We start from the raw sequence: 220,901 nt of genomic DNA on the forward strand, positions 1-220,901 counted from the left end.
AATCCTTCTCCCACCACCATCCTTATAAGTTCTCCTGCATTAAACTCATCACTCAGTTTTTCCCGGAATCTCAGGGGAGAAGGATGAGAAGCGTCGACCGAAGGTTCGGGTCGAGCGCAGCGAGACAACGCGCATCGCGCGGCCCGAAGGGTGAGGCGCAACGCGCCGAATAATCCTTCTCCCACCACCATCCTTATAAGTTCTCCTGCATTAAACTCATCACTCAGTTTTTCCCGGAATCTCAGGGGAGAAGGATGAGAAGCGTCGACCGAAGGTTCGGGTCGAGCGCAGCATCGCACGCATCTCCATGACTTTTTCCTGAAAAATCGCTACCATCCGGCGCAACATTCGCAGAACAGTGGTCCACGCCATGAAATTTGTTTCATTTAACATCAACGGGTTGCGCGCCCGTCCCCACCAGCTTGAAGCGCTGGTCGAACAGCACCAGCCAGACGTTATCGGCCTGCAGGAAACCAAAGTGCACGACGATATGTTTCCTCTCGAAGAGGTGGCGAAACTCGGCTATAACGTCTTCTATCACGGCCAGAAAGGCCATTATGGCGTGGCGCTGATGACCAAGGCAGAACCGGTATCGGTGCGCCGCGGCTTTCCCGGCGACGATGACGAGGCGCAGCGGCGTGTGATCATGGCGGAAATTCCGAGCCCGATAGGCGACATTACCGTGATCAACGGCTATTTCCCTCAGGGAGAGAGCCGCGACCATCCGGTAAAATTTCCGGCGAAAGAGAAGTTTTATCGCGATCTGCAATCCTATCTGGAGCAGAGCCTGCTGGCAGATAAGCCGGTGCTGATTATGGGCGATATGAACATCAGCAGCACCGATCTCGATATCGGCATTGGCGAAGATAGCCGTAAACGCTGGTTGCGCACCGGCAAGTGCTCATTCCTGCCGGAAGAGCGCGAGTGGATGGATCGCCTGCTGAAATGGGGTCTGGTAGATACCTTCCGCGAAAAAAATCCTGAAGTCAGCGACCGCTTCTCCTGGTTCGACTATCGCTCAAGAGGCTTCGATGACAATCGCGGATTGCGTATCGATCTGCTGCTGGCCAGCCAGCCGCTGGCCGCGCGCTGCGTAGAGACCGGGATCGACTACGAAATCCGCAGCATGGAAAAACCGTCCGACCACGCGCCGGTCTGGTCAACCTTCCAGTTTTGACGCGCCGGCGTGGCGATGCGCCACGCCGCTTACTTCACGATTTTCCAGATCAGCGGATTGGTGCCGAGCACCTTTTCATCACGCGCGCACTGCAGCAGCACCCCTTCCGATTTCACCACCGCGCCCTCGCTGTAACTACGGTTCTCAAAAATACAGCACTGCTGGCAGCTCGGCGCGCTTTGATTTTGCGTCCAGACTTCAGGCGGCATATCCACCACAACATCCGCATTGCCGCCAGCGCTATATTCCTGCTGATGCGAGTGCACAGGATTCGCCATCACCGAACCGCTTAACAGCGCCGCAATAACCCAAAAACCAGCGGAATAACGCATTACTCGCTCTCCTTCACTTTTCGTTTCGCCGTCCGTTTCGGACGTTTCTTCTGCCCTGAAGCGGGCAGCCCGCGAAAGGCCATCGCGCTGGGCTGCTGGCGCGCCTGATGGATCAGTTCGGTCAGCGTGCTGACTAACGGTTGCATAAACTCCTCATAGCGGCACGCCTTTTCGCTGATGCGCGTCAGGGTGGACTCCCACTGCGCCGTCATATCGGGACGCGCCGCCAGCTCCGGCAGCGAATGGATCAACGCCCGCCCCGCAGGGGTTGCGTTGATATAGCGCCCATTCTTTACCAGGAACGCGCGGCGGAACAGCAGCTCGATAATCCCGGCGCGCGTGGCCTCCGTTCCTAAACCATCGGTCGCACGCAGCACTTTCTTTAATTCTTTATCCTGTACAAAGCGAGCGATGCCGGTCATCGCTGACAGCAGCGTCGCGTCGGTAAACGGGCGCGGCGGCTGGGTCTGCTTCGCCAGTACCTCGCCACGCTCGCAGAGCAGTTCGTCATTCTTCGCGACAACCGGCAGCGGCGTCCCGTCATTCTCCTCGTCGCGCTCTTTGCTGCCCAGCAGCGCGCGCCAGCCCGCCTCGGCAAGAAAGCGCGCTTTGGCGACAAACTTGCCGCCCGCGATATCCAGCTCGATCACGCATTTGCGAAAGACCGCGTCGGGACAAAACTGCATCAGATACTGGCGCGCGATCAGGGCATAGACGTTCTGCTCGTTCTCCGTCAGCCGCACCGCGCTGGCGCGGGCGGTAGGGATAATGGCATGGTGCGCATCGACCTTTTTGTCATCCCAGCAGCGGTTACGGCGATCGGCGCTAAAGTCGTCCGGCGGCGTCATCGCGCCCGCATGCGCCTGAATCGCCTTCAGCACTGCGTGACGACCGGCGAAATGCTCTTCCGGCAGATAGCGGCAGTCAGAACGCGGATAGGTGATCAGCTTATGGGTTTCATAGAGCTTCTGGCAGGTATCCAGCACCGTTTGCGCGCTCAGTCCGTAGCGCTTCGCCGCCTCAATCTGCAGGCTGGAGAGCGAGAAAGGCAGCGGCGCGCCCTCGCCTTCGCGCTTATCGTTATAGCTGGTGACGAGAGCAGGCTGACCTGCGATGCGGGCGACAACGTGATCCGCCAGCGCGCGATGCAGCAAACGCCCCTCTTCATCCTGCCAGGGTTCGCAGGCGTCGCTGGGCACCCAGCTGGCGACAAAGCGCTGCTGATCCGGCGTCACGATATGGGCTTTTACTTCGAAGTAATCCCTGGGAATGAAGTTCTCAATCTCTTCATCGCGGCGCACCACCAGGCCAAGAACCGGCGTCTGTACGCGGCCGACCGACAGCACGCCGTCATAGCCCGCGTTGCGTCCCAGCAGCGTCCAGGCGCGCGTCATATTAATGCCGTAGAGCCAGTCGGCGCGCGCACGCGCCAGCGCCGAGACGCACAGCGGAATAAATTCGCGGTTTTTGCGCAGGCGGCTTACTGCCCGCTCCACCGCCTGCGGATTGAGGTCATTAATCAGGCAGCGCTGGACGCGGCTGCGTTTTTCCGCCGGCAACTGCAGATAGTCCAGCACTTCATCCACCAGCAGCTGCCCTTCGCGGTCGGGGTCGCCAGCATGCACCACCTCGCTGGCCTGCTTTAGCAGCTTCTCAATCACCTTAAGCTGCTTTGCCACCGAGGGACGCGGCTGTAACTGCCATTTTTGCGGGATAATCGGCAGGTCAGCCAGCGACCAGCGTGCGTAGCGGCTGTCGTAGCTGTCCGGCTGCGCCTGCTCCAGCAAATGCCCGACGCACCAGGTAACGACCTGATCGTCGCCGCAGGCGATAAAGCCTTCGCCGCGACGGTGGGGTTTGGGCAACACATCGGCGATCGCGCGGCCAAGGCTGGGTTTTTCCGCAATAAACAAACGCATGGGTCAGAAAGATCCTTAACTTCAGGCTATGAGGGTCATTCGGCTAACGCGACAGAGGCGCTGCGCTATCTTAGACGTTTCCTGATACGGAGGTAAGCTCTGGCGGGCCACTTCTGGATCGGTCGCACAGGATCCGCGCAACCCGCTCAGCTGTTATATTACGAGAGGAACCGTCAGCTAGAAATAGCTGACAAAAGGCGCGGTGTCGGGATGAACCACGGTAGTGCTGGATTTTAACTGCGGCGTGCCAAGGTAGAGGAAGCCGACGATAGCGTCCTGTTCACGGCAGTTGAAAGCGCTGCGCACGCGCGCATTGTCGGTCCAGGGGCCGCTGCGCCAGATGCCGTTGAAGCCCTGCGCTGCCGCTGCCATCTGCATTGCCATCACCGCGCATCCTGCTGACACCACCTGCTCCCAGCGAGGCACCTTGGGATGCTCTTCGCAGTGGGCGATAACGGTGATAATCATCGGCGCGCGGAACGGCGAGCGCGCGGCTTTATCAATCGCTTTATCATCCAGCTGCGCCTCGCGCGCCGCCTCTTCCAGCAGCGCGCTCAGACGATCGCGCCCTTCATTCTCAACGATCACGAAGCGCCACGGCTGCAGCGTGCCGTGATCCGGCGCGCGCATCCCGGCCCGGATAATGTTTTGCAGACTCTCGCCGGCAGGCGCCGGCTCGGTCAGACGCGATGCCGAGCGACGATTGACCAGTAATTCAAGTGCATCCATGGTTTTCTCCTGATGTCATAACGCGTTGGCTAATCCTGGCACAGGCTGATCTTTTGTAACAGTCCGCCGCGATTTCCTGCTGACATTTTCCACGCCGCTCTTTAGGATGAGGGCGTCATGGAAGGCGGAGCCGCGCGGCGACCGCTTTCCGCTAGCGAAAATGGAGAGTCTGATGCGCACATTGTGGCGAATTATTGCCGGTCTGTTCCGATGGACATGGCGAGTGCTGAATTTTATCAGGGAGTTTATTCTCAATCTGTTCCTGATCTTCTTAATTCTGGTTGGCTTCGGCATCTGGCTGCAGGTCAGCGGTTCCGGCAGCAGCTCAACGCCGCTGCAGCAAGGCGCGCTGAAGGTCGATCTTACCGGCGTGCTGGTAGATAAGCCTTCGGTCAGCAATAAGCTGAGCAAACTGGGACGTCAGCTGCTTGGCGCGAGCAGCGATCGCCTGCAGGAGAACTCGCTGTTTGATGTGGTCGACGCTATCCGTCAGGCAAAAAGCGATAAAAATATTACCGGCATGGTGCTCGATCTGCGCGAATTTGCCGGTGGCGATCAGCCCTCTCTGCAATATGTCGGCAAAGCGCTGCGCGAGTTCCGCGACAGCGGCAAGCCCATTTTTGCGCTGGGCGACAGCTATAGCCAGGCGCAATACTATCTCGCCAGCTACGCCAGCAAAATCTACCTTTCTCCGCAGGGCACCGTCGATCTACACGGCTTCGCCACCAACGGCCTCTACTATAAGACGCTGCTGGATAAGCTGAAGGTGAATTCCCACGTCTTCCGCGTTGGCACCTATAAATCAGCGGTCGAGCCTTTCCTGCGTGACGATATGTCGCAGGCGGCGCGCGACGCCGACAGCCGCTGGGTTGGTCAGCTCTGGCAGAACTACCTGAATACCGTGGCGGGCAACCGTCAGATTACGCCGGAACAGCTCTTCCCTGGCGCGGCGGCCGTTATCGCCGGGCTTGAGGCGGTGAACGGCGATACAGCCAAATATGCGCTGAATAACAAACTTGTGGATGTGCTGGACAGCCGCGCAGCGGCCGATCAGGAGCTGGTGAAAACCTTCGGCTGGGATAAAGCCAGCAACGACTATCACAGCGTCAGCATCTATGACTACAACGTTAAACAGCCGACCCAGCAGGATGGCAATATCGCGGTCGTGATGGCGAGCGGCGCGATTATGGACGGCGAGGAGACCCCCGGCAACGTCGGCGGCGATACCACCGCCTCGCAGATCCGCGATGCCCGTCTCGATCCTAAAATCAAAGCGATTATTCTGCGCGTCAACAGCCCTGGCGGCAGCGTAACGGCGTCTGAAGCGATCCGCGAAGAGCTGGCGGCGGCGCACGCGGCCGGTAAGCCCGTCGTCGTCTCTATGGGCGGCATGGCGGCCTCTGGCGGCTACTGGATCTCGACGCCAGCTGATTATATCGTTGCGAACCCCAGCACCCTGACCGGTTCGATTGGTATTTTCGGTGTGATCAATACGCTGGAAAACAGTCTGGACAGCATTGGCGTGCATACGGATGGCGTCGCCACTTCGCCGCTGGCGGACGTGGCCTCTACCAAAGCCTTGCCGACCGAGGTGCAGCAGCTGATGCAGCTGACGATTGAAAACGGCTACCGCAACTTCGTCGGTCTGGTCGCCGCATCGCGTCATAAAACGCCGGAGCAAATCGACGCTATCGCGCAGGGCCATGTCTGGACCGGCAGCGATGCCAAAGCCAACGGTCTGGTGGATGCGCTGGGCGACTTTGACGACGCCGTGAAAAAAGCGGGCGAACTGGCGAAGGTCGCGAAGCCGCAGCTTACCTGGTATCAGGATCAGCCCGGCATGTTCGATATGCTGCTTAACCAGGTCAGCGCCTCGGCGCAGGCTGTGCTGCCGACGACGCTGAAAGCCTGGTTGCCTGCGCCGATGCTGGATGTGATGAGCGCCATGAAGCAGCAGCATGGTCTGCTGAATAACCTGAACGATCCGCAAAATCGCTATGCGTTCTGTCTGAACTGCGGCGAAGTGCGATAAAGCTCGCAGCCTGGTCGTTGACCGGGCTGCTTTTCCCCTGCTTTCCCCTTATACTGCGCGTTTTACGGCAAGTCTGAGTTTGTGATGCAAAAGAAAAATATCTATGTCGCCTATACGGGCGGCACTATCGGCATGCAGCGCTCTGCGCAGGGTTATATACCGGTCTCAGGTCATCTGCAGCAACAGCTGGCAAACATGCCGGAGTTTCACCGTCCTGAAATGCCCGATTTCACTATTCATGAATACGATCCGCTGATTGACTCCTCTGATATGACGCCTGAAGACTGGCAGTCGATCGCGGAAGATATTCGACAAAATTATGATCGCTACGATGGATTTGTTATTCTGCATGGAACCGATACCATGGCGTTCACCGCCTCTGCGCTATCGTTTATGCTGGAGAACCTGGCGAAGCCCGTGATCGTAACCGGCTCGCAGATCCCGCTGGCGGAGCTACGTTCCGATGGCCAGCAGAACCTGCTTAATGCGCTCTACGTTGCGGCGAATTATCCCGTTAACGAGGTATCGCTGTTTTTCAACAATCAGCTTTATCGCGGCAACCGCACGACTAAAGCGCATGCGGACGGCTTTAACGCTTTTGCGTCGCCGAACCTCTCTGCGCTGCTGGAGGCGGGCATCCATATTCGCCGTCTGAATACCCCGCCCGCACCGCAAGGCCAGGGCCCGTTGAAGGTGCATACCATTACGCCTCAGCCTATCGGGGTTGTCACTATTTACCCGGGTATTTCGGCAGATGTGGTGCGTAACTTTTTACGCCAGCCGGTTAAGGCGCTCATTTTGCGCTCCTATGGCGTCGGCAATGCGCCGCAGAACGCCGAGTTCCTTGCCGAGCTGCAACAGGCCAGCGAGCGCGGCATCGTGGTGGTTAACCTGACCCAGTGTATCTCTGGCAAGGTGAATATGGGCGGCTATGCGACCGGCAACGCCCTTGAGCATGCAGGCGTTATTAGCGGATTTGATTTAACGGTTGAAGCCGCGCTTACCAAGCTCCACTTTTTACTGAGTCAGGAGCTCTCCTGCGATCAGATTCGCGCCAGAATGCAGCAAAACTTGCGCGGTGAACTGACCGAAGACTAATTACGGAGCCACCTGTTATGAAGCAGGCCCTCATTATCATTGATATCCAAAACGACTTTTGCCCGGGCGGTCCGATGGCCGTGCACGAAGGCGATATGACCGTACCGGTCGCTAATCGCTATGCGCGGGAATTTCGCGCCCGAGGCGAATATGTGCTGGCGCTCCAGGACTGGCATCCGTCCAACCATGGCAGCTTCGCATCGGTGTCCGGCGAGCCGGTTTATACGCTGGGCGAACTGAACGGGCTGGCGCAGATCTGGTGGCCGGATCATGGCATTCAGGGCTCTGCTGGCGCCGAGCTTCATCCCGGCCTCGATCGCAACCTGATCGACGCGGTGTTTCATAAAGGTCAGGATGTCGATGTTGACAGCTACAGCGCCTTTTTCGACAACGGTCATCGCCGCAAAACCGAACTGGACAGCTGGCTGCAGGCGCGCGGCATCACCCATCTGGTGATGCTGGGGATTGCAACGGACTACTGCGTGAAATACAGCGTGCTGGACGCGCTGGAGCTGGGCTACCAGGTGACCGTGGTGAAAGAAGGCTGCCGCGGCGTGAATCTCAGCCCGGAAGACAGCGATATCGCTTTCGCCCAGATGAAGGCGCAAGGCGCCGTACTGATTTAACTAAATACAATAAGGCCGACGCAACGTCGGCCTTATGCTTAGTGCAGGTTGATACGTGTAATCTCAGTGTCGATGCCGAACTCTTCCTTCAGCTCTCTCTTCGATTTCGTCACCATCTCGCCGCCTTTGCCGATAGTCATATGCTGCGGCGCTTCGTTATGGCGTGCCTGGTAGAGCATAACCAGCTGCATGCAGTTATCACGCTGCTCCTGGGTCAGCGCCACACCGTCAGGCCATTTGCCGGTTTCTACCGCCGTCGCCAGGCGTTCATACACCTCAGGCGTCATAGCGTCGAGCATGGTTTCAAGCTGTTGCTTCATCTTTTACCCCTGCGTTTCGTCGCCCTGTTCGTCGGTGAAACTCAGCGACGCCGAGTTCACGCAGTAGCGCTCGCCGGTCGGCTGCGGGCCATCTGGAAAGACGTGTCCCAGGTGGGCATCGCAGTTGTTGCAGCGGATCTCAATGCGGTGCATACCGTGAGAGTCATCTTCCAGATAGCGAATCGCGTCGTCGCTGACTGGCTGATAGAAACTCGGCCAGCCGCAGCCGGAGTCATACTTTGTCTCCGAGAGAAACAGCGGCGCGTTGCAGACCAGACAGTGGTAGATGCCTTCCTGTTTATTGTGCAGAAGCGCGCCGCTGAAAGGCGGTTCAGTGCCGCGATGCTGGGTAACATAGCGCTGCATTTCAGACAATTGCGCAATTTTTGCTTCGGATGCGGTTTCTTTAGCCATTTGAGTGGTTCCGGAGAGTGTCATTCTGAAAAAATCGACTAATATTCTAACAAACGAATAACATTGACGGGGCTTTTTTCGTGCTTAGTCGTGAGACTTCTCTTTCGCAGCGTAGATTTGTGACCGCGATCACCTTTTGCTAATGCTATCCCTTTATATTCAGCTCTCGGGTTTTAGCATCATCTCAACACGTTTGTTGCGCAAGCGGTTGCGCAACAAATTATTCCTGTCATGCGGATTGACCTGTCGCAACTATTGACACGATTCCGCTTGACGCCTGGTAAGGTTTTTGTAATTTTACAGCCAACCTTTTATTCACTAACAAATAGCTGGTGGAATATATGACTATCAAAGTAGGTATCAACGGTTTTGGTCGTATCGGCCGTATCGTTTTCCGTGCTGCTCAGCAGCGTTCTGACATCGAAATCGTTGCGATCAACGACCTGTTAGACGCGGACTACATGGCTTACATGCTGAAATATGACTCAACGCACGGCCGCTTCAACGGCACCGTTGAAGTGCAGGACGGCGCGTTAATCGTTAACGGCAAAAAAATCCGCGTTACCTCTGAGAAAGACCCGGCTAACCTGAAGTGGGACGAAGTAGGCGTTGACGTTGTTGCTGAAGCGACCGGTATCTTCCTGACTGACGAAACCGCACGTAAACACATCACTGCTGGCGCGAAAAAAGTCGTTCTGACCGGTCCGTCTAAAGACGACACCCCGATGTTCGTTCGCGGCGCTAACTTCGACAAATATGCTGGCCAGGACATCGTTTCTAACGCATCCTGCACCACCAACTGCCTGGCACCGCTGGCGAAAGTTATCAACGACAAATTCGGCATCGTCGAAGGTCTGATGACGACCGTTCACGCGACTACCGCTACTCAGAAAACCGTTGATGGCCCGTCTCACAAAGACTGGCGCGGCGGCCGCGGCGCATCTCAGAACATCATCCCGTCTTCTACTGGCGCAGCGAAAGCCGTGGGCAAAGTCCTGCCGGAGCTGAACGGTAAACTGACTGGTATGGCGTTCCGCGTACCTACTCCGAACGTATCTGTGGTTGACCTGACCGTACGTCTGGAAAAAGCGGCTTCTTACAAAGAAATTTGTGAAGCGATCAAAGCAGCTGCAGAAGGCGAGATGAAAGACGTGCTGGGCTACGTGGAAGACGACGTGGTTTCTACCGATTTCAACGGCGAAGTGCTGACCTCTGTATTCGATGCCAAAGCAGGTATCGCGCTGAACGACAACTTTGTGAAACTGGTTTCCTGGTACGACAACGAAACCGGCTACTCAAACAAAGTTCTCGACCTGATCGCGCTGGTTGCTAAATAAGCATACCGGTCACGACAGACAATAAGGGCGACTTCGGTCGCCCTTTTTTATCGTAGCAACAGGAAGGATTCGGTTATGCAAGATAAAATTTTCTCCCTGCCGGTGGTGAAGCAAATTACCCCCTATCTCTCGCAGCGCCAGCTTGGCGATTTGCCGGTTATCGTGGTGAGCCATCCCCAGGTTCGTGCTGCGATAACCCTCCAGGGCGCGCATCTGATCGCCTGGCAGCCGAGCGGTGAAAAGCCGGTTATCTGGCTGAGCGAAAAATCGCTTTTTTCAGCGGGTAAAGCCATTCGCGGCGGCGTACCAATTTGCTGGCCGTGGTTTGGCCCGGAAGGCGAACCGGCCCACGGTTTCGCCCGTAATCAGCCCTGGACGCTCTCGGCACACGATGAAAATGACGAGAACGTGATGCTGACGTTTGTGCTGGAAAGTACGGCGCAGACGAAAAAGCTATGGCCGCATGACTTTACCCTTTTCGCCCGTTTCCGCCTGGGCAAGCATTGTGAAATCGAGCTTGAAGCACACGGCGACTTTACCGCTACCGGCGCGCTGCACACCTATTTCCAGGTGGCCGATATCTCTGGCGTTGAGGTGAGTGGACTGGGCACACGCTTTATTGACAAGGTGGACAATAACAGCGAACAGGTCTCCAGCGGCAAACAGACCTACCCAGGGCGCATTGACCGAGTCTTCACGCAGCCGGAAGATTGCTCGCTGATTCACGATAAGCAGGGACAGCGCATTATCGAGGTCTATCACCATCATCACAGCGATGTGGTTACCTGGAATCCAGGCGTTGAACTCTCCTGCAGCATGGGGGATATGGCGAATGACGGCTATAAGACCATGGTTTGCGTTGAGACGGCGCGTATCAATAAGCCGATGCGCAGCGCAGGCGAAAAACCGGCGCGGCTGGCGACCACCTTCCGCCTGCGGCAAAAAGCTTAAAATCTTTCAGGCAAGTCTGGAAGCTAAGGAGTGGTTGACGCGGACTGAAGAGCAAAGCGTCCCGCGCCAGGGATGGCGCGGGCCGAGCGGGCAAGGATGCCTTGAGCGACTTTGCGATCGGTCCGCGTCATCCACGACAGCCCTGCACCGGCAGAAATTATGCTTTTGCCTGAACTTTACACCACATCCAGCGCCAGCTTATGTTGCGGCGGCGGAAAGGCCTGGTTGATGCGCGCCAGCTCTTCATCGCTCAGCCTGATCTGCAGCGCGGCCGCATTCTCCTGAACATGCGCCAGCGAGCTGGCCTTGGGAATCGCGATAACACCCTCGTTACGGATAACCCACGCCAGCAACAGCTGCGCTACGCTAATGCCCTTCTGTTGTGCAATCTCCAGCAGCGTAGCGTCAGAGAAGAGTGCCTGACGCAGCCTTCCCGCCTGCGCCAGCGGACAATAGGCCATCACCGGCATTTGATGTTGCTGACACGCCGGCAGGAGATCGAATTCAATTCCGCGCGAAGCGAGATGATAGAGCACCTGATTGGTGGCGCAGGCAGCGCCGCCCGGCTCGCTCAGCAGCTCCTGTAAGTCGTCGACGTCAAAATTAGAGACGCCCCAGCGCAAAATTTTGCCCTGCTGCTGTAGCCTCTCCATCGCGCGGATCGTCTCCTCAAGCGGCACATTGCCCCGCCAGTGCAGCAGATAAAGATCCAGCCGGTCGGTGCCGAGCCGCTTCAGGCTGCGCTCGCAGGCATCCACCGCATCCACTTCGCTTGCGTTCCATGGATAGACTTTAGAGACAACAAAAGCGCTGTCGCGTCGTCCACGCAGCGCCTCGCCCACGACCTCTTCCGCCCCGCCTTCCGCGTACATCTCCGCCGTGTCAATCAGGTTTAATCCTGCATCCAGCCCCGCCTGCAGCGCAGCGACCTCTTCACGGCGACGCGCGGCCTCCTCGCCCATATACCAGGTGCCCTGACCAATAGCGGGTAGTCGTGTGTGGTCATCAAAAGCGATCGCTTTGTCCATCTTTTACTCCTGCATTAAATCAGGGCACCAGAATGGTGCCATGGTTAAAAATCCGCCCCATAACGGTGACGTCAGAAGGTATAGCTGATGCCTGTCCAGAGCGTGGTCTGCCCGCTTTTGTCGATCATCGGGCTGTCTTTGATCTCGCTATCGAAGCGGGTATAGCGGCCCACCAGGCTGGCGTTCCACTGAGGTGAAATTTGATAGCTTGCGCCCAGCTCGACGTAAGGCGACCAGCTGTCGTCAGGCTGATAGCGGTTGATGCCGGTACGCGCAGCTTCATGGCTGGAGACGCCATAATAGTAGCGGTTCTGATTTGCGCTGTTCCACATGGCGCCAATGCCAGGCGTCAGGCTAAAGTCGCCGAACTCGAAGCGATAGAGGTAGGTCAGATCCCAGATAATGCCGTTGCTGTTGTTCAGCACATCGCCCAGCAGCGCCGTACGAAGGATGCCCCAATCTGCCATATGGCTGTAGGTGGCGCCGCCCATCAGCGTCATACGACGCTTATCGAGGTCTTTCATATCGCCCAGATCATTATCGCCCGGATCGTACTCCTGCGGCGAACCCAGCAGCGTCAGCGAGAGCTGGTTTTGCGGATCCTTCCACAGATAATAGCCGCCCTGCAGGCTGTGGAACCAGAAGTTATCGCCTTCATAATTGATAACCGGAAGCGGTAAATAGCGATCCTGTCCGCCACGATAGGGAGACTGGGCGTAAATCACTGATGCGCCTAAAGAGAAGGTTTCAGCAGCAGCGGTATTAGCAAAAAAAAGAGCACAAATAATCGCGCCAGGCGCTTTAAGTTTGAAATGGTTCACAATTTATTTCTTCCATAAATATAAAAATCACTACGAAGTTTAACGATTTTTGCTCGCCTGTTTAACTATTATCTGAGGTGCTCTTTTGCAGAGCGGCTGAAAGCGGCACATCTGCCGGATTCTACTCTCTTTTCCCTTTGGTTGACGCAAGCCTGGCTTTGCAACAATCTGACTTTGTTATTGATATATCGCCAGATAACAAAATTATGCGGAGGAAATTTCCTAAATGCCTTCTACAGTTAAGAGTAAGCCGTAAGACTTTATACGAGCAGAGTGACCATAAGAAGTGTGTACCCCGATAACAATACATCAGGTTGGCATAAGGGTTGCTGTACTCAAATGAGAATATCTTCCGGGAGCTGCATGAGCCTTTAATTACGCTCCTTTACCTGTGCTAAAAATGAAAGGACGGGCATCGCTATGAATATATTCGATCACTATCGTCAGCGTTATGAAGCTGCCAAGGACGAAGAGTTCACACTGCAGGAATTCCTTGCTGTCTGTAAGCAGGATCGCAGTGCATACGCCAACGCCGCAGAGCGACTTTTAATGGCTATTGGTGAGCCAGTAATGGTCGATACTGCGCAGGAGCCACGCCTTTCCAGAATCTTCTCTAACCGTGTGATTGGCCGCTACCCGGCCTTCGAAGAGTTCTATGGCATGGAAGAAGCTATAGAGCAGATCGTTTCCTATCTGAAACATGCCGCTCAGGGTCTGGAGGAGAGAAAACAGATCCTCTATTTACTGGGGCCGGTAGGCGGTGGTAAATCATCGCTGGCGGAGCGTCTGAAAGCGCTGATGCAGCGCGTGCCGATTTACGTTCTGAGCGCCGACGGCGAACGCAGCCCGGTTAACGATCATCCGCTCTGCCTGTTTAACCCGCAGGAAGACGCCAACATTCTTGAAAAAGAGTACAACGTGCCGCGTCGTTACTTAGGCACCATTATGTCCCCCTGGGCCGCTAAACGGCTGCATGAATTCGGCGGCGACATTACTCGCTTCAAAGTTGTGAAAGTCTGGCCGTCGATTCTTGAGCAGCTGGCAATCGCGAAAACCGAACCTGGCGACGAAAACAACCAGGATATCTCCGCGCTGGTGGGTAAAGTGGATATCCGCAAGCTTGAAAACCATGCGCAGAACGATCCCGATGCCTATGGCTATTCCGGCGCGCTGTGCCGCGCCAACCAGGGCATTATGGAATTCGTCGAGATGTTTAAAGCGCCGATTAAGGTGCTGCATCCCCTGCTGACGGCGACGCAGGAAGGCAACTATAACGGTACGGAGGGGATCTCCGCGCTGCCGTTTAACGGTATTATCCTGGCGCACTCCAACGAATCGGAATGGGTCACCTTCCGCAACAACAAAAACAACGAGGCGTTCCTTGACCGTGTCTATATCGTCAAGGTGCCTTACTGCCTGCGGGTTTCTGAAGAGATTAAAATCTACGAGAAACTGCTTAACCACAGCGAGCTGGCTACCGCGCCCTGCGCGCCCGGCACGCTGGAAACGCTGGCCCGCTTCTCTATTCTGTCGCGCCTGAAAGAGCCGGAAAACTCCAGTATCTATTCAAAAATGCGCGTTTATGACGGCGAAAGCCTGAAGGACACCGATCCTAAAGCCAAATCCTGGCAGGAATATCATGACTACGCGGGCGTGGATGAGGGCATGAACGGCCTCTCGACCCGCTTCGCGTTTAAAATTCTGTCGCGCGTCTTTAACTTCGACCATACCGAAGTAGCGGCGAACCCGGTTCATCTTTTCTATGTGCTGGAGCAGCAGATTGAGCGTGAACAGTTCCCGCAGGATCAGGCTGAGAAGTATCTGGAACACCTGAAGGGCTATCTGATCCCGAAATACGCCGAGTTTATCGGCAAAGAGATTCAGACCGCCTATCTGGAGTCCTACTCTGAATATGGCCAGAACATCTTTGACCGCTATGTGACTTACGCCGATTTCTGGATTCAGGATCAGGAGTACCGCGATCCCGATACCGGACAGCTGTTCGACCGCGAGTCGCTGAATGCGGAACTGGAAAAAATCGAGAAACCGGCCGGGATCAGCAACCCGAAAGATTTCCGAAACGAGATTGTGAACTTCGTGCTGCGCGCGCGCGCGCAGAACAACGGTCGCAATCCTAACTGGACCAGTTACGAGAAGCTGCGCACCGTGATTGAGAAGAAAATGTTCTCTAACACCGAGGAGCTGCTGCCGGTTATCTCGTTCAATACCAAAACCTCCACGGATGAACAGAAAAAACACGACGATTTTGTCGATCGCATGATGGAGAAAGGCTATACCCGCAAGCAGGTGCGTCTGCTGTGCGAATGGTATCTGCGCGTACGCAAATCGTCATAATCACACCGCGTAAGCACGTTGATGCGCTGGCATTAATACCCATAAGGTCGGGCCGCAGCCCGACCTGCTTACAACGTTTGGGGGAGTTTTATGGCCTACTTCATCGATCGGCGACTCAACGGCAAGAATAAAAGCGCAGTCAACCGACAGCGCTTTTTGCGCCGTTATAAGTCGCAAATCAAACAGTCTATCTCGGAGGCCATCAATAAGCGTTCGGTAACCGACGTTGAAAGTGGCGAATCCGTCTCGATTCCCGTTGATGATATTAACGAACCGATTTTCCATCAGGGACGCGGCGGCAGTCGCCATCGCGTTCATCCGGGCAACGACCACTTTGTGCAGAACGACCGTATCGAGCGGCCTCAGGGCGGCGGCGGTGGCGGCGGCAGCGGTCAGGGCAACGCCAGCCAGGATGGCGAAGGCCAGGATGAGTTTGTTTTCCAGATCTCCAAAGATGAGTATCTCGACCTGCTGTTTGAGGATCTGGCGCTGCCGAACCTGCGTAAGAACCAGCATCGTCAGCTCAACGAATATAAAACTCATCGCGCTGGCTACACCTCTAACGGCGTGCCCGCCAATATCAGCGTGGTGCGCTCGCTGCAAAACTCGCTGGCGAGGCGAACCGCGATGACCGCAGGTAAGCGGCGCATGATGCATGAACTGGAGGAGGCGCTGACGGCGATAGAAAAAGCGGAGCCGGCGCAGCTGCTGGAAGAGGAGCGCTTGCGCAAAGAGATTGCCGAACTGCGCGCGCGCATCGAGCGGGTGCCCTTTATTGACACCTTCGACCTGCGCTACAAAAACTTTGAAAAACGTCCTGAACCCTCCAGCCAGGCCGTAATGTTCTGCCTGATGGACGTCTCTGGATCGATGGATCAGGCGACAAAGGATATGGCGAAGCGCTTCTATATCCTGCTCTATCTGTTCCTGAGCCGGACCTATAAAAACGTGGATGTGGTTTATATTCGCCACCATACGCAGGCGAAAGAGGTCGATGAACAGGAGTTTTTCTATTCGCAGGAAACGGGCGGCACTATCGTCTCCAGCGCCCTGAAGCTGATGGACGAGGTGGTTAAGGAGCGCTACGACCCGGCACAGTGGAATATCTATGCGGCGCAGGCGTCAGATGGCGACAACTGGGCGGATGATTCGCCGCTTTGTCACGAAATTCTGGCGAAGAACATTCTGCCGGTGGTGCGTTACTACAGCTATATCGAGATCACCCGGCGCGCGCATCAGACATTGTGGCGCGAGTATGAACATCTGCAGTCGGTGTTTGATAATTTCGCCATTCAGCATATTCGCGAGCCGGAAGATATTTATCCGGTGTTTCGCGAGCTGTTTCACAAACAGGCAGCCGAAGCCTGATGCTCTGAGCCGGTCTATGACCGGCTTTTTATTTGATCGCACGAATATCTGCTAAAATACCCGCCATTAATCCCCTTGACGAACAATGCCTTTTTTTTGCACATTAAGCCTCAGCTTAAACAGGAAAATCAATTCGTATAATTAAAGTTAACGAGATGACAACTTACTGATTATAGATATTCTTTTTCAGATGCCCGGCCATTCCCCGCGCCAGCCTTCTTATGATTGTCGTAACCGCAGGAGAGCACATTGAACCACAACATTGTCTATAGCCTTTTTATCATCGGTTCTGTGCTGGTTGCGTCGAGCATCTTACTCAGTTCTTTCTCTTCGCGGCTCGGTATTCCGATCCTGGTAATCTTTCTGGCTTTAGGCATGCTGACGGGCGTCGACGGCATCGGCGGCATCGCCTTTGACAACTACCCCGCCGCCTATCTGATTTCTAACCTGGCGCTGGCCGTGATCCTGCTTGACGGCGGTATGCGCACCAAAGCCAGCTCCTTTAAGGTTGCCCTTGGCCCGGCGCTCTCGCTGGCCACGGTCGGCGTCATGATTACCGCTGGCCTGACTGGCCTGGCCGCTGCCTGGCTGTTCCGTCTCGATTTGATGCAGGGTTTTCTTATTGGCGCGATCATCGGTTCTACCGACGCGGCTGCCGTTTTCTCGCTGCTGGGTGACAAAGGCCTGAACGAACGCGTCAGCTCTACGCTGGAGATTGAATCGGGCAGTAACGATCCTATGGCAGTGTTCCTGACCATTACCCTGATTGAGATGATCCAGAAAGGGGAAACCGGACTCGACTGGATGTTTCTGGTGCATCTGGTGCAGCAGTTCGGTCTGGGCATCGTGCTGGGGCTGGGTGGCGGCTGGGCGCTGCAGCAGCTTATTAACCGTATTAGCCTGGCACCTGGACTCTATCCTCTGCTGGCGCTGAGCGGCGGCATTCTGGTGTTCGCCCTGACCACAATGCTGGAAGGCAGCGGCATTCTGGCGGTTTATCTCTGCGGCTTCCTGCTCGGCAACAGACCGATTCGTAACCGCCACGGAATTTTGCAGACCTTCGACGGTATGGCCTGGCTCAGTCAGATTGGCATGTTTATCGTGCTTGGCCTGCTGGTGACGCCTTCTGATTTGTGGCACATCGCGGTACCGGCGATGATCCTGTCGCTGTGGCTGATCCTGGTGGCGCGCCCCCTGTCGATTCTGGTGGGCCTGCTGCCGTTCCGCGGCTTTACCGGACGTGAGCGTATTTTTATTAGCTGGGTCGGCCTGCGCGGCGCGGTACCGATTATCCTCGCGGTCTTTCCTATGATGGCTGGCCTGGAAAACGCTTCGCTCTACTTTAATATTGCCTTCTTTGTGGTGCTGGTGTCGCTGATGCTGCAAGGCACGTCGCTTGGCTTTGCGGCGAAAAAGGCGCGCGTGGTGGTGCCACCAACGGCGTCCCCCATCAGCCGCGTCGGGCTAGATATCCATCCGGAAAATCCCTGGGAGCAGTTCGTCTATCAGCTCAGCGCCGACAAATGGTGCGTCGGCGCGGCGCTGCGCGATTTACAGATGCCGCGCGAAACCCGTATCGCCGCGCTGTTCCGCGATAATGCGCTGATGCACCCTAACAGCAACACGCGCCTGAAAGAGGGCGATGTTATCTGTGTTATCGGCCGCGAACGCGACCTCCCCGCGCTGGGTAAAATGTTCAGCCAGTCGCCGCCTGTCTCGCTGGATCAGCGCTTCTTCGGCGACTTTATTCTTGATGCTGAAGCGCGCCTGCGCGATGTCGCGCAGATTTACGGGCTGGAGCTGGGAGAAGACACCAACGATCAGCAGTCGCTCGGCCAGCTGATAATGAGCCTGCTCGGCGGAACGCCGGTGGTTGGCGACCATGTGGAGTGGAACCACCTTACCTGGACGGTGGCGGAAAAAGAAGATAACCGCATCGTTAAAATCGGCGTACGCGTCGCTGAAGAGCGAGAATAATCCGAGACGCTACGGCTCGATATTCCAGCGGAAACGGCTATGCTCATTATTTGGCCCAGCGAACGGGAGAAAGTTATGGGACACGTCGTTAAAATTGGTCGTTATGAGATAATTGATGCCGAACTCGACAGCGATAATCTGCAGACCGTCAGCATCCCCTGTCAAACCAATCCCGACCTGAGTTATCAGCTCGACGGCTGGGACCACGATACCAGCGTACCCGCATGGATTGATGGCGAACCGGTGGATCTGCAAATAGGGCATTATGATAAACAGCAAGACCAGTGGGTATTAAAAAAACCTGCCTGAGTTAACTTTTCGCCGCCAGCGATCATTCCTGGCGGTAATTCCGAAAAAGCGGTCTGAAATATTTGGTTATTTTCAGCTCTCACGACATTTTAATCATACTTTTCAACCTGTTACCCATACAAAACTTTAGGCAAAAATAGTTTTTTCGGATTTGTTCCGTATTAACTCTGTCAAATATCTCCTGCATACTCTTTATCGCTGCTGCAGCTTTTCGTGATAACAATCACGTAATCCAATTATCTTTTCACTGCAGCCTGTATGGCTCTAACGACTGTAATGAACTGAAAACGATTGTTCTGCTTTTTCAGTTGTCCACTCCTGAGCGCGTACTTGATTCTGGTCAGGCCATCTTTTACTTAAGAAAAAAGAGAGCAGGTGTTATGGCAAGTACACTGGTAATGAATGATGCGAGCCGCTCATGGAGCGGAACGCGAAAAAATATCATCGCAAAGCTTGCGTTAAGCTTTTCCGATCTGATTGCCCTTAATCTTTCGCTGTTTTTATCCGCGGCGACTATTCAGGGGATCTGGGGCGATCTGGATGGGTTTATTCCGCCCCATCAAATTGAATATCGTTTTATTGCGCAGTTTGCGCTTTCTGTTTTATGCACCGCTTATTTCTGGATGCGCATGCGTCACTATACCTATCGCAAACCTTTCTGGTTTGAACTGAAGGAAGTGGTTAAAACGCTGTTCGTCTTTTCGCTGCTGGATCTGGCGCTGATCGCCTTCTCCAAGTGGGATTTCTCACGCATGGTGTGGCTGTTCAGCTGGACTTACGCGTTGCTGCTCCTGCCGCTGATGCGTGCAGGCGTCAAGCGCGCCATTAACCGCGCTGGCCAGTGGCAGAAAGAGACCATCATCATCGGTTCGGGTAAAAACGCCATGGAAGCCTACGCTGCACTGCAGAGCGAAGAGATCCTCGGCTATAACGTGCAGGCGTTTATCAGCACCGACGAAGAAAATACGCCGCCGTCTGTTAACGGCGTGCCAGTTATCAAACAGCAGGATATTAACTGGCAGACCATTGACCGCGACAACGTGCAGTTTATCGTTGCCACTGAATTTGAGCAGCAGGTCGTGCGCGATACCTGGCTGAAGTTCCTGTCGAAGATGAACTGCCGATCGATTTCCGTGATCCCTACCCTGCGCGGCGTACCGCTCTACGGCACCGACATGTCGTTTATCTTCAGCCATGAAGTGATGATCCTGCGCGTCAGCAACAGCCTCGCCAAGCGCTCTTCTCGCTTCCTGAAGCGCTGTTTCGACATTGTGGTCGCCTCGCTGCTGCTGCTGTTTCTGGCGCCCGTCTTCGGTCTGCTCTGCTATATGGTGAAACGTGACGGCGGCAACGCTATCTACGGTCACGAGCGTATCGGTCAGAACGGCGTGAAGTTTAAATGCCTGAAATTTCGTTCTATGGTGACCAACTCGAAAGAGGTGCTGGAGCAGCTGCTGGCCACCAGCGCAGAGGCGCGCGCCGAATGGGACAAAGACTTTAAGCTGAAAAAGGATCCGCGCATTACCAAAATCGGCGGCTTCCTGCGCAAAACCAGTCTCGATGAGCTGCCGCAGCTGTGGAACGTTATCCGTGGCGAAATGAGCCTTGTCGGGCCGCGTCCGGTTATTGAGGCAGAGCTGGAGCGTTATGCAGGTGACGTCGATTACTACCTGATGGCGAAACCGGGCATGACCGGCCTGTGGCAGGTCAGCGGACGTAACGATATCGACTACGATACGCGCGTCTACTTCGACTCCTGGTATGTGAAGAACTGGGCGCTCTGGACCGATATCGCTATTCTGTTCAAAACCGCGGGCGTGGTGCTGCGCCGCGACGGCGCGTACTAAGGCTCGTCTGGATGCCCGCTTTACGGCGGGCATCGCATTTTTCGCTTTTCTTTTCGCCCCCAACTCATTACCCTTCCCGCTTGTTTTAACAGGACGTTTACCTTCTGGCTTTTATGCAAAAATTTACCCTGATGCTGTTGAGCCTGGTGCTGCTGGCGCCGCTGGGCATCGATCTCTATCTCCCTACCCTGCCCGATATCGCGATCGGCCTGAATACGCCGGTGAGCCTGGTTCAGACCACCATTCCGATCTTTCTGCTGGTGATGGGCTTAGGGCAGCTGGTTACCGGTCCGCTGGTCGATAATTACGGGCGCAAACCCATTGCCCTGGCGGGCCTGGCGCTCTATGTGGCGGGCAGCATCGTTGCGGCGACCGCCAGCAACTGGCCGATGTTTCTCTCTGCGCGGCTGATTCAGGGCTGCGCGGTGTGCTGCAGTGCCGTCGTGGCTTTTAGCGGCGTGCGCGATCGCCTGAGCGGCGACGAAGCGGCGCGCGCTTACGGCTTCCTCAACGGCGCGCTGAATATTGTGCCCGCGCTGGCACCGCTGCTGGGCGGCCTGCTTGCCAGCGCCTTCGGCTGGCGCGCGCCCTTCTGGTTCCTGTGCGCTTACGGCCTGCTTATCGCGCTTATCGTGCTGCTCTGGCTGCCGGAAACGCGGCCTGCCAATACGCTGCGGGTCAAAGGGCTGCCGCTGGCGCAGTATGGCGCTATCCTGCGCCAGCCGCGCTTTCTCGCTTTCGCCTTCGCGAATGCTGGCGCGCTCGGCATGGTGCTGACCTATGTTTCGCTGGCACCGCACGTGCTGATGACGGAAGGCGGCCTGTCGCCGATTCAGTTCTCGTTCGCCTTTGGCGCGAATGGATTCTGGATCATGCTGGTAAGCGCCTTCGTCAATAAAACCATCCGCAAAGCGGGACGGCCGTTCTGTCTGGCGATGGGCTTCGTGACGATGCTGGCGGGCGCGCTGCTGCTGTTTGCTGGCATGCATCTGCTGCCGGAAAGCGTGCAGACTCACTGGGCGCTCTATATGCTACCGGTCGCTATTTCGGTCGCAGGGCTGGCGTTTACCGTCGGCCCAGCCACCAGCTATGCGCTGGAGCCTTACCAGCAGCAGGCTGGCGTGGCGGCGGCATTGCAGGGTTTTATTCAGATGGCGGGCGGCGCGGCGGGCAGCCTTTTGATTGTAATGCTGCCCGTAGCGGAAAAGAGCGCGCTGGCGCTGATGATGCTGGCGGGCGCAGCGCTGGCGTTAATCGCCTGGCGCTGCAGCAAGAAGATGCGCGGTTCGCTGACCGCGCTTAAATAACCTTAACCGGCACGCGGGGCGCAAGGGCACACATCAGCTCATAGCCTACCGTGCCGGCCGCTTTCGCCACCTGATCGATCTTCACCTGTTCGCCCCACAGTTCGACCTTCGAACCGATGCCTGCCTGAGGGCAAGGCGTTAAATCGACGGTGATCATATCCATCGATACCGCGCCAATCACCTGCGTCATCACGCCATCGACGGATACCGGCGTGCCGTTGGGCGCATGGCGCGGATAGCCGTCGGCATAGCCGCAGGCGACCACGCCGATACGCTGCTCCTGCTGCGCATGATAGCGATAGCCGTAACCGACGCCATCCCCACGGCTCAGCTGCTGGAGACCGATAATTTCGCTATTCAGCGTCATGACCGGTTTCAGGCCGGTGCTGGCGATATCCTGCCAGTCGCCGCTGGGCGATGCGCCATAGAGAATAATGCCGGGGCGCACCCAGTCGTAGTGCGCTTCCGGATGCCACAGGGTGCAGGCGGAATTGGAAAGCGAACGAGGGATATCCAGCCCTTCGGCGGCGCGTTCGATACGCTGCAGCGGCGCGATCAGCCCTTCCGGGTTTTCCGCATCGGCAAAATGTGCCATCAGCGTGATATCGCCTACGCCTGGCAACGCGCGCAGCTTTTTATAAGCGGCATGCACCTGCTCGGGCCGGAAGCCGAGGCGATTCATGCCGCTGTTGACCTTGAGATAGATGTCTACCGGCGCAGAGAGCTGCGCCTCTGCCAGCGCCTTGATCTGCCAGTTGCTGTGCACGCTGGTCGTCAGGCGATAGCGATCGATCAGCTCCAGATCCTCAGCATGGAAAAAGCCCTCCAGCAGCAGGATCGGTTTGCGCCAGCCGCTGTCGCGCAGCAGTATCGCCTCTTCCATATTCAGCAGCGCAAAGCCATCGGTCTGCGCCAGGCTCTCCCATACGCGGGCCAGGCCATGGCCGTAAGCATTGGCCTTCACTACCGACCAGATGCGCGCGCCGGGCGCCGCCTGGCGCACAACCGCCAGATTATGGCGCAGCGCCTGCTGATCTATGGTGGCGAAAACTGGACGTGACATACTCCCTCTCCCTGAATGTTAACGCGTGGCGTTCGCGTTGCGTAATGGTGAAGATGACGGTGTAAAACCAGGCAGATAGCGGAACACCGACAGATCGTCGGCGGCGATCGCCGGGGTTTTACCGCTGATCACATCGGCCAGCAGCTGACCGGAACCGCAGGCCATTGTCCAGCCAAGCGTGCCGTGTCCGGTATTCAGGTAGAGATTGCTGAGCGGCGTTGGGCCAACGATTGGCGTTCCGTCTGGCGTCATAGGACGCAGACCGCTCCAGAAGCTGGCCTGTTCAATATGACCGCCCTCAGGATAAAGATCCCGGACCACCATCTCCAGCGTTTCCCGACGCGCAGGCAAGAGTTTGTTGTTAAAACCAACGATTTCCGCCATGCCCCCGACGCGAATACGGTTGTCAAAGCGGGTGACCGCCACCTTATAGGTTTCATCCAGGATAGTAGAAACCGGCGCGGCCTCCGGGTTTTTTACCGGAATCGTCAGGGAGTAGCCTTTAAGGGGATAAACCGGGATATCAAGAATATGCTTCAGCAGCGCGGTGGAGTAAGAACCAAAGGCCACCACATAGCTGTCGCCTTTAACGATCTCATCGCCGCACTTAACGCCGTAGATGCGGTTGCCTTCACGCAGCAGCTGATCCACAGGCGTATTAAAGCGGAACACAACGCCCGCCTCCTGCGCCATTTTCGCCAGCTTTTGGGTAAAGAGCTGGCAGTCGCCGGTTTCATCATTGGGCAGGCGCAAGCCGCCGGTGAGCTTATGCTGCGTGGTCGCCAGCGCCGGCTCTACGCGCGCCAGCTCATGCGCATGGAGCAGTTCGTAAGGCACGCCCGCCTCGCGCAGCACCTCGATATCTTTGCTGGCGCTGTCGAACTGCTGCTGCGTGCGGAACAGCTGCAGCGTACCGCCCTGACGTCCTTCATAGGCGATGCCGGTCTCTTCGCGCAGCGCCTTCAGACAGTCGCGGCTGTATTCGGCGATACGTACCATCCGGCTTTTGTTCTGCTGATAGTGCTGCATATCGCAGTTGCGCAGCATGTTCCACATCCATTGCAGCTGGAAACTGCTGCCGTCCAGACGGATCGCCAGCGGCGCGTGGCGCTGGAACATCCATTTAACCGCCTTTAGCGGCACGCCCGGCGCGGCCCAGGGCGCCGCATAGCCGGGCGAGATCTGCCCCGCATTGCCTGCGCTGGTCTCCAGCGCGGCATCGGGCTGGCGATCCAGCACCGTCACCTGATGCCCTGCGCGCGCCAGATACCAGGCGCTCGCCACGCCAACCACACCACTACCTAAAATCACTACGTGCATATCGCCCCCACCGGCAAATTCAAAAGCATAATTCACTAGACTACAGGGCAATATCAGCACATTACCAACGACCGACAGAAGCCCTTACCTCATTAACTTATTTCACATGCTTTTTACTTTTTCGAACACTAAAATCTTATGGTTGGGTCAAAATCAGTAACTTATGCCTTTTTTTAACCGTTCTTAGCAGTTAATAATAGCGTACCCGGCAATATTCACTTATTTCAGGAGAATAAGTTGACGCCATACAATCCACTTATAAACAGCATTTTATCCCGACTTTACGCCATTCAGGATGACATCAGCTCATCAAATGCTTTTCCGCATATTTTCAGATGATTTTCTGCCGAATAATTCGATTGAGTTCCGCTTTCAGATAGGTAACAGTGGGCTATCATTGAAGTGTTCACTCCGTTTTTGGGGTTCTCTTTCTTAGGGACGAGCCTTGAAATTACCGGAACCGGCTGCTCGCATCGGGCAAGCCTGTTTGCAAAACAGAGGTGCGCTATGACGACAATCTTTGACGATCCGATTAAGGACAGCAAACGACTCAGCGATGGACCGGACTGGACATTTGATTTGCTCGATGTCTACCTTGCGGAAATTGACCGCGTAGCCAAACTCTACCGACTCGATACCTATCCCCACCAGATTGAAGTGATTACCTCTGAGCAGATGATGGACGCCTACTCCAGCGTGGGTATGCCCATTAATTACGCTCACTGGTCGTTCGGTAAAAAGTTTATTGAAACCGAGCAGCGCTACAAACACGGACAGCAAGGGCTGGCGTATGAGATTGTTATTAACTCCAATCCCTGCATCGCCTATCTGATGGAAGAGAACACCATGACCATGCAGGCGCTGGTGATGGCGCATGCCTGCTACGGCCACAACTCTTTTTTCAAGAATAACTATCTGTTCCGCAGCTGGACTGACGCCAGCTCTATCGTCGATTACCTGCTGTTTGCGAAAAAATATATCTCCGACTGCGAAGAGCGCTTCGGTGTTGAAGAGGTCGAGCGTCTGCTGGACTCCTGCCATGCGCTGATGAATTACGGCGTCGATCGCTATAAGCGACCGCAGAAAATCTCCTTGCAGGAGGAGAAAGCGCGACAGAAGAGTCGTGAAGAGTATCTGCAAAGCCAGGTGAATACCCTGTGGCGCACGCTGCCGCGCCGCGAGAAAGAAGCGGTACACGTCGAGGCGGCGCGCTACCCGTCGGAGCCGCAGGAAAACCTGCTCTATTTTATGGAGAAGAACGCGCCGCTGCTTGAGCCGTGGCAGCGCGAGATCCTGCGCATTGTGCGTAAGGTGAGCCAGTATTTCTATCCGCAAAAACAGACGCAGGTAATGAACGAAGGCTGGGCGACCTTCTGGCACTACACTATCCTCAATCATCTTTACGATGAGGGCAAAGTGTCGGAGCGCTTTATGATTGAGTTCCTGCACAGCCACACCAACGTGGTGTTTCAGCCGCCCTATAACAGCCCCTGGTATAACGGCATCAATCCTTACGCGCTGGGCTTCGCGATGTTCCAGGATATCAAGCGCATCTGCCAGTCGCCGACGGAAGAAGATCGCTACTGGTTCCCGGATATCGCCGGTTCCGACTGGCTGGAAACCCTGCATTTCGCTATGCGCGAATTCAAAGACGAGAGCTTTATCAGCCAGTTCCTGTCGCCGAAGGTGATGCGTGATTTCCGCCTCTTTACTGTGCTGGATGACGATCGCAATAACTATCTGGAGATCGCCGCCATTCACGATGAGGCAGGCTATCGCGCGATTCGCCAGCAGCTTTCCGCGCAGTACAACCTGAGCAATCTGGAGCCGAATATTCAGGTCTATAACGTTGACCTGCGCGGCGACCGCTCGTTGACGCTGCGTTACGTGCCGCAAAGCCGCACGCCGCTCGACAAGAGCCGTCGTGAAGTAATGAAGCATGTGCACCGGCTGTGGGGGTTTGATGTGATCCTTGAACAGCAGAACGAGGATGGCAGCGTTGAGCTGCTGGATCGCTGTCCGACGCGCGGCAACGCGCTTTAAGGTCTTCGCAGGAGGAAAAACCGGACGCTGTCCGGTTTTTTTTTCAGGCCGCATTCATGCTAACGGAGTGGGTAGCCTCAACAGAAGAGCAAAGCGTCCCGCGGCAGGGATGCCGCGGGCCGAGCGTGCAGGGATGCCTTGAGCGACTTTGCGATCTGTTGAGGCTACCCGCGACAGCGCCTGTTTTACCGCTATAAAAAACCGGACGGCGTCCGGTTTTCTGTTTTTAACGTTTGCTGCCCAGGTCATCCGGCATGCTTTTCTGCATACTGTGCCAGATTTCGCCGCTCCGACGACCGTATTCGCGCACCGCATCAACAATTTGCTCCTGCGATGGTTCTTTCACGCACAGCGCTTCAAGCCGCGAGTAGAAATTGCGCGCCAGCTCACGCGCTTCAGGGTTTGAAAAATAGTGACGACCTACACGGGTATAGAGCCCTTTCAGGCCATTCAGGATCAGTCCGTAAATCGGGTTGCCGGAAGCAAAAGCCAGACCGCGGAATACGCGATAATCGAGTTCGGTATAGGCATCAGCCTGATCATCGATACCGGCGACGCTCTCCAGCACCGCGCGGGCTTTATCGGGATGATGACGTAGTGCGCGGCTGATAAAGATAGAGGCGATATTGGTACGCACCGACAGCAGGTTATCGATCAGCACCGGCACGCTGTCATGGTCAAGTCGCGCCAGCGTCTCAAGGATATTCAGCCCGGACGTTTCCCAGAAGTCATTCACGCGGGTGGGTTTCCCGTGTTGAATCGTCAGCCAGCCGTCTCGCGCCAGGCGCTGCAAAACTTCACGCAGCGTGGTGCGGGTTACGCCGATAAGTTCAGAAAGCTCACGTTCAGCGGGAAGGATTGATCCAGGAGGAAAGCGGCTGTTCCAGATGCTTTCAATAATATACTCTTCAGCAAATCCCGCAGGGCTCTGCGCCTTAATGACCATAGCGATGTTTTCTCGTTGCTTTCTTTGTCGATATGGCACTCATCATACCAGACGCCCTGGGCGTGTTATAGACCGCACAAGGATTAAAAGCGCGCGCTGGCGCAAAAACCGGCAGCCGTACGCAATCCTGTAAGACGAGATTGCGCCCTGCTGTTTCGCTTATTACCCTGTGGCCATTCTCTTCATCCCGTACAGGACTTTTGCCATGGAAATCACCTGGGGCCAGGCGCTGCACCGCAACTTTCTCGGGCAGTCGCCCAACTGGTACAAAGCGCTGCTGCTAGCGTTTCTGGTTATCAATCCGCTGATCTTCTTCCTGGTCAGCCCGTTTCTCGCCGGCTGGCTGCTGATTGCCGAGTTTATCTTCACGCTCGGCATGGCGCTGAAATGTCACCCATTGCTGCCCGGCGGTCTGTTGACGCTGGAAGCGATCGCCATCGGCATGGCCAGTGCCGAACAGGTTAAACAGCAGCTGGCGGGTAATCTGGAAGTGCTACTGCTGCTGATCTTTATGGTCGCGGGCATCTTTTTTATGAAGCAGTTGCTGCTGTTCATGTTTACGCGGCTGCTGCTGTCGCTGCGTTCAAAAGTGCTGCTCAGTCTGACCTTCTGTCTGGCGGCTGCCTTTCTCTCTGCATTTCTTGATGCCCTGACCGTGGTCGCCGTAGTGATCAGCGTCGCTGTCGGCTTTTATCAGATCTACCACCGCGTCTCTTCCGATCCGGGCTATGCCGCAGAGGAGCATCATCAGCGCGCCACGCTGGAGCAGTTCCGCGCCTTTCTGCGCAGCCTGATGATGCAGGCGGGCGTCGGGACTGCGCTGGGCGGGGTCATGACCATGGTGGGCGAGCCGCAAAACCTGATCATCGCCCATGCCGCAGGCTGGGATTTTGTCAGCTTCTTCCTGCGCATGGCGCCGGTAACGGTGCCGGTGCTGCTAGGCGGTATTCTCACCAGCCTGCTGGTAGAGCGCTTTCGCCTGTTCGGCTACGGCGCGACCCTGCCGGATGAGGTGCGAGCCATTCTGCTACAGAGCGAACGTGAGGCAGCAACGCAGCGTACGCGCCAGGATCGGCTGAAGCTGTGGATTCAGGCGGCTATCGGTTGCTGGCTTATCGTCGCGCTGGCGCTGCATCTGGCGGAGGTCGGCCTGATTGGGCTGTCGGTGATCGTACTCGCCACGTCGCTGTGCGGCGTAACGGATGAGCATACTATCGGCCAGGCCTTTACCGAAGCGTTGCCCTTTACCGCTCTGCTGACGGTATTTTTCGCCATCGTCGCCGTCATAGTCGAGCAGCAGCTCTTCAGCCCGCTTATCGCCTTTGTCCTCCAGTCCGATCCGCACGCGCAGCTCAGCTGGTATTACATCTTCAATGGACTTCTCTCGTCGATATCAGATAACGTTTTTGTCGGATCGGTATTTATCAACGAGGCGAAACAGGCTTTCAGCCAGGGTGCAATCGATCTGCAACAGTACCAGCTGCTGGCCGTCGCCACCAATACCGGCACTAACCTGCCATCGGTCGCGACGCCAAATGGCCAGGCGGCGTTTCTGTTTCTGCTCACCTCCGCGCTGGCGCCGCTGATACGCCTCTCTTATGGCCGTATGGTGTGGATGGCGCTGCCCTTTACACTCGTGATGTCGCTGACAGGCTATTTTTGCATCCGCTGGTTGCTCGTACCCTTTACGGCAACGCTGTTGCACTGGGGCTGGCTTGCCGCGCCACCGATGTAAATTCTGCTCTGGATCAGGTTAAGTCGGAATTGAGCACGATTTTACCTTGATACCGGGCTGGCACCGCCGCGCTTTTGGTTTACACTGCGTGGCATTACCGTTTACAGGGAAAGCAAGATGTTGCGATATCTGAATCAATGTTCGCGCGGCCGCGCCGCCTGGTTACTGCTGGCGATAACGGCGCTGGCGCTGGAGCTAGTGGCATTATGGTTCCAGCATGTTATGGACCTGAAGCCGTGCGTAATGTGTATTTATGAACGCTGCGCGCTGTTTGGCGTCATGGGCGCGGGCATCGTCGGCGCTATCGCGCCTAAATCGCCGCTGCGCTGGGCTGGGCTGGCTATCTGGATCTATAGCGCCTGTGAAGGACTGCGGCTTTCGTATGAACACACTATGCTGCAGCTGCATCCCAATCCGTTTACGACCTGCGATTTTGCCGCGCGTTTTCCCGGCTGGCTGCCGCTGGACAAGTGGCTGCCCTCGGTGTTTGTCGCCAGTGGAGATTGCGCCGAGCGCAACTGGGACTTTCTGACGCTGAGCATGCCGCAGTGGATGATAGTGATTTTCGCCGCCTACCTGATCGTGGCGATCGTGGTGCTGATCGCTCAGCCGCTCAAGCCAAAACGCCGCGATATCTTCTCCCGCTAAAAACAGAACAGGCTGCCTGGGCAGCCTGTTTCCTGTTAACCGTTGCGGTCGGGACGATCGATAATATGGTCTTCCCAGTCGCGCACTTCACTTTCCCGCACCGCGATATAACGCACCGAAATGCGCTGCGCGTGCATCGCAGATTTTGAACCGCTCAGCAGCGGATGCCATGCTGGCAGCGCTTTACCCTCGCCCAGCAGACGATAGGCGCAGGTGCGCGGCAGCCAGTTAAACTGCGTCAGATTTTCACGCGTCAGCTTGATGCAGTCCTCTTCATACTCGAAGCGGCGCTCATAGTTGCGGCACTGGCAGGTTTTGATATTAAGCTGATTACAGGCGACGTTGGTGAAATAAATCTCATCCGTGTCGGCGTCCTGCAGCTTATTAAGGCAGCACTGGCCGCAACCATCGCATAAGGATTCCCACTCGTCGTCGTTCATTTGATCGAGGCGTTTAGTCTGCCAGAAAGGAAGTTCACTCATGATGGCTGCGTCCGGGTTAATCACAAAACCGCACCTTATATCGGGTCAGGCGCGGCGTTGCAAGCATTACAGCACGCGCGTGCTGATGCCGTGTCCGGCCAGCGACACTTCCAGCGTATCGCCGGAACGTAACGGACCGACCCCTTCCGGCGTGCCGGTCAGCACCACGTCGCCGGCGCGCAGGGTGAAATACTGGCTCATATGGGCGATCAGCGGCAGGATCTTGTGGATCATATCGGACGTTCTGCCGTGTTGGCGCACTTCGCCGTTCACCACCAGCTTCAGCTCGGTATCCTGCGGGTCGCCCGGAAACTCCGCTGAAGGAATAAAGCCGGAAAGCGGACAGGAGTTATCGAAGCCCTTGGATTTTTCCCACGGCTGGCCCGCTTTTTTAAAAGTCGCCTGCAAATCGCGCAGCGTCAGATCAAGCGCGACGCCATAACCGGCGATCGCTTTCGCCACATGATCTTCGCTCGCCTGTTTCAGGGTGGCGCCAATCAGTACCGCGAGTTCAACTTCATGGTGAACTTCACCAAAAGCGGATGGAATAGAGAGCGGCTGGCGCAGATCGCAAATTGCCGTTTCCGGCTTAATAAAAACCACCGGCTCGGTTGGCGTAGCGCTGCCCATTTCCTTAATGTGTTTCGCATAGTTGCTGCCGACGCAGACCACTTTGTTGACCGGATAATCCAACAAGGCGCCCTGCCAGTTACGATGCTGATACATGCTAATCCCCTGCTCTGGTTTATGTGATGCCAGCCACGCCGGCACGTTGATGTTTGCGGTTCAGCGGATCCTTCGCCCGCCGTAACGGCCATAATAAGATGCTTTAGCAAAGATTAGTGTGCGTAAATTGTCAAAAAAGGGTGAATATATGCTGCCGGAGCGGTGAATTTATCACCAGCCAGGGGGCAATAAAGAATAATGAACAGTAAAAGGCGCGGTAATCGCGCCATTATTTTGCTGGAAATAGTTATATATAATTATGCTGAAGAAGCAGGGACTACTGATTATATTTACAGATGAATCTGAATTAATCTTTTTTTGCCGATTCAAGGTGAACTTTCAGCAAACTTTCTACCGGCGGCGGCATTTGTAAATAATAGCCTTGATCGCTAAGCGCCTGTTTAACTTTATTGATGTCTGCGTTGGCCAGCCGTTCGCGGCCATCCAGCTTCAGCACCATCGCCAGCTGCGGCTTGCCGAAGCCGCGCAGCAGTTCCTCAGGCACGCGGGAAAAATCGTCCTTTTTTTCAACATAAAGATAAGTCTGGTCACGGGTCGGGCTTCGGTAGATCACACAAAACATATTTTTTACTCGAATAAACCTGGATGGTGGCTTGCCTGGAAATAACAGTAACTATAACATGCTTGCAGAACTTCGAATATTCACCGGATGGACTGAAATGATGATTTTATCGACGTTTGTTCGCCGGGCGAGAAAACAGGACTGAGTGGGACAGATGTCACAAACGCCAATCGAATTCAAAGGTAGCAGTTTTACCCTGTCTGTTGTTCATCTGCACCATCCCGAACCTGAAGTGATTCGCAAGGCGCTTCAGGACAAAATCGATCAGGCGCCGGACTTTTTAAAAAACGCGCCGGTGGTACTTAATGTGGCGGCGCTCAACGGCAACGTCAACTGGAAACAGCTCCAGCAGGCGATTGCCGCGACCGGATTGCGTATCGTTGGCGTCAGCGGCTGCAAAGACGAGGCGCTAAAGCGCATGATCGCCCGCGCGGGCCTGCCTGTTCTGGCGGAAGGCAAAGAGAGCATCAAGCGCAGCGAAGCGCCTGCACCAGAGGTTCAGCCTGCCGCGCCCGCAGAACCGATGGCCAGCAAAACGCGTATTATCACGACGCCGGTGCGTTCCGGGCAGCAGATTTACGCGCGCAATGCCGATCTGATCGTCACTAACAGCGTGAGCGCCGGCGCCGAGCTGGTCGCGGACGGCAATATTCATATTTACGGCATGATGCGAGGACGCGCCCTGGCTGGCGCCGGCGGCGATCGCAACAGCCAGATTTTTTGCACCAACCTGGCAGCAGAGTTGGTCTCCATCGCTGGCGAATACTGGATCATGGATCAAATCCCGGCGGAATTTTTTGGTAAAGCCGCGCGCCTGAGCCTCGCAGAAAGCGCGCTGACTATCCAGACACTTAATTAGGCCCCTTTTCTTCTGTTAAGGAAATCAATATTTATGGCACGCATTATTGTAGTTACATCCGGTAAAGGGGGCGTTGGCAAGACCACGTCAAGCGCGGCCATCGCCACCGGTTTAGCGCAAAAAGGCAAAAAAACGGTCGTTATCGATTTCGATATTGGTCTGCGTAACCTCGACCTGATCATGGGCTGCGAACGCCGCGTGGTTTACGACTTCGTGAACGTCATTCAGGGCGATGCCACGCTGAACCAGGCGTTGATTAAAGACAAGCGCACCGAGATGCTGCACATTCTGCCCGCTTCCCAGACCCGCGACAAAGATGCGCTGACCCGCGAAGGCGTGGAAAAAGTGCTGAACGATCTGGCCGCGATGGATTTTGACTTTATCGTGTGCGACTCCCCGGCGGGGATTGAAACCGGCGCGCTGATGGCGCTCTACTTTGCCGACGAGGCGATTATCACCACCAACCCGGAAGTCTCCTCGGTGCGCGACTCCGACCGCATCCTCGGTATTATCGCCTCTAAATCCCGCCGCGCTGAAAACAGCCTCGAGCCGGTTAAAGAGCACCTGCTGCTGACCCGTTATAACCCTGGCCGCGTTAATCGTGGCGATATGCTGAGCATGGAAGACGTGCTTGAGATCCTGCGCATTCCACTGGTTGGCGTTATTCCGGAAGACCAGTCGGTGCTGCGCGCCTCTAACCAGGGCGAACCAGTGATCCTCGACACGAATTCCGATGCCGGCAAAGCCTATGCTGATACCGTAGATCGGTTACTCGGCGAAGAACGTCCCTTCCGCTTTATTGAAGAAGAGAAGAAGGGTTTCCTGAAACGCCTGTTCGGGGGATAAACCATGGCATTACTCGATTTCTTTTTATCCCGGAAGAAGAACACTGCCAACATAGCCAAGGAAAGGCTGCAGATTATCGTGGCAGAACGCAGAAGGGGCGACAGTGAGCCCCATTATCTTCCGCAGCTTAAGCGCGACATTCTGGAAGTGATTTGCAAGTACGTGAAGATCGACCCCGATATGGTCACCGTTCAACTTGACCAGAAAGGCGATGATATTTCTATTCTGGAGCTGAACGTGACGCTACCGGAAACGGAAGAAGCGGCCAAATGATTGTGTGCAGTTCCTGATGTTCCCCTGCTTCTGAGCAGGGGAATGTTTTCTGTCAGAACTGAGCCAGAATAGCCTCGATGCGGGTTTTAAACAGATCGCCGCGCCAGCCTGCCAGCAACTCCGGCACGCGCGTTTGCGGCTTAAGTCCCCAGTACTGGCTTAATACCTGGTTGATTTGACGACGCGACGCCAGCAGCTCCTGACTAAAGCCGGTTTCCTGACTCACTTCCTGCACCAGCGCTTTTATCGCCTTAAACACGTTCTTGTAGTGCGGATGATCCACCAGATTGCCCAGCGGCGGCGGCAGCGCCTCTTCCGGCAGCGCCTGCGCGTCAGCCACCAGCGCCAGCAAGGTTTTGCCGTGGAAGCGGATTTCATGGCCCGACAGGCCGAGGTGATCCAGCTCGCCCATTGAGCCAGGCATAAAGCGCGCCACTTTCCACAGATTCTCTTCGCGCACCACGAAATTCACCGCCATATCTTTTTCGCGCGCCACGTTGAGACGCCATGCGGCGAGCAGCTGCAAAGCCGCCAGCTGACGAGGACGCAGCTGCCAGGCGTTAGTGATCTCGCGCCAGGCTTCCTGCGGCTGCAGCACGTCGAGCCGACGCTGGCAGAGCTGTTCGCACTCGCTGAGCGCCGCGGCCATATTGCCCGCCTCTTCGGTCATGGTCATCAGCTGCTGCGCGATAGGCAGCAGATAGTGCACATCCGCCGCGGCGTAGTCGCACTGACGCTGAGTCAGCGGACGCGCCAGCCAGTCGGTGCGCGATTCGCTCTTATCCAGCGTCGTCTGGGTAAAATGCGCCACCATGGCGGCAAAGCCCCATGAAAGCGGCTGACCGCTGAACGCCGCCAGAATCTGCGTGTCGATCATCGGCTGCGGCAGCACGCCGAAACGGTGCAGAAATACCTCAAGATCCTCGCCGCCCGCGTGCAAGAATTTTGTCACCTGCGTGTCGCTCAGCAGAGCGATAAAGGGCGTCCAGTCACTGATCGTTAATGGATCGATCAGCACCAGCTGTTCGCCATCAAACAGCTGGATCAGCCCCAGTTGAGGATAAAAGGTGCGGGTGCGGACAAATTCGGTATCCAGCGCGACAGCCGCATGCTGGCGGGCCTTCTGGCACACGGCGGCCAGTTGCTCATTTTGGTCGATCAGCGAATAATTCAAATCTTGTTTTCACCGCGACAGACTGCGCGCGGCGCTCCATCTCATCATCAATAAAAACGCCGGGCTTCGCCGGCGTTCAACCAGAAATCTTATGGTCTCAGCTTGCGCTGGGCCGGGCTTCATCACGCAGTTCGCGCCGCAGGATTTTGCCCACGTTACTTTTGGGCAGCTCGTCGCGGAACTCGATAATTTTTGGCACCTTGTAGCCTGTCAGCTGGCGCCGACAATGGTCAAGAAGCTCCTCTTTGGTCAGCGAAGCGTCTTTTTTCACGATGCAGACCTTTACCGCTTCGCCCGACAAATCACTTGGTACGCCGATCGCCGCCGCTTCCCGCACTTTGGGATGCTGCATTAAGACATCTTCAATCTCGTTGGGATAGACGTTAAAGCCTGAGACGAGGATCATATCTTTTTTGCGGTCGACGATGCGGATAAAGCCTTGTGGGTCAACGGTAACAATATCGCCGCTGAGGAGCCAGCCATTTTTCAGCACCTCCTCAGTGGCGTCCGGCCGCTGCCAGTAACCCGCCATCACCTGCGGCCCGCGGATCCACAGCTCGCCTGGCTCGCCAGGAATCACATCGTTGCCCTGATCGTCCACCACGCGCACATCGGTTGAAGGCACAGGCAGGCCGATGCTGCCGGTATGCTCGGTAATGTCATAGGGATTGACCGAGACCAGCGGCGAACACTCAGTCAGACCGTATCCTTCCAGCAGATAGTGGCCGGTGAGCTTTTCCCAGCGCTCCGCTACTGCCTTCTGCACCGCCATACCCCCGCCTGCTGAGAGACGCAACGTTGAAAAGTCGAGCTTATTAAACTGCGCGTCGTTCAGCAGCGCGTTAAATAGCGTGTTGACGCCGGTAATCGCCGTGAAGGGAAACTTCGACAGCGACTTCACGAAGCCGGGAATATCGCGTGGATTGGTGATAAGCAAATTCTGGCCGCCCAGCTCCAGGAACAGCAGGCAGTTCACGGTCAGCGCAAAAATGTGATAGAGCGGCAGCGCGGTGACCACATTCTCTTTGCCGTCGCGCAGCAGTTTGCCGTAGGTCGCTTTGGTTTGCTCAAGATTGGCCTGCATATTCCGATGGGTCAGCATCGCGCCTTTGGCGATGCCGGTCGTGCCGCCGGTATATTGCAGGAACGCCAGGTCGCCATTAGAGACGTCGGGACGTTGATAAGGCATCGACTCGCCCTGCTGCAGCACGTGGCGAAAGCTCACCGCGCCCGGCAGATGGTATTTGGGCACCATCTTTTTAATATATTTAACGACAAAGTTAACCAGCGTGGCTTTTACCGGCCTGAGCTGGTCGCCAAGGCGCGTAAGGATAACGTGTTTAACCGCCGTTTCTGCCACTACTTTTTCCAGCGTGTGGGCAAAGTTCGAGACGATCACGATGGCGCTGGCGCCGCTGTCGTTAAGCTGATGCTTGAGTTCGCGCGGCGTATAGAGCGGATTAACGTTTACGACCACCATGCCCGCGCGCAGCACGCCAAACAGCGCCACCGGATACTGCAGCAGGTTCGGCATCATCAGGGCGACGCGGTCGCCTTTTTTGAGTCCCAGACTGGACTGCAGGTAGGCGGCGAAAGCCCGGCTCTTTTGTTCAAGCTGCCGATAGGTAAGAGGCTGCCCCATATTAATAAAGGCAGTCTGGTCGGCGTAGCGCTGTGTGGCCTGTTCAACTAAATCGACCAAAGAGGTATAACGATCCGCATTAATTTCGGCGGGCACATCTGCCGGATAGCGTTTCAGCCAGACCTTGTTCAAGGGTTCACCTCGATTTATATATTGTTTTTCCATTGCACCCTCAACACCCAGCCAGTTAACAATATTTTAACTCATTGTACCAGTTTGCCCGATTCGGCCTGCTGAGGTTGCGAAGCGCATCACTAATTTTCGTGCCGTTTTCAACGGTAATAAAAAGCCCGGTCGCGGCAGGCGCGGCCGGGCCTGAATAGCACATTAAACGCCTATTCTGTCAGAATAGTTTCTACCTGAGCGGGTCCGCTGTTCATTCCCCAGTAGGGATTTGGCCCCCAGTAGCCAGGGTGATGGCGTGACGGGCCATACCATATCCAGGGATCAATCGGCTGCGGCGGCGTGTTGATCTGCTGCGTCAGATGCCAGCGCTGATAGCCACGTACATCGACGACCACAAAGTTGTAGTTGGCTGCGCCGATAGTCCCCTTCTCGGTTCCCTTGATGTTGCCCAGTACGGTAACGTACTGATTGTTAACATCGGTGGGATCGACGAAGTTATTGATATCGGCATAAATACGCCCGACGGACGCCGCGCCTAAACGCGGGCGGGCGCTGTCGTCCAGCGGCTGGGTGGCGATCTCCAGCCGGGTTTTGCCGTTAAGGTTGGTTACCTTAACCACTTTGCCGCCGAAGCGTGATTCCTGCCCGACATAGAGCGACGGGTCGTTCATCACCCGGACCAGATCCTGCTGGGGAAGCGCGGAGCTTCCTTTAATCGTATCCGGCACCGTTACGCATCCGCTGAGCAGCAGCGCGCACGCTAACAAAACACCGGACATTCCTTTATGACATACTGACATAGGCATTCTCCTAAAAGATGTTTGTTAGACTGGAGCGACCGCAATAAGTTGCGCCGCAATCAGCGGCCCGGCAATTTTTTCCACGCCACTTCGTTGCGCAGATAGGTCGGTTCAGCGTGCTCAGGCTGAACGGTCTCGCCCCGCTGCCACGCCTGCTGCGCCAGCGGCAGCATATCTTCTGCGGCAGGCAGCTCGACGCCGCTCTCCCTGAGCGTTAAGGCATGACCCTGCTGCAGCTGCGGCCAGGCCTGCCAGCCAGTGCCGGCGGTAAACCATTCACCCTCCAGCGCCTGCATGCGCGCCAGCGCCGCTTCCGGCGACAGCACGCTTTCGCTGGCTTCGCCTTGCCACACGCCCTGCGCGTCGCGCTGATACTCGGCCCAGTAGACCTCGCCCATACGTGCGTCGATCGCCGCCAGCACGCGCGTTGCGCCCTGCTTACGATAAGCGCCCTGCGCCAGCGTCGCCAGCGTCGAAATGCCGATCATCGGCAGCATCGCGCCCAGCGCCAGGCCCTGCGCGATACCGATGCCGATACGCACGCCGGTAAAGCTGCCGGGACCGCGGCCAAACGCCAGCGCGTCGAGTGCCGTCAGCTCCAGCTGCTGCGCATGCAGCAGCTCTTCGACCAGCGGCAGAATACGCTGCGTATGGTCGCGCGGCGCAATTTCAAAACGGGCATCGATCTGCTGCTGATTAAGCAGCGCGGCTGAACAGGCTTCTGTCGCAGTGTCCAGCGCCAGGATTCGGGAAGACATAACAACCTCGGGTCATTCAAAACGGCGCGCATGTTAGCACAGCCAAAGGAAAATTACTGTTTCGCCTGCTGCGTGAAAGCGATGGCGCGCGCCAGATCGCGGGTGCGCGGCGTCGGCGGCAGGCTGTTGAGAAACAGCGCCCCATAGGGACGCGACACCAGCCGCTGATCGCAAATCACCAGCACGCCGCGATCGTCCGTGTCGCGGATCAATCGCCCTACGCCCTGTTTCAGGGTTATCACCGCATCCGGCAGCTGAACGTCGCTGAAAGGATCGCCGCCGCGCAGGCGACAGTCCTCCATCCGCGCTTTCAGCAGCGGATCTTCCGGTGAGGTAAAGGGCAGCTTGTCGATAATCACCAGCGACAGCGCGTCGCCGCGCACATCGACCCCTTCCCAGAAGCTGCTGGTCGCCACCAGCAGGGCATTGCCCGCCTCGATAAACTGTCTGAGCAGCTGGCCTTTGCTGGTTTCGCCCTGCACCAGCACCGGCAGCGTCATGCTGGCGCGAAACTCTGCCGCCAGTTCGCGCATCATCAGGTGCGACGTACAGAGAAAGAAACAGCGCCCTTTATTGGCGTCGATCAGCGGTTTCATCATGCGCGCCAGCTGGCGCGCGCCGCCGGGCCGGTTCGGCTCAGGGAGATTACGCGGCACGCAGAGCAGCGCCTGACGCGTATAGTCGAATGGGCTGTTGAGGATCAGGGTCTTCGCCGTACTGACGCCTAAGCGGTCAGCGAAATGATGCATCTCTTCATTCACCGCCAGCGTCGCGGAGGTGAAAATCCATGCCGCCTTACGCGCATCCATCACCTCACGGAACCGTTCCGAGACGGAGAGCGGCGTTAAGGCCAGCGTAAAATGACGCGAGCTGCACTCATACCAGTAGCTGTAGCCAGGCTCGTTGACGGCGCGTAGCCGCTTGAGCCGTCCCCGATAGAGCGCGGCGCGCTCAAACGCCGCGTCCAGCAGCGCCGAGCGTCCCAGCGACATTTTTATCACGTCGTAGCATAGCTCAAGCGCGTCATCGAGCAGCGTAAACATGCGCTGCACATTATTGTCGGCAAAGAGTTCGCGCAGATTGCCGCGATAGCCCGGCTCGCCCAGCGTCAGACGGAAATCCTGCGCGCACTGCGCGAGGCGATCCGCCGCTTTCTGTAGCTGCTGCACGTCGCGTACTTCAGTGCGGTAGGCGATGATAATGTCCTTCGCCAGATCGAGCAGCTGGCGGCTGGAGATCTGCTGGCCAAAATACTGGCTGGCGATATCGGGGAGCTGGTGCGCTTCATCGAAGATCATCACGTCAGCTTCAGGGATCAGCTCCGCGAAACCGCTCTCTTTCACCACCAAATCGGCGAGAAACAGATGGTGATTGACCACCACGACGTCGGCATCCATCGCCCGTTTGCGCGCCTTGACCACAAAGCAATCTTTATAGAGCGGGCAGTCGCTGCCGAGGCAGTTATCATTAGTGCTGGTGACCAGCGGCCAGATGGGGCTGTCTTCGGTTACACCGCCGCAGCTGCTGATATCGCCATCAACGGTTTGCGACGACCAGCCGCGCAGGGTCACCAGATCGCCCAGCGCCTGTGCGTTGAGATCGCCGCCCGCCATCGACTGCTGCTCAAGCCGTTCAAGACAGAGATAGTTAGAGCGGCCTTTCAGCAGCGCGGTTTTACCGGTGAAGTTAAGCGCCTTCGCGATGGTCGGCAGATCGCGGCCGTAAAGCTGATCCTGCAGCGCTTTTGAACCGGTTGATACAATGACTTTCTTTCCGGCGCGCAGTGCAGGAGCGAGATAAGCGTAGGTCTTACCCGTTCCCGTTCCCGCTTCCACCACCAGTTCGCCGCCGGCCTTAACCGCCTCTTCTACTGCCTGCGCCATTTCACGCTGCGCCTCGCGCGGCTTAAAGCCGGCAATTGCCTGCGCCAGCGCGCCTTCTACTGCAAAATCGTCCGCCACACTTCCTCACCCGTTTCGGCAAAAACACTGTAATTATGTCAGTATTCCGCTGGCCGCTCCACAACTGATGACAGCGCACCCCGGGTTATGCCAGGCTATCAACTGGAAAAATAAGGAGAAACAATGACCATTACCCGTATCGACCCCGAACATCGTATGTCCGAAGCCGTTATTCATAACGATACTGTTTATTACACCAGCGTGCCGGAAAACCTCGACGCCGACGCCGAGGCGCAGACTGCCAACGCGCTGGCGGTAATTGACGCCCTGCTGACGCGCGTCGGTTCGGACAAGAGCAAGATCCTCGACGCCACGATTTTTCTGGTAGAAAAGGAAGATTTCGCGGCGATGAATCGCGCGTGGGACGCCTGGGTATCGCCCGGCAATGCGCCGGTGCGCTGCACCGTTCAGGCCGGACTGATGAACCCGAAATATAAAGTAGAGATTAAAATCATCGCGGCGCTGTAAGTATACGGGCCGCGCCGGGCGTTACGCCTCGTCTTCGTCATCTTCGAAGCGCGCCCGGATCCGTTCGCCCTGATGCGTCTGACGGATCTCCTGCGCGACCAGAGTAATCGCCTCTCCGCTGGACATGCCGCCAGCCATCAGCTCCTGAATCCGCTCTACCGCCTGCTGCTGCTGTTCGTGGCTAAGTGCCGGTAAACCTGTAAACATTATTCACTCCTGGTTGCGAGGCGGGCACCGTTCCATGCGGAACAAACAGGTGCCAGCCAGGGAAAAATATGTCAGGCTAACGCCCTCATTGATCTCTGATTTTTGCTGGATAATGGTCTCAACGCTCAGTCTACACTATACGCAGGATGCGCTCAGCGCCTATTTCGCTCGGCTTTCTCACCTTCCCTGGGCGATGCTGCTCACCTCCGGCAACGCCGATCATGCCGATAATCGCTTCGATATGCTCACTGCCAATCCGCGCGCCACGCTGGTGACCCAGGGCGACGTCACAACGCTTGAAACGGACGGCGCGCAACATCGCTCCTCTGAGGATCCGCTGCGGCTGGTGCAGCAGCAGTGCGACGCGCTGGGTATTCATCCCGCCCGCCGTGACGACTTACCGTTTCAGGGCGGCGCGCTCGGCCTGTTCGGCTACGATCTCGGGCGACGCTTTGAAAATCTGCCGCAGCATGCCGCAGACGATCTGACCACGCCTGATATGGCGATCGGCATCTATGACTGGGCGCTGATCGCTGACCACTATCTGCAACGCCTGACGCTGGTGTCGCTGGGCGATGCGCAGGCGCGGCTGCGCTGGCTGCAGCAGTGGCCCGCGCGTGACGCGGCGCCCTTCTCGCTCACCAGCCCCTGGCGATCCAACCTCAGCTACAGCGACTACGCCGCCCGTTTCCAGGCGGTGCAGGACTATATTCAGGCGGGCGACTGTTATCAGGTGAATCTGGCGCAGCGCTTTCAGGCGGGCTATCAGGGCGATGAGTGGCAGGCGTTCTGCCGACTCAACGCGGCCAATCGCGCCCCCTTCAGCGCCTTTTTACGTCTGCCCGACAGCGCTATTCTCAGCCTGTCGCCGGAGCGATTTTTATCGCTAAAAGGCGATGAGATTGAAACCCGGCCGATTAAGGGCACGCGACCGCGCCAGGCCGATGCGGAAGCCGACCGGCTTGAAGCGCTGGCGCTGGCGCGATCGGAAAAAGATCGCGCCGAAAATCTGATGATTGTCGATCTGCTGCGCAACGATATTGGCCGCGTCGCCGCGCCAGGCTCCGTCAGCGTGCCGGAGCTGTTTGTGGTAGAGCCTTTTCCGGCGGTGCACCATCTGGTCAGCACCATTCGGGCGCGTCTGCCGCCAGCGCTGCACGCCTGCGATTTGCTGCGTGCCTGTTTCCCCGGCGGCTCCATTACCGGCGCGCCGAAAATCCGCGCGATGGAGATTATCGACGAGCTGGAACCGCATCGCCGCAATGCCTGGTGCGGCAGCATCGGCTACCTTAGTCTCTGCGGCCGCATGGATACCAGCATTACCATCCGCACGCTGATCGCGGAGCGGCAGCAGCTTTACTGCGCGGCGGGCGGCGGCGTGGTCGCCGACAGCGAGCTGGACGCGGAGTATCAGGAAACCTTACACAAAGTCAGCCGCATTTTGCCTGCGCTTTCTGGAGACGAACCATGCAGCCGCTAACGCTCGACGCCTTTGTTACCCGTTTTATCCTGCAGCAGCCGGAAAAACCGCAGCAGCGTCCCGCCGGTCGCCAGGCCGCAGTGCTGGTGCCGATCGTCGCGCGCGAAGCGCCAGGACTGCTGCTGACGCGCCGTTCGCGCGAGCTGCGTAAGCATGCCGGTCAGGTCGCCTTTCCAGGGGGGATGCAGGATGACGACGACGCCTCGCTGGTGGCCACCGCGCTGCGCGAAGCGCAGGAAGAAGTTGGCATCGATCCCAATAAGGTGAAGGTGCTCGGCCAGCTTGCGCCCGTCACCAGCAGCACCGGTTTTCGCGTCACGCCGGTAGTTGGCATTATCTCCTCTGAGATTGCGCTTCATATCAATCCCGACGAGGTAGAAAGCGCGTTTGAAATGCCGCTGGAAGAGGCGCTGCGGCTTAACCGCTACGCCTCGCTGGAGGTGCATCGCGCTGGTCTGCGTCATCCGGTCTGGCTCTCTGTGTATCAGGAGTATCTGGTCTGGGGCATGACGGCTGGCATTATCCGTTCCCTGAGCCAGCAAATCGCGTTCTGACGCCCGCTTCGTCTCATCTTCCCCGTGAAACTGCCCGTTGTGAGCTTGCTCTCAGCATAACTATTTCTCGCCTGAAAGATTAGTTTATTTCATGCGAAAAGGCGCTCATTTACCCGGGCCCACGATTACTATTAGCGCCATAAACTGCCCCGGCAGAGATAAAAATTTTTTTGTGAGGAGTGTCGCCTGTGATTAGTGTTTTTGACATGTTCAAAGTGGGCATCGGCCCGTCGAGTTCCCATACCGTGGGGCCGATGAAAGCAGGTAAAGAGTTTGTCGATCTGCTGATTGAACAGGGAAAACTTCAGGAGGTGACGCGCATTGCCGTGGATGTTTACGGCTCGCTCTCGCTGACCGGCAAAGGCCACCATACCGATATCGCCATTATTATGGGACTGGCGGGCGCTTCCCCGGCCACGGTAGATATCGACAGCATTCCGGCCTTTATTAAAGATGTTGAGCAGCGCGAACGCCTGTTGCTGGCTAACGGCGCGCATGAGGTAGACTTCCCGCGCGAAGGCGGCATGGTGTTTCGCAGCGAAAACCTTTCGCTGCATGAAAACGGCATGCGCCTGCTCGCTTTTGCGGGCGATCTGCTGATTTTAAGTAAAACTTACTATTCGGTCGGCGGCGGCTTTATCGTCGATGAAGAGCACTTTGGCCAGTCGACGCTGGATGAAGTCAGCGTGCCCTGGCCTTTCCATTCGGCTAAAGAGCTGCTGGCGCACTGCCGGGAAACCGGTCTTTCCCTCTCCGGGCTGGTGATGAAGAATGAGCTGGCGCTGCACTCGCGTGACGAGATCCGAGACTACTTTACCGACGTGTGGCAGACCATGCAGGCCTGTATCGATCGCGGGCTGAACACCGAAGGCGTGCTGCCGGGCCCTCTGCGCGTACCGCGTCGCGCCGCGTCGCTGCGCCGGCTGCTGACCTCGTCGTCGAAACACTCCAACGACCCGATGAACGTGATCGACTGGGTTAATATGTTCGCGCTGGCGGTCAATGAAGAGAACGCCGCTGGCGGCCGCGTCGTGACCGCGCCAACCAATGGCGCGTGTGGTATCGTGCCTGCGGTGCTCGCCTATTACGATCACTTTATCGAAACTGTTACTCCCGATATTTTTACCCGCTATTTCCTCGCGTCGGGCGCCATCGGCATCCTTTATAAGATGAATGCCTCTATCTCCGGCGCGGAAGTGGGCTGCCAGGGCGAAGTGGGCGTGGCCTGTTCAATGGCCGCCGCCGGACTGGCCGAACTGCTGGGCGGCAGCCCGGAACAGGTCTGCGTCGCGGCGGAGATCGGCATGGAGCACAATCTCGGCCTGACCTGCGATCCGGTTGCCGGTCAGGTTCAGGTGCCCTGTATCGAACGTAACGCTATCGCCTCGGTGAAAGCGATCAATGCCGCCCGTATGGCGCTGCGCCGCACCAGCGAACCGCGCGTTTCGCTCGATAAGGTAATCGAGACGATGTATGAGACCGGCAAAGATATGAACGCCAAATACCGTGAAACATCGCGCGGCGGACTGGCGATAAAAGTCCAGTGTGACTAATGTTCCCGTACCGCCTGTTTTTTAAGCGACCGTGAGGAAATACGTCCTGAACCCTACCTCATCGCACTGAATAACGTTAGAGTAATAATTCGCGCGGCCTTTTCAGGCCGCGCGGTTTTTTCACTACCGCTTTTTTATAAAGCATGGCTAAACCTTACCCGGGCCTTGCCGATAACATCCCCGTTATCCTGCTTCAATTTAGTGTGTGGAAGGTGGTTACTGATGCTTTTGGCCCAGCAATATGTTGGACAGTTTCGCCGTAAGCGACTCTTTATCGCGTTGGTGATCGCCGCTGTGGTTTTAATTCTGACGCTGGCTTTTCGCTTTTTTGAAGAAAAGTCACGTATTGAGCAGCAGTCGCTCAATTTTGCCGATAACGCCATTCAGCGCTTTGACCGCATGTTTTCGCCGCTCGACGTCTCGGCGAACAATACGCTTGGGCTGGTGGGTGTGCCCTGCCAGGATGTGCGTTTCCCACTTATTGAGAAAATTTCCGCGCTGCAAACCGTACGCGCCATGCTGCTGGTTGAGAATGACACCATCTACTGTTCCAGCATCTACGGGCCGCGCGCTATTCCTTTCAGCCAGACCTATCCGGAACTGGCGTTTAATAATCAGCGGATGATGCTGACGGTCGATAACTATCTGCTGAAGGGCTCGCCGATCCTGCTGCTGTGGACGCCAAAAACGCTCGATAACCGCTCCGGCATTTTGCAGGTGATCAATATCGAGCTGATGAGCACTTATCTGCTGGAGCCGCAGCTTCCCTGGGTAGAGCGGGCTATTTTTAGCGTCGGCGGAGAGAGCCTGGAGTATGGTAATCCGCTGATTGAGCCCGCCATGCCGTCGGAAGATGAAGTCAGCTACGATCAGGGCTCGCTGCGCTATCCCTTTTCTATTACGTTGTATGGCCCTTCTCCGGCGCGTCTGGCGCTGTCGACGCTGCCGTCGCAGCTGCCGCTGGCGCTGCTGCTGAGCCTGCTGATCGGCTATATCGTCTGGCTGGCAACGGCGAATCGCATGAGCCTGAGCTGGCAGATCAGCTACGGCATTACCGCCAATGAATTTATGGTTTACTGCCAGCCGCTGATTAATGCGCAAAGCGGCGACTGCGACGGCATTGAGCTGCTGCTGCGCTGGCATAACGCGCGCCAGGGCTGGATCCCGCCGGACGTGTTTATTCCGCTGGCCGAGCAGCAGAACCTTATCGCGCCGCTGACGCGCTTTGTGATAGAGAAAGCGGTGGCGCAGCTACCAAATCTGCCGCGCTGCCCGTCGTTCCATATCGCTATTAACGTAGCCGCCAGCCACTTTCGTGATCATGCTATCGTCGACGATCTGCAACAGCTGTGGTGGCCAGCGAATCCGCTGCCGAAGCTGGTAGTAGAGCTGACGGAGCGCGACGCCCTGCCGGTGGTGGATCAGAAGGTGATTTCGCAGCTGCACAGCATCGGCGTGCGTCTGGCCATTGATGATTTCGGCACCGGCCACAGCTCGCTCTCCTATCTGAAAGATTTGCAGCCCGACGTGCTGAAGATCGACAAGATTTTTACCGCCGCGATCGGCACTGACGCCATTAACGCTACGGTGACCGATATGGTGATTTCGCTGGCGCAGCGTTTAAACATCAGCCTGGTGGCCGAAGGAGTCGAAACGGCCGAACAGGCGGCCTATTTGCGCGAGCGCGGCGTGGATCTGTTGCAGGGGTATTATTACGCGCGTCCGATGCCGATAGAGGATTTTCCCACCTGGCTGACGCAGCATCAGGCGCAGCTGCTGACTGGCGTCTCTTAATCTCTTTCAGACGGTAAACAACGTCACCCAGCGGGTGGCGCCCTCACCTCTAAGCAGTAAAAACGGCGCCTTAGCGCCGTTTTTATTTACTGCTCTTCTTCCTCATCCTCGTGCGGCCTGTCTTTCGTCACGCGCACCAGGTCGACGCGATAATCGGTCGCCTCAAGAATGGTGAAGTGTAGCGGCGGCAGATCGATCACCTCGCCCGGCAGCGGCAGTTGCCCTTTCTGAGCAATCAGCAGTCCCGCCAGCGACGCGTGATCTTCATCCGGATCGACCAGGTCGTTTACGTCGAACAGCTGCTGTAGCGAATGCAGGTCAGTGCCGCCCTTTACGATCCAGCCGTCGCCGTCGGCGATAATTTCCGGCGTTTCATCCTCGTCCGGGAACTCGCCAGCGATAGCCTCCAGCACGTCCAGCGGCGTAATCAGCCCCTGCACCACGCCGAACTCGTTGGTGACGATAACGAAGCTTCCCCTGGCGCGACGCAGCACGCCAAGCAGATTAATCGGGTCGAGCGTTTCAGGCACCACAAGCGCGGGGGACGCGGCGGCAAAGGTCGCTACATCCATACCGTGTTCAATCGCCACCAGCAACTCTTTAGCGCGCACCACGCCAACGATCTCGTCCAGCTCGCCGCGACACACCGGGAACAAACTGTGCGGCGTATCCAGCAGCTGAATGCGGATCTCATCCAGCGGGCGCTCAGCGTCAACCCAGGAGATTTCGCCACGCGGTGTCATAATGCTGCGGATAGAGCGCGACGCCAGCGTCAGCACGCCGTTAATCATATAGCGCTCCTCATCCTTAAAGGCCTCCTGCGGCATCGCCTGCGTGACAGGCGACTCCTCGCTGGTGGCGGGCTGCGCCGGACGCTGACGTCCGCCCATCAGTCGCAGAATCGCCTCGGCGGTGCGCTCACGCATCGGACGATGCGCCTGATGACGCATAAAGTTACGGCGCGCGATCTGGTTAAACAGCTCGATCAGGATAGAGAAGCCGATCGCCGCGTAGAGATACCCTTTCGGAATATGGAAGCCAAACCCTTCCGCCACCAGCGACAGGCCGATCATCAGCAGGAAGCTAAGACAGAGCACCACTACGGTGGGATGCGCGTTGACAAAATTGGTCAACGGCTTCGAGGCCAGCAGCATCACGCCCATCGCAATCACCACTGCCGTCATCATAATCGGCAAATTGTTCACCATGCCCACCGCCGTGATCACCGCATCCAGCGAAAATACCGCGTCCAGCACCACAATCTGTATCACCACCGCCCAGAAGCTGGCGTAGTTGCGATTCCCCTGATGCTCTAACTGACGGTTCTCCAGCCGCTCGTGCAGCTCCATCGTCGCCTTGAACAACAGGAATACCCCGCCCACCAGCAGGATCAAATCACGCCCGGCAAAGCTAAATTCGCCTACGCTAAATAACGGACGCGTCAGCGTAACCATCCATGAAATGAGCGACAGCAGGCCCAGACGCATCACCAGCGCCAGCGACAGGCCGATCAGGCGCGCTTTATCGCGCTGTTTCGGCGGCAGCTTGTCAGCAAGAATGGCGATAAACACCAGATTGTCGATGCCGAGCACGATTTCAAGTACGACAAGCGTGAGCAAACCGGCCCAGATTGAGGGGTCGAAGAGAAATTCCATCATTGACTCCTGAACGAAAGGCAGACTGATCGATATCGTGTCAGCGTCGTCTGGCGACGTGACAGAAAGGCAATCGGGTGAACTACGGAAACGCCGTCAGGCGTGAAAGCAGGCGCGAAGGTGCGCATTAAAGTGGTTAAGCGACGTCGGTGACGATCCATAAAGGTGGGCTGAAACCCGTTACTCCTGAGTAATAAACAGATCGCTAATGTAACAGGCTCGCAAATTACGTCAAAAAATTTTCTTTCATTTACAAATGATTCAGCGAGAAAGCGAAATTAAACAGGGCCTGGCGCGAGTTCGACCCTCTGATAGCTGACGGGCGTCACATAAATTATTTTTTCGCGCACTAAAATAAATCGCGACTCACCGATTCATGTAAGACACCTGGGGAATGATTCATTAATTCAGATGGTTTGAACGCGTTTATCCGAAGATAACCGTAGCGATAACTCATAACGATTCGTCGGCTCCAGACGAATTTCTTTAGCGAACGGAGGTAGCAAGTGACCATTGCGATAGTAATTGGTACACACGGCTGGGCAGCCGAACAACTGCTTAAAACCGCAGAAATGCTGTTGGGCGAGCAGGAGAACGTCGGATGGATCGACTTTGTGCCCGGCGAGAATGCAGAAACGCTTATCGAAAAATATCAGGCGCAACTGGCAAAGCTGGATACCACGAAAGGCGTGCTGTTCTTAGTCGACACCTGGGGAGGAAGTCCTTTCAACGCCGCCAGCCGCATTGTGCTGGATAAAGAAAATTACGATGTTATCGCCGGGGTCAATATTCCGATGCTGGTTGAAACCCTTATGGCGCGTGACGACAACCCCTCGTTTGTCGAACTGGTCGGCATTGCGGTAGAAACGGGCCGCGAAGGCGTTAAGGCGCAAAAAACGCAGCTTGCCGCGCCTGCCGCAGCGCCAGCAGCAAAAGCTCCGGCAACGCCGGCACCACCGCTGGCGCCGGGCGAACATATGAAAATCGGCCTGGCGCGTATCGATGACCGCCTGATCCATGGTCAGGTGGCAACGCGCTGGACCAAAGAGACCAACGTTGCGCGCATTATTGTGGTCAGCGACGAGGTGGCGAAAGATCATGTCCGCAAAACCCTGCTGACGCAGGTCGCGCCGCCCGGCGTGACCGCACATGTGGTGGACGTCGATAAAATGGTGCGCGTCTGGAACAACCCGAAATATGGCCGCGACCGCGTCATGCTGCTCTTTACCAACCCTACCGACGTGCTGCGCGTGGTTGAACAGGGTGTTGATATTAAATCGGTCAATATCGGTGGCATGGCGTTTCGTCAGGGAAAAACGCAGGTTAACAACGCCGTATCGGTCGATGAAAAAGATATCGCGGCGTTCCGCAAGCTTAATGAACGCAACATTGAACTGGAAGTCCGTAAAGTTTCCAGCGATCAAAAACTGAAAATGATGGACCTGATCGCGAAGGTCAATGCGTAAAACGCCGCTGGCTGCGCCTGCGGGCCAGTTAACGCTATCCTCCTGAGGAGAAGGGATATGATGGAAATAACCTCGCTACAAATCATCCTGATATTTATCGTCGCCTGTATTGCGGGTATGGGTTCGATTCTGGATGAGTTTCAGTTTCACCGTCCGCTGGTCGCCTGTACCCTGATCGGGGCCGTACTCGGCGATATGAAGACCGGCATTATTATCGGCGGTACGCTGGAGATGATCGCGCTGGGCTGGATGAACATCGGTGCCGCCGTGGCGCCCGATGCCGCTCTCGCCTCAATCATCTCTACCATTCTGGTTATTGCCGGTGGCCAGAGCGTCGGCGCAGGTATTGCGCTGGCGATCCCGCTGGCTGCGGCGGGTCAGGTGCTGACAATTATCGTGCGTACCATCACCGTGGCCTTCCAGCATGCGGCCGACAAGGCGGCGGAGAAAGGCAACCTGACGGCGATTTCGTGGATCCACGTCTCGGCGCTGGTGTTGCAGGCGATGCGTATCGCCATTCCGGCGCTGATTGTGGCAATCTCGGTCGGCACCAGTGCGGTTCACTCTCTGCTCAGCTCCATTCCTGAAGTCGTCACCAACGGTCTGAATATCGCGGGCGGCATGATTGTCGTGGTCGGTTACGCGATGGTCATCAATATGATGCGCGCAGGCTATCTGATGCCGTTCTTCTATCTCGGCTTTGTTACCGCGGCCTTTACCAGCTTTAACCTGGTGGCGCTGGGCGTCATCGGCGTCGTCATGGCAGTGCTCTATATCCAGCTGGCACCGAAATATAACCGCGTAGCGGGTGCGCCTGCAGCGGGTCCGGCAAACAACGATCTCGATAACGAACTTGACTAAGGAACAGGTGACAACATGGTAGATACAACTACAACGCAAAAAAAACTCACCCCGGGCGACATTCGCGGCGTGTTTTTGCGGTCGAACCTGTTTCAGGGTTCATGGAACTTCGAGCGTATGCAGGCACTGGGTTTCTGTTTCTCAATGGTGCCGGTCATTCGTCGTCTCTATCCCGAAAATAACGAGGCGCGTAAGCAGGCGATTAAACGCCATCTGGAGTTCTTCAATACGCATCCCTACGTGGCCGCGCCGGTGCTGGGCGTTACCATGGCGATGGAAGAGCAGCGCGCAAACGGCGCGGCCATCGATGATGCCGCTATCAACGGCATTAAGGTTGGCCTGATGGGGCCGCTGGCTGGCGTTGGCGACCCGATTTTCTGGGGAACCGTACGGCCGGTATTCGCCGCGCTTGGCGCAGGCATCGCCATGAGCGGCAGCTTGCTCGGCCCGCTGCTGTTCTTTGTGCTGTTTAACCTGGCGCGTATGCTGACACGCTATTACGGCGTGGCGTATGGCTATCGCAAAGGGATCGATATCGTTAGCGATATGGGCGGCGGCTTCCTGCAGAAGCTGACGGAGGGCGCGTCAATTCTTGGCCTGTTTGTGATGGGCGCGCTGGTGAACAAGTGGACGCACGTTAATATCCCGCTGGTCGTATCGCGTATTACCGACCAGACCGGGAAAACCACCGTGACCACGGTTCAGACCATCCTCGACCAGCTGATGCCGGGCATCGTACCGCTGCTGCTGACCTTCGCCTGTATGTGGCTGCTGCGTCGTAAGGTCAACGCGCTGTGGATTATCGTTGGCTTCTTCGCCATCGGCATTTTTGGCTACTGGATCGGCCTGCTTGGCCTGTAGTTCTTTCGCCGGGCGCGCTGCGCCCGGCCACTTCCCCGCTTTTTCGACGCATCGCCACAGGAGAATGTGATGACACTAACGGACGGGCTCATCGCGCTCTGCATCGCCGCGCTGCTGCTTTTTTCTCTCTATAACGACTTTATCCTGCCGCGCCGCAAAGGCCCGACGCGTTTAAGCGTGCCGCTGCGACGCAGACACAAGATTGACAGCCTGATATTTATCGGGCTGCTGGTGATTTTACTCTGGAATAACGTCTCCCATCAGGGGCCGCAGCTGACAACCACCCTGCTGATGGTACTCTGCTTTCTCGCCTGCTGGCTGTTCTGGCTGCGTCGGCCAACTCTGCTGATGAAGGGCGAGGGATTGTTCTATAGCGGCGTATGGATAGCCTATGCGCGCATTCAAAGCATCAATCTGTCGGAAGACGGCATTCTGGTGATGCAGCTGGAACAGCGCCGCCTGTTGATCGCTGTGCAGCAGCTCGACGATCTGGAACGCATCTACAACACGCTGGTAGAAGCGCGCTAATCGCGCCGCCACAGGGTCAGACGAAAATCAGCGTCGCACTCAAAGGTTTTCGTCGCCTGCAGCTCACCCCAGACCGAAGGCTTCGCGCGCCAGGCGAAAGGCGTCATCTGCAACAGCGTCGCCGCCGCGTCCCCGCTCAGATGCATCGCATAGCGCAGCGACTGCTGGGTCTCTTCGCTGAATCCGTTATAAAGTTTCTCTTCAGGCGCATGGAGCTGCACTTCGCGATAGATCAGCGCCTTAAACTGTTGCAGGTGGTGCGCGCCTGGCGTCACCGTCAGCAGCACGCCGCCGGGCTTGATTACGCGCGTCAGCTCCGCCTCGTTGCAGGGCGCGTAGATGCGCACTACGGCATCCAGCGAGGCATCGGCAAACGGCAGTCGCTGGCTTGAGGCAACGCAAAACTGCACGTCCGGATAACGTTTCGCCGCCAGACGAATCGCGTTTTTAGCAATATCCAGCCCGTAAACCTCTGCGCCGAGCGTACTGAGCGCCGAGGTGTAATAGCCTTCGCCACAGCCAATGTCGAGCAGCGCGGAAGCGTCCTGCAGCTTTTCGCGCAGCAACGCCACCACGCCGTCACGCAGCGGCTGATAGTGCCCCGCCTGCAGAAACTCCCGTCGCGCCTGCATCATCTCTGCGCTATCGCCAGGCTCGCACGAACCTTTATGCTGAACGGGCAGCAAATTTAGATAGCCCTCTTTCGCCTGATCGAACTGATGGCGGTTTTCACAGCGCCAGCTGCGATTTTCAGGCTGCAAAGAGAGATGGCAGAGGGGGCAGATCAGCAACATAGGGACTCCATTAACAAGAGCGCCGCAGTTTACTCCGTTCGCTGCCGTACCGAAAGCGCAAAGAAAAAGCCCCGGTCAGATGACCAGGGCTTTACAGGATTCGTTTTCAGTGGTGCATGGCACCGAGCTGGCACGAAATCAGATAGCGGTTACGTTGACTGCAGCCGGGCCTTTCTGGCCGTCCTGAATTTCGAACTCAACGCTTTGGCCTTCAGCCAGGGTTTTGAAACCGTTGCCCTGGATAGCGGAGAAGTGTACGAACACGTCTTTGCTACCGTCAGCAGGGGTAATAAAACCAAAACCTTTAGACTCGTTGAACCACTTAACCTGACCTTTAATCTTTGCCATTTTGCAAATTCCTTAGAGTGTTTATTTTGCCCGGAGGCAGACCTACAGAGAAACCAGAGACGTTACTGAATGAGGCACTAATTAAGGTTCGGCAAGGAAGCGGTATTCAACGTCAACGTTTTTACTCGTAACTTCTTTACTGAAGATGCCATACATAAACAGAACTGTACCTCGTTTGACCCACGAATTGTTATCACATATCCGCAAATTAATGGCAAGGCATTTTTAATCGGCGATGGACGCGCTGCACAAAATTTGCGAAGCAGTGACACACTTTGTTCATTTTGGTACATAACCTGACCATGCCGTAGCCGAAAAAGCAATAACCATCAACCTGCGACGATACGAATAACTCTAGCGGATAACCGCCTCGTCGTCCAACCTTGCTCACTGTAACGGATTAATTTAAAGATAAATTATTGCATTAATATGGCATTCTTTTTTCTTAAGCGAAACCGTAACCTAAAGTGCGGCGGCCTTGTTTCCTTTTTAACGACAGAGTATCCCCCTTTTCACTGGCACCGATAATAAATGCTTTTGCACCAAAATCAGGAAAATAAAAGATAACTCTGCCCCAATTAAAAGCAGAGGCACGCTTATTACTTATTACTATTTATTCTTTAATCCCGGATAAAATATCTCTTCAACCTAAAGCCTGCCGTAGATGAATCATCGTTATTTAGGATTTTTCCTGGTTAATATTCTCCAGGCTACGGCTCTCTCCTATTCTCCATGGCGCAAAGCATCCATTATCTTCCCCGCTGCGCTGGATGGCGCGCATTAATTCCGCAGGCGGTTCATCCAGCGATTCGTCAGCCAGTTCGAATACGCCCCAGTGAATGGGCAGGGTTAAAGGCTGACCGATTAGCCGCCATAATGTCACCGCCTGGTTAGGGTCCATATGGCTGCTCGCCATGAACCATTTCGGTGCATAAGCGCCGATGGGCAAGGCAGCCAGATTGAACGGACCAAGCCTGCGTGGAATCTCCGCCAGATTTTCAGAAAAACCGCTGTCGCCAGAGAACCAGAAATTCAGCGCTTTGCTGCGCACCACCCAGCCGCACCATAAAGAGCGGTTGCGATCGTGCAGCGTACGCATGCTCCAGTGACGCGCCGGAACGGCGGTCAGCGTCAGATCCGCTTCCTGCTGGCTTTGCCACCAGTCAAGCTGGCGAACGTGGCGCGCGCCGCGCCGCTTAAACCACTTTTCCAGCCCCAGCGGCACCAGAAAGGTGACGTCCGGGAAACGCCGGATAATGCGCTTCACGGTGGTGAGATCGAGATGGTCGTAGTGATTATGTGATATCAGCACGTAATCGAGTCGCGGCAGCTGATGGATATTCAGCGGCGACGGCGATTTACGCTTTGGCCCGGCAAAGGGCAACGGTGAGGCGCGCGCAGAGAGCACCGGGTCGATCAGCAGATAGCGCTGGCTAAGGCGCAGCAGCAGCGCCGCATGGCCTAACCACCAGATCCGGTCGTCAGCGCCAGCCAGGTCGGCCGGTTGCCACCACTGCGTTCTGAAGCCCTCATAGCCCGCCTGGGGCGGAAAAGGCAACCCCTGCGCTTTGCGCTCTTTGCGCCAGCGGTCAAGATCGCCCGGCTGGCGGAGATCGGGTTCCAGATTGCGGAAGCCTTCAGGGGTATGGTGCGCTTTACTGGCATCGTACCAGGGATTTCGCCAGGCCATGTTGCCTCCTTGCCAGAGTGGGGAACGTTAGCGTTCCGGGATCATGCGAATAAAATCGCGCTTCTCTTCCGGGTCCTGCTTTTCCTGCTCGCCGCTCTGGTTCTCAACCAGACGGCGCAGCAGCGCGTTCTGTTTTTTCTGTTCTTCCAGCAGGTGGCTCAGCAGCTGGATCTGTTCGCTGGCGCGCACGCTGGCCCGGTTAACGAAAAACCAGACGATAAACGCCACAATGATAATTATTGCCAGTACGCCATAGCTAAACAGCGGACCAGAAGTTGCGGCTAACTCGTTCATAACTGCCTCAAAAACGAAAAAATATTAATGGCCTCGATTCTACCTGCTGCGCGCGCGGCTGACCAGGCTATGCGCCTGAAAGCAGAATTCCCTGACGGCCTCGCTTTCGGCAATCTCCGATCGCTTCAGCAGACAAAGCGAGGCAAGCTGTTAATATTACGGGCCGCAGCAAACAGTGGACAGCTGCGTTATGTATCACATGGAGAACAAAATGAAACTTTTTATTCGGGCCATCTTGCTCATTGTCGTAATCTGGATCGCCATGCTGTTTACCGGCTACGGCGTGCTGACCGGCAGCACGAAGAATGCGGCGGGCCTGGGTCTGCAGTGCAGCTATCTAACCGCGCGCGGTCTGATTACCGCCCAGTATCTGCATACCGACAGCGGCGTCATCGGCGTAACAGATTGCCCCCTGCTCAGAAAGAGCGGCGACGTGATCGATAACTAAGAAACAGGCCGCTTTGTATCCGCGCGGTTGTCAGAGAGTAAAGCGGGCATTTGCCCGCTTTTTTATCAGAAGGGGTAGTCGTGATAGCCCATCTCAGCGGAGAGCGTACGCGCCGCGCGATGCAGCATAGCGACATAATCGCTTTTCGCCTCTTCCGAGAAACGAATCGTCGGGAAAGAGATGCTGAGTCCGGCGATGACCACGCCGAAGCGGTCAAAAACCGGCACAGCGATACAGCGTAACCCCTCTTCCTGCTCTTCGTTATCTTCGCCGAATCCCTGTACCTTCACCTGATCCAGCACCTCGAGAAGCGCTTCGCGCGTAACGATGGTGTTAGCGGTGCTGCGCTTAAACTCGACCTCTTTAAGAATATCATTCACCTCTGCGCGGTCGCGCCAGGCGAGCAGCACTTTACCGATGGCCGTGGTGTGCAACGGGTTGCGGCGACCGATGCGCGAATACATACGCAGGTTATAGAGCGAGTCGATTTTGTGGATATAGACAATGCTGTCCTCTTCCAGCGCCCCAAGATGAATTGTCTCTTTGGTCAGACGGGAAAGCTCGCGCATCTGCACGTCCGCGCTGCGGATCAGATCGACGTTCTGCAGCGCTTTCGCGCCCAGCTCAAACAGCTTCAGCGTCAGGGAGTATTTTTCGCTCTCCCCTTCCTGAGTGACGTAACCCAGCGCCTTCATGGTCTGCAGGAAGCGGTAAACGGTACTTTTCGACATCATGACGCGCTGCGCCAGCTCAGTAATACCGTGATCGCGCTCCTCGCCCAGCGCCTGAAGAATGCCGAACACCTTCATCACGGAGGAAACGGCATCGGGTTGTTTATCGTTTTCACTGGCGGCCATCACGCACCCTTTTTTGAAATTGTTTTAATAAAATCGGAACAGACGGTGAATATAGCGCGTCCCCGCATGCAGCACCATTGCCTGTCACTGAACGACATAATTTAGCCGCGACTTTTAGTCTAAAGGCGGTGCGTTTTGGCAGTGGATTCATTAGCATGTTCATATTCACCCACTTTACTTGTCTCGCTATGTCCCCTACACCTTTTCAGGACGGCCTTCCCGTTCCGCAACGCTATGGCGCGATTTTTACCATTGCCCTGGGCATTATGATGGCAGTGCTGGACGGCGCTATCGCCAACGTGGCGTTGCCGACTATCGCGCGCGAGCTTCATGCCAGTCCCGCGCAGTCCGTCTGGATCGTTAACGCCTATCAGATCGCTATCGTCGCCTCGCTGCTGTCGCTCTCTTTTCTGGGTGATATGCTGGGCTATCGTCGCGTCTATCAGGTCGGTCTCGGCCTGTTTATCCTTACCTCAGCCTTTTGCGCCCTCTCCTCTTCGCTCTCGATGCTGACCCTGGCGCGCGTGCTGCAGGGTTTTGGCGGGGCGGCGTTGATGAGCGTAAACACCGCGCTGATCCGTATTATCTATCCGCAGCGCCATCTGGGACGCGGCATGGCGATTAACTCCCTGGTGGTAGCAGTATCCAGCGCCGCCGGGCCGACGGTCGCCGCGGCGATCCTCTCCTTCGCCAGCTGGAAATGGCTTTTCCTGATCAACGTGCCGCTGGGCGTCATTGCGCTCTGGCTGGCGCTGCGCTTTTTGCCGGAGAACAGCCAGAAAGCGAAAGCGCAAAAATTCGACGTGCCGAGCGCGCTGATGAATGCGCTCTTTTTCGGGCTGCTGATCTACGGGCTGACCGGTTTCGCTCAGGGAGAAAGCCCTGCGCTGGCGCTGGCTGAGGTGGTAGTGCTGGCGGTAGTGGGCTGGTTCTTCGTGCGCCGTCAGCAGCGGCTGGCGGTGCCGCTACTGCCGGTCGATCTGCTGCGTATTCCGCTTTTTAGCCTGTCGATCTGCACCTCGATCTGCTCTTTCTGCGCGCAGATGCTGGCGATGGTTTCGCTGCCTTTTTTCCTGCAAAACGTGCTGGGGCGCAATGAAGTCGCTACCGGCCTGCTGCTGACGCCCTGGCCGCTGGCGACCATGGTGCTGGCACCGATTGCCGGACGTTTGATTGAGCATATTCATGCCGGGCTGCTCGGCGGTATTGGTCTGGCGCTTTTCGCGGCGGGACTCTTCCTGCTGGCGTTGCTGCCCGCCCAGCCGCAGGACTGGGATATTATCTGGCGGATGGCGCTGTGCGGGGCCGGTTTTGGCCTGTTCCAGTCGCCCAATAACCACACCATTATCTCTTCCGCTCCGCGCAACCGCAGCGGCGGCGCCAGCGGAATGCTGGGAACGGCGCGTCTGCTGGGTCAGAGCAGCGGCGCGGCGCTGGTGGCGCTGATGTTCACGATGTTCGATCAGAACGGTACGCACGCCTCGCTGATTCTGGCGGGACTCTTCTCCAGCGTCGCCGCGCTGTTCAGCCTCTCGCGCCTGTCGCAAAAGCGCGCCGCAGCGCAGTAGGTCACATCAATAAAAAAGGCGACTCCAGGGAGTCGCCTTTTTCTTTGGCTCTGCGATTACTTCAGGTACTGACCGCTGCGTAGCGCTTCGATACGCTTGTCCAGCGGCGGGTGCGACATAAACAGCTCGCTCAGGGATTTGTTTTTGCCGTTGATGCAAAACGCCATCATGCTGCTCGGCTCCTGCGGTTCGTAGCTGGTTTTCAGGCGCTGCAGCGCGGCGATCATCTTCTCGCGTCCCACCAGCTTCGCTGAACCGGCGTCGGCGTGGAACTCACGGTGACGCGAGAACCACATGGTGATGATGCTGGCCAGAATACCGAACACCAGCTCCAGCACCGTCGCCACGGCAAAGTAGACCAGCGGGTTGCCGTTGCCGCCCTCTTCGCCGTCACGGTTGCCGGACAAAAAGCCCGACGCCACCTGCGCGATAATACGCGAAATAAAGATCACGAAGGTGTTCACGATGCCCTGAATCAGCGTCATGGTCACCATGTCGCCATTAGCGATATGCGCGATCTCATGCGCCAGCACCGCCTCCGCTTCGTCACGGCTCATGTTCTGCAACAGACCGGTGGAAACGGCAACCAGCGACGCATCACGGCGCGCGCCGGTGGCGAACGCGTTGATATCGGGCGCATGGTACACAGCGACCTGCGGCATGGCGATGCCCGCCTGCTGCGCCTGACGGCCAACGGTCTGCATCAGCCAGCGTTCCGTTTCATTCCGGGGTTGTTCAATCACTTCACCGCCGACCGAACGCAACGCCATCCACTTCGACATCAGCAGTGAAACAAACGCACCGCCAAAGCCAAACAGGCCTGCCATAATCATCAGGCCCTGAACACTGCTTGACTGGATCCCTGTCAGGCTGAGGATCAGCCCAAAGACCAACATCACAGCTAAGTTGGTCACCAGGAAAAGAGCAATACGCATCATAAAAGTTAATTTTCCTCAGTTGTTCATGCGCTGACTGCGCGGATCCTTATCCTAGGGTCATCGCGCCGCATTTCAAGCGACCTTAACCTTTAAGTGCCTAAAAAGACATAACTTTACATTTAGTCACGCTTTCCTCTCGCAGGCTGGTTTCAGCCACCGCTCCCGATCCTCAGGGCAAAAAAAAGCACCGCGTCGCGGTGCTTTTCAATCCCTTGCGCTTACTGCGCGGCGGGAGTGGACGCAGCAGGCTGTGATTTATCCAGCTGCGCCAGATCGTTGGCGATTTTCACCGTCTCGTCGAGGTAAGGATCGGGCTCTTTATAATCCTTCGGCAGATCGTCCAGACTCTTCAGCGGCTTTTTGCCTTCCGCCTGATAGCGCGCGTTAATCCGCTCCAGACGCAGCGCATCTTCTTCGTGGTTCTCTTTCTCGCGCTGGGCGAGATTAAGCGACACGATATTGCGCTTGTCCTTCATTGCATCAAAGCGAGCGATATCTTTCATGATGTACTGGAACTCGCGATCCTGGGCGATACGCGCTTCGTGCTGCTTAGTCAGCTGTGCCACCAGCGGCTTGACGTCGCCGGTTTTGGTATAGGTAGCGGCATTGATGCTGTCCCAGGGCAGCGCGTTGTCTTCGAACTTCTCGCCCGTTTCCGCCGCTTCCACGCCGGTCGGCATCAGCAGATCCGGCGTAACGCCTTTACGCTGCGTGCTGCCGCCGTTGATGCGGTAAAACTTCTGGATGGTGTAGGAAACAGATCCCAACGCAGGCCATTCAGGACGCAGCATCTGATCGTAAATGCGGTTCAGCGAACGATACTGCTGCACAGTGCCTTTACCAAACGTCGGCTCGCCAACAATCAGCGCGCGGCCATAGTCCTGCATCGCCGCAGCGAAGATTTCGGATGCCGAGGCGCTGAAGCGGTCTACCAGCACCACCAGCGGGCCTTTGTAGTAGACGACGCCGTCGTTGTCGCTGTCCTCGCGGACGCGGCCATTATTGTCGCGCACCTGCACCACCGGACCGCTCGGAATAAACAGGCCGGAAAGCGATACCGCTTCGGTCAGGGCGCCGCCGCCGTTAGTCCGCAGATCGATTACAACGCTGTCGACGTTCTGCTTCTGCAGCTTTTGCAGCTGAACTTTCACATCATCGGTCAGACCGACGTAGAAGCCCGGAATATCCAGTACGCCGACTTTCTGTTTGCCGACGTTATGCACGCTCATTTTCACCGCGCGGTCTTCAAGGCGGATCTTCTCACGCGTCAGGGAGACAGTACGGGTTTTGGTGCCCTTGCCCGCAGGCAGGATCTCAAGGCGCACTTTGCTGCCCTTCGGCCCCTTGATTTTGGCTACCACGTCATCAAGACGCCAGCCGATCACATCTTCCATCGGCTTGCCCGGCTGACCGACACCAACAATGCGATCGCCGACGCTGATCGATTTGCTCTTCGCCGCCGGTCCGCCCGCGACCATAGAGTTGATCACCGTGTAGTCGTCATCCATTTGCAGCACTGCGCCGATACCTTCCAGCGACAGGCTCATTTCGGTGTTGAACTGTTCGGTATTGCGCGGTGACAGATAGCTGGTGTGTGGATCGATTTCATGCGCAAACGCGTTCATTGCCAGCTGGAAGACATCTTCGCTGTTGCTCTGCGCCAGGCGGCGAATAGCAAAGTTGTAGCGCTTGGTCAGCACATCGCGAATTTCTTTGTCATCTTTACCGGTCAGCTTCAGGCTGAGCTGGTCATATTTGACCTTGGCGTCCCATAACGCGTTCAGCTCGGCCTGATCTTTCGGCCAGGGCGCTTTGGCGCGGTCGATATCAATGGTGTCGTTGCCGCTAAAATTCATCGGACGATTCAGCACGTCAAGCGCGTACTGGTAGCGCTCGAAACGGCGTTTCTGCGCCAGATTGTAGAGATCGTAAAACACGTCCAGCTTGCCGCTGCGCAGCTCGTCGCCAATCGTGCTTTTTTTATCGGCAAACTGCGCCACATCTGATGCCAGCAACACGTTGTGGTTGTAGTCGAGCATATTCAGATAGCGATCGAAAATCTTCGCCGAAAAGGCCTGATCGAGATCGAACTGGCGGTAGTGAGAACGGGTAAAGCGGGAGGTCACACGTTCGCTGACGGTGGGGTCCTGCGGATCTTCATGAAGCTGCGGGATCTGATCGGCGCGGGTAATATTCTCTGCGCCAAATGAAGGGCCTGCCAGTAGCAGGCCCGCAATCATACCGATTTTTAACAGGGTGTTCATGCCGGGGTCAGCCTCCGTTTCAGAACTGCAAGTGTTCTGCGCGCACAATCATTGCCATGCCGGAAGCGAGCTGTACCCGAACGCCGTCTTTTGACACTTCAAGAACGGTAGCGTCCATCGCACTTTTGCCTGCTTTGACTTTAATATTCTGGCCTGGTTGCAAAGTTGAGGTATCGGTGATGGGTTTAGCCTGCGCCGCCGGGCGCGGAGCCGGTTTGCGATCCTGAGCGGCAGGACGCGGCGACTGAGGACGCGCTTTGCGCGGCGCATCGCCGTCGGCTGGCTTGCGTGCGGCGGGACGACGTGGACGACGCGGTTCAGCGCCCTCTTCGCCTGCGGCTTCGCGTTTCGCGGCCTTCTGCTGCTCGCGCTGCGCCTGAACGCGCGCTTTCGCCTCTTCCAGCTGCTGACGCGCATGCTGCACGTGCTGCTCGTCCAGCACGCCGCAGGCGTTGCCGTCGAGGTCGACGCGCGTCGCGCCAGCTTTGATGCCGTAAAGGTAACGCCAGCTGGAAGTATAGAGACGCAGCGCTGAACGCAGCTGGGTCTTGCTCAGACTCATTTCGCCCTGAACGCGCTCTACCAGATCCTGAAAGATGCCGATTTTGAGCGGACGCGCTTCACCTTCAGCGCTAAAGCAGTTTGGAAAACGTTCCGCCAGAAAGGCGATCACTTCTTTACTGCTATTCAACTTAGGTTGATTTTCCATGAAATTTCCTGATTACAACGGATTTGCCGACCAGAGCAGGCATGAACAGGCGACATTATAATGACAACATTGCCAAATGCCATGCGATCCAGTCGATTAGCTGCGCGTCAGCTGCAAAAATTTTTCGATCTCGCTGTGCGCGAGCACGTCGCAAAGCCCATCAGTCAGTGCAACCAGCCCTGTTTCATCCTCGCTGTCAAAGCGATTGAACACCGTACTGTCGATATCCAGAACGCCTACCAGCGTGCCGTTTACTTTCAGAGGAATCACGATCTCGGCATTGCTGGCGGCATCGCAGGCGATATGGCCGGGAAAAGCGTGCACATCGTCGACGCGCTGCACTTTATCCTGCGCTATTGCCGTACCGCACACGCCCTTGCCTACCGGAATGCGCACGCAGGCGATTTTGCCCTGGAAAGGCCCCAGCACCAGCGTATCGGCTTCAGTCAGCAGGTAGAAGCCCGCCCAGTTAACGCCGTCGAGGCGTTCATACAGCAGCGCGCTGAAATTGCCCAGCGCGGCGAGAAACGAGGTCTCGCCCGCGAGCAAAGCGCGCATATCGCGATTCAAATCGGCGTAAAAGGCAGTTTTGTTCATTGTTTAACCATTAACATTAACAACAGAGCGGCTTTTATTAACCGCCCGTTAAAATAAGCACTAAATATCCACCGCCACAAGGTGAATCATCGCGTTAGTTGCTATAACCTTAGATTTTTGTGGATCGAAACGTGGGCCCTTTGCGGGCGTGCCTGAAACGTGAAAACGTTTTTTTGCCCCACGACCGCATCCGGTCACAGCGACAAATATCCGGGCGAAACCTGCATCACCCTATGAAAATTCACGCTATCAGCCAGCCATTGCCCCACGCACGTTATCAGCGTTGTCCGCAATGCGATACCCTTTTTTCCTTACCGGATGTGAAATCGCACCAGTCTGCCTATTGTCCACGCTGCCATGCACAAATTATCAGCGGGCGTGACTGGTCGATGACGCGGCTGACCGTTATGGCCGCGATGATTCTGGTGCTGATGCCCTTCGCCTTTACCCTGCCGCTGGTGGATATTCGCCTGCTCGGCATGCGCATTAACGCCAGCCTGCTGGGCGGGGTGATCCAGATGGCGGAACAGGGCAATGCGCTTACCGCCTCGATGGTGGCGTTCTGCACCATCGGCGCGCCCGCTGCGCTCGTCGTTGGCATCGGCTATCTCAGTATCGGCCATCGGCTGGGGATGAATCTGCGGCCGGTATTGCTGATGCTGGAAAAGGTTAAAGAGTGGGTAATGCTCGACATCTATCTGGTGGGCATTGCGGTGGCGTCGATCAAGGTGCAGGATTACGCCTCGCTGGAGGTCGGCTATGGGCTGGCCGCCTATCTGACGTTAACGGCGCTGAGCCTGCTCACCTTGATCCACCTTAACGTTGAGCAGCTCTGGGAACATTTTTATCCGCAGAAGCAGTATGGGTTTGCCCGCGACAAGTTACAGGTGTGCCTGAACTGCCATAATACTGGCGAGCCGGACGCGCGCGGCCGCTGCCCGCGCTGTCATACGCCGCTTGATTTCCGGCGTCGCCACAGCCTGCAAAAATCCTGGGCGGCGCTTATCGCCTCTGTTGTATTGCTTATTCCCGCCAATCTGTTGCCGATTTCCGTGGTCTACCTGAATGGTTCGCGACGCGAGGATACGATTTTTTCCGGCATCCTTGGCCTGGCGTCCGGCAATATTCCGGTGGCGGCGGTGGTGTTTATCGCCAGTATCCTGGTGCCCTTTACCAAGGTGCTGGTCATGCTGACGCTGCTGTTAAGTATTCACTTCCGCTGCGAGCAGGGGCTAAAAACCCGTATTCGCCTGCTGCGGGTCGTTACCTGGGTTGGCCGCTGGTCAATGCTGGATCTCTTTGTGATTTCATTAACCATGTCGCTGGTCAATCGCGATCAGCTGCTGGCTTTTACCATGGGACCTGCTGCGTTTTACTTCGGCGCGGCGGTGATCCTGACCATTATGGCCGTTGAGTGGCTCGACAGCCGCCTGCTTTGGGATGCACATGCAACAGGAAACGCCGACTACACCGACTAACGCGACGCTGCGCAGCAAACGTAAGGTTTCTCCATTCTGGCTTTTGCCGATTGTAGCGATGCTGATCGCCGGCTGGCTGCTCTGGACTAACTATGAAGAGCGCGGCACGGTGATCACCATTAACTTCCAGTCGGCGGACGGCATCGTGCCGGGACGCACACCGATCCGCTATCAGGGCGTGGAGGTCGGCACCGTACAGGGCATCAATCTGAGCGATGACTACCGCACTATCCAGATTAAAGCGAGCATCAAAAGCGATATGAAAGAGGCGCTGCGCGAGAACACTCAGTTCTGGCTGGTGACGCCAAAAGCCTCGCTGGCGGGCGTATCGGGTCTCGATGCGCTGGTGGGCGGCAACTATATCGGCATGATGCCGGGCAGCGGCAAACCGCGCGATAACTTTATCGCGCAGGATACCCAGCCCAGATACCGCGTTAATACCGGCGAGCTGCTGATCCATCTGCACGCGCCGGATCTCGGCGCGCTTAACTCCGGCTCGCTGGTTTACTACCGCAAAATCCCGGTCGGCCGCGTTTATGACTACAGCATTAACAGCAAAACGGACGGCGTTTTCATTGATGTGCTGATTGAGCGCCGCTTTAAAAATCTGGTTAAAACCAACAGCCGCTTCTGGAATGTTTCCGGTCTGAACGCTGACGTCAGCCTGAGCGGCGCGAAGGTCGAGCTGGAGAGCCTGGCGGCGCTGGTCAACGGTGCCATCGCCTTTGACTCGCCTGACGATTCGCCGCAGGCGAAAATGGACCAGAACTACCGGCTCTATCCTGATCTGGCGCGCAGCCAGCGCGGCGTGATCGTGACGCTCGATCTGCCCGACGGTAATAACCTGAAAGCGGGCCGGACGCCGCTGGTCTATCAGGGCCTGGAGGTGGGCAGCCTGACGAAACTGAATCTGCTGAGCGGCGGCAAAGTCACGGGAGAGCTGACGCTCGATCCCTCCGTCGTCAATCTGATGCGCAGCGGCACGCGCATTGAGATGCGCAGCCCGAAAGTGAGCCTGACCGATACTAATCTCAGCAGCCTGCTGACCGGCAATACGCTTGAGCTGGTGCCGGGCGACGGCGAGCCGCAAAGCCACTTTACCGTGTTGCCCGCCAACGAGTCGCTGTTGCAGAAGCCCGACGTGCTGACGGTGAAACTCAGCGCGCCGGAAAGTTATGGCATCGATGCCGGTCAGCCGGTCATGCTACACGGTATGAAGATCGGCCAGGTCATTTCACGCGAGCTGAATGAGAAAGGCATTCTGTTTGTCGCGGCGATTGAGCCGGCCTATCGCAACCTGGTGCATGGCGACAGCAAATTTATTGTTAACAGTCGCCTTGACGTGAAGTTTGGCCTCGACGGCATGAAAGTGCTGGGTGCCAGCGCGCGCGAATGGGTTGACGGCGGCATCCGTCTGGAGCCGGGCAATCAGGGCGCGGTTAAACCCGCTTACCCGCTGTTTGCCGACGCCGAAAAAGCGGAGGAAGGCATTACCGGCGATCGCCCTTCCACTACCCTGACGCTGACCGCCAACAGCCTGCCGGACGTGCAGGCCGGCTCGGTGGTGCTATACCGCAAATATGAGGTCGGTGAAATCGTCGACGTCACGCCGCGCTCCAGCGCCTTCGATATCGCCGTCCATATCAAACCGGAATATCGCAAGCTGTTGACCAGCGAGAGCGTGTTCTGGGCGGAAGGCGGCGCGCGCGTGCAGCTTAACGGCAGCGGCCTGACGGTGCAGGCATCGCCGCTTAACCGCGCGCTGCGCGGCGCCATCAGCTTCGACAATATGAGCGGCGCGGCAAATGCCAAAGGCAGCAAGCGCACGCTCTATCCTTCCGAGACGGCGGCGCGCGCGGTCGGTAGCCAGATTACCCTGCATACTTACGACGCCAGCAAGCTGTCGCAAGGGATGCCGATTCGCTACCTGGGCATTAATATCGGCCAGGTGGAGTCGCTCTCCCTGAGTCAGGATAATAATCAGGTGGTAGCGAAAGCGGTGCTCTACCCAGAGTATGTGCAGGACTTCGCGCGTAACGGCAGTCACTTCTCGGTGGTGTCGCCGGAGATTTCACCAGCTGGCGTTAATCATCTGGAGACGCTGCTGCAGCCTTACGTCAACGTCGACCCAGGCAAAGGGGGGCCGGCGCGTGTTTTCGAACTGCAGGAGAGCACCATTACCGATTCACGCTACCTGAACGGACTGACAATCTATGTCGATGCCGCCGAAGCTGGCTCGCTCTCTATCGGTACACCGGTGCTGTTCCGCGGCGTCGAGGTCGGCACCGTAACCGGCACTTCGCTGGGCAATATGGCGGACAGGGTGCAGATTGCGCTGCGCATCAGCAAAAAGTATCAACATCTGGTGCGCAACAACTCCGTGTTCTGGCTGGCGTCGGGCTATAACCTCGACTTCGGCCTGATTGGCGGCGTGGTGAAAACCGGCACCTTCCAGCAGTTTATTCGCGGCGGCATTCAGTTCGCCACGCCGCCGACGGTACCGCTGGCGCCGCAGGCGGGCGCGGACAAACACTTCCTGCTGCAGGATGAAGCGCCGAAAAACTGGCGCAGCTGGGGAACGGCTATTCCCGATCCGCGACAGTAAGCTGGTCGGCAACGCCTGTTGGTGCGGTGCGAGCGAGGGTTCAAGCCCCGCTCGCAAAGACGGCACTGACTGCCAGCTCCTCCCGCGCAGACAGACACAATATGCTTCTGCGATGTTCAAAACCGCTCCCGGCATTTTCTCCTGCCGCGGAGCGCCTGGTTTTTTGTCCCCTGCTGTCTGACTACCGGGCCGCGGCCTGGAGCGACTTCACCCTTTTCGTGCTACACTGCCGCCCCTGTTTTTGACCTCAATGTTTCAACTGGAACCTGCCCGTGGCCGATCTTTTCCCCTCTGACTTTCTTGACCTGATGCGCGCCGCGCTGCCCGATGACGCCGAGCTGCAACGCTTTATCGCCATCAGCCAGCAACCGCTGCGCCGCACTATCCGCGTCAACACGCTCAAAATCAGCGTAGCGGATTTCCTCGCCCAGACGGCTGACTATGGCTGGCGGCTGACGCCGGTGCCCTGGTGCGCGGAGGGCTTCTGGATTGAGCGCGACGATGAGAGTCTGCCGCTGGGCAGCGTGGCGGAGCATCTAAGCGGGCTGTTTTATATTCAGGAAGCAAGCTCTATGCTGCCGGTCAGCGCGCTGTTCGACGCCGCGCCCGATGCGCAAAGGGTGATGGATATGGCGGCCGCGCCAGGCTCGAAAACCACGCAGATAGCGGCGCGCATGGGCAACCGCGGCGCCATTCTCGCCAACGAATTTTCGGCGAGCCGCGTTAAGGTGCTGCACGCTAATATCAGCCGCTGCGGCGTCAGCAATGTCGCCCTGACCCATTTTGACGCTCGCGTCTTTGGCCCCGCCTTGCCGGAGCAGTTCGACGCTGTGCTGCTGGACGCGCCCTGCTCGGGCGAAGGGGTGATCCGTAAAGACGCCGACGCGCTGAAAAACTGGTCGCTGAGCAGCACCGAGACGATTGCCGCCACCCAGCGCGATCTGCTCGAAAGCGCCTTCCATGCGCTTAAACCGGGCGGTATCCTGGTCTATTCCACCTGCACGCTCAATCAGATAGAAAACCAGCAGGTGATCGCCTGGCTGCTGGCGCGCTATCCGCAGGCGGTAGAGGTCGTTCCGCTCGACGCGCTCTTCGCCGACGCCGCGCAGGCTCTAACGCCGGAAGGCTTTTTGCACGTGTTTCCGCAGCTGTTCGACAGCGAAGGCTTTTTCGTCGCGCGACTGCGTAAAACTGCCTCGGTGCCGCCGCTGCCGCAGCCCGGCTACAAGCTGGGCAAGCTGCCCTTTACGCCAGTGAATAAAAAGATGGCGGCAGAGGTCGCTAACGCGGCGGCGGCGGTCGGCCTGCAATGGGGCGACGAACTAACGCTGTGGCAGCGCGATAAAGAGCTGTGGCTGTTTCCAGAGGCGATTACGCCGCTGCTTAGCAGCGTTCGCTTCTCCCGTATCGGCCTGAAGCTGGCAGAAACCTTTGCCAAAGGCTACCGCTGGCAGCATGAAGCGGTTATCGCGCTGGCGCAGTTGGATGTGCAAAGGACATTCGAGCTGACTGCCGACGAGGCGCTGGAGTGGTATCGCGGGCGGGATATCTTCCCCGATACGCCGCCACAGCGTGATGAAATGATTGTGACTTACCAGCAGCAGCCGCTCGGCCTGGCGAAACGCGTCGGCAGCCGAATTAAAAACAGCTACCCGCGCGAGCTGGTGCGCGACGGCCGCCTGTTCCGCTGAGCCTTACTGCAGCTGCACCAGCGTCAGGCGGTTGCCGAACACCGCGCCGGTATCGATATAGTGCAGGTTGCCCGACTCCAGCGGACGCTGTAGCGGCGTATGGCCAAAATAGAACTCATCCGCGCCGCCTATTTTCCCCGCCTCTCCCGCCTGTAGGCGGGTGATGCGCTCACGATTCCACACCACCTTATGCCAGTCTAACGGCTGCTCCCAGGCGTAACGCTCAGCCGGATAGTCCGCATGCGCGACGATCACGATGCGATCCGCCAGCTGGAGATGCAGGATCAGCGGCAGAGTATTTAGCCGTTTTAGCGCATGGCGCGCCGCAATCAGCTTCGCTCCCTTGAGCTGATAAAACCAGTCGCCGCCGTTCATCATCCAGTTCAGCCTGTCGTGACACTGTAACGCTTCAATGGCCATCTCTTCATGATTTCCACGCACGCAGCGGAACCACGGCTGCTCTAATAACTCTAAACAGCCGGGACTGTCTGGCCCGCGATCGATGATATCGCCGACGGAAATCAGCAGGTCGCTCTGCTTGTCAAAGCCCTTTTCCAGCAGCAATGCGTCAAGCTGACTGCGGCAGCCGTGAAGGTCGCCTACAACCCATATCTTTTGCCAGTTTTCACCGTTGAGATACTGGTAGTGCATTTGGATCCCGCTTGTTAACCAGAGGTTTATTAAGTGCGGGTTAAAGTATAGACGGTCACATCTTCAGGGAGGCGTGATGAATAGCCGGAAACAATTTCTTAGCGTGTTAGTGCTGATTTTCGTCGGTAGTCTGCTCCTGCTGGAATCACTGGCGCGTCTCGTGCATCTGCTCTTTGTCGGGTGATTAGCCTGCGACGCGATGCTCGCTCTCTTCTACTCAGATTTTCCGTATTTTTTGCGCATAAAAGCGCCAGAGCGTGCCGATTACTGTTCAGATATCAGGATGTTTCTGACAGACGAAACTGCGTTAGTGTGAGATCTCAGCCCGTCCACAATGTGGAGCAGATACACACAGCAAAGGAGGGATGGCTGATTACCTCCGTCAGGAGAATAAGAATGGTCGCTGAAACGCTTGATAACGTAAGTTTTAACCTTGATTCTCTCGAAAACGCCGCATTAGAAATCTGTAAAACGAAAGGGATGCTGGGCATGCTGTTAGCGTCGGTCTCTGCTGACATTCAGCAATCCTATTTCCAGCTGTTACGCGAGTCCGGTTTCGATGACGAACTGGTCTGGCTGCAACAGGTGCTTGATACCAAATAAGTGCTTCTGTTGACCCCGGCGCCCGCCGGGGTTTTTCATTTCTGCGCCGCTGCGGGTTAAATTCATCGCTTTGCTCAATCAAGAAAAAAATATTTTTTTGGACTCTGATTCAGGCTGGTACGGAGGGCGTTGCGGCAGGTTAAGGCGATACTTTATTTTCACGCGAGAAAAGAGCGGTAAGCAAAAAGAAGGGAGACTGGATAAGGTGACGTCCCTGTCAGGCCAAATATCGCACCGCACACAACTTTATTACGGTTCGCTACTGGATATATCGCGCTGAAATCAATCAGTGGCGCGCGCCCTTCCCTGGGCACGTTGCGATTAAGGTTTTAATGCAGGCGGTACGGTACCGGAGAGTTCCTGTTCGCTTTGCGCGCCGGACCCCGGGCGAGCATGCCCCAGCAGCGGCTCGTCGCCCAGCAGCTCAGGCTTCTCTTTCGCCGTGAACTGACCTTTACCGTCAAATGAAGGACCTTCGCTCCAGCGACCTTTCGGCAGCGGCTTGTCCAGCGACGTATTGAGCGCGTAATAGGCGTGCTCATGCGCCTCTTCAGACTGCGGGAAGCTGTTCGGGATAGGCAGAGAGGCGCTTAAACCGCCCTGATCTTCAATTACCGCCAGCCACTGCTGCTGGTGCATGGTGTCGCGTGCAATCAGGAAAGAGAGGAAATCTTTCATACCGGTATCTTCGGTCAGATTGTACAGGCGGGTCGCCAGCACGCGGCCTGTCGCTTCCGCGGCGACGTTAGAAAGCATATCGGCCGCCACGTTGCCTGAAGCATAGATATGACTCATATCGAAAGGCACGCCGTTGGCGTTGACCGGCAGCGCCGCCAGACCCGATGAAAGGATATGACGCGGGTTCATGCCGCCCAGGACCGCGTTGACAACCGGATCTTTCGCCGACGCTTCCTGATAGGAGAGCGGTGCGCCTTCCAGGTTCAGCGCGACGGCGTGCGCCAGCATTTCGATATGCGCCAGCTCTTCAGTCGCGGTAGAGATCAGCAGATCGCGAATACGCGCGTCGCCGCGGGCGCCCATGGCCTGGAAGAAGTACTGCATCGCCACACGGATTTCCCCTTCCACTCCGCCAATCGCCTGTTGCAGCAGCATAGCGAATTCCGGGTCTGGTTTATCGACGCGAACGGGATATTGAAGTTTTGAAGAATGGTGAAACATATTTATCTCCTGGCTTTTTTCAAGAATAAGCCAGACAAGCCTGGAAGAAGTTTCAGAAAAATGAAAGCGCGACCGTAACTTTTCGGACAAAATATAAGCGGCAGTTACCCCCATCATCTCAAAAATATTAACCACTTAGCGCCAAAAAAAACTTAAGGGCTATTTCTCGCCTGCTGTAGCCCGTGGCAAATAAGCATAATGTTTATAAGGTCAACCCAGATTTTATCAGCGCCATTTTTTAACGTAGCGCTGACAGAACCGCTTCTTTCTGCGACTTGCATAATCAGCAATCTTTTTTAGGCTTAATCAGTGGCTACAAGAAGATAAAGAGGAAATATGAAAGCTGAATATAAACAGTGTCTGGAAGCCTGTTATGCCTGCGCAGCTGCCTGTGATAATTGCGCGGCATCCTGTCTGCGTGAAGAAAATATTGAAATGATGCGGGGCTGTATTCGGCTTGATATGCAGTGCGCGGCGATTTGCCGCCTGGCCGCTCAGTTTATTGCACAGCAGAGTGATTCAGCCGTTGCGCTCTGTCTGCTCTGCGCGGAAATTTGCCAGCAGTGCGCAAACGAATGTGGTCAGCATCAGCACGATCACTGCCAGCACTGCGCGCAGGCCTGCCAGCGTTGCGCGACGGCCTGTGGGGAAATGGCCGCCTAGCGGGATGCGGCATCTGCGTCATTGAAGAAGGCGCATCAGCCAGCCCGTCAGGCGGGCTGGAAGCAGGCTAAAGCTTATCTTCTTCCTGAGGTTCAGAGCCTGTCAGGTGAGAGACGCCGCTGATATGAGCCAGCCCATCCTGGTCGATTTCGTTATCTGCTTTATCGACCGCTCTGGATATGGTCAGCAACTCCTGGAATTCATGCAGCAGAATGGCGGCATCTGACTTCAGCATTTCATCAGAGTCAGCCGATTCGATCACCGTATTGATCGCCTTGTTGGCGCTATCAATCATCTCAGTTACGCCGCCCTGCCTGCTGACGGCTAATACCAGCGCGCTTATCAACAGCGACTGCGCTTCGACGCGCGCGGTGAGCTGTTTAGTTTCCGCATCGATTTTTGATATTTTAGCGAGCATGCTCAGCACAACATTTTTCATAACGGCCTCCCTGTAAAACAGGGATCTTACCTTGCTGCCTGTCTCCAGCAAGATGAAAAGTCTTAAATAGTCGCTTTGCCTGTTACTGCTTCAGCATGAATTTTTAGAGAGCGCGCTTAAGATGCTGCCATAGCGCATAAAAAAACCCCGACATTAAATGCCGGGGTTGGTGGCTTAAACAGATTCTAAACTACTCTGTTTATTAAGACTTGCGTCCGCCGCTATGGCTATTCTGGCCACCTTTTTTACCTGCTTCTGAAGCTTTTTCACGGTCATTGGCGAAATTACCGCCGCTGTTCTGACCGCCTTTCTTACCTGCTTCTGAAGCTTTTTCAGGGTTCTCTGCGAAATTACCTGAACCACCACGATGCTCGGCCATAATATCCTCCTGGACATATTGTCATTCAGTAAATGGCAACCGGCATAAATCTGTTACGCCAGCCGTATTTCGTGTTGCATGATTAATACTAGACGACGCGCCCATATCTGCAAGTCTGCTGCAGGATATAAAACCCAGTTATTTGTTAGCGAAGCGATAATTTAAAAACCTCGTTTACAGCGAAGCGCAGGTTAATAATTTTATCTTCAGACACTTACCTGAAATAGAGCAATAAGCTTAACCAGCGCGCTGTTAATATATTTTTACCAACCTCAAAGAAATAACATAAAAATAAAGGCGGCTAAGCCGGGGAATTATATTCGTCTCCCGTTGCAGGGCGTCGCTGTCGCTGAAGAACGATGATTTTTGACGGAAGACCACGCGCTTGCGCACCAGGCGGCAAAGGTTAAAGGATAGCGGGATGATGTGATACCTGCATCTACCTGTAGAGATGTTCGCTGATTCGGGAAAAGAGAGGAGTGGCCGGGACAGAGGAGGCTATATGCAAGCGTGAGATAGCAGGATGCACTCTCTAAATTCATGACGCAAAAAAAGACCGAACACGATTCCTGTATTCGGTCCAGGGAAATGGCTCTTTAAGAGCCGTGCGCTAAAAGTTGGCATTAATGCAGGCGATTTCGCCTTGCCAGTTAAGATTAGACCACGCTTTTGGAAATGCCAGCGAACAGCCGGGCAGAGGAGATCCGCAGGATCAGAGTGTGATCCTGGCGGCAGAATCATCGAAAGAAGGCGCGAAAGAGCGTCGCGCCCTGGTCAGGATTATTTATCGCACAGCGCCTGTGTACGCTCGATAATCGGCTGCAGGCTCATCATCTGGCCTGGATGCGCTTTGTCTTCCGCCTGGATTACAGAGATGGGCTGCGCCTTCACCTGGCCTGCCTGCACGCGGGCTTCGGCTTTATCGTTGAGCGGATACTGCATCAGCGTGCTGGGGTTGATGGCAAACAGCGAACCATCTTTTTCGCAGGTCAGCATCACCTCTTCACGGCTAAAGGGCCAGGCCGCCTTACCTACCTCAAAACGGCTGACGGTAATAATCTCCGCCGCCAGCGCCTGGCCACCGAGAGACAATAACAGCACTGCGGGGATCACTTTCTTCAGCAAAATAGCCTACCTTTTTACTCAGTCAAAACGGGTCAGACTCAGGCTGGCGACAGCGTGGCGAAGACGCTGACCAGGCCAACCACTGCGCATGCCAGCAGCAGTTCAAGCTGCGTCATGCGAATAAATGTATGTTGCGCGCCCTTCCCCGCGCGGCGAAAACGCGGCACCAGCACGTAACGGTTGAGCAGCGCAATAGCGACCATAAGAGCCACCAGCGTCACCTTAACAACTAACAGTTCGCTGTAAAGCCCGGCGTGCCACTGACGAGGCCAGCCGACGATCAGCAGCGTATTCACCACGCCGGTGAGCAGCGTCGCAGCGACCGCCAGATGTCCGTAACGCGAAAAGCGCATCATGGTGCGAATAGCGTCGCTGCGCCGATCGATCTGCCGCGCCTCGCGCATCAGAATAAGCAGCGGCAACAGGCCGCCTGCCCAGAAGGCGGCGCCGATGAGATGCAGCGCATGATTACTCTGCTGCAGCGCGCCCAGAACGCCTTCGCGCATCGCCGCATGTCCGGTCAACGCCATACAGGCCAGCTGCAACAGCGAGCCGACCAGCCACGCCTGCTGCCGTCGTTCATTACGCAGCAGGCTCGCCAGCAGCGTTGCCGCGGCCAGCGCTATCTCCCACTGCCAGACCGCGCCAAAGCGCGTGCTCAGCACCGCGCGCCAGATCAGAGCATCGCTCAGATTGCGCCAGTCGCCGCTCATCAACGCCAGCTGGGTTGCCAGCATCAGCAGCCCACTGAACAGCGCCAGCCAGACACACCCGCGCATTATGGCATCGAGCCGCTGCGCCAGCGCGTGACGATAGCGTTCCGGCGCTAACAGCGCGGTGTAAAACGCGCTGCCCGCCAGCAGCATCACGGCGGCGAAATGCAGCGCACGCAGCAGGATCCACAGCAAAGTCACTAATTACTTCACGCTAAAGCGGTAGCTGCCCTGGGTTTTATGCCCGTCAACCGACAGTACATGCCAGTTAACCTGGTAAACGCCCGCGGCCAGCGGCGCCTTCAGCGGAACGATCAGGCGATTGTGCTGCTTCGCATCCAGCTGCGCCTTTTCGCTGGCGATCGTTTTTTTACCGGCATCCAGCAGCGTCACGCCGCTAAAAGCGGGTTCCACATCTTCGGTAAAGCTGAGGGTCAACTCCTGCGGCGCGGCGGCGACTACGGCGTTATCGGCCGGTTGGGACGATTTCAGGTGAGCATGCGCCAGCACCGACTGGCTGAACAACAACAGCGAGACGGCAGCGCCTGTTAAGAGGGTTCTTTTCTGCATGGGATCATCCTTTTAGCCATCGCATCAGCGGCAAACGTGGGCAAGGATACGCCGTGGCTTTTAAGGTGTCGAGGGCCAGCGATGCTATCCTTTGCCCTTGATTCAGAGCGGGATAAGCATTATTTTTGCCCCCTGTCTTCAGGAGATCACCATGAGTCAAAACCTCGCCCTGCTTTCTCAGGAAGAGAAAGATAAAGTCAATGTTGAACTGGCCGCAGCGGGCGTGGCGTTCAAAGAGCGCTACAATATGCCGGTAGTGGCTGAAATGGTTGAAAACGAGCAGCCTGCGGCGCTTCGTGACTGGTTTCGCCAGCGACTGATGCACTATCGCCAGGCGTCGCTGAACTTTTCGCGCCTGCCCTACGAACCCAAACTGAAGTAATTCATGCTACGCGTAATTGATACCGAAACCTGCGGTCTACAGGGCGGCGTGGTGGAAGTGGCGTCGGTCGACGTAATTGACGGCCAGATCGTCAACCCGATGAGCGATCTGATCCTGCCTGATCGCCCAATCAGCCGTCAGGCGATGGCCGTACACCGCATCACCGAAGCAATGGTGGTTGGCAAACCCACCATCGAAGAGGCGATTGGCCGCTATCACGGCAGCGCTTTTTATGTCGCGCATAACGCCAGCTTCGATCGCCGTATGCTGCCGGAGATGTACGGTGACTGGATCTGCACCATGATGCTGTCGCGCCAGCTGTGGCCTGGCATTAAGTACGGCAATCAGGCGCTGCGCCACAGCCTGAAGCTGGAGGTATCGCCGCCCGCCGATCTACATGCCCACCGCGCGCTTTACGACTGTTACGTTACCGCCGCTCTGTTGATCCGGATTATGGAGACCTCCGGCTGGGATGCGTCGCAGATGGCGCAGCGCTGTCAGCCCGCCAGCGTGGCGGGCGACGTGCTGCCCTTTGGCAAGTATCGTGGTCAAAGCGTGGCCGCTATTGCGCGCAAAGATCCGCGCTATCTGCGCTGGGTGCTGGAGAACGTGCGCGATTTGCGCCCGCCGCTGCGGCAGGCGCTGCGTCGATACCTGAGCGACGATCAGTAATCGCGCTGCGGCGGCAGGCTGCCCTGCGCCAGCGCGATCAGGAAAGTCAGCTCCAGCGCAATTCCCTCATAGGATTTATAACGTCCCGACTTGCCGCCGTGACCGGCATCCATATCCGTACAGAGCATCAGCAGATTATTGTCGGTCTTCAGCGCGCGCAGTTTCGCCACCCATTTTGCCGGCTCCCAGTACTGCACCTGAGAATCATGCAGCCCGGTGGTTACCAGCATATGCGGGTAGGCTTTCGCCTCGACATTGTCGTAGGGGCTGTACTGGCGAATATAGCCGTAGTAATCGGCGTCGTTAGGGTTGCCCCACTCATCATATTCGCCGGTGGTCAGCGGGATCGACTCATCCAGCATCGTCGTGACCACATCGACAAAGGGCACCTGCGCCACCACGCCGTGAAAGAGTTCCGGTGCCATATTGATCACGGCGCCCATCAGCAGGCCACCCGCGCTGCCGCCCATGGCATAGAGCTGTTCAGGCTGGCCAAAGCCCTTTTTCACCAGCGCCTGCGTGACGTCGATAAAATCAGTGAAGCTGTTCATCTTATTGAACAGGCGACCGCCGTCATACCAGCGCTGTCCCAGCTCGCCGCCGCCGCGCACGTTGACCAGCGCATAGACAAAGCCGCGATCGAGCAGGCTAAGACGGCTGACGCTGAAGTCCGCCTCCATATTGCTGCCGTAGGCACCGTAGCCATAGACCAGCATCGGGTTCTTGCCGGGCTGATAGTATTTACGGTGATAGACCAGCGACACCGGCACCTCGGTGCCGTCGCGCACCGTGATCCAGTGATGCTCGCTTTTGTAGTTGTCCGGATCGAAACTGCCGACCGCGCTCTGTTTGAGGATGCGCCGTTCGCCAGTGTCCATATCCAGCTCAAACAGCGTAGTCGGCGTGGTCATTGAGCCGTAGCCATAGCGCAGCTTGCTGGTTTCCGGCGAAGGATTAAACGCCAGCCAGGTGACATAGGTCGGGTCATCAAAGGCGATGCCGGTCACTTCCCCGGTTTCCCAGTGCATCTGACGCAGGCTGGTAAGGCCGCGCTGACGCTCCTCCACCACCAGCCAGTCGCGGAACAGCTGGAAATCTTCCATCACGACATGATCGCGCGGCTTGATCAGGGTTTCCCAGCGCGACTCATCCAGCCAGCGCGTACGGTATAGCCCGAAATTTTCGCCGTCGCGGTTCGAGCGGATATAAAACTGATGCTGATAGTGATCCAGACTGTATTCATGATCTTTACGGCGCGGCAAAAACACCTGCGGCGTGGCGTCCGGGAAACCGGCGTCGATCAGCTGGATCTCGCTGGTATTGGTGCTGAACAGCGCGATCAGAATGAAATGTTCAGACGTGGTTTTATGCACGCTGAGATGATAGGTATCATCCTTTTCTTCATAGACCAGCTGGTCGTCGCTTTGCGGCGTGCCAAGTTCATGTCGCCAGACCTGATAAGGCAGCAGGGTTTGCTCATGCTTGCGCACGTAGTAGAGCGTGCGCGAATCATTCGCCCAGGCGAAGCTGGACGAGGTGTTGTTTAATACTTCGGGATACCAGCTCCCTTTCTCAAGGCAGCGGAAACGGATGCCGTATTGCCGCCGCGAGAGAAAGTCTTCCGCCAGCGCCATCACCTTATTGTCAGGACTGATATTAAGCGAGCCCATAGTGTAGAACTCGCTGTGGGAGGCGCGCTGGTTGGCGTCCAGCAGCAGCGTCCACTCATCGGTCTCGGCGCTTTCGGCGGGTTGGCGATAATACGCGGCATACTCGTTGCCGCTCTCATAGCGACTCTGATAGCGATAGCCGTTGTGTACATAGGGAACCGAATGATCCTGCGGCGGCAGGCGATCGACAATCTCTTTTAAAATACGGTTCTGTAACGGCTGCTGGGTCGCCATAATCTGCTTGCCGTAGTTATTTTCGGCACGCAAATAGTCCAGCACCTCTTCATTTTCGCGCTTGTCGTCGCGCAGCCAGTAATAATCGTCCACGCGCGTATCGCCATGGAGCGTCATTTCATGAGGAATTTTTTTTGCGATGGGGGCCTGCATGCTCCGTCTCCCTGTTATTAATACTCTTTAAGGGTGGCATCAGGTGGCGGGGAAGCCAAATTTTTGTGCGTAACGCGTTGTTATTGCGGCCGCGCAAGGCGGCCGCAGGCGGCTTATTCCGCCGCAATCTGCGCTTTTTTCGTCTGCAAATCCTTTTCTATGCCGTCACGCACGTCCTGCGGAATCTTTAACGCGTCGCCCAGCGCGGTAAGATAGCTGCGCTCCATAAAGTGATCGATATCGATAGCGGCACAGCTGAGGAAATAGAGTTCCAGCGCTTCGTCCTCATTTTTAACGTCGGCCGCCAGCCAGGCGGGATCGAGCGGTCGGTTAATGGCCTGCTGGATCAGCGTTTCCGCCGCCTGACCGTAGCCCGATTCATGAATTGTGCGCTCTATGGCGGCGCGTTCACGATCGTCGATATGGCCGTCGCTTTTGGCAGCGAATACCAGCGCCGTTACCAGCCGTTCAGCGCGCTGATCCGCCGGAGTCTGTAGCTCGCCGAAACCGGCATCATGCTGATGCGTTTCGCGCACGCGCTGTTTATATTTGTTCCACAGCACCGCGCCTGCCGCCGCGCTCCCGCCGATAATCAGCGCTTTGCCGCCATACTCGGTTAACAGCTTGCGTGATTTTTTGCTGGCAATAAGCAAGCCTGCCAGGCCGCCCAGCGCGCCGGGCGCCAGCATCTCGTTTAATCCTCCGTTGCCGCCGCTGTGATCCTTCTTCGTCAGCAGCGACTGTAACTGTTGCAGCAGGTTGTTCATCTTTCTCTCCTTCGTAGCGACAAGGACTCTACTCTGCACCACCGGGCGTCAGTAAACGTCAAGGTGAGAAAAGAGAGGCAAAGCGCCAGAAGATGAGAACGCAAACGTTTTCGTTTATACTGCGCGCGCGTTTTGACTCACAGGTGAAATTATGACGACTCTTGGAACTGCGCTGCGTCCCGCTGCGACGCGTGTCATGCTGTTAGGCTCGGGTGAGCTGGGTAAAGAAGTTGCGCTGGAGTGCCAGCGACTGGGTGTGGAAGTGATCGCCGTAGACCGCTACGCCGATGCCCCCGCAATGCATGTGGCGCACCGCAGCCACGTAGTGAATATGCTGGACGGCGAGGCGCTGGCCGCGCTTATCGCGCAGGAAAAGCCCGACTATGTGGTGCCGGAAATCGAAGCGATCGCGACGGATAAGCTGATTGAGCTGGAGCAGCAGGGCCAGCGCGTGGTGCCTACCGCGCGCGCCGCGCGCCTGACCATGAACCGTGAAGGCATCCGCCGTCTGGCGGCGGAAGAGCTGGGGCTGCCTACCTCCAGCTATCGTTTCGCCGACAGCAAGGCCAGTTTCGAAGCGGCGGCGGCGGAGATCGGCTTTCCCTGTATCGTCAAGCCGGTGATGAGCTCCTCAGGCAAAGGCCAGAGCTTTATTCGTGAGGCCAGCCAGCTTGACCACGCCTGGGAGTATGCGCAGCAAGGCGGACGCGCAGGTGCCGGCCGTGTGATTGTTGAAGGGGTCGTCAAATTCGATTTCGAGATTACGCTGCTTACCGTGAGCGCGGTTGATGGTCTTCACTTCTGCGCGCCCATCGGCCATCGTCAGGAAGATGGCGACTATCGCGAATCCTGGCAGCCGCAGCAGATGAGCGACGTTGCGCTGCAGCGCGCGCAGGCGATTGCCGGCGAAGTGGTAAAGGCGCTGGGCGGCTACGGCCTGTTTGGCGTTGAACTCTTTGTCTGCGGCGATGAGGTGATCTTTAGCGAAGTGTCGCCGCGCCCGCACGATACCGGCATGGTTACGCTGATTTCGCAGGATCTCTCCGAGTTCGCCCTGCACGTGCGCGCTTTCCTTGGTCTGCCGATTGGTGGTATTCGCCAGTACGGCCCGTCGGCGTCGGCGGTGATCCTGCCGCAGCTACACAGCCAGAATCTGAAGTTCGTTAACGTGGAAGCGGCGCTGGGCGCGGGACTGCAGCTGCGCCTGTTCGGCAAGCCGGAAATCGCTGGTTCGCGCCGTCTCGGCGTCGCCCTGGCGAGCGGTGAGAATACCGATGAGGCCGTCGCGCGCGCTATCGCCAGCGCGGCGGCGGTTAACGTCGAAGGCTAATCATAATGCGGTGAGCGCCCTGCTCACCGCCGATGATTATTTTGCGCCTTCTACCGCTTCACGGGCCAGACGCGTAATGCGATCCCAGTCGCCCGTCTCCAGCGCGTCGTTTGGCACCAGCCAGGAGCCGCCAATGCAGAGCACGCTTTTCAGCGCCAGATAGTCGCGATAGTTGGCGGGCGAAATGCCGCCGGTCGGGCAGAAGCGCACCTGCGGGAAGGGGCCGCCGATCGCCTGCAGTGCCTTAACGCCGCCGTTCGCTTCCGCCGGGAAGAATTTAAATTCGCGCAGGCCATAATCCATGCCGGTCATCAGTTCGGAAACGGTGCTGATACCTGGAATAAGCGGCACCGGACCTTCTACCGCGGCCTTGAGCAGCGACTCAGTGACGCCGGGGCTGATAACAAACTGCGCACCCGCCTCGGTCACTTCCTGCAGCTGCTGCGTGTTGATCACGGTTCCCGCGCCGACAATCGCTTCCGGCACTTCTTTAATCATCAGGCGCAGCGCATCCATCGCCACCGGCGTGCGCAGCGTCACTTCCAGCACGCGAACGCCGCCCGCTACCAGCGCTTTTGCCATCGGCACCGCATGTTCCAGCTTGTTCACTACGATCACCGGCACCACAGGTCCAGTGGTCAGAATCTTTTCAGCACTCGTCTTCCAGTTCTTCATCGGTTCCCCTTGCTTATCCATACCGGCGCCTGCCGTGTGCCGCGCCATCAATGCGTCACTACCATACAGGATCGCCTTCCGCATCGTCTATCCGCCCTGAAAAATTTTTGAAACTGCGGTTCACTTTCCTGCGGGAAGGTACAAAAAAGCCCGCACGCGGCGGGCTGATTTCAGGATTATTCGAACTCGTTCCACGAGCGGCCGTCGCGCGTGATCATCGCCACGGACGCCACCGGCCCCCAGGTCCCGGCCTGATAAGGCTTAGAGGAGTCGCCGTCGGCGGCCCAGGCCTCAATGATGGAGTCGACATAGGTCCATGCCGCTTCTACCTCATCGCGACGCACAAACAGCGCCTGGATGCCGCGCATGCTCTCCAGCAGCAGACGTTCATAGGCGTCCGCCAGATGCGACTGATTAAACGTCTCGGAGTAGCTCAGATCCAGCTTGGTGGTCTGCAGTTTATGCTTGTGATCCAGACCCGGCACTTTGTTGAGGATCTCGATATCGACGCCTTCGTCCGGCTGCAGACGAATAGTGAGCTTGTTCTGCGGCAGCTCGGAGTAGGAATCCTTGAACAGGTTCATCTCCGGGTTTTTGAAGTAGACCACGACTTCGGAACATTTGGTCGGCAGACGCTTGCCGGTACGCAGATAGAACGGAACGCCCGCCCAGCGCCAGTTGTCGATATCAACGCGAATGGCGACGAAAGTTTCCGTTGAGCTGGATTTATTGGCGCCCTCTTCTTCCAGATAGCCCGGCACTTTTTTACCCTGCACGAAGCCAGCAGTGTACTGGCCGCGCACCGTTTTATCACGCACGTTAGTCTGATCGATACGGCGCAGCGAGCGCAGCACTTTGACTTTCTCGTCGCGAATCGCGTCAGCGCTGAGATCGGACGGCGGTGCCATGGCGATCATGGTAAGCACCTGCAGCAGGTGGTTCTGAATCATATCGCGCATCTGGCCAGCCTGATCGAAGTAGCCCCAGCGTCCTTCAATGCCCACCTCTTCAGCCACAGTGATCTGCACGTGATCGATAGTGCGGTTATCCCAGTTATTGACGAAGATAGAGTTAGCGAAGCGCAGCGCCAGCAGGTTCAGCACCGTTTCTTTGCCAAGATAGTGGTCGATACGGAATACCTGGCTCTCGTCAAAGAACTCGCCTACCGCGTCGTTGATCTCTTTCGAGGTTTCCAGCGAGGTGCCGAGCGGCTTCTCCATCACCACGCGCGCCGGTTTGGCGTTCAGCTTCGCTGCGCCCAGTCCCTTACAGATAGCGCCGAAGGTGCTTGGCGGCATCGCGAAATAGTTAATGGTGGTGCGTTTTGCCTGATCGAGCATTTTGCCCAGTTTGGGAAAATGGGAGGTGTCGTTGACGTCGAGGTTGCAGAAGTCGAGACGGCCGCTGAGCTTGTCCCACAGCGCTTCGTCGATCTTCTCCTTCATAAAGGTTTCCAGCGCTTCACGCACCACTTTGGTATAAGCTGCTTTGTCCCAGTCGGCGCGTCCCACGCCGATGATGCGGGTTTCCTCGTGGATCTGTCCCGCTTTTTCCAGCTGATACAGTGAAGGCAACAGTTTCCGGCGCGCAAGATCGCCTTTTGCGCCGAATATCACCAGATCGCATGCCTGGGCTGTTTGTGTTACCGCCATTTTCCTCTCCTCATTGCAGGATGATCCCGTTGGCGTGTGCATCCTCATCCACCGGGTCCGTGTTGTAATTTTCTTTCAGCACAATGTACTTATTTCAGGGGGTCAGGTAAACCTGACTCTATGCTGGTCCGCAGAGTTAACTCTGGACGGAATAAGGCGTGCCGATGTGATACTGCGTGCGCTTTTACCCACTGTAGCGTTGCGGCCGTTGTCCGGCAAAATCGAATCCGGCTCAAATTATGACAAAAATTTTCAGTATCGGCTTACCCATACTTGCGCGCAGTCATGGTGAACGCGGTATATTCACGCTTTTATGGTCTCTCGGCCAGCCATTGCTGGCATCGATAAAAGCGATAACGGTCATTGGGTTATGAACATTCAGGAAAAAATCGAGGCGCAGCTGGCGACGTTCAGCAAGTCGGAACGTAAGGTCGCCGCGCAGATCCTCGCCGCTCCGCAGGAGGCGATACACTCCAGCATCGCCCGCCTGGCGCGCGCCGCTGACGTCAGCGAGCCTACCGTGAATCGCTTTTGTCGCCGGCTCGGCACCCGGGGCTTCCCCGATTTCAAACTGCAGCTGGCGCAGAGCCTGGCAAAAGGGCTGAGCTGGGTCAGCCGCGACGTGGATGAGCATGACGATACCGAGGGTTACAGCCATAAAATTTTCGACTCGGCGCTGGCCGGCCTGCAACGCGTACGCAACCAGCTCGATCTCGCCGTAGTGCAGCAGGCTGTAGCGGCGCTGTCACAGGCGCAAAAAGTGGCGTTCTTTGGTCTGGGCGCCTCAGCGGTGGTGGCACACGACGCCTTTAATAAGTTTCTGCGTTTTAATCTGCCTGTCGTCTGGTCCGAGGATATTGTGATCCAGCGCATGAGTTGTATAAATAGTCGTTCAGACGACGTTTTTGTTTTAATTTCGCATACTGGCCGCACGAAAAATATGGTAGAACTGGCTCGCCTTGCCGGTGTAAACGGTTCCACAGTGATAGCCATTACCTCTCCCGCCTCTCCGCTAGCGGAGGTCGCCACGCTGGCGTTGACGCTTGATGTTCCGGAGGATACCGATGTCTATTTGCCGATGGTTTCCCGCCTGGCGCAGCTCACCGTTATCGACGTGCTGGCGACCGGGTTTATACTCGAGCGCGGCGGCGCGTTTCGTGAGAATCTGAAACGGGTTAAAGAGGCATTGAAAGATTCGCGTTTCGATAAGCCCCTCGCCATGGAAAACGCAGCGAAACAAAAAAATTAACATCACATTTACAATGTGAGTCGTATCACAGGCTTTCCTTCAGTTAGAATAATCATCACGCCCTGTCCACTTTAGGGGATACGCAAATTTGTCAACGGAGTCCTTCATGTCAAGACGTCTTAGAAGAACCAAGATCGTTACAACCCTCGGCCCGGCCACAGACCGCGACAATAATCTGGAAAAAATCATCGCCGCAGGCGCAAACGTTGTTCGACTCAACTTCTCTCACGGCACCCCGGAAGATCATCAGCTGCGCGCCAATAAAGTGCGCGAAATCGCCGCGAAGCTGGGCCGTCACGTCGCTATTCTGGGCGATTTACAGGGCCCGAAAATTCGTGTTTCGACCTTTAAAGAGGGCAAAGTGTTCCTCAATGTGGGCGACCGTTTCCTGCTGGACGCCAGCCTGAGCAAAGGCGAAGGCGATAAAGAGAAAGTTGGCATCGACTATAAAGGCCTGCCAGAAGATGTGGTGCCGGGGGATATTCTGCTGCTCGACGATGGCCGCGTGCAGCTGAAGGTGCTGGAAGTTCAGGGCATGAAGGTGTTCACCGAAGTGACCGTCGGCGGCCCGCTCTCCAACAATAAAGGCATCAACAAGCTCGGCGGCGGCCTGTCGGCTGAAGCGCTGACCGAAAAAGACAAAGCGGACATTATTACCGCCGCGAAGATCGGCGTCGATTACCTGGCGGTCTCTTTCCCGCGCAGCGGCGAAGATATGAACTATGCGCGTCGTCTGGCGCGTGAAGCGGGCTGTGAAGCGCAGCTGGTAGCGAAAGTCGAGCGCGCCGAAGCGGTCGCGACGCAGGAAGCGATGGACGATATTATTCTCGCCTCCGATGTGGTGATGGTGGCGCGTGGCGACCTGGGCGTTGAAATCGGCGATCCCGAACTGGTCGGTATTCAGAAGGCGCTTATCCGCCGCGCGCGCCAGCTGAACCGCACCATCATCACCGCCACGCAGATGATGGAGTCGATGATCACCAACCCAATGCCGACGCGCGCCGAGGTGATGGACGTCGCTAACGCCGTACTCGACGGCACCGACGCCGTTATGCTGTCAGCGGAAACCGCCGCCGGTCAGTACCCCGCAGAGACCGTTTCCGCTATGGCGAAAGTCTGTCTGGGCGCGGAAAAGATCCCCAGCGTGAACGTATCCAAGCATCGCCTGGAAGTGACCTTCGACAATATCGAAGAAGCGATCGCGATGTCGGCTATGTATGCGGCGAACCACCTGCAGGGCGTGACCGCCATTATCACCATGACCGAATCAGGCCGCACGCCGCTGATGACGTCGCGCATTACCTCCGGCCTGCCGATTTTCGCTATGTCGCGCCATGAGCGCACCCTGAACCTCACGGCGCTCTATCGCGGCGTGACGCCGGTGTTATTTGACAGCGATAATGATGGCGTGGTGGCTGCACACGATGCGGTCAATCTGCTGCGCGATAAAGGCTTTCTCGTTTCGGGCGATCTGGTCATTGTGACGCAGGGCGACGTTATGGGCGCGACCGGCACCACAAATACCAGCCGGGTGCTGCGCGTAGACTAACGCGCGCCCAGCCGCTGTTCTGAAGCTGTAAACAACGCGACCGCCTGGCGGTCGCGTTTTATTTTCCTAAAAGGAGTCTGGATGCCGCGCTATCAACCCGTCAGCAAACTCACGGCAGCCCTGCTGCTGTTTCCGCTGGCGCTGGTGCTGTTTGAATTCGCCACCTATATCGCACACGACATGATCCAGCCTGGTATGCTGCTGGTTACTCAGGAGTTTGCCGTCGGCCCGGAGTGGGTATCCACATCGCTGACCGCCTATCTGCTCGGCGGCGTAGTGCTGCAATGGCTGCTTGGGCCGCTCTCCGATAAATATGGCCGTCGTCCGGTAATGCTGGGCGGCATTCTCTTTTTCATTGTGGCCTGCGTATTAACTACCTGGGTCGGCTCCATCAGAGAATTTGTCGCGCTGCGCTTTATTCAGGGCATTAGCCTCTGCTTTATCGGCGCGGTCAGCTATGCGGCGATTCAGGAAGCCTTTGACGAGGCGCTGGCGGTACGCGTTATGGCGCTGATGGCGAACGTCGCGCTGCTGGCGCCGCTGGCCGGCCCGCTGGCGGGCGCCGCATGGCTGACGGTGGCGAGCTGGCGCAGTATGTTCTGGCTGTTTGCCCTGCTCAGCGCCCTCGCCTTTGTTATTTTGTGGCGCGTAATGCCTGAGACCGCGGGCGACCGCAGCCACTCAATAGCGCTGCCGCAGCTGGCGCGCACCTATCGCCAGCTGGCGCGCGACCGGATGGTGATGCTCGGCTCGTTCGCCATCGGGCTGGTGTTTATCCCGATTCTGACCTGGGTGGCGCTCTCGCCGGTGATCCTGATGCATGAGGAGCATCTGTCGCGTATGCACTATGCCCTGCTGCAGCTGCCGGTGTTTCTGGCGATGATTGCCGGGAATATTACGCTGGGCAAGCTGGCCGGGCGCGTCCCTATTGAGCAGCCGGTGAAGTTCGCCGCCTGGCCGATTCTCGCTGGGCTGGGCATCGCGCTGCTGGCGAACCTGCTGAACAGCCACAGCTATCTGTTTCTGACCGCCGGGCTAAGCCTTTACGCCTTTGGCGCGGGGATGGTTAACGCCGGGCTTTATCGTCTGACGCTCTACGCCAGCGACGCGGGTAAAGGCAGCGTTGCGGCCATGCTGGGGATGATCAGCATCCTGACGCTGGCGGTCGGTATTGAGCTGGCGAAAAGCGGGTATTTTAACGGCGGGACGCCCTGGTTTAGCCTGATTAACTTTATCAGCGGCGTGCTCTGGTTTGTGCTGGTGACGCTGTTTCTGCGCGAGCGCAAGCGGCGCGCACAGGTGACAGCGTTATCCTGAGCGTAAGGTAGCGCTCAAAGAGGGCTGCGGGGATAAATACGCGGGCGGTATGACCCGAAGAGCAAAGCGTCCCGCGCCAGGGATGGCGCGGGCCGAGCGTGCATGGAAGCCTTGAGCGACTTTGCGATCGGGCCATACTGCCCGCGTCAGCGCCTTGCTTGAACAAGAAAGGCCGCAACTGCGGCCTTTCTTCTATTTTCGCGGATAAAGCTCTTTGCGTTTATAGGGCTCGATGTCGCCCTCTTTACGCGTCTTCAGCAGCTTTAAGATCCAGGTGTACTGCTCTGGATGAGGGCGAACGAAGACTTCAACCTCTTCGTTCATGCGGCGCGCCAGCGTGTTGTCGTCCGCTTCCAGCAGATCGTCCATCGGCGGACGCACATAGATTTCCAGCCGGTGTGTCTTGCTGTTATAAACCGGAAACAGCGGCACCACGCGCGCGCGGCACACCTTCATCAGACGGCCAAGCGCGGGCAGCGTCGCTTTGTAGGTGGCGAAGAAGTCAACAAACTCGCTGTGTTCGGCGCCGTGATCCTGATCGGGCAGATAATAGCCCCAGTAGCCCTGGCGCACAGAGCTAATAAAAGGTTTGATGCCGTCGTTGCGGGCATGCATACGGCCACCGAAACGACGCCGCACCCGGTTCCAGACGTAATCGAGCAGCGGATCGCTCTGGTTGTGAAACATCGCCGCCATCATCTGCCCTTCCGATGCGAGCAGCATGGCGGGAATATCCACTGCCCAGCCGTGGGGCACGAGGAAAATAACGTTCTGCTTTTCCGCCTGCAGCTGGTCAATGATTTCACGACCATGCCAGTCGACGCGCTGGCGGATACGCGCCGGATCGCGTATGCCCAGCTCTGCCATCATCGCCATCGCCTGCGGCGCGGTGGCGAACATCTCATCGACGATAGCGCTGCGTTCCGCTTCGCTCAGCTCCGGCAGACAGTAGTAAAGATTGATCAGTGCGCGACGGCGGGCACCCTTAGCCAGTTTACCCGCCATTTTTCCCAGCCTGCCGAGCAGCGGATCGCGTACCTTCGCCGGTAGCATTGCCATGCCAGCCAGCGCGCCGATTGCCAGCCAGCCGCCCCAGTATTTCGGTTTCAGGAAAGAACGTTCAAAAACGGGAATAAACTCAATATTCTTTTTTTTTGGGGTTTCCATGCACTCGCCTCAATCAATGACGCGCTAATGATAGTGGCGACAGGTAAATTTGCAATCCCCGATGCGGAAGGGAAAACCGACGCGTTATGCGTCGGTCTCAAGGCGTAGCGTTGCGAACGGATTACTCCAGGCGCAGCAGCGGCAGATTGGTTTTCACCTGCGCCAGATAATCGCTGCGCTCTTTGCCAGTCAGGCCTTCCATACGCGGCAGTTTCGCCGTCAGCGGGTTCACCGCCTGGTTATTGATCCAGATTTCAAAATGGAGATGCGGCCCGGTGGAACGGCCGGTATTACCCGACAGCGCGATACGATCGCCGCGCTTTACTTTCTCGCCCGGCTGCACCAGCACCTTTTTCAGGTGCATATAGCGCGTCATATACTGACGGCCATGACGAATAGCCACATAGTTGCCAGCCGCCCCGCCGTTTTTCGCCATCACCACCTCTCCGTCGCCGACCGCCAGCACCGGCGTGCCGACCGGCAAGGCAAAGTCTACACCTTTATGCGGCGCGATACGGCCCGTTACCGGGTTAAGGCGACGCGGGTTGAAGTTAGAGGAGACGCGATACTGCTTCACGGTTGGGAAGCGCATAAAGCCGCGCGTCAGACCAGAACCATTGCGATCGTAGAACTTGCCATCTTCGGCGCGGAAAGCGTAGTAATCTTTGTCACCGGAGCGCAGGCGCACCCCAAGCAGCTGGCTCTGCGCGCTCTTGCCGTCGAGCATTTCACGCGACATCAGCACGCTGAACTCATCTCCGGAGTGCAGCTTGCGGAAATCCATCTGCCACTGCAGCGCTTTGATCACTGCGCTGGCTTCGCTGCTGGTCAGGCCGGCACGCTGCGCGCTGCTGGCGAAGCTGCCATGCACCTCGCCTTTTAATACGCTGTTTTGCCATTCACCCTTTTGCATTTTGGTCTGCATGGTGAATGCGCCGTTATCGCCGCGCTGATAGACGCGTGTTTCACGACGGTTGATATCCCATGTGAGAGACTGCAAAGCGCCGTCATCGGTTAAGGTCCAGCTCAGCTGCTGGCCGACCTGCAGGTTGCGCAGCTCTTTATCGCTGCTCACCAGCGCGTTGATATCGCCCAGATCGATGCCGTACTGATTCAGGGCGCTGCTCAGCGTATCGCCGGAAGAGACGGTATATTCATGCGTTCCCGCCACGTCCGGCACATCGCTGTCGATATCATCGCCGGGCAGTTCTTCTTCGGGTTCGGAGGTGGTTTGATCGATCGGTTCGCTGGCCTCTGGCAGCAGCGTACGCAGTTGATTTTTATCCAGTTCGATGCTTTTAACGATCGGCATCGCATCATCGGTGGGATGGTAGATGTAAGGCCGCCAGACGGCGACGGCCAGAGTAGCAACGGTTAAAGTCCCCAGCATAACGCGGTGGGGGCGCGGCAAATTATTAAATGCGAGGGCGACAGAGCGGGCTATCTGCTGCACTTTTACCTATTCCTCATGCTCCATTCAGGCAGCTCGCATACTGGCCTGACAGCTGTGAAAGGAACTTCACATAGCTGTCCTGACTAAGGCTGATATTCGTCCCCAGCGGATCCAGTGTGCCTTTGCGCACTTGCGTTCCGCGGGCAACCGCATCGATGACGGCTGGCCTGAATTGTGGCTCAGCAAAGACGCAAACGGCCTTCTGCTCAACCAACTGTGTTCGAATTTGATGTAGACGCTGTGCGCCCGGCTGAATCTCAGGGTTTACGGTAAAATGTCCGCTGGGCGAAAGGCCGTAGTGTTTTTCAAAATAGGTGTAAGCGTCATGAAAAACGAAATACCCTTTGTTGCTGACCGGCGCGAGTTGCGCGCTAATGTGCTTGTCGGTAACCGCCAGTTCGTTTTCGAACTGCTGGAGATTAGCGTCAAGTTTGGCTTTGCTTGCGGGCATAAGTTCCAATAATTTGCTATGGATTGCAACCGCTGCTAGCCGGGATATTTGCGGCGACAACCACAGATGCATATTAAATTCGCCATGATGATGTTGATGTCCCGCCTCATCGTGCGCTTCCTCGCCCTGGTGCGCGGCGGCGTCGTGATCCTCATCGTCGTCCTCACCGCCCTTCAGCAGCAGGGGTTTTACCGCCTGCATCTCGGCGATTTCCAGGTTTTTACTGGCGGGTAATTCAGCGGCCGGCTTCGTCATAAACGCCTCCATCTCTGGCCCGATCCACACTACTAAGTCTGCGTTTTTTATACGTTTTATGTCAGACGGACGCAGTGAATAATCGTGCTCGGAGGCACCATCCGGCAGCAGCACATCCACCGGCGTGACGCCATCTGCGATGGCGGCGGCAATAAACCCTAAAGGCTTAATCGAGGCGACAACATTCGCCTGGGCAGGAAGGGAGAGCGAGGCGGCCAGCGCCAGCGCAGAAAGGGTAAAAACTGTACGCTTTTTAATGTGTAACATAATGCATCATTCCATCGTGACCTGGGGATGGGATGTGATATTATAACATTCGAAATTCTGTGCAACCTGTAAATAATATGACCCCACTCGTCACGCTTGAAAACATCACGGTGCATTTTGCACGCCGTCCCGTGTTGTCAGGCATTAGCCTGACACTGTTGCCTGGACGCATTCTTACGCTGCTCGGCCCCAACGGTGCCGGAAAATCCACGCTGGTGCGCGTGGTACTGGGACTGCTGGAGCCGACCTCAGGTCAGGTGCAGCGCGACCCGGCGCTGCGCATCGGCTATGTGCCGCAAAAACTGCATATCGATCCGACGCTGCCGGTCACCGTCGAACGTTTTATGCTGCTGACCCGCGGCGCGAAACGCGCCGACGTGCTGCCGGCGCTAAAGCGCGTGCAGGCCGGTCATCTGCTGAAAGCGCCGCTGCAAAAGCTCTCAGGCGGCGAAACGCAGCGCGTGCTGCTGGCGCGCGCCCTGCTCAATCAGCCGCAGCTGCTGGTGCTGGACGAACCGACGCAGGGCGTCGACGTTAACGGCCAGGTGGCGCTCTACGATCTGATCGACCAGCTGCGCCACGAACTGAACTGCGGCGTGCTGATGGTCTCCCACGATCTGCATCTGGTGATGGCAAAAACCGATGAGGTACTCTGCCTGAATCACCATATCTGCTGCTCCGGCACGCCGGAGGCGGTGTCGAAGCATCCTGAATTTATCGCCATGTTCGGCCCAGGCGGCGCGCAGCAGCTGGCTATTTACCGCCATCACCATAATCATCGCCACGACCTTCAGGGTCGCATCGTGCTACGCAGAGGACAGGGGCCATCATGATTGAGTTGTTATTACCGGGCTGGCTGGGCGGCGTGATGCTGGCGCTGGCGGCCGGGCCGCTGGGATCGTTCGTGGTCTGGCGCAAGATGTCCTATTTCGGCGATACGCTGGCGCACGCCTCGCTGCTGGGCGTCGCTTTTGGCCTGCTGCTGAACATTAATCCCTACTATGCCGTTATCCTGGTGACCGTCTGTCTGGCGCTGGGGCTGGTATTCCTTGAACGTCGGCCGCACCTGGCGATCGATACCCTGCTGGGCATTATGGCGCACAGCGCGCTGTCGCTCGGTCTGGTAGTGGTCAGCCTGATGAAGAACGTGCGCGTCGACCTGATGGCCTATCTGTTCGGCGATCTGCTGGCGGTCACGCCTGATGATTTATGGATGATGGGCGCGGGCGTGATCCTGGTACTGGCGGTGATGGCGTGGCAGTGGCGCGCGCTGCTGTCGATGACCATCAGCCCGGAGCTGGCGCAGGTGGACGGCGTCAATATTCAGCGCACTCGCCTGATCCTGATGCTGGTGACGGCGTTGACGATTGGCGTGGCGATGAAATTCGTCGGCGCGCTGATTATCACTTCGCTGCTGATTATTCCCGCCGCGACGGCGCGCCGCTTTTCACGTTCGCCGGAGCAGATGGCGGGCCTGGCGGTGATAGTCGGCATACTCGCCGTATCGGGCGGTCTTACCTTTTCCGCCTTTTACGATACGCCTGCCGGCCCATCGGTGGTGCTGTGCGCCGCGCTGCTGTTTATCTTCAGCATGGCGCGCAAACCCGCCGTCTGATTACTCGTCGCGCGCGATGCCAAAGTGGCGATAGGCATGCTGCGTGGCCATACGGCCGCGCGGCGTGCGCTGAATAAAGCCCTGCTGGATCAGGAAGGGCTCAATCACATCCTCAATGGTTTCCCGCTCTTCGCCGATGGCGGCCGCCAGGTTATCCAGCCCCACCGGCCCGCCGGTGAACTTGTCGATAATCGCCAGCAGCAGCTTGCGATCCATATAGTCAAAGCCTTCGCTGTCGACGTTAAGCATGTCGAGCGCGCTGGCTGCGACGTTGCCGCTCATCTCGCCGTTGGCGCGCACCTCAGCGAAGTCGCGCACGCGGCGCAGCAGGCGGTTGGCAATACGTGGCGTGCCGCGCGAGCGCTGCGCCACTTCCAGCGCGCCTTCATTGCTCAGCGGCAGGCCCAGACAGGCGGCGCTGCGGCTGACGATGTGCTGCAGATCCGGCACGTTATAAAACTCCAGGCGCTGCACGATACCGAAGCGGTCGCGCAGCGGCGAGGTGAGCGAACCGGCGCGCGTGGTGGCGCCAATCAGCGTAAAGGGCGGCAGATCGAGCTTGATAGAGCGCGCAGCCGGGCCTTCGCCAATCATAATATCCAGCTGATAATCTTCCATCGCCGGATAGAGCACCTCTTCCACTACCGGGGACAGACGGTGGATCTCATCGATAAACAGCACGTCGTGCGGCTCAAGGTTGGTCAGCATCGCTGCCAGATCGCCCGCCTTCTCCAGCACCGGGCCGGAGGTGGTGCGTAAATTGACGCCCATTTCGTTAGCGACAATATTCGCTAGCGTCGTTTTCCCCAGCCCTGGCGGGCCGAAAATCAGCAGGTGATCCAGCGCATCGCCGCGCAGTTTTGCCGCCTTTATGAAAATTTCCATCTGTTCGCGCACCTGCGGCTGGCCCACATACTCCGACAGCAGTTTAGGGCGAATAGCGCGGTCGAGATTCTCTTCTTCGTTATAGCTGGCGGCGGAGACCAGACGGTCGGCTTCAATCATGACTTACCTCAAATGGCGGCGCGCAGCGCTTCCCGGATCAGGGTTTCGCAGTCTGCGTCAGGCTTGCCAACCTTACTGATCATGCGGCTGGCTTCCTGCGGTTTATAACCCAGCGACACCAGCGCCGCAACCGCTTCCGCCTCGGCATCATTGCTTGCAGGCTCAGCATCTGGCGCAGTAAGGGTAAAGGCGGATTCGCCGGAGAAGAGATCGCCATGCAGCCCTTTAAAGCGGTCTTTCATCTCGACCACCAGGCGCTCAGCGGTTTTCTTGCCGACGCCCGGCAGTTTGATCAGCGCGGCGATCTCCTCTTTCTCCACCGCCGTCACGAACTGCTGCGCCGACATGCCGGAGAGGATCGCCAGCGCCAGCTTAGGGCCGACGCCGTTGGTTTTAATCAGCTCGCGAAACAGCGCGCGCTCTTGTTTGTTGTTGAAGCCGAACAGCAGCTGCGCGTCTTCGCGCACCACAAAGTGGGTAAAGATCACCGCTTCATGGTTAAGTTCAGGCAGCTCATAAAAACAGGTCATCGGCATATGCACTTCATAACCCACGCCGTGCGCTTCAATCAGCACCAGCGGCGGCTGCTTTTCCAGAATGTTGCCACGTAAACGACCTATCACCTGAACGCTTCCTTAATCAACGAATGTGGCGGGATTTATAACATAAAAAAGGCTGGATGAATATCCAGCCTGAATTTATTGACTTAGCGATCTTTCCCGCTTGTCGGCCCGACCATCGTCCGAGAAAACCCGCGCTGAGGGTTAGCCTGAACGCAGGCGCCCGCGCGTCAGCAGCAGTTTAGTGTCGCTGATACGCGTCGCATTCTGGCTGACGTGGCAGTGCGTAATCGCGATCGCCAGCGCATCGGCGGCGTCCGCCTGCGGATTGGCAGGCAGCTTGAGCAAGGTGCGCACCATATGCTGTACCTGGCTCTTCTCTGCCCCGCCGGTGCCGGTGACTGTCTGCTTCACCTGACGCGCGGCATATTCAAATACCGGCAGATCGAGATTCACCGCCGCGACGATCGCCGCGCCGCGCGCCTGACCCAGCTTGAGCGCCGAATCGGCGTTCTTCGCCATAAAGACCTGCTCAATGGCGAAGAAGTCTGGCGAGAACTGCGTGATGATCTCGGTGACGCCCGCGTAGATCAGCTTCAGACGCGCCGGCAGTTCGGTGGTATTGGTGCGGATACAGCCGCTGCCCAGGTAAGTGAGCTGGCGGCCGGTTTGACGAATCACACCGTAGCCGGTCACGCGCGAGCCGGGGTCGATGCCCAGAATTATCGCCATGGCGCGTCTCCGGTGTGCAGGCTAAACGGGAACGCCATTACAGCGTTTCCGCAACCTCGTCGGAGATCTCGCCGTTATGGTAGACTTCCTGCACGTCATCGCAGTCTTCCAGCATGTCGATCAGGCGCAGCAGCTTCGGCGCAGTTTCGGCATCCAGTTCCGCTTTGGTAGAGGGGATCATCGAGACTTCGGCGGTATCCGCTTTCAGGCCGGCAGCTTCCAGCGCATCACGCACCGCGCCCAGCTCTTCCCATGCGGTAAAGACGTCGATAGCGCCGTCGTCATAGCTCACCACATCTTCCGCGCCCGCTTCCAGCGCCGCTTCCATTACGCTGTCTTCATCCTGGCCCGGCGCGAAGGAAATAACGCCCTTCTTGCTAAACAGGTAAGAAACTGAACCGTCGGTGCCCAGGTTGCCGCCGGTTTTGGTGAAGGCGTGACGCACTTCGCCTACGGTACGGTTGCGGTTGTCGCTGAGGCACTCCACCATCACCGCCGAACCACCAGGACCGTAACCTTCATAGATGATGGTTTCCATATTGGAATCATCTTCACCGCCCACGCCGCGCGCGATAGCGCGGTTCATGGTGTCGCGCGTCATGTTGTTGGACAGGGCTTTGTCCATGGCGGCGCGCAGACGCGGGTTGGACGCTGCGTCACCACCGCCGAGTTTCGCGGCAGTAACCAGTTCACGAATAATTTTGGTGAAAATTTTACCGCGCTTGGCGTCCTGAGCCGCCTTACGGTGTTTGGTGTTCGCCCATTTACTATGACCAGCCATTAGATCTTTTCTCCAGTTTAGGCATCGTACAGGCTATCTTGCTTGCGACCTTCTCCCCCGGCAGTGCTCGCACAAGTTGTTTCAAACTTGAGCGCCCCAAAGGGGCGAGCTTCGCGAGTCATCCTCACGTACAGAAGTACGCTCTGGCTGCTGCGCTGACGGTGAACAACCTCGCGGCGCTGATAACGCCTGACTGTTTAACGCTTAAGGCGCACTCCTGTGGGAGTGCGCCAATTCTTTACCATCCAGAATGCCGCCGGAACCGACACGGCGAGCAGCTAAATAAATTCTTCAATCGCCTGGCGATTGCTCCAGGACTTGGTAAGGGCTGCGGCAGCGGCGGGATCGAGCCAGCGCGCGGCGAGATGCTCGCTGAGCGTCGGCTGCCGCTCGGCAGGCAGAGCCAGGCGGAACCAGTGTTCGCGATTGTGCGTCACGCCTGGCGCGTAGCGATGGCGATAGTGCGGAAAGATCTCGAACTCGATCTCTTTATGGCAATCTTCCAGCGCCAGCTTTTCACCCTCGACGTCGATGGCCAGCTCTTCCAGCACTTCGCGCCGCGCCGCCTGCAGCGGAGTTTCCCCCGCTTCCAGACTGCCGGTGACCGACTGCCAGAAGCCGCTGTCATCGCGTCGCTGCAGCATTAACACCCGGCCGGTATCCTGCGCAAAAATCACTACCAGAACCGATACCGGATGTTTATAGCCCATTACTTATTCTCTGACTTTTCTTTTTTCGGCGCGATCTGAATGCCCAGATCCGCCAGCGCTGCCGGATTAGCTTCGCTTGGCGCTTCGGTCATCAGACAGGCCGCCGCAGTGGTTTTCGGGAAGGCGATCACGTCGCGGATATTCTCGGTGCCGGTCAGCAGCATGGTCAGACGATCCAGACCGAAAGCCAGGCCCGCGTGCGGCGGCGTGCCATATTTCAGCGCGTCGAGCAGGAAGCCGAATTTCTCGCGCTGCTCGTGCTCTTCAATACCCAGAATGGTGAACACCGCCTGCTGCATTTTGCCGCTGTGGATACGTACGGAACCGCCGCCCACTTCGTAGCCGTTGATGACCATATCGTAGGCGTTCGCGACCGCGCTCAGCGGATCGGCCGCCAGCTCTTCCGCCGTCATCTCTTTCGGCGACGTAAACGGATGGTGCATTGCCGCCAGACCGCCTTCGTCATCCTCTTCGAACATCGGGAAGTCGATCACCCACAGCGGCGCCCAGGCGCTTTCGTTGGTAATCTGCAGATCGCGACCCACTTTCAGGCGCAGCGCGCCCAGCGCGTCCGCCACCACTTTGGCACGATCGGCACCGAAGAAGATCAGGTCGCCGTCAGCGGCGCTGGTGCGGCTCAGAATCGCCTCTACGATCTCCTCGTTAAGGAACTTGGCTACCGGGCTCTGTACGCCGTTGAGGCCGTCAGCGCGCGCGTTAACCTTCATCCACGCCAGCCCTTTCGCGCCGTAGATCTCTACAAATTTGCCGTATTCGTCAATCTGCTTGCGGCTCAGCTGCGCGCCGCCAGGCACGCGCAGCGCGGCGACGCGGCCTTTGGCGTCGTTGGCCGGGCCGGCGAACACCTGGAATTCAACATCTTTCAGCAGATCGGCGACGTCCACCAGCTCCATCGGGTTACGCAGATCGGGCTTGTCGGAACCGTAACGACGCATCGCTTCAGCAAAGGTCATCTGCGGGAACTCGCCGAGATCGACCCCTTTTACTTCCTGCCACAGCTGGCGGATCATGCGTTCGTTGATCTCACGCACCTGCGGCGCGGTGAGAAACGACGTTTCGATATCGATCTGGGTAAATTCCGGCTGGCGGTCAGCGCGCAGGTCTTCATCGCGGAAACACTTCACGATTTGATAGTAGCGATCGAAGCCGGACATCATCAGCAGCTGTTTAAACAGCTGCGGCGACTGCGGCAGCGCATAGAATTTGCCTTTATGCACGCGGCTCGGCACCAGATAGTCGCGCGCGCCTTCCGGCGTCGCCTTGGTCAGCATCGGGGTTTCGATATCAAGGAAGCCTTCGCTGTCCATAAAGCGGCGCACAAAGCTGGAAATCTTCGCGCGGGTCTTCAGGCGCTGCGCCATTTCAGGACGGCGCAGATCGAGGTAGCGGTACTTCAGACGCGCTTCTTCGCTGTTGACCTGATTGGAGTCGAGCGGCAGCGGCTCGGCGCGGTTGATAATGGTCAGCGCCTCAGCGAACACTTCCACTTCGCCCGTGGCCATTTCGGCATTTTTGTTCTTCTCGTCGCGCGCGCGAACGGTGCCGGTGATCTGGATGCAGAATTCGTTGCGCAGCTCAGATGCCAGCTGAAAAGCCTCCTGACGATCGGGATCAAAGAAGACCTGCACGATGCCTTCGCGGTCGCGCATGTCGATAAAAATCAGGCTTCCCAGATCGCGACGGCGGTTGACCCAGCCGCAAAGAGTGACTTGCTGACCCACATGAGACAGATTGAGCTGTCCGCAATATTCTGTACGCATAACGTATCCTTTTAACTTTGCCGCTGCTGCCTGCAGCATCAGGCCGCGTAACCATTTGAGATGCTGCCGCAAAAAAGGCGGCCATTATAATGGAAAAAGGCAGGCAGGATAAGTAGAGCCGCGCCAAACCGCGCATTTCGTCGCCTGTTTTTCCTCCCCCGGCTAAACAGGCTACTCTAGAGAGCAACGTTCACAGGAAAGGAGAGGCCGTGACCCTTCGTATTGGCCTGCCGCAGTGGCAGCATTCGCACTGGAAACGCTGGGGCATTGAGAGTCTGGCTGATTATGCCCGTCTGTTCCACTGCGTGGAGGGCAACACCACGCTTTATGCGCTGCCCGCGCCCGACACCGTTCAGCGCTGGCGCGATATGACCCATGACGACTTCCGCTTCTGCTTTAAGTTTCCGCAGACTATCAGCCACCGCGCGCAGCTTCAGCACACCGACGACCTGCTGAGCGATTTTTTGCGTCTGCTCGATCCGCTGGCCGACCGCATCGGGCAGTACTGGCTGCAGCTGCCCGCCACCTTTTCGCCCGCGCAGCTTACCGATCTCTGGCGCTTTCTCGATGGTCTTCCGCGCCGCTTCAGCTATGGCGTCGAAGTGCGCCACGCCGCTTTTTTCGCCAAGGGCGAGGCGGAGCGCGCGCTTAATCAGGGCCTGCAGGCGCGCGGCGTCAACCGGGTGATTTTAGACAGCCGTCCGGTACACGCCTCAACGTCGCAAAGCCCCGCGGCCCTGCATGCACGCGAGCAAAAGCCGCGCGTGCCTCCTCATGCGGTGCGCACCGGCGAGCTGCCGATGGTGCGCTTTATCGGCAGCGACGACGTGGACGAGAGCGACCGATATTTTCAGGTCTGGCGCGAAAAGCTGGCACAATGGCAGGCAGAGGGCGATGCGCTGTTCTTTATCCACACGCCGGATATGGGCCAGGTGTTTCCGCTGGTGCAGCGTTTATGGCCGCAGCTGCAGGCTATCGACGCCGCTATCGGCAGCGGCCCCGCCTGGCCGCAGCAGGCGTCGCTGTTCTGATAAAAGAGGATAAACATGATTAGCGCGTTATATGTGGTACTGGGCGTATTGATGGTGATGAAATTCGCGCTGGACGTGGTGCGCTACCGTCGTCACTATCGGGTCGCTTTCGGCGACGGGGGCTTTCACGATCTGCGCGTGGCGATACGCATTCACGGCAACGCCGTAGAAACCATTCCGCTGGCGCTGCTGCTGCTGGTGATGATGGAGATGAACGGCGCCGATATCTGGATGGTGCATCTCACCGGCCTGATCTTTTTCGCCGGGCGGGTCATTCATGCGCAGGGGCTGCGCCGCAGCGCGCTTGCCGGACGCAAGTATGGCATGATGCTGACGCTGTTTGCGCTGTGCGGCATGGCGGTGTTTAATCTTATCTATCTGCCCTGGGATCTGGTGCTGACGCTGCATTAACCGGTTGCGGGGGTAAAGGGTGCAGCCCGCCGCACTTTCTGCCAGAATAGCGCCCTTTCCGTTGTCTTTCCGGATTTACTATGTCTGACCGCGATACGCTATTTTCCGCGCCCATCGATAAGCTGGGCGACTGGACCTTTGACGAGCGCGTGGCTGAAGTCTTCCCCGATATGATTCAGCGCTCCGTGCCCGGCTACTCCAATATTATCTCGATGATCGGCATGCTGGCCGAGCGTTTCGTCACGCCCGACAGCCAGGTCTACGATCTGGGCTGCTCGCTTGGCGCCGCGACGCTCTCGGTTCGCCGCAATATCAAAGTGCCCGGCTGCACCATTATCGCCGTGGATAACTCCCCTGCCATGGTCGAGCGTTGCCGTCGCCATATTGACGCCTTTCGCGCCGAGACGCCGGTTAACGTCATCGAAGCCGATATCCGTGATATCGCTATCGAAAACGCCTCGCTGGTGGTGCTTAACTTCACGCTGCAGTTTCTCGAACCCCCTGCGCGCCTGCAGCTGCTGGAGAAGATCTGGCAGGGGCTGAAGCCCGGCGGCGCGCTGGTGCTGTCGGAGAAGTTCAGCTTTGAGGACGCCGACGTAGGCGAGCTGCTGTTCAATATGCATCATGACTTTAAACGCGCCAACGGCTACAGCGAGCTGGAGATCAGCCAGAAGCGCAGCATGCTGGAGAACGTGATGCTGACCGACAGCGTGGAGACGCATAAAGCGCGCCTGAAACAGGCGGGCTTCTCTCACGCGGAACTCTGGTTCCAGTGCTTTAACTTCGGTTCGCTGGTGGCGTTGAAATGATTGAGTTTGGCCGTTTTTATCAGCAAATCGCCACGGGTCCTCTCGCCAGCTGGCTGGAAGTGCTGCCGGCGCAGATCGCCGCCTGGCAGAAAGAGAACCTGCATGGCCTGTTCCGCAACTGGGAGAAGTCGGTTGAGCATCTGCCGCTGCTGCAGCCGCAGCAGCTCGACCTGCTGCACAGCGTCAGCGCGCAGCACGACGATCTCAGCGACCGTCAGCGTCAGGGCATTGAGAAACTGCTGCGCAACCTGATGCCGTGGCGCAAAGGCCCCTATTCGCTCTACGGCACTGAGATCGATACAGAATGGCGTTCCGACTGGAAGTGGCAGCGCGTCGCGCCGCATATCTCGTCGCTGGCGGGTCGCACCGTACTGGACGTCGGCTGCGGCAGCGGCTATCACATGTGGCGCATGGTGGGCGCAGGCGCGCATCTTGTGGTCGGCATCGATCCGATGCAGCTCTTCCTCTGCCAGTTCGAAGCGGTGCGCAAGCTGCTGGGCGACGACCGACGCGCCCATCTGCTGCCGCTCGGCATTGAGCAGCTGCCGACGCTGCAGGCGTTCGATACCGTTTTCTCTATGGGCGTGCTCTATCATCGCCGTTCGCCGCTCGATCACCTGCTTCAGCTTAAAAATCAGCTGGTGAGCGGCGGCGAGCTGGTGCTGGAAACGCTGGTGATTGAAGGAGATGAGCGGGATGTGCTGGTGCCTGGCGAACGCTACGCGCAGATGCGCAACGTTTACTTTATTCCTTCGGCGCTGGCGCTGAAGAGCTGGCTGGAGAAGTGCGGTTTTATCGACGTGAAGATTGTCGACTATGCGATAACCTCCACCGACGAGCAGCGCCGCACCAGCTGGATGACCAGCGAATCGCTGGCGGACTTCCTTGACCCGCAAGACGCCAGCAAAACGGTGGAAGGCTATCCGGCGCCGCTGCGCGCGGTGCTGGTCGCCACTAAACCCTGAGCCTTAGCGGCGAGAGAGCGCCAGCTTCGCCGCGAAGCCGATAAACACCATGCCCGTCAGGCGGTCCATCACTTTGAGCACCGCCGGACGGCGCAGGTGCGCGGCGAAGTAGTGGCTGCCGCCGATCAGTACGGCATTCCACAGCAGGCCGATCGCAACATGCATCAGCGCCATCAGGCTGCACCAGAGGGCCACCGACGCGCCCGCCGGAATAAACTGCGGCATAAAGGTGACGTAAAACACGCCGATTTTTGGATTAAGCAGATTGCCGAACAGGCCGCGGTTAAAGCAGCTGAAATAGCTCTGCTGCGCCACTTCGGTTGCCGTTTCATCCTGCGCCTGCGTCCGGGGATTAAGCAGCAGTCTGACGCCGAGATAGAGCAAATAGGCCGCGCCGACCCACTTCAACAGGTTATAGGCCATTTCCGACGCCAGCAGCAGCGCGCCGAGGCCAAAGCCTACCGCTACGCCCCACACCAGACAGCCGAGATTTATGCCGAGGGCCGTTGCACTGGCGCGTCGCCAGCCCTGCGCGGCGGCGGTACGCAGCACCAGCGCCGTGTCAAAGCCCGGCGTCAGCGTCAAAATGGTAATGGCGAACAGAAACGAGAAAAGCAAGGTGGCGGTCATGATCATCTCCCTGAAATATTGCCGCTTACCCTAACAAATTTTTCTGGCGATAGCAGCGCGGAGAGGTGGATTTTGCGCGCTACTCCGCCTCGGCGGGACGATCCCAGTACTGATATTTGTAGGCGGCGCTGAGATGCCGCTCAATCGTGCCTTTTTCGAATATTTCGGTTTCGTGCAGATAGCTTAAGGTGCAGTTCCCCACCTCATCCCACAGCTGACACTCGTCAACCGTACGCAGCGAGCTGACCGGCGTAGTGGCGGTGCCGTGAAGCTGCCATTCGCGGAATTTTTTATCGTAGGTATAGCGATCTTTGCTGCGCGCCGTTTCCGCGCTGATGACCTGCCCCTGCGGATTCCAGCGCCAGCTGCTTTCGCCGTTGGTCAACGCGTCGGTGCCGCGCGAAACGCTTTTCGCCAGCCGCAGCTGCGCGTCATAGCGATAGGTGGTATCGGTAAAGCCGCTTTTGCCCATGCTGGTGAATTTATCGGACGCGGTGACGATATTGCCGTGTCGGCCGGTAAGCCAGCTAATCGTGCCCTGGCGGTTATCGACCACCTGCTCTTTCCCCTCTTTCAGCACCTTCACCAGATAAGCGTACTCCGCCACCCAGCCGCCCTGCACGCGCGCAATATGCTGTTCCATGCTCAGAGTGACGTTATGCTCTTTTTTATCGAAAGTGACGTCGGCGACCAGCAAAATACCGCAGGGATCGAACTGTCCCAGCACCCGTTTTTGCGAATCCACATCTTTGCCGAACTCGCCAGCGATAACCTGCCGCACCGCGCCTTTGGCGCTGCCGCCCAGCATAATCCAGCTGTTGCTGCTGGCCACGGCCTTGCTGTGCGGGCCGCAGGCGGCGGCCCACAGCGTGTGGGAGAAGAGAAGCGAACCCAGCGTAAGCGCCGCAATAAGAGAGCGTTTCATGGTGTAACTCCCAGAGATCTCAATAACCTGAGTGTAACCTTATTGGCGGCAACTGGCGCACAACGGAAACTATTTAATCGCGGATAAAAAGAACCCCAGCAAGATGGCTGGGGTTTGGTACTTGCAAACATCACGTCATAAGGCGTGCTGCGCGGCAAAATCTGTGGTGATTCAGGCTACCCTGACGGTATTGAGCTGCATCACGCTTTTCATGGCTTCCACCACATCGCTATCCACGCAGTAGCGGCTGAACTCATCCATTTCGGCTTCGGAACACATGGAGACACCGGCTTTTCGGTAACGCATCGGTGAGGTTACGAGGCGGCTGGCAGAGCTGTGAACCTCGCTAAGTCCGCTGTCCAGGAACTTTTGCAGGTTGCTGAGGCGTACGCCAGCACCAGCCATAATGATTGGACCCTCGCTCTGTTCATTAAGTTCCCTTAATAATGCAATTCCGTTTTCCGCGCTCTGCTGCTGGCCGGAAGTCAGAATGCGCGCCACCCCCAGCGCCGTTAGCTCCTCCAGCGCGCGGTTCGGACTGTGGCAGAGATCAAACGCACGATGAAACGTTACCTGCACCCCGTCGCACAGCGCCATAATCTGCCGCATGCGCGAGCGATCGATATGCGCCTCTTCGTCCAGCATGCCAATAACCAGGCCTGGAAACCCCATTTCGCGAATTCTCGCCACGTCGGATTTCATGATCTCAAATTCACGGGCGGTATAGCAGAAGTCGCCGCCGCGCGGTCGGACGATAGGATGAACCGGAATCGATATTTCACGTCGTGCCGCCTCCAGTGAACCGGCTGAAGGCGTCAGGCCGCCTTCGCGCGGTCCGGCGCACAGCTCAACGCGGTCAGCGCCAGCCTGCTGCGCCGTCATGGCGCAATCCACGCCGTAGCAGCAAATTTCCAGTGTGGTCATCAGTTCCTCCTTTCATGACGTCTGGCTCGACACAGGGCGATAAGATAGTCTGATTACAAAATTAGTTTACGTGGAAAACAGCATATGGCATTTAATTTTGACCAACGGATAGACCGTCGTCACAGCGATAGTCTGAAATGGAACAAATATAGTGACCGGGATGTGCTTCCACTGTGGGTGGCGGACACCGATTTCCGCTCGCCGGAGTGCATTATCGAAGCCATAAAAAACCGCGCCGATCATGGCGTTTTTGGTTATGGCGGACGGCCGACGGGATTAATGGAGGCGGCGATCGCGCGCTTTGAACAGCGCTACCAGTGGAAAGTAGAGCCGGAGTGGATTGTGGTACTGCCCGGCGTGGTGAGCGGGCTGAATCTGACGGTGCGCGCCCTGACCCAGCCTGACGAGCGATCCATCGCCCCTTCGCCCATTTATCCGCCGTTTCGCGGCGCGGCGAAGCTGGCGGAGCGCGAACAGATCCATCTGCCGCTGACGTTGCAGGCGGGTCGCTGGGTTGTCGACCTCAGCCAGGCGCCACCCCTGCTGAACGGCAAAGAGAAGCTGTTACTGTTGTGCAACCCGCAAAATCCCGGCGGTACGGTCTATCGCCGCGACGAGCTGGAAGCGCAGCTGGCCTTTGCCCGTCAGCACGATTTGATCGTCTGTTCTGATGAGATCCACTGCGATCTGCTGCTGGAGCCTGGCGTGCAGCATATCCCCTTCGCCAGCCTGAGCGAAGACGCCGCACAGCGCAGCATTACGCTCATCTCCCCCTCCAAGAGCTTCAATATCGCCGGACTTGGCGCTTCGCTGGCGATTATCCCTAATGCTGAACTACGGGCGCGTTTTAAACAGGCGCGTTACGGCATCGTGCCTGAGGTCGATATTCTGGCGCTGGTCGCCGCCGAAGCGGCCTGGCGCGGCGGTGATGACTGGCTGGACGCGCAGCTCGCCTATCTGCGTATTAGCCGCGACCGGCTGCATGCTGCCGTCAATGCGCTACCGGGGCTGACGATGGCCCGACCGGAAGCGACCTACTTAGGCTGGATAGACTGTAACGGGCTGGATGTTGCCAGCCCGGCGCTCTATTTTGAGAAATGGGGCCTGGGCTTTTCGCCCGGACGCGATTTCGGCGACGACCGCTTTGTGCGCTTTAATTTTGGCTGCACGCACGCCACGCTGGAAGAAGCGCTGGTGCGGCTGCGCGCCGCCATCGCCGCGCGCGCTTAACCCGCCTCGCTGGCGACAATCTCCTCCAGTCGCCACGGATGAAATTTTATCGTGGTTTGCCCGTCGGTCACCGCCAGGGTCGGATTAGGTAGCCGATCGCTTTCGCCCTTTGGCGAACTGGTCTTGAACGAGATGCCCGGCTGCGTGAGCGCATCGTCGCTGAGCAGCGCCATCGCGCGCACGCCCAGCGTCTGGTGATCGCCGCGCAGCACGATTTCCACATGCTCAAAACCTTCGTGGCGATAACGCTTCTCCCCTGGCCAGGGCAGTTCGATAACGTCCAGCTGCCAGCCGTTGAGCAGCAGTGGCTGATGCAGTTTAAACAGGCAGACAGGCCGCCCGTTGATCATCGCTTCGGAAAACTGCGTCCCTATCTTCAACAGCCCTTCTTTCCAGCGTTCGGCAGTGCTGTTTTGATGACAGCGCACCGCGATATGATCGGCCTCGAGCGCCGCTAAGTTTAATCCGAGACGGTCTGCGAATTGTTGCAGTGAAGCGCTGAAGCGCGTCAGATCCTCTTCTAAGTCCTGTAATTCAGAGGGAAATGTTGGGTTGGAAATCATAAAACGTCTCTGTTAGTTTAAGTTTTTTAATAAATACAAAGCCCCGCCAGCACTGCTTTGGCCGCGATAAGATGTTAAGAATCATCCGATTTGACCATAATTTTGCGGCAAAACCACGTAATATGCCCTTTTAATTCAGATTTATCCCGACTTCAGGGCCAGTAGTTTCTGGATGAAAAGCAGTTAACTAATTGAAAAAAATGACGTTCTTTTATACAATAAGATAACTCTTATTTGCCAGCCAAACAATTGCAGCTTCACCGCCTTTCTTATAGATTTGACCTAACACAACTACAAGGAATGGCTCTATGTTCATGCTCATTGTTGTCGCAGTCCTGATCGCACTGATGGGATTTGCAATTTCCCGCCACTGGAAGGTGCGTGAAGACAAAAGCGTCAAAAATCCTCGTCGTCATCTGCGCCGTCGCTAATCTCTGTTTCGGGAAACCGGCCTGACGCCGTTTCCCCGCACGCTCTCTTGCGCGGCGGCTGCTGACGCAACGAGACATTTCACGTATACTTCCCCTCTTCTTTTTTCCATTCTGCGCGGCCTGCGGGCGCGTCGGCAGGGTGAGGACAACGGCTCGCTGCGCGGCAGACGGGCCTTTTAGCAGATGAAGGTAATGCGGTGAATATTCAGGCTCTTCTTTCCGAAAAAGTCAGTCAGGCGATGATTTTAGCCGGTGCGCCGGTTGACTGCGACCCCCAGGTTCGTCAGTCCGCCAGGGTTCAGTTTGGGGATTATCAGGCGAACGGCATTATGGCCGTCGCAAAAAAGCTGGGTCAGGCGCCGCGACAGCTGGCTGAAAGCGTGATTACGCATCTTGACCTGAAAGGCATCGCCAGCAAAGTGGAGATCGCCGGGCCGGGCTTTATCAATATTTTTCTCGACCGCGACTGGCTGGCTGCACAGGCGAAGCTGGCGCTAACGCAGCCGCGCCTGGGCGTTGCCGCCGTTGAACCGCAAACTATCGTTGTTGACTATTCTGCGCCGAACGTGGCGAAAGAGATGCACGTCGGCCATGTCCGCTCCACCATTATCGGCGACGCCGCGGTGCGCACGCTGTCGTTTCTTGGTCACAACGTCATCCGCGCTAACCACGTCGGCGACTGGGGCACCCAGTTCGGCATGCTGATCGCCTACCTTGAGAAGCAGCAGAACGAGCATCATGAAGATATCGCGCTGGCTGACCTCGAAGCCTTCTACCGTGAAGCGAAGCGCACCTACGACGAAGACGAAGCTTTCGCCGAGCGCGCGCGCGCCTATGTGGTTAAGCTGCAGGGCGGCGACGAATATTGCCGCGCCATGTGGAAGAAGCTGGTTGATATCACCATGGGCCAGAACCAGCTGATCTATGACCGTCTGAACGTGACGTTGACGCGCAAGGACGTAATGGGCGAAAGCCTCTATAATGATATGCTGCCGGGCATCGTCGAGGATCTGCGCGCCAAAGGGCTGGCGGTGACCAGCGAAGGCGCGACCGTCGTGTTCCTGGACGAGTTCAAGAATAAAGAAGGCGAGCCGATGGGGGTCATCATTCAGAAGAAAGATGGCGGCTACCTCTACACCACAACCGATATCGCCTGCGCCAAATATCGCTATGAGACGCTGCATGCCGACCGCGTGCTTTACTACATCGATTCACGTCAGCACCAGCATCTGCAGCAGGCGTGGACCATCGTTCGCAAGGCGGGCTATGTGCAGGAATCCGTTCCGCTGGAGCATCACGCTTTCGGCATGATGCTGGGCAAAGATGGCCGTCCGTTCAAAACCCGCAGCGGCGGCACCATTAAACTGGCCGATCTGCTGGAAGAGGCGCACGATCGCGCGCTGACGCTGGTGCGCGAGAAGAACCCGGAAATGGATGAAGCGGAGCTGCAGCAGTTGGCAGAAGTGGTTGGCATCGGCGCCGTGAAGTATGCCGATCTGTCGAAAAGCCGCACCACCGATTACATCTTCGACTGGGACAACATGCTGGCGTTTGAGGGCAATACCGCGCCTTATATGCAGTACGCCTATACTCGCGTGCTCTCGGTATTCCGTAAAGCGGGCGTCGAGGTTGACAGCATTGACGCGCCGCTGGCTATTACCGAAGATCGCGAAGCGCAGCTGGCGACGCGTCTGCTGCAGTTTGAAGAAACCATCATTCAGGTGGCGCGCGACGGTACGCCGCATGTTATGTGCGCCTATCTCTACGATCTGGCTGGTCTCTTCTCTGGCTTCTATGAGCACTGCCCTATCCTCAGCGCGGAAGATGAGGCCACGCGCCAGAGCCGCCTGCAGCTGGCAGCGCTGACGGCGAAGACGCTGAAGCAGGGCCTGGATACCTTAGGTATTAAGACCGTAGAACGGATGTAAAACAAAAACCCCGCGCAAGCGGGGTTTTTGTTTTTGGCTTGTTGCCGATGCGGGTAGTCTGGCCCGATCGCAAAGTCGCTCAAGGCATCCATGCTCGCTCGGCCCGCGACATCCTTGTCGCGGGACGCTTTGCTCTTCAGCCCAGACTACCCGCACAGTTAACTTTTGCGCGCGCTTTAAGTTCCGCCTCGTTCACCTTCAGTTCTGGTAATTGACCATCACTTCGCTGCTCAACACCTGCAGGCCCGGCGGCAACGCCCCCCTGCCCGCCACGCCAAACACCATATAGAGCGTTTCGCCCGCGTCGAGCTGCGCCAGTTCGCGCGTCGCGCCGCTGCCGCCCTCCAGCGTAGCGCAACGCTGCGCGCCGCACAGCCGGACCTGTAAACCCGACGGCGCAGGGCCGGTGAGCTGATAACGCCAGTTAATAATATTAACCGAGCCGGAAATCCCCGGTGGCGCGCGCAGCGGCTTTGAGCGGACCCAGCCGCCGCGGTTGCTTAACGCCGGGCCGCTGACGCTGGCCTGCCACGCGCCCGAGGCGGCGTAAAGCGGCAAAGCGGTCAGCGACAGCAGCGCCAGCCCCCAGCACCAGCGGCGCATTATTTGCCTCCAATGGTGGCGGTCATACGGATCTGGCGGTTGTCGGTCAGCTCCATATTGGAGAGCACCACCAGCTGCGGCAGATTGCGGCGCAGGAAGCGCGCCAGCAGCGCGCGCAGCGGATGGTTGACCAGCAGCACCGGCGGCGCGCCCAGCATCTCCTGACGCTGCAGCGCGGCCTGCGCCTGCTCCAGCAGCCGGTCAGCCAGACCCGGCTCCAGCCCGCCGCCGCCCTGCAGCGCCTGCAGCAGCAGACGCTCCAGCGTGGTATCAAGGCCGATCACCTGCACTTCGTCATTGCCAGGGAACCACTGCTGTGTAATGGCGCGCCCCAGGGCTACGCGCACCACGCTGGTCAGTTCCTGCGGATCGTTCTGCACCGGCGCGTGCTCCGCCAGGGTTTCGATAATCGTACGCATATCGCGGATCGAGACGCGCTCGGTCAGCAGGTTTTGCAGCACCTTGTGCAGCGTGGTCAGGGTTATCACGCCCGGCACCAGATCTTCCGTCAGCTTCGGCATCTCCTGGCTGACGCGATCGAGCAGTTGCTGCGCCTCCTGACGGCCAAAAAGCTCGCTGGCGTACTGGCCAATCAGGTGGTTAAGGTGCGTTGCCACCACGGTACTCGCTTCCACCACGGTAAAGCCCTGGATCTGCGCCTGCTCTTTCAGCGCGCTGTCGATCCAGATGGCGGCCAGACCAAATGCCGGATCGACAGTCGCCTCGCCCGGCAGCGTGCCCGCCGCCGTTCCGGGGTTGATCGCCATCCAGCGGCCAGGATAGGCGTCGCCGCTGCCAATCTCTACCCCTTTCATCAGAATGCGGTAGCGCGCGGGCGGCAGCTCCATATTGTCGCGAATATGCACCACCGGCGGCAGAAAGCCGACATCCTGCGCCACCTTTTTACGGATGCTGCGGATACGGCCCAGCAGCTCGCCGTTCTGCGTGTGATCCACCATTGGGATCAGACGATAGCCGACTTCCATTCCCAGCGTATCTTCCAGCTGCACATCGGTCCAGGACGCCTCGGTATTGGCTGGCGTATCTGAAGGTTTCATGATGGAGCTGCTGGCGGCTTCCGGATTCTTCTTCGCCTCCATCTCACGGCCGCGCATCCACCATGCCAGGCCGAGCAGCGCGCCGGTAAAAAGCAGGAACACAAAGTTCGGCATGCCGGGCACCAGGCCCAGCAGACCGAGCACGCCGGCGCTCAGCAGCATTACGCGTGGGTTTTTAAACAGCTGCCCCACCATCTGCTCGCCAACATCCTGATCGGTGCCGACGCGAGTCACGATGACGCCCGCCGCGGTGGAGATCACCAGCGCCGGGATCTGCGCTACCAGACCGTCACCGATAGTCAGCAGCGTGTAGGTTTCCGCAGCATGGCCAATATCCATACCGTGTTGCACGACGCCCACCAGCAGACCGCCGATGATATTGATGACCATGATAAGAATGCCGGCGATGGCGTCGCCGCGTACGAACTTACTCGCACCGTCCATCGAACCGTAGAAGTCCGCTTCCTGCGTCACCTCGGTACGTCGCTTTTTCGCCTCCTCTTCGCCGATCAGGCCCGCGTTAAGATCGGCGTCGATCGCCATCTGTTTACCCGGCATGCCATCCAGCACGAAGCGCGCGCCCACTTCCGCGATACGTCCCGCGCCCTTGGTGATAACCATAAAGTTAATGACCACCAGGATGACGAACACCACGATACCGATAGCAAAGTTGCCGCCGACGAGGAAGTGGCCGAACGCTTCTACTACGCGTCCCGCCGCGCTGCCGCCGGTATGGCCATCCATCAGGATGATACGCGTCGAGGCGACGTTCAGCGCCAGTCGCAGCAGCGTCGAGAAAAGCAGGATGGTGGGAAAGGCGGCGAACTCCAGCGTGCGCTGGGTGAACATCGCCACCAGCAGCACCATAATCGAGAGCGCGATGTTAAAGGTGAACAACAGATCGAGGATGAAGGAGGGCAGCGGCAGCACCATCATCGACAGGATCATCATAATCAACACAGGGCCGGCAAGTACCTGCCACTGTGTCTCTTTCAGGTTGTTCGGTAAACGCAGTTTTGCGGCCAGGTTAGCCATCGTTTCGCTTCTCTCCTGCAAAGTCCATCTCTGCCGGAACCGGCAGGTTTTTCGGTTTGTTCGGGATCAGGCCGCCTTCGCGCTTCCAGCGGCGCAGCTGCCAGACCCAGGCCAGTACTTCCGCCACCGCCGCGTAGAGCGCGCCGGGGATCTGCTGACCAATCTCTGTATGCCGGTAGAGCGCGCGCGCCAGCGGCGGCGCCTCCAGCAGCGGTATGCGGTGTTCTGCGGCAAGTTCGCGGATCTTTAATGCCACCTCGCCCGCCCCTTTCGCCACCACTTTCGGCGCGCTCATCTTTTTCTCGTTGTACTGCAGCGCCACGGAGTAGTGCGTCGGGTTAGTGACGATAACGTCAGCTTTGGGCACATCGGCCATCATGCGGCGGCGCGCGGCGGCGCGCATCGCCTGGCGGATACGCCCTTTTACGTGCGGGTCGCCTTCCTGCTGTTTAAATTCGTCGCGGATCTCCTGGCGCGACATGCGCAGCTTTTTGTAATGGCTGTAGAGCTGCCAGAAAACGTCATAGCCCACCATGGGGATCAGGCCAAGCACCACCAGCGCGCAGCAGGCGGCGATCATCCCCAGCCCGTGCATCAGCGCGTTGGTGGGCGACTGGCTGACCAGGCGCAGCATCTCGCTCCAGTGCGACCAGATGTACCAGCCGCCTACGCTCCCCACCAGCACCGCTTTCAGAATGCCTTTGAACAGCTCGGTCCAGGCCTGAGCGGCGAACATGCGGGAAAAACCCGGCAGCGGGTTAAGCTTTTTAAAATCCATCTTGATCGATTTGCCGCTGATCACGATACCGCCCAGCAGCATCGGTGCGGCGATCGCCACCAGCACCAGCCCGCCCAGCAACGGCAACAACGCCATCACCGCCTGGCCGATCAGACTGCTGATATGGCCGATGATGAGCTTGCTGTCGTTCACCATGCCGTGGTCGAAACGCAGCCCGGAAGCGACCATCGCCGCCAGCTGGCGCGCCATCATCGTGCCGCCCAGCCAGAGGATCATAAGACCCGCCAGCAGCATCAGCACCGACGTCAGCTCGCGCGAACGCGGAATCTGTCCCTCCTCACGCGCTTTTTCAAGTCGGTGGGGTGTGGGCGATTCTGTTTTGTCCTCGTCGCTCTCTTCAGCCACGACAAACCTCAGTGGGTGGGAATTCTGAGCACAGCATGCCAAAGTACGCGGCAGTTAAAGCGGGGATTAAGCGGAGAAAAAGCGAGTTAATTTCGCCATAAGGCAAACGCGTATCGATCGGGAGGCGTTGCGCCTCCCGATCGGGGGTAAAACCAGCCTCAGAAACCCAGGCTGTCCAGCAGGTCGTCTACCTGATCCTGACTGGAAACGATGCCCGGCGCATCGGCATGAATTTGCGGGCCGTTCAGCAGGCTCGAGCTTTGCTGACGCTGCTCGGCGCTGACTTCCGGCATATTCTCCAGCAGCACCATCAGCAGCTGACGCTCAATTTCCTGAATCACATCCATCATGCGCTTGATCACCTGGCCCGTAAGGTCCTGGAAATCCTGCGCCATCATGATTTCGAGCAGCTGCTTGTTGGTAAATGAGGTGTGCCCCGGCACCGCAGAAAGAAACTCGCGAGTATCCGAAACCAACTCACGGGCATCCGCCAGCTCAATCGGGTTCTCGAACCATGCGTCCCAGCGGCCTTTCAGCTGGCTGGCACCGGCCTCCATTTTGTCCTGATGCGGCTGCGCGGCTTCAACGCAGTTAAGAGCGCGGTCGGCAGCCTGCGCGGTCATCTGTACGACATAATCCAGACGGTCGCGCGCGTCGGGGATCGCCTCCGCCGCTTCGGCAATCGCCTGATCCAGTCCCAGTTCGCGCAGGCTGTCGCGCAGCATACGGGTCAGAGAGCCGATCCGGGTAATGATGTCTTGCGCCGTGGCGGCATCCTCAGTTGATTTCGGAAGGTTGCTCATCACATCTCCTTACATACCCAGTTTTTCGAAGATTTTGCCTAACTTCTCTTCCAGCGTGGCGGCGGTGAAAGGCTTCACCACGTAGCCGCTGGCGCCGGCCTGCGCGGCCGCGATAATGTTCTCTTTTTTCGCTTCCGCGGTTACCATCAGCACCGGCAGCTGGCCCAGCGTGCCGTCGGCGCGAATGGTCTGCAGCAGCTGCAGGCCATCCATGTTCGGCATATTCCAGTCGGAGATGACGAAGTCGAAGCCGCCCGCGCGCAGTTTAGAGAGCGCATCAACGCCGTCTTCCGCCTCTTCGACATTATTGAATCCCAGCTCTTTCAGCAGGTTACGCACAATACGACGCATCGTGTTGAAGTCGTCAACCACTAAAAAGCGCATGTTTTTATCAGCCATAATTACTCCTGTGTTATCTCGCCCGGCAGGACGGGCCTGTTAAATACGCAGTGCCTGTCCGGCGCTAATTTTTGCCAGCATATGCTGGCTGACGTTGCCTAAATCCACGACTTCGCTCACACCGCCGCTGGCGATGGCTTCTCGCGGCATACCAAATACCACGCAGGACGCTTCGCTCTGTGCGATGGTCCAGGCGCCGGCGCGGTGCATCTCCAGCATGCCCGCCGCGCCGTCGTTGCCCATACCGGTAAGGATGACCCCTACCGCGTTACGTCCGGCGTTGATGGCTACCGATTTGAACAACACATCCACGGAGGGCTTGTGGCGGTTCACCGGCGGCCCTTCATTCAGTTTCACTACATAGTTTGCCCCGCTGCGCGCCAGCTCCATATGCATCGCGCCCGGCGCGATATAGGCGTGCCCCGGCAAAATGCGCTCGCCATCTTCCGCTTCTTTCACCGTAATCTGGCAGAGCTTGTTGAGACGCTCGGCGAAGGATTTGGTGAAACCCGGCGGCATATGCTGGGTGATCATCAGCGCAGGGCTGGTCGGCGGCAGCGGCTGCAGCACGTGACGAATCGCTTCGGTGCCGCCGGTCGACGAGCCAATGGCGATCAGCTTTTCGCTACTGAGCAGCGGACCCGCTTTTAAGGTTAACGGCGCCGGCATCGTCGGACGGGCGTGCAGTCGCGCGCGCGCCGCCGCGCGGATCTTGTCGGCGATCATCTGGCTGTAGGCCAGCATCCCTTCGCGAATGCCGAGCTGCGGTTTGGTGACAAAATCCACCGCTCCCAGCTCCAGCGCGCGCAGCGTGATCTCCGAGCCTTTGCCGGTCAGCGACGAAACCATGACCACCGGCATCGGACGCAGACGCATCAGTTTTTCCAGAAAGTCGAGGCCGTCCATGCGCGGCATCTCCACGTCCAGCGTCAGCACCTGCGGGTCGTACTGCTTGATTAAATCGCGCGCGACCAGCGGATCGGGCGCGGTAGCCACCATCTCCATATCGGGATGACTGTTGATGATCTCGGTCATCAGCTGTCGCATCAGCGCGGAGTCATCCACGCACATTACGGTGATTTTGCTCATCGTCTTTCCTTCGTCAGTCCATAGACGGTTTGTCCGCGCAGCCAGAACTCTTTGCTAATCTGACTGAAGTTCTCTGAGTGACCGGCAAAGAGCAGACCGCCCGGCTTCAACAGGGGAACAAAACGACGCAGAATCTTCTCCTGCGTCTCTTTATCGAAATAGATCATTACGTTGCGGCAGAAGATCGCATCAAACGGCCCCGGCAGCGCCCACTCGTTCGCCAGCAGGTTGAGCTGGGCGAAGCTGACGCTGTGCGCCAGTTCCGGGCGTACGCGCACCATGCCAGCATGCGGGCCGGTGCCGCGCAGGAAAAAGCGCTGCAGCTGCTGCGGCGACAGCGTGCGCAGCTCCTCCTGGCGATAGACGCCGGCGACCGCTTTCTCCAGCACCTGGGTATCGATATCGCTGGCGTGCACCTGAAACTTGCCCGGCCCGGCGCCCAGCGTTTCCGCCAGCGTCATCGCGATCGAGTAAGGCTCTTCGCCGGTCGAGGCCGCCGCACACCAGACGTTAAAGCTGCCTGAACGCTTACGCGCATGCTCCGCCAGAATCGGGAAATGGTGCGCCTCGCGGAAAAATGCCGTCAGGTTGGTGGTCAGCGCATTGATAAAAGCCTGCCACTCCGCGCTGTTGACGTCGTTCTCCAGCAGAGCCAGATAGCGACCAAAGTCATCAATGTTCAGCGTGCGCAGACGGCGCACCAGACGGTTGTAGACCATTTCGCGCTTGTGGTCGGCCAGCACAATGCCAGCTCGCTGATAGATCAGCTGGCTGATACGACGAAAGTGTGTATCCGAAAGCGGCAGGCGCTGCACCATCTGCGAGAGCATGGTTGTCGCTTCGTTTTGATCCAGTAGCGTCGATTTCTTCATTTCAGGTCACCTGGCACTGTACTTAATTCATTAGATTCTGCTGCTATGCCGGGCGGCGTTGCCGCCGACCCGGCCATCCAGGCGATTAAAAGGTTTCCCAGTTGTCGTCGCTACGACCGACCGCCGCGCGGGAAGCCGCTACTGGCGCATCCAGACGTAGACTTTTCGACGCCGTAGTTCTGTTAACGGCCTGGCCGACAAATTCTTTACCGATATTGAACACAGAAACCGCCTGTTTCAGTCGGCTGGCCTGATCTTCCAGCGATGCGGCCGCCGAAGCAGACTCTTCCACCAGCGCGGCGTTCTGCTGCGTGACGCGATCCATCTCCGTTACCGCCAGACCGACCTGGTCAATGCCACGGCTCTGCTCGTCCGACGCCGAGGCGATTTCACCCATAATGTCGGTTACGCGCGTTACCGCGCTGACGATCTCACCCATGGTTTCGCCTGCGCTTTCTACCAGCTGCGAGCCGGCATTGACGCGGTTCACCGAGTCTTCAATCAGCGACTTGATCTCTTTCGCCGCCTGGGCGCTGCGCTGCGCCAGGCTGCGCACCTCGCCCGCCACCACGGCGAAGCCGCGGCCCTGCTCGCCCGCACGCGCCGCTTCTACTGCCGCGTTCAGCGCAAGAATGTTGGTCTGGAAGGCGATGCCGTCGATGACGCTGGTGATATCGGCAATCTTCTTCGAGCTACCGGCGATGTCGCTCATGGTTTTCACCACGCCATCCACCACCTTGCCGCCCTGCTGCGCGGTTTCCGAGGCGTTAAGCGCCAGCTGAGAGGCCTGACGGGCGTTCTCGGCGTTCTGCTTCACGGTCGCGGTCAGCTGCTCCATGCTGGCAGCGGTCTGCTCCAGCGACGCCGCCTGCTCCTCGGTACGGGAAGAGAGATCGTTATTGCCGACGGCGATTTCGCTGGCACCGGTATAGATAGCGTCCGCGCCGTCGCGTACGGTAGAGACGGTGCGCGCCAGCTCCTGCTGCATATGCTGCAGCGCCCCGAGCAGATCGCCCAGTTCGTTGCGTACGCTAAAATTAACCGGCTGCGTCAGATCGCCGCGCGCAATATGGCGGATATGCTCAATGCTCTGCTTCAGCGGAGCGATCAGCGAGCCGCGCATTACCGTCCAGACCAGTAGGCTTATCAGCAGCGATACGATCACCAGTCCGAGCGCCATCATGATGGCGTGGTCGTAAGCGGTGTTATTGGTCTCGACGCCCTGCTGCGCCAGCAGCTGGTTATGGCTCTGCCAGGCGTTATAGTCTTTCTGGAATTTATCCTGAAAACCCTGGGTCGGCTGGTCGACGAAGCCTTTGAAATTGCCTGTGCCGAGAAACCCAATCAGTTCGGCCAGCGCGTCGCGATAGGCTTTGTAGTTTGCCTGCAGAGCCACCACGTTATCTGCGGTTTTCCCCTGTTCAGATAAGTTCGCGTTAAAGTCGGCGAACCCCTGATCGGCTACCTTCAGCTCCTCGTTAGCCAGCGCTACCAGATCCTGCACCGTCGCGCCGGAACCGGCGTGTTGGCTGTCCAGCAGATAGCGGATCCCGGCCCGGTTCAGCGTGTTGCGCGCCTGAACCAGGGAAACCCATGAGGTGCCCATCGCCTGTTGCAGCGTCGCGAGACGCTGGTTATAGGCAAAATTCTCTTTGTCGGCTTTCACCGTTTTAAAAAAAGCGCTTCCGGAAACGAGCTGTAGCACGATAAACAGCGCCAGCACACTCAGCAGGCCAGAGACAACGCGTACTCGATTAAACATAAACACCTCATTGGTTGGCGGAACGCATCAGTTATCGGCGTTAGTGAAGGGATCTTTATGTGGCTAAGGCGGGATTAACGCCGCAGGCGTTAAAAAAGAGAGGTCGCCAGCATTCGGGCGCGATCGGGGCGGAAACAGGCGGAAGACAAAGAAGCCCGCGTCCCTGCGGGCAGAAGATTTCAGGTTAAAAGGTTTCCCAGTTTTCCCCGGAGGCGGATGCCGCCGCCGCCTGGCGCGCAGGCGCAGGCGCGGTCGCAAGCGTGCGCGCTGCGATACGCGGTGCCTGGGTGGCACGCGGGATCTTGAAGACCGCCACCGACTGGCTCAGGCGGCTCGCCTGCGACTCCAGCGACGCGGCCGCCGAGGCGGACTCCTCCACCAGCGAGGCGTTCTGCTGCGTGACGCGGTCCATCTCGGTTACCGCCAGACCTACCTGGTCAATGCCGCGGCTCTGCTCGTCCGACGCCGAGGCGATTTCACCCATAATGTCGGTTACGCGCGTCACTGCGCCAACGATCTCGCCCATGGTGTCGCCCGCGGTGCCCACCAGCTGCGAACCGGCGTTAACGCGATTCACCGAGTCTTCAATCAGCGACTTAATCTCCTTTGCCGCCTGGGCGCTGCGCTGCGCCAGGCTGCGCACCTCGCCCGCCACCACGGCGAAGCCGCGGCCCTGCTCGCCCGCGCGCGCCGCTTCTACCGCGGCGTTCAGCGCCAGAATATTGGTCTGGAAGGCGATGCCGTCGATAACGCCGGTGATATCGGCGATCTTCTTCGAGCTGCCGGCGATGTCGCTCATGGTTTTCACCACGCCGTCTACTACCTCGCCGCCTTTACGCGCGGTTTCCGAGGCGCTCAGCGCCAGCTGCGACGCCTGACGGGCGTTCTCGGCGTTCTGCTTCACGGTCGCGGTCAGCTGCTCCATGCTGGCGGCGGTCTGCTCCAGCGACGCCGCCTGCTCCTCGGTGCGGGCGGAGAGATCGTTGTTGCCCGCTGCGATTTCACTGGCGCCGCTCAGGATGGCGTCGGAACCGTCGCGCACGTTGCTGACGGTGCTCACCAGCGCCTGCTGCATCTCCTGCAGGCCGTTCGCCAACTGGCTCATCTCGTTGCGCCCTTCCACCGCAATCGGCTGAGTAAGATCGCCCGCTGCAATGGTGCGAATATGGGTCAGCAGCTGGTGCAGCGGCTGGATCAGCACATGCCGCAGGCCGAACCAGCAGGCGACGACCACGCTGGTCACCAGCAGCGCCACGGCCGCCAGCAGCCACATCATCTGCACAAATGCACGCTGGTTCTGCTCTGCGCCCTGCGCGGCAAGCGCCGTCTGCTTCGTGCGCCATTCGCTGTAGGCGTCCTGCATATTGGTCTGGATCTGTTCGATATTGAAGCGGAACATCCCCTCCAGATCGCGCGCCTTCAGGCGCTCCAGCATACCGGCCAGGCCATCGTGATAGCTGGCGTACTGCGCCTCCAGCTTATCCCGCAGCGCCACGTCCAGTCCGGGCGTAGAAGGCAGATCGTAATAGACTTTAAAGTTGCGATCGGCCTGCGCCAGCTGTTGCTCAGTTTGTTGCACCAGCTGGTCTAACTGACCGCCATTGATCTGCGCCGCCGTGCTGCTCTGCAGGCGCAGCATGGCGCGGTTAAGGGTGATGCGCGTCTGGTTAAGCGCGATCCACGCATCGGTCATCGCCGTCACGTTTTGGGTAGAGACCTGCGCCAGCGCAAAGGCATCTTTATCTTTCTGAAGCGCGGACCAGAACAGCCCGCCCGATGTCAGCTGCAGCAGGCTAAAAATCGCCAGTACGGCGATCAGGCTGGTCACCACTTTGATTCGTTTCAACATATCGTTTTCCCGGGAGTCATAAAAAATCGTGCAGGCTCTCTATCGGCGCGACATCGCCAGACCTGAGCCTGTTTAGCTGTTTTTACCGTTTTGAAGGTTTTGTAAGCGGAACGTGAGGCTGGATTGCATTGAAACGGCTAAAAAAATACCGGGCTAACGCCCGGTATTAACATGCGCCTGTGCGATTAGCCCGATCAGAAGGTTTCCCAGTTGGCGTCGCTGCCGGGCGCGGCCAGTGCCTTGCGCGGCGCGGAGGCGCTGGGTACCGGCGCCGCAATCTGGGCATGTCGCGTGCCGACAGTCGCTGCCGCGCGCGGGATCTTGAAGACCGCCACCGACTGGCTCAGGCGGCTCGCCTGCGACTCCAGCGAGGCTGCCGCTGCTGCTGACTCTTCCACCAGCGAGGCGTTCTGCTGCGTAACGCGATCCATCTCCGTTACCGCCTGCCCTACCTGGTCGATACCGCGGCTCTGCTCGTCCGACGCCGAGGCGATTTCGCCCATAATGTCGGTCACGCGCGTTACCGCGTTAACGATATCGCTCATGGTCTCGCCCGCTGTGCCCACCAGCTGCGAACCGGCATTGACGCGGTTCACCGAGTCTTCAATCAGCGACTTGATCTCTTTTGCCGCCTGGGCGCTACGCTGCGCCAGGCTGCGCACCTCGCCCGCCACCACGGCGAAGCCGCGGCCCTGCTCGCCTGCGCGCGCCGCTTCCACCGCGGCGTTCAGCGCCAGGATGTTAGTCTGGAAGGCGATGCCGTCGATAACGCTGGTGATATCGGCGATCTTCTTCGAGCTGCCGGCGATGTCGCTCATGGTTTTCACCACGCCGTCCACCACATTGCCGCCTTTTTGCGCGGTTTCCGAGGCGCTCAGCGCCAGCTGCGACGCCTGACGGGCGTTTTCAGCGTTCTGCTTCACGGTCGCGGTCAGCTGCTCCATGCTGGCGGCGGTCTGCTCCAGCGACGCCGCCTGCTCTTCGGTGCGGGCGGAGAGATCGTTGTTGCCTGCAGAAATTTCGCTGGCGCCGGTAAAGATGGCGTCAGAACCGTCGCGCACGTTGCTGACGGTGCTCACCAGCGCCTGCTGCATCTCATGCAGGCTAGCGGCCAGCTGGCTCATCTCGTTGCGCCCTTCCACCACAATCGGTTGGGTCAGGTCGCCCTGCGCAATCTGCTGAATGTGCGCGATGCTGCCGTTCAGCGGGTTGATCAGCACGCGGCGCAGGCCAACCCAGCACAGCGCGATAGCCAGCACGACCAGTACCATAATGGCGCCGAGGATCCACAGCATACGAGTATAGGCGCTGGCATTTTTCTCTACGCCCAGCTCGGAGAGGTGCGCCTGGTTGGCGCGCCAGTCGGTATAGATCTTAAGAAATGCGTTCTGGTTAGGCGCAACCGGCACCCTGCCCGCTTCGTCGAGATTATTGGCTACCAGCGCCGCCTGCATCTGCGTCAGCGCCGTCGCATAGGCGCCATAGGCGTCCATCAGAAGGTTATTGAGCGCCGCGTCCTGTCCCGGCGTGTCTGGCGTCGTTTTAAACAGATCGAACTTTTTAGCCGCCGTTTGCTGGAAGTTCTGACTGTCGGTAAACAGCGATGCGATATCCGGCGCTTTACCATCCAGCTTGCTGTTTGCGATTCGCAGCTGAACACGCGTCAGCACTACCCGGCTCTGGTTGAGGCTCATATAGGCATCGTTGAGCGCCTCAAGGTTTTTGCTGGCAAGCTGCGACACGTTAAAGCTGGTTTTATCATCGCTTAATGCCGAGAAGAACACTGCTCCTGAAAAAGCCTGGAACAGGCCAAACATCAGTAAAACCAGTAATAAACTGGTGACTACGCGAATTTTGGTTAACATAGGGAGCCCTGGGAAAGTAGAAGATCAAGCAATAAAGGTATCGGCGGGGAGCGGAATATATTTAGCGCGCTAAGGATATTTAAAATATGTTTCTGTTTGATTCAGAAGATAAATAATCACAGGCCGGTTTATCCCGGCCTGTGAGAAGAGGCTTACGCGCTGCGCAGCGTATCCATCAGCGCCATCTCTTCGCTGCTCAGCAGCTTCTCGATATCCACCAGAATCAGCATACGCTCGCCGAGCGCACCGAGACCGGTCAGGTATTCGGTAGACATAGTGACGGCGAACTCCGGCGCAGGACGGATCTGATCCTGCGTCAGCGACAGCACGTCAGAAACGCCGTCCACCACAATGCCGACTACGCGCTGTACCAGATTCAGCACGATGACCACAGTGTTGTCGTTGTACTCGACGTCCGGCTGGGAAAATTTCACGCGCAGGTCGATAATCGGCACGATAACGCCGCGCAGATTGGTAACGCCTTTAATAAATTCCGGCGTGTTGGCGATGCGCGTGACCTGATCGTAGCCACGGATCTCCTGCACCTTAAGAATATCGATTCCGTACTCTTCGTCTCCCAGCGTAAATACCAGGAACTCCTGGCCGACGGTTTCGCCGGCGATTTTGGTCACGGTTGCCATTCCAGTCATTTTTCTACCCTTTTGTTATCAGTCAGGCGGCCGCGCCGGCCACACGTTTTTCACGGTTGAGCGATTGCAGCGCCGACACGTCAACGATCAGCGCGACGCTGCCGTCGCCGAGGATGGTGGCGGCAGAGATGCCAGGCACCTTGCGATAGTTGCTCTCCAGGTTTTTCACAACCACCTGGTGCTGGCCAATGAGCTGATCGACCAGCAGCGCGTAACGCTTGCCCGCGCTCTGCAGGATGACGACGATACCCTGCGTCGCCTCGGTTTTCGCGCCCTGGACGTCAAACACGTTCCACAGCTCAACCAGCGGCAGGTACTCGCCGCGCACTTCCAGCACGCACTCGCCGCCCGCCAGCGGCTTCAGCTCTTCGCTGCGCGGCTGCAGAGATTCCATTACCGCGTTGAGCGGCAGGATAAACACTTCGTCCGCGACGCGTACTGACATACCGTCGAGGATCGCCAGCGTCAGCGGCAGCAGGATACGGATAGTGGTGCCTTTACCCTGCTTCGAAGCGATCTCCACATGGCCACCCATCTCCTGGATGTTTCGCTTGACCACATCCATGCCGACGCCGCGGCCCGACACGTCGGTGACCTGCTCAGCGGTGGAGAAGCCCGGTGCGAAGATCAGCATGCCGACCTCTTCGTCGGTCATGTTTTCGCTGACCGGCAGGCCGGACGAGAGCGCTTTGGCAAGAATGCGCTCGCGGTTCAGGCCAGCGCCATCGTCAGAGACTTCGATACAGATATTGCCGCCCTGATGTTCCGCTGAAAGCGTCAGATTGCCGGTCGCCACTTTGCCCGCCGCCAGACGTTTTTCCGGCGACTCAATGCCGTGGTCGAGGCTGTTGCGCACCAGGTGCGTTAAGGGGTCAATAATACGTTCGATCAGGCTTTTATCGAGTTCGGTCGAGCTGCCGAGCAGCGTCAGTTCCACCTCTTTACCCAGCTTGCTCGCCAGATCGCGCACCAGACGCGGGAAGCGGCTGAATACATATTCCATCGGCATCATACGAATCGACATCACCGATTCCTGCAGGTCGCGCGCGTTGCGCTCCAGCTGCCCCATGCTGTTCAGCAGATCGCCGTGAGCGACCGGATCGAGTTCGCCGGAGCGCTGCGCCAGCATTGACTGGGTAATAACCAGTTCACCGACCAGGTTAATCAGCTGATCAACCTTTTCCACCGCGACGCGGATGCTGCTTGACTCGCTGCTTTTCGCCGGCGCGGCGGCGCGTTTGGCTTCGCGCTTCGCAACCGGCAGTTCGCTGACGCTGGCGCTCTGAACCGGCGCGGCTTCAGCGACCGGTGCAGGAGCGGCTGGCGCAGGTTCGGCGACCGGCGCGGCTTCAGCGGCGTCCGCCTGCGGGAAGCGGATCTGCCCTTCTTCGATAACGAAGCAGAGTACCGCCACGATGTCGTCTTTACCGACGCCGTCGATAGTCGCTTCTAAAGAGTCGTTGCCTTTCACCACATTGCTTAAGCTGCCCAGATTGCTCAGCTCTTCCAGCATCAGGTCGACCTCTTTCTCTTTGAGGTTGACCAGCTGCACGCGCAGGCCACTGCTGGCCGGCGCCTCTTGCGCGACTGGCGCAGCCGCCGCGGCCGCTGGGGCGGCAACCGGCAGGCCTTTCGCCTCTAACGCCAGCTGGCGCAGCGCTTCGCAGATGTAGTTAAAGCTTTCCGCGTTTGGCTCCTGCGCGGTTTTATAGGCATCGAGCTGTTCCTGCATAATATCTTTAGTTTCCAAAAACAGGTTGATGATGTCGGTGCTGAGCTGCATCTCGCCGCGACGAGCACCATCCAGAATGTTTTCCAGAATGTGGGTGGTTTCCTGTAATACCGTAAAACCGAAGGTTCCGGCACCGCCCTTTATTGAGTGGGCGGCGCGGAAGATGGCATTAAGCTGCTCGGAGTCCGGCTCCTGGGGATCGAGCCCCAGCAGATGCTGCTCCATATCAGCTAATAGCTCATCGGCCTCATCGAAAAACGTCTGGTAAAAATCGCTGATGTCCATGCTCACGGGATCACCTCGGCTGTGAGGGGGCTGCTGTGTTTACCGGGCTGCTGCTTTGCGGCACAGGCGGCGCGGTAATCTTTTCAATGGCCGCCGGATCGCTCACCTGTACGGCGTCGCTCTCGGCGTTCTCTTTTTCAATTGCTGCTTCAGTGTCGTGGTTCAACACCAGCAGGCTGATGCGGCGGTTAACGGCATCGTTGCCGCCGCGGTTTTTCAGTTTCATGGTGTCGGCCATGCCTACTACGCGCAGTATTTTGCCGCCATCAAGGCCGCCTATTACCAGTTCGCGGCGCGAGGCGTTGGCGCGATCGGCTGAAAGCTCCCAGTTGCTGTAGCCGCGGTCGCCATTCGCGTACTGAAAATCGTCGGTATGGCCCGCCAGGCTGATGCGGTTGGGAATATCGTTCAGCAGCGGCGCGATGCCGCGCAGGATATCGCGCATATAGGGTTCGACTTCCGCGCTACCGGTCTTAAACATTGGCCGGTTCTGGCTGTCGATAATCTGAATACGTAACCCTTCGTCCACCATGTTAATAATCAGATGCGGACGCAGCGCCTTGAGCCGCGGGTCCGCCTCGATCAGCTGATCCAGCTTCTCGCGCAGGCGATTCAGGCGAATGTCATCCAGCTTGCGCTTCTGCTCATCCATATTGACGACTTTTTTCACTTCGCCCTGGATGCGCGTGGCATCATCACCGCCGCCCGGAATGGGGCTGTCGCTGTCGCTGCTGCGCTTGCCGCCGGTCAGCGCGACCTTCAGCGGCGTTTTAAAATATTCGGCGATCTGCACCAGCTCCTGCGGACTGGAGATGGAGATCAGCCACATCACCATAAAGAAGGCCATCATCGCCGTCATAAAGTCGGCGTAGGCGATCTTCCACGAGCCATGGCCGCCTTCGTGGCCTTTATGCTTGCGCTTTTTGATCACCACTATGGGGCGGTTGCCGTTCTTCATGCATTTTCGTCCGAAGTCTGTTTAGCCGGATTTTTTGCGTTGCGTACGTGCTCTTCCAGTTCGCTGAACGACGGGCGCTCGGTGGAATAAAGCGTTTTACGACCAAACTCCACCGCAATCTGCGGCGCGTAGCCATTGAGGCTGGAGAGCAGCGTGACCTTAATGCACTGCATCATCTTGGTGGTTTCAGCGCACTTCTGGCGCAGCACCGACGACAGCGGCGAGATAAAGCCGTACGCCAGCAGGATGCCGAGGAATGTCCCCACCATCGCGTGCGCCACCAGCGCGCCCAGCTCAGCGGCCGGACGATCGGCGGAGGCCAGCGCGTGCACCACGCCCATTACCGCCGCCACGATGCCGAATGCGGGCAGACCGTCACCGATGGCGGATAAACTTTGCGCTGGCACTTCGCATTCGTGTTCGTAGGTTTCGATCTCTTCATCCATCAGCGCCTCAATCTCAAAGGCGTTCATGTTGCCGCTGACCATCAGACGCAAATAATCAGTAATAAAGTCCACCAGCTGTTTATCGGCGAGAATACGCGGATAATTAGAAAAGATTTCGCTCTGTGTCGGATCTTCAATATCGCGCTCCAGCGAAAGCATGCCCTGCTGGCGCGATTTGGCCATCAGGCGATAAAGCAGCGCCATCAAATCCATATAAAGGGCTTTGTTGTATTTCGAGCCGCGCATTAGCTTCGGCAGCGCTTTTAGCGTTTTTTTAATCGACTTGCCGTTATTGCCGACTAAAAAAGCGCCAGCCGCGGCCCCGCCGATAATTAACAGCTCGGAAGGCTGGTAAAGCGCGCCCAGATGACCGCCCACCAGCATATATCCGCCCAACACGGATGCGACAACAACGATATAACCTAATAAGATCAGCACAAAAAAATCCTTACGTCCGTAACGTGTTGGTGGAAGTTAAGCCAGAGAGCCGCAGGCGTTATTCAAATCGTGGGCAAAAAAAAAGCAGCGGGGGATACCCGCTGCTGGATGACTTTCCACGATGCGAACAAACTTAAACGGCGTGTTTAACCTGTTCATCCAGCAGTTGTGGAAAGGTATCGGCAGAATCTGCAGAAAGTTTACGTCTTTTTACCGCACGTGATGGCGGCTGGCACAGGCTGCAGACAAAGCTGCCGACCGGCTGATGCGCATGGTTGATAAAACTGCCGTTGCAACTTTTGCAGTCATCCAGTTCCAGCATGCCACTTTCAACGAATCGCACCAGGGTCCAGGCGCGCGTCAGCGCCAACAGCGGGCCCTCGTCCGATTGCGGACACTGCTCAAGATAGAGGCGGTAAGCTTTAATAACCGCATCTACGCCGGTTGCCATACCGGTTTTCAGCATAAACTGCCAGGCGTTACAGAACATAGAAGCGTGAATATTTTGCTCCCACGTCATAAACCAGTCGGTAGAGAACGGCAGCATGCCTTTCGGCGGCGGGCTGCCGCGCAGCTCTTTATAAAGTTTAATCAGACGGCCGCGGCTTAACTGGGTTTCGCTTTCCAGCATTTGCAAACGTGCGCCCAGCGAAATTAATTCCATGGCGAGCTGAATATCGCGCGCTTCCTGGACAATGCTTTTATCTGACATTTACATCGCCCTCTTTTTCGCCGGCGCTTCTTCTTTAGAAACATTACGCAGCAAACGGCTGGATAATAAAATTCCGGTGTGGATTTGTTGTAAATCATCCACGCGGGATTCCTGCGTCAGTCGATTAATAATGTTGTGATCGTTAAAGCGGAACTGACAAACCAACTGGTTGGTTTCCGCTAACTTTACCATTTCAGGCAGAGTTAATTGCGACAATGCATTAGCCATCTCTTCATCAATTCCGAGGCGAAACATTGCAGAAGCTTTTTCCTGGTTAATTAATCGCTGTGCAAGCAGTAAATAAGACAGGTTGATATCATAAATATGTTTAAGTAAATCAGATGTACCCATTTTTTCCATCCTGACAGACGCGACGTTAGAGCATCGCAGAAAAAACCCTCTGCGCTTCGGGTTGCTGGTTGTTAAATCTAAAGATGGCAAAAATTTACAGCCAAAAACCAAACGTACTCTGAAGTCTGCTTTATGTCTTTTGCGACATTTTTACAGCGTTAGTCAAAACCCCAGGGCCATTCTTTTTTAAATTATTGCGCTCTTCCGTGACGTCTTTTTACACTTCTTTAAGACTATTCCTAAAACAACGCAAATCTATCCCGTCTGATTTGCACATACAACGACAGGGATGTGAAATTTTAGATAAAGTGTGATCTGCATCACACTTTTAAGGCAAATTTTTTCCTCAACCCTTCAGTTCCGCTTTTACTTTGTCTGTTTTTTGTTCAATTTTGCTTTATTTCACTTATATTTCGTCCTAGAAATGGGCTTATTCCCCTTACAAACATGATGTATCTCTCAGATAGCCGGAGAGTCGATCTATTATCTTTAACATTGCGCTTACCACCCTATAAGCAGCCGCATCACCACTCTCAGGCAGCATAAAGCTCTGAAAATGGCTGTCGACAACCATTTAAAAATTAATCACTTAGGGCAAATGTTACCTGGAGTTAGTAAGCGAAACGTAAAGAGAGACGGCGAAGAACCGGCGCATTTACGCAACGAATCGTTAACGCTTAACAGTGGACGTAAAGCCGGGGACAGTAGATGTAACAATGAGTTACATTAGAGATGTGAATGAATGGCGAAGTTGACACTTTTATGACTTCTAACTATCGGCATCAGGACGCCAGACTTTAGGCCTGCGCGCACAAAAAAAGCGTTTTTTTTCATGAGTGGCGGGTAAAGCAACAAATGCCACTCTATGCCGGGGTTTTACGGTAACGGAATGCTTTAGCGAGGCTGGAGAGAAAAGGCGGTAACGGGATAAAAACAAACGGCGGCCCGTATTAACAGGCCGCCGTGGACATCAGGCGAGTTTAGGGAAGGTCGCCACTTTATTTACCGTACTGTGATCTTCGCTACGCGGCGGAATTTCCCACAGGTCCTTCAGGAAGCTTTCACGCCAGTGCGTAATATCATTTTTGCGTAGAACCGCCATCATATCGTTGTAGCGTGAAATACGCTCTGTACGCGGCATGGTCAGCGCCTTGTTCAACGCCGCCGCTACTTCGTCACGATCGTAAGGGTTGACGATCAGCGCCGAGGTCAGCTCGTTGGCAGCACCGGCAAAACGCGACAGCACCAGTACGCCCGGATCGTCCGGGTCCTGCGCGGCGATATACTCTTTTGCCACCAGGTTCATGCCGTCGCGCAGCGGCGTCACCAGACCGACGTCGGTCAGACGGAAAATCTTCATCAGCAGACGACGGTCAAAGTGCTGGTTGAGATAGTAGAGCGGCGTCCAGCCCAGCGTACCGTACTTACCGTTGATGCGCCCGGCCTCGGTTTCCAGCTGGTGACGAATATCCTGATAGGCCTGAACATCACCGCGCGAGGTCGGCGCAATCTGCGAATAGCGGATTTTGCCGCGATGCTCGGGGAAGTTTTCCAGCAGCGCTTCATACGCCAGGAAACGCTCCGGCAGCCCTTTCGAATAGTCGAGGCGCTCACAGGCGATGATGTTTTTCGCATCGCCCAGTTCGCGCTTCATCGCCGCCATTTTGGGTGGCAGCGGGCCTTCAGCCATCTCTTTGATGCTGTCCGGCTCGATACCGATAGGGTAAACCTCGGTCATAAAGGTATTGCCGAAGGCGCGGTGTTTCTTCTCGCCTTTATTCTGCAGCTGCGTCAGCTGGCTCAGACAGTCAAGGAAGGCCACGCGATCCGATTCCGTCTGGAAGCCCAGCAGATCGTATTCGCACAGCATCTCCAGCAGCTCTTTATGCGGAGGCAGCGCGTTGAAAATTTCCGGCGTCGGGAACGGGATATGCAGGAAGAAGCCAATGCGGTTATTAATGCCCTGCTTACGCAGCGCGGCGGCGAACGGCAGCAGATGATAATCGTGGATCCACAGGGTGTCGTCCGGCTTAATCAGCGGCTTCAGGCGCTGCGCCAGCATCTCATTGACGCTGCAGTAGCCGTCCCAGGCTTCACGCTGGAACTGCACCAGATCGAGACGGTAATGGAACGCGGGCCAGATTACGGTATTGGAGAACTGACAGTAATACAGATCGTAATCGTTCTGGCTCAGCGGCAGCGCGGCGTAGGAGATGCCGTCATGTTCTGCCTGTACGAGTTCGTCTTCCTCTTCTCCGGAAAATTCGCTGATTTCCCCGTTCCAGCCAAACCACAATCCTCCGGTGGTTTTTAGCGCGTCAAGAATGCCGACGGCGAGGCCGCCTGCGCTGGCTTTTTTCCCATCAGGAATGGCTACTCGGTTAGATACGACCACTAAACGACTCATAACCTTTACTCCTTACCCACGTTGTCTTGTTTTATTTGTAATAGTAATCGCTCCAGCCACGCATATACCGCCTCGACGTCTGGCAGTCGATAGCGCGCCTGACTGGAACCTTGTCCAACCTTTACGGAAATGCCCTGCATGGCGTTTACGGCGATAAATCCTTTCTCATCCGTCAGATCGTCTCCGACAAATACCGGGATTCGACCGGTAAAAGGCGCTTCTCGCATAAAGGCGCGCACAGCTTCGCCTTTATCTACTCCCTGCGGTTTAATCTCCACGACGCATTTTCCCGGCTGAAGCGTCAGCGCCGGGAAGCGCTTCACGACCTGTTCGGCCAGGTCGAGCACATCCTGCTCATGCTGCATCGCCTGACGGTAATGCAGCGCGAAGGCCATACCCTTGGCCTCAAGTAACGTGCCTGGCCAGCGCGCCATCGCCTCTTGCAGCTGCTGCTGCAACGCCTCGGCGACGTCAGGCTCCAGAGTGATTTGATGCAGTTCGCCCTGCGCATCGCGACGCTCAGCGCCGTGTACGCCAGCGGCAGGCGCAATAAGGGGCGCGGCCAGCGCGTCGAGTTGCGCAACTGGCCGACCCGATACCAGCGCCAGCGCGCCGTGACAAAGGGATGACAGCTGTTGCAGCTGCTGGCGAACGTTTTCTGGAATGAAAACGGCGTCAGGCTGTGGCTGAATAGCGGCAAGGGTGCCGTCTACGTCAAAAAAGAAGGCATAAAGACCGCCGCTTAGCGCAGGAAGCGAGGCATGTTCATTCGCCGCTTGGGTCACGTGTCTTCTCCTGTTGTTGATTCGGGCGCGTCCGATTCGCGGCTTGTCAGGTCAGAGGCCTGGCTCGTCAACGCGCCATAGAAAGTAAGATGTTTTAGCGAGGGTGACCGTCTGCGGATTCGACAGCCGAAACGGCTGAGCAGGGGTTAAAGTGCAGGGCAAAAACTGCGGATACCAGCTTGAAAAATCGGATAGAACGCCACTACGTTTTAAAACCTTCACAGACATATCAACCTGACTGAAAACATCGTCGCGATTAAGTGTAGTCGGCCTTCTCATATTTGCCAGTTGCGCGGCATTTTTTGCGAATTTGCAGCCGTTTATCCTGTTTCTCCCCTGCCGCTATCTATCCTCCTGCAAGGGTTGCGGGCGTTAAGCGAAGCGGGAAAAAAGCACATTCCGACGATGCAGGCACTCGCCGCAACCCGCTGCGTGGGCTGTATACTGGGGCAGTGGAGTGCTAACAAGGAGAGCAGTATGTTTCAGGTATCCGACGCCGCGGGCGGCGAAATTATCGACGTTATCTCTGTTCAGTCCCAGGTCGTTTACGGCAGCGTAGGCAACAGCATCGCCGTACCCGCGCTGCGCCGTCATGGGTTACAGGTAGTGGCGGTGCCTACGGTGCTGCTGAGTAATACGCCCCACTACGCCAGCTGCTACGGCGGTGAAATCCCTCAGCCCTGGTTTGAGGGCTATCTGACCGCGCTGGCGGATCGCAATCTCGACAGCGCCGCGCGCGCCGTGGTGCTGGGCTATCTGAAATCGACCGACAAGGCGGTAACGCTGGCGCGCTGGCTGCGGCTGATGCGCGAGAAAAACCCACAGCTGCCGGTGATTATCGATCCGGTGCTGGGCGATGACGACAGCGGTTTTTATGTCGATCCGCAGCTGGCGACGCACTATCGTGAACAGCTTGCGCCGCTGGCGACAGGGCTGACGCCCAACCGCTTTGAGCTGGGCTGCCTGTGCGGCACGCAACTGGAGAGCGACGCGGAAATTATTGACGCCGCGCGCTCGCTGCTTGGCGCGCGCACTGAATGGGTGGTGGTGACCAGCGCCACGCGCGATGAGGCGCGTCGCAGCATGCAGGTTTTCTGCGTGACGGCGAAAGAGACCTTTATCACCGAGCATCCACATTACGATAACCCGCCCAAAGGCACCGGCGATCTTTTTACCGCCGAACTGACCGCCGGCCTGCTGGGCGGCGTGCCGCTCAATAAAGCCGTTGAGCAGGCGAGCCTGTTCGCCCAGCAATCGGTGCTGGCGACCCGCACGCTGGGCATGCGCGAACTGCAGCTGGCGCGCGCAGAGTCATTGTGAAAACTGGGCAATTTCCTTTATGGTACAGTGACCTCTATTCACCTTAACAGGGTCTTCTGAATGTATAACAACACCTGTAAAACAGTCGGCGTGCTGAGCGCTGATTTCAGCCATCCGCAGACGGCAGCGCTGCTGCAGGAAGTCAACCGGCAGCTTAACGCGCGCGGCTGCGCGGCGCTGCTGGTTGACGCCGCAGCGGACGATCGCGCGCGGCAGCTGGTGCCGCTGCTGAGCGCCGCGATTCACCTTTCCGGTCGTTTTAGCGCTGCCTTTTGCGCCGCCGCCGGGAAGATTCCGCTTATCGCGCTGGAGGACCTGAATCTGGATGGCTTCGCCGCCGGCGCGGAAATGGGTCAGCTTCTGCTGGCACAGGGCCACCAGCGTTTCGGCTATCTGCAACAGGCGACCTGCGCCGATCCTGCGCGTATTGACGGCTTCAGCAGCGCTTTAGCCGCAGCAGGAAAGACGGTAAATCAGCACCTGACCGCCGCGGGGTCGGGAGATGACCGCGACAGCGGCTATCAGGCGATGATGCACTATCTGAAGCGCGCCCGCGCAGCGGAGCGTATTCAGGCGCTGTTCTGCGATAACGATCTGCTGGCGTTTGGCGCGTTGCAGGCGGTGCGCGATTTTGGTCAGGGTGCGCACGTCGCCGTTACCGGATTCGGCGACAGCGAAGAGGCGAACGCCTCAACGTGGCATCTGACAACCTGGGCGCAGCCGCGCGCGCTGCTGGTAGCGGAAGCGCTTAATCGTCTGCTGCTCAACCGCGCGGAGGAAGATGGCGCCTGGCGTCACAGCGAACTGCGCGTGCGCCACTCCCATCAGGGTAAAGCGGTACTGGGTGAAATGGGCCAGTGCGGCTGCGCCGTTCGTCACTAACTAAAAAGCCCGCCTGTTGGCGGGCTTTACGCAGCAAAATCGCTCGTCGCAGCGACGCGTTTACTGACGCGCCAGCGCTATGCCGCTGCCCTTATTGAGGGTAATCTGCGCGTTGTACTCTTTTGGCAGTCGCCGCGCCTGATAAAAGACTTTTTGCCAGTAAGGATTGTCGAGCGCGGAACGCACTACCCCCTGACTGACCGAAGCATGGAAGAAGTGCTGGTCGGTATCATAGAAGCCAACATGCATACCACCCTTGATGCGGAAAAAGACCAGATCGCCCGGCTGCAGATCGCGCGGCGCGATGCGTTTGCCCATCTTCAACAGCTCCGTGGTGGTGACGCGATCCATCGGCAGGTTGAAGCGGTCTTTCAGGGTTCGCCAGACAAAACCTGAGCAGTCGACGCCGGAAAGTTCAGTACCGCCCCACTGATATTGCGTGCCGTGCCAGGTGTGCATCTGATCGTGCAACGCCGCCACGACCGGAATGAGATCGGGCTGATCGCCCAGGCTCCCATCGCTGACCTGCGTATCGTTCTGGGCGGATGTATCGGTGGAATGACGGGAGCAGCCGCCAAGCAGAAAAGCAGAGGCTAACACAAGCGTCAGCAGAGGTCGCAGAGTCGTCATCGTGTAAGGTGAAACCCTAAGCAGGTTGGCGTGGTAGAGGACTTATAGCTTAATTACGGCTTCCACTAAACCTGCCGGGACGCCGCTTTACGTTAATTTACAAAAAGTGCGTTATTCGCTGATTTTAAGACAAATAGTGGCGCTCAGCGCGGCGCGCCCAGCGACTCGATAACGCCGGTCAGCTGCTGGATAACCTGCTGAGCGGCGCGCGACAGCTGCCGCGCCGGCGCGCAGCATAACGCCAGCGTCAGCGGCCTGACGCTACTGTCGCGCAGCGGCACGAAGCTGAGCACGCCCCGCTCGACCTCATCCATCACGTCCAGCAGGCTTAACATGCTGATGCCGCTGCCCTGCCTGATCAGCGATTTGATCAGGCGAATGTCGTTACAGGTAATGACGTTTTCCGGCTGCAGACTATGGCGGCGGTAAAGCATCTCTACCCGCTCATGCACCACCAGCGGCGGGCCGGGAATAATATGCCGCTCGGCGCTGAGCTGGCCGGTAGAGAGCGTATCGCATCCGCTGAGCACATGCCCGGCGGGCAGCACGACGCCAATCGGCAGTTCTGCAAAGGCCATCACGCTCAACCCCGCCTGCCCCTGTGGATCCAGCACCAGCCCGGCGTCCAGCTCCGCCAGCCGCACCTGCTCGCTAATCTGCGCGCTGTCATGCACGCTGAGATCAAGGCGCAGCCAGGGGTGCGTCTGCGCAATTTGTGACAGCGCATCGGCAATTGCCCCTTCGTTTAGCGCCTGAATCAGACCGAGACTGACATGCCCGCGCCGCAGCCCCTGAATCTCATCAAAACGCTGGCGGGTGCGCTGATATTCGCGCTGCCAGCGACGCAGATCGTCCAGCAGCAGCTCGCCCGCGCTGGTCAGCCGCATACCGTCCGGCAGCCGCTCAAACAGCCGCATGCCAAGCTCCTCCTCCGCCTGCAGGATCTGCCGGTTAATCGCTGAAGCGGAGACATGCAACTTTTCCGCCGCCTTGCGTAAGCTGCCGCTGCGCGCCAGCTCCAGGAAGTAGTGTGAAAAACGTGAAAAAGGCAGCATGGGTTACCTGTACTGTTTAACGCAACACCTGACTGAAAAAACGATGATGGATCGTTGCACCCTGCTCTGTCCACAATGTTTGCATCGTCCCTTACCTCTCAGAAAGGTCATCGCTATGAAACAACCCGCGCCTCCGGCCCATTGTACTTTTGAACCCGACGACTGGTTGCGGCTGGCGCGCTGCTGGCATCCGGTGGCGCGTCTCTGCGACGTCGGCCCCGCGCCGATAAAAGCGGTACTGCTTGACGAGCAGCTGGTGCTCTATCGCATTAATGAGCAGATCGTCGCCGCGAAAGATGTCTGCCCGCATCGCGGCGTGCCGCTGACGCTCGGCTTTCACGACGAGTACGGCATTATCTGCCCTTACCACGGGCTACGCTTCGGCGAAGATGGCCGCTGCAACCGCATTCCCTCCAGCCCTGGCCAGCCGGTACCCGCCAAGCTCAACCTCATCAGCTTTCCGGTAGAGGTGCGTTTTGGACTGGTCTGGGTCTGCCTGGCACCAGACGCCGACAATCCCGCCGCGCTGCCGCAGATGCCGCACTGGCACGACGCCGGCTTTCAGCAGATCAACTGCCCCCCTTTTGACGTCGCCGGGTTTGCCGGACGTCAGGTAGAGGGTTTTCTCGACGTGGCGCACTTCGCCTGGGTACACAGCGAAACCTTCGCCGACCCAGACAACCAGGAGGTACCGCCTTACAACCCTGTTGAGACGGAGTATGGTTTTGCGGTGGACTACTGGAGCTCTGTATCCAACTTTGCGGCAGGGTCGGAGCAGCAGGCGCCGGAAGACTTTCAGTGGCTGCGTCATTTTGAGATGTATCTCCCCTTTACCGCCACGCTGACGGTGCACTTCCCCGATGCGGCGCGGCTGGTCATTATGAACGCCGCCTCGCCGGTCTCGGCGCGCAAAACGCGCATGTTCGCGCCCATCGCGCGCAACTTCGACCTGCACATACCGGTTGAGGATGTACATGCCTTTAACCATCGCGTGTTTGAAGAGGATCGCCTGATGGTAGAGACGCAGATGCCGGAGCGTTTGCCGCTCGATCTGACGCTGGAGGCGCATATCCCGGCCGATCGCAGCTCTATCGCCTACCGTCGCGGCCTGAAAAAGCAGGGCTACGGCGAATTTTTCCTGGTCTAACGAGGTAATGAGATGACAACCTTTACGGTGATTGTCGATGGCCTGTCGCGCCAGGGACGTCACGCCGTTGCGCTGAGCCTGGTGCGCGACGACGGCGAGCCGCTGCCGCGCTGGGAAGCGGGCGCGCATATCGACCTGCAGCTGGGCAACGGCATGGTGCGGCAATATTCGCTGACCGGCTCGCCCCTGCGCCAGGATCGCTACCTGATCTGCGTCGGGCTGGCGGCCGATTCGCGCGGCGGCTCGCGCTATATTCATCAGCAGCTGCGCCTGGGCCAGCGGCTCACGATTTCCGCGCCGCGCAATCTTTTTCCGCTGGTGGCGGCGCAGCGGGTGGTGCTTGTCGCTGCGGGCATTGGCCTGACGCCGCTGCTGGCGATGGCGGCGCAGCTCGATGCCGACGGCGTCTCTTTTTCGCTGCACTATTACGTGAAACAGCGTCAGGACGCGGCGCTGGCGCGCCATCTGCTTCGCCCCTTCCGTCATGGTTATAGCGAAATCCTGTGCAGCGCCGAGGGCAACAGCCCACGCCAGCATCTGCCCGAGCCGCTGCGCGCGCCTGAGAGCGGCGCGCATCTCTATCTCTGCGGTCCGCAAGGCTTTATGGCGCACCTCCAGCAGCAGGCGCAGGCGCTGGGCTGGCGCGCAGAACAGGTGCATACAGAGGCCTTTAGCGCGGCCGCCCCGCCGCCCGCGCAGGGAGAGAGCGAGAGTTTTACCGTCACGCTGGCCTCCACCGGCACCAGCTGGCCGGTGCCTGCGGATAAGACTATCGCCCGCGTGCTGCTGGAGAATGGCGTTGACGTGCCGCTCTCCTGCGAAATGGGGCTGTGCGGTGCCTGCCTGACGCCGGTGCTGTCAGGTGAGGCGGACCACCGCGACACCGTCCAGTCGGAGGAGGAAAAATCTGCGCCGCGTCAACAAATCGCGCTCTGCTGCTCGCGCAGCCGCAGTAAAGCGCTGGTGATCGACCTGTAGCTTCTACACTTAATGGCATCGCCCCAAAACAAGGAAATGCCATGAGCCAACGTCTGCACAAAACCGCCTTTCCGGTCAGCAAGGCGCGCAAATATCTGGAGCCAGGCCCGGTGCTGCTGCTCAGTTCGCAGTTTGGCACGCACAGCGACATCATGACCCTCGGCTGGCATACGGTGCTGGAATTTTCGCCGTCGCTGGTCGGCTGCATGATCTCCAGCATGAACCACAGCCATGCGCTGATCCGCGACAGCGGCCAGTGCGTGCTGAACGTGCCCTCGGCGGATCTGATCGATAAGGTCGTCGCTATCGGCAACAGCCACGGCGACAAACTGGATAAGTTCGACGCCTTCGATCTGACCGCCGGGCCTGCCAGCGTCGTGAACGCCCCGCTGATTAACGAGTGTTTCGCCAGCTTTGAGTGCCAGCTCTATGACGATTCGATGGTGGATAACTACAACCTGTTTATTTTCGAAATCGTGAAGGCGCATGTCGCTGACGAACCGGAGTTTCCCCCTACGCTGCACTATACCGGCGAGGGCCGCTTTACTATCATGGGCGACCGCGTGCTCGATCGCAGCGGCCAGTTTAAACCGGAGATGCTGATTTAGCGTCTCGCGGACAAATCTCACCATGCGCAGGTTGAAAAGGATCGCCGCCGTCCTTACTCTCTCTTTCTCGACCTCGACAGGAGTTAAGCATTATGGCAATCGAATACGCAGTGATCGCAGGCGGCTGTTTCTGGTGTACCGAAGCGGTTTTTAAAGATGTGATCGGCGTGGAGTCGGTTGAAAGCGGCTATACCGGCGGCGCGCGCCCGAACCCGACCTATGAGCAGGTATGCAGCGGCGCGACCGGTCATGCAGAAGCGATTCGCATAGGATTCGACCCCGAAAAAGTGAGCTATGGCGATCTGCTGGATATCAGCTTCGCTACCCACGATCCTACCCAGCTTAACCGCCAGGGCAACGACATCGGCACACAATATCGCTCCGCCATCTTCCCGGCTACGCCAGAGCAGGAAGCGGAAGCGGTCGCCGCCATTGCGCGTGCGCAGCAGGATCATCAGGATCCGGTGGTCACAACTATTGAGCCGCTGAAAGAGTGGTATCCCGCCGAGGCGTACCATCAGGATTACTGGGAGGGCGCGGGCCAGCGCAACGGCTACTGCATGGCGGTGATCCCGCCGAAACTGCAGAAGCTGCGCAAAAGCTTCGCTAACCGCGTAAAGAGTTAAGCAAACAGCGGGCCTGAAGCCCGCTGCGTTGCATTCATTCTCAGCCCCGCCTGCGCGGGGCTTTTTTTCAGGCCGCGGAGCGGGCGCGCTTCAGCCCAATCAGCGTCGGGAAGATAAACAGCGACTGCCCCAGTCCGCGATTGGTCACCGACCACACCGCTACCGAGCAGAGCGAACAGAGGCCGACTATCGCCACCGGATAGAGGCTGGCCCACAGGAAAGAGAACCAGGCCTGCTCGAACAGATGGTGACGCTGGGCGAACAGAATCGCCGACATGCCGAAGAACTCAATGAAAATGCGGTGAATAACGTAGATTTGCAGCGTATTGCGCCCTATCCAGTTCATAAAGCTCATGCTGAAGCGTTGATTAAGCCAGCGGCAGACCGCCACGCTCACCAGCACCGCGATAATGCACATAAACAGGCTCTTATCGAGGCCGAAAATCACATGGATGCCAGCGAGCGCCGCCAGTATCGCCCAGGGCGTCCAGTTTTCACGGCGCCACTCGCTCAGGCGCAGCATTATCGGGCTCCAGAATACGCCCAGCAGGAAGAACACAAAATATTGCGCGACGCTCTGCGGCCCCCACATGGGAATAATTTTCTCAATGGCAAGGTAATTAAGGATCACCGCGACCGCTAACAGGGCCACTTTATGCTGGCGGAATATTTTGGCGCAGAGGAAATACAAGCCAAGCCCGTAGAGATACCAGGAGGTGCTCATCGCCATAAAAGTGAGCTTTAAAAATTCAAACAGCGAGCCGGCATAGGCGGCGTTCAAGTTTTGAGAAATACGCTGCCCGGTAATTTCAGTCGAGATGCCGGTGATAGACCACCACTGAATAAAGCCCCACAGAATGTAGAGATAGAAAAGATTGGTAATACGGCTGGTAAAGACCTGCTTCCAGGGGCGGCTTAAAATGCCATTGGTGGCCAGCAGTCCTGATACAAAGAAAAAGGCGGGCATACGCAACGGTGACAGCACCGTATTAAACTGTACCCATATTTCTGCCGGTATCCAGCCAGCAGAGAGATACTTCAGGGTGCCTTCAAAGCCGGGCAGTACGGTGTGATACAGCACGACCAGCAGTATGCAGGCGCCCTTTAGGGTATTGATCCATGATATTTCATCTGACTTGATGTTGCTCATGATTTGACTCCTGCTGTGTAGGTCAGAAATTTAAATCGGAAAGGAAAAAGGGAATGACACTTTTAGGATTATCTGGCGATTATTCGCTATTCCTTTGCTACTGACTCTAGCGAAACTCTTAAAAATATTGCGCTGGCCCTGAATTAACAATCGTTTACACGTTTCGCTTTTTCTTTACGTTCAGGATGCAGGCTATTTTTTAGTTAACTGTTAATAACTAAACAGGAAGAGCGGGAATTATAATGCCCGTTGTTTTACCGGGTAAATAGGAGTAACCCTAATGCCGAAAAGCCAGATATTGATATATGCCAGGCAGAAATAATTAATGACTTTGCACCAGATTGTTTAAGCGTGAATAAATAACTGTGTTAACGCGCGGGAATAATAGCGGCCAGCCGCTTATCTTTGCGTCCCGCCTCCTGATGGCGCGGCGAGCTGACCCTTGAGCCAGGAGAGAGGATTGTCAGGCAAGGCAGATACGCCTCCGCAGAGGCGTATCCATTACTGATTTAAAAATTTATCAAGGAACTGGCGAGTACGCGCCTGCTGCGGGTTGCTGAACAACGCTTTCGCCGGGCCTTGCTCAACGATGCGGCCCTGATCCATAAAAATTGCCCGATCCGCTACGTCGCGGGCAAAGCTCATCTCATGGGTGACGATAACCATGGTGCGTTTCTCCTGCGCCAGCGCGCGAATGGTGTTGAGCACCTCGCCCACCAGTTCAGGATCGAGCGCCGAGGTCGGCTCGTCAAACAGGATCACCTGCGGACGCATCGCCAGCGCACGAGCAATGGCGACGCGCTGCTGCTGACCGCCGGACAGCCGACGCGGAAAACTGCTCTCCCTGCCCTGCAATCCGACTTTCTCCAGCAGCGCGCGGGCGCGCGCCTCCGCTTCCCTTTTAGGCTCGCCTTTAACGATGACCGGCCCTTCAATAATGTTTTCCAGCACCGAGCGGTGAGGAAACAGATTGAAGTTCTGAAACACAAAGCCGACCTGCTGGCGCAGCTGACGCACCTGCTCTTTCTGCTTCGTCTGCGCCAGCCTGGCGTCGATAGCGATCTCCCCGACTTTGATGGTGCCGCTGTCCGGCGTCTCCAGCAGGTTGATGCAGCGCAGCAGCGTCGTTTTCCCGGAGCCGCTCGGACCGATAATCGCCACCACTTCGCCGGAAGCGACCTCCAGGTCGATGCCGTGTAGCACCGTCTGGCCGTTAAAGGTTTTCACCAGTCCGGTGATCTCAATGGCGCTCATTTCGCCTCCTCATCCTGACGATTGACCCGTTTTTCCAGCCGGTTTTGCAGCGCCGACAGCAGCGTCGCCATTACCCAGTAGATCAGTGACGCCGCCAGGTACATGGTAAAAACCTCCAGCGTGCGCGAGGTAATGAGCTGCGCCTGACGGAACAGCTCCGGCACCTGAATGGTCGCCGCCAGCGAGGTATCCTTCACCAGGCTGATAAAGCTGTTGCCGAGCGGTGGCAGCGCCGTACGCGCCGCCTGCGGCAGGATCACCCGGCGCAGCGTCTGCCAGCGGGTCATGCCGATGCTCGCCGCCGCTTCCCACTGGCCGCGCTCAATGGCCGCAATCGCGCCGCGCAGTGACTCCGAGGCGTAGGCGGCGGTATTGAGCGACAGGCCAATCATGGCGGAGGGAATGGGATCAAGCTCGATGCCGAACTGCGGCAGGCCGTAGTAGATCATAAACAGCTGAGCGATCAGCGGCGTGCCGCGAAATACCGAGACGTAAAAGCGGGAGAGCAGGCTAACCGGCCAGAAGCGCGACAGCCGCATCAGCGCCAGCACGAAGCCCAGCACCAGGCCGAAAAACATGCCGCCGATGCTGAGCTGTAGCGTAAAGAGCGCGCCTTTTAATAAAAAAGGTGCTGAATCCAGCACCAGTTTGAGACTTTCCTGCATTACTTAGTCACATCCGCGCCGAACCATTTTTCAGACAGTTTGGCCAGCGAACCATCTTTCTGCATCGCTGCAATCGCCTGATTCACCGCGTTGAGCAGATCCTCGTTGCCTTTGCGCAGCGCCACGCCTGAGGCGAGACGTGAGAACGGCGCGCCCGCTACCGCCATGGTGTCGCCGGTTTTCTTCACCAGATCCAGCGCGGCCAGACGATCGACCAGGATCGCATCCAGACGACCAGAGCGCAGATCCTGATATTTAGTCGGGTCGTCATCATAAGTACGAATATCGACGCCTTTTACGTTGCTGCGCAGCCACTGCTCATAGTTGGTGCCGAGGCCGACGCCGACTTTTTTACCCGCCAGATCTTCCGGCTTGTTGATGCTGCCCGCTTTGGCTTTCATCGTCAGCGCCTGCACGCCGGAGATGGTATAGGGCGTGGAGAAGTCATACTTCTTCTGGCGCTCCTCGGAGATGGTCACCTGATTGATCACCACGTCGATACGTTTAGAGTCCAGCGCCGCCAGCATGCCGTCCCATTTGGTCGGCTGCAGTTTCGCTTTTACGCCCATATGCTGCGCCAGCTGCTGCGCGAACTCGACTTCGAAGCCGGTAAGCTTGCCGTTTTCATCCTGAAAGCTGAACGGCGGATAGGTTCCTTCCAGGCCGACGCGCAGCTCGCCTTTGTCTTTGATCTGCGCCAGCAGGTTTTCCGCCGCGTGCGTCTTGATATTAACGCCGACAATCATCGCCGCCGCCATCACGCCCATCGCCAGATGGCGACCAACACGAGAAAAAATCATATCTACCCCATTTATTAGTATGTGATGTGTGTGTTGTCAGGCAGCGCTTGCGCGCCGCCCGGTACTGCTTCAGTAACTTGCGCAGTATAAACGTTTTTTTTCCGGCTGCTCAGACCGAAGGATGATAAGCAAATAACGCCGGCGCACCGCCGGTATGCACAAAGAGCAGCGGCCCTTCGCGACGGAAGCGGTTCTGACTGATGCCGTCCAGCAGGCCAGCCATCGCTTTGCCGGTATAAACCGGATCGAGCAGAATACCTTCCAGGCGAGCCAGCAGTTTGACCGCTTCCATCCCCTCCTCGTTCGGCTCGCCGTAGCGCGGTGCAAAGTAGTCGTCCCACAGCGTAACGGGCGCGGTGCTGGTCAGCTCTAGCTTGCTAATCAGCTGCTGACGCAGGCTGTCTACCAACGGCAGCTGCTGCTCTGTTGTCCGCGAAACGGTAACGCCAATCACCTCGGTTTGCGGCAGCAGCTGCTCCAGCCCGACAGCCAGCCCGGCATGGGTGCCTGCGCTGCCGGACGCCACCACGACGGCGGCGTAGTCGACCACGCCTTCGCTCTGATGGGCGATTTCCTGCGCGCATTCGATATACCCCAGCGCGCCCAGCCAGTTCGAGCCGCCAACCGGGACGACATAAGGACGAAAACCCTGCGCTTCAAGGCGTTCCGCCTGCGCCGCCAGCTGCGCCGCCGGATTGCTCAGCGCCTCTACCAGCACGATTTCACAGTCGAAGAGATCCAGCAGCAGCCGGTTGCCGTTGCTGAGGTAGTTTTCCGCCTCGGTGCCAATCGGGTTTTCCAGCAGCGCGACGCACTTGAGGCCAAGCTTTGCCGCGACGGCGGCGGTCTGACGCACGTGGTTAGACTGAATAGCGCCCGCCGTCAGCAATACGTCAGCCCCTTCGCGCAGCGCATCCGCCGCCAGGAACTCCAGCTTGCGCAGTTTATTGCCGCCAAGGGCAACTGGCGTGACATCGTCACGTTTAATAAAAATATCGCGGCCGACATAGTCGGAAAGGCGTGGCAGATGCTCCAGCGGGGTCGGCGCGCCGAGCAGCTCAAGACGTGGATACTGTTGAAGAAGATGTAAAGACAATGCGGCCTCCGGGGCTGTCACAGTAATCTTTACAGTGTTGCAGAAGTTGCGCGAAGGATCATCTGCCTTCGCGCGTAAAAGAAGAGGTCACCTGATGCTTTCGCATTTTTAAACAGCGGTAAGCAGCAGGGGGACGTACTTAAGACTATCGCACAACCCCTCCCTTATGACAGGAACAGGTTGCGCTGCCCGCTTCTCAGGTAGCCGCCAGGTTAAGTGCGTCGCGGCGGCATACTGAATGCTTCGCTGGTATTTCTGACACGTCTCCACCTGAGCGGAGTCGATCAGCGTGCCAGCGCTTCGGCAGCTAGCTGCGCTGCCACCCCAAAAACTGGTCATATTTGCGCAGCGCGATGCGGTAGTTATTATTGCCCGCATCAGGCAAATCATTCTTAAGGCATTCGTGCCAGCTATTGCCGCTTAAGCGGTCAGCCGGGAAATTTTTGGCCTTAAGCATATCGTCCAGACGACGCAGCCGTACCACATATTCGCGGATGGTGCTGTGGCTCATTTCCGTCTGCTCAAACAGGTACTGCTTGAATGCCATAATGTCGAAGTAATTAGGATGCGTATTGCAAAAAATATCACTACAAAAACGGCACAGCGCGGTCAGTTCTGGCTGTAATTTCAGCCACAGCTGCTCATCAATCATCTGGTCCATGCGCGCAATGGCCTCTTTATTGATGATCTGACCGCGAAACACCAACGCCATGCGGTCCAGCACTTTGCCACAGTGAGAACAGTGACTCTGGCTATGTTTGTAATCTTTAAGATAACGGCTTAAAGGTCTGGCTTTGGATTTGGCTCCCATTGCTGAGTCCCCGGTTTTATTATTTTTAGATCGCCAGGAACTGAAGCCGTCAGCGCGCTCCCGTTAGTCGGGCACGCAGGCGTTTTATCGCCTGACTGTGCAGTTGGCTGACGCGTGATTCTCCCACGTCGAGTACCGCTCCAATCTCTTTCAGGTTCAGTTCTTCCTGGTAGTACAGTGTCAGCACCATTTTTTCGCGATCGGGTAAAGCTTCGATCGCTTCAATGACGCGTTCACGCAGATTCCCTTCAAGTAACTGATGCAACGGGTTGGCCTCTTCATGCCCTTCCGTGACCAGCTCCGCGCTGTCGCCGTGTTCTTCTCGATACTCGTCGTAGGAGAAGAGCTGGCTGTTATTGGTATCCAGCAAAATTTGCCGGTATTCTTCCATCGAAACATTCAGCCGATCGGCTACTTCCTGCTCGGTGGCTGCACGCCCCATCATCTGCTCGACCTGATGCATCGCGCCCGCCACTTCGCGTGCGTTACGTCGCACGCTGCGCGGCGCCCAGTCACGGCTGCGAAGCTCATCCAGCATTGCGCCACGGATGCGCTGCACGGCGTAGGTGGTGAATGCTGTCCCCTGCAGTGCGTCGTAACGCTCCACAGCATTCAGCAAGCCAATGCCACCGGCCTGCAGCAGATCGTCTAGCTCAACGCTGGCTGGCAGACGAACCTGCAGACGCAATGCTTCATGGCGCACCAGCGGGACGTAGCGCTGCCAGAGCGAATGTTTATCCATCACGCCTTCGGCGGTATAGAAATCGTTCACGTTGACTACCCTGCGTTAATGAAGTTATCGGCAGGATTATCCAGTTCTGTAGGGGGGATTGATTGGGTGAATAGGCGGGCAAAAGCGAGGTTATTTCATTTTTGTTATGTCAGAGAGCGGATTGATCCGCTCTCATAAGGGCGCTTAACCCAACGCGCCCAGCCGCTGCCGCGTGGCGAGCGGAACCGCCTCCCACAGGGCGCAGACCTGCCCCTCCAGCGCCTGGTAATAAGGGCTTATGCTTTGCTGGATTTCTGCGTCAGGATGGAAGCGTATCTGCCCTGAATCACCATCAATGCTTATCATTTTATTGATAAACAGGCGCTGCAGATCGCTGCGCAGGAACAGGCCATTATCGACGCTGTTGTCCGCCAGCCCCCCCTCCTCATTTTCCCGCCTGTCGATATGGCACGCCTCTACCCAGGGCCAGCTGTGACGATCGGTCAGGCGCGTGCCGGTCATTACGCAGCCGCCGTAGCGCGCTTTTACCGCTGCCAGAAACTCCGCCTGGCTGGCGCGCTGCAATACGCTGGCTTTGACGCGCCGGCCGACTTCCATGCCCGCCATCACTGCCGTTGGTACCTTATGCTGCGGCGTACTCAGCACCACAATAAACTGGATGCGGCGCGAAAGCGGAAAACAGGGGTGCGACTGGGGATCGAAGAGCTGCCAGTACGCCTCGTTCTCATCCTCGCGCATCAACACCAGCTGATAGCCGCGGCTGGCGAGCAGGTTCTGCGCGGCGGCGGCGTGAGGATCGATCATGGCGTAGACCCGGCTTTCACCCATAACCTGCCAAAGATTGTCGCGCTGCGCCTCACTGCGGCGGAAATAGGCGAATGGCTCCTGCGACTTCAGGTAGTGCTCGAAACGGCGCAGGTAGTTTTTGCGTTCGTTATCGTCAGAGATAAACAGCAGATCTTCCAGCGGACTGTTGCTCTCTTCACCGGCGAAGATCGCGCGAATGCGTAAAGTGCGATGACTGGTGGACGGGCTCAGCAACCCGCGTACGGTAAGCGCCCTTTCATCGGGATGCTGCTGCGCGTAACGCAGCGCAATCTCCTCGAAGGTAAGCTGCTCGCCAGGTAACAAGTCATAATTGAAGCGCATAGACACTCCAGAAAAAGAAAAATCGGGCTAAAAAAGGTGTGATGTTCTGTAGGGAGTTATCGGCAGAATGGCGAGGATCTGTAACGTAATGGTGACTAATTCGCTGTTTTTCAGCCATAAAAAAACCCCGCCGAAGCGGGGTTTAAGGTCGTTTACCAGAGGGCGATTAGCCCTGCAGCAGAGACAGAACCTGCTGCGGAACCTGGTTAGCTTTCGCCAACACTGAGTTACCAGCCTGCTGGATGATCTGCGCTTTAGACATGTTTGAAACTTCGGTCGCGTAGTCAGCATCCTGAATACGAGACTGTGCTTCAGACAGGTTAGTCGTGGTGTTGTTCAGGTTAGTGATAGCAGAGTCCAGACGGTTCTGCACCGCACCCAGGCTTGAACGGAAGGTATCAACAGTAGAGATAGCTTTGTCCAGCAGCGCCAGCGGGTTATTGGTTGATGCACCAGCGAACTGATCGGTCGCTGCTGTAGTACCATTCTGGCTCAGTTCGATTTTAGCCTGGTTAGTTCCTGTACCATCAATCGTTACTTTAGTTGCAGCGCCAGTGTTATCAGTAACGTTGGCGTTAGCCAGAGAGCCGGTAGCCGCATAGTTTTTACCCTGAACAGTTACGAAACCAACAGCATCACCGTTAGAGTCTGCACCAACCTGCACCAGGCTATTAGTTTGCGTAGCATTTGCAACACCGTTCGCTTTGTCATTATAGGTCACGTCTGCTTTGTTCAGCTTAACGGTACCATCCTGAGCAACAGAAGCGGCATAGCTCTTATCGCCATATTGAACAACATAAGTAGAAGTTGCGGTACCATTTTTGGTTACGTTGTGCAGAGACAGAGCAGAGGTATCAGTAATACCCAGATCAGTCGCTACACTTGAATCCATTTTGACAGCGATTGGAGCGTTAGAGCCGTTTGGCAGCTGAGTGATAGCTTCGCCAGTTTCCAGCGTGTTTTTTGATACAGAGAAACCGCTCAGTCCCAGAGTAGATGAGTCAATTTTTTTCAGGTCGATGGAAATAGTCTGGCCATCGTTAGCGCCAACCTGGATAGACATTTTGCCATCTTTAGCCAGTACGTTCACGCCGTTGAACTGAGTCTGACCAGATACGCGGTCAATCTCGTCCAGACGTGATTTGATTTCGTCCTGGATTGAAGACAGGTCGGAGTCAGAGTTGGTGCCGTTCTGTGCCTGTACGGTCAGTTCACGTACACGCTGCAGGTTGTTGTTGATTTCTGACAGCGCGCCTTCAGTAGTCTGCGCAGCAGAGATACCGTCGTTGGCGTTACGTGAAGCCTGAGTCAGGCCGTTGATGTTAGAAGTAAAGCGGTTGGCAATCGCCTGACCAGCAGCGTCATCTTTAGCGCTGTTGATGCGAAGACCAGAAGACAGACGCTCGATAGAGGTAGACAGAGCGGACTGGTTCTTGTTGATGTTGTTCTGAGTGATCAGCGAGAGGCTGTTGGTATTAATGACTTGGGCCATGATAAATATTCCTGTTAATCAAGTCTTTCGGTTAAGGTGTGGGCTTCAACCCGCCGGCTTCAGCGCCGTCAAAGTTGTTATCGTCTGCCCTTAAACAACCTTTAGAATTTTTTTAGTACCAGGTGAAATTTTTTTCCTTCAACCTGTCACGCTTATCTTTATCGCCCTCGCCTGCGACTTCTTTAGAAAAAAATCGCCCTTTTTCTAGCCTTAGAAATACCCTTCTCTATATGCGCTATTCGCTTTATCGCGCCGGCAGGAATAACTTTAAACTTTCCCCATTCGCCGCCGATAACCCCGGTATTCACTCTCCGTGTCGACATGATAAGGAAACAAGCATGGCAAGTATCTCTACCCTGGGTGTCGGTTCAGGCCTGGATTTAAGCAGTATTCTCGACAGCATGCAGACGGCGGAAAAAGCCGCTCTGACGCCGATCTCTAACCAACAGTCTTCTTATACCGCCAAGCTGAGCGCCTACGCGACGCTGAAAAGCGCCCTGACCACCTTCCAGACGGCGAACACCACGCTTAATAACGCGAACCTGTTCACTGCCACGACGGCGACCAGCAGCTCCAGTGCTTTTAGCGCCACTACCTCTGGCAGCACCGTGGCGGGTAAATACACTATTAGCGTGTCGCAGCTGGCGCAGGCGCAGACGCTGACCTCAGCAGTACAGAGCAGCAACACCACGGCGCTGGGCGACAGCTCGGTCAGCAGCCGCACGCTGAGCATTGCGCTGGCGGACGGCTCGAGCAAAGACATTACGCTGACCAGCGATCAGACCTCGCTGACCGGTATGCGTGACGCCATTAACGGCGCCGACGCAGGCGTTACCGCCAGCATTATCAAAGTCGCGGACGGCAGCTACCGCCTCTCCGTCACCTCTGATAAAACCGGTTCGGATAATGCCGTCAGCAGCATTAAAGTTACCGGCGACAGTACGCTGCAGGGCATTGTCGGCTATGACGCCAGCGCCAGCAGCAATGCGATGACGGAAAGCGTGACGGCGCAGAACGCCAAGCTGACCGTTAACAATATCGCTATCGAAAACAGCAGTAACACTATCAGCGACGCGCTGGAAGGCATTACGCTGAATCTGAGCGATACCACCAGCGGCAATCAGACGCTGACCGTCGCCACCGACACCTCAAAAGCCAGCAACGCCATCACCAGCTGGGTGTCGGCCTATAACACGCTGCAGGACAGCTTCTCCAGCCTGACCAAATATACCGCCGTTGACGTAGGTGCCAGCTCGCAGGACAGCAGTAATGGCGCGCTGCTGGGCGACAGTACGCTGCGCACTATCCAGAGCCAGCTGAAGAGCCTGCTGACCAACGCCTCCAGCTCTTCCACTTTTAAAACCCTGGCGCAGATCGGCGTGACGACCGATCCCACCACCGGTCAGCTGGATCTGGACTCCAGCAAGCTGAACACCAGCCTCACCACGAATATGGCGGGTGTGAAAGAGATGATTATCGGTGACGGCAAGACCACCGGCGTCGCCACTACCGTCGCCAGCAACCTGACCAGCTGGCTTTCCAGCACTGGCATTGTGCAGTCGGCGACCGACGGTGTCAGCAAGACGCTGAACGATCTGACCGCGCAGTACAACAAGGTAAACGACCGCATTACTGACACCATTGCGCGCTTAAAAACCCAGTTTACCCAGCTCGACGTGGTCATGAGCTCGCTAAACCAGACCAGCAGCTATCTGACGCAGCAGTTCGATACGTCAAGCAGCTCCAGCTCCAAGAGCTGATTTTACTAAGGAGTGATCATGTACACCGCAAACGGCACTCAGGCCTATGCAAAAATCGGCGTCGAAAGCGCCGTGATGAGCGCCAGCCAGCACCAGCTGGTGAATATGCTGTTCGAAGGCGCGCTCAGCGCGCTGGTTCGCGCCCGTCTGTTCCTGCAGGACGGCAACATTGAGGGAAAAGGTCTTTCCCTCTCTAAAGCCATCAACATTATTGAAAACGGGCTCAGGCAGGGTCTCGCAGAAGAGAGCGCCGATGAGCTCACCACCAACCTGCTTTCGCTTTACGCCTATATGGTGCGGCGCCTCCTTCAGGCGAATTTACGTAATGACGTGGAGGCCATTGTTGAGGTCGAAGCGCTGCTGCGTAATATTGCTGATGCCTGGAAGGAAGTTGCCCAGCCTCAACCTCTGATTCAGGACGCCGTTTAATGATACTAGCACCGCAACTGATTACCATTTACCAACAGTTACTCGATCTCAGCCAGCAAATGCTGCGTCTTGCGGCCGAGGGCGAATGGGATGATTTGATCAAAAAGGAAGTTGATTACGTCAGCGCGGTGCAACGGCTGGCGCGATCGACCGAGGCCGCTTCGCCTTCTGCGCAGGCGCAGGAGCAGCTGCGTCCGGTGCTGCGCCATATCCTTGATAATGAAAGTGAAGTGAAGCGCCTGCTGCAGGATCGCATGAACGAGCTTTCGACGCTGGTTAACCAGAATACCCGCCAGAAATCGGTGCTCAACGCCTATGGCAAACAGGGCAGCGTGATGGTGCCGATGGAAAACCAGCCCCTCTCCTGATTCTGAAACGCACCGCGGAGAACAAAAGAGTTGTTCTGCCGGTGCGTCTTTTTTTCGTCGTGCTCCATACTTGCTTTTCCTTCCCGCTGGAGCGCAGCAGATGCACAACCCGACGTTATTGCAATTTTTCCACTGGTATTACCCGGACGGCGGCCAGCTTTGGCCTGAAGTCGCTGAAAAGGCCGCCTGGCTGAGCGAGATCGGCATTACCATGGCCTGGCTGCCGCCTGCCTGTAAAGGCGAATCGGGTGGCTATTCCGTCGGCTACGACAGCTACGATCTTTTCGACCTGGGCGAATTTGAGCAGAAAGGCAGCGTTGCCACCAAATATGGCGACAAGCAGCTGCTGCTGGCTGCGGCGGATGCCCTTCGCACGCACAATCTCGGCGTCCTGCTGGATGTGGTGGTCAACCATAAAATGGGCGCCGATGAGAAAGAGCGCGTGCGCGTCAACCGCGTCAATCCCGATAATCGCGACGACATCAGCGATGAGGTGATCGAGTGCGAAGCCTGGACGCGGTTCAGCTTTCCGGCGCGAGCGGGTAAATATTCAAAATTCGTCTGGGACTATAAGTGCTTTAGCGGCGTCGACCATATCGAAAATCCGGATGAGAACGGCGTTTTCAAGATAGTTAATGACTACACCGCCGACGGCTGGAACAATCAGGTAGACAGCGAGCTGGGCAATTTCGACTATCTGATGGGCGCGAATATCGATTTTCGCAACAACGCCGTACGCGAAGAGCTGAAGTACTGGGCGCGCTGGGTGATGCAACAGGTGCCCTGCACCGGGTTTCGTCTTGATGCGGTGAAACATATTCCCGCCTGGTTCTATAAAGAGTGGATCGAACATATTCAGGAGGTCGCCGACGAGCCGATGTTTATCGTCGCCGAATACTGGTCGTTCGAGACTGACAAGCTGCTGGAATATATCCAGCAGGTAGAGGGCAAAACCCTGCTGTTCGACGCGCCGCTGCATCTGAATTTCCATCAGGCGTCAACGCAGGGCAGCGACTACGATCTCAGCCAGGTTTTCGCTAATTCACTGGTCCAGGCCGATCCCTGGCATGCGGTCACGCTGGTCGCCAACCACGACACTCAGGCGCTGCAGTCGCTGGAAGCGCCGGTAGAAGCCTGGTTTAAGCCCCTCGCCTATGCCTTAATCCTGCTGCGTGAACAGGGGGTGCCAACGGTGTTTTATCCCGATCTGTTTGGCGCCAGCTATGAAGATGAAGGGGGCGACGGCGGGACGCATCGCGTCGAAATGCCTGTTATCCCAGAGCTGGAGCCGCTGATTCGGGCTCGTCAGCTTTACGCCTGGGGCGCGCAGGCGGATTACTTCGATCATCCCAACTGCGTGGCGTTCAGCCGCAGCGGCACCGCTGAGCAGCCGGGATGCATCGTGATTATGTCGAATGGCGATGAAGGCGAAAAACGCGTAGCGATGGGTGAAGGCTTTGCCGGTAAAGCCTGGCGCGACTATTTGGGCCATCGCCAAGAGATGATTACCGCTGATGAACAGGGTAACGTCGTGGTGCGCTGCAACGGCGGCAGCGTCAGCGTCTGGGTGCTGGCGGAGTAACTTAAGCGCCTTATTCCGTCGCGTCTGACGAAATAAGGCGTGGTGCAATTACTGTTTTTTTTCGTTCGCCCGCGTAATGTCGGACTTCAGGATTTCCGGCTCGATATTCTGTATTACCGCCGCCTTCGGCTGACGGGCCACTTCAGCCAGCGCCTGCTGGCATTCCACCGTCGGTTTTTCGACCCGGCGCAGCGTCAGACCGTCATAGTGTAGTTCGCTCCCATCCAGCACTAAAGGCATGACGCGCGACTGGCGGTTGACGTTTACGTAATCGCCGCTGAGGCGCGAAAGTTTGCCTGGTTTGGCGATAACACGCATCCACTGACGGCAGTCCAGCGTGCTGCCGTCCGCATTTACAATCAGACTGCCTAGCGCCTGATCGCTGCGTAAGCCGCTTTGCGGGCCGAAGGTTTGCCAGTTGCCCTGCAGGCTGGCGGGGGCCGGCGTCTGCACCGCATCCTCATAGCTGTTAATTTGCGCACAACCGGCCAGCGCCAGCGCGGCCGTCAGCATCCACTTTTTCATCGTTAATCCCTGAGATCGCTTCAATGGCGGCTAAGTTATAATTTTTCGCCTGCTTTCCGCAAGCAATCCCGGCTCTGCTTCGCGCCTCGCGCCGCATTTTTTTCTTCCCCTCTTCTCCGGAACAGCGTCCTGACAAGGCCAGGTCGGTGAGTTACACTGGCGCGCTGCACCACAATAATTTTTCAGGAAACCTTATGAAAACGCCAGAAGCCTATTACGCGCAGGCGCGCGAGATGTTCTTTACCGCCCACGCCGATTTTAAGGCCGCGCTTGATGAGCTGACAGAAAGCGACGCGCGCCATGCCAATATGTCGCTGCGCCAGCTGCGCGAATGGCATGCCGAACGCATTTACGCCGCCTTTTTGCGTCAAAAGAATCTTGATGGCATGATATTTTCTATCCAGCTTGCCGAGCCGGATAAGGCCGTAGCCGCGGAAGCGATTGAAACCTACCTTAAGTCTCATGCGGAATCGCTGGGTATGACCTGGGAAGAGTTCTGCATTAAGAACGAACTCTGACCTGCCGAGAACGGCAACACCTCCAACCAGTAAAATAATTCAGAATTAAATTGTACAAGCTAGTAAAACTTGTATAAGTTTACTTCACGACTTCGGTCGTGATTGTCCTTGAACGAATGGTGCGCTTGCACCGCCTCTGGAGGTGTTGCTGGATTTCCACCTCCAGAGGTTCAATTTTTTACCCTGCCGCCGTTTTCTTTCTCTCTGTCCTTTGATTAGCACCTGCCGTAAATTTGCGTATCACGCTAAAAAAAACCGTCAGACGCCCCCTGAGATGCTTGTCACTGGTTGGATTTACAGTATGATGTGCCAGCGAATGTCTTCCCTGTATGGAATACCAGTATGTTTGTGGAATTGATTTACGATAAGCGTAACGTAGCCGGCCTGCCAGGCGCGCGCGAAATGATTTTACGTGAGCTGGAAAAGCGCGTGCAGCGCGTCTTTCCGGAGATTGAGGTGCGCGTAAAGCCGATGGAGCGCAACGCGATCGAAACCGATATGAGCAAAAACGATAAAGCGACGCTTGCGCGCATTATTGAAGAGATGTTTGAAGAAGCGGAAATGTGGCTGGTGGCCGACTAAGCGCGACGACCACCGGCTGGAGCAGGGTTACTTCTCCTGCTCGCTGTGGTTAACCGCAATCTCCATATCCTGGATTACGGCGTCTAAATCATCCAGCAGCGTGCCCTGTTTGTTCAGCAGCGCATCAATGCGTCCGGCAAACTCTTTATCTTTATATTCGCCAGCGTCAAATGCGAGCCAGTGGCTGGAGAGCGTTTCGGTATTGGTTTGCGCATAGTGGCGCATCTCTTTCAGCTGCGAGGTCACATCGCGCAGGTAGTCAGTTTTGCTTTTCGTTTCCACTGAATCACTCATGCTGTTTTTCCTTTTGCTGTTTTAACCAATAAATATTTCGCGTGAATGATTAAAGGTAGTGGATTATAACGAAGCCGCCTTAAGAATGTTCGCAACTTGCCTCTGAGGTTACTCACAGGCATCTGCCAGCCGGGACGTCAATCCAGCCAGAAGCGCAATTATCTGTGAAAAAAACAGGGGACCCGCTGTCCCCTTTGTATGTCGCTTACGCTCATTTATTACAGATATTTACGCGCCAGCTCAAACAGCTCCTTCCTGGCAGCCGAGCCAAGACGCTCGATACCCTGCTGGACAAAATCAAACGCGGCGCTGAAATCTTTTACGCCTGCGCTAAAGTCGTCTTGCCCGGTTTGCGCCGTCGGCTGCGCAGATGCCTGCTCAGTAGATGCGGCTGCGGCCGCTGTTGCCTGTTCAGAGACGCTGCCAGCCTGCGAACTGGTCTGCCCGGCAGCGGCATCCGCCACGGATGCCTGCGCCTGGGGCTGCGCGTTAGCAGAAGCATCGGCCGCCGCTGGCTGATCGGCGGACTGAGCAGCAGCGGTCGAGGGCGTGCTCTGATCGGCTGGCTGCGCAGAGGCGGCAGCATCCGGAGCTGCGTTCTGATCCGCAGACTGCGCGGATGCGGAAGCGTCCGAGGCTGTGCTCTGATCCGCAGACTGCGCGGATGTGGAAGCGTCCGCGGCTGCGCTCTGATCCGCAGACTGCGCGGAAGATGCGGTATTCTGGACTGCGCTCTGATCCGTGGACTGCGCGGAAGATGCGGCATCCTGGGCTGCGCTCTGATCCGCGGACTGCGTGGAAGATGCGGCATCCTGGGCTGCGCCCTGATCCGCAGACTGCGCGGAAGATGCAGCATCTGGGGTTGCGCTCTGATCCGCGGACTGCGCCGGCGGGGTGTGCTGCGCCGTTGCGTCAGGCGCCACATGCGTTTCTCCCGGGGTCTCCTCTGAAGTCGCTGGCGCGACCGTTGAGGGCGAGGTTAAGCGCTGCAGCTGCGGATCGGTGGGCACATTGGCGTCCGGTACGGCAAACTGCGGCAGTGCGGCGTCACTGTTTTGAGCGGTTGAGTTAGTGGTGCTGGTATCAGTCATAGCAGACTCCTTCGTGATAATAAACGATCGGAGGGCGTGAACACCTTCCCCAATCAGGTTAAAAATTCGCATAGGGTTCTCCTGTTACGGCTTTGCAGAGGATTCATCCTGTATTACGACCTGCTTCACCTTGTCGGCCGTCTGGGCAGCGGTCCGATCGGGCAGCGCGTCCAGCTTTCGCTGGAGTGCGGACACCTGCTTCGACAGCTGATCAACTTTGGCTTCGCGTCTGGCGGCGGATTCGCGGGACTCCTGCCGAATCTCTTCAACGCGCCGATTGGCAGTACTGCTGACGTATAAAAAAAGAATGGTCATCACAACGCAGACCATCGACATGCCCAGCATCAGCACGCCCAGCATAAGTTTACGTTTGTGGGTTACCGGTCTTATTTCACTGTGTATCTCTGCCATCGTTACGATCCTCCAGAGTGGAAATTAGCCTGTCGATTTCATTGCGGAACTTGCTGTTTTGATCGGCATCGGTCATTGCCACCAGGATGCCGAGCGCGTTTTTTATCAGACGCAGATCGGTCTCAAGGGTGGATATCCGCCGCAAATTGGTGTCGTGCCGTACTCGCAAATCATCATTCTCCTGACGGAGCAGCGCGTTACTCTCCTTAAGCAACAGCACCTGCTCTTTGTAGCTGGTAATGATTTCTCCACCGGCACGATTGCTGGTGACAATAGAGGCAATGCCTGCAATGAGCGGCTTCCAGAAAAGCGCGGCCGCTCCGCCCCCAAGAACTAATGCGCCAACACTGGTAATCAGACTACTTTCCATGCCTCACCTCTGTGCCTCGACGGGTAACGGCTGCTGACGTCAGGCGTACAACGCAAAGCGCCTCCCTCGCTGCAACTTAAGATTGCTTAAATTCACAGCTTAAGTATACTTAAGTCTGGCTCTCAGGAGATGTCAAGACGATGGAAAAAGAAACAACAGGTGAACGTATCCGCTTCCGACGTAAGGCCTTGAATTTGACGCAAAAAGCAGTAGCGGAAAAAATTTCGGTTTCCCATGTGGCGATATCACAGTGGGAAAAAGAGGAGACGCTGCCGCGCGGCGAAAATCTGCTGCGGCTCGCAGAGGCGCTGGGCTGCGCGCCTGCATGGCTGGTTGACGGCGATGGACCGGTTTTTACTGTACAAAATCAGACGCAAACCGGTCTGCCCATACTGGAAAGGGAGCAAATTTCGCTATGGCTGTCAGAGGCGAACCAGGTTGAAATTGCCAGGCGTGTGCAAACGGATCGCGACTACTCTACCGCCAGCTTTGCTGTGCTGCTTTGGGACAACGCGCTATCGCCGCAATGCCTGCGCGGCGATCTGCTGATTATCGATCCAGAACTAGCGCCGCAGCCCGGAGATCTGGTGCTCGCGCTTAATGGCGACAGCGATTATGTGGCAGGCAAATATCGCGCGCGCAGTCAGGACAGCTTTGAACTGGCGCCGCTTAATGAGGATTACCCCCTGTTGCGCTCGTCTGAACAGGCGCTTTCGGTGTTGGGAACCCTGGTTGAATGGCGACGCTATCGTGACACACAGCAATAACAGCGCAGAAGAAGAGAGCGTGGGAGAAAATTTACCGCTTCGCTCGAACTTTCGTTACGGATTAGCGTCTGACTTAATATGTGGATTATTCCATGTAACGATTTTCACCCGCCTTGAGCGGGTTTTTTTTCGCTATAAGAATTTCCTGTGACAGATTGCATGCCTGTCCATTTCCTTATTTTCGGCCCGGTGAGAAGATAACCAGGCGCTATGCGCATCGCTTTTACGTAATGTAAACGAGAGTTCTGCTTGAATGGGCTTGCCCGCCTTATGCGGGCAATTTTTTACGCGCGCGGTAATAAACAAAGCCGTCCGCAGACGGCTTTAGCATTCAGGGATTAAGATTTTCATCCTCTTCTTCATCCTCGCCGTCATCTTCCTGATACTCGTCATCTTCTGGTATCTCATCCTCATCCCCACCCGGGATATCTTCAACGCTGCCTGGCACCTGGCCATCGCCGGGGATTGGATCAATATCATCGGGACGTTCTGACATACGCACCTCCATTTACCCTTATTGGGTCTATCAAGTTTAGCGCTGTGACTATTTATCATGCGTATCAAATTACCGAAACGTGAACGAAGCGTAAAAGGTAAAACATTACCGCTTTGCCGTTTGGCTTTTTGTAAAGCCATGTTCCGCTTGTTGTATCAACTCATCTCATTTCATTTTTATCTGATAAATTCATCCTCATTATTTGACGGATCGCTTTATAGCTTCTTGAATGAAATAGAGGTCAACAAGGGAGGTACATATTATGACTGAATTACTGCATATCATCTCTGTCAGCGCTATTGTCGCCGGGATATATTTAATCGGCTAGGATAATGGTCACGTAAGGGTAATATATGAATACATATCCCTGACGCCTGGTAATAGCGTTCTGAAGCCTGGCTTCATCGCAGATCCGTATATGATCTGACCTGCGACGAGGTTGTAGTCAGTTACTACCCTGCAGACAGACTGTATCTGCCTGAATATATGGCATTTTCGCTTTAAAGCTTGTCCTGCTTGATTATTTGAACTGGTGTTAATGATGCAGCATTTCTTCTACGACCTGCTGTTGCGTTAACTGATACGGATAATAGGTTGGCCAGTTATCCATTTCCTGCAGCAGTGCTTGTTGAGAAACATTGCCGGTAAATATATGGAAATGGCTCGACTTGCGCGGTGTAATTATATGATCGCTAAACTGAACATATTTAGGTGCGGCACTGTGCGCATCATGACATTCAAACAGATAGCGAACGCCTTTCTTACCTGAAGCATAATTCAGGATTTTGTGCCCGGCATAGCTGTAGCGGCAGGATGACACGCTGTCGCCACGGTGGAACTCAATAACCCCATTTTCGATGCCCAGGCGATCGATATCGGTAGCATAGCCTTTACGATAATAGGCTTTGTATTGCTCTGGACTCTTATGCCCATCCTTTTGCGCTTTCATTTCAAAGACCGGATCAAGTTTTCCCTGCTGTAACAGCGGATAAACCGATTCCCATACCCCATCCCAGTCAGCCAGCGTGCGGTCTTTAACCTCTTTATCATCAAAGATGCCTTCAGCTGCTTTCTGCTCCATTTGCGACAGGGCCGGGCCGTGTGAGTGATGCCCGTGGGCTATAACCTGCCCGCTGATCGCCAGCATCAAGAATAGTGCTAAAGCCTGTTTTTTCGCCATCATTTTACCCTCCATGAGTGAAAGAGTGTAAAATGTTATGATATAACGTTTCACAAAACAAGCTTTGTGGGCTAATGCGTTTTCAGAGTGAATGGCAACGATGCTATCGCCCTTAGCGGGAGCGGCATTTTACGTCGCGCAACGCCTGCAACTCCGACAGCCGCGATTTCGCTTTTTCGCTGGCATTATGGCGCGCAATCCCGTTGCCGATCCCGAAGTCGCCCAGAAAGCCCAACACTGTACGAAAGTCAAAGTCGCTGGTCTGTTTGATCTCCTGCTGAATCCCCTGTGTTTTAGCGATCTCTCGCTCCAGCGCCTGACAATCCAGCGCCACCGCTTCCTCATTCGTAACCGCTGGCGCCTGTGGATACTGTTTGGTCGCGCATGCGGCAAGCAGCAGCACGACTGTTATTAAAACTAATTTTTTCATTATGGTTCTGCTTCGCTGTGCCTGGAGTGAGGGACGTAAACCTGCCTGTGTAATTTTTCGCACTGAGATATGGGGTGCCAGATGGAAGCAAGTTAAGTCCGGTTTAGCAGAAGCATACTGCGAGGCCTGTTTCATCAATCTGGCGAACAGGCAGTGTTTTGGGGGATTGTTGTTTGCTTTGTGTACAAATGGCTTTTACGGGAGCCTTTGATTTCTCTCTAGTTGACAGTGTACCTCAGCGATATCAGCTTCTATTTCATAATTACTAATTATAGAGAAATTCCCACTTTTTTGGCTCTCCATCTTGATTGGAGTCCACCACAATGACAAAATCGGCTAATCTCTCAACTGGACATTATAATGGTTAAAGTTTTCGCGCGTTATATGACCGTCGGCGTCATAAATACCCTTATACACTGGATAACATTTGCTATTTGCTTTGAGAATGGTCTAGCCCAGTCTTTATCTAACTTCATAGCGTTCTGTGTAGCTGTAACCTTCTCTTTTTTTGCAAATGCACGCTGGACTTTTAACTCAGAAGCAACAACGATTCGCTATATCATGTATGTATTCTTTATGGGTATGGTTGCCGTCATGATTGGATCTTATGCTGACAGATTGAGAGTCTCACCGGTGGTCACACTTGTGGTTTTTTCCGCAACCAGCTTATTATGCGGATTTATTTACTCTAAATATATTATCTTCAAGGAAAGGAAATGAAAATATCTTTAGTTGTTCCTGTCTTCAATGAAGAAGATGCAATACCACTTTTCTATACATCTGTAAGAGAAAAACTTACAGATATAGAAGTTGAAATAGTATTCATTAATGATGGCAGTAAAGACAGAACTGAAGAAATAATTAACAATCTGTCCAATGTAGATACGCTTGTAAAAGCTGTATCATTTACTCGGAACTTTGGTAAAGAGCCAGCCATGTTTGCTGGCCTTGAACACGCAACGGGTGCAGCAATTATACCTATTGATGTAGACTTACAAGATCCTATAGAAGTTATACCGAAACTTATTGAGCGCTGGAAATCAGGATGTGATGTTGTATTGGCAAAACGAATAGACAGAAGTACCGATGGTCATCTCAAGCGCAAAAGCGCTGAGTGGTTTTACCGACTGCATAACAAAATTAGTTCACCTAAAATTGAAGAAAATGTCGGTGATTTTCGTTTGATGTCGCGTGATACGGTTGAACATATTAAGCGGTTGCCAGAACGTAATTTGTTTATGAAAGGAATTCTCTCCTGGGTAGGGGGGGAGGTAGGAGTAGTAGAGTATTGTCGAGCCGAGCGTGTAGCAGGGAAATCAAAATTTAATGGTTGGAAACTCTGGAACCTAGCTCTTGAAGGAATTACTAGCTTTTCAACCATTCCATTACGAGTTTGGTCTTATATTGGTTTGCTTGTTGCAGGATGCTCTTTTTTTTATGGAGCGTATCTACTCGTTAATACACTAATATTTGGTAATCCAGTCAGAGGCTATTCATCTATAATGGTTTCATTGTTATTTTTGGGTGGAGTTCAATTGATAGGGATAGGTGTCTTAGGTGAATATGTCGGAAGGATTTATATTGAAGTCAAAAACAGGCCTAGATTCATTATTAAACCGAAGGAATAATTAAAAACATGTTTTATCTTAATAGTAACCTATCAAATAGAATTACTGTATTTTTTTTCACATTGTTAATGGCTCTTTATTCACTTCCGATTGTACTTACGGACAGGCCATATATAGATGACTTAGGAAGAACTTTATATGGTTATACGGGCTGGGGGGCAAATGGTAGGCCTTTAAGTGACATCGTTATGCAGGTTATGAGTTTTGGTGGGCTTTTACTAGATTTGTCCCCCTTAAATCAAATGCTCGGCATCGTATTAATATGCTTAACTTTATATTTTTACTGTCTAAAAAACTTTAAGAATATAAACACTGCGGGGATTTTCATCACAATATTTTTATTTTTAGCAAATCCATATTATATTGAGAACATCTCTTATAAATATGATTCCTTGCCAATGGCTTTGAGTATGGTAATGCTTATATTACCTTTCATTATTAAAAATGAGCATTACGCTAGCAAGATTTTATCAATTGCATTTGTTTTTGCGTCCCTCTCCTTTTATCAGGCATCAATAGGCTTATTTGCGATATTAACAGTTATAGAGATTATAGCTAATAATATCGAAAATGGTAATAAAAAAGTATTTCTATCTATTGCTAACAGGACAATGCAGCTTATTATTGGGTTCATATTATATAAAATTTTAATTGCTCCCAATTTTGTCGAGGGTGAATATAATTTAGTACATTCTCAGACCATCCCTTTGTCTCAGGATTCTATTCATATCGTTAAAGATAACATTATTCAAGTTTATTGGTTTTTGAATGCATACTTAGTTACAGTGCCTCTTTTCTTAAAAATTATTGTTTCTTGTGCAATCTCATATTCATTAATAAGCGATTGCACGGCATTGTGCAAATCAAGCGTTAAAAACAACTTACTATCCATTCTAATAACTTTGAGCTCGCCTGTATTAGTTGTATTTTTAGCTTTAGCTCCGTTGGTTATGCTAAAAAATCCAGTGTTTGCTCCGAGAGTTCTTTTGGCCTTATCTGGAGTTATAATACTATATACATACTTGATATTAAAAAATTTGAAATCACCATATATCCAGTCAATTATTTTCATTCCCGTTATATGGCTTAGCATGGTTTATAGCTATGCTTATTCAACTTCATCTAAAAGCCAGGCTTCTTTAGATACCCTCATCTCATCATCCATATTTCAGGAAGTCACTCATTATGGAAGAGACTTTAAATACGTCAATGTTAATGGAGTAATGCCAAACGCAAGCCAACTAAAAATTTCTATATCTAAATTTCCTTTAATGTCAAAGCTCATTCCAATTTATCTTAATTATGACTGGCTATGGGGAGCAGAATTACTTAATCATTATGGGATGAACCTTCAATATAAAGTCCTTACTAAAGAGCAACAAGATTTTATTTGTAAAGGTGATAAAATATCCAAAGGGGGTCTTTATTCTCTTTATGCTTATAATGATATTCTACTCATAGATTTCAAAAATACTAAATGCTAAGCATTCCCCCGGCTTGACCGGGGGTAAGCTTAAAAGACCTAGACCAATTTGTCTCTGCCGCGCCTGTGAACATATGTCCGTTAATTAAATTTTATATTACTCATCTAAGTAGTAAAACTCGCAACAAGATGAATCTTTCCTACAGCTTGTTAGGAACAAGCCGATCATTATCACCATCCGTCACGGCTATCAAGTTTGATGGCCTATCTAAACGCTCCGCCAGCTCTGTATTTGGGTGTCATATTTTTTTCTGTTAATATTACCATTTATAAAGAAGAAACCTTGACCCTAATTTCTGAGAAGTGACTGGGTATTGAAGAGTCGTGACGGTGCTAACGCCTATAAATCATTTATATATAACCATCTTATTTTTAATGAATTTTTAAGCCAGCCGATTACAACTTAGCATTTAAGTTTGCGTATTGTTCGCTTTCTTCTCGACACTGTCATGGAGCCTCAGATAAAATATTGATAAACTTATAGGAGATTTTTACATGCTCAGTCAGATTGAACGCTTCGAGAACTTAGGTGATAACTGTGAATTTGCATTCTTCTTACGCTCTTCAGGTGTCGAAGAGGGAAGTTTATTCCGCTGGACCTTAGTAAAAAACTATTGGTCGCTTTTGAATTTGTTACAGTCTGATTTCCAAGGTTTATTTGATTTTGACAACTTAAAACTATCCTGGCAAGACATGGTCCTTGATACTAAATATGACCTATGCTTTCATACAAAAATGTATAGCGAAAATGTCGATGGGGAATGGATTTGGAAACAAAACAAAGAAGAGTTACATGAAATTTATTTAGAAGAGATGAATAAAATAAAATACTTAGTATCTAAATTTAAATCAAGCCTAAAAAACAAAGATCGAATTTTTTGAATTAAAAAGCAACGCTAATAACCTTGATGATTTCGCATACGAATTGGCAAAGGAAATAAGCAACATGGCGATGCGAAACTATTGCACGTCAAGAGTGATAAATTTGCATTTACCCTAAAGAATAATTCAGTAGAACAAAAATCAAAAAATTTGTTTCTTGCTTACATTGACAGGTTTGCAGAATATAGCAGTGCTGACGATCTATCTAAATGTGGGTGGGATAATGTAGTCAATAGTGCATTACAACATATGTGATAATTAAGCAGCGCGAAGCGCTGCTTAATTTTGGTTTAGTTTTTTATAAATACTGTTTTAGGGTAATGATCTAACAATGAATAATTATAAACCGCTTCATTTTTATAATATGAATTAGGATGAAAGTTGACTTCTTTTCCAAGAAGCGATGCAAGGATAGCAACATGTAACCTGTCTGTATTGACTGTAATATACTCTTCCAAAAAATTTATCATACATCTTGTTGAGTTCCTTGCTAGATTAATATTATCCCAATAATCACCGTTCCAAGTAAGTGAGATATCATGATTGTTGGCTTTCCATTCACCTGTTAAAGACTCGGAATCGGTTCTAAAACAATTTGCAATATTTTTCAAAGGTTCTACGAATGACATATAGTTGCTGAGATCAAGATAGAATGCCATATCGTCGGTTAATAAAACATTCTTCCCTTTTTCATAACCAAGTGACTGAATATATTCAAAAGTGATTTCTTCCCTACAAAGAATAATTAATTTATTGATATTTCCTCGGAAAAATTCCTCATAACCTTTAATTGTTGATGGCATGATTATTATTCGATAGAAATCATTAAGTTTTTCTTCAATAAAATCCTTTCCTTCACTATAGAGGCCTTCGATGAGGTTCCCACCTCCCCCAAACACCAATACATGAGTACTTGATAAATATTTCTTTTCCTCCCTGTAGTTTGAAAAGGTTATTTCATTTTTAGCAAAAAAATCATAAGTAGCAGATGCAATTACTCCATCTCCAGCATTTCCTGGGTTTGCTTTGTAGACAAGATTGTACTTTGAATGATATGATTCGAGTAAAGACTTTATATTTATACTGTTATAGCTCATATTGCCCACCTAGCTCAGTGAAGATAAATTAGCCATCGTCATTATAACCGTTATGTTACATTCTATGTTAATAAGGAAGAAACACAATGAAGAAAGTTCTCATAATCACTCCGGACATTGAAGGTCCAGTTAGAAATGGCGGTATAGGAACGGCATTCACAGCGCTTGCTACAACTTTAGCTACTAAAGATCTAGAGGTAGATATACTCTATACTAGTGGTGACTATTCTGAATCTGCCGAATCATTCTCTGAATGGACTCAAATTTATAGTAAATTTGGCGTGAATTTGTTTAAGTTAGATTTGAACTTGGAATTCAATATTGACGCTCCTTACTTCAGAAGGAAAAGCTATGCACTCTTTACATGGCTTCTTGGAAATCAAGCATATGACACAGTTATCGCTTGTGAATGGCAGGCAGACTTATACTACTCCTTATTGAGCAAAAATAATGGCATTAACTTTGAAAAGATCAAGTTTATTGTAAATACTCATGGTTCAACATTGTGGGCCGATGAGGGAAACTATCAACTTCCTGAAGATCAAAACCACTTAGAATTATATTACATGGAAAAATGTGTTGTCGAAATGGCTGATGAAGTCGTCAGTCCATCTCAATATCTCTTAACATGGATGCAGGAGAAAGGTTGGCAATTACCTGAAAACAATCGAGTCATTCTAAACTGCGCTCCATTTAATGGTTTCATAAATAAAAACTCAAATTCTTCAACAAATACCAACGAACTGAAAGGTGTTGAACTTGTTTTCTTTGGTCGCTTAGAGACAAGAAAAGGTTTGGATATTTTTTTAAGGGCAATAAATAAACTTGACCAATCTGATATTGATAAGCTAAGTGGAATAACCTTTATTGGCAAGGATATTAATCTTTCAGGCATTAACTCAAATATTATTATTAAAAATAGCACAAGATCCATTAAGGCGCCAGTACATATAATTAATGATCTTGACAGAACAAGTGCTAATGCATACCTAAAAAGAAGTAATATATTAGCAGTTATCCCTTCTTTAGTTGAAAACTCACCATATACAGTTTATGAATGCCTTATAAATAATATTAACTTTATTTCATCAAATGTCGGAGGAATTCCAGAGTTAATTCCAAAAGAAAAGCACGTTGACATCCTTTTTTCTCCTAACCCTGTTGACTTACATGGTAAAATACATCTTCGCCTAAATAACTTTAATTGTTATCCTGGTTTGGTTTCGGACCAACAATTAATATCATCTTCTTGGATGAAATCTGTAGAAACACGTCCTACAAAATTCTTTAAGAAAACAGACGATATTGAACTACCTTTAGTAAGTGTTTGCCTTGTCCATCATGACAGGCCTCATTTATTACAACAAGCTATCGCATCCTTAAAAACACAGACTTATAAGAACTTTGAAGTCATCCTTGTGGATGATGGCAGCTCACAGGAAGATTCACAGCGTTACCTTAATCTGATTGAACATGATTTTTCGTTAAGAAATTGGAAGGTTATCAAAAGCTCTAATAATTATCTTGGCGCTGCGAGAAATTTGGCTGCGAGACATGCTAATGGTGAATATTTAATTTTCATGGATGATGATAATGTTGCGAAACCTTTCGAAATTGAAACATTTGTCAATTCTGCCATAAATACTGATGCAGATATACTAACAACACCAAGCGATCTTATATTCGGGGACGAATTCCCTTCTCCATTCAGGAAAATGACAAATTGCTGGCTTCCGCTGGGCCCAGACTTAAACATTGCTGGATTTAATAATTGCTTTGGTGATGCTAATGCAATGGTTAAAAAAGAAGTATTTGATAAAATCGGTGGATTCACTGAGGATTACGGATTAGGCCATGAAGATTGGGAGTTTTTCCTTAAGGCGTCATTAGCAGGCTATAAACTGCAAGTTGTTCCAGAACCCCTTTTCTGGTATAGGGTTTCAAATACAGGAATGCTTTTAAGTGGAAATAAGCAAAAAAATAACTATAGAAGCTTACGCCCTTTTTTAGCTGAGCATGTAAAGTACAATTATAGCATAAGCCTCATTCCATCATATATGGAGAAAATTAAATTACTTGAAGATGAAAACCAGCGATTAAAAAGTGCTAATGGAATAGGATCTGTTAGTAATCAGCTCAACCATATTAGCAGTAAAGTTGATTTTTTAATCTCTCAACAAAGAGATGGCTGGGCTCACGACCGATTTAATGTTCTTCATACCAAACTGGACCATCTGACTTCTCAACAAAGAGAAGGGTGGGCGCATGACAGATTCGAAGCGTTATTTCGTAAAATGAATGATTTAAATAAAAGTAATGATAGTTTTTTACGAAAACTGTCTAATAAGTTAAAACGCTTTGTTAGATAAAATTTGCAAAACGGGCTTTTGAATAGCCCGTTTTGCATTGACGCAATCACGATTTATTGGCAATTTAATATTAGAAATAACTGAAGTAACAAACCGTTCATTAGCAAAAAATTCTTCCCAAAGAATATATTGCTTTTCCTCATCGTCTTCCGCTATATTCAGAACCACACCTTTAAAAATAAATCACAAATATCTTCTGCAATCTTTCCTCCCTGAGCTTGCTCATAGTGCCATTTCCCTATAACAACATTCTTTCTTATTTTATTTGAGGCTGAGAGGCTGTCAAGAAAATTCCATTCATTTACTTTCCGCTAATTTGACAGCCCGTGTTTCCACCTGCTCATAAGTTATAATCGTTATTATCACACCCCTTCTTTTTTCAGTCAATTTCCCGAAACCATATTATTACTTTAATTATCAAAAATATATTTTATCGCTTACTCTTATCTTGTCATTATGCATATTCCTCAACAACAATTATAATCGGTTTACCTGCAACACTTACAAATAAAGAGCCGCTATCCGCAATATATTTCACCTCTCCTCCACGACTATAATAATAGTCTTCGATAAGGAATAGAGAGAATGTAAATTTAAGAGCGGTTTTGGCTGTTAGCTGACTGCATTGACTGGCAGATGTTACACCCATTATCTTGCGCCTAACGCTCCGCCGGCACTAAGCATAAAATAGAAATAAAACTATATGGCCACCACAGTAAACAGAATCAGAGCCTGCAACCCACTAGTTCCTTCTGCTGCCAAAGTTATAGGCGTCGTAGAGAATAAATCTAAGACAGGAGCCATGACATCTTTATATTGAGAATAGAGTCTTGACTGGCTACCCACCGTTCAGACGGATTATGTAGATGGCGCGCCACCACTTCCAGCTGCGGTTTTGAGGCTAATTGAATTATTTTCTGTTTTTCGAATGCAGGGGCCTCTAGTTATGTAAATTATAACATTTAATAGGCGACCATTAGCCTCTACTAACTGAATGGAAGGGAAATCCTGATGCGCTGGTGCGACAGTAAGTGCGCCGCTATTGTTACTAACAGAACTCAAGCTGTAAATGAGATGTTGTATTCAACTTTAATGATCCCATTAGTAATTATCTTATTAGCTTGAAGCGCCTGATAAGCTTGGGAGTAGGCCGAATAAATAAAATCTTCATAGACTGCCAGCATTGATAGGCCTGTGTTAGCTGTTCCGCCTTGAGCGTTACTCCCATGCCCTCGTCAAGAGTCGGCAGCTTTAGCAGATAAGATGCAATATAGGTTATTGCAAGCTGTTAAATAACTGAAAAAAACAGTTGTGTGTATGAAAGGTGCATTGTGGGCTACCGATATATTTGCAAAGGTAGTTGTCATGACCACCTTTGCAACCATAATAAATGATGCCCTGATATAACCAATATCAACTACAGGCGTAGTTTATGTGCCTCTTCTTGCTGCCATACCAGACTTCAGAGTAATGGTGCAAATGTTAGAACGAACCGCATTCTATGCTGTTTCAGCGATCTATAGGACTCTATAAGCGACAGAAGAATTGAGTATACCGTCGCCTTTGAATCTACTTTGCTACAGGCCACCTCTGCTCTGCAGTAGTCAGTACTGTCAGGATGAACGCTGCTGAGTAGAGGGTAGAGATAGCGATCATCGCCGGCTCGCCTTCTCATCCATGCGATACGGCTTGCCTCGCTTGCTGCATATCTTTAATTTGGAGGGAAACGGCCAGATAGGAACATGCGTGCCGTTTTCACTAATGGCCTACTGAAACACATTAGGCACAGGCCAGCCCGGATAAACCTTAACGGCATAACAGGAGATGTTTATCTCAAATAAGCCCTAAGGATTTAACCTTGCGGCCTTCGTGTTGCTTATTTCCGCAGAATTAGCCATATCACACTAGAACCTGCGTTGCGGTTACCCTTTCACCTGTTAAAAAGGACAAGCCGCAGCCCGACTCGCTAATTCGTGATGAGTTCACTTGGCTGATAGATGCATGCCAGTCTCGCCAGCTAATAAACTTCTGGTCGCTGGCTGTCTACAGTGGCATGCGTCACGGCGAACTCTACGCGCTGAGATGGGAAATAACGTTCATTTTAATCCCAAAGTCACAGCCGTGAACAAAGCCAGTGACGATTACTACACCGTAGCCTCTATTCCACAGACATGGCGTTCTGCAATCAGGCGCGCCGGTATCACTTATCGCAAACCCTACCAGTCCAGGCACACATATGCATGCTGGTCACTTTCTGCCGGAGCAAACCCCAACTTCATCGCCAGTCAGATGGGGCATGCAAATGCGCAGAGGGTGTATCAGGTATACGGATCCTGGATAAAAGAAAATGACGAAGCATAAAGGGGCATCCTCAACGAAAAACTGAAAGAGGTTGTCCCATCCATGCCCCACACCAAAGCGATCTAGCCTTTAATTTTATATTTACTAGTTAGTTAACTTATCTACATCTGCATATTCATAATTTCACTTAGCAGTTTTGCAGGCTTGAGTTGGTGTAGGTGGATTCGAGGTTTATCAGAAGCATACCGCAAGGCACATTTCATCTGTCCGGTGAATATGAGGTGCTTTGCGGTATTTTTTTGTGCTACATGTGTGCTACGCGATTCAGAAGCAGACTTTTAGATCGTAGGCCTGTACGGTTCATCATCGTCGAAAATCGTAGCCGTCACTTTTCCCAACACGATAATCCTTTCCATCACCTCCCCTTCAAGCGTTTCGCCATCTGGTGTGATTAGCCCGGACGCGAACAGAATTCCTATCATCGGATAGCCATCGTACTGAAATGCCACCTCGTCACCAGGCTTTGCCCGTTTCGCGCCGTCAACGATGACAAAGCCATCTTGCGTCTCGATGCGAAAGCTGCTCGATGTGAAAGGAGTGTAATCCGGTTTCGCCTGGTTTAGGTTGTACGGCTCAAATGAGGCTGTCACATCACGTACCCCATATTGCGAAGCGCCCACGTCTTGTTTTCCTTCACAGCGTCTATCTCAAGGAAGTTGCTTTGATAGCGCAGGATATACTCGTTGCACTGCTCAAGCGTCCAGTGATGGTTGTACTTTGCCAGCGCCAGGCGGAACTCGTTCGTTGTCACTATCCGCCTGCTACGACTGTCCAGTTTGATTGCGTCCCGAAATGCCCATCCGACTTCGTATCCACGCGCCATGATTTTCTCCCGCTAAAATTACTGTATATAAATACAGTAATGCCGGGCGTTATTTTTGGCAAGCCGCTACGTTTAGGGCTTTCGTAATGAGCATGATGCGAAAGGGATTTTTTCTGAAGGTGTCGGCGTGAGTGGCTAAACTGTATTCACCCACCCCGTAGCTTGCTGAAACAGGCGCGATACGTAGCAGCTCAATCGCTGAGAATGTATCGATTTTACTATAAATTCAGTAGCGCTCTTGTCGTTCTGCTGTTGTGAATTTTTTTCACGTTGTTCAATCTTGATGCCGTGTTACTTTAATTCACTCATTCTTTTACTGAAAGGACTCACCATGGCTATTAATCGCGTTAAAGTATGGTTGCTATTCGTAATTGGAATATCTTATTTTTATGTTGTCGGATTTTCGTTAGTCGGTCTTCTTTCAAATACAGATTTAATGTATGCAGATGATAAGGCGCTGTGGAGTTTTGTGCTTTTTGTGATAAATATTGCATACTGTGTTGTTGCTCTCCTCCACCTATTTCGATTTGACAGAAGAGGCCTCCTTAATTCAGAGGCTACATTATCTAAATACGCAAGCCTAATGCTCACCATTTGCCCACTTTTAGCGGCCCTTTTCGACCCGGTTAAATCGCTATTGCTGCAATGGCAGTATACTAATCAAAACACGTACTTAGCCGCCGGAATAATCTCCCTATTTATAATATTCGCTCTGGCGCTTGTTATAAGCTTACTTATAATATCTAAGTCAACTGACAGAAAATTAAAGGTCAGCGTTAGCAATAGGAATCCGCGCGATTAACAGAGGTTTTCTGTTAAGGAAGATAGCCCCGTCGCCGGGGCTTTTTTATCACGCGCCGGGAATCAGTATTGCGGCTTTGATTTCGTCTATGTGCTTCAGAGCAGTGTCCGGCTCAGTCAGAGCTAATTCTACCAGGCTGAAAAGCGCCTTGATCGCTTCGGTATGGTAAGCGGCGGCGACGCCTGCTGTATTGAGTGACTTGAAGTCTTCAATAACTTTTCCGTCCGAAAACTCTCTACGACCAATATTGATTACCGCTTTAGGGCAGAATGACTCTACGTCCTGGGCGATTAGACCTACCTCAGAATCTCCGTCCAGCTTATCGTAAGTACAACCACGCCATGAAAGAACCGCAGTGAGAGGGTTCTTCACGCATTCGATATTACTTTTGTGCCTTTCATCCGATCCATTAACCCATGATCCAGGGGCATTGGCGTTACCAGAAACGTAAAAGTTCCAGTATTTAGAGCCGTAGCCCGCCCAATCGAGAGTAATTAACCCATAAACGCCGTTTCCTCCTGTTGCACCAATGGCCTCGCCACAACTCAGCGAAGCAAAGCCACCTTTGGTTGAAGTGTTTGCCCCCCGGCCTTTCATAACTGAGCGCAGCGCTGGCGCATTGTTATACGACCCATTCGAACCAGATGGATTAGCCGGGCCAACTACCTCTATATTGCTTGTCAGTGCATTGAGCGCAGTAATATCGTTATTGGCGCCAGAAGCAGCTTTGCTGCCTAGTGAGTTTGAAAGGGAAAGCCAGGAAGGCCCGGGGTATTGAGTGCCATCTGGAAGCGTGACCGTGATATTCCCTGATGCACTATATACCTGCTGCCAGTTGGCCTTATCGAGATTCAGGCCGCGAATGGCTTTTGCTACATCAGCGGCCACCTGAGCGGTAATACCAACAAGAGCATTATTCGGAACGGCTGTCCACGAAAGACCAGAAGCAGTCGGTCCGTTATAGGCTGTGATGAGCGTTACGCCGGTTGCTGAATCTACAGACTTAACGCCAAGCGTATATGTCACGCCGCCGACAATAGCGACAATAAAGTCATTCGCCTTTAACTCTGTAATGAAGCTTGTGCCTGACCCGACAGCTGAGGTCGAATTATTCGTGAGTGTGATAGTGCCTGCTGGCATATTTTTCTCCGGGCAATAAAAAACCCGGCGCAGTGGCCGGGTTATATTCGTTTAAGGGATTAATCAGAAGTAGTAGCTGGCTTCAATACATGGAAGCTGACAGGCAGCCTGAACAGCTTTTGGGTACTGATAAACAGCGATTTCCCTGCCTGTAGATTTAGCCCGGGCAGTGGAAATTGCGTTGCCGTTCATTTTCATGCCGGACTCAAGGCATTTCCTGAAGCTGTAAATGCTGTTGTTCCTGGAGTAATCGCCCCTCTGAACGCCGAGACTGCATAAAGGCACCATAGGCTGCGAAACAGAACCGGTCGGGTTTACCCATGAAAGAACTTCGCCAGTCGAGCCGTCGAAATTTTCATAAGCGCCCATGTCATAATAAGCATCGGTCCACATGACGGGCGGGTATTTACTGGAGTAGGTTATCTGGTTGGCGGCATTCCTGATAACCATGCCGTAGCCCGAAACAGGGAGCGATGGCGAGAACCCACAGGAAACAATGACAATCTGAACATTGCTTACTGACCCGCCCTGCACCGAACCGTCAATACTGCCAAATGACGTATAAGTCCTTATGGCATTGGTTGCCCTGTCAAGGTATAGCGGCGTATCGGTATTTGACCACCTGGCAAAAACAATATAATTCCCGAGGTTCAGCACGTCAGACGGAATAAACCATTCTCCGTTGACATTAACTGTAGCCCGATAAGTTACAAATCCAAGATATGAAACATCCCCTATTTCCATAAAGTTGGAGCCATTGGTGATTCGAACTCCATACTGAACGGCGGGGTTAGCTGCATAAGACACAGAAAAAACGTCTGCATACCCGGACTCAACTGCAGATGGTGTATTTCCATTGGGGCTAATATATTTCGCGCTATAGATTAATGAGCTTCCGTCAAATGAAAGGCTTTTTATATAGGTCATCGGCGGCCCTGCGGGGTTTGTTCCCTCATAAACCCTTACCAGATTACGCGGCACAATCAGCGCCCGGCTGCCCGCAGGCTGCTGCTTAAAACCGCCAGCAGAGCCTGCATTTGCCATCATTGATGCGCTGCCGAGATAAGATGCGTACCGCATTGAGGCATCGAGTATTATTTGCTTGCCGCCATCATCTGGCGTGATTCTCACTCCGTAAATATCCGCCATCAGTTAAGTTTCCCCGCTTTAAACCTCTCCACGCCGTTTGCGTCATAAACAGCCAGCCCCGTTTCATTAAGTACGCTCCCTCCGGATGTACCTGAGCCTCCATATAGTTCAAAGGTGCCGTCGTTTCGCATAATCGTTCCCGATTTCCCGGCAACGTAATTTGCTGAGTACCACGACCCCACTTTAGCGAGCGTAATCGAGGCGTAGTTGATAAGCGCATCATTGATAAACACCTGACCATTAACAGCAGTAAACGCCAGCTGGTAGCTCTGGTTAGTTGTGTTGTAAATCGCAAATGTGTCTGCACTGAATAAGGCAAAAGACTGCGTAGATCCGCCATTCCCTTCAATGCCCAGCTGCATACCGGCCACATATTTCGTGCCATTCTTGTCAATCTGGACTTTTACGCCCCACTGAGCAGACAATTTCCCGCTCAGATCAGCGTAAGCGCTGGATACTTGCTGTACTGATGAGGTGTTCTTGTCAGACTGCGCCTGAATCTGATCCATGCGCTGGGCGTAGGCCGAATCATTCGTCGCGATGGTCTGCCTGACGCTGATGATATCAGCGCGGTTGCGCCCGTAAGCTTCGAACTGATGGTCTACGGAAGCGTCCAGGTTAAGCGCGTTCTGCAATATCCCTTCTATATTCGTGTCGATATTCGAAGAGAGCCGCTCAAACGCCTCGGACTTACGGATCTGCTCATCGATATAATCAATCATTCCCGGTATATCTGACGACGCCTGCCCTGATACTTGCACGAAAGCCGAAACACCAAACGCATTTTTGGTGCGCACGTACATATAATAGGTTTTGTCAGCCTTGAGCCCGTGCCGTGTCCACTGCGAAGCGCGCCCCAGAAACTGAGCCTCGTTTTCGACATTGCCGATGCTGCTTGCCGGAACCTCACCGGTGTACCAGAACTCAAAAGTCGTATCAGTCGTTGCGCTGACGCTCATCACTGGAACGATGTCTGCAGAAAAGATGCCGGGGTTCCACTGTACAAAGGTGGGGGCCGCTGGCGCCCCGATAACCAGGCTGACCTGCGTTTCTGCTCCCTTCATGCCGTTCTCATTGCGGCCGCGCACGCCCAGTGTGTAGTTTCCAGCATCCAGCCCGTAAAAATCATATCGGAACTGATCTGTTTCATACTGCGCTACCACCCTGCCGTCAGTGGTGTAAACGTAGAGCTCGAACATGATTTTCTTCGTGAGCGTTGCCGTCTCCCACGTTGCTGTTACCTGGACGGTTTCGCTGTTCGTATTGATGATCCGCAGATTTTCGATGTTCGGAACGCGATACCCGTTTAGCGTATCGTTAGGCATTTCGAACACGGCGCCATCATCGACCACTGCCTGCTTGTTCGGGTCATGCAGCGTAGCCGTGATGCTGTACACCGAGTTGTTGTCATCCTCGGAGATGCCCATGATGCGGAAAAGGCGCGGTGCAACTTCACCCGTTGAGATGACGAACACCGTCCCATCTTTTACCCATGCAGGGGCAGATTTCAGCGTGATTATGCGGCCTGCGACGCTGGCAATAGCGTACTTGGTAAACTTCCCGTCAGCCCCCATCAGAGACATGGTGTCGCCAGAGCCAGCCAGCTCAGAAACGTCCGCGTCTACCGTGATGGACGCGCCCGCGTGGGAAATGATCCGCCCACCCAGACGCGTTGCCGCATAGTTGTTATCGAGAACCTCGACAACATCGCCGGGGATAAAGCGAATAGCTTCGCGCGCCATCCTGAACGTGGTTTTCTTGGTTTCGCGCTTGGCCGTCTCTATCAGCCATTTCCCTGTACGAAACGCCTGGCCACGCGACGTACAGCCAAAGGCCTCTATGGTTGTTTCGTTATAGCCGTAGCGGTCAATGAGCGCATCGTCGGAAACGTACTCTTTTACCTGCGACCAGCCGTTGTTCGGGTCGGTCCAGGATACGATGACAGCATTGTAACGCTCTGAGCGCTTCATCGCGCTGTAGGTGAACAGGCCGTCTACGACGTTTGCATTGGTGATCGAGGCAACAGGGTCCTGCGGATTATCCAGCATGATGGAAAAGCGCATGCCGTCCCACAGGGCAATGCCACGGAACATCCCGGCGATATCGTCAAGCAGCTCGCGCGCGCTCTTCTGCTCGGTGATGTAGGCGTTGAGCGTAAAGCGAGGTTCTTTCCCGCCGTAGCCATCATCAACCAGCTGATCGCAGAACTGCGACAGCACATACAGGCTGCCGTCATCGACGTCGATATAACCGGCCCGACGAGCCAGGCCATAACGGGTATTTTTCACCAGCGCGCGAAATATCCAGGCCGGGTTATTCGTCCAGGCTGACTTAAAGCCGCCCGTCCAGATGCCAGTGTAGGTGCGCGCGATCGGGTCGTAATTATCAGGTACATCGACAATCAGCCCGCGAAGATGATAAGTGCGCGTTGGAGTGTCAGCGTACTGGTCACGGTCAACAACGCAGCCAGCGATGGCTGCGTAGGGATAAGAGAGATTGTCATCAGTGATTTCTGTATAGCTGTTCCAGATGGTTCCATTAGTCAGCAGATCACTGGAACTGTCAGGTGTTACACGGCGAAGCCGGATGTCGAATGGTTTGGTTTGCGGTGCGTCAAACAGGTGCGCCTCAAGATATTCACCTGACTGCTTGCCGCTGATGGTGACAGTCTTCTGAATCTGCCATGACCCGGCACCGTTGCGGGTTTCAATCACCATGGTCACTGACGTTTCGTGCTGATTTCCCTTTGTGTCCTGCTCCACCAGCCCAGAAACGCCGATATTCATGCGAATGCGGTCAACATCAGTATCCGTTACGGTGCGCACCAGTGGCGTCGCCTGCTTAACTGCTGTATTAACAACCGTCGTTGCCTCTACCGTGTTGAAGCCGCTGATAGGCAACTGCGAAGCCGTACCCGGTCGCCAGGCGACACTCACGCCGTTGATAGTGACGCCGCCCGCAGAATCGGTTACAGGCGTGTCATTCAGCATGAAGGAAGAAAGGTGACTCTGGTCTACCGGACCATAAATCGGACCTTCAGAAATGAGGTCCAGAACGCGAAGGAATTGCTTAGATTTGAGGTTGTCGTCGATTAATTTAGGAGTGCTGCCGCCACCGCCGCCTGAACTCATGCTGTCACCTTAGCTTATTGAAATGTCCCAGTCCTGATTGTTTGTGGTGTCAATACCAAGGCTGATAACGTTGCTTCCGACCACCATTTCGCCAAGCAGAATCGGCACAGGCCGGCCTTGCCCGACCCGGTTCTCTGCGCTGGTAAATGAGTTGTTGGTAATGGAATTAGTATCCTGATCGGCTGACGTCTTCGTCTTCATATGCGAAGTCATGTAAAGCGAATAGGCCACTGATGCGACGGTTACTGCAACCATGATCCACGCTGCAGCCACGGCGGAAATTGAGCCTTCTATTACAGGGACGAAAAGCACCCTGGCGCCGTCTTTTAAGTGGCGGTTCATGTGAAATTCCAAGTTGTCGTCGGAGATATCGCTGCCGTCGATGCGCATACGCAGACGGGTCTGGTAAAAGTCACGCTTAAAGTCCGGGCACTGAGCCAGTAACAGCCGAAGCCCCTGCGCCGGAGTGTCTACGTTCAAATCGATCTGGCGGAAATGTCGTCGTAAATTCCCCGCAAATCCAAAAGTGAGCATCGTTCGTGTCTCCAGATGGAGTGAATAAGAGGAACGTGAAGCTGACGAAGTGGCTCGCGGCGGCTTAACCGGCCATGCACTTCGTGATGGAGGATAGTGTTGTCACCCAGCCAGATCATTGCGTGGCATGGGTCGCATTCAGGAAACGCGCGCCTGATGATTACGTCGCCGGGCCGGATGGCACCAAGAGCGACTTCACTGAAGCCGTTGGCTGCCATGTTCTTCAGGTAAAGGTTTTCGCCGCGCACCCACCAGCCGTTGCTTCGTTCGAAGTCAGGAAGATCTATGCCGCAGAGATGATAGGCGTCGCGAAAAAGCGTGTAGCAGTCCGTCACGCCATGTTCGAACCTTCTTCCCAGCAAATGCGGCACCGGACGGAATTTGCGAAGGCGGCCATCACTGGCTAACCACCAGTCGATGCCAGTAGCCAGCTGCGCGCTGCGATCGGCAGCAGACAGAACCAGTTTCGGCTCAGGGTGAGAATGAAAAACGGCGGTGATTTCTCCCGCCGCCTCTGCGTTAAGCCAGTCTGCTTCGTCAATTCGGAAGTTTCGATGCGGATCGGGATGCGCATTGCGACAAAGCCATAACCGCTGATTGTCGATTATCAGTCCGCAAACCTCTTCTGCAGATGAGGCGGCGTAATTCAGGCACTCACTGTCAATCATCATGATACCTTCGCTGATCCGGGATAGCCGCCGTAAGGCTTCGCATTCGGCTTCGGATAACGGAACTCGCAGCCGCTCAGGTGCTTTGAGCATTTGTCTTTCGACATGTCGGATGTTGGGTTGTCTTTCTCGTCGGCAACCGCCGGGCCGGAATAGCCGCAACCGTCGCCGCGGTAAACCCACTGACAGACGTCCGCCAGAATCGTGCGCGCCGGGATAATGGCATTGTCACAGTCGACCGGCGTGGCAAGGTTATACGTCACCGTCTCGAAGGTTTCTTCAGCCATCTCCTCAATGACGTAGCGCGATACGGCCTCCATTGTCGGGTCGGCATCGGCATTACCGTTCGGGAAATTTACCGCGTCGAGATGCTTTACCAGCACCTGCCGGCGGGTCACCACGGCGCCCAGCGCGTCGTCGAAATCGTGGTTGATGCCTGTGATCAGGCCGGTGATATTCGCCACCTTCATTGTCGGCCGGGAATACGTGCCTTCTGACTTGGTTTCGAAGCCTTCGACGGCAATCGGATAGGCCGAATAGGCGCGCCCCTGCCAAATCACATCATTGTAATAACCGTTGGTTCCGGCATGAAAGCGGATAACATCACCGCCGAACGACTGCAGGTCGACTTCAAACAAGTCGAGCATCGCGCCGACCCCGGCATCGACGCTTTCGATGATGATTTCTGCTGGTATGTCTCTCATATTTATCCACAATTTAAATAAAATATGCATAAGTCTAAAGCTAACGCATTTTTAGCCGATGTTTTTCAATGGATTACATAATTTGATAAGGAAAATAAAATGCCAAAATACAAAATTCACTTCGAGATGGTGCGCCAAATGGCTGGCGGCGGGCAGGGTGTTGGAAGCGCTAGCGAAACTGTAGAAGCTAATAGCGAATCCAGTGCTATCCAGATTGCAACATCAAAGGTTCAGGCTAAGGCTATATGGAAAGGTCATACTGCTCAGCTGAAAAAAGTAGAATCACTTTGAGTAATTAGAGTTTATCACCGCGGCACCTGTTCAAACGTCGCGGTTAACTGATAAACACTCCCCGTTTTCTGCAGCGACCATGATCGGCACACATACAGCCCCTGAACGCCAGTGTCAGGTGGCGTCCAGTAAAAGGATTCTACCGCCATACGCGCCGTCAGAAACGTGTCAGCAGCTTTCGCCACGTTTTGCCTCGCGCATTTCGTATCGTCGTAACCAATAAACGTTAGCGGGTATTTCCCCATAAGCGGATTGATACCCTTCACCTGGCGCTGTTCGTAGCTATCACCTAACTTCACTACGGCTACATCAGGCGTACGCTCGCCCGTGAAGCCCTTTTGAGGGCTCCATGTGAAAGTTTCTGGCATAGGGGCTCCAAATAAAAAACCCGCCGAAGCGGGTTGGGATTTACGGTCTATGTTCAACATATGGCGTCGGTAGGTTTAACCGACACTCATGAAATCATGCGACGTTAGCACCATGAATCAGGTGGCGCAGAGCATTGACGCCTTCAGCGTTGTAGCGGAACGCCTCGACTTGCTTGTCTGAGTGTTTCGATTTGTCGATAAAAAACTTACCGTATTTTTCCGTCTTGAGTCCATTCGCGTTAGCAACTCGGCCTACCTTATTGGCCGTGCTTCCAATCTGCTCGGCAACCTCTCCTGCTGTCATGTAATGCTCTTCAATGACCGGCAGAGGAATTGCGTTAAAGCCGACAATCGGGTTGATAATGCTAGCAGCCGCACACTGCTTGGCTTCAGGGGCAAGATTCGGCATCAGGTCAAACAGGTTAGTTACTGCCTCAACCGTCATCTTAAGAGTTCTGGCTTGCCGATACTCAACCAGACCGCTTGCTGACTTACCTCTGGTCAGGTGGGCTTCCTGCATTGATTCCAACTTATCTACGAGTGCTCGACGTACTGCCTTAGACTCGCGCGCTGCAACTCTTAGCGCCTGCTTAATCCCCATGCTGATGATGTCGATATCAGCACCATTCTTACGACCTACACTTTTTGTGTAGGTCTCTCCCTCAAGCTCATCTTCAATTTTTTCAATGAGCTTGTTATTCCTGATCGCCGGTTCACCGCACTTCCTCCGCGCATCGTTAACCATTGCAAGCAGAGACTGGCTATCAATAGTTTTCTCCGTGACAACAGATCCCGCTACTGCTAAAGTAACTTCAGTCATTTAGAAATCCTTCTTTGCTTAGTTGGGTTTGACAGTAAGCCGCCAGCTGCACACTGGCGGTTTTTCTTTTTGCGCCATCCGTGACGCCTATCAATGAAGCTCCTTTCTCAAGCGTGGCAGAACACGTGCCCAGTTATCATCACGCTCTGGCTGATATGGAATGTGCTGCGTAGCGTTCTCTATGGCCTTGCGCGCTTCTTCAAATGTCCAACGAAACTCTTTACCGAAATCGTGGAACTTGCCAGCGTGCGCTGACTTCATCGAGTACATGGCCGGGGCAAGTTCTTTTGCGAAGTCCTGCATGCGGTTGCTGACATCCCACATCCACGCCAAGTGGCATAAATCAGCATCGCTGAATTGCTTAGCGATAGGTGAATGAGCGACCTCGCGATCCAGAATGTCGAGAACCCAGCGGCGGAACTCTTTAGCTACATCAGTGCGAGCAAACATCGCTATCAAGTGAGCACCGCGAAGACTGAAAACTCGGACCTTTTTGCGGTAATTGCCTGAGGTCACTGATTCGATGACCTGAGTCATACCACTGGTAAACTCATCAGAGTTTTGGTTGAAAAGGTTCGTAATCGACTTTGAGCTTTTGTAATGCAGCGCGTTGGCAATGTCTGTAGAGGTCAACCAGATTCCGCTCAAGTTAGCCACCGGAACGATAGCGTTGCCCTGGAAGTTAAATTCTGATTTGGCTACAATGTTCATATCGTTAATTCCTTGCTGGGGATTTTCGGTTAATGAAGCCTGACGGTCTGACCACCGTTGGGCTTCTGTCATTCTGGACACTTCACACCCTGACGTTCTGCATACTCTCTCATTGCCCGAACAGCTTCCTTGCTAAAAGAGCGATCATCCTTTTGCGCCAAGTCTTCCATTACCTTTTCCAACCAATCCGGCATGCGCAGTGTTTTTACTTTCATTTTTATCTCCATATGTATTAGGTATGCATACATAGTATTTAGGTACGTATTGCTAGTCAATAGGTATGTACGTACTATTTACTCATATGCGCAGCGCCCGCTTTGGCGAAGGAGTTAAGATGTCAGAGAGAAGGTATAAAAATCCGCAAGTTAACCTTCGATTGCCTGAAGAGCTTAAGGAGCACATAGCTTTGATGGCAGAACGGAATAAACGATCCGCTAATGCAGAGATGGTTGCAGCTATAGAGGCATGGGTAAATGCCGATAAAGACCCTTACCCGCAAGCAGAAGATGCAACTCTAATCATGAAAAAATCGGAACTAAGGGAGCTGATAGATGAAGTTCTAGAAAGCTCAATGAAAGAAGTTTTGGCGGAATACGATCTGAAATCCATGAAGAAAAAGCCCACCTGAGTGGGCTTCCTATCTAATTAACTCATTTGGATGGTGCGAGTAGCCCTCTTGGGCGCTGTTGGTCTTTGATGGTGCGTATCGCTACTGTTTGCATCATCTGGGCCATCTGCTTCTGCGTCGCCTCGTCGATTCCACCAGTGGTCTGAATGTCGAACTGGAATGTCATTGATATACCTCCATTGCCAACGCCAGAACCACCTAGATCCCGATTGCTAATCACCCTACCGCTATCGCCTGGTATCATGTACTGGCTACCATTGCTGGCTTTGAAAATTTCAGGCTTACCGCCCTCGCCTACACGGTACATGCTATTGGCGTTAACGGGGCCGCCGTGTTCACGCCCTCCACCGTATGAGATGCTACCGATACTGGAAAGAAGAGACGCACCAGCACTAGCGATCGCCGCATAGTTGGCGAACTTCTGCGCCGGAGTTAAGGCTGTTGGGTCAGCCATTGCCTGTGAGATGGCAAGCTGCAGGTTTAAAGCAGCCTGAGCCACTGCAAAGCCTTTGCTAAGGGCGAACATAGCCTGATAAGCGCCACTGCTTTTACCTGCAGCACCAGCTGCCAGATTGGCGAGTCCATCGAGACCCTGTGACACAGAACCAATGATCGAAGAGATCGCCTGCGACTGCATGTTCGCTTCGTTCTCTGCAATCTGTTGGCGAGCATTGGCTGCCTGTCGCTGAATGGCAGTTTTGGCATCCTCATAGAGCTGGGCGTTCTGAACATCCAAGGCCTGATATTTGGCTAACGCCTCGAGCTTCTGCTTTTCCTGTAGGTCAATCTGAGCTGTTGGATTCTGAACCGCGCCCGATCTAGCATCTGGCATAACCTCGGATGCAGCAATTTCCTGCTGAGCGAACTTCATGCCCTGCTTAATTTGGGCCTGTTGCTTGAGGGCGTTGTTTTGATCCCAGATTTTTGCCGCATACTTTCCTGCCTGCTCTATCTGAGTATCGGTAGCGCCTTTGCCCAGCGACTGCTCCGCAGCCAGAATGGCTTGAGCTCGCGATAGTTCTTTAGTCGTATCACCTACCTGCTCTGACTTTGCTCTGAGCGCCTCCAGTTTCTGCGTTACCGATTCTGCTTGTGACGCAGACTTTCTCGCTTCTGCATTTCCAGCTTTGGTTGCAGATGTATTTTTCTCAGTGGCCGCATACTCATCCTGCAGTGCCTTCACGCGCTTACTGTCAGTTATACCAGCATCTTCAGCATCATATTGAGCTTGCAGTCTTGCCTTAGCTTGACCTTCCAGTTTCGATAGTTCCAGGCGTCGTTGAGACTTCTTCTCCAGATCCTTGGCTTCTTTGCTGTCAGTCGTGGATTTTGGGATTACGATCTTCGACTGGCTTTCGAGTTCCTTTGTGGAGGCAGCACGAATGCTTCTGATCTCAGCTTCCGTATTTTTTAGATTAAACGTCGCCTGACCAACTCGCTGCTGGTAAACAGACTGCGTCTCCCACCACTTTTGTCCTTCCTGAACCTCGCTTGTGTATTGCTTTTGCAGTTCAAGTAACTTAGGAAGCCTTCCAGCGTCCCCGGCATTCTTGTTGAAGTAATTCAGGTTGTTTGAAAGCTGGGTCATGGCACCGGCCAGAGACCTGGTCAGCCCAATGGATTCATTCAAATCTGAAATCACGTTTTTAAATGCAACATCCAATGAGTTTTTAGCGCGTTCGACGCTTGAAGGCATTTTGTCGAATTCTTCACTAACCTTCCCAGCCTGGGATCTTATGGCATTCAGCGCATCCTCTGCTGTTAGCTTGCCCTCCAGCATTCTCTTGCGTAAATCACCAACAGATATGCCTAAACCGGCTGCCATCTGGCGCGCCAGTTCCGGCATCTGCTCAATAATCGAGTTAAATTCCTCTGCCCGGATAATTCCGCCATCCAGAGACTGCCCAAATTGCCGTAGGGCTAAGCTCATCTCTTCACTGGATGAACCGCCAACTGTACCTATTTTTTGGAGTGTTTCTGTAAGGGCGAGGATTTGAGAATTCGATACGCCAGCAGATTTCAATGACTGAGTTAATTTTTCCCATAGCCTTTCCGTATCATCGAGGCTGCTGCCCGTTTGAGCTGCGATAGCGCTTAAACTGGCCATGGTACTCTTTGCAACTTCAATTGAAGGAGAAAGCCGTTCAACCCTAGCCTGAAGAATGGACATCTGATCCGCTATAGAAATGATGCGACCGGCAGCTTGCAACGTAAAAGCACCTGCTATTGCCAAACCAACTCTGTTCATCATCATCTCCATCCTGCCGGATGAAGCGGTCGCCTTCTCAGTTGATGAAGAAGCTGCATCTTGAGCGCTCTTAAGGTCATAAAGCTGACCAGCTAACGATGCAATCTCTTTTCTTTGTGATGCAGTAGCCTGAGATCCTGCTTGAAGCTCTGCTGCCAAAACAACTGCGGCCCTTGCGCCGTTTTGCTGCTTTTCCTCGAGTATTGCTACTTGGTTTCCAAGTGACTCCATAACCTTAGAAGCCTGGCTGGCGTCATTGGCAGATCTCGCGACCGCTTTTCCGGTTTTCTGCGCAGAACGCTCAAGGCCATCCATACTATTTGAAGCCTTATCTGCACCTTTACCCATAGAGTCAAGTGCCGCTTTGGCTTGCGTTGAACCTTGCAGCAATGGAGCAATGTCAGCGCCAACATCGTAGTAAATTTCTCCAACTTTCTCTGACATTACGATCTCCGGGCAATAAAAAACCCGCCGAAGCGGGTTGATATATAAATGATTAAGGTTTAGCTGCAGGCTTCACTGCCAACATAATCAGCAATTGAGCCACCAACTATTGGTGACAGGTGGTCATCTGGTTTAGATGAATGCATGTCTTCTAAAGTCTCGCCAGAACCCAAATACATCACCTTTTTTGCGCTGCAATCGTAGGCGCGTTGCGAATAAGTTGTACCCGATTTGCCATCTCGCTTGGTAATGATTGTGGCGAGATTGCCTTTGGTTCCTATTTCCAGCACGGTATAGGTCGCATTGAGATCTGACGGTACGTACAACTTGTAAGGCGGCTTGTTTGCCGCCGTAGTAACCGCAACTAAGGCCACTGCACCCAAAATCAGTTTCTTCATACCCTTATCCTTTTTGATGTAAGAAGTATCGACCTTTGACTTCGGAAAGGTTTATCGTCCCTCCCTTCCAACCTTCAGAGAGCATTTTCTCTTTCAGGGTAGCATCTCTTTCCGCCTGTTTATAACGCCGTAGTAGAACACCTAATTGGTCATAGCCTACATTCGTTGGTCTGACGAAAGTTCTTGGATAAGGATACGGGCCAATGATCTGCTCGTATTCGTAAATCTGGTAATGGGCCTGTGCAATCAAAGCATCCATCACGATGTCCGAAATGCTGACCATGTATTCACAGGCACTGATTGCAATCCTTAGATGCTTATCATCGCTACGCAGTCGGTAATGCGTTTTAATAGCCCCGGTTAGGGTAAAGTGCAAATCGACGACTTCTAAGAAGTTCTTTTTCAGCACCCAATCTCTGAACCATGCGACCTTTTGAGGAGCAAAACCCTGAAGTTCCATATCCCTATCCCCATAAGTAACGTGGGATAAATCCTAGCGGGGATGCGGTGCAATGGGAAGCAAGAAACCCGCCGGAACGGGTTAAGTGAATGGGATGATTTTTGTTACCTTGTAATGAGAACGCTCACGGCTGTCTAAAAATTTATGAACACTTCCCTTCACTACACGCTTCTTCAGTATGTGCAATTCACCCGCTGGAAACCTTTTGTCTTCCCAGTCGATTCCGGCAACTCCTTCCGAGATCTCATAAAGGGAAAATCTATAGTCGCGCGCATCCCCTGAGTACGTTATGGCTCCAGTGCCAAAGTGTTCTTCGGTTACATCTATAAACTTTTTTTGGTCCAGCTTCACATCAATCCACATTTTGTCTAGTGGGTATGCTTCACAGGCTAGTTCAATACGATATTTCATAACGCTCTCCATAGCTGATCCTCAAAAGATGCTATCACGGGAAGAGCGTAGGGTAATGCTAAACAAAGATAGTACGTAGCCCCCGGCCTGAAACGTAGAGCATGCGCACCTGAACCAAAAGCACTGATCATCTGTCAGGATGTGAAGTAACGGGAAGCAAGGTATGGCAGGTAGTTTTATGCAGGGCGAGGAATACTTAAATTAACAATCTCACAAATGCTAACCATAGCCGTCACACATAAAGCCCGTGAGTCATAAGCGCGTGACCAATGGCAAAGCCAATTTTCCATATCCTCAGCATCGTACTCTTTCATTGCCATCCCCTCGGCAATTGTGACCACCTCATGATCTGGGGCTGTCAGTTCGTAACCATTCATCAGTAAGAAGATGTAGCCAGACATCATCGCGGTACGTTTGTTGGCATTCGCGAAAGGATGATTTTGTATGAGGCTTTCAATAAGCGCAGCAGCCAGATGAAACATGTCATCTGTCTGCTCGTAGTATCTTATTTGGCTTGGTCTTGCTTGAGACGAACCCAATCCGTTGGGGTTTAGGACGTCGATAGGCTCATTAGGGGTTTGAGCCTCGATTAGTGACCTGTTGATAAAACAAAGGTCATCTACGGACAGGTAGTTAACTCCATCAACATGCTCTGCCATGCGTATTCACTTACACCTTAGACAGGTCTTCCATCGCTTTTTCGTAACGTGCGAAACCAAAGCCAAAAGCATTTTGAACTTGGTCATGATGCGTAGTGGCATCACTCATTGCCGCTCGCGGAGCTGCTACGATGCTCTTGTCACGAGGCGGGATGTACAATCTCTCTGCCTTTTTCTGTGCGTGACCCATGGATAGACCCCTTAGTAAAACGTGTAAGCAAGCCACAGCTTACGCTAATGGCAAATACAACCCAGGTTGTGATAAGGAGTCTAATACCGTTACTCATAAATGAGCAATACCGCCACAGCCAAGATCGAAGCATGTTCGGCGACGTTTTTAAATGCGGCTTTGCACGTTCGAGGATTTTAGCGACATTATACCCATCCCGTAACTGACGATGCCGTCATCATCTAACCATAGCATGAGTCTTCATAAAATTGCGCCGCACGCAATTTTAGCACTTTTTGCACAAGCACTTTGCATGGCAATGAGTGACACAAATCCTCGGTGAGGGATATACTCCTGCGCCCTTTAATTAGCCCTTAGCCATCCTCTTCGCCTTCCTAGCCATATAATCATCAGCCACAGCGTCATACTCTTCTTTCGTGAAGCCCTTCTGCTCCGGGAACTTCGCAGCCAACAGCATCTGAAATTCGGTCATCGTAAGGCGCTCAGCCTCTTCGCGGCTCATACCAAGGTGTGTACGGGCGGCGTTGATGTACTCGAAGGCATTGAACTCCGATGATGTGCTGGTCCCTTCGTGTTTTTGCAGTCGTCTTACTTTCGCTTTGCCGATGATGCCATGTTGCATGAGCGACTGCGCTATCAGCACCATGTCACTAACTGGCATAGCGCCTTTCCGGTAAACAAATAGCCACTTTCCAGACTTGCCGGGGCGTAACTCTCCGACCAGATCAGTGATGTTTTCATCGCAGCAGGCTGACAGCACATTCATCGCTGAGTAGACCATATTCTTATTGAACTGCGGCCGAGCAATGTAGCTCATCAACCACTGCGGAACGCCCCCGTAAGCTGCTACCGAGCGCTTAATCAACGAAGCATATTCATCATTGTGAAGGTCATAAAACGCCTGGACAATCTCAGCAGGATCACCAATTCGCATCATGTTTGCGAATGACGGCCGGAAAAAGTAGTCACGTTCACCCAGCGATATCAGGCACTCGCCAATTTCTTTGTAAGGGGTCATACGCTCTCCATAAGCATTATCAGGGGCAGCACGCCGCCCCTTGGAATGGTTACGAAGCGGTGATAGTAACCGCACAGGTGCCGGTGAAGTTGCCGTCATTGGATTTGAATGTGATCGTTGCAGAGCCTGCCGCCAGTGCGGTAACGAGACCGGTGCTGCTGACGGTGGCCTTCGAAGCATCAGACGTCGTCCAGGTGCCGGTGCGATCGGTAGCGTCAGTCGGCTGTACTGCGCCGGTAAGCTGACGGGATGCGCCAACAGCCAGGCTTGCTGTCGCCGGGGTAACGGTCACGCCAGTGGCCGCTACTGTCTCATCGGTATCGATAACCTGAATGGTGCTTGCATCGCCCACTTTGAACTCAGTGGTCAGTGACACGATGTCGTTTGTGCCGCCGTCTGAGCTGAGTGCGGTGATGTTCATGTAGCCGATAAAAGTGACCGGGCCATATTCGAGGCGCACCCAGATGCCAGGCTGACGACGGTTGCTGATTTCGGTATGGTAATACTTGATGAAGCGGCCAATACCGTACTGGTCCAGCTTGTCTTTCTTACGCACTTCACCTTCAAAGCTGATGGTGAAATCCGAGTTGGTTACGATCGTCTCAACATAGCCTTTACCATCGTCTGCATCACTGGTGACGCTGTTAGGGCTAAAGTCGAAACCTTTGCTTGTGCCGGCGGCGAGCGCTTTCCACTCAGACTCTTGCGGGAGCGCATCGCTGCAGCCGTCAGCTACTTCAAGCACAACGGCGCCACCGAACAAACGTTCGTTGCTGTTCTGGCAATCTGCCATATTTCTATCCTCTTGGACGTTTAGTTAAGCGCCGAATGTGGCGACAAACTGGAGCCGATAGACCAGGCGGCCTTCGGTAGTTAGAACGGGAGCGGGGATGCCGCCGAGGTTTTCGAGGTAGCCGACGCACTCATCAGCCATGGGGTGCTGTTGCACGTAGTCAATGATGTTCTGCACTGCGCTATCAGCTGCTCCATTACCGCCCTTCGCGCCGATCACGTCGACCATCACGTAATACTCTGAGCCAAGGTCTTTCCTCACAGCAGATCCGCCATTAGGCCGGAATACTAGGAACGCATCGGAAAGGTTTCCACTGTCAGACCAGACCAGCTGCTGAATTGTGAAGCCTTCAGCTAACCCGGCACTGGCGAAGAGGTTGCGCACCCGCGTATGCATTGGAGGTGTCATAGGGCCATCTCCTTCTTGATCGTCCTGTCGATTAGTTCGCGTGTATCTTCGAACCCCTTCGACAGGAACTCTTTCTGCGCCGTGGCACGCCGGAAGTTTTGCGGAATATTCGGGTCATGGACGTAAACCGCATAGTTGGCTGAGTAGCCCACACGCCCGGTTAACCTGCTTCCGTTTACGCTCAGTTCGCGGTACTGGCTGTTGATGAGCGTGTTCGTGTCGATAGGCGTGTAAAGCGCCGCCTGAGATGAACCGATGATCAGCGCGCTCTGCAAGGCCCGGACTGCCTTGCGACCCTGAATATCATCAATCAGCGCGCTTAGTTTTTGCTGGGCCTGCCGGATACCCTTTACCTTAACGCCCATGCTATGCCCCCGTAATGATCGCGAAGTCATCCGCCAGGCGGTCGAAAGTGTCTTCGAAGCGCACAGCCTGCATCACCTCATCGGCTCCCGCCTTCAACGGGTCAGGCTCGGCAGAGACGCCAATCAGAATGTAATCGCCGGTATCGACACCAGCGAACTCAGTCCAGACCGTGTTTTTTACGACACGCTCCGCTCCGATACTGCCCAGGCGCTTGCTCAGGCCACCCTGATAGCCGCAATCAATTACCACTGGCGCGGCGAAGCCTAACGGGTCGCCCATCTCATTCTGGCCCACCAGCCGCTTCCAGAACGTCGCTTTGCCGGTATAAGACCAGCGTGCTACTTCGGACATCGCTACTCTCTCCAGCTCATTACAGTGGGCTTTTCGGCGGCAATGCGCGGGCAGTTAATCACCCACTCGCCGCCGCTGTTAACGTAGCCGGTTGTCTGCCGACCGCATGAGGTTTTTAGCCAGACGCGGTTAAATGGCTTAGGCAGCCGCTGTGTCACAGGAATCCATAACATCAGCAGCCCCCCACAACCATGAACAGCCCGACCTTTGCTCCTGAAAGAGGAAGCCCGGACAGACAGCCGTTTTTATCCCAGTCGAGGATCTGCGTGTACAGATAATCTGTTCCCGCCGAATCATAGGTAAACGACCGCGAGGCGCCAGATGGAGCTGACTGTGATGAAATTCTCCGGGCACCGGACAGGGCGGCCAGTCGCGTGGCTGCATAGATGAGCAACAGCTTTTGCAGGCTTTCGGAGTAGCCCGCCCCGTCCATGCAGGCAGACGCTGCGCTGACCTGCTCGATCAGCAACTGAAGCACTGCATCAGGAACCGTGAAGCCCAGCTCAGCTATCAGCGGCTTTACGTCTTCCAGCGTGATTTGGGCTGCCATGGTTATTTCGCCTTCTTGATTGCTTCTGCCAGCGCGGCTTCAGCATCATCTGCGCGCTTCGTTGCCGTTTGCAGCTCTTCAGCGTGCGCCAGCTTCAACTGCTCCAGCGCGTCGGCGTGCTCTTTGTCTTTGGTATCGGCGTCGGACTGAGCCTGCTTCAGCTGCCCCAGCGCGTCATTGAGCTGCGTCTGCAGCGCTGAGGTATCAGCGGAAACAGGCGCAGAAGGAGTTGCCACTTCGAACTGCAGCGCCTCCCCCTTCTCTTTGGATGCTTCAGCTTTACCGTCCGCAACCCACTTTTCAGCGATCGCTTTATCAACGTCATAAACCTTACCGGCCTCCAGCTTCTGGAAACCGGCACCGGCGAAAAGGTTAGAGCTCAGGATTTTCACGAGTGCCATTAGCTGCTCCTTAAGAGGCGTGGATGACGGAGAACTTGTTGTTGATGTCCTGCTTGACCATCAGACCCATTGCACCCCAGGTGCGCCACACGTAATCGCTGTTGTAGAACTGGCGCGGGTCGGCAACGGTGCCAATCGCCTGACCAACAACCGGCGCGATAACGCCTGCGGTCAGCGGGACGATCAGGATTTCGTTGCCAGACAACTGCGCATCTTCTTTGATGGCGTCGATACCGGACAGCTTCAGCAGCTCTTCCAGCACGGTGCGGGTGGCGTTCACGTCGAAATAACGCTCGAGGTTGGACATGATCTCGGCAGAGACATACCAGGTCTGCGGCGCATACTGGCTGTTGGTTACGCGAACCACATCGCGCAGGGCGATGGCGTTGGTGCGCAAGTCTACCGGATCGGTGCTGGTTGCGAAGTTGAAGGTCAGCGTGACCTGCGCAACGCGCTCGTCATTTTTAAGGCCTTTCCACGTCAAACCGTCAAACTGCACGAAGTTTCCTTCAGAGTCGCGGAAGCCGTTGAACATGTAGTCAACGTACTGGCGCTGCACGTCCTCAACAGAACCGCGCTGTGCATCGGCCTGTGACTGAAGCGCTGACGGGCTGTTGAAGATCGGGTCGCGCCAGGTGAACTTAAAGCCTGAATCGTGGATCGGGACCATGGTGCCGTCGAAGGTGTAAGACTTCGCATCGAGAGCCGCGCCAATCTGGCCGCTCATGGATGTGTGCGCCCAGCCACGGCCGCCGGTGCGCGCATAGTCGTAGCGGGACTGTTCGATGCGCACTGAGCGCGACAGCGGCATCAGATCGTTCAGCAGGGTGAACTGGGTGTTTGGCTCGAACTGCGCCAGCACGGTGGTATCAAACGCGCGGTAAAGGCGGCGGATGTCATCAACTGCGTTTACGGCATCCAGACGACCGGCATCTTCACGGATACCGCGTACACGACCGAGGAAGTCGGCGGCAGCCTGAGCGCCTTCATTGCGCGCCATTTGCAGTTCGGCAAACTGCGCCTGGTTAACCTCAAGGTTGCCAGTGCGCTCGCCAATGGAACGGGAAAATACGAACATTCAGGTGCTCCTTACTTGAACACGACACGAATAAGATCGCCAGCTGCTGCGGTGACAGCGCGGTCTTCTTCGACGTAAGCGAATACAGCGGCGTCATCCGCAACTGCAGTAATGCGGCCAGCAGCAACGGCGACGGGCTGGCCTTTCTTATAGGTGCCGGCAGCTGCGCGGACGTTCAGAAACAGGCCCGGAAGCGGCTGAATAGCCACTAAGTTTTCGCCAGCGGCGATGGTGTCATCCACGCCCATGCAGCGCAGATAATCCATATTCGCCACGTACAAGATGGCATTTTCAGCGCCTGCTACAGACGCAGTAAATTTGCCCGCGTCGAAGAAGCCGATAGTGCCCGGCGCAGTGGCCGCAGCTGCTGCACCTTCGCGATTAAGCAGCGGATTAGGGAACACGCCGCCAGCGTGAATTACATGCTTTCCATCTTTCGCCATTTTTTACTCCGGCATTTCGCTGAGGGACTGGTTAGAGTTGACCTGACGGAAAGAACCGTTGAGGCCGGTAGTGGTCTGGCACTGTGCATACAGGCCATCCAGTGCTGCACCATCGAGGGCGTTGGCGGCCAGATCGTCCAGGCCAAACTTGGCTTTCACGGCATTGCGCTTTTCGCCCTTTTCTTTATCGGCGTTAACTGCGAGGCCGCTTTCAATGGTGGTCAGTTTGTCGGCAAACGGCTTAAACCACGCCGGGGCCTGCTCGCTGTTCGTTGCCGTCTCCTTGGCCTTCTTCTCAGCCTCTTCCTTCTCTTTCCTGGCCTTTTCATCGGCTTCAGCTTTCGCTTTAGCGTCATCAGCTGCCATCTGGTTATAAGCGTCCATCAGCTCAGCATCAGACTTACCTACAACGTCGATGCCTTTCGCTTTCAGCGCATTGGTGATGAGTTCTTTCATCGGGTTTGTTTCCTCTTTGACGGAATTGCTGTTGGCGCTGAAGAACGCCTTTAGCTGGTTGAATAGTGTTTTAAGTGCGGGGTCTTGGGGTAAAGCCGGATCGGGCGTCTCGGATTCTGCCAGGTTGACTACTTCTAACTCCTGCTCTTCGCCCTCAGAGTTAACGAAGATGCCTACGCCTTCATCTGGCGTGCCGGCGCCCGGCTCATCAAGCAGAACCGCAACATGGTCAAACATCATGTTGGTGGCGATCTCGTTGTACTTTTTGCCCTTTGACTCGCCGTTAGCGGCAATGCCCGAATAAAGTAGGCCGGTAGAGATATGGATCGGTTCGGAGTTGGTGCCGGCTGCCATTTCATCCAGGCGGTTAATCAGGCGTTTACCCTTCTCGCTGGATTCGGCATAGCGGCGGTCAACGTACATGTCGCCCGTTACCTTTCCGTCTGCATGGCTGACGTTCTGAAGCCAGGCACCAACGTGGTAGTTGTTGACTGCGCGAACATCGCGCGCTGAGACATGCCTGCCGTCAACCTTGGGGTGACCCAGCGGCATCGGGTTTCGCTCCAGCGTGTTATACGCCTTGCCAATTTCTGCTGCCGGGTACAACTTCCGATTCATCACGATATCATCAACAACAGGCGTGATGCCGCGAACCACGATATGTGGCTTGCCGTCGATGATTTCGGTAATGATGTTTGAAGCGGAGTTGACGACGGTCAGCACGTTAACGCGATTGCGTTTCATGCTGGTTCCTCGTAGGTAAATTAAAGGCAATAAAAAACCCGCCGTAGCGGGTTTCTATAAATTTTGAGTTAATTATTCGGTTAGATTGGCACATTGTACTTCTACGTAATTTCTGAGAGCCACTTTAACGCCATTCGCTGCTTTTTTTGCAGCATCACCAAGCTCACCTTCTTTATCATCATACATATTAGCAATTTTGCTATTCATCACTTCCTGAATGCGATCGCATGAAGCATTATGCTGCAAACCATCAACAATGATTTTATCCAGGGATGAAGTCATGTCTTGAGCTGCATTGGCTCCAGCGATACTTGGAGACTGCATGCCTTTTTCTGTAAATGAATTAGTTAATAAACCTAACTTAGTTAAAGCAGTACCCAATTCAAATTGAGCTTGCATGACTTTCGATTCATTAGCTTGTACGGAAGTAAGAGACACGAGCATTACGGCCACAAAGGCTTTTATAGATGAGCGACAGCGCATAAAGATCCTTTTTACAAAGACGAACTCATTAGTTGTTATGATTACGCCTTTAATGCTGCCATTCTTTCTTTTCCTTATCCAGCCTTTCAATAAGCCCTTCATTAACTATTTTGCCATCGTCACCAAGTATGACCGGTATCTGGCTGCAGTAGCAGTGAAAGCGGTTGCCATCACGGCTGTACCATTCACGAACTTCCTCAACCGTGCGCGTCTTCCCATGCCAGAAAGCGTGGCTGGTTCGCGTGGTTGGCTTTAGTGCTGAAAGGTGCAACAGAGACGTGTTTAGGCCAAGCCGCTCTTTTGACCATTCGGTTTCATTCCACTGCGCCTCCCGCAACGCCCCTACCTGCTCTGTCTGCGCCATGTTCTTGGCTCTGACCATCGACACATCAAGGCGCTGACTGACGATCCGCGCTGTCTCTCGCGGATTGATACCTCTGCCTACCGCACCGGAAATTACATTTGCCAGATCGCCGCGCGCCCTGTCCGACTCGAGGCGCCAGTCGCTGTAAGTGGAGACGTAAGCAGCCGCGACCTGATTCTGGTAAGCCGGAGAACTGAGTAGCTGCTGGAGCGTGGTTTGCTGCTCGTATATCGGCGACTGAACAGACAGGTTAGTGAATGCCTGATGCGTGCCGCGCTCATACTCGTCAGCGACGTAGCTCAGTGCCCACAGGTTGTTGCTCCCGCCCTCAAGTAATGCATCGTCCAGGATGATTTGCACGCGCTGCAGCAGATCTGCCAGTTGCGCAGCCGTCATGTCGTAGATATACGCTCCGGCGTTCACCTGATAGATGACATTGCCATGCACAGCATGAGATTTCTGGTTTGAAGCACGTTCGCGCCCGGTCATGCGCTCATCGAATAACTGTTTAAGCGCCACTTTTATGCGGAGATAACGGCCTTCGATGTCACGGAACATCCGGTTAACCGGACGGGCTGACTGTGTCGGGTCTGCTTTATTGCGGGGAATTACCGGCGTTCGGATCAGCTGTTGGTTTGTCATCTGTCAGCGGGTCCTTTCCGGGTGGTTTTTTATTCAGATCGGGCGGTTGCTCCGGCTCATACTCGGGAAGCGTCTGCAGTTCACCCACTGCGCGAATCTCGTTTTCTTTCACTGCGGCGCGGCCAAAGGCCTGCTGAGTTTTCTGGGCAACATCGGCCATCTTCGCCATATTGTCGATTCGGTCAGCCTGCGACGGTGCCAGCAGATCGGACCATGAGACGGTTATCTCTTCGTTTGCCGCCGGGGCGATTAGCCCGATAGCCCAGAATCGGCGCACCAGCGTCTCAATTACTTCAGAAAGGAAACCATTGCGGCGTGACATGCGGGTTTTCGCCCAGTCCTTCATATCCTCAGAGGATGCACGCTCACCCGTTACCTGACCAATGAGTATCTTCACCGGCATCGGTATCGTTGCGCAGAATTCGCTGAGTGAAGTGCGCCAGGTGGGTTCTGGGTCAGCGGCGGCAACGGATAAAACTTCAGCCGAACCAGCCTGCATGAATGTTGCTGCGTCAGTACTCTGGTTAAGACGGACTACCTGTTCATTAAGCGCGTCCGCCAGATCGCCATCCGCAACGCCAAGAGCTGCAGCCAGCGCGCGAAAGTCGGTTTTCTCGCTGAAGGCAAAGTTAAGCTGACGGCTGGCATTCTTCAGAAATCCCTCGGAGCTGCCACCTGATACCTTCTCAATGTCCAGCAACTTGTTATAGCCGGGCCGCAGCAGAGGAACACCAGACGTCAGCAGACCATCATCAGCACCTTCAGCGAGGATAATCACGCGATCAGGATGGATGCTAATTTGTCGCGCCGGTGCGCCACCCTGCTGCCCTTCAACCGGAAGTTCGGTGAAGCTGTACATCTTCGGCTGCCCGAAGCTTTCGCTGTCGGGGTCGTTATCCCACTCGCTGACATCCAGCTGCGATTCCCATACCGGGATCAGCTTAACCAGAGCCTTATCTGCCGTTCTGCCAATAACTGTTTTATTGGCCGGTTCACTCCATCGCCCGCTATCCCGCAGCTGGATAAGCAGCGCTGAATATCGGCCAACCATGTTACGGCGATCGGCATCCTTAATTTGCTTCCAGCATCGCTTGAGCAGGCGCTTTAACTTTTTATCCCACTCAGACTCGGCTTCGGCATCCTTCGACTTCTCCCCCTCAAACACCTCCGGGTAATCTTCCCAGCAGCCATCTGCCATGCGCTTGACTGCGGCGCCCGCAATAGCGTTGCGCTCGTAGGCGTTGTAGAAGTCGTCGAAGGTCAGATGGTTTGGGTAGCCAAACTCCTGATAGATGCGCTGGCGCTTGGTATTCCCCGATTTGCCAACATACTGCCCGTACAGTGCACGAGCGCGCCCCTCCGCCAGGCTGTTAATTGCCACGGACAGCGCATTCAATTTAACTGGTGTCACGTTGTCCTCCGTCAGCGCTTACGCACCAACATGCCGGTGATTTGCGGCTCTCTTAATTCGGTCAGGGCATAGACCATTGCGTCCAGCCTGTCGGGTGATTTCTTTGCGGTGGTCGGCACATATTCCATCAGCTGATTTTCCAGCGTGTAGAGGCTGCCGCGATGCGCTACGCGGCCCTGCGCATACAGGGCTGATATAGGCTCAGCTCTGGCGTATTTGCCCTTACTGGCATGCACGCGGATGACCCTGCCGGTAAACCCGGCGTTCACCAGAGTATCTTCAGCCATATCGCCACCCTGGTTGGTTTCAATCACGATCGCGTCAGCCTTATGCTCGTGATAGGCCTGCATTGCCCGTGTTGCCCAGCCATTAGGGGAATACTTGCCGCTGTAGTCGGCGTCGGTGCTGTACTGCCTCTCATCGCCGTTCCCGTATACGCTGGCAACCACAATGCCTGACTCGTCGCTCTCTTCACTGTTCGTAGCCTGCGGATCGACTGCAACCACGGTACGCGTCAGTTCTTTGGTGATACGCATTTCATGAGCAGCGCTGATCATCTCCTCGTCCCACAGCGCGCCCTCGGCGTTGAAACGTTTGGGATTCTGCATGTACTGAGCTTCAGCGGTGCGCCGGTGAGAGAACAGCGAGACACGATGCGATTCGTTGTGTTTGAACGGCCACAGCCAGCCATCAGGCAGGCCGTGTTCAATCGGGATTGCGTGGGTGTTGTCCGGGTACTGCTCAGCATAAGACTGGCTGTTGTCGATGATGACCGGCAGATTGAGGTGATGCCACATTTCCCCGCTGCCACCCCGCAGCAGGTAGCCACTCAGGTCGTGATAGTGGATGCGCTGCATAATCACAATCATCGGCGTAGTTTCAACGGCCAGACGGGATTTGATGGTTTCGTTAAACCGGTTGTTTACGCCACCGCGAACAGTTTCGCTGTAAGCATCGTCAGGTTTAACCGGGTCATCAATCAGCAGCGCGCCCTGCCAGCCTGGTTCCATATGCCCGGCACGAAAGCCAGTAACCTGACCAGCAGCCGACGACGCATAAACCCCGCCCCCGAGCTCGTTCCACCACATCGCCTTACTGTCAGCATCGTCGCGCAGCTCCATGGGCCACATCGCTTGATAAGCCTTCGACTTAATCATGGTGCGGGCAGTTGAGGAATTCAGCAGCGCGAGGTTATGCGAATAGGACAGGTGCATGAAGCGGGCGCGGCTGTTCAGGGCCAGCCCGCGGCCCATCATGTTGATGGTTGCCAGTTCGGTTTTGGTGTAGCCAGGCGGAACGTTGATGATCAGACGTTTTATTTCACCGTCGATTACCCGGTCCAGCGTCTGCTGTATCACCCGGTGATGAGGCGCGACGATCATCTTGCCGCCGGTACGCTGTTTGAAGAAGTAGCGTGAGAAGTAAAGACCGTCCTCCTCGCACTCTATCTTACGGGCGTATGTCTTCTGCTCAGCAGTCGTCATCCTCCAGCATCTCCCGCCGTACAGCCTTGTATTCGTCTTTCGTCAGCGTGGCCACTTCAATCGGCCCGCCGTTCTTGCCGGTATGCTCGTGTGCCGCCTGCTCTTTAAAAGCCATTACGCTGATGTGCTTACCAAGCAGCTCAAGGTTTTTCACCTTATCCGGCCATTTAATTTTTTTGAGGATGTTCTCCATGGTCGTTTCGTCGAAGTTGGTAACGGTGGTGAGAATGTCCAGGCCACTTAATGTGGTGCGCCATACCTTCGGCCATTCGTGGACCATCTTCAGGCCTCCGTCATCCTTCAGGATGTCGAGCACATCCATTTCGTCAATCTCGACCAAGCGACGCAGCACGTAATCTGCGTTTACCTCTACCCTTTCGTTACGCTCTGCTTTAAGTTCAATAATGCGTTGCGCGATACTAAGTTTCGCTAAGTTCTGCGCGCCCTGTTCGTTGGCGGTCTTTTCGCTGTACCCCGCCCGAATGGCTGCTTGCGTGGCGTTCAAATCGAGGAGGTACTCGCGACAGAACATCTCTTGTTTGTCGGTGAGTGCCATAGTTTTGTCCGGGTGATTTATGGAACCAGAAGATTTATCTCAATACTTCCTATACAGAAAAAAACCATCTGAAGAAAAGTTGCTGCTCCAATCCGTGCACGATAACTCTGATTGGTTGCCATTTGTGCAGCGCATGTCAGATTCGGGTTTGATAACTGCTGCTCTTCAGAATGCTTTTCACATTACATGGGTTGAAAGTGGACACATCATTCGCAATCAAATAAATGATGACGAAGCCGTGGCGTTCTTACTTTCTAAGCTTATGCCCCCATATAGTGGGGAGGGGATGACCGTATTTCGCGGTGAGAACGAAATAAGATTTAAGTCAGGTTTAATAGGGTTTTGCTGGACAGCTAATCGTGAAATTGCTGAGCGTTTTGCCCGCGGACTCAATGCATGTAAAGGTAATGGTCTTCTCTTAGAAGCTTACGCCCCATCTAATGCTATTTTTTCAGTGCCAAACGAGCACAGCCGCTATCTCGAAGAGGATGAGGTGACCGTTAATCCAAGGAAATTGATTAACTTGCAGATAATTTCATCTTATCCTAAGTCCCATTAGCTCCAGCTTCGAGACATTTCCCAGCGAGGCTAATCGTGACACAGGAGATGGTATGGCAGCCATCATCATGCCCGTTTACTGTGATGCGTAGCTTCGCCATGTTGTCCCCAATAAAAAACCGCCCGGAGGCGGTTACTGTTCGGATATCTTGTTGCTAAGCTTTGCAAGTAAAGAATCAATCCCAGCAATAAACCTTTCATTTGATTCAAATATAATTTTTATAAATTCTCTACGTTCTGCATCATCAATATTTTTCCCTGAAACCATGGAAAAATAACATTTGTTAGCTGGTTCGGTTAGATTTTTTATCTCTATAAAATCTGGCAACAACTCGGGAAAGTAAACACCAATTCTAGCTTTCATCAAGGGAGCATCGTTTTTCGGCTGAGCCTCAATGTTTTCTACCATTTTGTCTAGAGTGGTTTCCTTTCTAGCAAATGATACCCACTGCATATGCGTAGAAAAAATTAAGGAGTTAAACTTTATTAAGGATGCATATATCTCTTCAGCTTTACCTATTCTTACCTTTTGCCATTCCCTTTGCCTTTCCAACTCAATTTGTTTATCAAGTCTTTTCTCTGCGGATTTGTTAGCCATCCAGCAAGCTATTAGCGCAGATAATGAAGAGATGATTCCGACGCAAACGGTACCCCAAGTACTAACCATGCAACCTCCTTTTCTAAAAAGGAGTATCGTACAAGGGCGGTAATTCTTGAGAAAGAAAAATCATTTTTGCGCCGTTTCTCATCGTCACTATCTGCTACATGCAGGATATGCTCATGCAGCCATCATCGAGCGCAATGCTTTAACGCGCCCTGTGATGTTCACTTCAGACATTGCTCTCTTATGTACTGCTGCAGGCCGGCTATTTGCTTTCCGGCGAGTTCGATTCGACTTCTGAGGGTGAAATAATCCCGTTCAGCGGAGTCAGTAAGTCCGGGGCTGGCTGCATCATCCATGCCGGCGGCGCCGGAGGCGGATTGCTTCGTGCAGGTGGCGTTGAGCTGCAACCGGCGCTTGCCAGAAGCAACGTCATCATGCAGCTGATCGATAGTCGCCTGAGCATCGGCTAGCTCCTTCGTGTATTTGACATCGAGAGCGGCAACGCTTTGCTGTCGGCGCTGCAGGTCGTTGATTGTTTCCTGCTGCGCTTCTGCCAGGTTCTTTGCTGCCTGGTATTTATCCCTATAGCTGTCAGCCAGTAAGGCAAACAAACAAAGACATAGGCTCAGCAGTATGGCAACCAGAAAACGCCAGTTATTTGCCAGCCAGATCATCTGGACTCTCCGCCAGGCACATTGAACGCTCCATGTCGCGGCGATTCATTAGGCCGCGAAACTTCATGCCACCGGCATAGACCCAGCGGCGTAGCTCTTCACACGCACCATCCTGATCGCCAGCGTTCAGCTTCTTAAGTAACGTTGATTTAGAGAATGCGCCGGAACCGACGTTGTAGGTGAAGCTGTAAAGCGCAGCGCGCTGATATTCATTCAGCGGCACTTTGACCAAGCTATCGACCGTCTTCTTTACCGGCTGCAGGTCGTTCCACAGCAGACGGTCGCATTCCCGGTCGGTGTACTTCTTGCCTTTGATGATGTCGGTGCCTGTATGACCATCACAGACCGTCCAGACTCCAGCTACGTCCTTATACGGATCGTACACGCGCCCTTCCACGCCATCCTTGCCACCGAGGAATACCGTAGCGATAAGCATGGCTCCGCCACCTGCGGCAGTGATCAGCTTGTTCCGCAGTGAGTTTGACATTGCCATGGGTTATTCCTCGTTGAGGTCGGGCGCGGTAGGCCAGCGTTGCAGAGCTTTGATCTGCGCCAGTGTGGCTTTGCGTTTGTAATACCAGTTGATGCCGAGCGTTAGCAGGGCGACCACAATACCGGCCAGGACACCTACGGCGCTCCATTCATCGGGACTCAGCCTTGTCAGAAGACCGTTGGCAATTGTCCCGGCAGACGCGCCATACGCTGCGCCCGAAGCCAGTTTGCTCATATCGATACTCATGTGACCCCCTCTGTGTTGAGGGAGCTGGCTCAATTAGGAATTGTCTACTTTCTGAACTGAGCAAGCCCGGTTAGCTTTAATATTGCCGAGAGAAAAAGCCCCGCTTGCCGTTGCGTAGTCAACATTGAAGAATCCGCCTGAGTGCGGATTTTTTTATGGGTAAAAATCGCCCTCTGCCCCAAATCGCTAGATTCGAAGTGTGCAGTGATGGGCAGGGGCGAAAACGAAAAAGGCACCGCCGAAGCAGTGCCTTGTTAATCTATTTTCTGCGGTGCCGGGTGCCTCCCGGTGAGATAGCAAACCCGAAAAAGTCCATCCCGTGCGACATATCAAGCTTTATGCTTATTCGGATTCCACCCCTCCGCATAGGGGGATTCACCGCATTAAGCGCATTATAAGCCCTAAGAATAATCCTAAGCAATACAGCCTCTTGTTGCTGTACACAGGTTATTCTCTCGGCTGGTTCAGCCATGTATTCATGATCCACCAGCGGCTTTGGTTCCCGCCCTTTCAATTCAGAGTCGAGGCGTTCCTGCTGGCTGCAAGAATTCAGGCCAAAAAAAAGCCCCACGGCCTATATCCGCAGGGCTTTAGTACCCACTTTGAAGCCGTGGACTGATTTTCTATGTTGCCGCTCAACAACAAGACGTAGCTTTCACTGTTAGGAATCGTATCCCCAGTTTCGGGAAAAGTAAATAGCCCACTAAAAAATAATGGGCTATTTCATGCCGCGCTATGCAGTGACCTTATTCAGGGCTGCGTTTGCCCAAGACTCCTCAATTTCCAGTTTGCCAATCAGGGTTTCATAAAACAGCTTTACGCTCTTCTTCCATGTGTCTAGGCTAATAACATCAGTGATTCCGCATACTGCCTCATGGGCCTGAGTTGACGGGATGCGCTCGTACCCTCGCCCGCAGCAGCGCTTGCAGTCACCCATGACCGGCACGCCCTGCAGCTCCGTCTCTTTGCGCATCACCGCGCGCCCTCGCCCGTTGCAGTCCCGGCACGCCGACGAAACGATACCCTTCCCGCCGCACTGCTTGCACAGCACGCGTACGGTCTCTTTAACGTTTCTGGTATGCCCGCCGGAAAGTGGTGATTTCATCGAAAACACGTTCGCCTCGATAAAACCCATCGCCTGGCAACATTCGCAAGGCTTCACGCTGGCGGCGCTGCGGCAATAATCCATGTACGCGTAAGTTGCGAGCACTTGCATCACTGCTGTTTTAATATCTGTATCGAGCTTGCGAAGGGCGGCAACCCGGTCGCAGGTCTGTAGTGCAAATTCAGTTAACAGGGATACGGCGCGTGCGGCGTCGTTCTCACTTACTCCCACTTTCCCCATGAAAGCAGCGTAACCCAGCGGCGCGCGGCTTTGGGCAAACCCGAACCCCATCATGATATCTGATGAAGTAAGCCTATCCGGAGAGGTTGATGAGGACGTATCGCTGATAGAGGTGCTTTTAGGTGAGAAAAACTTAACTGCATTCTCAAGATTCATTTGATAGCCCCATGATTTTCATGAAAGTTGTATTCAACTTCAGCCGCTTTCCTTGACGCGATGGCATCCTCAATGCTTGCGAAATAACCCAGGTGCTTGTTTTTACCTTTTACCCTTATCTGCGCACCCCATTTCCTATGTGATGGCTTGAAATAAACCCCTGTTGCGCCTGATGAGTTATTTTTATGCTGCGTACGGTTTCTTCCATTGCCGATACCGTCAACAACGCGAAGGTTATCAATCCTGTTGTCTGTTCGATTGTGGTTTATATGATCTATCTGCATGCCATGAGGTATATCTCCATGGTGCATCACCCAAACAACCCGGTGCTGCATTAACCACTTCCCATTCACTCTCACACGCAGGTATCCCTTGACGTCAACGGAGCCAGCAAGCGAACCCTTTTTCACCTTGTTGTTTGGGCTATCTTTCCAATACAATTCCCCATCCTTATATTCAAAAATCAAGTGATAATGTAAGGTCAATGGGTGTTCTGCTAACTCCCCGATAATAGTTGCTTCAAGGCTCATGCTGCTTCGCTCCTTTGCTTAATCAGCTCTCTGGTTTTCTGCCGGTAGTGCGCAGCCAGTTCCTGCAACTCTTCCCGCGTCCACTTCTTCACCGGGTGCGGCCCCATGAGACGATCGAAAGCGGCCTGCCCGATTTTTTTAATCAGGTTTGGCGTGTAGTTTTCGATGTTGCCGGACAGGTGCTGGTTACACGGAACGCATTGCTTATGGCAGTTGGTTTCGTCGTAACGCGTGGCCGGTGATGCGCCGCGAGTGCGGTAGTGCCCGGCGTCATATTTCCCTTCATGGAAGCGTCCGCAGCTGATGCATGGTTCGGAGGCATCACGGGTGCGGATATATTCGTTGAAGGCGGACTGGGCTTGCTTATGGAAGTAACTGAGGGGCTGTACTGCTAACTTGCGGATTTTGGTGTGGCGCTTTTCCTGCTGGGTTTGTTCTCTTCGTCGTCGTTCGGCTTCCAGTTTCTTCTTCACAAGAAGTAGCTGGCTGTACTGATAACCGTGTTCCGGGCAACACCACCACTCGTTACTGAATTTGGGGTGAAACCACTCACGGCATATCTTGCATTTTCGCCGAGGCATCTTTTCAACCGGCATTAGCAAATCCTCCTGCTATTTCACGAGCCTTATCAACGTATGCCTGATGAGCGCGCTGAGCTGTATCAAAATATCCAAGGCTTATTTGCTTTCCATTGACGTTAATCGACGCCCGAAAACGCCTCGTTTTTTTGTGATAGCTGACACCCTTGAAGCCAGACGTGTTGTTACCTTGCCTCTTCTTGTTGTATTGATTTTGAGAGCCTGAAGCGTCGCGCAGATTACTTATCGCATTGTTCGAGCGGTTCCCGTCCACATGGTCAATCTGCCCAATAGGCCAGCCGCCTGTAGTTATGAGCCAAGCAAGCCTGTGCAGGAGATAGCCTTTTCCATTGACCATCACTGAAAGGTAACCATTCAGGGCCTTAGTCCTTACTATCGCCCCTGCTGCGCACGGACCTAGCGATTTTCTGCGTATGAAAACACCTGTGTCAGGATTGTATTCAAACAGTCTTTTAAGCTCGTCAGCTGTGATGTCACTCATCGCTCTCTCCGTGCATTCGAAAGTTTACGTCTTGCATCCAGCCAGCGCAGCAGCGGGCGCAGGCATATACCCATCCCGGCGGCAGAGGCGTACCACAACCAGCGCAGCTGATAGCGGACATATCGCCCGGCGGCGTGGAACGGGAGATAATCGAGGTGCTCGTAATACCAGGCGTCTTCTTCGCAGATTTCACAGTTAACCCCGAATCGGTATTTGTCCTCACTGGTCAGCACGGTGGTGCAGCTGCAGCAGCGCTTAATGCCAGCATTTGTGCTCATAAGTCGAGTCTCTCCGTGGTTCGCGGTTTCCTTCAGGCAGCAGCGCGCTGACCAGCCAGAGGCGTGGGTCGAGGGCGAGTGTCTTTTTGGTCTGGATGTTGCGGGCGGCGTAGCGTGAAAGGAGTTCGTTGGCGGTATCGGTATCTACAGGGTCATGAGTGAACCACGTTTGCCGCATGGCTGCCCCCGTTCTTTTTCAGATACTCAGGCCAGTGCTTTTCGAGTATGCGTTTCGGGACGCGTAAGCCGAGCCCTATAACGTTGGCTTTGGTTCTCAGCGTGCTGAGCGGCTTGTTGATCGCACTGGCAATAACCTCTGGCGGAACCTTCCCGGCCACGCGCTCAACGTACTCAAGTTCCTGCTGTGTCCAGGTGCTTTTTCTACCCATTTTGTTTGTCCTTCAGTTTCATGTATTCGCTGTCAGCCGGGACCGTCAGCCTGCACCCTAAGTTCAGCGCCCAGCCTTCTACCTGCGTGAGGTAGAAATGCATGTCGCCGGTATCGAGGTCTGAGGTGTGCTTCAGCGATCGGATGACTGTTGTTTCCCCTGTCACCACATCGATCATTTCCCGCTCCACGTAGCCGAGATAGGTGTGCTTCATCGCGTCTTTTACCCACTCAGGAGAGGCAAAGTCTTTGCCGCGCCGGATGAGCCAGTCGCTGATTTCGCTGTACCACATGTGGGATAAGGCGTTCTGGTTGAGGCTGCGCTTCTCGCGCCACGGCTTGATGATCAGCCGGTAGGTTTCGCCAGAGTCGAGCATGGGGAGGATTTGTTGCCCGATGGCGCTGAAGTTCGATTTATGAAGGCGTATGCCGTCCTTCGCTATTTCCATCGCGCTTGTCTCTCTTTAGTGCGTCGCTTAGCACCTTGCGCATTACACTCGGCAAGGATTGATAGTCATGGTATTTGCGAGCGTATGTGGTCACTTCAGTTACCAGTGATTCAAACTCATCGTCAGATATGACGTGCTCAGAGTGCTTGAAGGGAATTGAGTTGTTCATCAGATTTTCTCCGCGCTACTTTCACGGTAATCATTGCCTCTGGTTTGAGATTTAATGAACTTAAACGTCGTTCTCTTCCAAAAGCTTTGTACCTTTCACCGTTATAACAACTTTGTAATATTTCAGGGGGTTTAAGGGTTCAGACTCAAATTTTATTAAACCTTCCTTTTCCAGTGGGATTAGGCTCAAGGCTGTTCTGTCTTCTCGTTTCTTGGTAACAGAGTTGTAGCGGATCTGAAAACCATGGCTTTTATCACCTCTCAACATGTATTTTGCTTTTTCTCGCATAGAACGGAGGATTGACAATGAGGCTGCTGAATAAGGCATTGGTATCCCATTTTTGATTAGAAATATTAATTTTATTTTAGACTTTATTCGCTAGTTCTCATTTTTTTGCCGATTGAGAACTGGTTACGCACCTTTGAGGGCTTCCAAATAACGTTCTTCGCTAATTGAAGAGCTATTCACCTCTCGCTTGTTAGCAAGGCCTTTTAATCTTCTCTTTCAAAATTCACTCCTGACCTTTTTCTTACCGTCTTTGTCGGAACGCGAATCGCTCATCATGTCCAGCGCCTCAGCTGCCAGCGTGCGGATATGCGTCAGCGTTTCGTGTGAAGGCGGTTGCTTACGGGCGACGTCGATGATTGCCAGCAGCAGGTTGCGGGTCTGGTCATGCGAGGGTCTGATAATCAGCTGCGTAACCTGCGTCATGCTCTCGCTCCTTCCCGTCCGGCCAGCCAGAAGAAAAACGCGCGATCGACAGCCTCATCCTGATAGCCGAGGTGCGAGCGTGTCATGCTGTGCCTGTCGCCGTGAACGCTTTGATAAAAACGTTCGAAGCTGCTGCGGATGCTGTCGCTCATGATGGTCTCCCTTGCCTGACAAGCGCTTTCAACCGGGCAATGTTGTCTAGGGCCTTTTCGCTGGCTGTCGGCATGTAGAGCTTTTCCAGCTGCGCGCGGGGTGGCGGAATTTCTTCGCCCGACTCGATACGCGATGCCATCCTTCGAAGCTCGGCGCGGCATTTGGCGCGCAGCTCAGACTCAGAGAGGTTGTTGGCGCGCATAGTGCTGTACAGGCCGGTGACCATCCAGTATGCGGCGTTGCTTTCCCACGGATAAGCTTCGGGGCTGTCGATCAGACCGCGGCGGGCGGAGTATTTCATCACCATGTCATACAGCCCGTCTTCGTCCGGCAGACCAGCGGAGCGAAGTTCGCCCTGCTTGCACCATTCGATAAACTGTCCAGGTGACGGCCAGAACGGCGATGCGCTGGCGCGGGCGTGCTTCATGCCGGCCGACAGCTGCTGCTTCGTGCTGATGTCGTTTTCGGCGAAGGCGGCGATCCACTGGCGCTTTGCCGAGGCCTCGTCTCGCGGGTCTTTCAGCGCTGTGCTGACTGATGCGGGAAAAACCTGCTTGAGGCTCATGAACAGCATGTCGACCAGACGCTCAACGGTTTCGTTAACGCCACGGTCTACCGGCTGCGGGCCGTCACCAGCCATGCGGGCCAGCGCGCTGCTGTCGCGATTGTTTATTGCGGCTACGAGATTTCTCATATGAAATTTTCCTCCCACTCTCTGCGGTCGTTCCAGTGCGGAACCTGCTGCTGTGAACTGGATGGCGCATTGCGAGCTGGCTGGCTCATCTGCGCTTTAAGGGTCGCCCACTGCTTGCGCAGCTTCGACGGGCTGAGGATATTTGTCTGCCAGAACTGATTGCCGTTCGCCCAGGTGAAGACCTCGCAGATTTCCCGGTGGCTGACAGTCAGGGATTCGCGCATCAGGCGGATATCGTTTGCCCAGGCGGGCCAGTTGGGTTGCTGCGCTGTCGGGGTGATCACCTGAACCCGGCTAAAAATCCACTGAGCAGCCAGAAGGTCATCAGCGGTTCCCCACTTGTCGCCCCTCGGTGAATGAACCGCTGCATCAGGCCGGACAACAGGAAGACTTTTCAGACGCTCGTCAGAGGATTCGCCAGAATTCTCGGACGTATGTTTAATGTCTTTTTTGTCTTTTGTAATAGTGTCTTTTGTGTGTCCCTGTTTTGGTGACAACGCTGTCACCGTTTTGGTGACACCTTTTGTCACTGTTTTGGTGACAGTGACACCATCTTGGTGACACTCTGGAATTTGCCACGCAGCGAGGTTCTTATTAGGCCCAATTAGCATGCCTTCCCGGACCAAAACACCCATCTGAATTAGCTCGTTTTTCGCCTTGTTCACCTTCTGCCTCGGCAGTCTGGTGAGCTGGCTTATCTGGCTGTCAGCAATGCGATCCATCTTTTTGTTGAAGCCGTATGTTTTCCGGCAAACAGCATGCGCCACCTTCGCCTGATTCCTGGTCAGGTTGGCCCCTATCAGCTCTTCGTACAGCTCGTTTGCCAGACGCGTATATCCGTCGTCTGTGTCTGCCACACGTTGCTCCACGGCCCGGAGTTCGGGCCTGATTGGTGTTACATTTGCAAGAGCGAGGCTCATGTTGCCTCCCCATGCGAGGTTTCCTCACCCAGCACCCATCGCAGCGCCGCAGCGTAGTCGCCGGTCGCTTCAGTGAGTGCCTGAGAGATTTCTTTGCGGGATTTAATGCGGGGTTTGCTTTCACCCATCACCGCGCGCTGGCGGCGGGCGCGTTCGTGGCCTTTCACTTCAGTCACGACCTGCGCCAGCTCTTTTACTTTGGCGCGCTGCTCATCAGGGGTCATAGCTGAAAGCTGGCGGGCGTGAGTGAGTGTCACCTGTCCGCCCTCTACTGCGTCCTGCACTGCCTGCGTGCAGTCCAGCAGCGCCAGAGTAGCTTTTACGGTCTGAAGGCTGCAGCCGAAAAGGAGCCCTAAATCCTGCTCATCGTGGCCGCGTTCAATCATCGCCGCCATCTTCTTCGCCCGACCCAGCGGTGTATCGGCGCGCCGGATTTCGTTCGCGCTGACCAGATACTGGGACATGCGCACTGCGGATCCCCGCTTGGCGATTGCTGGTACCAGTACTGGTTCTTTACCTTCTGCCGTCAGTCGAGCATTTGCCTCCAGGCTATGCCTGACACGCTGACGGCCGTCTACCACACAGACCTTACCGGATTCAGGATCCTTCCAGCACAGCACCGGCTCCAGAACGCCTTGATCCATGATGTTCAGCACCATCGCTTCGTCGATAGGCAGATGAATACGCTCGTCATAAAGCGGGTGTGATGGGTCAGTTACCAGATGTAGTGCGGCCGGCTCGAAAAACAGCACGTTGCTTTTACCGCTGGCGCCGTAAGCGTCGATTGAGTTCTTAGCCATTGGCGCCTCTAAGATTGAAAACGTTGATTGGTTGCTTCATAATTACTCCTGTGAATTGATCCAGTCTTTTCGCATCAGGCCTCGAAGCTGTTCCCGCAGCTCGGGGCCTTTTCTTTGCCCAGAATCAGGGCTACTTCCTTCGCTACCGCTTTAGCCAGCTGGGCCGCGTCGTCATCAACAATCCCGTACTCCAGGATGTCGATAGCCATAGACATTTGGCGGAAAAAATTCTTCTTCATGCGGCTTACCTGGTACTCCGCAATCCCCAACTTTTCTGCGAACGTCTTCTGACTGATAGACGCCAGCTTGTTCAACAACGCCGATTCAATGCGGCGCGCGTTCTTGCTTTGAGTTGCATGTTCCATCTTGGATAATTCCTTTGTTGGTTAATTGGTTGCGTGACATTGCAGTGAGCACGTCACTTGAGGTTTCCCCACACGGGCGGGGGCAGGTTTCAGAGTGTTAAAGAACGATGTTGCTTAAGCTGCTTTATCTTTGGACGGTGGGAAGACTTCATCTAGCGAGCACTTGCAGCCCAGTTTTTTTAAGCCTTCAATGATTGCTCGGCAGTCATTAAGGCTTGGAGTACGGATGTTCAGTTCATAGTTGGCGATGCGGGATTGGCCCCAACCAATAGCTGAAGCCAAGACAGCTTGCGAAACTCCGATTTTCTTTCGCTGCTGTGCAATGTTGTTCATTGCAGCCTCCATAACATTAAACACTGAAGCATTACACACAAAATGTGATTAACAGTCAACCTCAATTCGTGTACGGAGTGCAATCACGAACCGTGGTAAATTTACTGGATGAAAACAATGCATGAGTTAATTGGGGAAAGGATCAAATCCCTACGTGAAGCAAAAGGACTTAGCCAAGTACAGCTAGCCAAACTTTGCGGTTGGGCAGCTCCGTCTCGTCTGGGGAATTATGAGTTAGGCACGCGTAAGGTAAGTGCTGACGACGCGGTAATCCTTGGTTCAGCCCTTGGAGTGTCACCTGCCAAAATCATGTTTGGTGATGATGCTGATTCTGTTTTCAGACAATATGAATACCCATTGTTCGCTTATGTCCAGGCTGGACCCTTCTCAGAAGTTGGCAGTTATACCGCGAGTGATGCAAAGGCATGGGTAGCAACTACCAAGAAAGCCAGTGAGAAAGCTTTCTGGCTTGAGGTAAAAGGTCACTCTATGACCGCGCCGCAAGGCGTTCGTCCGAGCTTCCCTGAAGGGATGCTGATTCTGGTCGATCCTGCGGAGCCGGTTGAGACAGGAGACTTCTGTGTCGCTTCCGCGAACGGTGATTCAGAGGCAACCTTCAAGAAGTACGAGCTGGATGGTGGCGTAAGTTACCTGGTGCCTCTGAACCCTGCTTACAGGATTCTGGACTGCGATCACAGCATCCGCATCATCGGCAAGGTAGTTAAAGCTCAGTGGCCGGAAGAGACGTTTGCGTAAAAGGAAAAGGTAACTACAAGATAATTAACCTGATTATTGAACATTAAATAAGGCTGCTTTAATAATTAATATAATGGAGGGCAAGGATGGATAGCTTAAAGCATCAAAGATTCAGCGAATTCTCACATGAAGATAAGTTTTTCGATTCGTTAAAAGCCGATTATCAAGAATTCCCCGCATGGCTAAATAAGAAAGCTGATGCAGGCGAGTTTGCATACGTTTTGTATGATGAAGCTCATAATATCGAAGGGTTTATGTACTTGAAGGAAAACGATGATGCTTCAGATATCTCTCCCAATCTTCCTCCAGGTAATCATTTAAAAATAGGCACATTTAAATTTGAATCCAAGGGTACTTTGAGGGGGCAGAGATTCCTAAAGAAAGCCTTTGACCACGCAATAGCATCTCGCTCAGATGATATTTACGTTACGATTTTCGAAAAGCATGACCACCTGATAAAGCTTTTCCAAGCTTATGGTTTTTACAAACATGGTGAGAAAGAAACTGTAAACGGAAAGGAGTTCGTATACGCACGCTCAATGACAGAGGTTAATGGAGACGTTTTACTTGATTACCCTCTTGTTCTCCCAGCAAGAGCAAGGAAGTTTCTACTAGCAATCTACCCTGAATTTCATACCCGACTTTTTCCTGACTCTAAGTTGATAACAGACTCACCTGACATGCTTCAAGACGTATCACATGCGAACAGCATTCATAAAATCTATATATGTGGTATGAGAAGCGTTGCCAGTATGAAGCCCGGGGATATAATCGTCATATACAGAACGGGCGATGGCAAAGGTCCCGCTTATTATCGTGCCGTTGCAAGCTCTGTTTGTGTTGTTGAAAAAGTAAGACACATGGATGATTTCCCAGATGTTGAATCTTTCATTAAATATTGCTCTAAATTTAGCGTTTTTTCTGAAGAAGAGTTGCGTAAATACTATAAAGAAAGAACATACCCTTATATTGTCAGATTTACCTACAACTTAGCTTTACCAAAGCGGCCGAATCGTGCTAGCCTAATAGATCAGGTTGGACTAAATGGTACTAGGGGCTTCCGCTGGAGCCACTTTGAATTGAGTAATGATCAATTCGCAAAAATACTAGAGCTAGGTAAAATAGATGAAAGTTTTATTGTCAATTAAACCCGAATTCGCTGAAAAGATATTAGATGGAAGCAAAAAATTCGAATTCAGAAAGGGTATATTTAAAAACAGTAAAATCACAACTGTTGTTATCTATGCAACCATGCCTGTTGGCAAGGTGGTTGGGCAATTTCAGATCGATGATGTATTAAGTGATAACCCTGAGTCACTTTGGAGCAAGACGAAGCGTTATGCTGGCATATCAAAGACTTTTTACGACTCTTATTATCAAGGTAGAGATAAGGCATTCGCTATTAAAATCGGACATGTTGAGAGGTTCTCGGCACCACAACCGATTTCCAGTTTAGGAGTGGGTATAAAACCTCCACAGTCTTACTTATATCTTTCGTAAAGCCAAACATCTGCACTACTAGCCCGCCACTGAGCGGGCTTTTTTGTGCCTCAAGATCACCGCCAAAAATAAAATCACACCAAAATCATACACATAACGTGTTACATTCAATTTATACACAAAACGTGATTGACCATTAAATCACAATATGTGAACATCAATCCTATCAGCAGGACGACGTACCCAACACGACGTTGGATCGCTCTTTAACATTGATGGGGTTTATTTCTCCCGCCCTTGTGGGAGACCAAAGAGCAGTTGGCTTTGGGGTGTGGCTGGGTGAGCGATACGAGATGCAAGCAAAACCACCTGAGTAACGCTGTGAGCGCGTTTGGCAATTAACGGATGCAAGAAAGGCTCACTAAGCCGTTCGAGTGCGGAAAGCAATAGCCCAGCATGCCACCTAAGCCAATTACCGGAGGTAAATATGTTTGCAGCTAACAACAGCGTCAGCCGTCGCTACCTCAAGCGTGGCGAACTGATCGCAAAACGCCGTGCAGAAGCGGCAGAAGGTAAAGCCCGCGTTGATGTCAGTGCCCAGCGCGTTTCGCGTGCTGTATCGGCGCCGAGCATTCGCGAAAAGCACGAAGAAGTAGCGCTATGCGTTAGTACCAAATACCAGAAGGTCAGTAACGAAGCCGGGCGCCAGATTCACGCGGTGCAGAAGATGCGCGGGAAGAGCATCCCGCTAATTTAGGATGTCGGCAATCCGGGGAAATTGAACTTATCAAGCGTCCTGCGGCGCTATAAGACAACTGAGAGGAGGGCACTCCCGTACCGACTTCAGTATCACCATATAATCATTTGGCGGGGCGCAACGGCGCTGGGATTGCTCCACTGACCTCTGTATTTTTAGGAAATTTATATTCAGCCGAGCATCTATGGCACTTGAGAGTTTTATAAGCAATGCTGGAAGTATCATACTGAAGAATGGACTTCTCTCCCGACTCATAGCATGTAGTACAAAGATAATGAGGCTTGAACTCCGGATCGTCCGTCGGCTTCAGTGCATAGACCACCGTGTTAGTAATCGGGTGATACATTTCATAGTTCAGCTTCTCATTATCCCAATTCTGTTTCTTTTCCAGAAGGGATTCGAGCTCAACGATGCGCTGCTTAGCTTCGCCCAGAAGCTCCGTTAATGCGTATTGCCCGGTACGAGCATCAATAAGCTTATCAAGCAGGTCAATAGTTTTGCTTTTAACGTTGTAATCCACCTGCAATGCATTAACTTCTTTCGCTAAATCAACAGCACCTTTCAGCGCACCGCCAGCACTGGTGGCAGCTTCAGTAATACGCCGAACCAGTCCTTTTTCTTCTGGCATATCAGTCACTCTCAAACTGTAGGGGTGAATTGATTTTATCCGATTTCTCACTATAGGGGTATAGCGAGAACCACCTCGCCTGATGTGGTTAAAAGCAGTCGCCAGAAGCCGCATAAGCGGCTTTTTTTACGCCCATTATTCACAGCAGTGACACCGCAATGGCCTGTTGCGACAGGTCATGACGGTGCATTCGCACCAGACGCGTAATGACGTTACGAGAGATTTGCGCTTTTGGCTCCTGCAGGAATGCAGGGGCCATTTTTTTAACTCACTTAATCGAATTAAGGACCCCACGATGAACTATGCCATCGCGGGCGGTGCCGTCGTGGGCGCCGCTTACTTTCATGAATCCCAGCTTGATCGCCTGATCCGCCGCCTGCGCGCCGGGCTGCGCTCTGTTATCGACACCCTGAATCAAAGAGGCCAGCCATGAAGATTCGCTACTTCCAGAAAGCGCAGGAGCTTTCACGAGAGGCCCATCTGTTCGGCGATAGCGCCAAGTGGGCTATGGCAATGCTGCTGTTACGGAGAGCGCACCAGTGAAACTTTCATGGCGAGCCAAACAGGAAGTCGAAGAGATCATGAAAAACCTCTCTGAGATCGATTTAGAGCGCATCGGTGATGAAGTCGACGCGATGATGGACCAGCACAAGATTAACCCGCTGATGACCGCGCTGTGCTCATTCCTGCCGAAGCATTTCGATTACCCGGCTGTCGAGCTGGTTGACGAAGACGACGAGCAGTATGAAGCCGCAGAACATTTCCTGCGTGATGCGCTGGTGAAAGTGGCTAAGCGGGAAATGGCGATCGGGATTTACTGTCAGCGACACGGGAATATGGAGGCCGCCTGATGGAACCTGGCATCTATTACGACATCAGCAACGAGGACTACCACCGCGGCCCCGGCATCAGCAAATCGCAGCTGGACGACATCGCGATCAACCCGGCCATCTTCCAGTGGCGCAAAGAAGCGCCCGAGGACGAAGAGAAAAAAGCCGCGCTGGATATGGGAACTGCCCTGCACTGCCTGCTGCTGGAACCCGAAGAATTCGACAACCGATTCATCGTGGCGCCTGAATTTAACCGGCGCACCAACGAGGGAAAGGCGAACGAGAAAGCCTTTCTGAAGGACTGCGCCGGGCTGGGCATGACGGTGATGGACGCCGAGGAAGGCCGCAAGCTGAAGCTTATGCGCACCAGCGCCCTCGCCCATCCGGCTGCACGCTGGCTGCTGGAAGCTGAAGGCCATCAGGAAGCATCAATCTACTGGAATGACGAGCAAACCGGCAAGCTTTGCCGGATCAGGCCAGACAAGTTCCTGTCCGGCCAGCCCGTCATTGTCGACGTGAAGAAAGTAGCGGATATGACCCGCTTTGCCCGCCACGTTGAAGAGTTCCGCTATCACGTTCAGGACGCCTACTACCGCGAGGGCTTCAGTAAGCACTTCGGCGAGTACCCGCTTTTCGTGTTCATCGCCGTCAGCGAGTCGATCGACTGCGGCCGGTATCCGGTGCGCACTTTTCAGCTGCAGGAGGACGATGTTGCCGTGGGCTACGACCTGTTCCGCCGCGACCTGACCACCTATCACGAATGCATGCTGACCGGTAACTGGGGCGGCATTGAAGAAATCACGCGCCCGGACTGGGCCAAAAGGAAGGATTACGCATGAGCAACGAAATTACGCACGCGCCGGTCAACGAGGCCGACACCAAAGCGGCAATCTTCAGCCCGAGCGGCCTGCAAAAGTTACAGGCTTTCGCCAACGTCATGGCTGAAGGTCGTGCAACAGTGCCAGCCCACCTGGCAGGGAAACCTGCTGATTGCCTGGCAATTGCGTTACAGGCGGCCCAGTGGGGAATGAATCCATATGCGGTGGCGCAAAAAACGCATCTCGTTAACGGAACGCTGGGTTATGAGGCGCAACTGGTTAACGCAGTCATCACCAGCTCAACAGCCGTTCAGGGGCGTTTTAAATACGAATACGGCGGTGACTGGGGGAAATTCAAGCCTGGTGCAGCGAATGCGGCCAACGAGCGCGGTCTGTTTGTTCGCGTCGGCGCAGTGCTGCGCGGCGAAACGGAAATTACCTGGGGCGAACCGCTATTTATGGAGTACGTCACCACGCGTAACTCCCCGCTATGGAAGACGGCGCCGCAGCAGCAACTGGCTTATCTGGCCGTCAAATACTGGGCGCGCCTCTACTGCCCTGACGTGATTCTCGGCGTTTACACCCCGGATGAGTTCGAACCGGAGCAGCGCGCGGAACGCGACGTCACCCCGGCGCGCAGCCGGGCAGACCTGAACAACCTGATCAACAGCAAGCCCGAAACGCAGCAGCCCGAGCGCGAAATTAACCCGGCGACGAACACCAGTGCGCCAGCGCGCACGCCGGACGAGCTGCTTGCCGATTTCACCACTGCTGCAGCTGAAGCGGAAAACGTTGCCGGTCTGGACCGCTGCTACAAATACGCGGCACGCATGCTGGCGAACGAGGCTGACACGCTCGAAAAAGCCACTGATGTTTACCTGCTGCGCAAAGCTGAGCTGGACGAGGCGGCAGTCTGAATCTGGGAAGAGTATGCAAACATCTGACTATAAGCGCCGGGGTAACCAAATCAGCCTCGGCCGTCGCTGGACAGTAGACGAGTTACAGCAACTGAAAGAGCTTGCAGCAACCACCCCACCCAAAGTTATAGCCCGGAAGCTTAACCGCTCATACGAATCTGTACGCCAGCGGGCCAGCCGCAGCCGTATACGTTTTCTGGAAGAGCGAAGCAAAGTTATCACCGGCACTAAGCCAAATTTATGACACAAGAATACTGTACATAAAAACAGTATTTAGCTGTTAATTATCTTTGTTAGAGCGTAATGTGTCTATGTAAGGCAAGCTCATAACCTGCTGACACTAAATGATTTTAAGTGTTGCAGGTCAGTAGAAATCAATTTGGCAATTTCTATAAAAGGAATCAAATATGGCTGATACAACTCAATTAGCACAACAGGCTATCGATAGCGTAAACCAGCTGAAGGAAATGGCTGATCAGGCAGTACAAAACCAGGCAGCGTATGAAGAGCTGTATGAAGAAAATACCCGCCTCACTTCAGAGATAGACTTGCTGAACGAAAACCTAACTAACCTGGATGAAGTTTTCCACCAGAAGGTCATCGAAGAAGACGATTACCTCAGTTATGCAGAGGATATGCTGAAAGATATCAGCAACATGATTGAAAAAGGTGAGCTTGGTCCTCTTTCGATTGAAAAAGCGGAAACCCTACGCTTAACTCTGCAGGTTGTTGCATCCATCCGAAGCAGCAATCATGAAAACCATCCCCGCCGACCTGGCGATTCGCCTAAGCGGACGCTGCGTCAGGTTGCCGGTTACGATGATTGATCTGATTAATATTATAAGCCGCCTTCGGGCGGTTTTTTGTTGCCTGTTATCTAACTATTTTCGCCGCGGCATTGAGCCTGACATCGGCATAAGGGGTAAGAGATAAGGAGAGCCAACTGCTCATTTATGGTGCTTTAGCTTAAGAAAATATAATTATCTGTTGACCAAATTGTGAATGTTGTGCACTTTTGAATTAGGCCCACAACATGAGGTTTTTATGTACACTCCACGCTCGCAACTAGTTGAAATAACTGACGGACTCGTCAAATTTAAAAGTCAGGGGAACATCTGTCTTGAGCTGTGCGAAGTGAACGGACCGCCCGGGCTTAATTACTGGATTCATTATCTATGCACAACGTTTGAGTGGTTTGACAGAGCTCATGCAACAGAGATGCTTTCAGCTATTGATGCTCATAACAATGCTGGAGGGGTGATACATTGAGCTACAACTTAGCAGCACGCAGCAGAGAAGAACGCGACAGGATCAACGTGGATTTAGACGCGTCAGGAGTCGCATACAAGGAGCGCATGAACAAGCCGGTTATCCCGATGGAAGTCGAATTGCAGCAGCCGGAAGCGCTCAGGGAATATTTCCGGGAGCGGTTACAGCATTACAGAAACGTTGCGCTGCAGTACCCGCGCGGCACTGACCCGGTTTACCACAAGGAGGAAAAATGAATCCATGGGGCCCAATAATCGCAGCTATGATCGCGGGATTTATAGCTTTCATAGGAATGATAATCACCAAAGAAAATAAGGTTTCAGAATTCAGACAAGCATGGATCAATGAGTTCCGTGAAGAGGTTTCTTATTTAATTGAGGCTTACAAAAGGTGGATTGATAATGAAAAGCATTATTCAATTCAGCTCTCGATTAATCACCACTACTTAACTGATGAAATTTCAATCAGAAACTTTACTGAAAGGTCTAAGTTGCTTATGGAGATTGAAAGCCAGTCCAAAGGGGAGATTGAAAGATATATTGGAAAAATAAAGCTGCGCTTAAACTCTGACCCAAGCAGAAGAAGCATACATGAAAACGAAGTTGACAGCCTTCTGGATAAGCTACTAAAAAACAAAGAGTTAAATGAATCTGAAAGATTATCAAAAGAAATTTATTACCAAACTTCTTGCATACTAAGCACAGAATGGAAGGTCGTAAAGAAGGGAGAAACTTCCTATGTGCAATCAAAAAAATTCATTCTAGCCTTAGCTACTTTTATTTCAGTAGTAGGTTTTTTGAGTTTTTTGTTTCACCTAGAAGATGCCCTTAAGTGGTTAATGAATAATCCTCCACGAATAAAATAAAGATGATTGTAACGACAACCTCGCTCAGGCGAGGTTTTTTATTGCCAAAAATTCATGAAAGAACGCATCCATGGTGACACGGAGCCAGCCCACATCGTAATCACCAATAAGGCACTGGAAGCGCATAAAGCCAGGTATGGCGAGGGCAACAAACATCATCACATCACCTATTCCATCGCCTATCGCGGCAAACTCTATCAGGTTGAAGTAATAACCCGCCGCACAACCATGGCCGCGACCGTGATTACTGGTACACGCAACCTTTCTCGTTTACCGGAGTTCGCATGAGCCCTGAAGCAGAAAATGCACTTCGTTCGGTGGCACGCAAATGCCGCGCCGACATATTGCTCGCGACTAAAGGAAAGCCGCGATCTGAGCACGACCGCATCATAACCATCCTTCTCGACAAACATGCCAAAACCGTTCAATGCCTCCCGCCAGGCACATTTCCAGCAAAGCGCTGGCTGTCCTTCTATGTGCGGCAGGTAGATAAGGAGACACGTCAGTGAATATCGATAATGACTATGGCGGTAGCACCACCCCACCCGAACACCGTGACAGCTGGCAGACGCCACCGGAGATTTTCGCTGCGCTGAACCGTGATTTCTGCTTTGTAGCTGACGTGGCCGCCAGCGCGCAAAACCACCTGCTGCCGGTTTACTTCACCGAACAGGATGATGCGCTGGCGCAGGACTGGGCCGGGCAATTGCCGATCGGGTTTGCCTGGTGCAATCCACCCTACAGCGACATCACGCCATGGGTGACGAAAGCCGCGGAGGAATGCCGTAAAGGGATCGGCACCGTGATGCTTGTTCCCGCCGATACGTCTGTCGGCTGGTTTAGCCTGGCGCGCGGTTCATGCACCGAGGTGCGTTTCATTATCGACGGCCGCCTCTCGTTTATTCGCGCTGATACCGGCAAGCCAGTCAACGGCAACAACAAGGGATCGATGCTGCTGATCTGGAACCCGTTCACCTCAGATTTTGGCATAACCGGGTATATCTCGCGCGACACCCTGATGGCGATCGGAAGAAAGGTATTGTCCGATTGGGAGCCAGCCGACGAGCGCGCCGCATGACAGTCACTATAAAGAAGCCGACATGGGCTGGATTATCACTAATCTGGCCCTTTTTATTTGTATCGTGCTGGCCTGGCTATGGCCGCCAAAGGAGTAGATATGGAAAACGTAATTCAGCTGGCTCCCAGCAAATGGGTTTCAGAATCCGTTCTCATGGCTATCACCGGCCTGAAGAAAAACACGATCAAAACCGCCAGGGAAAAGAGCTGGATGGAGGGGCGCGAGTATAAACACATTTCGCCGGATGGCATGCCGATGGATAACAGCATGTGCTTCTACGACTGGAAGGCTGTTGAGAAGTGGATTGAGAATCAGCCGGCGGCGATTCCACGGCGCAAATCTGCTTAAATGCAGATCCCTTTCAACAGGAGACAGAAAAATGTCTGGATATCCAACAGGCGTGGCCCCTAACAAGAACCACCTTCGGATCTGGTTCATGTATGAGGGGCAAAGACGGTGGGAGGCGCTCGGGGTGCCCGACACGGCAAAAAACAGGAAGATGGCTGGCGAATTACGCAGCAATATCGTGTATCGCATCAAGACAGGGACGTTTGATTACCGCAGCCAGTTCCCAGACTCACCTCTTTTTAAAAATGAGGTAAGCGCATCAAAACCGGTCGCCATAAGAGATGTCGCTGACTTATGGCTGAAGCTCAAGAAGCCGGACTGGGCGCATAGCTCTTATGTGACGACAGAACGGCGGGTAAGGGTCACGCTCGACAATATCGGGAACAGCCGGGACATAAGGTCAATAATGCAGAAGGATCTGCTTAACCTGCGTATCGAGCTGCTGAACGGAAGCTACTTTACCGGCAGGAAAATGAATATAGAGAAGAAAGGCAGGACGGCCGCTACGGTAAACTCCAGCATGGCGGATCTGAAAGCCATCTTCTCCTTTGCGCACGGCAACGGGTATATAGAAGCGAACCCGATGACGGGCATCAAGCCTCTTAGAAAATCCAACAAGCGACCGGACCCGATCACACGAGAAGAGTTTACACGGCTCATCGCCGGATGCTCTACCCGGCAGAATGCCAATATGTGGTCGCTGGCAATCCTCACAGGATTACGTCACGGTGAAATCTGCGCTTTGGCCTGGGAGGATATAGACTTTGAAGCGAAGACCATTACCGTCACGCGCAATCTGACGCCGCAAGGCCTGTTCACCCCACCTAAGACCGAGGCAGGCAACAGGGTCATTTGTCTGATTGATGCAGCAGCTGAAGTTCTCCGCAATCAGCGCGAGCTGACAAGAATGTTTCCTCAGACTCCCTTCACCTTTCATACCAGGGAGCATGGCGAAAGGATAGATGATCAGAAAACATTCGTATTCAACGCCAGCCTCGATGCAGTAAACGGCAGGTCAGGCGCTTACTATTCAACGGATTCACTTGGGCAAATATGGAACGGTGCGCTAAGGCGTGCAGGTCTTCGCCACCGTAAGGCATATCAGTCCAGGCACACTTTCGCATGCTGGGCATTGTCGGCAGGCGCAAACCCGAACTACGTCGCCGCGCAAATGGGTCACTCGGATGCGCAGATGGTGTATCGGGTTTATGGCGCCTGGATGTCAGAGAACAATACGGATCAGCTTTCCCTCATCAACACGAAAATGAACGATCTTGTGCTACATACGTGCTTCGCTAAAGTGGCCGTATAGTAATTTTTAGTAGTTTCAGCCTTTTACGCGCTTAGACCTGCATATTCATAATATCAGTATAAGCCGCCACCAGCTTATTCCTGACCTGAATGCCCATCTGCATTGAGATAGAGGACTTCTGCATATCCACCATCACATCGTTTAGCGCGATGCCGGGTTTACCCATTTCAAAATCCTGCGCATGAGCGCGAGCGGTGTTCTGGGTGTCGCTGATCTTATCCAGCGCCGCTTTCATCGTGGCGGCGAAGTCGACCGGCTGCGTCGCATCGCTGCTTTTGTTACTGGCCTGCAGCGAAGTCAGCTGAAGCTGCTGTAAAACGCCGTCAATTGCCTGAATGGACATGCAGTTACCTCATTAAGCGAAAGGGTTAGATTTTTCTACGCTCAAAAAGTTAGCACATTGTCAATGAGACAAAGGCGCTAAATAACCGCAAAAAACCCGGCTTTTTCGCCCATCGAATTTTGCGATAAAGAAAATAATGCCATGCATTGAAGTGGAGTTTCTTTTACGCAGTGTCAGGGAGTCTGTTTTGTCACCACAACAAACCCGGTCAATTATGTCAGGCAGGAATCGGTCATGAATGCGAGTGCAGCCGCTACACAGGATTCAGCAAAAAAAGGCTTCAGTGACCTTATCGCTCGCCTGCGCGCTAATCCGCGTATCCCCTTAATCGTTGCCGCCGCCGCCGCGATCGCCATCGTGATGGCGCTGGTGCTGTGGGCGAAAGCGCCCGACTACCGTGTGCTGTACAACAATCTCTCTGATGAAGATGGCGGCGCGATTGTTACTCAGCTTACGCAGATGAACATCCCCTATCGCTTCGCCGACAATGGCGGCGCGCTGATGGTGCCGGCGGAAAAGGTGCACGAGCTGCGCCTGCGTCTGGCGCAGCAGGGTCTGCCGAAAGGCGGCTCTGTGGGCTTTGAACTGCTCGATCAGGAGAAGTTCGGCATCAGCCAGTTCAGCGAGCAGGTGAACTACCAGCGCGCGCTGGAAGGCGAGCTGGCACGCACCATCGAAACGCTAGGGCCGGTGAAAACCGCGCGTGTGCATCTGGCGATGCCGAAGCCGACGCTGTTCGTGCGCGAGCAGAAATCCCCTTCCGCCTCGGTAACCCTGAACCTGCAGCCGGGCCGCGCGCTGGATGAAGGCCAAATCCAGGCCATCGTGCATATGGTCTCCAGCAGCGTGGCGGGCCTGCCGCCGGGCAACGTCACCGTGGTCGATCAGACCGGACGTCTGCTGACGCGTTCCGACAGCGAAGGCCGCGATCTCAACGACGCGCAGCTTAAATACACCGCCGAAGTGGAAGCACGCTACCAGCAGCGCATTGAAGCGATCCTGAACCCGATTCTGGGCCAGGGCAACGTACACGCGCAGGTAACGGCGCAGCTTAACTTCGACAAGAGCGAGCAGACCGACGAGAAGTATCAGCCCAACGGTAATCCGAGCAGCGCCGCGATCCGTTCGCGCCAGACCAGCACCAGCGACCAGAGTGGCAGCCCTTATCCGGGCGGCGTGCCGGGTGCCCTCTCTAACCAGCCAGCGCCAGCCAACACCGCGCCGGTTAACGCGCCTAACGGGCAGAATGGTCAAAACGGCCAAAACGGCCAGCAGAACAACGCCAGTAACGGCAGCAGCACCAGTACGGCAAACAGCAGCGTGCCGACCAACTCGCGCCGTGACGATACGGTGAACTACGAGCTGGACCGCACTATCCGCCATACCAAAATGAACGTCGGCGACGTGCAGCGCCTCTCGGTCGCGGTAGTGGTGAACTATCGCACCGACGACAAAGGCAAGGCGATCGCCCTTAACGAACAGCAGCTGAAGCAGGTAGAAGATCTGACCCGCGAAGCGATGGGTTACTCGCAGCCGCGCGGCGACAGCGTCAACGTGGTTAACTCCGAGTTCACCGCAACCGATCCAAGCAGCGGCGACCTGCCTTTCTGGCAGCAGCAGAGCTTCTTCGATCAGATGATGAACATCGGCAAATGGCTGCTTATCGCGCTGGTCGCCTTCATCCTCTACCGCAAAATGGTGCGTCCGCAGCTGATGCGTAAACGCGAAGCGGAAAAAGCCGCCATGGAGGCTGCCGCTCAGCGCGCCGCCAACGAGCAACAGGAAGAAGCCTACAGCGTACAGCTCAGTAAAGATGAGCAGGATATTGAGCGTAAGTCTAACAACCGCATGAGCGCCGAGGTGATGAGCCAGCGCATCCGCGATATGTCCGAGAACGATCCGCGCGTCGTCGCGCTGGTTATCCGCGAATGGATGAGTAAAGAACTATGAGTCTGACCGGAACTGAAAAAAGCGCCATCCTGATGATGACCATCGGCGAAGAGCGCGCCGCCGAGGTGTTCAAGCACCTTAACCAGCGTGAAGTGCAGCATCTGAGCGGCGCGATGGCGAATATGCGCCAGGTGTCGCACAAGCAGCTCACTGAAATCCTGCGTGAGTTCGAGACCGACGCCGAACAGTTTGCGGCGCTCAGCCTCAACTCCAACGAGTACCTGCGTTCGGTGCTGACCAAAGCGCTGGGCGAAGAGCGCGCTGCCAGCCTGCTGGAGGATATTCTCGAATCCCGCGAGACCACCAGCGGCATGGAGACGCTCAACTTTATGGAGCCGCAGGCCGCCGCCGATCTTATCCGCGACGAGCATCCGCAGATCATCGCCACCATCCTGGTACACCTCAAGCGTGGCCAGGCGGCGGATATTCTGGCGCTGTTCGACGAACGTCTGCGTCACGACGTTATGCTGCGTATCGCCACCTTTGGCGGCGTACAGCCAGCGGCGCTGGCGGAGCTGACCGAAGTGCTCAACAACCTGCTGGACGGCACCAACCTCAAGCGCGCCAAGATGGGCGGCGTGAGAACCGCAGCGGAAATCATCAACCTGATGAAAACGCAGCAGGAAGAAGCGGTTATCGAAGCAGTCCGCGACTTCGACGGCGAACTGGCGCAGAAAATTATCGACGAAATGTTCCTGTTCGAGAACCTGGTGGAAGTGGACGACCGCAGCATCCAGCGTCTGCTGCAGGAAGTGGAGTCCGAGCAGCTGCTGGTCGCATTGAAAGGATCGGAGCAGCCGCTGCGCGAGAAGTTCCTCAAAAATATGTCGGCGCGCGCCGCAGATATCCTGCGCGACGACCTTGCCAACCGCGGACCGGTACGTATGTCGGCGGTGGAAAACGAACAGAAAGCCATCCTGCTTATCGTCCGTCGTCTGGCGGAATCGGGCGAGATGGTAATTGGCGGCGGCGAGGAAACCTATGTCTGATGCCTTCTCCGCTCGCCCATGGCAGCTCTGGCAGCCTGATGATTTAGGCCGCAGCAACGAACCGGAACCGGAGATCCTGCCGGAGCCGGAGATGTTTGAGTCGGAAGTCGACGAACAGCAGCAGCAGTTCGAGCGCATGCAGCAGCAGGCGCGCAAAGAATCGCAGGCGCAGGGTTATAACGAAGGTTATCAGCAGGGCTTCGCCGAAGGCCAGAAAGCGGGCTACGATGCTGGTTTCCAGCAGGGGCTGGCCGACGCGCAGCAGCAGCAGGCGCCGCTTCAGGCGCGTATGCAGCAGCTGGTTACCGAGTTCCAGCATTCGCTGGAGGCGCTCGACAGCGTGATCGCTTCGCGCCTGATGCAGCTGGCGCTTGAAGCCGCACGTCAGGTGATCGGTCAGGCGACCACGGTGGACGGCAGCGCCCTGCTGCGTCAAATCCAGCAGCTGCTGCAGCAGGAGCCAATGTTCAGCGGCAAACCGCAGCTGCGCGTTCATCCCGACGATCTGCAACGCGTTGAGCAGACGCTTGGCCCGACGCTGGATCTACACGGCTGGCGTCTGCTGGCCGACGGTACGCTGCATCCCGGCGGCTGCAAGCTGAGCGCCGAAGATGGCGATCTCGACGCCAGCGTGGCGACGCGCTGGCAGGAGCTGTGTCGCCTCGCCGCGCCAGGAGAGTTTTAATGACCTCACGACTGTCACGCTGGCTGGGCGCGCTTGACGCCTTTGAAACCCGCATCGCGCAGGTGCAGCCGGTGCGCCGCTATGGCCGCCTGACGCGCGCTACCGGTCTGGTGCTGGAGGCAACCGGCCTGCAGCTGCCCCTCGGCGCGACCTGCGTTATCGAGCGCAACGACGGTAAAACCCTGACCGAAGTCGAAAGCGAAGTGGTGGGCTTCAACGGCCAGAAACTTTTTCTGATGCCGCTGGAAGAGGTTGACGGCATTCTGCCCGGCGCGCGCGTCTATGCGCGCGACAGCGGACACAGCGGCAAACAGCTGCTGCTCGGCCCGCAGCTGCTGGGTCGCGTGCTTGACGGCAGCGGCAAGCCGCTCGACGGTCTGCCGTCGCCTGATACCGGTTACCGCGCGCCGCTGATCACCCCGCCCTTCAACCCGTTACAGCGCACGCCGATTACCGACGTGCTGGATACCGGCGTACGCGCCATCAACGCCCTGCTCACCGTCGGGCGCGGTCAGCGTATGGGCCTGTTCGCGGGTTCCGGCGTCGGCAAAAGCGTGCTGCTCGGCATGATGGCGCGCTACACCCAGGCCGATGTCATCGTGGTAGGACTGATTGGCGAGCGCGGCCGCGAAGTAAAAGACTTTATTGAAAATATTCTCGGCGCTGAAGGCCGGGCGCGTTCGGTCGTTATCGCCGCGCCCGCCGACGTTTCGCCGCTGCTGCGTATGCAGGGGGCCGCCTATGCCACGCGTATTGCAGAAGATTTCCGCGATCGCGGCCAGCATGTGCTGCTGATCATGGACTCCCTGACGCGCTACGCCATGGCGCAGCGTGAAATTGCGCTGGCCATCGGCGAGCCGCCCGCCACCAAAGGCTATCCGCCTTCGGTGTTCGCCAAACTGCCTGCGCTGGTCGAGCGCGCCGGCAACGGCACCCACGGCGGTGGCTCGATTACCGCCTTCTATACCGTACTGACGGAAGGCGACGATCAGCAGGATCCTATCGCCGACTCGGCGCGCGCCATTCTTGACGGCCATATCGTGCTGTCGCGTCGGCTGGCCGAAGCGGGTCACTATCCGGCGATTGATATTGAGGCCTCCATCAGCCGCGCCATGACCGCGCTGATCGATGAGGATCACTATGCGCGGGTGCGCCAGTTTAAACAGCTGCTTTCCAGCTTCCAGCGCAACCGCGACCTGGTCAGCGTTGGCGCCTACGCCGCGGGCAGCGATCCGATGCTGGATAAGGCGATCCGCCTCTATCCGCAGATGGAAGCCTTTTTGCAACAGGGCATTTTTGAACGCAGCCACTACGACGATGCCTGCCTGCATCTGCATGCGCTGTTCGGCTAACGGCGGCGTAACGCGAGGAGTGAGCGATGAAAAGCGCCAGTGCTATCGACACGCTGCGTGATTTAGCCGAGCAGGATCTGGAGAAAGCCGTGATCCACCTCGGTGATATGCGCCGCGGCGTGCGCCAGGCGGACGAGCAGCTGAACATGCTGCTCGACTACCAGGATGAGTACCGCAACAAACTGAACAACGATATGTCGGGCGGCATCGCCACAAACCGCTGGACCAACTATCACCAGTTTATTCAGACGCTGGAAAAAGCGATTGAGCAGCACCGCGCCCAGCTCAATCACTGGAATCAGCGGCTGGAGCAGGCGCTAACCAGCTGGCGTGAAAAGCAGCAGCGCCTTAACGCCTATCAGACGTTAATCAGCCGCGCGGCGGACAACGCACTACGAGTAGAAAACCGTCTCGATCAGAAACGGATGGATGAATACGCCCAACGGGCCGCATTGAGGAAAGGCGAATGATTACGCTGCCAAACATTGTCACCACCGCCAGCGCAAAAGGTGACCTGAACAGTTCAGATTCTGCAGACATTTTGCACAGCGCCAAATCGCTGCCGCAGGACTTTCTGACTGAACTGGGCAATCGCCTGCTGACGCTGGCGAAACAGCAGGGAAATGCGACGCAATCTGCTGAAAGCGCAGAGGAAAGCCAGGACGCTTCCGCGCCGAAGGAGCAGCTCAACGCGCTGCTGACCGCTTTTGACAAACCCGGCAGTCTGGACGCGCTATTGACGCCGGAAAATATTAAAGCCGCCACCAAATCCGCCGATGATAAGGATAAGGCGAGCGCAGAAACCTTAACCAGCAGCGATGCGCAAACCATGCAGGCGCTGTTCGCCATGCTGCCGGTGTCGCCTGTTGCGCAGAGCAGCGCATCTGTCGCGGCAACTGCGACGGCTGCGACGGCGGCATCCGGCAGCGAAACGCGCCGCAGCGCGGTCTCTGACAAGGTGCTCTCTACGCTGAGCCAGGCATTAAGCAGTTC

The 220,901-nt window shown here is 54.9% G+C and carries 240 protein-coding genes and 1 other RNA gene (1 of these 241 running past the window's edge); 94 read left to right on the forward strand and 147 right to left on the reverse strand.

The window, feature by feature from the left end:
• Positions 1-62 precede the first annotated feature (62 nt).
• Positions 63-190: non-coding RNA, RtT sRNA (locus MHZ89_RS06115), on the forward strand.
• A gap of 29 nt (positions 191-219) precedes the next feature.
• On the opposite strand, the gene MHZ89_RS06120 is transcribed toward MHZ89_RS06115, so the two are convergent.
• Positions 220-372 (reverse strand): hypothetical protein, encoded by a 153-nt coding sequence (locus MHZ89_RS06120; protein WP_311782269.1) that lies wholly within the window; start codon positions 370-372, stop codon positions 220-222.
• Here MHZ89_RS06120 and xthA point away from each other — a divergent pair.
• Positions 371-1,177, forward strand: coding sequence for an exodeoxyribonuclease III (gene xthA / locus MHZ89_RS06125; RefSeq protein WP_311782270.1), 807 nt, complete (start codon positions 371-373; stop codon positions 1,175-1,177). The genes MHZ89_RS06120 and xthA overlap by 2 nt on opposite strands.
• Before the next feature lie 29 nt (positions 1,178-1,206).
• Here the strand turns inward: xthA and MHZ89_RS06130 are convergent, their stop codons facing one another.
• From MHZ89_RS06130 to MHZ89_RS06140, 3 genes are all read right to left on the reverse strand, one after another.
• Positions 1,207-1,509 (reverse strand): YnjH family protein, encoded by a 303-nt coding sequence (locus tag MHZ89_RS06130; protein WP_409373228.1) that lies wholly within the window; start codon positions 1,507-1,509, stop codon positions 1,207-1,209.
• Positions 1,509-3,428, reverse strand: a complete 1,920-nt coding sequence (locus MHZ89_RS06135) for a DNA topoisomerase III (protein ID WP_311782271.1) — start codon at positions 3,426-3,428, stop codon at positions 1,509-1,511. Before MHZ89_RS06135 ends, MHZ89_RS06130 begins: the two co-directional genes overlap by 1 nt.
• Positions 3,429-3,605: 177 nt before the next feature.
• Positions 3,606-4,157, reverse strand: coding sequence for an NAD(P)H nitroreductase (locus tag MHZ89_RS06140; protein ID WP_311782272.1), 552 nt, complete (start codon positions 4,155-4,157; stop codon positions 3,606-3,608).
• A 172-nt stretch (positions 4,158-4,329) separates the two neighbouring features.
• On the opposite strand from MHZ89_RS06140, the gene sppA reads away from it, so the two are divergent.
• The 3 genes from sppA to pncA all read left to right on the forward strand — a co-directional run bounded on the left by sppA (position 4,330) and on the right by pncA (position 7,913).
• A complete protein-coding gene (sppA, locus tag MHZ89_RS06145; protein WP_311782273.1) occupies positions 4,330-6,189 on the forward strand; it encodes a signal peptide peptidase SppA in 1,860 nt (619 codons plus the stop codon).
• 84 nt (positions 6,190-6,273) lie between these two features.
• Positions 6,274-7,287, forward strand: coding sequence for an asparaginase (gene ansA / locus MHZ89_RS06150; RefSeq protein WP_311782274.1), 1,014 nt, complete (start codon positions 6,274-6,276; stop codon positions 7,285-7,287).
• 17 nt (positions 7,288-7,304) lie between these two features.
• Positions 7,305-7,913, forward strand: a complete 609-nt coding sequence (gene pncA, locus MHZ89_RS06155) for a bifunctional nicotinamidase/pyrazinamidase (RefSeq protein WP_311782275.1) — start codon at positions 7,305-7,307, stop codon at positions 7,911-7,913.
• A 38-nt stretch (positions 7,914-7,951) separates the two neighbouring features.
• On the opposite strand, the gene MHZ89_RS06160 is transcribed toward pncA, so the two are convergent.
• Positions 7,952-8,233: a DUF1315 family protein gene (locus MHZ89_RS06160; protein WP_311782276.1), complete on the reverse strand. Its 282-nt coding sequence runs from the start codon at positions 8,231-8,233 to the stop codon at positions 7,952-7,954.
• A gap of 3 nt (positions 8,234-8,236) precedes the next feature.
• A complete protein-coding gene (gene msrB / locus MHZ89_RS06165; protein ID WP_311782277.1) occupies positions 8,237-8,647 on the reverse strand; it encodes a peptide-methionine (R)-S-oxide reductase MsrB in 411 nt (136 codons plus the stop codon).
• A 341-nt stretch (positions 8,648-8,988) separates the two neighbouring features.
• Here msrB and gapA point away from each other — a divergent pair, with 341 nt between their 5' ends.
• Positions 8,989-9,984, forward strand: a complete 996-nt coding sequence (gene gapA / locus MHZ89_RS06170) for a glyceraldehyde-3-phosphate dehydrogenase (RefSeq protein WP_120453972.1) — start codon at positions 8,989-8,991, stop codon at positions 9,982-9,984.
• A gap of 75 nt (positions 9,985-10,059) precedes the next feature.
• Complete coding sequence (locus MHZ89_RS06175; protein WP_311782278.1) at positions 10,060-10,935, forward strand: D-hexose-6-phosphate mutarotase; 876 nt, start codon at positions 10,060-10,062, stop codon at positions 10,933-10,935.
• A 176-nt stretch (positions 10,936-11,111) separates the two neighbouring features.
• Here MHZ89_RS06175 and MHZ89_RS06180 read toward each other — a convergent pair whose 3' ends face one another.
• Both MHZ89_RS06180 and MHZ89_RS06185 read right to left on the reverse strand, forming a co-directional pair.
• Complete coding sequence (locus MHZ89_RS06180) at positions 11,112-11,963, reverse strand: aldo/keto reductase (RefSeq protein WP_311782279.1); 852 nt, start codon at positions 11,961-11,963, stop codon at positions 11,112-11,114.
• A 71-nt stretch (positions 11,964-12,034) separates the two neighbouring features.
• Entirely contained in the window at positions 12,035-12,784 is a 750-nt protein-coding gene (locus MHZ89_RS06185; RefSeq protein ID WP_409373230.1) for a MipA/OmpV family protein, read from the reverse strand.
• A 420-nt stretch (positions 12,785-13,204) separates the two neighbouring features.
• On the opposite strand from MHZ89_RS06185, the gene yeaG reads away from it, so the two are divergent.
• The 6 genes from yeaG to MHZ89_RS06215 all read left to right on the forward strand — a co-directional run bounded on the left by yeaG (position 13,205) and on the right by MHZ89_RS06215 (position 21,947).
• Positions 13,205-15,139 carry a protein kinase YeaG gene (gene yeaG, locus MHZ89_RS06190; RefSeq protein WP_311782280.1) on the forward strand — a complete coding sequence of 645 codons (1,935 nt, stop codon included), beginning with the start codon at positions 13,205-13,207 and terminating at the stop codon, positions 15,137-15,139.
• A 90-nt stretch (positions 15,140-15,229) separates the two neighbouring features.
• A complete protein-coding gene (locus MHZ89_RS06195) occupies positions 15,230-16,507 on the forward strand; it encodes a YeaH/YhbH family protein (protein WP_120453962.1) in 1,278 nt (425 codons plus the stop codon).
• Between the two features lie 249 nt (positions 16,508-16,756).
• On the forward strand, positions 16,757-18,484 hold the full coding sequence (locus tag MHZ89_RS06200; RefSeq protein WP_311782281.1) for a potassium/proton antiporter: 1,728 nt from the start codon (positions 16,757-16,759) through the stop codon (positions 18,482-18,484).
• Between the two features lie 75 nt (positions 18,485-18,559).
• Complete coding sequence (locus tag MHZ89_RS06205) at positions 18,560-18,793, forward strand: DUF1480 family protein (RefSeq protein ID WP_048784520.1); 234 nt, start codon at positions 18,560-18,562, stop codon at positions 18,791-18,793.
• A 380-nt stretch (positions 18,794-19,173) separates the two neighbouring features.
• On the forward strand, positions 19,174-20,640 hold the full coding sequence (gene wbaP / locus MHZ89_RS06210; RefSeq protein WP_120453958.1) for an undecaprenyl-phosphate galactose phosphotransferase WbaP: 1,467 nt from the start codon (positions 19,174-19,176) through the stop codon (positions 20,638-20,640).
• A 113-nt stretch (positions 20,641-20,753) separates the two neighbouring features.
• Positions 20,754-21,947, forward strand: coding sequence for a multidrug effflux MFS transporter (locus MHZ89_RS06215; protein ID WP_311782282.1), 1,194 nt, complete (start codon positions 20,754-20,756; stop codon positions 21,945-21,947).
• Here MHZ89_RS06215 and dadX read toward each other — a convergent pair.
• A complete protein-coding gene (gene dadX / locus MHZ89_RS06220) occupies positions 21,940-23,010 on the reverse strand; it encodes a catabolic alanine racemase DadX (protein WP_311782283.1) in 1,071 nt (356 codons plus the stop codon). The two genes, MHZ89_RS06215 and dadX, sit on opposite strands and share 8 nt — an antisense overlap.
• An 18-nt stretch (positions 23,011-23,028) precedes the next feature.
• Positions 23,029-24,330, reverse strand: a complete 1,302-nt coding sequence (locus MHZ89_RS06225; RefSeq protein WP_120453952.1) for a D-amino acid dehydrogenase — start codon at positions 24,328-24,330, stop codon at positions 23,029-23,031.
• Between the two features lie 507 nt (positions 24,331-24,837).
• Between MHZ89_RS06225 and MHZ89_RS06230 the strand changes: the two genes are divergently transcribed.
• Entirely contained in the window at positions 24,838-26,373 is a 1,536-nt protein-coding gene (locus tag MHZ89_RS06230; RefSeq protein WP_311782284.1) for a SpoVR family protein, read from the forward strand.
• A 226-nt stretch (positions 26,374-26,599) separates the two neighbouring features.
• Here MHZ89_RS06230 and fadR read toward each other — a convergent pair whose 3' ends face one another.
• Positions 26,600-27,319 (reverse strand): fatty acid metabolism transcriptional regulator FadR, encoded by a 720-nt coding sequence (fadR, locus tag MHZ89_RS06235; RefSeq protein WP_311782285.1) that lies wholly within the window; start codon positions 27,317-27,319, stop codon positions 26,600-26,602.
• A 205-nt stretch (positions 27,320-27,524) separates the two neighbouring features.
• Here fadR and nhaB point away from each other — a divergent pair, with 205 nt between their 5' ends.
• Positions 27,525-29,054 (forward strand): sodium/proton antiporter NhaB, encoded by a 1,530-nt coding sequence (gene nhaB, locus MHZ89_RS06240; protein ID WP_311782286.1) that lies wholly within the window; start codon positions 27,525-27,527, stop codon positions 29,052-29,054.
• Between the two features lie 117 nt (positions 29,055-29,171).
• Positions 29,172-29,702, forward strand: coding sequence for a disulfide bond formation protein DsbB (gene dsbB / locus MHZ89_RS06245; protein ID WP_311782287.1), 531 nt, complete (start codon positions 29,172-29,174; stop codon positions 29,700-29,702).
• A 35-nt stretch (positions 29,703-29,737) separates the two neighbouring features.
• On the opposite strand, the gene MHZ89_RS06250 is transcribed toward dsbB, so the two are convergent.
• The 3 genes from MHZ89_RS06250 to MHZ89_RS06260 all read right to left on the reverse strand — a co-directional run bounded on the left by MHZ89_RS06250 (position 29,738) and on the right by MHZ89_RS06260 (position 31,493).
• A complete protein-coding gene (locus MHZ89_RS06250; protein ID WP_120454224.1) occupies positions 29,738-30,184 on the reverse strand; it encodes a YcgN family cysteine cluster protein in 447 nt (148 codons plus the stop codon).
• A gap of 66 nt (positions 30,185-30,250) precedes the next feature.
• Positions 30,251-30,910: a fumarylacetoacetate hydrolase family protein gene (locus tag MHZ89_RS06255; RefSeq protein ID WP_311782288.1), complete on the reverse strand. Its 660-nt coding sequence runs from the start codon at positions 30,908-30,910 to the stop codon at positions 30,251-30,253.
• 307 nt (positions 30,911-31,217) lie between these two features.
• Entirely contained in the window at positions 31,218-31,493 is a 276-nt protein-coding gene (locus MHZ89_RS06260) for a YcgL domain-containing protein (RefSeq protein ID WP_311782289.1), read from the reverse strand.
• A 154-nt stretch (positions 31,494-31,647) separates the two neighbouring features.
• Between MHZ89_RS06260 and minC the strand changes: the two genes are divergently transcribed.
• The 3 genes from minC to minE are packed head-to-tail and all read left to right on the forward strand — an operon-like array spanning position 31,648 to position 33,471.
• The gene (gene minC, locus MHZ89_RS06265) at positions 31,648-32,352 is read left to right on the forward strand and encodes a septum site-determining protein MinC (RefSeq protein WP_311782290.1); all 705 of its coding nucleotides are present in this window, start codon (positions 31,648-31,650) and stop codon (positions 32,350-32,352) included.
• 33 nt (positions 32,353-32,385) lie between these two features.
• On the forward strand, positions 32,386-33,198 hold the full coding sequence (minD, locus tag MHZ89_RS06270) for a septum site-determining protein MinD (RefSeq protein WP_120453937.1): 813 nt from the start codon (positions 32,386-32,388) through the stop codon (positions 33,196-33,198).
• Positions 33,199-33,201: 3 nt separating this feature from the next.
• Complete coding sequence (gene minE / locus MHZ89_RS06275; RefSeq protein ID WP_033746630.1) at positions 33,202-33,471, forward strand: cell division topological specificity factor MinE; 270 nt, start codon at positions 33,202-33,204, stop codon at positions 33,469-33,471.
• 52 nt (positions 33,472-33,523) lie between these two features.
• Here minE and rnd read toward each other — a convergent pair whose 3' ends face one another.
• The 5 genes from rnd to MHZ89_RS06300 form a co-directional block, all read right to left on the reverse strand.
• A complete protein-coding gene (gene rnd, locus MHZ89_RS06280) occupies positions 33,524-34,645 on the reverse strand; it encodes a ribonuclease D (RefSeq protein WP_311782291.1) in 1,122 nt (373 codons plus the stop codon).
• 97 nt (positions 34,646-34,742) lie between these two features.
• Entirely contained in the window at positions 34,743-36,419 is a 1,677-nt protein-coding gene (gene fadD, locus MHZ89_RS06285; protein WP_311782292.1) for a long-chain-fatty-acid--CoA ligase FadD, read from the reverse strand.
• A 203-nt stretch (positions 36,420-36,622) separates the two neighbouring features.
• Entirely contained in the window at positions 36,623-37,213 is a 591-nt protein-coding gene (locus MHZ89_RS06290; protein WP_311782293.1) for a Slp family lipoprotein, read from the reverse strand.
• 59 nt (positions 37,214-37,272) lie between these two features.
• Positions 37,273-37,971, reverse strand: a complete 699-nt coding sequence (gene tsaB / locus MHZ89_RS06295; protein WP_311782294.1) for a tRNA (adenosine(37)-N6)-threonylcarbamoyltransferase complex dimerization subunit type 1 TsaB — start codon at positions 37,969-37,971, stop codon at positions 37,273-37,275.
• Between the two features lie 53 nt (positions 37,972-38,024).
• A complete protein-coding gene (locus MHZ89_RS06300) occupies positions 38,025-39,932 on the reverse strand; it encodes an ATP-dependent DNA helicase (protein WP_311782295.1) in 1,908 nt (635 codons plus the stop codon).
• A 123-nt stretch (positions 39,933-40,055) separates the two neighbouring features.
• Between MHZ89_RS06300 and MHZ89_RS06305 the strand changes: the two genes are divergently transcribed.
• Positions 40,056-40,400 carry a RidA family protein gene (locus MHZ89_RS06305; protein WP_126690358.1) on the forward strand — a complete coding sequence of 115 codons (345 nt, stop codon included), beginning with the start codon at positions 40,056-40,058 and terminating at the stop codon, positions 40,398-40,400.
• 21 nt (positions 40,401-40,421) lie between these two features.
• Here the strand turns inward: MHZ89_RS06305 and MHZ89_RS06310 are convergent, their stop codons facing one another.
• Positions 40,422-40,607 carry a YoaH family protein gene (locus MHZ89_RS06310; protein WP_311782296.1) on the reverse strand — a complete coding sequence of 62 codons (186 nt, stop codon included), beginning with the start codon at positions 40,605-40,607 and terminating at the stop codon, positions 40,422-40,424.
• A 109-nt stretch (positions 40,608-40,716) separates the two neighbouring features.
• Here MHZ89_RS06310 and pabB point away from each other — a divergent pair, with 109 nt between their 5' ends.
• From pabB to MHZ89_RS06330, 4 genes are all read left to right on the forward strand, one after another.
• The gene (pabB, locus tag MHZ89_RS06315) at positions 40,717-42,087 is read left to right on the forward strand and encodes an aminodeoxychorismate synthase component 1 (RefSeq protein ID WP_311783001.1); all 1,371 of its coding nucleotides are present in this window, start codon (positions 40,717-40,719) and stop codon (positions 42,085-42,087) included.
• Positions 42,075-42,641, forward strand: coding sequence for a CoA pyrophosphatase (locus tag MHZ89_RS06320; RefSeq protein ID WP_311782297.1), 567 nt, complete (start codon positions 42,075-42,077; stop codon positions 42,639-42,641). Before pabB ends, MHZ89_RS06320 begins: the two co-directional genes overlap by 13 nt.
• A gap of 188 nt (positions 42,642-42,829) precedes the next feature.
• Positions 42,830-44,194, forward strand: coding sequence for an L-serine ammonia-lyase (gene sdaA / locus MHZ89_RS06325; RefSeq protein ID WP_120453920.1), 1,365 nt, complete (start codon positions 42,830-42,832; stop codon positions 44,192-44,194).
• A gap of 222 nt (positions 44,195-44,416) precedes the next feature.
• The gene (locus MHZ89_RS06330) at positions 44,417-45,988 is read left to right on the forward strand and encodes an EAL domain-containing protein (RefSeq protein ID WP_311782298.1); all 1,572 of its coding nucleotides are present in this window, start codon (positions 44,417-44,419) and stop codon (positions 45,986-45,988) included.
• An 86-nt stretch (positions 45,989-46,074) separates the two neighbouring features.
• Here the strand turns inward: MHZ89_RS06330 and MHZ89_RS06335 are convergent, their stop codons facing one another.
• Complete coding sequence (locus tag MHZ89_RS06335; RefSeq protein WP_311783002.1) at positions 46,075-47,643, reverse strand: TerC family protein; 1,569 nt, start codon at positions 47,641-47,643, stop codon at positions 46,075-46,077.
• A gap of 506 nt (positions 47,644-48,149) precedes the next feature.
• On the opposite strand from MHZ89_RS06335, the gene manX reads away from it, so the two are divergent.
• The 4 genes from manX (at position 48,150) to MHZ89_RS06355 (ending at position 51,359) form a co-directional block, all read left to right on the forward strand.
• On the forward strand, positions 48,150-49,109 hold the full coding sequence (gene manX, locus MHZ89_RS06340; protein ID WP_311782299.1) for a PTS mannose transporter subunit IIAB: 960 nt from the start codon (positions 48,150-48,152) through the stop codon (positions 49,107-49,109).
• Between the two features lie 60 nt (positions 49,110-49,169).
• Positions 49,170-49,970, forward strand: a complete 801-nt coding sequence (locus MHZ89_RS06345; RefSeq protein ID WP_033747932.1) for a PTS mannose/fructose/sorbose transporter subunit IIC — start codon at positions 49,170-49,172, stop codon at positions 49,968-49,970.
• Positions 49,971-49,985: 15 nt separating this feature from the next.
• Positions 49,986-50,831, forward strand: a complete 846-nt coding sequence (locus tag MHZ89_RS06350) for a PTS mannose transporter subunit IID (protein ID WP_120453912.1) — start codon at positions 49,986-49,988, stop codon at positions 50,829-50,831.
• A 69-nt stretch (positions 50,832-50,900) separates the two neighbouring features.
• Positions 50,901-51,359: a DUF986 family protein gene (locus MHZ89_RS06355; RefSeq protein ID WP_311782300.1), complete on the forward strand. Its 459-nt coding sequence runs from the start codon at positions 50,901-50,903 to the stop codon at positions 51,357-51,359.
• Here MHZ89_RS06355 and rlmA read toward each other — a convergent pair.
• From rlmA to MHZ89_RS06380, 5 genes are all read right to left on the reverse strand, one after another.
• Entirely contained in the window at positions 51,356-52,153 is a 798-nt protein-coding gene (rlmA, locus tag MHZ89_RS06360; RefSeq protein WP_311782301.1) for a 23S rRNA (guanine(745)-N(1))-methyltransferase, read from the reverse strand. The genes MHZ89_RS06355 and rlmA overlap by 4 nt on opposite strands.
• Positions 52,154-52,291: 138 nt before the next feature.
• The gene (cspE, locus tag MHZ89_RS06365) at positions 52,292-52,501 is read right to left on the reverse strand and encodes a transcription antiterminator/RNA stability regulator CspE (RefSeq protein WP_003852684.1); all 210 of its coding nucleotides are present in this window, start codon (positions 52,499-52,501) and stop codon (positions 52,292-52,294) included.
• 81 nt (positions 52,502-52,582) lie between these two features.
• The gene (locus tag MHZ89_RS06370) at positions 52,583-52,657 is read right to left on the reverse strand and encodes a DUF2627 domain-containing protein (protein ID WP_370661853.1); all 75 of its coding nucleotides are present in this window, start codon (positions 52,655-52,657) and stop codon (positions 52,583-52,585) included.
• Positions 52,658-53,180: 523 nt separating this feature from the next.
• On the reverse strand, positions 53,181-54,191 hold the full coding sequence (locus tag MHZ89_RS06375; protein ID WP_311782302.1) for an MBL fold metallo-hydrolase: 1,011 nt from the start codon (positions 54,189-54,191) through the stop codon (positions 53,181-53,183).
• Between the two features lie 27 nt (positions 54,192-54,218).
• Positions 54,219-54,485 carry a YebO family protein gene (locus MHZ89_RS06380; RefSeq protein WP_311782303.1) on the reverse strand — a complete coding sequence of 89 codons (267 nt, stop codon included), beginning with the start codon at positions 54,483-54,485 and terminating at the stop codon, positions 54,219-54,221.
• A 211-nt stretch (positions 54,486-54,696) separates the two neighbouring features.
• Here MHZ89_RS06380 and MHZ89_RS06385 point away from each other — a divergent pair, with 211 nt between their 5' ends.
• Entirely contained in the window at positions 54,697-54,933 is a 237-nt protein-coding gene (locus MHZ89_RS06385) for a YobH family protein (RefSeq protein ID WP_311782304.1), read from the forward strand.
• Positions 54,934-54,998: 65 nt separating this feature from the next.
• Here MHZ89_RS06385 and kdgR read toward each other — a convergent pair whose 3' ends face one another.
• A complete protein-coding gene (gene kdgR / locus MHZ89_RS06390; RefSeq protein WP_311782305.1) occupies positions 54,999-55,790 on the reverse strand; it encodes a DNA-binding transcriptional regulator KdgR in 792 nt (263 codons plus the stop codon).
• Between the two features lie 188 nt (positions 55,791-55,978).
• Between kdgR and MHZ89_RS06395 the strand changes: the two genes are divergently transcribed.
• Positions 55,979-57,358 carry an MFS transporter gene (locus MHZ89_RS06395; protein WP_311782306.1) on the forward strand — a complete coding sequence of 460 codons (1,380 nt, stop codon included), beginning with the start codon at positions 55,979-55,981 and terminating at the stop codon, positions 57,356-57,358.
• Between the two features lie 56 nt (positions 57,359-57,414).
• Here the strand turns inward: MHZ89_RS06395 and htpX are convergent, their stop codons facing one another.
• The 4 genes from htpX to MHZ89_RS06415 all read right to left on the reverse strand — a co-directional run bounded on the left by htpX (position 57,415) and on the right by MHZ89_RS06415 (position 61,866).
• On the reverse strand, positions 57,415-58,296 hold the full coding sequence (gene htpX, locus MHZ89_RS06400) for a protease HtpX (RefSeq protein WP_120453895.1): 882 nt from the start codon (positions 58,294-58,296) through the stop codon (positions 57,415-57,417).
• Positions 58,297-58,514: 218 nt separating this feature from the next.
• Entirely contained in the window at positions 58,515-60,560 is a 2,046-nt protein-coding gene (gene prc / locus MHZ89_RS06405) for a carboxy terminal-processing peptidase (protein ID WP_311782307.1), read from the reverse strand.
• Between the two features lie 19 nt (positions 60,561-60,579).
• Entirely contained in the window at positions 60,580-61,269 is a 690-nt protein-coding gene (gene proQ / locus MHZ89_RS06410) for an RNA chaperone ProQ (protein ID WP_120453890.1), read from the reverse strand.
• Between the two features lie 96 nt (positions 61,270-61,365).
• Positions 61,366-61,866, reverse strand: a complete 501-nt coding sequence (locus MHZ89_RS06415) for a GAF domain-containing protein (protein WP_120453888.1) — start codon at positions 61,864-61,866, stop codon at positions 61,366-61,368.
• Between the two features lie 233 nt (positions 61,867-62,099).
• Here MHZ89_RS06415 and yebS point away from each other — a divergent pair, with 233 nt between their 5' ends.
• The 3 genes from yebS (at position 62,100) to rsmF (ending at position 67,640) form a co-directional block, all read left to right on the forward strand.
• Complete coding sequence (gene yebS, locus MHZ89_RS06420; protein WP_311782308.1) at positions 62,100-63,344, forward strand: membrane integrity lipid transport subunit YebS; 1,245 nt, start codon at positions 62,100-62,102, stop codon at positions 63,342-63,344.
• On the forward strand, positions 63,313-65,949 hold the full coding sequence (locus tag MHZ89_RS06425; RefSeq protein WP_311782309.1) for an MlaD family protein: 2,637 nt from the start codon (positions 63,313-63,315) through the stop codon (positions 65,947-65,949). The genes yebS and MHZ89_RS06425 overlap by 32 nt, the downstream gene beginning before the upstream one ends.
• Positions 65,950-66,215: 266 nt before the next feature.
• Positions 66,216-67,640: a 16S rRNA (cytosine(1407)-C(5))-methyltransferase RsmF gene (rsmF, locus tag MHZ89_RS06430; protein ID WP_311783003.1), complete on the forward strand. Its 1,425-nt coding sequence runs from the start codon at positions 66,216-66,218 to the stop codon at positions 67,638-67,640.
• A 3-nt stretch (positions 67,641-67,643) separates the two neighbouring features.
• Here rsmF and MHZ89_RS06435 read toward each other — a convergent pair whose 3' ends face one another.
• On the reverse strand, positions 67,644-68,291 hold the full coding sequence (locus MHZ89_RS06435) for a metallophosphoesterase (protein ID WP_311782310.1): 648 nt from the start codon (positions 68,289-68,291) through the stop codon (positions 67,644-67,646).
• A 396-nt stretch (positions 68,292-68,687) separates the two neighbouring features.
• Between MHZ89_RS06435 and MHZ89_RS06440 the strand changes: the two genes are divergently transcribed.
• Positions 68,688-68,894: a hypothetical protein gene (locus tag MHZ89_RS06440; protein WP_120453877.1), complete on the forward strand. Its 207-nt coding sequence runs from the start codon at positions 68,688-68,690 to the stop codon at positions 68,892-68,894.
• A gap of 321 nt (positions 68,895-69,215) precedes the next feature.
• Here MHZ89_RS06440 and MHZ89_RS06445 read toward each other — a convergent pair whose 3' ends face one another.
• Positions 69,216-70,073: a manganese catalase family protein gene (locus tag MHZ89_RS06445; protein ID WP_311782311.1), complete on the reverse strand. Its 858-nt coding sequence runs from the start codon at positions 70,071-70,073 to the stop codon at positions 69,216-69,218.
• Positions 70,074-70,409: 336 nt separating this feature from the next.
• Here MHZ89_RS06445 and MHZ89_RS06450 point away from each other — a divergent pair, with 336 nt between their 5' ends.
• Positions 70,410-70,736 (forward strand): four-helix bundle copper-binding protein, encoded by a 327-nt coding sequence (locus MHZ89_RS06450; protein ID WP_311782312.1) that lies wholly within the window; start codon positions 70,410-70,412, stop codon positions 70,734-70,736.
• Positions 70,737-70,803: 67 nt separating this feature from the next.
• On the opposite strand, the gene iraP is transcribed toward MHZ89_RS06450, so the two are convergent.
• The 5 genes from iraP to copC form a co-directional block, all read right to left on the reverse strand.
• Positions 70,804-71,175, reverse strand: coding sequence for an anti-adapter protein IraP (gene iraP / locus MHZ89_RS06455; protein ID WP_311782313.1), 372 nt, complete (start codon positions 71,173-71,175; stop codon positions 70,804-70,806).
• Between the two features lie 202 nt (positions 71,176-71,377).
• Positions 71,378-71,554: a general stress protein gene (locus MHZ89_RS06460; protein ID WP_311782314.1), complete on the reverse strand. Its 177-nt coding sequence runs from the start codon at positions 71,552-71,554 to the stop codon at positions 71,378-71,380.
• Positions 71,555-72,334: 780 nt separating this feature from the next.
• Positions 72,335-72,682: a YebY family protein gene (locus tag MHZ89_RS06465; RefSeq protein WP_311783004.1), complete on the reverse strand. Its 348-nt coding sequence runs from the start codon at positions 72,680-72,682 to the stop codon at positions 72,335-72,337.
• 35 nt (positions 72,683-72,717) lie between these two features.
• Entirely contained in the window at positions 72,718-73,593 is an 876-nt protein-coding gene (gene copD / locus MHZ89_RS06470; RefSeq protein WP_311782315.1) for a copper homeostasis membrane protein CopD, read from the reverse strand.
• 3 nt (positions 73,594-73,596) lie between these two features.
• Positions 73,597-73,962, reverse strand: a complete 366-nt coding sequence (copC, locus tag MHZ89_RS06475; RefSeq protein ID WP_311782316.1) for a copper homeostasis periplasmic binding protein CopC — start codon at positions 73,960-73,962, stop codon at positions 73,597-73,599.
• A 151-nt stretch (positions 73,963-74,113) separates the two neighbouring features.
• Between copC and MHZ89_RS06480 the strand changes: the two genes are divergently transcribed.
• Positions 74,114-74,344, forward strand: a complete 231-nt coding sequence (locus tag MHZ89_RS06480; RefSeq protein ID WP_120453863.1) for a DNA polymerase III subunit theta — start codon at positions 74,114-74,116, stop codon at positions 74,342-74,344.
• Positions 74,345-74,347: 3 nt separating this feature from the next.
• Positions 74,348-75,016, forward strand: a complete 669-nt coding sequence (gene exoX / locus MHZ89_RS06485) for an exodeoxyribonuclease X (RefSeq protein WP_311782317.1) — start codon at positions 74,348-74,350, stop codon at positions 75,014-75,016.
• On the opposite strand, the gene MHZ89_RS06490 is transcribed toward exoX, so the two are convergent.
• On the reverse strand, positions 75,010-77,073 hold the full coding sequence (locus MHZ89_RS06490) for a prolyl oligopeptidase family serine peptidase (RefSeq protein WP_311782318.1): 2,064 nt from the start codon (positions 77,071-77,073) through the stop codon (positions 75,010-75,012). The genes exoX and MHZ89_RS06490 overlap by 7 nt on opposite strands.
• Before the next feature lie 113 nt (positions 77,074-77,186).
• The gene (locus tag MHZ89_RS06495) at positions 77,187-77,840 is read right to left on the reverse strand and encodes a DUF533 domain-containing protein (protein ID WP_311782319.1); all 654 of its coding nucleotides are present in this window, start codon (positions 77,838-77,840) and stop codon (positions 77,187-77,189) included.
• Positions 77,841-77,991: 151 nt separating this feature from the next.
• Here MHZ89_RS06495 and purT point away from each other — a divergent pair, with 151 nt between their 5' ends.
• The gene (gene purT / locus MHZ89_RS06500) at positions 77,992-79,170 is read left to right on the forward strand and encodes a formate-dependent phosphoribosylglycinamide formyltransferase (protein WP_311782320.1); all 1,179 of its coding nucleotides are present in this window, start codon (positions 77,992-77,994) and stop codon (positions 79,168-79,170) included.
• Between the two features lie 36 nt (positions 79,171-79,206).
• Here purT and MHZ89_RS06505 read toward each other — a convergent pair whose 3' ends face one another.
• A complete protein-coding gene (locus MHZ89_RS06505; RefSeq protein WP_120454212.1) occupies positions 79,207-79,845 on the reverse strand; it encodes a bifunctional 4-hydroxy-2-oxoglutarate aldolase/2-dehydro-3-deoxy-phosphogluconate aldolase in 639 nt (212 codons plus the stop codon).
• Between the two features lie 176 nt (positions 79,846-80,021).
• A complete protein-coding gene (zwf, locus tag MHZ89_RS06510) occupies positions 80,022-81,497 on the reverse strand; it encodes a glucose-6-phosphate dehydrogenase (protein WP_311782321.1) in 1,476 nt (491 codons plus the stop codon).
• A 370-nt stretch (positions 81,498-81,867) separates the two neighbouring features.
• On the opposite strand from zwf, the gene MHZ89_RS06515 reads away from it, so the two are divergent.
• The 3 genes from MHZ89_RS06515 (at position 81,868) to MHZ89_RS06525 (ending at position 85,612) form a co-directional block, all read left to right on the forward strand.
• A complete protein-coding gene (locus MHZ89_RS06515; protein WP_311782322.1) occupies positions 81,868-82,746 on the forward strand; it encodes a MurR/RpiR family transcriptional regulator in 879 nt (292 codons plus the stop codon).
• Between the two features lie 106 nt (positions 82,747-82,852).
• Positions 82,853-84,295, forward strand: a complete 1,443-nt coding sequence (gene pyk / locus MHZ89_RS06520) for a pyruvate kinase (protein ID WP_120453852.1) — start codon at positions 82,853-82,855, stop codon at positions 84,293-84,295.
• A gap of 81 nt (positions 84,296-84,376) precedes the next feature.
• Positions 84,377-85,612, forward strand: coding sequence for an MFS transporter (locus tag MHZ89_RS06525; RefSeq protein WP_311782323.1), 1,236 nt, complete (start codon positions 84,377-84,379; stop codon positions 85,610-85,612).
• 192 nt (positions 85,613-85,804) lie between these two features.
• Here MHZ89_RS06525 and lpxM read toward each other — a convergent pair whose 3' ends face one another.
• The 3 genes from lpxM to znuA all read right to left on the reverse strand — a co-directional run bounded on the left by lpxM (position 85,805) and on the right by znuA (position 89,205).
• On the reverse strand, positions 85,805-86,779 hold the full coding sequence (lpxM, locus tag MHZ89_RS06530; RefSeq protein WP_311782324.1) for a lauroyl-Kdo(2)-lipid IV(A) myristoyltransferase: 975 nt from the start codon (positions 86,777-86,779) through the stop codon (positions 85,805-85,807).
• 121 nt (positions 86,780-86,900) lie between these two features.
• Entirely contained in the window at positions 86,901-88,232 is a 1,332-nt protein-coding gene (mepM, locus tag MHZ89_RS06535) for a murein DD-endopeptidase MepM (protein WP_311782325.1), read from the reverse strand.
• 13 nt (positions 88,233-88,245) lie between these two features.
• Positions 88,246-89,205 carry a zinc ABC transporter substrate-binding protein ZnuA gene (znuA, locus tag MHZ89_RS06540; RefSeq protein WP_311782326.1) on the reverse strand — a complete coding sequence of 320 codons (960 nt, stop codon included), beginning with the start codon at positions 89,203-89,205 and terminating at the stop codon, positions 88,246-88,248.
• A gap of 77 nt (positions 89,206-89,282) precedes the next feature.
• On the opposite strand from znuA, the gene znuC reads away from it, so the two are divergent.
• Both znuC and znuB read left to right on the forward strand, forming a co-directional pair.
• Positions 89,283-90,038 carry a zinc ABC transporter ATP-binding protein ZnuC gene (gene znuC, locus MHZ89_RS06545; protein ID WP_311782327.1) on the forward strand — a complete coding sequence of 252 codons (756 nt, stop codon included), beginning with the start codon at positions 89,283-89,285 and terminating at the stop codon, positions 90,036-90,038.
• Positions 90,035-90,820, forward strand: coding sequence for a zinc ABC transporter permease subunit ZnuB (gene znuB / locus MHZ89_RS06550; RefSeq protein ID WP_311782328.1), 786 nt, complete (start codon positions 90,035-90,037; stop codon positions 90,818-90,820). Before znuC ends, znuB begins: the two co-directional genes overlap by 4 nt.
• Here the strand turns inward: znuB and ruvB are convergent, their stop codons facing one another.
• The 6 genes from ruvB to aspS form a co-directional block, all read right to left on the reverse strand.
• A complete protein-coding gene (gene ruvB, locus MHZ89_RS06555) occupies positions 90,821-91,825 on the reverse strand; it encodes a Holliday junction branch migration DNA helicase RuvB (protein ID WP_311782329.1) in 1,005 nt (334 codons plus the stop codon).
• A gap of 8 nt (positions 91,826-91,833) precedes the next feature.
• Positions 91,834-92,448: a Holliday junction branch migration protein RuvA gene (ruvA, locus tag MHZ89_RS06560; RefSeq protein WP_120453837.1), complete on the reverse strand. Its 615-nt coding sequence runs from the start codon at positions 92,446-92,448 to the stop codon at positions 91,834-91,836.
• A 141-nt stretch (positions 92,449-92,589) separates the two neighbouring features.
• Positions 92,590-93,117 (reverse strand): crossover junction endodeoxyribonuclease RuvC, encoded by a 528-nt coding sequence (gene ruvC, locus MHZ89_RS06565; RefSeq protein ID WP_120453835.1) that lies wholly within the window; start codon positions 93,115-93,117, stop codon positions 92,590-92,592.
• A gap of 37 nt (positions 93,118-93,154) precedes the next feature.
• The gene (locus tag MHZ89_RS06570; RefSeq protein ID WP_311782330.1) at positions 93,155-93,898 is read right to left on the reverse strand and encodes a YebC/PmpR family DNA-binding transcriptional regulator; all 744 of its coding nucleotides are present in this window, start codon (positions 93,896-93,898) and stop codon (positions 93,155-93,157) included.
• 278 nt (positions 93,899-94,176) lie between these two features.
• Positions 94,177-94,608 carry a dihydroneopterin triphosphate diphosphatase gene (gene nudB / locus MHZ89_RS06575; RefSeq protein WP_311782331.1) on the reverse strand — a complete coding sequence of 144 codons (432 nt, stop codon included), beginning with the start codon at positions 94,606-94,608 and terminating at the stop codon, positions 94,177-94,179.
• Complete coding sequence (aspS, locus tag MHZ89_RS06580; protein WP_311782332.1) at positions 94,608-96,389, reverse strand: aspartate--tRNA ligase; 1,782 nt, start codon at positions 96,387-96,389, stop codon at positions 94,608-94,610. Before aspS ends, nudB begins: the two co-directional genes overlap by 1 nt.
• Positions 96,390-96,598: 209 nt before the next feature.
• Between aspS and MHZ89_RS06585 the strand changes: the two genes are divergently transcribed.
• The 4 genes from MHZ89_RS06585 to cmoB all read left to right on the forward strand — a co-directional run bounded on the left by MHZ89_RS06585 (position 96,599) and on the right by cmoB (position 99,605).
• Entirely contained in the window at positions 96,599-97,420 is an 822-nt protein-coding gene (locus tag MHZ89_RS06585; RefSeq protein ID WP_311782333.1) for a DUF72 domain-containing protein, read from the forward strand.
• A gap of 15 nt (positions 97,421-97,435) precedes the next feature.
• Positions 97,436-97,831 (forward strand): MAPEG family protein, encoded by a 396-nt coding sequence (locus tag MHZ89_RS06590; RefSeq protein ID WP_271153031.1) that lies wholly within the window; start codon positions 97,436-97,438, stop codon positions 97,829-97,831.
• 80 nt (positions 97,832-97,911) lie between these two features.
• Positions 97,912-98,640: a carboxy-S-adenosyl-L-methionine synthase CmoA gene (gene cmoA / locus MHZ89_RS06595; RefSeq protein WP_311782334.1), complete on the forward strand. Its 729-nt coding sequence runs from the start codon at positions 97,912-97,914 to the stop codon at positions 98,638-98,640.
• Positions 98,637-99,605 (forward strand): tRNA 5-methoxyuridine(34)/uridine 5-oxyacetic acid(34) synthase CmoB, encoded by a 969-nt coding sequence (gene cmoB, locus MHZ89_RS06600; RefSeq protein ID WP_311782335.1) that lies wholly within the window; start codon positions 98,637-98,639, stop codon positions 99,603-99,605. The genes cmoA and cmoB overlap by 4 nt, the downstream gene beginning before the upstream one ends.
• Positions 99,606-99,608: 3 nt before the next feature.
• On the opposite strand, the gene MHZ89_RS06605 is transcribed toward cmoB, so the two are convergent.
• The 3 genes from MHZ89_RS06605 to cutC all read right to left on the reverse strand — a co-directional run bounded on the left by MHZ89_RS06605 (position 99,609) and on the right by cutC (position 102,084).
• Positions 99,609-100,235 (reverse strand): LysE family translocator, encoded by a 627-nt coding sequence (locus tag MHZ89_RS06605; protein ID WP_311782336.1) that lies wholly within the window; start codon positions 100,233-100,235, stop codon positions 99,609-99,611.
• 79 nt (positions 100,236-100,314) lie between these two features.
• Entirely contained in the window at positions 100,315-101,160 is an 846-nt protein-coding gene (locus MHZ89_RS06610; RefSeq protein WP_311782337.1) for a hypothetical protein, read from the reverse strand.
• 171 nt (positions 101,161-101,331) lie between these two features.
• Positions 101,332-102,084, reverse strand: a complete 753-nt coding sequence (gene cutC, locus MHZ89_RS06615; protein ID WP_311782338.1) for a copper homeostasis protein CutC — start codon at positions 102,082-102,084, stop codon at positions 101,332-101,334.
• Between the two features lie 84 nt (positions 102,085-102,168).
• Between cutC and MHZ89_RS06620 the strand changes: the two genes are divergently transcribed.
• Entirely contained in the window at positions 102,169-103,314 is a 1,146-nt protein-coding gene (locus MHZ89_RS06620) for a PatB family C-S lyase (RefSeq protein WP_311782339.1), read from the forward strand.
• On the opposite strand, the gene MHZ89_RS06625 is transcribed toward MHZ89_RS06620, so the two are convergent.
• Positions 103,311-103,877, reverse strand: a complete 567-nt coding sequence (locus MHZ89_RS06625; protein WP_311782340.1) for a VOC family protein — start codon at positions 103,875-103,877, stop codon at positions 103,311-103,313. The two genes, MHZ89_RS06620 and MHZ89_RS06625, sit on opposite strands and share 4 nt — an antisense overlap.
• Positions 103,878-104,185: 308 nt before the next feature.
• Between MHZ89_RS06625 and MHZ89_RS06630 the strand changes: the two genes are divergently transcribed.
• Together MHZ89_RS06630 and argS are read left to right on the forward strand one after the other, a co-directional pair.
• Positions 104,186-104,308: a hypothetical protein gene (locus tag MHZ89_RS06630; RefSeq protein ID WP_255729570.1), complete on the forward strand. Its 123-nt coding sequence runs from the start codon at positions 104,186-104,188 to the stop codon at positions 104,306-104,308.
• A gap of 197 nt (positions 104,309-104,505) precedes the next feature.
• The gene (argS, locus tag MHZ89_RS06635; RefSeq protein ID WP_311782341.1) at positions 104,506-106,236 is read left to right on the forward strand and encodes an arginine--tRNA ligase; all 1,731 of its coding nucleotides are present in this window, start codon (positions 104,506-104,508) and stop codon (positions 106,234-106,236) included.
• Positions 106,237-106,434: 198 nt separating this feature from the next.
• Here the strand turns inward: argS and MHZ89_RS06640 are convergent, their stop codons facing one another.
• From MHZ89_RS06640 to otsB, 18 genes are all read right to left on the reverse strand, one after another.
• A complete protein-coding gene (locus MHZ89_RS06640) occupies positions 106,435-106,839 on the reverse strand; it encodes a flagellar protein FlhE (protein ID WP_271152976.1) in 405 nt (134 codons plus the stop codon).
• Complete coding sequence (gene flhA, locus MHZ89_RS06645; protein WP_311782342.1) at positions 106,839-108,932, reverse strand: flagellar biosynthesis protein FlhA; 2,094 nt, start codon at positions 108,930-108,932, stop codon at positions 106,839-106,841. The genes MHZ89_RS06640 and flhA overlap by 1 nt, the downstream gene beginning before the upstream one ends.
• Entirely contained in the window at positions 108,925-110,076 is a 1,152-nt protein-coding gene (gene flhB, locus MHZ89_RS06650; protein ID WP_311782343.1) for a flagellar biosynthesis protein FlhB, read from the reverse strand. The genes flhA and flhB overlap by 8 nt, the downstream gene beginning before the upstream one ends.
• Positions 110,077-110,234: 158 nt before the next feature.
• Positions 110,235-110,879, reverse strand: a complete 645-nt coding sequence (cheZ, locus tag MHZ89_RS06655; protein WP_311782344.1) for a protein phosphatase CheZ — start codon at positions 110,877-110,879, stop codon at positions 110,235-110,237.
• A gap of 9 nt (positions 110,880-110,888) precedes the next feature.
• The gene (gene cheY, locus MHZ89_RS06660) at positions 110,889-111,278 is read right to left on the reverse strand and encodes a chemotaxis response regulator CheY (protein WP_120453804.1); all 390 of its coding nucleotides are present in this window, start codon (positions 111,276-111,278) and stop codon (positions 110,889-110,891) included.
• A gap of 39 nt (positions 111,279-111,317) precedes the next feature.
• Entirely contained in the window at positions 111,318-112,367 is a 1,050-nt protein-coding gene (locus tag MHZ89_RS06665; protein ID WP_311782345.1) for a chemotaxis response regulator protein-glutamate methylesterase, read from the reverse strand.
• Entirely contained in the window at positions 112,364-113,239 is an 876-nt protein-coding gene (gene cheR, locus MHZ89_RS06670; protein ID WP_120453800.1) for a protein-glutamate O-methyltransferase CheR, read from the reverse strand. Before cheR ends, MHZ89_RS06665 begins: the two co-directional genes overlap by 4 nt.
• 85 nt (positions 113,240-113,324) lie before the next feature.
• Complete coding sequence (locus MHZ89_RS06675) at positions 113,325-115,001, reverse strand: methyl-accepting chemotaxis protein (RefSeq protein ID WP_311782346.1); 1,677 nt, start codon at positions 114,999-115,001, stop codon at positions 113,325-113,327.
• Between the two features lie 184 nt (positions 115,002-115,185).
• Positions 115,186-116,850 carry a methyl-accepting chemotaxis protein gene (locus tag MHZ89_RS06680; protein ID WP_311782347.1) on the reverse strand — a complete coding sequence of 555 codons (1,665 nt, stop codon included), beginning with the start codon at positions 116,848-116,850 and terminating at the stop codon, positions 115,186-115,188.
• A 194-nt stretch (positions 116,851-117,044) separates the two neighbouring features.
• A complete protein-coding gene (locus tag MHZ89_RS06685) occupies positions 117,045-118,715 on the reverse strand; it encodes a methyl-accepting chemotaxis protein (protein ID WP_311782348.1) in 1,671 nt (556 codons plus the stop codon).
• Positions 118,716-118,867: 152 nt separating this feature from the next.
• A complete protein-coding gene (cheW, locus tag MHZ89_RS06690) occupies positions 118,868-119,365 on the reverse strand; it encodes a chemotaxis protein CheW (protein WP_120453794.1) in 498 nt (165 codons plus the stop codon).
• A gap of 22 nt (positions 119,366-119,387) precedes the next feature.
• Positions 119,388-121,382 carry a chemotaxis protein CheA gene (gene cheA / locus MHZ89_RS06695; RefSeq protein ID WP_311783005.1) on the reverse strand — a complete coding sequence of 665 codons (1,995 nt, stop codon included), beginning with the start codon at positions 121,380-121,382 and terminating at the stop codon, positions 119,388-119,390.
• Positions 121,383-121,392: 10 nt separating this feature from the next.
• Complete coding sequence (motB, locus tag MHZ89_RS06700; protein ID WP_311782349.1) at positions 121,393-122,340, reverse strand: flagellar motor protein MotB; 948 nt, start codon at positions 122,338-122,340, stop codon at positions 121,393-121,395.
• A complete protein-coding gene (gene motA, locus MHZ89_RS06705; protein ID WP_311782350.1) occupies positions 122,337-123,224 on the reverse strand; it encodes a flagellar motor stator protein MotA in 888 nt (295 codons plus the stop codon). Before motA ends, motB begins: the two co-directional genes overlap by 4 nt.
• Before the next feature lie 133 nt (positions 123,225-123,357).
• The gene (gene flhC, locus MHZ89_RS06710) at positions 123,358-123,936 is read right to left on the reverse strand and encodes a flagellar transcriptional regulator FlhC (RefSeq protein ID WP_311782351.1); all 579 of its coding nucleotides are present in this window, start codon (positions 123,934-123,936) and stop codon (positions 123,358-123,360) included.
• Positions 123,937-124,287: a flagellar transcriptional regulator FlhD gene (gene flhD / locus MHZ89_RS06715; protein WP_120453785.1), complete on the reverse strand. Its 351-nt coding sequence runs from the start codon at positions 124,285-124,287 to the stop codon at positions 123,937-123,939.
• 970 nt (positions 124,288-125,257) lie between these two features.
• On the reverse strand, positions 125,258-126,694 hold the full coding sequence (otsA, locus tag MHZ89_RS06720; RefSeq protein WP_311782352.1) for an alpha,alpha-trehalose-phosphate synthase: 1,437 nt from the start codon (positions 126,692-126,694) through the stop codon (positions 125,258-125,260).
• Positions 126,695-126,699: 5 nt separating this feature from the next.
• Entirely contained in the window at positions 126,700-127,479 is a 780-nt protein-coding gene (otsB, locus tag MHZ89_RS06725; RefSeq protein ID WP_311782353.1) for a trehalose-phosphatase, read from the reverse strand.
• Between the two features lie 477 nt (positions 127,480-127,956).
• Here otsB and pdxK point away from each other — a divergent pair, with 477 nt between their 5' ends.
• On the forward strand, positions 127,957-128,799 hold the full coding sequence (pdxK, locus tag MHZ89_RS06730) for a pyridoxine/pyridoxal/pyridoxamine kinase (RefSeq protein WP_311782354.1): 843 nt from the start codon (positions 127,957-127,959) through the stop codon (positions 128,797-128,799).
• 60 nt (positions 128,800-128,859) lie between these two features.
• Positions 128,860-129,681 carry a substrate-binding domain-containing protein gene (locus MHZ89_RS06735; RefSeq protein WP_311782355.1) on the forward strand — a complete coding sequence of 274 codons (822 nt, stop codon included), beginning with the start codon at positions 128,860-128,862 and terminating at the stop codon, positions 129,679-129,681.
• Between the two features lie 60 nt (positions 129,682-129,741).
• On the opposite strand, the gene MHZ89_RS06740 is transcribed toward MHZ89_RS06735, so the two are convergent.
• The gene (locus MHZ89_RS06740) at positions 129,742-130,302 is read right to left on the reverse strand and encodes an NlpC/P60 family protein (protein WP_409373256.1); all 561 of its coding nucleotides are present in this window, start codon (positions 130,300-130,302) and stop codon (positions 129,742-129,744) included.
• A 152-nt stretch (positions 130,303-130,454) separates the two neighbouring features.
• The gene (locus MHZ89_RS06745; RefSeq protein WP_311782357.1) at positions 130,455-131,366 is read right to left on the reverse strand and encodes a LysR family transcriptional regulator; all 912 of its coding nucleotides are present in this window, start codon (positions 131,364-131,366) and stop codon (positions 130,455-130,457) included.
• Positions 131,367-131,481: 115 nt separating this feature from the next.
• On the opposite strand from MHZ89_RS06745, the gene hpxD reads away from it, so the two are divergent.
• The 4 genes from hpxD (at position 131,482) to msrA (ending at position 134,725) form a co-directional block, all read left to right on the forward strand.
• A complete protein-coding gene (gene hpxD / locus MHZ89_RS06750; protein ID WP_311782358.1) occupies positions 131,482-132,513 on the forward strand; it encodes a molybdenum cofactor-independent xanthine hydroxylase subunit HpxD in 1,032 nt (343 codons plus the stop codon).
• 12 nt (positions 132,514-132,525) lie between these two features.
• Positions 132,526-133,491 (forward strand): PDR/VanB family oxidoreductase, encoded by a 966-nt coding sequence (locus tag MHZ89_RS06755; RefSeq protein WP_311782359.1) that lies wholly within the window; start codon positions 132,526-132,528, stop codon positions 133,489-133,491.
• A 41-nt stretch (positions 133,492-133,532) separates the two neighbouring features.
• Positions 133,533-134,099 carry a flavin reductase family protein gene (locus tag MHZ89_RS06760; protein WP_311782360.1) on the forward strand — a complete coding sequence of 189 codons (567 nt, stop codon included), beginning with the start codon at positions 133,533-133,535 and terminating at the stop codon, positions 134,097-134,099.
• A 92-nt stretch (positions 134,100-134,191) separates the two neighbouring features.
• A complete protein-coding gene (gene msrA / locus MHZ89_RS06765; protein ID WP_033749765.1) occupies positions 134,192-134,725 on the forward strand; it encodes a peptide-methionine (S)-S-oxide reductase MsrA in 534 nt (177 codons plus the stop codon).
• Positions 134,726-134,792: 67 nt separating this feature from the next.
• On the opposite strand, the gene MHZ89_RS06770 is transcribed toward msrA, so the two are convergent.
• The 9 genes from MHZ89_RS06770 to MHZ89_RS06810 form a co-directional block, all read right to left on the reverse strand.
• Positions 134,793-135,875 carry an acyltransferase family protein gene (locus MHZ89_RS06770; protein ID WP_311782361.1) on the reverse strand — a complete coding sequence of 361 codons (1,083 nt, stop codon included), beginning with the start codon at positions 135,873-135,875 and terminating at the stop codon, positions 134,793-134,795.
• A gap of 501 nt (positions 135,876-136,376) precedes the next feature.
• The gene (tcyN, locus tag MHZ89_RS06775; protein WP_311782362.1) at positions 136,377-137,129 is read right to left on the reverse strand and encodes an L-cystine ABC transporter ATP-binding protein TcyN; all 753 of its coding nucleotides are present in this window, start codon (positions 137,127-137,129) and stop codon (positions 136,377-136,379) included.
• Positions 137,126-137,794, reverse strand: a complete 669-nt coding sequence (tcyL, locus tag MHZ89_RS06780; RefSeq protein ID WP_120453766.1) for a cystine ABC transporter permease — start codon at positions 137,792-137,794, stop codon at positions 137,126-137,128. Before tcyL ends, tcyN begins: the two co-directional genes overlap by 4 nt.
• Positions 137,794-138,594, reverse strand: coding sequence for a cystine ABC transporter substrate-binding protein (gene tcyJ / locus MHZ89_RS06785; RefSeq protein ID WP_311782363.1), 801 nt, complete (start codon positions 138,592-138,594; stop codon positions 137,794-137,796). The genes tcyL and tcyJ overlap by 1 nt, the downstream gene beginning before the upstream one ends.
• Before the next feature lie 109 nt (positions 138,595-138,703).
• Entirely contained in the window at positions 138,704-139,690 is a 987-nt protein-coding gene (locus tag MHZ89_RS06790; protein ID WP_311782364.1) for a D-cysteine desulfhydrase, read from the reverse strand.
• A gap of 307 nt (positions 139,691-139,997) precedes the next feature.
• Entirely contained in the window at positions 139,998-140,501 is a 504-nt protein-coding gene (fliZ, locus tag MHZ89_RS06795; protein ID WP_311782365.1) for a flagella biosynthesis regulatory protein FliZ, read from the reverse strand.
• Between the two features lie 49 nt (positions 140,502-140,550).
• On the reverse strand, positions 140,551-141,273 hold the full coding sequence (locus MHZ89_RS06800; protein ID WP_120453761.1) for an RNA polymerase sigma factor FliA: 723 nt from the start codon (positions 141,271-141,273) through the stop codon (positions 140,551-140,553).
• Positions 141,274-141,417: 144 nt separating this feature from the next.
• On the reverse strand, positions 141,418-142,383 hold the full coding sequence (locus tag MHZ89_RS06805) for an HNH endonuclease signature motif containing protein (RefSeq protein ID WP_311782366.1): 966 nt from the start codon (positions 142,381-142,383) through the stop codon (positions 141,418-141,420).
• A gap of 166 nt (positions 142,384-142,549) precedes the next feature.
• On the reverse strand, positions 142,550-143,875 hold the full coding sequence (locus MHZ89_RS06810; protein ID WP_311782367.1) for a FliC/FljB family flagellin: 1,326 nt from the start codon (positions 143,873-143,875) through the stop codon (positions 142,550-142,552).
• Between the two features lie 338 nt (positions 143,876-144,213).
• Between MHZ89_RS06810 and fliD the strand changes: the two genes are divergently transcribed.
• The 4 genes from fliD to amyA all read left to right on the forward strand — a co-directional run bounded on the left by fliD (position 144,214) and on the right by amyA (position 148,014).
• A complete protein-coding gene (gene fliD, locus MHZ89_RS06815; protein ID WP_311782368.1) occupies positions 144,214-145,635 on the forward strand; it encodes a flagellar filament capping protein FliD in 1,422 nt (473 codons plus the stop codon).
• Between the two features lie 18 nt (positions 145,636-145,653).
• Complete coding sequence (gene fliS / locus MHZ89_RS06820) at positions 145,654-146,064, forward strand: flagellar export chaperone FliS (protein WP_311782369.1); 411 nt, start codon at positions 145,654-145,656, stop codon at positions 146,062-146,064.
• Positions 146,064-146,432, forward strand: coding sequence for a flagella biosynthesis regulatory protein FliT (gene fliT, locus MHZ89_RS06825; protein WP_311782370.1), 369 nt, complete (start codon positions 146,064-146,066; stop codon positions 146,430-146,432). The genes fliS and fliT overlap by 1 nt, the downstream gene beginning before the upstream one ends.
• A 100-nt stretch (positions 146,433-146,532) precedes the next feature.
• Positions 146,533-148,014 (forward strand): alpha-amylase, encoded by a 1,482-nt coding sequence (amyA, locus tag MHZ89_RS06830; RefSeq protein WP_311782371.1) that lies wholly within the window; start codon positions 146,533-146,535, stop codon positions 148,012-148,014.
• Positions 148,015-148,062: 48 nt separating this feature from the next.
• On the opposite strand, the gene yedD is transcribed toward amyA, so the two are convergent.
• Positions 148,063-148,539, reverse strand: a complete 477-nt coding sequence (gene yedD / locus MHZ89_RS06835; protein ID WP_311782372.1) for a lipoprotein YedD — start codon at positions 148,537-148,539, stop codon at positions 148,063-148,065.
• A 194-nt stretch (positions 148,540-148,733) separates the two neighbouring features.
• Between yedD and MHZ89_RS06840 the strand changes: the two genes are divergently transcribed.
• Positions 148,734-149,057, forward strand: coding sequence for a DUF6388 family protein (locus MHZ89_RS06840; RefSeq protein WP_311782373.1), 324 nt, complete (start codon positions 148,734-148,736; stop codon positions 149,055-149,057).
• A 342-nt stretch (positions 149,058-149,399) separates the two neighbouring features.
• Positions 149,400-149,639 carry a DinI-like family protein gene (locus MHZ89_RS06845; protein ID WP_123799910.1) on the forward strand — a complete coding sequence of 80 codons (240 nt, stop codon included), beginning with the start codon at positions 149,400-149,402 and terminating at the stop codon, positions 149,637-149,639.
• Between the two features lie 27 nt (positions 149,640-149,666).
• Here MHZ89_RS06845 and MHZ89_RS06850 read toward each other — a convergent pair whose 3' ends face one another.
• The 4 genes from MHZ89_RS06850 to MHZ89_RS06865 form a co-directional block, all read right to left on the reverse strand.
• The gene (locus tag MHZ89_RS06850; RefSeq protein ID WP_311782374.1) at positions 149,667-149,933 is read right to left on the reverse strand and encodes a hypothetical protein; all 267 of its coding nucleotides are present in this window, start codon (positions 149,931-149,933) and stop codon (positions 149,667-149,669) included.
• 218 nt (positions 149,934-150,151) lie between these two features.
• Positions 150,152-151,024: a hypothetical protein gene (locus MHZ89_RS06855; RefSeq protein ID WP_311782375.1), complete on the reverse strand. Its 873-nt coding sequence runs from the start codon at positions 151,022-151,024 to the stop codon at positions 150,152-150,154.
• 84 nt (positions 151,025-151,108) lie between these two features.
• Positions 151,109-151,435: a hypothetical protein gene (locus tag MHZ89_RS06860; protein WP_311782376.1), complete on the reverse strand. Its 327-nt coding sequence runs from the start codon at positions 151,433-151,435 to the stop codon at positions 151,109-151,111.
• A complete protein-coding gene (locus MHZ89_RS06865) occupies positions 151,416-151,805 on the reverse strand; it encodes a hypothetical protein (RefSeq protein ID WP_120453738.1) in 390 nt (129 codons plus the stop codon). The genes MHZ89_RS06860 and MHZ89_RS06865 overlap by 20 nt, the downstream gene beginning before the upstream one ends.
• A 140-nt stretch (positions 151,806-151,945) precedes the next feature.
• On the opposite strand from MHZ89_RS06865, the gene MHZ89_RS06870 reads away from it, so the two are divergent.
• Positions 151,946-152,572: a helix-turn-helix domain-containing protein gene (locus MHZ89_RS06870; protein WP_311782377.1), complete on the forward strand. Its 627-nt coding sequence runs from the start codon at positions 151,946-151,948 to the stop codon at positions 152,570-152,572.
• A 331-nt stretch (positions 152,573-152,903) separates the two neighbouring features.
• Here the strand turns inward: MHZ89_RS06870 and MHZ89_RS06875 are convergent, their stop codons facing one another.
• The 3 genes from MHZ89_RS06875 to MHZ89_RS06885 form a co-directional block, all read right to left on the reverse strand.
• A complete protein-coding gene (locus MHZ89_RS06875; protein WP_311782378.1) occupies positions 152,904-153,068 on the reverse strand; it encodes a hypothetical protein in 165 nt (54 codons plus the stop codon).
• 535 nt (positions 153,069-153,603) lie between these two features.
• Positions 153,604-154,251 (reverse strand): metal-binding protein ZinT, encoded by a 648-nt coding sequence (zinT, locus tag MHZ89_RS06880; RefSeq protein WP_409373232.1) that lies wholly within the window; start codon positions 154,249-154,251, stop codon positions 153,604-153,606.
• Positions 154,252-154,360: 109 nt separating this feature from the next.
• Positions 154,361-154,678 (reverse strand): hypothetical protein, encoded by a 318-nt coding sequence (locus MHZ89_RS06885; RefSeq protein ID WP_311782379.1) that lies wholly within the window; start codon positions 154,676-154,678, stop codon positions 154,361-154,363.
• A 360-nt stretch (positions 154,679-155,038) separates the two neighbouring features.
• Here MHZ89_RS06885 and MHZ89_RS06890 point away from each other — a divergent pair, with 360 nt between their 5' ends.
• The 4 genes from MHZ89_RS06890 (at position 155,039) to MHZ89_RS06905 (ending at position 158,671) form a co-directional block, all read left to right on the forward strand.
• Entirely contained in the window at positions 155,039-155,398 is a 360-nt protein-coding gene (locus MHZ89_RS06890; RefSeq protein WP_311782380.1) for a GtrA family protein, read from the forward strand.
• On the forward strand, positions 155,395-156,306 hold the full coding sequence (locus MHZ89_RS06895; protein ID WP_311782381.1) for a glycosyltransferase family 2 protein: 912 nt from the start codon (positions 155,395-155,397) through the stop codon (positions 156,304-156,306). The genes MHZ89_RS06890 and MHZ89_RS06895 overlap by 4 nt, the downstream gene beginning before the upstream one ends.
• Positions 156,307-156,314: 8 nt before the next feature.
• Positions 156,315-157,790: a glucosyltransferase domain-containing protein gene (locus tag MHZ89_RS06900; RefSeq protein WP_311782382.1), complete on the forward strand. Its 1,476-nt coding sequence runs from the start codon at positions 156,315-156,317 to the stop codon at positions 157,788-157,790.
• Positions 157,791-158,284: 494 nt separating this feature from the next.
• Positions 158,285-158,671, forward strand: a complete 387-nt coding sequence (locus tag MHZ89_RS06905) for a hypothetical protein (RefSeq protein ID WP_311782383.1) — start codon at positions 158,285-158,287, stop codon at positions 158,669-158,671.
• A 290-nt stretch (positions 158,672-158,961) separates the two neighbouring features.
• Here the strand turns inward: MHZ89_RS06905 and MHZ89_RS06910 are convergent, their stop codons facing one another.
• Positions 158,962-159,768, reverse strand: coding sequence for a polysaccharide pyruvyl transferase family protein (locus MHZ89_RS06910; protein WP_311782384.1), 807 nt, complete (start codon positions 159,766-159,768; stop codon positions 158,962-158,964).
• 86 nt (positions 159,769-159,854) lie between these two features.
• Here MHZ89_RS06910 and MHZ89_RS06915 point away from each other — a divergent pair, with 86 nt between their 5' ends.
• The gene (locus MHZ89_RS06915; protein ID WP_311782385.1) at positions 159,855-162,137 is read left to right on the forward strand and encodes a glycosyltransferase; all 2,283 of its coding nucleotides are present in this window, start codon (positions 159,855-159,857) and stop codon (positions 162,135-162,137) included.
• Between the two features lie 454 nt (positions 162,138-162,591).
• On the opposite strand, the gene MHZ89_RS06920 is transcribed toward MHZ89_RS06915, so the two are convergent.
• From MHZ89_RS06920 to MHZ89_RS06935, 3 genes are all read right to left on the reverse strand, one after another.
• Positions 162,592-162,786, reverse strand: a complete 195-nt coding sequence (locus MHZ89_RS06920) for a hypothetical protein (protein WP_311782386.1) — start codon at positions 162,784-162,786, stop codon at positions 162,592-162,594.
• 1,990 nt (positions 162,787-164,776) lie between these two features.
• On the reverse strand, positions 164,777-165,118 hold the full coding sequence (locus MHZ89_RS06930) for a phage repressor protein (protein WP_311782388.1): 342 nt from the start codon (positions 165,116-165,118) through the stop codon (positions 164,777-164,779).
• Positions 165,085-165,249: a hypothetical protein gene (locus MHZ89_RS06935; protein ID WP_311782389.1), complete on the reverse strand. Its 165-nt coding sequence runs from the start codon at positions 165,247-165,249 to the stop codon at positions 165,085-165,087. The genes MHZ89_RS06930 and MHZ89_RS06935 overlap by 34 nt, the downstream gene beginning before the upstream one ends.
• 403 nt (positions 165,250-165,652) lie before the next feature.
• Here MHZ89_RS06935 and MHZ89_RS06940 point away from each other — a divergent pair, with 403 nt between their 5' ends.
• The gene (locus MHZ89_RS06940; protein WP_311782390.1) at positions 165,653-166,123 is read left to right on the forward strand and encodes a hypothetical protein; all 471 of its coding nucleotides are present in this window, start codon (positions 165,653-165,655) and stop codon (positions 166,121-166,123) included.
• A gap of 48 nt (positions 166,124-166,171) precedes the next feature.
• On the opposite strand, the gene MHZ89_RS06945 is transcribed toward MHZ89_RS06940, so the two are convergent.
• The 6 genes from MHZ89_RS06945 to MHZ89_RS06970 all read right to left on the reverse strand — a co-directional run bounded on the left by MHZ89_RS06945 (position 166,172) and on the right by MHZ89_RS06970 (position 173,449).
• Entirely contained in the window at positions 166,172-167,263 is a 1,092-nt protein-coding gene (locus MHZ89_RS06945; protein ID WP_311782391.1) for a tail fiber domain-containing protein, read from the reverse strand.
• Between the two features lie 63 nt (positions 167,264-167,326).
• Positions 167,327-168,412 (reverse strand): DUF6453 family protein, encoded by a 1,086-nt coding sequence (locus MHZ89_RS06950; RefSeq protein WP_311782392.1) that lies wholly within the window; start codon positions 168,410-168,412, stop codon positions 167,327-167,329.
• Positions 168,412-171,543: a phage tail protein gene (locus tag MHZ89_RS06955; protein ID WP_311782393.1), complete on the reverse strand. Its 3,132-nt coding sequence runs from the start codon at positions 171,541-171,543 to the stop codon at positions 168,412-168,414. The genes MHZ89_RS06950 and MHZ89_RS06955 overlap by 1 nt, the downstream gene beginning before the upstream one ends.
• Before the next feature lie 9 nt (positions 171,544-171,552).
• Entirely contained in the window at positions 171,553-172,077 is a 525-nt protein-coding gene (locus tag MHZ89_RS06960; protein ID WP_311782394.1) for a tail assembly protein, read from the reverse strand.
• Positions 172,020-172,748 carry an NlpC/P60 family protein gene (locus MHZ89_RS06965; RefSeq protein ID WP_311782395.1) on the reverse strand — a complete coding sequence of 243 codons (729 nt, stop codon included), beginning with the start codon at positions 172,746-172,748 and terminating at the stop codon, positions 172,020-172,022. Before MHZ89_RS06965 ends, MHZ89_RS06960 begins: the two co-directional genes overlap by 58 nt.
• Entirely contained in the window at positions 172,745-173,449 is a 705-nt protein-coding gene (locus MHZ89_RS06970; protein WP_311782396.1) for a phage minor tail protein L, read from the reverse strand. The genes MHZ89_RS06965 and MHZ89_RS06970 overlap by 4 nt, the downstream gene beginning before the upstream one ends.
• A 99-nt stretch (positions 173,450-173,548) precedes the next feature.
• Here MHZ89_RS06970 and MHZ89_RS06975 point away from each other — a divergent pair, with 99 nt between their 5' ends.
• A complete protein-coding gene (locus tag MHZ89_RS06975; protein ID WP_311782397.1) occupies positions 173,549-173,740 on the forward strand; it encodes a hypothetical protein in 192 nt (63 codons plus the stop codon).
• Positions 173,741-173,754: 14 nt separating this feature from the next.
• Here the strand turns inward: MHZ89_RS06975 and MHZ89_RS06980 are convergent, their stop codons facing one another.
• The 4 genes from MHZ89_RS06980 to MHZ89_RS06995 all read right to left on the reverse strand — a co-directional run bounded on the left by MHZ89_RS06980 (position 173,755) and on the right by MHZ89_RS06995 (position 175,854).
• Entirely contained in the window at positions 173,755-174,108 is a 354-nt protein-coding gene (locus MHZ89_RS06980) for a phage tail protein (protein WP_311782398.1), read from the reverse strand.
• Positions 174,109-174,202: 94 nt separating this feature from the next.
• Positions 174,203-174,928 (reverse strand): hypothetical protein, encoded by a 726-nt coding sequence (locus MHZ89_RS06985; RefSeq protein ID WP_311782399.1) that lies wholly within the window; start codon positions 174,926-174,928, stop codon positions 174,203-174,205.
• A 90-nt stretch (positions 174,929-175,018) separates the two neighbouring features.
• Positions 175,019-175,639: a P22AR C-terminal domain-containing protein gene (locus MHZ89_RS06990; RefSeq protein WP_311782400.1), complete on the reverse strand. Its 621-nt coding sequence runs from the start codon at positions 175,637-175,639 to the stop codon at positions 175,019-175,021.
• 68 nt (positions 175,640-175,707) lie between these two features.
• Entirely contained in the window at positions 175,708-175,854 is a 147-nt protein-coding gene (locus MHZ89_RS06995) for a DNA-binding protein (protein ID WP_311782401.1), read from the reverse strand.
• Between the two features lie 119 nt (positions 175,855-175,973).
• Between MHZ89_RS06995 and MHZ89_RS07000 the strand changes: the two genes are divergently transcribed.
• Entirely contained in the window at positions 175,974-176,267 is a 294-nt protein-coding gene (locus MHZ89_RS07000; protein WP_311782402.1) for an Arc family DNA-binding protein, read from the forward strand.
• A gap of 22 nt (positions 176,268-176,289) precedes the next feature.
• Here MHZ89_RS07000 and MHZ89_RS07005 read toward each other — a convergent pair whose 3' ends face one another.
• The 21 genes from MHZ89_RS07005 to MHZ89_RS07105 form a co-directional block, all read right to left on the reverse strand.
• Positions 176,290-178,959 carry a tape measure protein gene (locus MHZ89_RS07005; RefSeq protein ID WP_311782403.1) on the reverse strand — a complete coding sequence of 890 codons (2,670 nt, stop codon included), beginning with the start codon at positions 178,957-178,959 and terminating at the stop codon, positions 176,290-176,292.
• 59 nt (positions 178,960-179,018) lie between these two features.
• A complete protein-coding gene (locus tag MHZ89_RS07010) occupies positions 179,019-179,357 on the reverse strand; it encodes a hypothetical protein (RefSeq protein ID WP_311782404.1) in 339 nt (112 codons plus the stop codon).
• Positions 179,358-179,361: 4 nt separating this feature from the next.
• Positions 179,362-179,817 (reverse strand): hypothetical protein, encoded by a 456-nt coding sequence (locus MHZ89_RS07015; RefSeq protein WP_311782405.1) that lies wholly within the window; start codon positions 179,815-179,817, stop codon positions 179,362-179,364.
• Positions 179,818-179,898: 81 nt separating this feature from the next.
• Complete coding sequence (locus MHZ89_RS07020; RefSeq protein WP_311782406.1) at positions 179,899-180,228, reverse strand: hypothetical protein; 330 nt, start codon at positions 180,226-180,228, stop codon at positions 179,899-179,901.
• Between the two features lie 176 nt (positions 180,229-180,404).
• Complete coding sequence (locus MHZ89_RS07025; protein WP_311782407.1) at positions 180,405-180,887, reverse strand: type II toxin-antitoxin system death-on-curing family toxin; 483 nt, start codon at positions 180,885-180,887, stop codon at positions 180,405-180,407.
• Positions 180,888-180,897: 10 nt separating this feature from the next.
• Positions 180,898-181,077 carry a hypothetical protein gene (locus MHZ89_RS07030; protein WP_311782408.1) on the reverse strand — a complete coding sequence of 60 codons (180 nt, stop codon included), beginning with the start codon at positions 181,075-181,077 and terminating at the stop codon, positions 180,898-180,900.
• A gap of 346 nt (positions 181,078-181,423) precedes the next feature.
• Positions 181,424-182,095, reverse strand: coding sequence for a DUF6246 family protein (locus tag MHZ89_RS07035; RefSeq protein WP_311782409.1), 672 nt, complete (start codon positions 182,093-182,095; stop codon positions 181,424-181,426).
• Between the two features lie 49 nt (positions 182,096-182,144).
• A complete protein-coding gene (locus tag MHZ89_RS07040; RefSeq protein ID WP_311782410.1) occupies positions 182,145-182,888 on the reverse strand; it encodes an Ig-like domain-containing protein in 744 nt (247 codons plus the stop codon).
• 24 nt (positions 182,889-182,912) lie between these two features.
• Positions 182,913-183,296 carry a hypothetical protein gene (locus tag MHZ89_RS07045; RefSeq protein WP_311782411.1) on the reverse strand — a complete coding sequence of 128 codons (384 nt, stop codon included), beginning with the start codon at positions 183,294-183,296 and terminating at the stop codon, positions 182,913-182,915.
• The gene (locus MHZ89_RS07050; RefSeq protein WP_311782412.1) at positions 183,293-183,661 is read right to left on the reverse strand and encodes an HK97 gp10 family phage protein; all 369 of its coding nucleotides are present in this window, start codon (positions 183,659-183,661) and stop codon (positions 183,293-183,295) included. Before MHZ89_RS07050 ends, MHZ89_RS07045 begins: the two co-directional genes overlap by 4 nt.
• 1 nt (position 183,662) lies before the next feature.
• Positions 183,663-184,013, reverse strand: a complete 351-nt coding sequence (locus MHZ89_RS07055) for a hypothetical protein (protein ID WP_311782413.1) — start codon at positions 184,011-184,013, stop codon at positions 183,663-183,665.
• A 172-nt stretch (positions 184,014-184,185) separates the two neighbouring features.
• Positions 184,186-184,563: a hypothetical protein gene (locus MHZ89_RS07060; RefSeq protein WP_311782414.1), complete on the reverse strand. Its 378-nt coding sequence runs from the start codon at positions 184,561-184,563 to the stop codon at positions 184,186-184,188.
• Between the two features lie 2 nt (positions 184,564-184,565).
• Complete coding sequence (locus tag MHZ89_RS07065; RefSeq protein WP_311782415.1) at positions 184,566-184,964, reverse strand: hypothetical protein; 399 nt, start codon at positions 184,962-184,964, stop codon at positions 184,566-184,568.
• Positions 184,965-184,974: 10 nt separating this feature from the next.
• Complete coding sequence (locus tag MHZ89_RS07070; RefSeq protein WP_311782416.1) at positions 184,975-186,042, reverse strand: major capsid protein; 1,068 nt, start codon at positions 186,040-186,042, stop codon at positions 184,975-184,977.
• A gap of 11 nt (positions 186,043-186,053) precedes the next feature.
• Complete coding sequence (locus tag MHZ89_RS07075) at positions 186,054-186,485, reverse strand: hypothetical protein (protein ID WP_311782417.1); 432 nt, start codon at positions 186,483-186,485, stop codon at positions 186,054-186,056.
• Positions 186,486-186,488: 3 nt separating this feature from the next.
• Positions 186,489-187,685 carry a DUF2213 domain-containing protein gene (locus tag MHZ89_RS07080; protein ID WP_311782418.1) on the reverse strand — a complete coding sequence of 399 codons (1,197 nt, stop codon included), beginning with the start codon at positions 187,683-187,685 and terminating at the stop codon, positions 186,489-186,491.
• 72 nt (positions 187,686-187,757) lie between these two features.
• On the reverse strand, positions 187,758-188,258 hold the full coding sequence (locus MHZ89_RS07085; protein WP_311783026.1) for a hypothetical protein: 501 nt from the start codon (positions 188,256-188,258) through the stop codon (positions 187,758-187,760).
• A complete protein-coding gene (locus MHZ89_RS07090; protein ID WP_311782419.1) occupies positions 188,218-189,174 on the reverse strand; it encodes a phage minor head protein in 957 nt (318 codons plus the stop codon). Before MHZ89_RS07090 ends, MHZ89_RS07085 begins: the two co-directional genes overlap by 41 nt.
• Positions 189,128-190,585, reverse strand: coding sequence for an anti-CBASS protein Acb1 family protein (locus MHZ89_RS07095; RefSeq protein WP_311782420.1), 1,458 nt, complete (start codon positions 190,583-190,585; stop codon positions 189,128-189,130). Before MHZ89_RS07095 ends, MHZ89_RS07090 begins: the two co-directional genes overlap by 47 nt.
• An 11-nt stretch (positions 190,586-190,596) precedes the next feature.
• The gene (locus MHZ89_RS07100) at positions 190,597-192,069 is read right to left on the reverse strand and encodes a DNA-packaging protein (RefSeq protein ID WP_311782421.1); all 1,473 of its coding nucleotides are present in this window, start codon (positions 192,067-192,069) and stop codon (positions 190,597-190,599) included.
• Positions 192,056-192,625, reverse strand: a complete 570-nt coding sequence (locus MHZ89_RS07105; RefSeq protein WP_311782422.1) for a terminase small subunit — start codon at positions 192,623-192,625, stop codon at positions 192,056-192,058. Before MHZ89_RS07105 ends, MHZ89_RS07100 begins: the two co-directional genes overlap by 14 nt.
• 19 nt (positions 192,626-192,644) lie before the next feature.
• Between MHZ89_RS07105 and MHZ89_RS07110 the strand changes: the two genes are divergently transcribed.
• Positions 192,645-193,184, forward strand: a complete 540-nt coding sequence (locus MHZ89_RS07110; RefSeq protein WP_311782423.1) for a hypothetical protein — start codon at positions 192,645-192,647, stop codon at positions 193,182-193,184.
• Between the two features lie 132 nt (positions 193,185-193,316).
• Here MHZ89_RS07110 and MHZ89_RS07115 read toward each other — a convergent pair whose 3' ends face one another.
• From MHZ89_RS07115 to MHZ89_RS07200, 18 genes are all read right to left on the reverse strand, one after another.
• Positions 193,317-193,850, reverse strand: a complete 534-nt coding sequence (locus MHZ89_RS07115) for a hypothetical protein (RefSeq protein WP_311782424.1) — start codon at positions 193,848-193,850, stop codon at positions 193,317-193,319.
• A gap of 158 nt (positions 193,851-194,008) precedes the next feature.
• Positions 194,009-194,461 carry a lysis protein gene (locus MHZ89_RS07120; RefSeq protein WP_409373235.1) on the reverse strand — a complete coding sequence of 151 codons (453 nt, stop codon included), beginning with the start codon at positions 194,459-194,461 and terminating at the stop codon, positions 194,009-194,011.
• Positions 194,442-194,954 carry a lysozyme gene (locus MHZ89_RS07125; protein WP_311782425.1) on the reverse strand — a complete coding sequence of 171 codons (513 nt, stop codon included), beginning with the start codon at positions 194,952-194,954 and terminating at the stop codon, positions 194,442-194,444. Before MHZ89_RS07125 ends, MHZ89_RS07120 begins: the two co-directional genes overlap by 20 nt.
• 3 nt (positions 194,955-194,957) lie before the next feature.
• Positions 194,958-195,200: a phage holin gene (locus MHZ89_RS07130; RefSeq protein WP_311782426.1), complete on the reverse strand. Its 243-nt coding sequence runs from the start codon at positions 195,198-195,200 to the stop codon at positions 194,958-194,960.
• Between the two features lie 733 nt (positions 195,201-195,933).
• Positions 195,934-196,701 (reverse strand): antitermination protein, encoded by a 768-nt coding sequence (locus MHZ89_RS07135; RefSeq protein ID WP_311782427.1) that lies wholly within the window; start codon positions 196,699-196,701, stop codon positions 195,934-195,936.
• Positions 196,698-197,231, reverse strand: a complete 534-nt coding sequence (locus MHZ89_RS07140; protein WP_311782428.1) for an HNH endonuclease — start codon at positions 197,229-197,231, stop codon at positions 196,698-196,700. The genes MHZ89_RS07135 and MHZ89_RS07140 overlap by 4 nt, the downstream gene beginning before the upstream one ends.
• Positions 197,228-197,827, reverse strand: coding sequence for a recombination protein NinG (locus tag MHZ89_RS07145; RefSeq protein ID WP_311782429.1), 600 nt, complete (start codon positions 197,825-197,827; stop codon positions 197,228-197,230). Before MHZ89_RS07145 ends, MHZ89_RS07140 begins: the two co-directional genes overlap by 4 nt.
• On the reverse strand, positions 197,817-198,311 hold the full coding sequence (locus MHZ89_RS07150; RefSeq protein ID WP_311782430.1) for an HNH endonuclease: 495 nt from the start codon (positions 198,309-198,311) through the stop codon (positions 197,817-197,819). Before MHZ89_RS07150 ends, MHZ89_RS07145 begins: the two co-directional genes overlap by 11 nt.
• Complete coding sequence (locus MHZ89_RS22665; RefSeq protein ID WP_409373257.1) at positions 198,304-198,432, reverse strand: protein NinF; 129 nt, start codon at positions 198,430-198,432, stop codon at positions 198,304-198,306. Before MHZ89_RS22665 ends, MHZ89_RS07150 begins: the two co-directional genes overlap by 8 nt.
• Before the next feature lie 309 nt (positions 198,433-198,741).
• Complete coding sequence (locus MHZ89_RS07160; protein WP_311782432.1) at positions 198,742-198,978, reverse strand: hypothetical protein; 237 nt, start codon at positions 198,976-198,978, stop codon at positions 198,742-198,744.
• A complete protein-coding gene (locus MHZ89_RS07165; RefSeq protein ID WP_311782433.1) occupies positions 198,971-199,426 on the reverse strand; it encodes a YbcN family protein in 456 nt (151 codons plus the stop codon). Before MHZ89_RS07165 ends, MHZ89_RS07160 begins: the two co-directional genes overlap by 8 nt.
• Before the next feature lie 673 nt (positions 199,427-200,099).
• Positions 200,100-200,306, reverse strand: a complete 207-nt coding sequence (locus tag MHZ89_RS07170; RefSeq protein ID WP_311782434.1) for a hypothetical protein — start codon at positions 200,304-200,306, stop codon at positions 200,100-200,102.
• A complete protein-coding gene (locus MHZ89_RS07175) occupies positions 200,303-200,458 on the reverse strand; it encodes a hypothetical protein (protein ID WP_311782435.1) in 156 nt (51 codons plus the stop codon). The genes MHZ89_RS07170 and MHZ89_RS07175 overlap by 4 nt, the downstream gene beginning before the upstream one ends.
• Positions 200,455-201,153 carry a replication protein P gene (locus tag MHZ89_RS07180; RefSeq protein ID WP_311782436.1) on the reverse strand — a complete coding sequence of 233 codons (699 nt, stop codon included), beginning with the start codon at positions 201,151-201,153 and terminating at the stop codon, positions 200,455-200,457. Before MHZ89_RS07180 ends, MHZ89_RS07175 begins: the two co-directional genes overlap by 4 nt.
• Positions 201,150-202,073, reverse strand: a complete 924-nt coding sequence (locus MHZ89_RS07185) for a replication protein (RefSeq protein ID WP_311782437.1) — start codon at positions 202,071-202,073, stop codon at positions 201,150-201,152. The genes MHZ89_RS07180 and MHZ89_RS07185 overlap by 4 nt, the downstream gene beginning before the upstream one ends.
• Positions 202,070-202,873 (reverse strand): hypothetical protein, encoded by an 804-nt coding sequence (locus MHZ89_RS07190; protein WP_311782438.1) that lies wholly within the window; start codon positions 202,871-202,873, stop codon positions 202,070-202,072. Before MHZ89_RS07190 ends, MHZ89_RS07185 begins: the two co-directional genes overlap by 4 nt.
• A 74-nt stretch (positions 202,874-202,947) precedes the next feature.
• Positions 202,948-203,238, reverse strand: a complete 291-nt coding sequence (locus tag MHZ89_RS07195) for a CII family transcriptional regulator (RefSeq protein ID WP_311782439.1) — start codon at positions 203,236-203,238, stop codon at positions 202,948-202,950.
• Between the two features lie 114 nt (positions 203,239-203,352).
• Complete coding sequence (locus MHZ89_RS07200; RefSeq protein WP_081138937.1) at positions 203,353-203,571, reverse strand: helix-turn-helix transcriptional regulator; 219 nt, start codon at positions 203,569-203,571, stop codon at positions 203,353-203,355.
• Between the two features lie 108 nt (positions 203,572-203,679).
• Here MHZ89_RS07200 and MHZ89_RS07205 point away from each other — a divergent pair, with 108 nt between their 5' ends.
• From MHZ89_RS07205 to MHZ89_RS07220, 4 genes are all read left to right on the forward strand, one after another.
• Positions 203,680-204,327 (forward strand): LexA family transcriptional regulator, encoded by a 648-nt coding sequence (locus MHZ89_RS07205; protein WP_311782440.1) that lies wholly within the window; start codon positions 203,680-203,682, stop codon positions 204,325-204,327.
• A gap of 86 nt (positions 204,328-204,413) precedes the next feature.
• Positions 204,414-205,475: an N-acetyltransferase gene (locus tag MHZ89_RS07210; RefSeq protein ID WP_311782441.1), complete on the forward strand. Its 1,062-nt coding sequence runs from the start codon at positions 204,414-204,416 to the stop codon at positions 205,473-205,475.
• Positions 205,453-205,827 carry an ASCH domain-containing protein gene (locus MHZ89_RS07215; RefSeq protein WP_311782442.1) on the forward strand — a complete coding sequence of 125 codons (375 nt, stop codon included), beginning with the start codon at positions 205,453-205,455 and terminating at the stop codon, positions 205,825-205,827. Before MHZ89_RS07210 ends, MHZ89_RS07215 begins: the two co-directional genes overlap by 23 nt.
• Before the next feature lie 427 nt (positions 205,828-206,254).
• Positions 206,255-206,524 carry a hypothetical protein gene (locus MHZ89_RS07220; RefSeq protein WP_311782443.1) on the forward strand — a complete coding sequence of 90 codons (270 nt, stop codon included), beginning with the start codon at positions 206,255-206,257 and terminating at the stop codon, positions 206,522-206,524.
• A gap of 103 nt (positions 206,525-206,627) precedes the next feature.
• Here MHZ89_RS07220 and MHZ89_RS07225 read toward each other — a convergent pair whose 3' ends face one another.
• Complete coding sequence (locus MHZ89_RS07225) at positions 206,628-207,152, reverse strand: hypothetical protein (protein WP_311782444.1); 525 nt, start codon at positions 207,150-207,152, stop codon at positions 206,628-206,630.
• 295 nt (positions 207,153-207,447) lie between these two features.
• On the opposite strand from MHZ89_RS07225, the gene MHZ89_RS07230 reads away from it, so the two are divergent.
• From MHZ89_RS07230 to MHZ89_RS07285, 12 genes are all read left to right on the forward strand, one after another.
• Positions 207,448-207,585 (forward strand): protease FtsH-inhibitory lysogeny factor CIII, encoded by a 138-nt coding sequence (locus MHZ89_RS07230; RefSeq protein WP_311782445.1) that lies wholly within the window; start codon positions 207,448-207,450, stop codon positions 207,583-207,585.
• A 106-nt stretch (positions 207,586-207,691) separates the two neighbouring features.
• Positions 207,692-208,003: a hypothetical protein gene (locus MHZ89_RS07235; protein WP_311782446.1), complete on the forward strand. Its 312-nt coding sequence runs from the start codon at positions 207,692-207,694 to the stop codon at positions 208,001-208,003.
• Positions 208,003-208,821 (forward strand): PD-(D/E)XK nuclease-like domain-containing protein, encoded by an 819-nt coding sequence (locus MHZ89_RS07240; RefSeq protein ID WP_311782447.1) that lies wholly within the window; start codon positions 208,003-208,005, stop codon positions 208,819-208,821. The genes MHZ89_RS07235 and MHZ89_RS07240 overlap by 1 nt, the downstream gene beginning before the upstream one ends.
• A complete protein-coding gene (locus tag MHZ89_RS07245) occupies positions 208,818-209,717 on the forward strand; it encodes a RecT family recombinase (protein WP_311782448.1) in 900 nt (299 codons plus the stop codon). Before MHZ89_RS07240 ends, MHZ89_RS07245 begins: the two co-directional genes overlap by 4 nt.
• Positions 209,718-210,124: 407 nt before the next feature.
• Positions 210,125-210,544, forward strand: coding sequence for a hypothetical protein (locus tag MHZ89_RS07250; protein WP_311782449.1), 420 nt, complete (start codon positions 210,125-210,127; stop codon positions 210,542-210,544).
• Between the two features lie 438 nt (positions 210,545-210,982).
• Positions 210,983-211,222, forward strand: a complete 240-nt coding sequence (locus tag MHZ89_RS07255; protein WP_311782450.1) for a DNA polymerase III subunit theta — start codon at positions 210,983-210,985, stop codon at positions 211,220-211,222.
• Entirely contained in the window at positions 211,219-211,851 is a 633-nt protein-coding gene (locus MHZ89_RS07260) for a hypothetical protein (protein WP_311782451.1), read from the forward strand. Before MHZ89_RS07255 ends, MHZ89_RS07260 begins: the two co-directional genes overlap by 4 nt.
• Before the next feature lie 54 nt (positions 211,852-211,905).
• A complete protein-coding gene (locus MHZ89_RS07265) occupies positions 211,906-212,139 on the forward strand; it encodes a DUF4060 family protein (protein ID WP_311782452.1) in 234 nt (77 codons plus the stop codon).
• The gene (locus tag MHZ89_RS07270) at positions 212,136-212,360 is read left to right on the forward strand and encodes a hypothetical protein (RefSeq protein WP_311782453.1); all 225 of its coding nucleotides are present in this window, start codon (positions 212,136-212,138) and stop codon (positions 212,358-212,360) included. Before MHZ89_RS07265 ends, MHZ89_RS07270 begins: the two co-directional genes overlap by 4 nt.
• A 2-nt stretch (positions 212,361-212,362) precedes the next feature.
• Positions 212,363-212,929 carry a phage N-6-adenine-methyltransferase gene (locus MHZ89_RS07275; RefSeq protein ID WP_311783008.1) on the forward strand — a complete coding sequence of 189 codons (567 nt, stop codon included), beginning with the start codon at positions 212,363-212,365 and terminating at the stop codon, positions 212,927-212,929.
• Between the two features lie 99 nt (positions 212,930-213,028).
• Positions 213,029-213,277, forward strand: coding sequence for an excisionase family protein (locus MHZ89_RS07280; RefSeq protein ID WP_239314180.1), 249 nt, complete (start codon positions 213,029-213,031; stop codon positions 213,275-213,277).
• Positions 213,278-213,308: 31 nt separating this feature from the next.
• Entirely contained in the window at positions 213,309-214,589 is a 1,281-nt protein-coding gene (locus MHZ89_RS07285) for an Arm DNA-binding domain-containing protein (RefSeq protein WP_311782454.1), read from the forward strand.
• A gap of 31 nt (positions 214,590-214,620) precedes the next feature.
• Here the strand turns inward: MHZ89_RS07285 and fliE are convergent, their stop codons facing one another.
• Positions 214,621-214,932: a flagellar hook-basal body complex protein FliE gene (gene fliE / locus MHZ89_RS07290; RefSeq protein ID WP_120453591.1), complete on the reverse strand. Its 312-nt coding sequence runs from the start codon at positions 214,930-214,932 to the stop codon at positions 214,621-214,623.
• 234 nt (positions 214,933-215,166) lie between these two features.
• Between fliE and fliF the strand changes: the two genes are divergently transcribed.
• The 6 genes in view from fliF to MHZ89_RS07320 are tightly spaced (at most 26 nt apart) and all read left to right on the forward strand, a layout consistent with a single transcriptional unit that may run on beyond the window.
• Entirely contained in the window at positions 215,167-216,882 is a 1,716-nt protein-coding gene (fliF, locus tag MHZ89_RS07295; protein WP_311782455.1) for a flagellar basal-body MS-ring/collar protein FliF, read from the forward strand.
• Complete coding sequence (fliG, locus tag MHZ89_RS07300) at positions 216,879-217,871, forward strand: flagellar motor switch protein FliG (RefSeq protein ID WP_311782456.1); 993 nt, start codon at positions 216,879-216,881, stop codon at positions 217,869-217,871. The genes fliF and fliG overlap by 4 nt, the downstream gene beginning before the upstream one ends.
• Positions 217,864-218,556 carry a flagellar assembly protein FliH gene (gene fliH, locus MHZ89_RS07305; protein ID WP_311782457.1) on the forward strand — a complete coding sequence of 231 codons (693 nt, stop codon included), beginning with the start codon at positions 217,864-217,866 and terminating at the stop codon, positions 218,554-218,556. The genes fliG and fliH overlap by 8 nt, the downstream gene beginning before the upstream one ends.
• Positions 218,556-219,908, forward strand: a complete 1,353-nt coding sequence (gene fliI, locus MHZ89_RS07310) for a flagellar protein export ATPase FliI (protein ID WP_311782458.1) — start codon at positions 218,556-218,558, stop codon at positions 219,906-219,908. The genes fliH and fliI overlap by 1 nt, the downstream gene beginning before the upstream one ends.
• Positions 219,909-219,934: 26 nt before the next feature.
• Positions 219,935-220,378 carry a flagellar export protein FliJ gene (fliJ, locus tag MHZ89_RS07315; RefSeq protein ID WP_120453581.1) on the forward strand — a complete coding sequence of 148 codons (444 nt, stop codon included), beginning with the start codon at positions 219,935-219,937 and terminating at the stop codon, positions 220,376-220,378.
• Positions 220,375-220,901 carry the start of a flagellar hook-length control protein FliK gene (locus tag MHZ89_RS07320; RefSeq protein ID WP_311782459.1) on the forward strand. 757 nt of this gene lie beyond the right edge of the window, so 527 of the gene's 1,284 nt are visible here — the first part of the coding sequence; the start codon lies at positions 220,375-220,377; its stop codon lies beyond the right edge, outside the window. The genes fliJ and MHZ89_RS07320 overlap by 4 nt, the downstream gene beginning before the upstream one ends.

Source organism: Pantoea sp. ACRSB (assembly GCF_022346905.1).
Classification (GTDB): domain Bacteria; phylum Pseudomonadota; class Gammaproteobacteria; order Enterobacterales; family Enterobacteriaceae; genus Pantoea; species Pantoea piersonii.

Excerpts from the sequence above, each read along its gene's own strand:
- cheA (WP_311783005.1), bottom strand. The coding sequence starts at position 121,382 with ATGGACATCAGCGATTTTTACCAGACGTTTTTCGATGAGGCCGATGAG.
- MHZ89_RS06680 (WP_311782347.1), bottom strand. The coding sequence starts at position 116,850 with ATGTTGAAACGAATCAAAGTGGTGACCAGCCTGATCGCCGTACTGGCG.
- MHZ89_RS06480 (WP_120453863.1), top strand. The coding sequence starts at position 74,114 with ATGAGTCAAAACCTCGCCCTGCTTTCTCAGGAAGAGAAAGATAAAGTC.
- MHZ89_RS06440 (WP_120453877.1), top strand. The coding sequence starts at position 68,688 with ATGGTCGCTGAAACGCTTGATAACGTAAGTTTTAACCTTGATTCTCTC.
- MHZ89_RS07210 (WP_311782441.1), top strand. The coding sequence starts at position 204,414 with ATGGATAGCTTAAAGCATCAAAGATTCAGCGAATTCTCACATGAAGAT.
- fadR (WP_311782285.1), bottom strand. The coding sequence starts at position 27,319 with ATGGTCATTAAGGCGCAGAGCCCTGCGGGATTTGCTGAAGAGTATATT.
- fliT (WP_311782370.1), top strand. The coding sequence starts at position 146,064 with ATGATACTAGCACCGCAACTGATTACCATTTACCAACAGTTACTCGAT.
- MHZ89_RS06885 (WP_311782379.1), bottom strand. The coding sequence starts at position 154,678 with ATGAAAAAATTAGTTTTAATAACAGTCGTGCTGCTGCTTGCCGCATGC.
- MHZ89_RS07200 (WP_081138937.1), bottom strand. The coding sequence starts at position 203,571 with ATGAACAACATTGCACAGCAGCGAAAGAAAATCGGAGTTTCGCAAGCT.
- flhD (WP_120453785.1), bottom strand. The coding sequence starts at position 124,287 with ATGGGTACATCTGATTTACTTAAACATATTTATGATATCAACCTGTCT.
- cheY (WP_120453804.1), bottom strand. The coding sequence starts at position 111,278 with ATGGCTGATAAAAACATGCGCTTTTTAGTGGTTGACGACTTCAACACG.
- MHZ89_RS06895 (WP_311782381.1), top strand. The coding sequence starts at position 155,395 with ATGAAAATATCTTTAGTTGTTCCTGTCTTCAATGAAGAAGATGCAATA.
- zwf (WP_311782321.1), bottom strand. The coding sequence starts at position 81,497 with ATGGCGGTAACACAAACAGCCCAGGCATGCGATCTGGTGATATTCGGC.
- MHZ89_RS07005 (WP_311782403.1), bottom strand. The coding sequence starts at position 178,959 with ATGTCAGAGAAAGTTGGAGAAATTTACTACGATGTTGGCGCTGACATT.
- prc (WP_311782307.1), bottom strand. The coding sequence starts at position 60,560 with ATGAACACCCTGTTAAAAATCGGTATGATTGCGGGCCTGCTACTGGCA.
- MHZ89_RS06180 (WP_311782279.1), bottom strand. The coding sequence starts at position 11,963 with ATGGACAAAGCGATCGCTTTTGATGACCACACACGACTACCCGCTATT.
- MHZ89_RS06665 (WP_311782345.1), bottom strand. The coding sequence starts at position 112,367 with ATGAGCAAAATCACCGTAATGTGCGTGGATGACTCCGCGCTGATGCGA.
- cheZ (WP_311782344.1), bottom strand. The coding sequence starts at position 110,879 with ATGAGCAACCTTCCGAAATCAACTGAGGATGCCGCCACGGCGCAAGAC.
- MHZ89_RS07125 (WP_311782425.1), bottom strand. The coding sequence starts at position 194,954 with ATGGCAATGTCAAACTCACTGCGGAACAAGCTGATCACTGCCGCAGGT.
- MHZ89_RS07115 (WP_311782424.1), bottom strand. The coding sequence starts at position 193,850 with ATGGTTAGTACTTGGGGTACCGTTTGCGTCGGAATCATCTCTTCATTA.
- MHZ89_RS07215 (WP_311782442.1), top strand. The coding sequence starts at position 205,453 with ATGAAAGTTTTATTGTCAATTAAACCCGAATTCGCTGAAAAGATATTA.
- cspE (WP_003852684.1), bottom strand. The coding sequence starts at position 52,501 with ATGGCAAAGATTAAAGGTCAGGTTAAGTGGTTCAACGAGTCTAAAGGT.
- MHZ89_RS06855 (WP_311782375.1), bottom strand. The coding sequence starts at position 151,024 with ATGACTGATACCAGCACCACTAACTCAACCGCTCAAAACAGTGACGCC.
- exoX (WP_311782317.1), top strand. The coding sequence starts at position 74,348 with ATGCTACGCGTAATTGATACCGAAACCTGCGGTCTACAGGGCGGCGTG.
- MHZ89_RS06515 (WP_311782322.1), top strand. The coding sequence starts at position 81,868 with ATGAACATTCAGGAAAAAATCGAGGCGCAGCTGGCGACGTTCAGCAAG.
- dsbB (WP_311782287.1), top strand. The coding sequence starts at position 29,172 with ATGTTGCGATATCTGAATCAATGTTCGCGCGGCCGCGCCGCCTGGTTA.
- MHZ89_RS06250 (WP_120454224.1), bottom strand. The coding sequence starts at position 30,184 with ATGAGTGAACTTCCTTTCTGGCAGACTAAACGCCTCGATCAAATGAAC.
- yebS (WP_311782308.1), top strand. The coding sequence starts at position 62,100 with ATGAAAATTCACGCTATCAGCCAGCCATTGCCCCACGCACGTTATCAG.
- MHZ89_RS06870 (WP_311782377.1), top strand. The coding sequence starts at position 151,946 with ATGGAAAAAGAAACAACAGGTGAACGTATCCGCTTCCGACGTAAGGCC.
- tcyJ (WP_311782363.1), bottom strand. The coding sequence starts at position 138,594 with ATGATTTTTTCTCGTGTTGGTCGCCATCTGGCGATGGGCGTGATGGCG.
- fliJ (WP_120453581.1), top strand. The coding sequence starts at position 219,935 with ATGAAAAGCGCCAGTGCTATCGACACGCTGCGTGATTTAGCCGAGCAG.
- MHZ89_RS07060 (WP_311782414.1), bottom strand. The coding sequence starts at position 184,563 with ATGGCAGCCCAAATCACGCTGGAAGACGTAAAGCCGCTGATAGCTGAG.
- MHZ89_RS06630 (WP_255729570.1), top strand. The coding sequence starts at position 104,186 with ATGTTCATGCTCATTGTTGTCGCAGTCCTGATCGCACTGATGGGATTT.
- MHZ89_RS07250 (WP_311782449.1), top strand. The coding sequence starts at position 210,125 with ATGGCTGATACAACTCAATTAGCACAACAGGCTATCGATAGCGTAAAC.
- pdxK (WP_311782354.1), top strand. The coding sequence starts at position 127,957 with ATGTTTCAGGTATCCGACGCCGCGGGCGGCGAAATTATCGACGTTATC.
- fliD (WP_311782368.1), top strand. The coding sequence starts at position 144,214 with ATGGCAAGTATCTCTACCCTGGGTGTCGGTTCAGGCCTGGATTTAAGC.
- nudB (WP_311782331.1), bottom strand. The coding sequence starts at position 94,608 with ATGGGCTATAAACATCCGGTATCGGTTCTGGTAGTGATTTTTGCGCAG.
- MHZ89_RS06570 (WP_311782330.1), bottom strand. The coding sequence starts at position 93,898 with ATGGCTGGTCATAGTAAATGGGCGAACACCAAACACCGTAAGGCGGCT.
- MHZ89_RS06380 (WP_311782303.1), bottom strand. The coding sequence starts at position 54,485 with ATGAACGAGTTAGCCGCAACTTCTGGTCCGCTGTTTAGCTATGGCGTA.
- MHZ89_RS07165 (WP_311782433.1), bottom strand. The coding sequence starts at position 199,426 with ATGGAAATAGCGAAGGACGGCATACGCCTTCATAAATCGAACTTCAGC.
- MHZ89_RS07190 (WP_311782438.1), bottom strand. The coding sequence starts at position 202,873 with ATGGCTAAGAACTCAATCGACGCTTACGGCGCCAGCGGTAAAAGCAAC.
- tsaB (WP_311782294.1), bottom strand. The coding sequence starts at position 37,971 with ATGTCTTCCCGAATCCTGGCGCTGGACACTGCGACAGAAGCCTGTTCA.
- znuB (WP_311782328.1), top strand. The coding sequence starts at position 90,035 with ATGATTGAGTTGTTATTACCGGGCTGGCTGGGCGGCGTGATGCTGGCG.
- MHZ89_RS07245 (WP_311782448.1), top strand. The coding sequence starts at position 208,818 with ATGAGCAACGAAATTACGCACGCGCCGGTCAACGAGGCCGACACCAAA.
- fliF (WP_311782455.1), top strand. The coding sequence starts at position 215,167 with ATGAATGCGAGTGCAGCCGCTACACAGGATTCAGCAAAAAAAGGCTTC.
- zinT (WP_409373232.1), bottom strand. The coding sequence starts at position 154,251 with ATGATGGCGAAAAAACAGGCTTTAGCACTATTCTTGATGCTGGCGATC.
- iraP (WP_311782313.1), bottom strand. The coding sequence starts at position 71,175 with ATGAAAAATGTTGTGCTGAGCATGCTCGCTAAAATATCAAAAATCGAT.
- MHZ89_RS06965 (WP_311782395.1), bottom strand. The coding sequence starts at position 172,748 with ATGATGATTGACAGTGAGTGCCTGAATTACGCCGCCTCATCTGCAGAA.
- MHZ89_RS06995 (WP_311782401.1), bottom strand. The coding sequence starts at position 175,854 with ATGAAAGTAAAAACACTGCGCATGCCGGATTGGTTGGAAAAGGTAATG.
- fliG (WP_311782456.1), top strand. The coding sequence starts at position 216,879 with ATGAGTCTGACCGGAACTGAAAAAAGCGCCATCCTGATGATGACCATC.
- yedD (WP_311782372.1), bottom strand. The coding sequence starts at position 148,539 with ATGAAAAAGTGGATGCTGACGGCCGCGCTGGCGCTGGCCGGTTGTGCG.
- MHZ89_RS06805 (WP_311782366.1), bottom strand. The coding sequence starts at position 142,383 with ATGCGCTTCAATTATGACTTGTTACCTGGCGAGCAGCTTACCTTCGAG.
- znuC (WP_311782327.1), top strand. The coding sequence starts at position 89,283 with ATGACCCCACTCGTCACGCTTGAAAACATCACGGTGCATTTTGCACGC.
- MHZ89_RS06425 (WP_311782309.1), top strand. The coding sequence starts at position 63,313 with ATGCAACAGGAAACGCCGACTACACCGACTAACGCGACGCTGCGCAGC.
- aspS (WP_311782332.1), bottom strand. The coding sequence starts at position 96,389 with ATGCGTACAGAATATTGCGGACAGCTCAATCTGTCTCATGTGGGTCAG.
- MHZ89_RS07280 (WP_239314180.1), top strand. The coding sequence starts at position 213,029 with ATGGAAAACGTAATTCAGCTGGCTCCCAGCAAATGGGTTTCAGAATCC.
- MHZ89_RS06955 (WP_311782393.1), bottom strand. The coding sequence starts at position 171,543 with ATGAGTTCAGGCGGCGGTGGCGGCAGCACTCCTAAATTAATCGACGAC.
- xthA (WP_311782270.1), top strand. The coding sequence starts at position 371 with ATGAAATTTGTTTCATTTAACATCAACGGGTTGCGCGCCCGTCCCCAC.
- MHZ89_RS07270 (WP_311782453.1), top strand. The coding sequence starts at position 212,136 with ATGAGCCCTGAAGCAGAAAATGCACTTCGTTCGGTGGCACGCAAATGC.
- MHZ89_RS06940 (WP_311782390.1), top strand. The coding sequence starts at position 165,653 with ATGGCTATTAATCGCGTTAAAGTATGGTTGCTATTCGTAATTGGAATA.
- MHZ89_RS06350 (WP_120453912.1), top strand. The coding sequence starts at position 49,986 with ATGGTAGATACAACTACAACGCAAAAAAAACTCACCCCGGGCGACATT.
- pncA (WP_311782275.1), top strand. The coding sequence starts at position 7,305 with ATGAAGCAGGCCCTCATTATCATTGATATCCAAAACGACTTTTGCCCG.
- MHZ89_RS07150 (WP_311782430.1), bottom strand. The coding sequence starts at position 198,311 with ATGAGTGACATCACAGCTGACGAGCTTAAAAGACTGTTTGAATACAAT.
- MHZ89_RS06850 (WP_311782374.1), bottom strand. The coding sequence starts at position 149,933 with ATGAGTGATTCAGTGGAAACGAAAAGCAAAACTGACTACCTGCGCGAT.
- MHZ89_RS06685 (WP_311782348.1), bottom strand. The coding sequence starts at position 118,715 with ATGTTAACCAAAATTCGCGTAGTCACCAGTTTATTACTGGTTTTACTG.
- tcyL (WP_120453766.1), bottom strand. The coding sequence starts at position 137,794 with ATGCAGGAAAGTCTCAAACTGGTGCTGGATTCAGCACCTTTTTTATTA.
- MHZ89_RS06620 (WP_311782339.1), top strand. The coding sequence starts at position 102,169 with ATGGCATTTAATTTTGACCAACGGATAGACCGTCGTCACAGCGATAGT.
- fliE (WP_120453591.1), bottom strand. The coding sequence starts at position 214,932 with ATGTCCATTCAGGCAATTGACGGCGTTTTACAGCAGCTTCAGCTGACT.
- MHZ89_RS07120 (WP_409373235.1), bottom strand. The coding sequence starts at position 194,461 with ATGATCTGGCTGGCAAATAACTGGCGTTTTCTGGTTGCCATACTGCTG.
- MHZ89_RS06890 (WP_311782380.1), top strand. The coding sequence starts at position 155,039 with ATGGTTAAAGTTTTCGCGCGTTATATGACCGTCGGCGTCATAAATACC.
- amyA (WP_311782371.1), top strand. The coding sequence starts at position 146,533 with ATGCACAACCCGACGTTATTGCAATTTTTCCACTGGTATTACCCGGAC.
- MHZ89_RS07030 (WP_311782408.1), bottom strand. The coding sequence starts at position 181,077 with ATGGGTCACGCACAGAAAAAGGCAGAGAGATTGTACATCCCGCCTCGT.
- kdgR (WP_311782305.1), bottom strand. The coding sequence starts at position 55,790 with ATGGCCGCCAGTGAAAACGATAAACAACCCGATGCCGTTTCCTCCGTG.
- MHZ89_RS07170 (WP_311782434.1), bottom strand. The coding sequence starts at position 200,306 with ATGACGCAGGTTACGCAGCTGATTATCAGACCCTCGCATGACCAGACC.
- MHZ89_RS06395 (WP_311782306.1), top strand. The coding sequence starts at position 55,979 with ATGTCCCCTACACCTTTTCAGGACGGCCTTCCCGTTCCGCAACGCTAT.
- MHZ89_RS06335 (WP_311783002.1), bottom strand. The coding sequence starts at position 47,643 with ATGGAATTTCTCTTCGACCCCTCAATCTGGGCCGGTTTGCTCACGCTT.
- MHZ89_RS06770 (WP_311782361.1), bottom strand. The coding sequence starts at position 135,875 with ATGAGCAACATCAAGTCAGATGAAATATCATGGATCAATACCCTAAAG.
- znuA (WP_311782326.1), bottom strand. The coding sequence starts at position 89,205 with ATGTTACACATTAAAAAGCGTACAGTTTTTACCCTTTCTGCGCTGGCG.
- MHZ89_RS22665 (WP_409373257.1), bottom strand. The coding sequence starts at position 198,432 with ATGTCCGCTATCAGCTGCGCTGGTTGTGGTACGCCTCTGCCGCCGGGA.
- MHZ89_RS07110 (WP_311782423.1), top strand. The coding sequence starts at position 192,645 with ATGGAACCAGAAGATTTATCTCAATACTTCCTATACAGAAAAAAACCA.
- MHZ89_RS06375 (WP_311782302.1), bottom strand. The coding sequence starts at position 54,191 with ATGGCCTGGCGAAATCCCTGGTACGATGCCAGTAAAGCGCACCATACC.
- MHZ89_RS06810 (WP_311782367.1), bottom strand. The coding sequence starts at position 143,875 with ATGGCCCAAGTCATTAATACCAACAGCCTCTCGCTGATCACTCAGAAC.
- MHZ89_RS07010 (WP_311782404.1), bottom strand. The coding sequence starts at position 179,357 with ATGAAGAAACTGATTTTGGGTGCAGTGGCCTTAGTTGCGGTTACTACG.
- MHZ89_RS07000 (WP_311782402.1), top strand. The coding sequence starts at position 175,974 with ATGTCAGAGAGAAGGTATAAAAATCCGCAAGTTAACCTTCGATTGCCT.
- minD (WP_120453937.1), top strand. The coding sequence starts at position 32,386 with ATGGCACGCATTATTGTAGTTACATCCGGTAAAGGGGGCGTTGGCAAG.
- tcyN (WP_311782362.1), bottom strand. The coding sequence starts at position 137,129 with ATGAGCGCCATTGAGATCACCGGACTGGTGAAAACCTTTAACGGCCAG.
- cheW (WP_120453794.1), bottom strand. The coding sequence starts at position 119,365 with ATGACTGGAATGGCAACCGTGACCAAAATCGCCGGCGAAACCGTCGGC.
- MHZ89_RS07035 (WP_311782409.1), bottom strand. The coding sequence starts at position 182,095 with ATGACCCCTTACAAAGAAATTGGCGAGTGCCTGATATCGCTGGGTGAA.
- MHZ89_RS07230 (WP_311782445.1), top strand. The coding sequence starts at position 207,448 with ATGAACTATGCCATCGCGGGCGGTGCCGTCGTGGGCGCCGCTTACTTT.
- cheR (WP_120453800.1), bottom strand. The coding sequence starts at position 113,239 with ATGAAGAAATCGACGCTACTGGATCAAAACGAAGCGACAACCATGCTC.
- MHZ89_RS06290 (WP_311782293.1), bottom strand. The coding sequence starts at position 37,213 with ATGTCAGTATGTCATAAAGGAATGTCCGGTGTTTTGTTAGCGTGCGCG.
- MHZ89_RS06900 (WP_311782382.1), top strand. The coding sequence starts at position 156,315 with ATGTTTTATCTTAATAGTAACCTATCAAATAGAATTACTGTATTTTTT.
- MHZ89_RS06945 (WP_311782391.1), bottom strand. The coding sequence starts at position 167,263 with ATGCCAGCAGGCACTATCACACTCACGAATAATTCGACCTCAGCTGTC.
- MHZ89_RS07025 (WP_311782407.1), bottom strand. The coding sequence starts at position 180,887 with ATGGCAGAGCATGTTGATGGAGTTAACTACCTGTCCGTAGATGACCTT.
- MHZ89_RS06860 (WP_311782376.1), bottom strand. The coding sequence starts at position 151,435 with ATGGCAGAGATACACAGTGAAATAAGACCGGTAACCCACAAACGTAAA.
- fliI (WP_311782458.1), top strand. The coding sequence starts at position 218,556 with ATGACCTCACGACTGTCACGCTGGCTGGGCGCGCTTGACGCCTTTGAA.
- MHZ89_RS07175 (WP_311782435.1), bottom strand. The coding sequence starts at position 200,458 with ATGAGCGACAGCATCCGCAGCAGCTTCGAACGTTTTTATCAAAGCGTT.
- MHZ89_RS06305 (WP_126690358.1), top strand. The coding sequence starts at position 40,056 with ATGACCATTACCCGTATCGACCCCGAACATCGTATGTCCGAAGCCGTT.
- MHZ89_RS06255 (WP_311782288.1), bottom strand. The coding sequence starts at position 30,910 with ATGTATCAGCATCGTAACTGGCAGGGCGCCTTGTTGGATTATCCGGTC.
- lpxM (WP_311782324.1), bottom strand. The coding sequence starts at position 86,779 with ATGGAAACCCCAAAAAAAAAGAATATTGAGTTTATTCCCGTTTTTGAA.
- pyk (WP_120453852.1), top strand. The coding sequence starts at position 82,853 with ATGTCAAGACGTCTTAGAAGAACCAAGATCGTTACAACCCTCGGCCCG.
- MHZ89_RS06745 (WP_311782357.1), bottom strand. The coding sequence starts at position 131,366 with ATGCTGCCTTTTTCACGTTTTTCACACTACTTCCTGGAGCTGGCGCGC.
- MHZ89_RS06450 (WP_311782312.1), top strand. The coding sequence starts at position 70,410 with ATGAAAGCTGAATATAAACAGTGTCTGGAAGCCTGTTATGCCTGCGCA.
- MHZ89_RS07185 (WP_311782437.1), bottom strand. The coding sequence starts at position 202,073 with ATGAGCCTCGCTCTTGCAAATGTAACACCAATCAGGCCCGAACTCCGG.
- MHZ89_RS06140 (WP_311782272.1), bottom strand. The coding sequence starts at position 4,157 with ATGGATGCACTTGAATTACTGGTCAATCGTCGCTCGGCATCGCGTCTG.
- MHZ89_RS07065 (WP_311782415.1), bottom strand. The coding sequence starts at position 184,964 with ATGGCACTCGTGAAAATCCTGAGCTCTAACCTTTTCGCCGGTGCCGGT.
- MHZ89_RS07225 (WP_311782444.1), bottom strand. The coding sequence starts at position 207,152 with ATGCCAGAAGAAAAAGGACTGGTTCGGCGTATTACTGAAGCTGCCACC.
- nhaB (WP_311782286.1), top strand. The coding sequence starts at position 27,525 with ATGGAAATCACCTGGGGCCAGGCGCTGCACCGCAACTTTCTCGGGCAG.
- MHZ89_RS06175 (WP_311782278.1), top strand. The coding sequence starts at position 10,060 with ATGCAAGATAAAATTTTCTCCCTGCCGGTGGTGAAGCAAATTACCCCC.
- MHZ89_RS06640 (WP_271152976.1), bottom strand. The coding sequence starts at position 106,839 with ATGCGCCGCTGGTGCTGGGGGCTGGCGCTGCTGTCGCTGACCGCTTTG.
- MHZ89_RS06675 (WP_311782346.1), bottom strand. The coding sequence starts at position 115,001 with ATGTTTAATCGAGTACGCGTTGTCTCTGGCCTGCTGAGTGTGCTGGCG.
- MHZ89_RS06130 (WP_409373228.1), bottom strand. The coding sequence starts at position 1,509 with ATGCGTTATTCCGCTGGTTTTTGGGTTATTGCGGCGCTGTTAAGCGGT.
- MHZ89_RS06980 (WP_311782398.1), bottom strand. The coding sequence starts at position 174,108 with ATGCCAGAAACTTTCACATGGAGCCCTCAAAAGGGCTTCACGGGCGAG.
- htpX (WP_120453895.1), bottom strand. The coding sequence starts at position 58,296 with ATGATGCGTATTGCTCTTTTCCTGGTGACCAACTTAGCTGTGATGTTG.
- purT (WP_311782320.1), top strand. The coding sequence starts at position 77,992 with ATGACGACTCTTGGAACTGCGCTGCGTCCCGCTGCGACGCGTGTCATG.
- minC (WP_311782290.1), top strand. The coding sequence starts at position 31,648 with ATGTCACAAACGCCAATCGAATTCAAAGGTAGCAGTTTTACCCTGTCT.
- hpxD (WP_311782358.1), top strand. The coding sequence starts at position 131,482 with ATGAAACAACCCGCGCCTCCGGCCCATTGTACTTTTGAACCCGACGAC.
- MHZ89_RS07075 (WP_311782417.1), bottom strand. The coding sequence starts at position 186,485 with ATGGCGAAAGATGGAAAGCATGTAATTCACGCTGGCGGCGTGTTCCCT.
- MHZ89_RS07070 (WP_311782416.1), bottom strand. The coding sequence starts at position 186,042 with ATGTTCGTATTTTCCCGTTCCATTGGCGAGCGCACTGGCAACCTTGAG.
- MHZ89_RS06605 (WP_311782336.1), bottom strand. The coding sequence starts at position 100,235 with ATGACCGCCACCTTGCTTTTCTCGTTTCTGTTCGCCATTACCATTTTG.
- MHZ89_RS07090 (WP_311782419.1), bottom strand. The coding sequence starts at position 189,174 with ATGACAAACCAACAGCTGATCCGAACGCCGGTAATTCCCCGCAATAAA.
- ruvB (WP_311782329.1), bottom strand. The coding sequence starts at position 91,825 with ATGATTGAAGCCGACCGTCTGGTCTCCGCCGCCAGCTATAACGAAGAA.
- MHZ89_RS06950 (WP_311782392.1), bottom strand. The coding sequence starts at position 168,412 with ATGGCGGATATTTACGGAGTGAGAATCACGCCAGATGATGGCGGCAAG.
- MHZ89_RS06330 (WP_311782298.1), top strand. The coding sequence starts at position 44,417 with ATGCTTTTGGCCCAGCAATATGTTGGACAGTTTCGCCGTAAGCGACTC.
- MHZ89_RS07040 (WP_311782410.1), bottom strand. The coding sequence starts at position 182,888 with ATGGCAGATTGCCAGAACAGCAACGAACGTTTGTTCGGTGGCGCCGTT.
- MHZ89_RS07135 (WP_311782427.1), bottom strand. The coding sequence starts at position 196,701 with ATGAATCTTGAGAATGCAGTTAAGTTTTTCTCACCTAAAAGCACCTCT.
- MHZ89_RS07050 (WP_311782412.1), bottom strand. The coding sequence starts at position 183,661 with ATGGGCGTTAAGGTAAAGGGTATCCGGCAGGCCCAGCAAAAACTAAGC.
- MHZ89_RS06225 (WP_120453952.1), bottom strand. The coding sequence starts at position 24,330 with ATGCACGTAGTGATTTTAGGTAGTGGTGTGGTTGGCGTGGCGAGCGCC.
- MHZ89_RS07140 (WP_311782428.1), bottom strand. The coding sequence starts at position 197,231 with ATGAGCCTTGAAGCAACTATTATCGGGGAGTTAGCAGAACACCCATTG.
- MHZ89_RS06920 (WP_311782386.1), bottom strand. The coding sequence starts at position 162,786 with ATGGGTGTAACATCTGCCAGTCAATGCAGTCAGCTAACAGCCAAAACC.
- MHZ89_RS06735 (WP_311782355.1), top strand. The coding sequence starts at position 128,860 with ATGTATAACAACACCTGTAAAACAGTCGGCGTGCTGAGCGCTGATTTC.
- MHZ89_RS06160 (WP_311782276.1), bottom strand. The coding sequence starts at position 8,233 with ATGAAGCAACAGCTTGAAACCATGCTCGACGCTATGACGCCTGAGGTG.
- MHZ89_RS06990 (WP_311782400.1), bottom strand. The coding sequence starts at position 175,639 with ATGAACATTGTAGCCAAATCAGAATTTAACTTCCAGGGCAACGCTATC.
- MHZ89_RS06135 (WP_311782271.1), bottom strand. The coding sequence starts at position 3,428 with ATGCGTTTGTTTATTGCGGAAAAACCCAGCCTTGGCCGCGCGATCGCC.
- gapA (WP_120453972.1), top strand. The coding sequence starts at position 8,989 with ATGACTATCAAAGTAGGTATCAACGGTTTTGGTCGTATCGGCCGTATC.
- MHZ89_RS06985 (WP_311782399.1), bottom strand. The coding sequence starts at position 174,928 with ATGACTGAAGTTACTTTAGCAGTAGCGGGATCTGTTGTCACGGAGAAA.
- rlmA (WP_311782301.1), bottom strand. The coding sequence starts at position 52,153 with ATGTTGCTGATCTGCCCCCTCTGCCATCTCTCTTTGCAGCCTGAAAAT.
- MHZ89_RS06415 (WP_120453888.1), bottom strand. The coding sequence starts at position 61,866 with ATGAACAAAACTGCCTTTTACGCCGATTTGAATCGCGATATGCGCGCT.
- MHZ89_RS07100 (WP_311782421.1), bottom strand. The coding sequence starts at position 192,069 with ATGACGACTGCTGAGCAGAAGACATACGCCCGTAAGATAGAGTGCGAG.
- MHZ89_RS07180 (WP_311782436.1), bottom strand. The coding sequence starts at position 201,153 with ATGAGAAATCTCGTAGCCGCAATAAACAATCGCGACAGCAGCGCGCTG.
- cmoA (WP_311782334.1), top strand. The coding sequence starts at position 97,912 with ATGTCTGACCGCGATACGCTATTTTCCGCGCCCATCGATAAGCTGGGC.
- motB (WP_311782349.1), bottom strand. The coding sequence starts at position 122,340 with ATGAAGAACGGCAACCGCCCCATAGTGGTGATCAAAAAGCGCAAGCAT.
- MHZ89_RS06910 (WP_311782384.1), bottom strand. The coding sequence starts at position 159,768 with ATGAGCTATAACAGTATAAATATAAAGTCTTTACTCGAATCATATCAT.
- cutC (WP_311782338.1), bottom strand. The coding sequence starts at position 102,084 with ATGACCACACTGGAAATTTGCTGCTACGGCGTGGATTGCGCCATGACG.
- MHZ89_RS06525 (WP_311782323.1), top strand. The coding sequence starts at position 84,377 with ATGCCGCGCTATCAACCCGTCAGCAAACTCACGGCAGCCCTGCTGCTG.
- MHZ89_RS06975 (WP_311782397.1), top strand. The coding sequence starts at position 173,549 with ATGCCAAAATACAAAATTCACTTCGAGATGGTGCGCCAAATGGCTGGC.
- MHZ89_RS06215 (WP_311782282.1), top strand. The coding sequence starts at position 20,754 with ATGCAAAAATTTACCCTGATGCTGTTGAGCCTGGTGCTGCTGGCGCCG.
- MHZ89_RS07220 (WP_311782443.1), top strand. The coding sequence starts at position 206,255 with ATGTTTGCAGCTAACAACAGCGTCAGCCGTCGCTACCTCAAGCGTGGC.
- MHZ89_RS07020 (WP_311782406.1), bottom strand. The coding sequence starts at position 180,228 with ATGAAATATCGTATTGAACTAGCCTGTGAAGCATACCCACTAGACAAA.
- MHZ89_RS06960 (WP_311782394.1), bottom strand. The coding sequence starts at position 172,077 with ATGCTCACTTTTGGATTTGCGGGGAATTTACGACGACATTTCCGCCAG.
- MHZ89_RS06505 (WP_120454212.1), bottom strand. The coding sequence starts at position 79,845 with ATGAAGAACTGGAAGACGAGTGCTGAAAAGATTCTGACCACTGGACCT.
- MHZ89_RS06355 (WP_311782300.1), top strand. The coding sequence starts at position 50,901 with ATGACACTAACGGACGGGCTCATCGCGCTCTGCATCGCCGCGCTGCTG.
- fliS (WP_311782369.1), top strand. The coding sequence starts at position 145,654 with ATGTACACCGCAAACGGCACTCAGGCCTATGCAAAAATCGGCGTCGAA.
- proQ (WP_120453890.1), bottom strand. The coding sequence starts at position 61,269 with ATGGAAAATCAACCTAAGTTGAATAGCAGTAAAGAAGTGATCGCCTTT.
- MHZ89_RS06755 (WP_311782359.1), top strand. The coding sequence starts at position 132,526 with ATGACAACCTTTACGGTGATTGTCGATGGCCTGTCGCGCCAGGGACGT.
- MHZ89_RS07015 (WP_311782405.1), bottom strand. The coding sequence starts at position 179,817 with ATGGAACTTCAGGGTTTTGCTCCTCAAAAGGTCGCATGGTTCAGAGAT.
- MHZ89_RS06495 (WP_311782319.1), bottom strand. The coding sequence starts at position 77,840 with ATGAACAACCTGCTGCAACAGTTACAGTCGCTGCTGACGAAGAAGGAT.
- dadX (WP_311782283.1), bottom strand. The coding sequence starts at position 23,010 with ATGTCACGTCCAGTTTTCGCCACCATAGATCAGCAGGCGCTGCGCCAT.
- msrA (WP_033749765.1), top strand. The coding sequence starts at position 134,192 with ATGGCAATCGAATACGCAGTGATCGCAGGCGGCTGTTTCTGGTGTACC.
- MHZ89_RS06120 (WP_311782269.1), bottom strand. The coding sequence starts at position 372 with ATGGCGTGGACCACTGTTCTGCGAATGTTGCGCCGGATGGTAGCGATT.
- MHZ89_RS07145 (WP_311782429.1), bottom strand. The coding sequence starts at position 197,827 with ATGCCGGTTGAAAAGATGCCTCGGCGAAAATGCAAGATATGCCGTGAG.
- MHZ89_RS06625 (WP_311782340.1), bottom strand. The coding sequence starts at position 103,877 with ATGATTTCCAACCCAACATTTCCCTCTGAATTACAGGACTTAGAAGAG.
- MHZ89_RS06445 (WP_311782311.1), bottom strand. The coding sequence starts at position 70,073 with ATGTTTCACCATTCTTCAAAACTTCAATATCCCGTTCGCGTCGATAAA.
- MHZ89_RS07265 (WP_311782452.1), top strand. The coding sequence starts at position 211,906 with ATGAAAGAACGCATCCATGGTGACACGGAGCCAGCCCACATCGTAATC.
- MHZ89_RS07285 (WP_311782454.1), top strand. The coding sequence starts at position 213,309 with ATGTCTGGATATCCAACAGGCGTGGCCCCTAACAAGAACCACCTTCGG.
- MHZ89_RS07055 (WP_311782413.1), bottom strand. The coding sequence starts at position 184,013 with ATGTCCGAAGTAGCACGCTGGTCTTATACCGGCAAAGCGACGTTCTGG.
- MHZ89_RS06205 (WP_048784520.1), top strand. The coding sequence starts at position 18,560 with ATGGGACACGTCGTTAAAATTGGTCGTTATGAGATAATTGATGCCGAA.
- sppA (WP_311782273.1), top strand. The coding sequence starts at position 4,330 with ATGCGCACATTGTGGCGAATTATTGCCGGTCTGTTCCGATGGACATGG.
- MHZ89_RS06610 (WP_311782337.1), bottom strand. The coding sequence starts at position 101,160 with ATGAAACGCTCTCTTATTGCGGCGCTTACGCTGGGTTCGCTTCTCTTC.
- MHZ89_RS06590 (WP_271153031.1), top strand. The coding sequence starts at position 97,436 with ATGATTAGCGCGTTATATGTGGTACTGGGCGTATTGATGGTGATGAAA.
- MHZ89_RS06490 (WP_311782318.1), bottom strand. The coding sequence starts at position 77,073 with ATGCAGGCCCCCATCGCAAAAAAAATTCCTCATGAAATGACGCTCCAT.
- flhC (WP_311782351.1), bottom strand. The coding sequence starts at position 123,936 with ATGTCAGATAAAAGCATTGTCCAGGAAGCGCGCGATATTCAGCTCGCC.
- cmoB (WP_311782335.1), top strand. The coding sequence starts at position 98,637 with ATGATTGAGTTTGGCCGTTTTTATCAGCAAATCGCCACGGGTCCTCTC.
- ruvC (WP_120453835.1), bottom strand. The coding sequence starts at position 93,117 with ATGGCGATAATTCTGGGCATCGACCCCGGCTCGCGCGTGACCGGCTAC.
- MHZ89_RS07080 (WP_311782418.1), bottom strand. The coding sequence starts at position 187,685 with ATGAAACGCAATCGCGTTAACGTGCTGACCGTCGTCAACTCCGCTTCA.
- MHZ89_RS07045 (WP_311782411.1), bottom strand. The coding sequence starts at position 183,296 with ATGACACCTCCAATGCATACGCGGGTGCGCAACCTCTTCGCCAGTGCC.
- MHZ89_RS06970 (WP_311782396.1), bottom strand. The coding sequence starts at position 173,449 with ATGAGAGACATACCAGCAGAAATCATCATCGAAAGCGTCGATGCCGGG.
- MHZ89_RS06865 (WP_120453738.1), bottom strand. The coding sequence starts at position 151,805 with ATGGAAAGTAGTCTGATTACCAGTGTTGGCGCATTAGTTCTTGGGGGC.
- MHZ89_RS06195 (WP_120453962.1), top strand. The coding sequence starts at position 15,230 with ATGGCCTACTTCATCGATCGGCGACTCAACGGCAAGAATAAAAGCGCA.
- msrB (WP_311782277.1), bottom strand. The coding sequence starts at position 8,647 with ATGGCTAAAGAAACCGCATCCGAAGCAAAAATTGCGCAATTGTCTGAA.
- yeaG (WP_311782280.1), top strand. The coding sequence starts at position 13,205 with ATGAATATATTCGATCACTATCGTCAGCGTTATGAAGCTGCCAAGGAC.
- fliZ (WP_311782365.1), bottom strand. The coding sequence starts at position 140,501 with ATGGGAGCCAAATCCAAAGCCAGACCTTTAAGCCGTTATCTTAAAGAT.
- MHZ89_RS06460 (WP_311782314.1), bottom strand. The coding sequence starts at position 71,554 with ATGGCCGAGCATCGTGGTGGTTCAGGTAATTTCGCAGAGAACCCTGAA.
- MHZ89_RS06840 (WP_311782373.1), top strand. The coding sequence starts at position 148,734 with ATGAAAACGCCAGAAGCCTATTACGCGCAGGCGCGCGAGATGTTCTTT.
- MHZ89_RS06905 (WP_311782383.1), top strand. The coding sequence starts at position 158,285 with ATGCTCAGTCAGATTGAACGCTTCGAGAACTTAGGTGATAACTGTGAA.
- MHZ89_RS06345 (WP_033747932.1), top strand. The coding sequence starts at position 49,170 with ATGGAAATAACCTCGCTACAAATCATCCTGATATTTATCGTCGCCTGT.
- MHZ89_RS07260 (WP_311782451.1), top strand. The coding sequence starts at position 211,219 with ATGAATCCATGGGGCCCAATAATCGCAGCTATGATCGCGGGATTTATA.
- otsA (WP_311782352.1), bottom strand. The coding sequence starts at position 126,694 with ATGAGTCGTTTAGTGGTCGTATCTAACCGAGTAGCCATTCCTGATGGG.
- ansA (WP_311782274.1), top strand. The coding sequence starts at position 6,274 with ATGCAAAAGAAAAATATCTATGTCGCCTATACGGGCGGCACTATCGGC.
- MHZ89_RS06230 (WP_311782284.1), top strand. The coding sequence starts at position 24,838 with ATGACGACAATCTTTGACGATCCGATTAAGGACAGCAAACGACTCAGC.
- MHZ89_RS06385 (WP_311782304.1), top strand. The coding sequence starts at position 54,697 with ATGAAACTTTTTATTCGGGCCATCTTGCTCATTGTCGTAATCTGGATC.
- MHZ89_RS07240 (WP_311782447.1), top strand. The coding sequence starts at position 208,003 with ATGGAACCTGGCATCTATTACGACATCAGCAACGAGGACTACCACCGC.
- MHZ89_RS06310 (WP_311782296.1), bottom strand. The coding sequence starts at position 40,607 with ATGTTTACAGGTTTACCGGCACTTAGCCACGAACAGCAGCAGCAGGCG.
- MHZ89_RS06435 (WP_311782310.1), bottom strand. The coding sequence starts at position 68,291 with ATGCACTACCAGTATCTCAACGGTGAAAACTGGCAAAAGATATGGGTT.
- wbaP (WP_120453958.1), top strand. The coding sequence starts at position 19,174 with ATGGCAAGTACACTGGTAATGAATGATGCGAGCCGCTCATGGAGCGGA.
- MHZ89_RS06915 (WP_311782385.1), top strand. The coding sequence starts at position 159,855 with ATGAAGAAAGTTCTCATAATCACTCCGGACATTGAAGGTCCAGTTAGA.
- MHZ89_RS06760 (WP_311782360.1), top strand. The coding sequence starts at position 133,533 with ATGAGCCAACGTCTGCACAAAACCGCCTTTCCGGTCAGCAAGGCGCGC.
- MHZ89_RS07105 (WP_311782422.1), bottom strand. The coding sequence starts at position 192,625 with ATGGCACTCACCGACAAACAAGAGATGTTCTGTCGCGAGTACCTCCTC.
- fliH (WP_311782457.1), top strand. The coding sequence starts at position 217,864 with ATGTCTGATGCCTTCTCCGCTCGCCCATGGCAGCTCTGGCAGCCTGAT.
- MHZ89_RS06260 (WP_311782289.1), bottom strand. The coding sequence starts at position 31,493 with ATGTTTTGTGTGATCTACCGAAGCCCGACCCGTGACCAGACTTATCTT.
- MHZ89_RS06320 (WP_311782297.1), top strand. The coding sequence starts at position 42,075 with ATGCAGCCGCTAACGCTCGACGCCTTTGTTACCCGTTTTATCCTGCAG.
- flhA (WP_311782342.1), bottom strand. The coding sequence starts at position 108,932 with ATGGCTAACCTGGCCGCAAAACTGCGTTTACCGAACAACCTGAAAGAG.
- MHZ89_RS07205 (WP_311782440.1), top strand. The coding sequence starts at position 203,680 with ATGAAAACAATGCATGAGTTAATTGGGGAAAGGATCAAATCCCTACGT.
- MHZ89_RS06875 (WP_311782378.1), bottom strand. The coding sequence starts at position 153,068 with ATGTCAGAACGTCCCGATGATATTGATCCAATCCCCGGCGATGGCCAG.
- MHZ89_RS07160 (WP_311782432.1), bottom strand. The coding sequence starts at position 198,978 with ATGGGTAGAAAAAGCACCTGGACACAGCAGGAACTTGAGTACGTTGAG.
- copC (WP_311782316.1), bottom strand. The coding sequence starts at position 73,962 with ATGCAGAAAAGAACCCTCTTAACAGGCGCTGCCGTCTCGCTGTTGTTG.
- MHZ89_RS07130 (WP_311782426.1), bottom strand. The coding sequence starts at position 195,200 with ATGAGTATCGATATGAGCAAACTGGCTTCGGGCGCAGCGTATGGCGCG.
- MHZ89_RS07195 (WP_311782439.1), bottom strand. The coding sequence starts at position 203,238 with ATGGAACATGCAACTCAAAGCAAGAACGCGCGCCGCATTGAATCGGCG.
- MHZ89_RS06845 (WP_123799910.1), top strand. The coding sequence starts at position 149,400 with ATGTTTGTGGAATTGATTTACGATAAGCGTAACGTAGCCGGCCTGCCA.
- minE (WP_033746630.1), top strand. The coding sequence starts at position 33,202 with ATGGCATTACTCGATTTCTTTTTATCCCGGAAGAAGAACACTGCCAAC.